This window comes from Glutamicibacter sp. FR1, assembly GCF_047300825.1.
In the GTDB taxonomy this organism is placed as follows: domain Bacteria; phylum Actinomycetota; class Actinomycetes; order Actinomycetales; family Micrococcaceae; genus Glutamicibacter; species Glutamicibacter nicotianae.
This window is the reverse complement of the sequence record NZ_CP178602.1, coordinates 1,021,225-1,247,025: the sequence shown is the minus strand read 5'-3', so window position 1 is coordinate 1,247,025 and position 225,801 is coordinate 1,021,225. Positions and strand designations below refer to the sequence as shown.

At 61.1% G+C, this 225,801-nt stretch carries 223 protein-coding genes, 1 tRNA gene, 3 rRNA genes and 2 pseudogenes (1 of these 229 only partly in view); 58 read left to right on the top strand and 171 right to left on the bottom strand.

Annotated elements, in window-relative coordinates; all coding sequences use genetic code 11:
- The 3 genes in view from ACLQ8T_RS06025 to ACLQ8T_RS06015 are tightly spaced (each overlapping or abutting the next) and all read right to left on the bottom strand, a layout consistent with a single transcriptional unit that may run on beyond the window.
- Positions 1-331, bottom strand: the 5' end (the start) of a protein-coding gene (locus ACLQ8T_RS06025) for a hypothetical protein (RefSeq protein WP_413456033.1). It extends 455 nt beyond the left edge of the window; the window shows 331 of its 786 coding nt (coding positions 1-331); the start codon lies at positions 329-331; the stop codon falls past the left edge of the window.
- The gene (locus tag ACLQ8T_RS06020; protein ID WP_413456032.1) at positions 328-495 is read right to left on the bottom strand and encodes a hypothetical protein; all 168 of its coding nucleotides are present in this window, start codon (positions 493-495) and stop codon (positions 328-330) included. Before ACLQ8T_RS06020 ends, ACLQ8T_RS06025 begins: the two co-directional genes overlap by 4 nt.
- Positions 492-767, bottom strand: a complete 276-nt coding sequence (locus ACLQ8T_RS06015) for a hypothetical protein (protein ID WP_413456031.1) — start codon at positions 765-767, stop codon at positions 492-494. The genes ACLQ8T_RS06020 and ACLQ8T_RS06015 overlap by 4 nt, the downstream gene beginning before the upstream one ends.
- A 276-nt stretch (positions 768-1,043) precedes the next feature.
- Between ACLQ8T_RS06015 and ACLQ8T_RS06010 the strand changes: the two genes are divergently transcribed.
- The 6 genes from ACLQ8T_RS06010 (at position 1,044) to ACLQ8T_RS05985 (ending at position 5,485) form a co-directional block, all read left to right on the top strand.
- Positions 1,044-1,712 (top strand): hypothetical protein, encoded by a 669-nt coding sequence (locus ACLQ8T_RS06010; RefSeq protein WP_413456030.1) that lies wholly within the window; start codon positions 1,044-1,046, stop codon positions 1,710-1,712.
- Positions 1,705-2,454 carry a HipA family kinase gene (locus ACLQ8T_RS06005; protein ID WP_413456029.1) on the top strand — a complete coding sequence of 250 codons (750 nt, stop codon included), beginning with the start codon at positions 1,705-1,707 and terminating at the stop codon, positions 2,452-2,454. Before ACLQ8T_RS06010 ends, ACLQ8T_RS06005 begins: the two co-directional genes overlap by 8 nt.
- A gap of 56 nt (positions 2,455-2,510) precedes the next feature.
- Entirely contained in the window at positions 2,511-3,275 is a 765-nt protein-coding gene (locus tag ACLQ8T_RS06000; RefSeq protein WP_413456028.1) for a hypothetical protein, read from the top strand.
- Positions 3,276-3,387: 112 nt separating this feature from the next.
- On the top strand, positions 3,388-3,798 hold the full coding sequence (locus tag ACLQ8T_RS05995) for an ImmA/IrrE family metallo-endopeptidase (RefSeq protein ID WP_413456027.1): 411 nt from the start codon (positions 3,388-3,390) through the stop codon (positions 3,796-3,798).
- A gap of 95 nt (positions 3,799-3,893) precedes the next feature.
- A complete protein-coding gene (locus ACLQ8T_RS05990) occupies positions 3,894-4,064 on the top strand; it encodes a hypothetical protein (RefSeq protein WP_413456026.1) in 171 nt (56 codons plus the stop codon).
- Positions 4,061-5,485: a recombinase family protein gene (locus ACLQ8T_RS05985; protein ID WP_413456025.1), complete on the top strand. Its 1,425-nt coding sequence runs from the start codon at positions 4,061-4,063 to the stop codon at positions 5,483-5,485. Before ACLQ8T_RS05990 ends, ACLQ8T_RS05985 begins: the two co-directional genes overlap by 4 nt.
- 470 nt (positions 5,486-5,955) lie before the next feature.
- On the opposite strand, the gene ACLQ8T_RS05980 is transcribed toward ACLQ8T_RS05985, so the two are convergent.
- From ACLQ8T_RS05980 to ACLQ8T_RS05965, 4 genes are all read right to left on the bottom strand, one after another.
- Complete coding sequence (locus ACLQ8T_RS05980; RefSeq protein WP_413456024.1) at positions 5,956-6,252, bottom strand: hypothetical protein; 297 nt, start codon at positions 6,250-6,252, stop codon at positions 5,956-5,958.
- A 487-nt stretch (positions 6,253-6,739) separates the two neighbouring features.
- On the bottom strand, positions 6,740-7,681 hold the full coding sequence (locus ACLQ8T_RS05975) for a type II secretion system F family protein (protein ID WP_413456023.1): 942 nt from the start codon (positions 7,679-7,681) through the stop codon (positions 6,740-6,742).
- The gene (locus ACLQ8T_RS05970; protein WP_413456022.1) at positions 7,678-8,529 is read right to left on the bottom strand and encodes a type II secretion system F family protein; all 852 of its coding nucleotides are present in this window, start codon (positions 8,527-8,529) and stop codon (positions 7,678-7,680) included. The genes ACLQ8T_RS05975 and ACLQ8T_RS05970 overlap by 4 nt, the downstream gene beginning before the upstream one ends.
- Before the next feature lie 2 nt (positions 8,530-8,531).
- Positions 8,532-9,752, bottom strand: a complete 1,221-nt coding sequence (locus ACLQ8T_RS05965) for a CpaF family protein (protein ID WP_413456021.1) — start codon at positions 9,750-9,752, stop codon at positions 8,532-8,534.
- A 96-nt stretch (positions 9,753-9,848) separates the two neighbouring features.
- Between ACLQ8T_RS05965 and ACLQ8T_RS05960 the strand changes: the two genes are divergently transcribed.
- The 3 genes from ACLQ8T_RS05960 to ACLQ8T_RS05950 all read left to right on the top strand — a co-directional run bounded on the left by ACLQ8T_RS05960 (position 9,849) and on the right by ACLQ8T_RS05950 (position 17,117).
- Positions 9,849-13,835: an FtsK/SpoIIIE domain-containing protein gene (locus ACLQ8T_RS05960; RefSeq protein ID WP_413456020.1), complete on the top strand. Its 3,987-nt coding sequence runs from the start codon at positions 9,849-9,851 to the stop codon at positions 13,833-13,835.
- A 614-nt stretch (positions 13,836-14,449) separates the two neighbouring features.
- Entirely contained in the window at positions 14,450-14,698 is a 249-nt protein-coding gene (locus ACLQ8T_RS05955) for a WhiB family transcriptional regulator (protein WP_013348560.1), read from the top strand.
- Between the two features lie 202 nt (positions 14,699-14,900).
- Positions 14,901-17,117 carry a protein kinase domain-containing protein gene (locus ACLQ8T_RS05950; RefSeq protein WP_413456019.1) on the top strand — a complete coding sequence of 739 codons (2,217 nt, stop codon included), beginning with the start codon at positions 14,901-14,903 and terminating at the stop codon, positions 17,115-17,117.
- Between the two features lie 71 nt (positions 17,118-17,188).
- Here the strand turns inward: ACLQ8T_RS05950 and ACLQ8T_RS05945 are convergent, their stop codons facing one another.
- Both ACLQ8T_RS05945 and ACLQ8T_RS05940 read right to left on the bottom strand, forming a co-directional pair.
- On the bottom strand, positions 17,189-18,592 hold the full coding sequence (locus tag ACLQ8T_RS05945) for a class II 3-deoxy-7-phosphoheptulonate synthase (protein WP_413456018.1): 1,404 nt from the start codon (positions 18,590-18,592) through the stop codon (positions 17,189-17,191).
- Between the two features lie 71 nt (positions 18,593-18,663).
- Positions 18,664-19,335, bottom strand: a complete 672-nt coding sequence (locus ACLQ8T_RS05940) for a lysophospholipid acyltransferase family protein (RefSeq protein ID WP_413456017.1) — start codon at positions 19,333-19,335, stop codon at positions 18,664-18,666.
- A 136-nt stretch (positions 19,336-19,471) separates the two neighbouring features.
- On the opposite strand from ACLQ8T_RS05940, the gene ACLQ8T_RS05935 reads away from it, so the two are divergent.
- The 3 genes from ACLQ8T_RS05935 to ACLQ8T_RS05925 all read left to right on the top strand — a co-directional run bounded on the left by ACLQ8T_RS05935 (position 19,472) and on the right by ACLQ8T_RS05925 (position 22,602).
- A complete protein-coding gene (locus tag ACLQ8T_RS05935; RefSeq protein WP_161567496.1) occupies positions 19,472-20,245 on the top strand; it encodes an alpha/beta hydrolase in 774 nt (257 codons plus the stop codon).
- On the top strand, positions 20,242-20,676 hold the full coding sequence (locus ACLQ8T_RS05930; protein ID WP_413456016.1) for a hypothetical protein: 435 nt from the start codon (positions 20,242-20,244) through the stop codon (positions 20,674-20,676). Before ACLQ8T_RS05935 ends, ACLQ8T_RS05930 begins: the two co-directional genes overlap by 4 nt.
- A gap of 114 nt (positions 20,677-20,790) precedes the next feature.
- The gene (locus ACLQ8T_RS05925; protein ID WP_413456015.1) at positions 20,791-22,602 is read left to right on the top strand and encodes an AMP-dependent synthetase/ligase; all 1,812 of its coding nucleotides are present in this window, start codon (positions 20,791-20,793) and stop codon (positions 22,600-22,602) included.
- On the opposite strand, the gene ACLQ8T_RS05920 is transcribed toward ACLQ8T_RS05925, so the two are convergent.
- Together ACLQ8T_RS05920 and ACLQ8T_RS05915 are read right to left on the bottom strand one after the other, a co-directional pair.
- Positions 22,575-23,117, bottom strand: a complete 543-nt coding sequence (locus ACLQ8T_RS05920; protein WP_413456014.1) for a hypothetical protein — start codon at positions 23,115-23,117, stop codon at positions 22,575-22,577. The genes ACLQ8T_RS05925 and ACLQ8T_RS05920 overlap by 28 nt on opposite strands.
- 100 nt (positions 23,118-23,217) lie before the next feature.
- Positions 23,218-26,670 carry a pyruvate carboxylase gene (locus tag ACLQ8T_RS05915; protein ID WP_413456013.1) on the bottom strand — a complete coding sequence of 1,151 codons (3,453 nt, stop codon included), beginning with the start codon at positions 26,668-26,670 and terminating at the stop codon, positions 23,218-23,220.
- Between the two features lie 351 nt (positions 26,671-27,021).
- On the opposite strand from ACLQ8T_RS05915, the gene ACLQ8T_RS05910 reads away from it, so the two are divergent.
- Complete coding sequence (locus ACLQ8T_RS05910; RefSeq protein ID WP_413456012.1) at positions 27,022-27,837, top strand: ParA family protein; 816 nt, start codon at positions 27,022-27,024, stop codon at positions 27,835-27,837.
- 105 nt (positions 27,838-27,942) lie between these two features.
- Here the strand turns inward: ACLQ8T_RS05910 and ACLQ8T_RS05905 are convergent, their stop codons facing one another.
- The 4 genes from ACLQ8T_RS05905 to ACLQ8T_RS05890 form a co-directional block, all read right to left on the bottom strand.
- A complete protein-coding gene (locus tag ACLQ8T_RS05905; RefSeq protein WP_066137538.1) occupies positions 27,943-28,536 on the bottom strand; it encodes a MerR family transcriptional regulator in 594 nt (197 codons plus the stop codon).
- Between the two features lie 242 nt (positions 28,537-28,778).
- Positions 28,779-29,261, bottom strand: a complete 483-nt coding sequence (locus tag ACLQ8T_RS05900) for a bifunctional nuclease family protein (protein ID WP_413456011.1) — start codon at positions 29,259-29,261, stop codon at positions 28,779-28,781.
- A 40-nt stretch (positions 29,262-29,301) separates the two neighbouring features.
- Positions 29,302-30,057 (bottom strand): MerR family transcriptional regulator, encoded by a 756-nt coding sequence (locus tag ACLQ8T_RS05895; RefSeq protein WP_413456010.1) that lies wholly within the window; start codon positions 30,055-30,057, stop codon positions 29,302-29,304.
- A 74-nt stretch (positions 30,058-30,131) separates the two neighbouring features.
- Positions 30,132-30,584 (bottom strand): FHA domain-containing protein, encoded by a 453-nt coding sequence (locus ACLQ8T_RS05890; protein ID WP_038990347.1) that lies wholly within the window; start codon positions 30,582-30,584, stop codon positions 30,132-30,134.
- Between the two features lie 266 nt (positions 30,585-30,850).
- Here ACLQ8T_RS05890 and ACLQ8T_RS05885 point away from each other — a divergent pair, with 266 nt between their 5' ends.
- Positions 30,851-31,213 carry a DUF488 domain-containing protein gene (locus tag ACLQ8T_RS05885; RefSeq protein ID WP_413456009.1) on the top strand — a complete coding sequence of 121 codons (363 nt, stop codon included), beginning with the start codon at positions 30,851-30,853 and terminating at the stop codon, positions 31,211-31,213.
- Positions 31,214-31,458: 245 nt separating this feature from the next.
- Here ACLQ8T_RS05885 and ACLQ8T_RS05880 read toward each other — a convergent pair.
- The 11 genes and pseudogenes from ACLQ8T_RS05880 to ACLQ8T_RS05830 form a co-directional block, all read right to left on the bottom strand.
- Positions 31,459-33,348: pseudogene (locus ACLQ8T_RS05880) on the bottom strand (FAD-dependent monooxygenase).
- 425 nt (positions 33,349-33,773) lie between these two features.
- Positions 33,774-35,480, bottom strand: a complete 1,707-nt coding sequence (gene abc-f, locus ACLQ8T_RS05875; RefSeq protein WP_413456008.1) for a ribosomal protection-like ABC-F family protein — start codon at positions 35,478-35,480, stop codon at positions 33,774-33,776.
- A 205-nt stretch (positions 35,481-35,685) separates the two neighbouring features.
- A complete protein-coding gene (locus ACLQ8T_RS05870; RefSeq protein WP_204721513.1) occupies positions 35,686-36,528 on the bottom strand; it encodes a PhzF family phenazine biosynthesis protein in 843 nt (280 codons plus the stop codon).
- Positions 36,529-36,793: 265 nt separating this feature from the next.
- Positions 36,794-36,943 carry a hypothetical protein gene (locus tag ACLQ8T_RS05865; protein WP_413456007.1) on the bottom strand — a complete coding sequence of 50 codons (150 nt, stop codon included), beginning with the start codon at positions 36,941-36,943 and terminating at the stop codon, positions 36,794-36,796.
- A gap of 80 nt (positions 36,944-37,023) precedes the next feature.
- A complete protein-coding gene (locus tag ACLQ8T_RS05860) occupies positions 37,024-37,224 on the bottom strand; it encodes a hypothetical protein (RefSeq protein WP_413456006.1) in 201 nt (66 codons plus the stop codon).
- On the bottom strand, positions 37,225-38,199 hold the full coding sequence (locus ACLQ8T_RS05855) for an N-acetylmuramoyl-L-alanine amidase (protein ID WP_413456005.1): 975 nt from the start codon (positions 38,197-38,199) through the stop codon (positions 37,225-37,227).
- A gap of 42 nt (positions 38,200-38,241) precedes the next feature.
- Complete coding sequence (locus tag ACLQ8T_RS05850; protein WP_413456004.1) at positions 38,242-38,715, bottom strand: hypothetical protein; 474 nt, start codon at positions 38,713-38,715, stop codon at positions 38,242-38,244.
- Positions 38,716-39,090: 375 nt separating this feature from the next.
- Entirely contained in the window at positions 39,091-39,987 is an 897-nt protein-coding gene (locus ACLQ8T_RS05845) for a hypothetical protein (protein WP_413456003.1), read from the bottom strand.
- Positions 39,987-42,158, bottom strand: a complete 2,172-nt coding sequence (locus tag ACLQ8T_RS05840; RefSeq protein ID WP_413456002.1) for a pyocin knob domain-containing protein — start codon at positions 42,156-42,158, stop codon at positions 39,987-39,989. The genes ACLQ8T_RS05845 and ACLQ8T_RS05840 overlap by 1 nt, the downstream gene beginning before the upstream one ends.
- Before the next feature lie 60 nt (positions 42,159-42,218).
- Positions 42,219-44,438 carry a hypothetical protein gene (locus tag ACLQ8T_RS05835; RefSeq protein ID WP_413456001.1) on the bottom strand — a complete coding sequence of 740 codons (2,220 nt, stop codon included), beginning with the start codon at positions 44,436-44,438 and terminating at the stop codon, positions 42,219-42,221.
- Between the two features lie 862 nt (positions 44,439-45,300).
- Positions 45,301-48,522: a phage tail tape measure protein gene (locus ACLQ8T_RS05830; protein ID WP_413456000.1), complete on the bottom strand. Its 3,222-nt coding sequence runs from the start codon at positions 48,520-48,522 to the stop codon at positions 45,301-45,303.
- Positions 48,523-48,594: 72 nt separating this feature from the next.
- Between ACLQ8T_RS05830 and ACLQ8T_RS05825 the strand changes: the two genes are divergently transcribed.
- Entirely contained in the window at positions 48,595-48,771 is a 177-nt protein-coding gene (locus ACLQ8T_RS05825; protein WP_413455999.1) for a hypothetical protein, read from the top strand.
- Positions 48,772-49,061: 290 nt separating this feature from the next.
- Here the strand turns inward: ACLQ8T_RS05825 and ACLQ8T_RS05820 are convergent, their stop codons facing one another.
- From ACLQ8T_RS05820 to ACLQ8T_RS05600, 45 genes are all read right to left on the bottom strand, one after another.
- On the bottom strand, positions 49,062-49,616 hold the full coding sequence (locus ACLQ8T_RS05820; RefSeq protein ID WP_413455998.1) for a hypothetical protein: 555 nt from the start codon (positions 49,614-49,616) through the stop codon (positions 49,062-49,064).
- 90 nt (positions 49,617-49,706) lie between these two features.
- A complete protein-coding gene (locus ACLQ8T_RS05815; RefSeq protein WP_413455997.1) occupies positions 49,707-50,216 on the bottom strand; it encodes a hypothetical protein in 510 nt (169 codons plus the stop codon).
- A 1-nt stretch (position 50,217) separates the two neighbouring features.
- A complete protein-coding gene (locus ACLQ8T_RS05810) occupies positions 50,218-50,415 on the bottom strand; it encodes a hypothetical protein (protein WP_413455996.1) in 198 nt (65 codons plus the stop codon).
- A gap of 75 nt (positions 50,416-50,490) precedes the next feature.
- Positions 50,491-50,871: a hypothetical protein gene (locus ACLQ8T_RS05805; RefSeq protein ID WP_413455995.1), complete on the bottom strand. Its 381-nt coding sequence runs from the start codon at positions 50,869-50,871 to the stop codon at positions 50,491-50,493.
- Positions 50,864-51,247, bottom strand: a complete 384-nt coding sequence (locus ACLQ8T_RS05800; protein WP_413455994.1) for a hypothetical protein — start codon at positions 51,245-51,247, stop codon at positions 50,864-50,866. Before ACLQ8T_RS05800 ends, ACLQ8T_RS05805 begins: the two co-directional genes overlap by 8 nt.
- Positions 51,244-51,651 carry a DUF6093 family protein gene (locus ACLQ8T_RS05795; RefSeq protein ID WP_413455993.1) on the bottom strand — a complete coding sequence of 136 codons (408 nt, stop codon included), beginning with the start codon at positions 51,649-51,651 and terminating at the stop codon, positions 51,244-51,246. Before ACLQ8T_RS05795 ends, ACLQ8T_RS05800 begins: the two co-directional genes overlap by 4 nt.
- Entirely contained in the window at positions 51,626-52,039 is a 414-nt protein-coding gene (locus ACLQ8T_RS05790) for a hypothetical protein (protein ID WP_413455992.1), read from the bottom strand. Before ACLQ8T_RS05790 ends, ACLQ8T_RS05795 begins: the two co-directional genes overlap by 26 nt.
- 8 nt (positions 52,040-52,047) lie before the next feature.
- Positions 52,048-52,437 (bottom strand): hypothetical protein, encoded by a 390-nt coding sequence (locus ACLQ8T_RS05785; protein ID WP_413455991.1) that lies wholly within the window; start codon positions 52,435-52,437, stop codon positions 52,048-52,050.
- 2 nt (positions 52,438-52,439) lie between these two features.
- Positions 52,440-53,405 carry a DUF5309 family protein gene (locus tag ACLQ8T_RS05780; protein WP_413455990.1) on the bottom strand — a complete coding sequence of 322 codons (966 nt, stop codon included), beginning with the start codon at positions 53,403-53,405 and terminating at the stop codon, positions 52,440-52,442.
- Between the two features lie 18 nt (positions 53,406-53,423).
- Positions 53,424-53,990: a hypothetical protein gene (locus ACLQ8T_RS05775; RefSeq protein ID WP_413455989.1), complete on the bottom strand. Its 567-nt coding sequence runs from the start codon at positions 53,988-53,990 to the stop codon at positions 53,424-53,426.
- A gap of 76 nt (positions 53,991-54,066) precedes the next feature.
- Positions 54,067-55,392 (bottom strand): hypothetical protein, encoded by a 1,326-nt coding sequence (locus ACLQ8T_RS05770; RefSeq protein WP_413455988.1) that lies wholly within the window; start codon positions 55,390-55,392, stop codon positions 54,067-54,069.
- Positions 55,392-56,765: a phage portal protein gene (locus tag ACLQ8T_RS05765; protein ID WP_413455987.1), complete on the bottom strand. Its 1,374-nt coding sequence runs from the start codon at positions 56,763-56,765 to the stop codon at positions 55,392-55,394. The genes ACLQ8T_RS05770 and ACLQ8T_RS05765 overlap by 1 nt, the downstream gene beginning before the upstream one ends.
- A 12-nt stretch (positions 56,766-56,777) precedes the next feature.
- Positions 56,778-57,392, bottom strand: a complete 615-nt coding sequence (locus tag ACLQ8T_RS05760; RefSeq protein ID WP_413455986.1) for a terminase — start codon at positions 57,390-57,392, stop codon at positions 56,778-56,780.
- Positions 57,352-58,419, bottom strand: a complete 1,068-nt coding sequence (locus ACLQ8T_RS05755; protein WP_413455985.1) for a terminase — start codon at positions 58,417-58,419, stop codon at positions 57,352-57,354. Before ACLQ8T_RS05755 ends, ACLQ8T_RS05760 begins: the two co-directional genes overlap by 41 nt.
- Before the next feature lie 569 nt (positions 58,420-58,988).
- Positions 58,989-59,354 carry a hypothetical protein gene (locus ACLQ8T_RS05750; RefSeq protein ID WP_413455984.1) on the bottom strand — a complete coding sequence of 122 codons (366 nt, stop codon included), beginning with the start codon at positions 59,352-59,354 and terminating at the stop codon, positions 58,989-58,991.
- A gap of 544 nt (positions 59,355-59,898) precedes the next feature.
- The gene (locus ACLQ8T_RS05745; protein WP_413455983.1) at positions 59,899-60,474 is read right to left on the bottom strand and encodes a hypothetical protein; all 576 of its coding nucleotides are present in this window, start codon (positions 60,472-60,474) and stop codon (positions 59,899-59,901) included.
- Entirely contained in the window at positions 60,471-60,650 is a 180-nt protein-coding gene (locus ACLQ8T_RS05740) for a hypothetical protein (protein ID WP_413455982.1), read from the bottom strand. The genes ACLQ8T_RS05745 and ACLQ8T_RS05740 overlap by 4 nt, the downstream gene beginning before the upstream one ends.
- A gap of 8 nt (positions 60,651-60,658) precedes the next feature.
- The gene (locus ACLQ8T_RS05735) at positions 60,659-60,853 is read right to left on the bottom strand and encodes a hypothetical protein (protein ID WP_413455981.1); all 195 of its coding nucleotides are present in this window, start codon (positions 60,851-60,853) and stop codon (positions 60,659-60,661) included.
- Positions 60,850-61,053, bottom strand: a complete 204-nt coding sequence (locus ACLQ8T_RS05730; RefSeq protein WP_413455980.1) for a hypothetical protein — start codon at positions 61,051-61,053, stop codon at positions 60,850-60,852. Before ACLQ8T_RS05730 ends, ACLQ8T_RS05735 begins: the two co-directional genes overlap by 4 nt.
- Positions 61,050-61,367: a hypothetical protein gene (locus tag ACLQ8T_RS05725; RefSeq protein ID WP_413455979.1), complete on the bottom strand. Its 318-nt coding sequence runs from the start codon at positions 61,365-61,367 to the stop codon at positions 61,050-61,052. Before ACLQ8T_RS05725 ends, ACLQ8T_RS05730 begins: the two co-directional genes overlap by 4 nt.
- 396 nt (positions 61,368-61,763) lie before the next feature.
- Positions 61,764-62,000 (bottom strand): hypothetical protein, encoded by a 237-nt coding sequence (locus tag ACLQ8T_RS05720; RefSeq protein ID WP_413455978.1) that lies wholly within the window; start codon positions 61,998-62,000, stop codon positions 61,764-61,766.
- Positions 62,001-62,178: 178 nt separating this feature from the next.
- Entirely contained in the window at positions 62,179-62,454 is a 276-nt protein-coding gene (locus tag ACLQ8T_RS05715) for a hypothetical protein (RefSeq protein WP_413455977.1), read from the bottom strand.
- 68 nt (positions 62,455-62,522) lie between these two features.
- Positions 62,523-63,503, bottom strand: a complete 981-nt coding sequence (locus ACLQ8T_RS05710) for a hypothetical protein (RefSeq protein ID WP_413455976.1) — start codon at positions 63,501-63,503, stop codon at positions 62,523-62,525.
- Between the two features lie 406 nt (positions 63,504-63,909).
- Positions 63,910-64,284, bottom strand: a complete 375-nt coding sequence (locus ACLQ8T_RS05705) for a hypothetical protein (RefSeq protein WP_413455975.1) — start codon at positions 64,282-64,284, stop codon at positions 63,910-63,912.
- 132 nt (positions 64,285-64,416) lie between these two features.
- Complete coding sequence (locus ACLQ8T_RS05700; protein WP_413455974.1) at positions 64,417-65,676, bottom strand: replicative DNA helicase; 1,260 nt, start codon at positions 65,674-65,676, stop codon at positions 64,417-64,419.
- Positions 65,677-65,712: 36 nt separating this feature from the next.
- Positions 65,713-66,408, bottom strand: a complete 696-nt coding sequence (locus tag ACLQ8T_RS05695) for a hypothetical protein (RefSeq protein WP_413455973.1) — start codon at positions 66,406-66,408, stop codon at positions 65,713-65,715.
- A gap of 6 nt (positions 66,409-66,414) precedes the next feature.
- Positions 66,415-66,783: a hypothetical protein gene (locus tag ACLQ8T_RS05690; RefSeq protein WP_413455972.1), complete on the bottom strand. Its 369-nt coding sequence runs from the start codon at positions 66,781-66,783 to the stop codon at positions 66,415-66,417.
- Positions 66,780-67,118 carry a hypothetical protein gene (locus ACLQ8T_RS05685; protein WP_413455971.1) on the bottom strand — a complete coding sequence of 113 codons (339 nt, stop codon included), beginning with the start codon at positions 67,116-67,118 and terminating at the stop codon, positions 66,780-66,782. Before ACLQ8T_RS05685 ends, ACLQ8T_RS05690 begins: the two co-directional genes overlap by 4 nt.
- A gap of 291 nt (positions 67,119-67,409) precedes the next feature.
- Positions 67,410-67,856: a dATP/dGTP diphosphohydrolase domain-containing protein gene (locus ACLQ8T_RS05680; RefSeq protein WP_413455970.1), complete on the bottom strand. Its 447-nt coding sequence runs from the start codon at positions 67,854-67,856 to the stop codon at positions 67,410-67,412.
- Complete coding sequence (locus ACLQ8T_RS05675; RefSeq protein WP_413455969.1) at positions 67,853-68,179, bottom strand: nucleoside triphosphate pyrophosphohydrolase family protein; 327 nt, start codon at positions 68,177-68,179, stop codon at positions 67,853-67,855. Before ACLQ8T_RS05675 ends, ACLQ8T_RS05680 begins: the two co-directional genes overlap by 4 nt.
- A 199-nt stretch (positions 68,180-68,378) precedes the next feature.
- On the bottom strand, positions 68,379-68,795 hold the full coding sequence (locus tag ACLQ8T_RS05670; protein ID WP_413455968.1) for a hypothetical protein: 417 nt from the start codon (positions 68,793-68,795) through the stop codon (positions 68,379-68,381).
- 397 nt (positions 68,796-69,192) lie between these two features.
- Positions 69,193-69,693: a single-stranded DNA-binding protein gene (locus tag ACLQ8T_RS05665; protein WP_413455967.1), complete on the bottom strand. Its 501-nt coding sequence runs from the start codon at positions 69,691-69,693 to the stop codon at positions 69,193-69,195.
- Positions 69,694-69,888, bottom strand: a complete 195-nt coding sequence (locus ACLQ8T_RS05660) for a hypothetical protein (RefSeq protein WP_413455966.1) — start codon at positions 69,886-69,888, stop codon at positions 69,694-69,696.
- Positions 69,889-70,485: a hypothetical protein gene (locus ACLQ8T_RS05655; protein WP_413455965.1), complete on the bottom strand. Its 597-nt coding sequence runs from the start codon at positions 70,483-70,485 to the stop codon at positions 69,889-69,891. It abuts the gene before it with no gap.
- Complete coding sequence (locus tag ACLQ8T_RS05650) at positions 70,485-71,168, bottom strand: lambda exonuclease family protein (protein WP_413455964.1); 684 nt, start codon at positions 71,166-71,168, stop codon at positions 70,485-70,487. Before ACLQ8T_RS05650 ends, ACLQ8T_RS05655 begins: the two co-directional genes overlap by 1 nt.
- A gap of 254 nt (positions 71,169-71,422) precedes the next feature.
- Positions 71,423-71,752: a hypothetical protein gene (locus ACLQ8T_RS05645; RefSeq protein ID WP_413455963.1), complete on the bottom strand. Its 330-nt coding sequence runs from the start codon at positions 71,750-71,752 to the stop codon at positions 71,423-71,425.
- The gene (locus tag ACLQ8T_RS05640; protein WP_413455962.1) at positions 71,742-72,071 is read right to left on the bottom strand and encodes a hypothetical protein; all 330 of its coding nucleotides are present in this window, start codon (positions 72,069-72,071) and stop codon (positions 71,742-71,744) included. Before ACLQ8T_RS05640 ends, ACLQ8T_RS05645 begins: the two co-directional genes overlap by 11 nt.
- Before the next feature lie 219 nt (positions 72,072-72,290).
- On the bottom strand, positions 72,291-72,722 hold the full coding sequence (locus tag ACLQ8T_RS05635) for a hypothetical protein (RefSeq protein ID WP_413455961.1): 432 nt from the start codon (positions 72,720-72,722) through the stop codon (positions 72,291-72,293).
- Positions 72,715-73,032 (bottom strand): hypothetical protein, encoded by a 318-nt coding sequence (locus tag ACLQ8T_RS05630; RefSeq protein ID WP_413455960.1) that lies wholly within the window; start codon positions 73,030-73,032, stop codon positions 72,715-72,717. The genes ACLQ8T_RS05635 and ACLQ8T_RS05630 overlap by 8 nt, the downstream gene beginning before the upstream one ends.
- Before the next feature lie 359 nt (positions 73,033-73,391).
- Entirely contained in the window at positions 73,392-73,682 is a 291-nt protein-coding gene (locus ACLQ8T_RS05625; RefSeq protein ID WP_413455959.1) for a hypothetical protein, read from the bottom strand.
- Positions 73,675-73,944, bottom strand: a complete 270-nt coding sequence (locus ACLQ8T_RS05620) for a hypothetical protein (RefSeq protein WP_413455958.1) — start codon at positions 73,942-73,944, stop codon at positions 73,675-73,677. Before ACLQ8T_RS05620 ends, ACLQ8T_RS05625 begins: the two co-directional genes overlap by 8 nt.
- 50 nt (positions 73,945-73,994) lie before the next feature.
- A complete protein-coding gene (locus tag ACLQ8T_RS05615) occupies positions 73,995-74,156 on the bottom strand; it encodes a hypothetical protein (protein ID WP_413455957.1) in 162 nt (53 codons plus the stop codon).
- Positions 74,153-74,377 carry a hypothetical protein gene (locus ACLQ8T_RS05610; protein ID WP_413455956.1) on the bottom strand — a complete coding sequence of 75 codons (225 nt, stop codon included), beginning with the start codon at positions 74,375-74,377 and terminating at the stop codon, positions 74,153-74,155. Before ACLQ8T_RS05610 ends, ACLQ8T_RS05615 begins: the two co-directional genes overlap by 4 nt.
- A gap of 110 nt (positions 74,378-74,487) precedes the next feature.
- Positions 74,488-74,721 carry an HTH domain-containing protein gene (locus ACLQ8T_RS05605; protein WP_190264841.1) on the bottom strand — a complete coding sequence of 78 codons (234 nt, stop codon included), beginning with the start codon at positions 74,719-74,721 and terminating at the stop codon, positions 74,488-74,490.
- Positions 74,718-74,954 (bottom strand): hypothetical protein, encoded by a 237-nt coding sequence (locus ACLQ8T_RS05600; protein ID WP_413455955.1) that lies wholly within the window; start codon positions 74,952-74,954, stop codon positions 74,718-74,720. The genes ACLQ8T_RS05605 and ACLQ8T_RS05600 overlap by 4 nt, the downstream gene beginning before the upstream one ends.
- Positions 74,955-75,142: 188 nt before the next feature.
- Between ACLQ8T_RS05600 and ACLQ8T_RS05595 the strand changes: the two genes are divergently transcribed.
- Positions 75,143-75,577 (top strand): hypothetical protein, encoded by a 435-nt coding sequence (locus ACLQ8T_RS05595; protein ID WP_413455954.1) that lies wholly within the window; start codon positions 75,143-75,145, stop codon positions 75,575-75,577.
- Entirely contained in the window at positions 75,546-75,968 is a 423-nt protein-coding gene (locus ACLQ8T_RS05590) for an ImmA/IrrE family metallo-endopeptidase (protein ID WP_413455953.1), read from the top strand. The genes ACLQ8T_RS05595 and ACLQ8T_RS05590 overlap by 32 nt, the downstream gene beginning before the upstream one ends.
- Before the next feature lie 48 nt (positions 75,969-76,016).
- On the opposite strand, the gene ACLQ8T_RS05585 is transcribed toward ACLQ8T_RS05590, so the two are convergent.
- The 9 genes from ACLQ8T_RS05585 to ACLQ8T_RS05545 all read right to left on the bottom strand — a co-directional run bounded on the left by ACLQ8T_RS05585 (position 76,017) and on the right by ACLQ8T_RS05545 (position 84,431).
- Entirely contained in the window at positions 76,017-77,210 is a 1,194-nt protein-coding gene (locus ACLQ8T_RS05585; protein ID WP_413455952.1) for a tyrosine-type recombinase/integrase, read from the bottom strand.
- Positions 77,211-77,295: 85 nt separating this feature from the next.
- A tRNA-Pro gene (locus ACLQ8T_RS05580) sits at positions 77,296-77,372 on the bottom strand.
- Positions 77,373-77,473: 101 nt separating this feature from the next.
- Entirely contained in the window at positions 77,474-79,006 is a 1,533-nt protein-coding gene (gene der, locus ACLQ8T_RS05575) for a ribosome biogenesis GTPase Der (protein WP_121866508.1), read from the bottom strand.
- A 65-nt stretch (positions 79,007-79,071) separates the two neighbouring features.
- Entirely contained in the window at positions 79,072-79,782 is a 711-nt protein-coding gene (gene cmk, locus ACLQ8T_RS05570; protein WP_413456376.1) for a (d)CMP kinase, read from the bottom strand.
- Positions 79,749-80,849: a prephenate dehydrogenase gene (locus ACLQ8T_RS05565; RefSeq protein ID WP_413455951.1), complete on the bottom strand. Its 1,101-nt coding sequence runs from the start codon at positions 80,847-80,849 to the stop codon at positions 79,749-79,751. The genes cmk and ACLQ8T_RS05565 overlap by 34 nt, the downstream gene beginning before the upstream one ends.
- Positions 80,850-80,852: 3 nt before the next feature.
- Complete coding sequence (locus ACLQ8T_RS05560) at positions 80,853-81,947, bottom strand: pseudouridine synthase (RefSeq protein ID WP_413455950.1); 1,095 nt, start codon at positions 81,945-81,947, stop codon at positions 80,853-80,855.
- Positions 81,948-82,049: 102 nt separating this feature from the next.
- The gene (gene scpB, locus ACLQ8T_RS05555) at positions 82,050-82,640 is read right to left on the bottom strand and encodes an SMC-Scp complex subunit ScpB (RefSeq protein ID WP_413455949.1); all 591 of its coding nucleotides are present in this window, start codon (positions 82,638-82,640) and stop codon (positions 82,050-82,052) included.
- Positions 82,633-83,535, bottom strand: coding sequence for a segregation and condensation protein A (locus ACLQ8T_RS05550; RefSeq protein WP_413455948.1), 903 nt, complete (start codon positions 83,533-83,535; stop codon positions 82,633-82,635). Before ACLQ8T_RS05550 ends, scpB begins: the two co-directional genes overlap by 8 nt.
- The gene (locus tag ACLQ8T_RS05545; RefSeq protein ID WP_038990337.1) at positions 83,535-84,431 is read right to left on the bottom strand and encodes a ParA family protein; all 897 of its coding nucleotides are present in this window, start codon (positions 84,429-84,431) and stop codon (positions 83,535-83,537) included. The genes ACLQ8T_RS05550 and ACLQ8T_RS05545 overlap by 1 nt, the downstream gene beginning before the upstream one ends.
- 156 nt (positions 84,432-84,587) lie before the next feature.
- Here ACLQ8T_RS05545 and ACLQ8T_RS05540 point away from each other — a divergent pair, with 156 nt between their 5' ends.
- Together ACLQ8T_RS05540 and ACLQ8T_RS05535 are read left to right on the top strand one after the other, a co-directional pair.
- On the top strand, positions 84,588-84,824 hold the full coding sequence (locus ACLQ8T_RS05540; protein ID WP_413455947.1) for a hypothetical protein: 237 nt from the start codon (positions 84,588-84,590) through the stop codon (positions 84,822-84,824).
- Between the two features lie 117 nt (positions 84,825-84,941).
- Complete coding sequence (locus tag ACLQ8T_RS05535) at positions 84,942-85,292, top strand: VOC family protein (protein ID WP_413455946.1); 351 nt, start codon at positions 84,942-84,944, stop codon at positions 85,290-85,292.
- Positions 85,293-85,308: 16 nt separating this feature from the next.
- Here ACLQ8T_RS05535 and ACLQ8T_RS05530 read toward each other — a convergent pair whose 3' ends face one another.
- Both ACLQ8T_RS05530 and ACLQ8T_RS05525 read right to left on the bottom strand, forming a co-directional pair.
- Positions 85,309-85,752 (bottom strand): cytidine deaminase family protein, encoded by a 444-nt coding sequence (locus ACLQ8T_RS05530; protein ID WP_413455945.1) that lies wholly within the window; start codon positions 85,750-85,752, stop codon positions 85,309-85,311.
- 128 nt (positions 85,753-85,880) lie between these two features.
- On the bottom strand, positions 85,881-87,179 hold the full coding sequence (locus ACLQ8T_RS05525; RefSeq protein ID WP_413455944.1) for a cation:dicarboxylate symporter family transporter: 1,299 nt from the start codon (positions 87,177-87,179) through the stop codon (positions 85,881-85,883).
- A gap of 177 nt (positions 87,180-87,356) precedes the next feature.
- Here ACLQ8T_RS05525 and ACLQ8T_RS05520 point away from each other — a divergent pair, with 177 nt between their 5' ends.
- Complete coding sequence (locus tag ACLQ8T_RS05520; RefSeq protein WP_413455943.1) at positions 87,357-89,054, top strand: ATP-binding protein; 1,698 nt, start codon at positions 87,357-87,359, stop codon at positions 89,052-89,054.
- Positions 89,055-89,069: 15 nt separating this feature from the next.
- A complete protein-coding gene (locus ACLQ8T_RS05515; protein WP_413455942.1) occupies positions 89,070-89,819 on the top strand; it encodes a response regulator in 750 nt (249 codons plus the stop codon).
- 12 nt (positions 89,820-89,831) lie between these two features.
- Here ACLQ8T_RS05515 and ACLQ8T_RS05510 read toward each other — a convergent pair.
- A pseudogene (locus ACLQ8T_RS05510) lies at positions 89,832-91,749 on the bottom strand (AMP-binding protein).
- A gap of 187 nt (positions 91,750-91,936) precedes the next feature.
- Between ACLQ8T_RS05510 and ACLQ8T_RS05505 the strand changes: the two are divergent.
- The 6 genes from ACLQ8T_RS05505 to ACLQ8T_RS05480 all read left to right on the top strand — a co-directional run bounded on the left by ACLQ8T_RS05505 (position 91,937) and on the right by ACLQ8T_RS05480 (position 97,150).
- Positions 91,937-92,590, top strand: coding sequence for a GntR family transcriptional regulator (locus ACLQ8T_RS05505; protein WP_413455941.1), 654 nt, complete (start codon positions 91,937-91,939; stop codon positions 92,588-92,590).
- Positions 92,587-94,104 carry an MmgE/PrpD family protein gene (locus ACLQ8T_RS05500; RefSeq protein WP_413455940.1) on the top strand — a complete coding sequence of 506 codons (1,518 nt, stop codon included), beginning with the start codon at positions 92,587-92,589 and terminating at the stop codon, positions 94,102-94,104. Before ACLQ8T_RS05505 ends, ACLQ8T_RS05500 begins: the two co-directional genes overlap by 4 nt.
- A 1-nt stretch (position 94,105) precedes the next feature.
- Positions 94,106-95,035: a methylisocitrate lyase gene (gene prpB / locus ACLQ8T_RS05495; RefSeq protein WP_413455939.1), complete on the top strand. Its 930-nt coding sequence runs from the start codon at positions 94,106-94,108 to the stop codon at positions 95,033-95,035.
- 95 nt (positions 95,036-95,130) lie between these two features.
- Entirely contained in the window at positions 95,131-96,270 is a 1,140-nt protein-coding gene (locus tag ACLQ8T_RS05490) for a bifunctional 2-methylcitrate synthase/citrate synthase (protein WP_128470670.1), read from the top strand.
- A gap of 152 nt (positions 96,271-96,422) precedes the next feature.
- The gene (locus tag ACLQ8T_RS05485; protein ID WP_413455938.1) at positions 96,423-96,920 is read left to right on the top strand and encodes a DUF2975 domain-containing protein; all 498 of its coding nucleotides are present in this window, start codon (positions 96,423-96,425) and stop codon (positions 96,918-96,920) included.
- A complete protein-coding gene (locus ACLQ8T_RS05480; RefSeq protein ID WP_413455937.1) occupies positions 96,920-97,150 on the top strand; it encodes a helix-turn-helix domain-containing protein in 231 nt (76 codons plus the stop codon). Before ACLQ8T_RS05485 ends, ACLQ8T_RS05480 begins: the two co-directional genes overlap by 1 nt.
- Here the strand turns inward: ACLQ8T_RS05480 and ACLQ8T_RS05475 are convergent.
- The 10 genes from ACLQ8T_RS05475 to ACLQ8T_RS05430 all read right to left on the bottom strand — a co-directional run bounded on the left by ACLQ8T_RS05475 (position 97,147) and on the right by ACLQ8T_RS05430 (position 106,871).
- Positions 97,147-97,650, bottom strand: a complete 504-nt coding sequence (locus ACLQ8T_RS05475; protein WP_413455936.1) for an 8-oxo-dGTP diphosphatase — start codon at positions 97,648-97,650, stop codon at positions 97,147-97,149. The two genes, ACLQ8T_RS05480 and ACLQ8T_RS05475, sit on opposite strands and share 4 nt — an antisense overlap.
- On the bottom strand, positions 97,650-98,573 hold the full coding sequence (gene xerD, locus ACLQ8T_RS05470) for a site-specific tyrosine recombinase XerD (RefSeq protein ID WP_413455935.1): 924 nt from the start codon (positions 98,571-98,573) through the stop codon (positions 97,650-97,652). Before xerD ends, ACLQ8T_RS05475 begins: the two co-directional genes overlap by 1 nt.
- Positions 98,570-99,214, bottom strand: a complete 645-nt coding sequence (locus ACLQ8T_RS05465) for an NUDIX domain-containing protein (RefSeq protein WP_413455934.1) — start codon at positions 99,212-99,214, stop codon at positions 98,570-98,572. Before ACLQ8T_RS05465 ends, xerD begins: the two co-directional genes overlap by 4 nt.
- A gap of 116 nt (positions 99,215-99,330) precedes the next feature.
- Positions 99,331-101,010: a CTP synthase gene (locus ACLQ8T_RS05460; RefSeq protein ID WP_413455933.1), complete on the bottom strand. Its 1,680-nt coding sequence runs from the start codon at positions 101,008-101,010 to the stop codon at positions 99,331-99,333.
- A 107-nt stretch (positions 101,011-101,117) separates the two neighbouring features.
- Positions 101,118-102,872 carry a DNA repair protein RecN gene (gene recN / locus ACLQ8T_RS05455; RefSeq protein WP_413455932.1) on the bottom strand — a complete coding sequence of 585 codons (1,755 nt, stop codon included), beginning with the start codon at positions 102,870-102,872 and terminating at the stop codon, positions 101,118-101,120.
- A gap of 117 nt (positions 102,873-102,989) precedes the next feature.
- On the bottom strand, positions 102,990-104,015 hold the full coding sequence (locus ACLQ8T_RS05450) for an NAD kinase (protein ID WP_413455931.1): 1,026 nt from the start codon (positions 104,013-104,015) through the stop codon (positions 102,990-102,992).
- A gap of 74 nt (positions 104,016-104,089) precedes the next feature.
- On the bottom strand, positions 104,090-104,878 hold the full coding sequence (locus ACLQ8T_RS05445) for a TlyA family RNA methyltransferase (protein WP_413455930.1): 789 nt from the start codon (positions 104,876-104,878) through the stop codon (positions 104,090-104,092).
- Entirely contained in the window at positions 104,875-105,048 is a 174-nt protein-coding gene (locus ACLQ8T_RS05440) for a hypothetical protein (RefSeq protein WP_204721463.1), read from the bottom strand. Before ACLQ8T_RS05440 ends, ACLQ8T_RS05445 begins: the two co-directional genes overlap by 4 nt.
- A 2-nt stretch (positions 105,049-105,050) precedes the next feature.
- Positions 105,051-106,058, bottom strand: a complete 1,008-nt coding sequence (locus ACLQ8T_RS05435; RefSeq protein ID WP_413455929.1) for an HAD-IIA family hydrolase — start codon at positions 106,056-106,058, stop codon at positions 105,051-105,053.
- 48 nt (positions 106,059-106,106) lie between these two features.
- Positions 106,107-106,871 carry a hypothetical protein gene (locus ACLQ8T_RS05430; RefSeq protein ID WP_413455928.1) on the bottom strand — a complete coding sequence of 255 codons (765 nt, stop codon included), beginning with the start codon at positions 106,869-106,871 and terminating at the stop codon, positions 106,107-106,109.
- On the opposite strand from ACLQ8T_RS05430, the gene ACLQ8T_RS05425 reads away from it, so the two are divergent.
- On the top strand, positions 106,824-107,843 hold the full coding sequence (locus tag ACLQ8T_RS05425; RefSeq protein WP_413455927.1) for a hypothetical protein: 1,020 nt from the start codon (positions 106,824-106,826) through the stop codon (positions 107,841-107,843). The two genes, ACLQ8T_RS05430 and ACLQ8T_RS05425, sit on opposite strands and share 48 nt — an antisense overlap.
- Positions 107,844-108,246: 403 nt before the next feature.
- Here ACLQ8T_RS05425 and rrf read toward each other — a convergent pair.
- The 8 genes from rrf to argH form a co-directional block, all read right to left on the bottom strand.
- A 5S ribosomal RNA gene (gene rrf, locus ACLQ8T_RS05420) occupies positions 108,247-108,363 on the bottom strand.
- A gap of 164 nt (positions 108,364-108,527) precedes the next feature.
- Positions 108,528-111,662, bottom strand: a 23S ribosomal RNA gene (locus tag ACLQ8T_RS05415).
- 628 nt (positions 111,663-112,290) lie between these two features.
- A 16S ribosomal RNA gene (locus ACLQ8T_RS05410) occupies positions 112,291-113,816 on the bottom strand.
- Together the 16S, 23S and 5S rRNA genes form the textbook arrangement of a ribosomal RNA operon.
- 523 nt (positions 113,817-114,339) lie before the next feature.
- Positions 114,340-115,659 carry a tyrosine--tRNA ligase gene (gene tyrS, locus ACLQ8T_RS05405; RefSeq protein WP_413455926.1) on the bottom strand — a complete coding sequence of 440 codons (1,320 nt, stop codon included), beginning with the start codon at positions 115,657-115,659 and terminating at the stop codon, positions 114,340-114,342.
- A gap of 185 nt (positions 115,660-115,844) precedes the next feature.
- Complete coding sequence (locus ACLQ8T_RS05400) at positions 115,845-118,127, bottom strand: HelD family protein (protein ID WP_413455925.1); 2,283 nt, start codon at positions 118,125-118,127, stop codon at positions 115,845-115,847.
- 217 nt (positions 118,128-118,344) lie between these two features.
- Complete coding sequence (locus tag ACLQ8T_RS05395; RefSeq protein ID WP_413455924.1) at positions 118,345-118,893, bottom strand: adenine phosphoribosyltransferase; 549 nt, start codon at positions 118,891-118,893, stop codon at positions 118,345-118,347.
- Positions 118,894-119,000: 107 nt separating this feature from the next.
- Positions 119,001-119,741, bottom strand: coding sequence for a maleylpyruvate isomerase family mycothiol-dependent enzyme (locus ACLQ8T_RS05390; protein WP_413455923.1), 741 nt, complete (start codon positions 119,739-119,741; stop codon positions 119,001-119,003).
- Between the two features lie 134 nt (positions 119,742-119,875).
- The gene (argH, locus tag ACLQ8T_RS05385; RefSeq protein WP_204721452.1) at positions 119,876-121,291 is read right to left on the bottom strand and encodes an argininosuccinate lyase; all 1,416 of its coding nucleotides are present in this window, start codon (positions 121,289-121,291) and stop codon (positions 119,876-119,878) included.
- Between the two features lie 253 nt (positions 121,292-121,544).
- Here argH and ACLQ8T_RS05380 point away from each other — a divergent pair, with 253 nt between their 5' ends.
- Positions 121,545-122,096, top strand: coding sequence for a macro domain-containing protein (locus ACLQ8T_RS05380; RefSeq protein WP_204721450.1), 552 nt, complete (start codon positions 121,545-121,547; stop codon positions 122,094-122,096).
- Positions 122,097-122,177: 81 nt separating this feature from the next.
- On the opposite strand, the gene ACLQ8T_RS05375 is transcribed toward ACLQ8T_RS05380, so the two are convergent.
- From ACLQ8T_RS05375 to argC, 7 genes are all read right to left on the bottom strand, one after another.
- Positions 122,178-124,151: a hypothetical protein gene (locus ACLQ8T_RS05375; RefSeq protein ID WP_413455922.1), complete on the bottom strand. Its 1,974-nt coding sequence runs from the start codon at positions 124,149-124,151 to the stop codon at positions 122,178-122,180.
- Positions 124,152-124,233: 82 nt separating this feature from the next.
- Entirely contained in the window at positions 124,234-124,737 is a 504-nt protein-coding gene (locus ACLQ8T_RS05370; protein ID WP_038993670.1) for an arginine repressor, read from the bottom strand.
- Position 124,738: 1 nt separating this feature from the next.
- Positions 124,739-125,698: an ornithine carbamoyltransferase gene (gene argF, locus ACLQ8T_RS05365; protein WP_413455921.1), complete on the bottom strand. Its 960-nt coding sequence runs from the start codon at positions 125,696-125,698 to the stop codon at positions 124,739-124,741.
- A 52-nt stretch (positions 125,699-125,750) separates the two neighbouring features.
- A complete protein-coding gene (locus ACLQ8T_RS05360; RefSeq protein ID WP_413455920.1) occupies positions 125,751-127,016 on the bottom strand; it encodes an acetylornithine transaminase in 1,266 nt (421 codons plus the stop codon).
- Entirely contained in the window at positions 127,013-127,987 is a 975-nt protein-coding gene (argB, locus tag ACLQ8T_RS05355; protein WP_413455919.1) for an acetylglutamate kinase, read from the bottom strand. The genes ACLQ8T_RS05360 and argB overlap by 4 nt, the downstream gene beginning before the upstream one ends.
- 22 nt (positions 127,988-128,009) lie before the next feature.
- Entirely contained in the window at positions 128,010-129,224 is a 1,215-nt protein-coding gene (argJ, locus tag ACLQ8T_RS05350) for a bifunctional glutamate N-acetyltransferase/amino-acid acetyltransferase ArgJ (RefSeq protein ID WP_413455918.1), read from the bottom strand.
- Positions 129,221-130,252, bottom strand: coding sequence for an N-acetyl-gamma-glutamyl-phosphate reductase (argC, locus tag ACLQ8T_RS05345; RefSeq protein ID WP_413455917.1), 1,032 nt, complete (start codon positions 130,250-130,252; stop codon positions 129,221-129,223). The genes argJ and argC overlap by 4 nt, the downstream gene beginning before the upstream one ends.
- A gap of 217 nt (positions 130,253-130,469) precedes the next feature.
- Between argC and ACLQ8T_RS05340 the strand changes: the two genes are divergently transcribed.
- The 5 genes from ACLQ8T_RS05340 to ppk2 all read left to right on the top strand — a co-directional run bounded on the left by ACLQ8T_RS05340 (position 130,470) and on the right by ppk2 (position 138,823).
- Positions 130,470-131,438 (top strand): quinone oxidoreductase family protein, encoded by a 969-nt coding sequence (locus ACLQ8T_RS05340; protein ID WP_413455916.1) that lies wholly within the window; start codon positions 130,470-130,472, stop codon positions 131,436-131,438.
- Between the two features lie 16 nt (positions 131,439-131,454).
- Positions 131,455-132,378, top strand: a complete 924-nt coding sequence (locus ACLQ8T_RS05335; protein WP_413455915.1) for an amidohydrolase family protein — start codon at positions 131,455-131,457, stop codon at positions 132,376-132,378.
- Positions 132,379-132,543: 165 nt separating this feature from the next.
- Positions 132,544-136,479 carry a Pls/PosA family non-ribosomal peptide synthetase gene (locus tag ACLQ8T_RS05330; protein WP_413455914.1) on the top strand — a complete coding sequence of 1,312 codons (3,936 nt, stop codon included), beginning with the start codon at positions 132,544-132,546 and terminating at the stop codon, positions 136,477-136,479.
- 13 nt (positions 136,480-136,492) lie between these two features.
- Complete coding sequence (locus tag ACLQ8T_RS05325; RefSeq protein WP_413455913.1) at positions 136,493-137,794, top strand: M1 family metallopeptidase; 1,302 nt, start codon at positions 136,493-136,495, stop codon at positions 137,792-137,794.
- 132 nt (positions 137,795-137,926) lie between these two features.
- Positions 137,927-138,823 (top strand): polyphosphate kinase 2, encoded by an 897-nt coding sequence (gene ppk2 / locus ACLQ8T_RS05320; protein ID WP_413455912.1) that lies wholly within the window; start codon positions 137,927-137,929, stop codon positions 138,821-138,823.
- 47 nt (positions 138,824-138,870) lie between these two features.
- Here the strand turns inward: ppk2 and ACLQ8T_RS05315 are convergent, their stop codons facing one another.
- Positions 138,871-139,551, bottom strand: a complete 681-nt coding sequence (locus ACLQ8T_RS05315) for a 4'-phosphopantetheinyl transferase family protein (RefSeq protein ID WP_413455911.1) — start codon at positions 139,549-139,551, stop codon at positions 138,871-138,873.
- Positions 139,551-141,065, bottom strand: a complete 1,515-nt coding sequence (locus tag ACLQ8T_RS05310; RefSeq protein ID WP_413455910.1) for a DUF5129 domain-containing protein — start codon at positions 141,063-141,065, stop codon at positions 139,551-139,553. Before ACLQ8T_RS05310 ends, ACLQ8T_RS05315 begins: the two co-directional genes overlap by 1 nt.
- A gap of 295 nt (positions 141,066-141,360) precedes the next feature.
- Between ACLQ8T_RS05310 and ACLQ8T_RS05305 the strand changes: the two genes are divergently transcribed.
- Both ACLQ8T_RS05305 and ACLQ8T_RS05300 read left to right on the top strand, forming a co-directional pair.
- Entirely contained in the window at positions 141,361-141,882 is a 522-nt protein-coding gene (locus tag ACLQ8T_RS05305; protein ID WP_204721422.1) for a phosphoribosyltransferase, read from the top strand.
- Positions 141,883-142,142: 260 nt separating this feature from the next.
- Positions 142,143-142,625, top strand: coding sequence for a GNAT family N-acetyltransferase (locus tag ACLQ8T_RS05300; protein ID WP_413455909.1), 483 nt, complete (start codon positions 142,143-142,145; stop codon positions 142,623-142,625).
- Here ACLQ8T_RS05300 and ACLQ8T_RS05295 read toward each other — a convergent pair.
- The 9 genes from ACLQ8T_RS05295 to infC form a co-directional block, all read right to left on the bottom strand.
- Positions 142,622-142,831, bottom strand: a complete 210-nt coding sequence (locus ACLQ8T_RS05295; protein WP_038993684.1) for a hypothetical protein — start codon at positions 142,829-142,831, stop codon at positions 142,622-142,624. The genes ACLQ8T_RS05300 and ACLQ8T_RS05295 overlap by 4 nt on opposite strands.
- Positions 142,832-142,987: 156 nt before the next feature.
- Positions 142,988-145,531 (bottom strand): phenylalanine--tRNA ligase subunit beta, encoded by a 2,544-nt coding sequence (pheT, locus tag ACLQ8T_RS05290; protein ID WP_413455908.1) that lies wholly within the window; start codon positions 145,529-145,531, stop codon positions 142,988-142,990.
- Positions 145,532-145,534: 3 nt separating this feature from the next.
- Positions 145,535-146,614, bottom strand: a complete 1,080-nt coding sequence (pheS, locus tag ACLQ8T_RS05285) for a phenylalanine--tRNA ligase subunit alpha (RefSeq protein WP_413455907.1) — start codon at positions 146,612-146,614, stop codon at positions 145,535-145,537.
- Positions 146,615-146,756: 142 nt separating this feature from the next.
- A complete protein-coding gene (locus ACLQ8T_RS05280) occupies positions 146,757-147,386 on the bottom strand; it encodes an LppM family (lipo)protein (RefSeq protein WP_413455906.1) in 630 nt (209 codons plus the stop codon).
- Positions 147,387-147,472: 86 nt separating this feature from the next.
- Complete coding sequence (locus ACLQ8T_RS05275; RefSeq protein WP_413455905.1) at positions 147,473-147,913, bottom strand: (deoxy)nucleoside triphosphate pyrophosphohydrolase; 441 nt, start codon at positions 147,911-147,913, stop codon at positions 147,473-147,475.
- A 25-nt stretch (positions 147,914-147,938) separates the two neighbouring features.
- Positions 147,939-148,793 carry a TrmH family RNA methyltransferase gene (locus ACLQ8T_RS05270; RefSeq protein ID WP_413455904.1) on the bottom strand — a complete coding sequence of 285 codons (855 nt, stop codon included), beginning with the start codon at positions 148,791-148,793 and terminating at the stop codon, positions 147,939-147,941.
- Between the two features lie 135 nt (positions 148,794-148,928).
- Positions 148,929-149,576 carry a 50S ribosomal protein L20 gene (gene rplT, locus ACLQ8T_RS05265; protein ID WP_038993693.1) on the bottom strand — a complete coding sequence of 216 codons (648 nt, stop codon included), beginning with the start codon at positions 149,574-149,576 and terminating at the stop codon, positions 148,929-148,931.
- A gap of 104 nt (positions 149,577-149,680) precedes the next feature.
- Positions 149,681-149,875: a 50S ribosomal protein L35 gene (gene rpmI / locus ACLQ8T_RS05260; protein WP_013348480.1), complete on the bottom strand. Its 195-nt coding sequence runs from the start codon at positions 149,873-149,875 to the stop codon at positions 149,681-149,683.
- A 165-nt stretch (positions 149,876-150,040) separates the two neighbouring features.
- Positions 150,041-150,691, bottom strand: coding sequence for a translation initiation factor IF-3 (gene infC, locus ACLQ8T_RS05255; protein WP_413455903.1), 651 nt, complete (start codon positions 150,689-150,691; stop codon positions 150,041-150,043).
- 328 nt (positions 150,692-151,019) lie between these two features.
- Between infC and ACLQ8T_RS05250 the strand changes: the two genes are divergently transcribed.
- Positions 151,020-151,385 carry a DUF1844 domain-containing protein gene (locus tag ACLQ8T_RS05250; protein ID WP_204721408.1) on the top strand — a complete coding sequence of 122 codons (366 nt, stop codon included), beginning with the start codon at positions 151,020-151,022 and terminating at the stop codon, positions 151,383-151,385.
- Positions 151,386-151,481: 96 nt separating this feature from the next.
- Entirely contained in the window at positions 151,482-152,033 is a 552-nt protein-coding gene (locus tag ACLQ8T_RS05245; RefSeq protein ID WP_413455902.1) for a GNAT family N-acetyltransferase, read from the top strand.
- Here the strand turns inward: ACLQ8T_RS05245 and ACLQ8T_RS05240 are convergent.
- The 8 genes from ACLQ8T_RS05240 to ACLQ8T_RS05205 all read right to left on the bottom strand — a co-directional run bounded on the left by ACLQ8T_RS05240 (position 152,030) and on the right by ACLQ8T_RS05205 (position 158,250).
- Positions 152,030-153,367 (bottom strand): MFS transporter, encoded by a 1,338-nt coding sequence (locus ACLQ8T_RS05240; protein WP_413455901.1) that lies wholly within the window; start codon positions 153,365-153,367, stop codon positions 152,030-152,032. The two genes, ACLQ8T_RS05245 and ACLQ8T_RS05240, sit on opposite strands and share 4 nt — an antisense overlap.
- A gap of 41 nt (positions 153,368-153,408) precedes the next feature.
- Positions 153,409-154,290 (bottom strand): SseB family protein, encoded by an 882-nt coding sequence (locus tag ACLQ8T_RS05235; RefSeq protein WP_128469885.1) that lies wholly within the window; start codon positions 154,288-154,290, stop codon positions 153,409-153,411.
- Between the two features lie 221 nt (positions 154,291-154,511).
- A complete protein-coding gene (gene priA, locus ACLQ8T_RS05230; protein ID WP_413455900.1) occupies positions 154,512-155,249 on the bottom strand; it encodes a bifunctional 1-(5-phosphoribosyl)-5-((5-phosphoribosylamino)methylideneamino)imidazole-4-carboxamide isomerase/phosphoribosylanthranilate isomerase PriA in 738 nt (245 codons plus the stop codon).
- A 29-nt stretch (positions 155,250-155,278) separates the two neighbouring features.
- Positions 155,279-155,413: a hypothetical protein gene (locus ACLQ8T_RS05225; protein ID WP_413455899.1), complete on the bottom strand. Its 135-nt coding sequence runs from the start codon at positions 155,411-155,413 to the stop codon at positions 155,279-155,281.
- A gap of 17 nt (positions 155,414-155,430) precedes the next feature.
- A complete protein-coding gene (gene hisH, locus ACLQ8T_RS05220; RefSeq protein WP_038993703.1) occupies positions 155,431-156,066 on the bottom strand; it encodes an imidazole glycerol phosphate synthase subunit HisH in 636 nt (211 codons plus the stop codon).
- A complete protein-coding gene (gene hisB, locus ACLQ8T_RS05215) occupies positions 156,067-156,687 on the bottom strand; it encodes an imidazoleglycerol-phosphate dehydratase HisB (RefSeq protein WP_013348471.1) in 621 nt (206 codons plus the stop codon).
- Positions 156,688-156,709: 22 nt separating this feature from the next.
- A complete protein-coding gene (locus ACLQ8T_RS05210; RefSeq protein ID WP_038992594.1) occupies positions 156,710-157,816 on the bottom strand; it encodes a histidinol-phosphate transaminase in 1,107 nt (368 codons plus the stop codon).
- Between the two features lie 80 nt (positions 157,817-157,896).
- Positions 157,897-158,250: a LysM peptidoglycan-binding domain-containing protein gene (locus ACLQ8T_RS05205; RefSeq protein ID WP_052253918.1), complete on the bottom strand. Its 354-nt coding sequence runs from the start codon at positions 158,248-158,250 to the stop codon at positions 157,897-157,899.
- 258 nt (positions 158,251-158,508) lie between these two features.
- On the opposite strand from ACLQ8T_RS05205, the gene lexA reads away from it, so the two are divergent.
- Positions 158,509-159,228 (top strand): transcriptional repressor LexA, encoded by a 720-nt coding sequence (gene lexA / locus ACLQ8T_RS05200; RefSeq protein ID WP_038992596.1) that lies wholly within the window; start codon positions 158,509-158,511, stop codon positions 159,226-159,228.
- A gap of 56 nt (positions 159,229-159,284) precedes the next feature.
- Here the strand turns inward: lexA and ACLQ8T_RS05195 are convergent, their stop codons facing one another.
- The 3 genes from ACLQ8T_RS05195 to hflX all read right to left on the bottom strand — a co-directional run bounded on the left by ACLQ8T_RS05195 (position 159,285) and on the right by hflX (position 164,127).
- Positions 159,285-160,331: a glycoside hydrolase family 76 protein gene (locus ACLQ8T_RS05195; RefSeq protein ID WP_413455898.1), complete on the bottom strand. Its 1,047-nt coding sequence runs from the start codon at positions 160,329-160,331 to the stop codon at positions 159,285-159,287.
- Between the two features lie 144 nt (positions 160,332-160,475).
- Positions 160,476-162,473 (bottom strand): ATP-dependent DNA helicase, encoded by a 1,998-nt coding sequence (locus ACLQ8T_RS05190; protein ID WP_413455897.1) that lies wholly within the window; start codon positions 162,471-162,473, stop codon positions 160,476-160,478.
- The gene (hflX, locus tag ACLQ8T_RS05185; protein WP_413455896.1) at positions 162,466-164,127 is read right to left on the bottom strand and encodes a GTPase HflX; all 1,662 of its coding nucleotides are present in this window, start codon (positions 164,125-164,127) and stop codon (positions 162,466-162,468) included. Before hflX ends, ACLQ8T_RS05190 begins: the two co-directional genes overlap by 8 nt.
- Positions 164,128-164,455: 328 nt before the next feature.
- Here hflX and ACLQ8T_RS05180 point away from each other — a divergent pair, with 328 nt between their 5' ends.
- On the top strand, positions 164,456-165,061 hold the full coding sequence (locus tag ACLQ8T_RS05180; protein ID WP_413455895.1) for a class I SAM-dependent methyltransferase: 606 nt from the start codon (positions 164,456-164,458) through the stop codon (positions 165,059-165,061).
- Between the two features lie 70 nt (positions 165,062-165,131).
- Here ACLQ8T_RS05180 and dapF read toward each other — a convergent pair whose 3' ends face one another.
- From dapF to miaB, 3 genes are read right to left on the bottom strand one after another with little or no spacing between them, the layout of a single operon-like run.
- Positions 165,132-166,067 carry a diaminopimelate epimerase gene (gene dapF / locus ACLQ8T_RS05175; RefSeq protein WP_413455894.1) on the bottom strand — a complete coding sequence of 312 codons (936 nt, stop codon included), beginning with the start codon at positions 166,065-166,067 and terminating at the stop codon, positions 165,132-165,134.
- A 32-nt stretch (positions 166,068-166,099) separates the two neighbouring features.
- The gene (miaA, locus tag ACLQ8T_RS05170; protein ID WP_413455893.1) at positions 166,100-167,002 is read right to left on the bottom strand and encodes a tRNA (adenosine(37)-N6)-dimethylallyltransferase MiaA; all 903 of its coding nucleotides are present in this window, start codon (positions 167,000-167,002) and stop codon (positions 166,100-166,102) included.
- 4 nt (positions 167,003-167,006) lie between these two features.
- Complete coding sequence (gene miaB, locus ACLQ8T_RS05165) at positions 167,007-168,455, bottom strand: tRNA (N6-isopentenyl adenosine(37)-C2)-methylthiotransferase MiaB (RefSeq protein WP_038992605.1); 1,449 nt, start codon at positions 168,453-168,455, stop codon at positions 167,007-167,009.
- Positions 168,456-168,707: 252 nt separating this feature from the next.
- Between miaB and ACLQ8T_RS05160 the strand changes: the two genes are divergently transcribed.
- Entirely contained in the window at positions 168,708-169,016 is a 309-nt protein-coding gene (locus ACLQ8T_RS05160; RefSeq protein ID WP_204721381.1) for a hypothetical protein, read from the top strand.
- On the opposite strand, the gene ACLQ8T_RS05155 is transcribed toward ACLQ8T_RS05160, so the two are convergent.
- The 18 genes from ACLQ8T_RS05155 to ACLQ8T_RS05070 form a co-directional block, all read right to left on the bottom strand.
- On the bottom strand, positions 169,010-169,909 hold the full coding sequence (locus ACLQ8T_RS05155; RefSeq protein WP_413455892.1) for a regulatory protein RecX: 900 nt from the start codon (positions 169,907-169,909) through the stop codon (positions 169,010-169,012). The genes ACLQ8T_RS05160 and ACLQ8T_RS05155 overlap by 7 nt on opposite strands.
- Positions 169,909-170,961 carry a recombinase RecA gene (gene recA / locus ACLQ8T_RS05150; RefSeq protein WP_038992608.1) on the bottom strand — a complete coding sequence of 351 codons (1,053 nt, stop codon included), beginning with the start codon at positions 170,959-170,961 and terminating at the stop codon, positions 169,909-169,911. The genes ACLQ8T_RS05155 and recA overlap by 1 nt, the downstream gene beginning before the upstream one ends.
- A gap of 241 nt (positions 170,962-171,202) precedes the next feature.
- A complete protein-coding gene (locus ACLQ8T_RS05145) occupies positions 171,203-171,427 on the bottom strand; it encodes a DUF3046 domain-containing protein (RefSeq protein ID WP_038992632.1) in 225 nt (74 codons plus the stop codon).
- Positions 171,428-171,537: 110 nt separating this feature from the next.
- Positions 171,538-171,951, bottom strand: a complete 414-nt coding sequence (locus tag ACLQ8T_RS05140) for a helix-turn-helix domain-containing protein (RefSeq protein WP_038992609.1) — start codon at positions 171,949-171,951, stop codon at positions 171,538-171,540.
- 196 nt (positions 171,952-172,147) lie between these two features.
- The gene (locus ACLQ8T_RS05135; RefSeq protein ID WP_413455891.1) at positions 172,148-172,630 is read right to left on the bottom strand and encodes a CinA family protein; all 483 of its coding nucleotides are present in this window, start codon (positions 172,628-172,630) and stop codon (positions 172,148-172,150) included.
- 6 nt (positions 172,631-172,636) lie between these two features.
- Entirely contained in the window at positions 172,637-173,239 is a 603-nt protein-coding gene (gene pgsA, locus ACLQ8T_RS05130) for a CDP-diacylglycerol--glycerol-3-phosphate 3-phosphatidyltransferase (protein ID WP_121866470.1), read from the bottom strand.
- Between the two features lie 5 nt (positions 173,240-173,244).
- A complete protein-coding gene (locus tag ACLQ8T_RS05125; RefSeq protein WP_413455890.1) occupies positions 173,245-176,235 on the bottom strand; it encodes a DNA translocase FtsK 4TM domain-containing protein in 2,991 nt (996 codons plus the stop codon).
- 96 nt (positions 176,236-176,331) lie between these two features.
- Complete coding sequence (locus ACLQ8T_RS05120) at positions 176,332-176,583, bottom strand: hypothetical protein (protein WP_413455889.1); 252 nt, start codon at positions 176,581-176,583, stop codon at positions 176,332-176,334.
- 135 nt (positions 176,584-176,718) lie between these two features.
- Positions 176,719-177,180 carry a hypothetical protein gene (locus tag ACLQ8T_RS05115; RefSeq protein WP_413455888.1) on the bottom strand — a complete coding sequence of 154 codons (462 nt, stop codon included), beginning with the start codon at positions 177,178-177,180 and terminating at the stop codon, positions 176,719-176,721.
- Positions 177,181-177,267: 87 nt separating this feature from the next.
- The gene (gene mtr / locus ACLQ8T_RS05110; RefSeq protein WP_413455887.1) at positions 177,268-178,671 is read right to left on the bottom strand and encodes a mycothione reductase; all 1,404 of its coding nucleotides are present in this window, start codon (positions 178,669-178,671) and stop codon (positions 177,268-177,270) included.
- Between the two features lie 79 nt (positions 178,672-178,750).
- Positions 178,751-179,548 carry an ABC transporter ATP-binding protein gene (locus ACLQ8T_RS05105; protein ID WP_413455886.1) on the bottom strand — a complete coding sequence of 266 codons (798 nt, stop codon included), beginning with the start codon at positions 179,546-179,548 and terminating at the stop codon, positions 178,751-178,753.
- A gap of 30 nt (positions 179,549-179,578) precedes the next feature.
- A complete protein-coding gene (locus tag ACLQ8T_RS05100) occupies positions 179,579-180,664 on the bottom strand; it encodes a FecCD family ABC transporter permease (RefSeq protein ID WP_413455885.1) in 1,086 nt (361 codons plus the stop codon).
- Positions 180,665-180,681: 17 nt separating this feature from the next.
- On the bottom strand, positions 180,682-181,929 hold the full coding sequence (locus ACLQ8T_RS05095) for an MFS transporter (protein ID WP_413455884.1): 1,248 nt from the start codon (positions 181,927-181,929) through the stop codon (positions 180,682-180,684).
- The gene (locus ACLQ8T_RS05090; protein WP_413455883.1) at positions 181,929-182,948 is read right to left on the bottom strand and encodes an ABC transporter substrate-binding protein; all 1,020 of its coding nucleotides are present in this window, start codon (positions 182,946-182,948) and stop codon (positions 181,929-181,931) included. Before ACLQ8T_RS05090 ends, ACLQ8T_RS05095 begins: the two co-directional genes overlap by 1 nt.
- Before the next feature lie 228 nt (positions 182,949-183,176).
- On the bottom strand, positions 183,177-184,079 hold the full coding sequence (locus ACLQ8T_RS05085; protein ID WP_204721344.1) for an ABC transporter substrate-binding protein: 903 nt from the start codon (positions 184,077-184,079) through the stop codon (positions 183,177-183,179).
- Positions 184,076-184,804 carry an ABC transporter permease gene (locus ACLQ8T_RS05080; protein WP_066139177.1) on the bottom strand — a complete coding sequence of 243 codons (729 nt, stop codon included), beginning with the start codon at positions 184,802-184,804 and terminating at the stop codon, positions 184,076-184,078. The genes ACLQ8T_RS05085 and ACLQ8T_RS05080 overlap by 4 nt, the downstream gene beginning before the upstream one ends.
- Complete coding sequence (locus ACLQ8T_RS05075) at positions 184,801-185,487, bottom strand: ABC transporter permease (RefSeq protein WP_413455882.1); 687 nt, start codon at positions 185,485-185,487, stop codon at positions 184,801-184,803. Before ACLQ8T_RS05075 ends, ACLQ8T_RS05080 begins: the two co-directional genes overlap by 4 nt.
- Entirely contained in the window at positions 185,484-186,311 is an 828-nt protein-coding gene (locus tag ACLQ8T_RS05070) for an ABC transporter ATP-binding protein (protein ID WP_413455881.1), read from the bottom strand. The genes ACLQ8T_RS05075 and ACLQ8T_RS05070 overlap by 4 nt, the downstream gene beginning before the upstream one ends.
- Before the next feature lie 207 nt (positions 186,312-186,518).
- On the opposite strand from ACLQ8T_RS05070, the gene ACLQ8T_RS05065 reads away from it, so the two are divergent.
- Positions 186,519-186,821, top strand: coding sequence for a hypothetical protein (locus ACLQ8T_RS05065; protein ID WP_413455880.1), 303 nt, complete (start codon positions 186,519-186,521; stop codon positions 186,819-186,821).
- 88 nt (positions 186,822-186,909) lie between these two features.
- Here ACLQ8T_RS05065 and ACLQ8T_RS05060 read toward each other — a convergent pair whose 3' ends face one another.
- Both ACLQ8T_RS05060 and dapA read right to left on the bottom strand, forming a co-directional pair.
- Positions 186,910-188,616, bottom strand: a complete 1,707-nt coding sequence (locus tag ACLQ8T_RS05060; RefSeq protein WP_413455879.1) for a ribonuclease J — start codon at positions 188,614-188,616, stop codon at positions 186,910-186,912.
- A gap of 19 nt (positions 188,617-188,635) precedes the next feature.
- Positions 188,636-189,547, bottom strand: coding sequence for a 4-hydroxy-tetrahydrodipicolinate synthase (gene dapA, locus ACLQ8T_RS05055; RefSeq protein ID WP_204721334.1), 912 nt, complete (start codon positions 189,545-189,547; stop codon positions 188,636-188,638).
- Positions 189,548-189,650: 103 nt separating this feature from the next.
- On the opposite strand from dapA, the gene ACLQ8T_RS05050 reads away from it, so the two are divergent.
- Positions 189,651-190,787 (top strand): heparan-alpha-glucosaminide N-acetyltransferase domain-containing protein, encoded by a 1,137-nt coding sequence (locus tag ACLQ8T_RS05050; RefSeq protein ID WP_413456375.1) that lies wholly within the window; start codon positions 189,651-189,653, stop codon positions 190,785-190,787.
- 60 nt (positions 190,788-190,847) lie between these two features.
- Here the strand turns inward: ACLQ8T_RS05050 and ACLQ8T_RS05045 are convergent, their stop codons facing one another.
- The gene (locus ACLQ8T_RS05045; RefSeq protein WP_413455878.1) at positions 190,848-191,300 is read right to left on the bottom strand and encodes a tetratricopeptide repeat protein; all 453 of its coding nucleotides are present in this window, start codon (positions 191,298-191,300) and stop codon (positions 190,848-190,850) included.
- Positions 191,297-192,055 (bottom strand): 4-hydroxy-tetrahydrodipicolinate reductase, encoded by a 759-nt coding sequence (gene dapB / locus ACLQ8T_RS05040; RefSeq protein WP_204721328.1) that lies wholly within the window; start codon positions 192,053-192,055, stop codon positions 191,297-191,299. Before dapB ends, ACLQ8T_RS05045 begins: the two co-directional genes overlap by 4 nt.
- A 194-nt stretch (positions 192,056-192,249) precedes the next feature.
- On the opposite strand from dapB, the gene ACLQ8T_RS05035 reads away from it, so the two are divergent.
- Both ACLQ8T_RS05035 and ACLQ8T_RS05030 read left to right on the top strand, forming a co-directional pair.
- Entirely contained in the window at positions 192,250-192,660 is a 411-nt protein-coding gene (locus ACLQ8T_RS05035; RefSeq protein WP_413455877.1) for a hypothetical protein, read from the top strand.
- A gap of 92 nt (positions 192,661-192,752) precedes the next feature.
- Entirely contained in the window at positions 192,753-193,487 is a 735-nt protein-coding gene (locus ACLQ8T_RS05030; protein ID WP_413455876.1) for an alpha/beta fold hydrolase, read from the top strand.
- 70 nt (positions 193,488-193,557) lie between these two features.
- Here the strand turns inward: ACLQ8T_RS05030 and ACLQ8T_RS05025 are convergent, their stop codons facing one another.
- The 3 genes from ACLQ8T_RS05025 to ACLQ8T_RS05015 form a co-directional block, all read right to left on the bottom strand.
- Positions 193,558-194,928, bottom strand: a complete 1,371-nt coding sequence (locus ACLQ8T_RS05025; protein WP_371858954.1) for a M16 family metallopeptidase — start codon at positions 194,926-194,928, stop codon at positions 193,558-193,560.
- A 176-nt stretch (positions 194,929-195,104) separates the two neighbouring features.
- Positions 195,105-195,425, bottom strand: coding sequence for a hypothetical protein (locus tag ACLQ8T_RS05020; protein WP_413455875.1), 321 nt, complete (start codon positions 195,423-195,425; stop codon positions 195,105-195,107).
- A 213-nt stretch (positions 195,426-195,638) separates the two neighbouring features.
- Positions 195,639-196,130 (bottom strand): S-ribosylhomocysteine lyase, encoded by a 492-nt coding sequence (locus tag ACLQ8T_RS05015; RefSeq protein ID WP_038989613.1) that lies wholly within the window; start codon positions 196,128-196,130, stop codon positions 195,639-195,641.
- A 121-nt stretch (positions 196,131-196,251) separates the two neighbouring features.
- On the opposite strand from ACLQ8T_RS05015, the gene ACLQ8T_RS05010 reads away from it, so the two are divergent.
- Together ACLQ8T_RS05010 and ACLQ8T_RS05005 are read left to right on the top strand one after the other, a co-directional pair.
- Positions 196,252-196,812 carry a purine-nucleoside phosphorylase gene (locus tag ACLQ8T_RS05010; RefSeq protein WP_413455874.1) on the top strand — a complete coding sequence of 187 codons (561 nt, stop codon included), beginning with the start codon at positions 196,252-196,254 and terminating at the stop codon, positions 196,810-196,812.
- A 261-nt stretch (positions 196,813-197,073) separates the two neighbouring features.
- Complete coding sequence (locus ACLQ8T_RS05005; protein WP_413455873.1) at positions 197,074-198,345, top strand: DUF2254 domain-containing protein; 1,272 nt, start codon at positions 197,074-197,076, stop codon at positions 198,343-198,345.
- 98 nt (positions 198,346-198,443) lie between these two features.
- Here the strand turns inward: ACLQ8T_RS05005 and ACLQ8T_RS05000 are convergent, their stop codons facing one another.
- Positions 198,444-200,675, bottom strand: a complete 2,232-nt coding sequence (locus tag ACLQ8T_RS05000) for a polyribonucleotide nucleotidyltransferase (protein ID WP_413455872.1) — start codon at positions 200,673-200,675, stop codon at positions 198,444-198,446.
- Positions 200,676-201,121: 446 nt separating this feature from the next.
- Here ACLQ8T_RS05000 and ACLQ8T_RS04995 point away from each other — a divergent pair, with 446 nt between their 5' ends.
- The gene (locus ACLQ8T_RS04995) at positions 201,122-202,165 is read left to right on the top strand and encodes an NAD(P)-dependent alcohol dehydrogenase (protein WP_413455871.1); all 1,044 of its coding nucleotides are present in this window, start codon (positions 201,122-201,124) and stop codon (positions 202,163-202,165) included.
- A gap of 100 nt (positions 202,166-202,265) precedes the next feature.
- Here the strand turns inward: ACLQ8T_RS04995 and ACLQ8T_RS04990 are convergent, their stop codons facing one another.
- Complete coding sequence (locus ACLQ8T_RS04990; RefSeq protein WP_413455870.1) at positions 202,266-202,898, bottom strand: hypothetical protein; 633 nt, start codon at positions 202,896-202,898, stop codon at positions 202,266-202,268.
- 349 nt (positions 202,899-203,247) lie between these two features.
- Between ACLQ8T_RS04990 and ACLQ8T_RS04985 the strand changes: the two genes are divergently transcribed.
- Positions 203,248-203,496 carry a DUF1883 domain-containing protein gene (locus tag ACLQ8T_RS04985; RefSeq protein WP_413456374.1) on the top strand — a complete coding sequence of 83 codons (249 nt, stop codon included), beginning with the start codon at positions 203,248-203,250 and terminating at the stop codon, positions 203,494-203,496.
- Positions 203,497-203,517: 21 nt separating this feature from the next.
- Here the strand turns inward: ACLQ8T_RS04985 and ACLQ8T_RS04980 are convergent, their stop codons facing one another.
- Together ACLQ8T_RS04980 and ACLQ8T_RS04975 are read right to left on the bottom strand one after the other, a co-directional pair.
- The gene (locus tag ACLQ8T_RS04980) at positions 203,518-204,492 is read right to left on the bottom strand and encodes an ADP-ribosylglycohydrolase family protein (RefSeq protein ID WP_413455869.1); all 975 of its coding nucleotides are present in this window, start codon (positions 204,490-204,492) and stop codon (positions 203,518-203,520) included.
- Positions 204,493-205,039: 547 nt separating this feature from the next.
- The gene (locus tag ACLQ8T_RS04975) at positions 205,040-206,359 is read right to left on the bottom strand and encodes a YjiH family protein (protein WP_413455868.1); all 1,320 of its coding nucleotides are present in this window, start codon (positions 206,357-206,359) and stop codon (positions 205,040-205,042) included.
- A gap of 394 nt (positions 206,360-206,753) precedes the next feature.
- On the opposite strand from ACLQ8T_RS04975, the gene ACLQ8T_RS04970 reads away from it, so the two are divergent.
- The 3 genes from ACLQ8T_RS04970 to ACLQ8T_RS04960 are packed head-to-tail and all read left to right on the top strand — an operon-like array spanning position 206,754 to position 211,371.
- Entirely contained in the window at positions 206,754-207,779 is a 1,026-nt protein-coding gene (locus tag ACLQ8T_RS04970) for a 3-oxoacyl-ACP synthase III (protein ID WP_413455867.1), read from the top strand.
- The gene (locus ACLQ8T_RS04965; protein WP_413456373.1) at positions 207,773-210,364 is read left to right on the top strand and encodes an alpha/beta fold hydrolase; all 2,592 of its coding nucleotides are present in this window, start codon (positions 207,773-207,775) and stop codon (positions 210,362-210,364) included. The genes ACLQ8T_RS04970 and ACLQ8T_RS04965 overlap by 7 nt, the downstream gene beginning before the upstream one ends.
- Positions 210,361-211,371 carry an NAD-dependent epimerase/dehydratase family protein gene (locus ACLQ8T_RS04960; RefSeq protein WP_413455866.1) on the top strand — a complete coding sequence of 337 codons (1,011 nt, stop codon included), beginning with the start codon at positions 210,361-210,363 and terminating at the stop codon, positions 211,369-211,371. The genes ACLQ8T_RS04965 and ACLQ8T_RS04960 overlap by 4 nt, the downstream gene beginning before the upstream one ends.
- Positions 211,372-211,491: 120 nt before the next feature.
- Here the strand turns inward: ACLQ8T_RS04960 and ACLQ8T_RS04955 are convergent, their stop codons facing one another.
- The 4 genes from ACLQ8T_RS04955 to ACLQ8T_RS04940 form a co-directional block, all read right to left on the bottom strand.
- A complete protein-coding gene (locus tag ACLQ8T_RS04955) occupies positions 211,492-211,725 on the bottom strand; it encodes a biotin/lipoyl-containing protein (RefSeq protein ID WP_413455865.1) in 234 nt (77 codons plus the stop codon).
- Entirely contained in the window at positions 211,722-212,747 is a 1,026-nt protein-coding gene (locus ACLQ8T_RS04950) for an alpha-ketoacid dehydrogenase subunit beta (RefSeq protein WP_413455864.1), read from the bottom strand. Before ACLQ8T_RS04950 ends, ACLQ8T_RS04955 begins: the two co-directional genes overlap by 4 nt.
- A gap of 17 nt (positions 212,748-212,764) precedes the next feature.
- Entirely contained in the window at positions 212,765-213,739 is a 975-nt protein-coding gene (locus ACLQ8T_RS04945) for a thiamine pyrophosphate-dependent dehydrogenase E1 component subunit alpha (RefSeq protein ID WP_413455863.1), read from the bottom strand.
- A gap of 66 nt (positions 213,740-213,805) precedes the next feature.
- Complete coding sequence (locus ACLQ8T_RS04940; RefSeq protein WP_413455862.1) at positions 213,806-214,549, bottom strand: IclR family transcriptional regulator; 744 nt, start codon at positions 214,547-214,549, stop codon at positions 213,806-213,808.
- A 190-nt stretch (positions 214,550-214,739) separates the two neighbouring features.
- On the opposite strand from ACLQ8T_RS04940, the gene ACLQ8T_RS04935 reads away from it, so the two are divergent.
- Positions 214,740-215,600, top strand: a complete 861-nt coding sequence (locus tag ACLQ8T_RS04935; protein WP_413455861.1) for a prephenate dehydratase — start codon at positions 214,740-214,742, stop codon at positions 215,598-215,600.
- A gap of 81 nt (positions 215,601-215,681) precedes the next feature.
- On the opposite strand, the gene ACLQ8T_RS04930 is transcribed toward ACLQ8T_RS04935, so the two are convergent.
- Entirely contained in the window at positions 215,682-216,356 is a 675-nt protein-coding gene (locus ACLQ8T_RS04930; protein WP_413455860.1) for a response regulator, read from the bottom strand.
- 10 nt (positions 216,357-216,366) lie between these two features.
- Positions 216,367-217,977, bottom strand: a complete 1,611-nt coding sequence (locus ACLQ8T_RS04925; RefSeq protein ID WP_413455859.1) for an ATP-binding protein — start codon at positions 217,975-217,977, stop codon at positions 216,367-216,369.
- A gap of 229 nt (positions 217,978-218,206) precedes the next feature.
- Between ACLQ8T_RS04925 and ACLQ8T_RS04920 the strand changes: the two genes are divergently transcribed.
- From ACLQ8T_RS04920 to ACLQ8T_RS04905, 4 genes are read left to right on the top strand one after another with little or no spacing between them, the layout of a single operon-like run.
- Positions 218,207-219,220 carry a Bug family tripartite tricarboxylate transporter substrate binding protein gene (locus tag ACLQ8T_RS04920; protein WP_413455858.1) on the top strand — a complete coding sequence of 338 codons (1,014 nt, stop codon included), beginning with the start codon at positions 218,207-218,209 and terminating at the stop codon, positions 219,218-219,220.
- Positions 219,217-219,720, top strand: coding sequence for a tripartite tricarboxylate transporter TctB family protein (locus ACLQ8T_RS04915; RefSeq protein WP_413455857.1), 504 nt, complete (start codon positions 219,217-219,219; stop codon positions 219,718-219,720). The genes ACLQ8T_RS04920 and ACLQ8T_RS04915 overlap by 4 nt, the downstream gene beginning before the upstream one ends.
- 21 nt (positions 219,721-219,741) lie before the next feature.
- A complete protein-coding gene (locus ACLQ8T_RS04910) occupies positions 219,742-221,328 on the top strand; it encodes a tripartite tricarboxylate transporter permease (RefSeq protein WP_413456372.1) in 1,587 nt (528 codons plus the stop codon).
- On the top strand, positions 221,325-221,726 hold the full coding sequence (locus ACLQ8T_RS04905) for a universal stress protein (RefSeq protein WP_073706764.1): 402 nt from the start codon (positions 221,325-221,327) through the stop codon (positions 221,724-221,726). Before ACLQ8T_RS04910 ends, ACLQ8T_RS04905 begins: the two co-directional genes overlap by 4 nt.
- 68 nt (positions 221,727-221,794) lie before the next feature.
- Here the strand turns inward: ACLQ8T_RS04905 and ACLQ8T_RS04900 are convergent, their stop codons facing one another.
- On the bottom strand, positions 221,795-222,196 hold the full coding sequence (locus ACLQ8T_RS04900) for a DUF4282 domain-containing protein (protein WP_413455856.1): 402 nt from the start codon (positions 222,194-222,196) through the stop codon (positions 221,795-221,797).
- A gap of 179 nt (positions 222,197-222,375) precedes the next feature.
- Between ACLQ8T_RS04900 and ACLQ8T_RS04895 the strand changes: the two genes are divergently transcribed.
- On the top strand, positions 222,376-223,392 hold the full coding sequence (locus ACLQ8T_RS04895) for a S66 peptidase family protein (RefSeq protein ID WP_413455855.1): 1,017 nt from the start codon (positions 222,376-222,378) through the stop codon (positions 223,390-223,392).
- 108 nt (positions 223,393-223,500) lie between these two features.
- Here the strand turns inward: ACLQ8T_RS04895 and ACLQ8T_RS04890 are convergent, their stop codons facing one another.
- On the bottom strand, positions 223,501-224,502 hold the full coding sequence (locus ACLQ8T_RS04890) for an IS481 family transposase (RefSeq protein WP_413455854.1): 1,002 nt from the start codon (positions 224,500-224,502) through the stop codon (positions 223,501-223,503).
- Positions 224,503-224,597: 95 nt separating this feature from the next.
- Positions 224,598-225,695, bottom strand: coding sequence for a pyridoxal-phosphate-dependent aminotransferase family protein (locus ACLQ8T_RS04885; RefSeq protein WP_204721254.1), 1,098 nt, complete (start codon positions 225,693-225,695; stop codon positions 224,598-224,600).
- Positions 225,696-225,801: the final 106 nt, after the last annotated feature.

Below are 225,801 nucleotides of genomic sequence, written 5' to 3'. Positions count from 1 at the left end.
CGGCAGCAATTCGCGCGAATGGTGAACCCACAACATCACTAATCGCTCGCCCAGGAACATGGAGCGGGTTAGGCACAGCCTGCCCGCTCTTGTTCAGCCATGACCGCATCAGACCCTGTCCGTCGAGCCACGAGGCCGTTTCCGGGTCCACGTTGACGAAGTAGTTGTCCTGCTTCTCGTTATCGGTTTTCTCCCTGTGCATCTGCTGGTGTTCCTCGATCTCTTGGAAGTAGTAGTCCTCGGATTCCCAGTCCTCTGGGGTGAGGTTCGGGCCGTTGGAGATGCCGACGTGGTAGTCGCAGCCCGGCTCTGCGCATTTGAACTCACTCATGACGCACCTCCTGATGGCCGTGGGAAATTCCTTGCCCATTCATGCACGTCGTCGATGCACTGCAGCACGCGCTCCAGATCCTTGCGATCGACGGTCACCCGCTCGGCGAGCGCCTGAGCGTCGAGTTGGGCCTGGAGGTTGTTCTTGGCTTCATTGGTGGTCATGCCGCACTCAGCTTTCCGGCTCCCGGCATCGGTCGGAGCTTTCCAGGTTTGGCCGTCCGCGTCTCGGCCTGATGGCCTTGACTTGTGGAGCTAGCCGCGTTTGTCACTCGTTGCACGCGTGAGGACTCTTTGCGTATGAACAAATCCTCCACATCAAGCTTCAAGCGACGGGCTATCTCCTTGGCCAAGTCTTCCGAACAGGCCTTGAGGTTTCCTGTTTCGAGGCCTGAAATCGTTGCCTGCGTACAGCGGCACAGTACTGCCAGATCCATCTGTGTTAGATCCTCCCGCTTCCGTGCTCTTCGGAACATTTCCCGATCACGTGGCTCCATATAAGCCTCCCTGCAAAATCGCGCCTTAGGTCGTCGCAAGAACATTCTGCCTCCTCTGTAAAACGAATACAAGTGAAGCTAACCTCAATTGTCATTCACTTGTCAAGCCATGCCCTGAAATACCCAATGATTCCGGGTAATCTGAGATAGTCACTTTTATTTCTTCAACGGTGCCCCGCTGGTATTACTGAAACAACAGCACGGAGGATTGTCTGCATGGACAACGAAAACCCCAGTTTGCGCGATATTGCACAGCGCGCTTCTGATATTCATGGCGGGATCCGAGGACGCGCCCTGGATCGTGAAGCAAAGAAGCTTGGGTTGACGCTGTCGTACACGACTGTGGACAAGATCCTTGCAGGCACTTACACATCGCGACCGACCCGAGCCACCCTTGAAGCCCTCTCGAAGATGGCCCAGGTTCCTCTATCGACGGTGTATGAAGCAGCCAACATGACCATGCCCATGCGACCATTCGCTGAGCAACTTCCGCCTGAGGTTGACACCCTCAAAGCAGACCAGCGCCGCATAATGATTGATCTTGCCCGTCAGTTCGTGAAGCAAAACAAACACGAACAGAAGCTGCTAGCGCAGCTGGATGAGGTAAACCATGCGCCAAGCACCAATGAAGGACAAGCGAACAACAGCAACTCCCCTCGACTGCGAGCCGTGGCGCCCGAGGGTGACCCTCGCCTTGGACAGAAGACCGCACCAGGCGAACTAGGTGTCACCGAAATATTCGGCGAAGAAGCCCGCAACTACCCCAACCCGGGCCACCACCAAATGGCGGCACACCACAACTTCAAATCCGAACGCCAAAAATGGGAAGAAGCCCACGGCGAGCGCGGCGAGGAAAGCCAAGATCCGGGAGATTTCGATGAGTAAACCTAAAACAGGACTTCTCGTCGAGAGTCTGGAGCTTCCGGAGACGGAATCATCGAATGACATGTGGCGGGGAATGGCTCATGTTTTCGTGAAGGCTCAGAAAACGACAGGACGGCGCCTCATTTTGCATGAGTACCTGGCCGCTCGTCTGGCCAATTATCTAGGCCTCCCAGTTCCGTTCGGAGAGATTTCATCGATTCCAGAGGGTCGCGAGGCTTGGGTATCCGGGATTACTTCTCGTGATGGGAAAGTCCTTCCCCCAACAACCTATGAATCTATGTTGGAAAACGAACGTTACGTTCTTTGTGGAGTTATTGCGTTTGATCAGTGGATCTTCAATGGCGATCGGCATGAGGATAATTTCGTTTGGAGTGAGGATATTGGACTCTGGGCGATCGATCACGAGCTGGCTTTCTGCGGTGACCGAGACGGAGATGAATGTATCGATTGGCTGAAAGAGTGCAGCACGTTACCGCTAAATATGTCGCATCTTGCCCGAAAGGGCATCACTGATGAAGACCTTGATGACTGGAGTTCCCGCATTAGACTCCACGGTGTGAAGTACGCCGAACGGGCAATCATTTCGGCGAGAAAGCGGGGGCTACTCAGTCTGGCAACCGCTAAAGCGTATGCTAATTTTTTGAGGATACGATCGGCGAACATCCGTTCATTGACTAAGGAAGCACTTAAGGGCAATACGGGCTCGATTAGCCCTGTAAGCGGGATGGATCAGCTTTTCTAACCTGTCGCCTTGTGTCGCTACCCTTGTACTTACGACTTTCCAGGAGGTGTTTTTTCATGCCAGCAAACCTATTTTTGATCCAGCATTTTCACGACCTGCGCCTCCATGAAGGACGGAATATTGGCGTGGCTGTAGAAGATCCCGATGGCAGGATTCATCTACGCCTGGGAGGGCTGGACGCTGCCGGCGACGTAGATACCCGCTGGCTGAGGCGGTTCAACCTGGCACGAGGCTACTACTTGCAATGGCGTGATTTCCTAGAGCGTTCGGCCAACGCTAACGACTGGGAAGCCGTTATCCGGTTCCAGACGAGCAAGCCGTCGAATATTATTGCTCGCAAAGTTGGCGTGAACCTCAGTGAAACACATAACTGGGCAAGATTCACGGACAGTTACTTTGCCGAGATGGTGGATTCATCGATTAGTGAGCGGGAATCATTTAGCGATCGAGTCCGCAGATTTTTGGAATCAGCGCCAATTCGTTTTGAAGAGAAAGTTAAGCTGCCTGGTCGGTGGGATAACTTCGGGGACACGCTCGATCTCGAGTTTCCTTTTGGATATTCAAATCGTTCTGAACTGAAGGTGATCGCGCCAATTCCACTTCGTCACAGCAGCGTGTACTCCTTCAAAGCGTCAATCGATGCTGTGCATCGCGTTAATCGCCATGCGGTGTTCGTCGCGGTAACAAGTTTCGATGAATCGGATCTGGATTCCGAGCGCGTAGAGACAATGTTGCAGCCTCTCGAAGCTGGCGCGTTTCCAATCAATATCGAGCAAGAAAATGCGCAGAATACCCTTCTTGATGTTCTAGGCGCCGCGTAGCCCCCTGCTCCAACTGGGAACCAATCGAATCCCGGTTCACTTGGCCGTTAGTAAATCGTTGTTGTAGTTTCTACAATTTGCCTACAGTGATTTTCGAACATATATTCGAACTATGATTCATTCACTCGCCGCGTGGGGTGCGTTGCGCGACTTCGCAGCATCCGTCATCGTCTGGACCAGGCCGCACTCAGCTATTCCCGCCGGCACTGTCGACAACACCATTTTCATCGACCCCGAACTCTCTGAAGCCGAGACCAAGTGCGTTCTCATGCATGAAATCATTCACCTGGAGCTAGGGCACGTCGGATGCCAACCAACCTCAGTTGAGCGAGAAGTACAGCTCATGGTCGCGCGCCGACTCGTGCAATTCGATGACCTGCGAAGAGTCGCCGGATGGTCGAACTGCCCCAGGGAAATGGCCGACGAGCTAGGCGTCACCGAACAAGTTGTGCTGGACCGCATGGCCACCCTCGACGGCGACGAGATCCAGACGCTCTGGCCACCTTCAGACCACATCGCGTAACCGCCCCACAGTATCCACACCTCGCAAGAACTTTGCCGCCCCACACCATTCACGGCACACACTCGAATAAACATTTGATACCCACAGGAGAAATTGTGAAGAACTCGAATACCACTCCGGAAGAAATCACGCCGATCGAGCTTCCTGCAACCGCCTTCGGATGCTCACCAAGAGAAGCGACCGCCGAAGACGACAACCTCCTGAAGCTGCTCATCGGCCGACTGGATGAACTGACCCGCCCCGGCCGGCCCGGGAGGCTGAAGTGAACGGCACAGCACGCCCTCGGGCAATCCTCTACCTGCGCCAATCCGTGGCCAGGGAAGAATCCATCAGCCTTGAGCTACAAGAGGACGCAGGGCGCCGTTACGCCGTTCAGGCGGGCTATGACGTTGTCGCAGTCGAGGCCGATCACGGTATCAGCGGGCGAACCTGGAAGCGTCCGGCCGTGCTGCGCGTCATGAAGATGATCGAAAACCAGCACGCCGACGTCATCATCCTCTGGAAATGGTCACGCCTCTCACGCGCCCGCCTGGACTGGGCCGTGGCCATCGACAAAGTTGAAGCCGCCGGCGGACGCATCGAATCAGCGACCGAGCAAGTCGACGTGAGCACGTCCACCGGACGCTTCGCCCGCGGCATGCTCGCAGAATTCGCAGCCTTCGAATCCGAACGCATCGGCGACACCTGGAAAGAAGCACACCGGCGCCGCATCGAACAGGGCCTGCCAGCCACCGGAAAGAAACGCTTCGGCTACCAATACGACAAGGCCAAAGGATTCACCCCACACCCCGTCGAAGGCCCAATCCTTCAGGAGTGCTACCGCAAATACATCACCGGCATCTCCTTCTACGAGATCACCGACTACCTCAACGCCGGACCCACAAACCCAGGGGAAGGCTACACCGGTCCGAAGCCCGGCATCTGGTCAGCAAACACCGTACGCCGCATCATGGACAACCCCTTCGCCTCAGGCCGCTTCATCTCCAAAGGAGAAGTCCGCCAAGGGATCCACGAACCGTTGATCAGCGAAGAAACATGGGAACAATTCCAGGTGCGCCGCAAGAGCCGCAGGGTCACCCGATCCAGCACCAAAGGAAAATACCCGTACACCGGCCTGATCTTCTGCGAGCTCTGCGGCCACGGAATGTACGCCGGCCTCTTTGGCTCCGACCGAACCCTCAAATACCGCTGTAGCGGGGCCGCCCAATGGAAACTCCACCCCGGCGGCTACGTCATGAACAGCACCATCGAAGCCACCCTACTCCCATGGCTGTCCGATCTAGCGGACGAAATCAACCAGGCAACCAACAGCGCATCCACCGTCCCGAAGCCCGCAGACCCTACACCACACCTCCGGCGAGCGCTGATCAAGGTGGAGTCCAGGTTGGAGGCGCTGACGGAGAAGCTGGTGGATGGGACGGTTCCGCAGGAAGTGTATGAGCGGATGCGTGATCAGTGGCTCAGTGAGAAGAAGTCTTTGGACGATCAATTGATGGCCTGCCGGGTCGAGGCCCGTGCGGAACCAGTTTCGCTGCCACCGGATTTGATGTCGCAGTGGGGTGATATGCCGGCTGAGGTGAAGCGTGAGCTGCTGGCCAGGGTGGTGGCTAAGATTACTGTGAAACCTGGCCGTCCGCGTGCTGAGGTGCAGATCGTGGCTCGTTGGGAAGCCATGCCCGAAGGTTAGCCGTTGGCAGCTTTCAGCGCCTTGGATTTTGCGTGAGTAAGGTGACTGGCCAAGTACTCGCTGCGGAAGGTCTCGCAGTAGTTCATTGCTGCTTGCAGTGAGATGTGCCGAGGGAGACCACCCTCGTACCTTATTCCAACACTGGCCTGATGGGCCAAGGTGTAGAACTTGGCAACATGCGGGTACAGCACGATGCAAAGTTCGTTCAGTCCGAGCTGAGGACGACTAAGGCCCCCGAAGCTGTGCTTGCTCTCGAACCGGTCTCCTGGCGCGATAGTGTGGTGTGCTTGTTGAAGCAAATTGCTGTCGTCGAAAATCGGATCATTGATTAGGGCGGCCCGAAGCAGCTGGTAGCAGCTGTAGAACGCAGGGACTGCAGCCCATGGGTCTTCCGCGTTAAACAGAGTTTGGGCCGTCCTCCAGTGAGGGGCGGCCCATCGCTCTAGTTCTTCGACGCTCGGTTCCATATGCTAGGCGTACTGGTACTGCTTCTCAGTTGCCCGTACAGTGCGGGTTCTGGAACCTGGTTCTTCGAATGCCCAATTGATGCTTACTTCACCCAAGAAAAGGATCTGCAAGTCATTTAGCTTGTCGGTGGCTCGGAGGATTTGCTCTTCCGTCTCGTTCTGCAGGACGACAACTATGTGAGCCTCGCCATTTTCTGCATCAAGTGCCACTTCGAGGGCGCGAAGATTTTCTTTACCAATTGCCGATACGGCATGGAGTCCAATCGACTGAACGAGAACTTCTGCGTCATCTAACGCCACGTTCTCGCCTCCTTTCGATCCGCCGATCACCCACTATGCTTGTGGATAACCAAGTTGACGTTTACATGCTATCTGTGCATGCTCCCGAAAAATAGACCCTACACTCATTTGTTACGGAACTTCCAATCCTACTTCCACAGATGGATGACAAGTCACCCTTCTGGGGATAAGTTCAGTTCCCCTTCCCTAACCCTTGCCTCGCACTAATTACTCGGCCACCAACAAGCGAAAGGAAACCACGAGGGAGCGTTCCCTAGTCAAAGGACAGGAGCAATCAGGCACTAGTCATGAGCGTGATCATGACCCACCCCGGAACGTCGCCTCTGCTATCCCTGAGTTTCGGAGAAAGCTTATGAATGAGTAGTTCACCGGCTGCGATGATCTGCATTGCCAGTTTGAGCATCATTTGTTGTACGTGGTTCATGACAGCCCTTCCAACGTGCTAAAAGAATTCATAGTGAGATATTCAAGATTTTCTGTGCACCGTTCAGTAGCTCATCTCCAATAGCGCTAGGCCGGGGAATACGGCAAAAACGATCGTGAGCGGCAGAATCCCGAATACCACCGGGATGAGCATGGAAATTTCACGTTTTCCGGCAACTTCCATAAGTTCGCGTTTCGATGCATCGCGAACATCCTGTGCCTGGTCTCTGAGCACTTGTGCCAAGGGCGTGCCCCGCTCTGTGGCAACAACGATCGCATCGACAAAGCGCGTCATCGCCCCAACTTGCATCCGGTCAGACATATTCTGCATAGCTTGGACCATTGGCGTACCTGCGTGAATGTCGTTCAAGGTCTTCGTGAATTCCTCGCCGATCACTCCATGGCAGATTCGCGATATTCTCTCGATTGCTCCCGTTGTGGATTCGCCCGCGCCGACAGTTAGCGCCAGCACCTCGGCCACGGTGGGGAATTGAGTCAATATTTTTCTGGACCGCCGGTGGATCTGTTCGCCAAGCCACCAACCACGCAAGGCGTAGCCCGAAATTCCAAAACCAATGACAACCAGCACTGATAAGAACAAAGAAACTTGATACTGGACGGCAGCAAGAGCCATGAATGCAGAACCTGCTACCAAACCAGCCAAAGCATAAACAATTTCCTGGGACCGATAGTCAACGAGGCTCATTTCCAATCCTGCAGCGTTCAGGCGCTTCCGGAGCGTATCCGCAGAAGGACTGTGCAAGCTAGCCAGCTTCTTGATTTGCTGCAGCATAGGGGCAGCTAGCTGGCCCAAAGCCGAGTGCCCGGAGTCCGAGTGCCAGGAGTCTTCCAGCATGCGCGAGCCTCGAACGCCGACACGGACGTGCGGCGCAATACGATCAGCGAAGGCCATTCTGCGCCAGCCCGGCAGGTTCACGAAGACCAGCCATAGTCCGAGACCAAGTCCCAAACCGCAAAGCGCCGCCCATGACGTATAGCTGCTCATGCCAGCACTCGTTCTTCTACTGGCAAGGTACCAAGCCGGAGCATGATTCGATAGCAGACGAACGAAACCACCACGCCGAGGCCGAGCACGATCACTCCCCCGAATGTCATATACGCATCTTTCGCCGCTTCCTGGGTGCCCAGGACCAGCAGCAAGATCCACGGCGCCGCCACGGCCAGACGTGCTGCTGAAACAATCCATGATTGCCTGGCCGCGAGTTCTCCTCGTGTTCGCACGTCATCTCGCAGGAATGCCGACAACGTTGTGAGCGTATGGCCCAAGTCGGTGCCTCCGACCTCACGGGTGATGCGCAATGTCGTGAGAATTTTGTCAGCTACCGGGTCTGCCAATCGTTCGCCCAGCTGGTCCAGTGCCACGGCGAAGTTCGCGGTGGCTCGATAGTCCAAAGCGAAGTCCCGGAATAGAGGCCGCAATACGCCCGGTCCCACCACTGCCAACTGGCTCAAGGCTTCAGGAAGCGAGAGACCTGCCCGGATAGCGCTTCGCAAATGGTCAACCACCTCGGGCCATTGTTCTTGCAACGCCGCGTGGCGTTTTGCTGCCTGATGGCGTAGATAGACCCATGGTGCAAATGACCCAAAGAGGCAAAACACGACGGCGAAGAGCCACGAAGCGGTGAGTCCCAAGGTCACCAACGCGAAAGTCAGGCCGCAGACCGCGCAAATAGCGATGAATTTTGTCGGCGCCAGATTGCTCATGCCAGCATGGAGCAATGCGTTCTTGATCGCCGAGCTGCGTTTAGGCGATTTCTCCCACGGGGCAAACAGCAACCAGTCAATCAGGAGGGCAATGCCTAGCCCGCCAAGGAGAGCAAAGAAAGCAACCACCGCTACACCGCCATCAGGTCGGCAATATTGATGCCAGCTACATCGAACTTTTCATGCGACCAATCAGCGCCCCTGGCCGGTTGCAGACGATCGGCCTGCCGTTCGAAAAGCGTCGAGGACTCAATTTGCCCCTCCTCCACTCGATTGCGCACACTGAGAATTTCGTTGACGTAGCGATGGCCCTGGGGGCTTCGTACGCAATGGACAACTAGGTCAATGCATGCGGCTACCGTCTTGATGGTGAAGTCGCTGGTGATGTTCGGTCCGGCAAGCAGGGGCAAGGTGCAAATTTTCGTGATCGCGTCACGGGCAGAATTCGCATGCAAGGTGCACAGCCCCGCGATTCCCGAGTTCAACGCAATCAGCATATCCAAGGACTCTGCTTCGCGAACCTCGCCGACAATGATGCGTTCAGGGCGCATGCGCAGAGCTTCCTTGACCAATCTGCGCATGGTGATTTCGCCAGTTCCTTCAAGATTGGCGAGACGAGTTTGCATCGCAACGACATCCCGTAGCGAGAGATTGAGCTCGAAAATTTCCTCGATGGTGATGATTCGTTCCCTGGGGCCGATCGCTGATGCCAGGCAGTTGAGCATTGTGGTTTTGCCGGCTTGGGTAGGTCCAGTCACGATGACATTAAGACCTGCGCCGATGGCGGTGGAAAGGAACCTCGCCGCTTGCTCGCTCAATGATCCAAGCTCGACCAGGTCTTCAAGCTTTCCTGCGCGTGCTATGAACTTGCGAATGTTTATGGCCCAATGCTCATGGGTGATATCCGGAATCACGACGTGCAGACGAGACCCATCGGGCAACTGGCAGTCGACGAATGGTTGGGAAAGATCCAGGCGCCTGCCAGAGGACTTGAGCATCCGTTCTACCAGTGCTGCAATTTCGGCCGATTCCATGCGGATGTGGGTCAGTTCGCTTTGGCCGCCTCTGGCGCAAAAAATTTGATGCGGCGAATTGACCCAAATTTCCTCGACAGAAGGATCATCCAGCAGGGGTTGCAACGGCCCAAAACCGGACACGTTGTCGAAAACTGAACGTTGGGCGGCCTCTAGCGATCCAAGTGAAGGCACAGCTCCAAGCAATGCGCGTTCGTCGTAGTCTCGGATGACTTCGTCTATTAAGGCCCGGATCATCGCTGGCTGCTTGGCTGGGTCCAATCCGCGACGCCGGACCAGCTCGCGTACTTCGTCTTCGACAATGGACAGCGCATCCACCACTGGCTCCTTTGGCTTTCCTGTTGGAGAATCCCGAAGTCGGGGACCATCGGCGAGCGCGTCGTCGGTGCAGCATACCTATTCGTATGACAAGGGATGCTATCTGCAGCGGAGACCGCTTTCAAGAGGTTGCTGCAGTTGTGGATAGTTCTTAATTCTTTCTCCACAAAGGGATTTATATTTCCCGATGCCGACCAAATTGCTGGTTTTGATGGGAACGACTACTTTCCATCACCTTCAGGAGGGCTCATGGTCCGCTATGAATTGCTTCTGGTTTCCCGAAAATTCCAGCATCCGAGACAATTCGAACTTGTCATGTCCGGGCGAATCTCGGGCGAGCAGCTCGCCGTGCTCCTGCAGCGGAACTTCCCGGACCATCGATGGTTTGAGGGAGCAACGCGGATAGAAGAATTGGAGACTCTGTCTGCTGCCGATCGCCTCGTGCTCCATGAACTGCCCCAGCCCCCTCTCGTCACAGGCACCGCTGCTTCGCGCCTCAAGCTGCTAGTGCTTCGCGGCCCCGACGCTGGTGCCTGGATTCCGCTCTCGAAGGGAGAGCATGCCATCGGCCGAACTGCCCCGCTCTGGTTGGAAGATCCGCTGGTTTCCAGGAATCATGCGAAGGTCATCGTGACAGCACAGGGCTTGCACCTGCACGCGAGTGCCGAGCAAGACATTGCCATGCCAGATGGAAGCCACCGTCAGTCCGTCGAATTGGAACAGGGATCACGCTTCCGGCTAGGCAACACCGAATTCGCCGTAGGCGATCCATTAGCTGCCGACGCCGGTCATCTGGTCTCCTCCGAACAGTTGGAAATCCAGGCACCTTCAAAGCCCGAACTGTCCCGATTGATTGCATTGGCCTTAGCCGCATTTGTCCCGATCATTTCCGGCGTCTTGCTTGCCGTGGTTACCGGTTCAATGCTCTTCCTGGTCCTGAGCGGCGTTTCTGCCCTGATGGGGTTGGTACCTGCGGGTCAGCTGGTGGTGGAACGGCGTCGGTGGAAAAGCGAATTACAAGAGCAGCGGGCGTCCGCGATCATCGCAAGAACGAGATACTCCCCGGACCTTGGCGAAGCGTTCGTAGCTGGACTGGACGCTTCCTCTTTGGGCCTGTCCTGTAACCGGATACCACCCTTGGTTTGGGGCGAGGGCCTATGGTCTCCCCAAGAAATCTCCCGCCCTTCTCCCACGGGCGTGCGCAAGATATTTCGAGGCCTCAGAAAGACGAAGACGGATGCACCCTGGTTTGGTCCGGTGTTCTTCCCAAGCACCCCGGGCGTCTGGCAATTGAAGACTGTGCAAGGGCGAAGTGCGGGATCGATTCTCGCCGCAGTTCTTGCGCGATACCTCCCCGCCATACATGACGGCCAGCTACGGCTGGTGATCGATCCCAGCATTCGCTGTCTTCCTGCGTCGTTGCTCTTGATGAACAACGTCTGCATGTCCCATCTATCCGCTTCCGATGAATCGAGCTTCCTCAGGAAAGAGGAAGCAAGTCTGGCCACCCTTTACGTCACTGCCCAATCACCGAAACCCATTTCCGGCACACTGGTGCTGGGCATTTCGCCGATATTGTCCGAGTCTGTGGAGAATTGGATTGTTCCTAGCCCCGTCTGCGCGCATTTGCCCGACGAACGGCTAGTTCTTCAGAGCCTGAGCACGCTGAGCCTCGCTCGGTTCGACAAGATGGTGCAGCAATATGTGCAGCTGCCGAAGAAAGCAGCAACAAGGAATCCAGACTCAAGGCCCTCTGGCTCCCGGTGCCTACGTGCACTTCTGGGTCTGGATGACCAGCAAGAGGACGTGTTCCTCGACCTTCACGAGGACGGTCCGCACGTACTGGTATGCGGCACGACCGGCTCGGGCAAGTCAGAAGCGCTCAGGCGCATCATCGCTGATTTTTCCTGCAACTATTCGCCGGCTCAGCTCGCTCTCGTGCTCATTGATTTCAAGGGTGGAGCTGGGCTCGGTGTTTATGCAGGCTTGCCACACGTCCAGCTCTTCGCAAGCGACCTTGATGAAGCTGCGGCTCAGCGTACGTTAGAGCAATTGGAGCATGAAGTGCGTCGGCGCGAAGAGCTTTTGGCGGATCACGGTTGCAGCGACATTGCCGAATATCAAGATCTCGCTGAACCCGGCCCAGTCCTGCCTCGATTGCTGGTCGTCATTGACGAATTTCGCGTCTTCATCGAAACCCTGCTTCAAGCCAGCGCCAGAATTGATCGCTTGGCTGCGGTAGGTCGGGCTCTCGGTATCCACCTGATTCTCAGTACGCAACGGCCGGCTGGCGCCTTGACGGGGCAAACCAAGGCGAACTTGAACACGACAATTGCTTTGAGGGTCAACGACCCAGGCGAATCGATTGAACTGGTTGGCTCCGTCCAAGCGTCCAAATTCCTCTTCCCTGGCCAGGCGATCATCAAGAGTGCTTCCAAGCCAACTCGGTGTCTGCAATTCCATCTGGCCATCGAGCCACCTCTGCACGGCGAATTATTCGAGCGGAATCGCCAAGATCTCACCTTGCTTCCCCGGTGCCAATTCGAGAAGAGCGATGCATCAGCAACCGGAGATCCATTGCGCGACCATGCCTCCGAGCTTTCTTCACGATGGTCAGGTACGGAGCTGCCGGCATCCGGTTTTGCTCCGGCGTTGCCATTGCCATCAGAACCATGTCCATCGCCGCCGACTTGGGAGGGGAAGGAGCGAGGGGCTATCTACTGCGGCATTGCAGATAACCTGCATCTGGCCCGGCTCGAGCCGCTGGTCCTCGACCCTGCCCGTTCACGATCAACGTTGATCTGCGGCCTGCCTGAAGCCGGTGCACGCATGCTATTTGCTTCCCTGGCGGATTCGACAAGAAAAATATTGTGCTTCGGCCCATCGCCAGTTCCGGATGCCGCCAAGAACCTCAAAGTCGTCACTGGTGAAGATCCCTACGACTTCTTCGAAGCTGTCGACTTCGTGGAATCCATGCCGAAGGATCCGGCATTGATCATTCTTGTACATTCACTCACCCAGCTGCAGTCCAACATCCACCCCCAGCATTTTCAACGCTTGGATGAAGCACTCGGTACGCTATTGCGCTTCGGTGGGCCTGAATCGCCAATGGTTCTTTGTTCCGTCGACCGGGACCAGAATGCCTTGAAGTCCACTGGTCTTTGCACCGAGCAATGGTTTTTCCCGTACAACGCCACCGAGTCGTTGAAGATGATCTGGCCTAAGATTCCGGCCTGTTCTCCGCTGCCTGGCCGCGGAGTCAAACTAAGTTCCGGGCAACCGCCGCAAGTCTTCCAACTCACCCACGCACATTCGGCTAGCATCGCCGATAGCGCCTGGCCGGTCCGGCCAACGGCCAGAGAGATCCTTGCAGGATCTGCGCTGCGCCCGGAAACTTTTCTGGGATTCTCGCCCTTTGATGGAGAAGCCGTGCCTCGACCAGCGGGGCAACTAGCCATTGTGCTCTGTCCCGATATGCTACAGCGCCGGCAGTTGAGCGATGTGCTCGCCGGACGCTGGAACGCCATGCATATTTGCGGCTTGACGGACTTGGATCGGTTCGTCCGGGCACTCGATGACGCCTCATCCGGGGACCGGCAGGAATTGCTCTGCGTGTACTTGGAAACCACTAGCGATTCGCGCCTGCCTCCGCTCATTGAGGCACTGAAGTCCAGTGGGATCGGTGTCGCGCTATTCGTTCCACCGTCCAACAGGATCGCCTACGACTTGGGAATGAGCGTCAACGGGCTAGATGATCGCCAGGTGATTGTTGTCGAAGCCCATCATCCTCAGGATCTTCAACCGATAAACTGGCCGCCGATCCACCCGGAGATTGACCAAGGGTCCAAGGATTATTGGGCCGCCATCATCTCTAAACGAGGCAACCCTCGTGTGATTCACATTCCGTACGAATTATCTGGCGGGCTTTCAGCGATTCGGTCGGTCTCCGAGGAAAGCGGTCGTCTTCGGAGCGAAGAGCATCACCACAGTAGTTCCGGCGATGACAATGGACAGGACCCCCGCGGCCGTCACCATCGGGATGTCGGAGCTCAGGAACGAAACGGAGAGGATGAGCTGGAATAGTTGCCAAACGATAATCGGAGCACGAGTGAACGCTTTTCCCTTGAAGAAGTTAATAGCAACCGAGCCGTGCCAAACAGCAAGCAGCAAGCAAAGGGCCAGCATGAATAGTTGTCCGCCCATGTTGACTGTTCCGTTGGCATCCAGGTTCAGCATGTAGCTGATGGCGTACGCCAGGGTAGCCAGTGCTTCAATCAGGACGAGCGCGGCAACCACGAAAACACTGGTTGGGCGGGACGGGGTTGTATTTTCGTTGCTCACATCAACAATTTTCGTTGACCTTCTACAGGAACTCAAACCGCAACAATTGACTTTCGCTGTTGTTCGCGCCACACCACCGATAACTAGCGGATCCAAGGGCCAAATGCCATGTGAGAAAGCCCTCAGGCATTCAGCAACTTTTCACTTCCGCGACTCTTGTTTACTTCCGCGTTACATGAAAACCTTATGTGGTTGGTTAAACGAAGTGCCCGAACGGACTTCACCGACCTTTCGAAACGCCAGAAGTTAACCACTAGGCAACCAGGAATTCATTTCACTCCTAGGTCGTTGTTGCCTGTGTGTTGATTGCCGTTGGCGTTTCAGACCCTCTCAGATTTCAAGGAGCATCAATAAGCATGGATTGGCGTAGCCGCGCGGCGTGTCTGGAAAAGGACCCGGAACTGTTTTTCCCAGTGGGAAACACCGGTCCGGCCCTGTTGCAGATCGAAGAGGCCAAGAGCGTCTGCCGTCGATGTGAAGTAACCGAAACCTGCCTACAGTGGGCCATTGAGTCCGGCCAGGACGCAGGGGTATGGGGCGGCATGAGCGAAGATGAGCGCCGTGCCTTGAAGCGTCGCGCAGCACGAGCTCGCCGCGCTTCTTAATTGAGCTGCGCTCGAGGTAATTCTCGCAACCCGAGACGCTATACGAAATCCGCCAGCGGTCAACACCACTGGCGGATTTCGAGTTTAAACGGCAAATTGTCAGCTCACATAGGTACATTAAAGGTAGTATTCATGTTCGAAAGGATCCGTTAGTGACTCTGGCCCGCTTCGCGCGCACCGTTCAGGCAGGTGCGTCCGCAAAATGAGCCCGGCCCTGACCGACCCGAACCTGGGCAAGACGCTGGATGGCCGCTACCGGCTCGACCATCTGCTCGCTCTGGGTGGCATGTCGCGGATCTACCGCAGCATGGACAAGCGCCTGCACCGAGCCGTTGTCGTGAAGATCTTGAATGACAACTTCGCCAGCGAGTCCACGGTTCGTGAACGATTCGAATCTGAAGCTGTCATCGCCGCGAATATCACCCATCCGAATGTGGTCTCCATCCGAGATCACAACGTGAGCGGCAATCTGGTGTACCTCGTGATGGAATATGTTCGCGGGCGCAATCTCGAACAGGTCATAGAGGAACGCGGGCGTTTTACACCGCGCCAGGCCCTCAGCGTCCTTGAGCAGATTTGCCGCGGCCTCAGAGCCGCGCACAGCGAGGGCATCATCCACCGGGACATGAAACCGGCCAACGTGCTGCTCTCCGATACCGGTGAAGTCAAAGTCACCGACTTCGGCTTGGCCCGTGCCGCGAGCGCCCATACCCAGTCGGCGACGCTCGTGGCAACGCTGTCCCATGTTTCTCCTGAACTGGTTTCAGGCGCGCCAGCCGATTCGCGCAGCGACATCTATGCCCTGGGCATCATGATCTATCAGATGCTGACTGGGCAATTGCCGTACACCGAAACCAATGCAGCCGCATTGATGAAACATCATCTGGACTCCCCCATGCCCCCGCCCTCGGACCTCGTTCCCGGGTTGGCCGAAGATCTCGATGAACTTGTCCGATGGTGCACCGAGAAAGATCCGGAAAAGCGTCCGCAGGATGCCTCATTGCTGCTGGAGGAGATCATCCAGATCCGCTCCACGCTCAGCGATGCGCAATTGGATGTCGGTGCCGAGGACCTCGGCGGGATCGAAGATCTCGCGCCGCAAGCATTCGCCCAGATGCCTCCGACGCTGCAGCAGCGCCTTGATGCGATGCAACGCGAGCGCGAGGAAGAACGTGAACAGCTGTGGCTGGAGCGGAACGCTGCACAGCAAGAGGCCGGCTACGAACTAGATGATGCTCCAGCCGATACTGATCGGACGACGGTCATAGCCGCGGCCGATGCCACCGAAGTCCTGGACCTTCGCGATGCGCAAGCCACCTTGGCCCAGCCTCGTGCGGCTGATCCCGGCTCGGATCCTGGAATTGCCGCGACGTCGGTGTACACCCGTCGCGATGGGTTGGGCGCAACCGAAGAACCTGGCGAAGCCAATGAATCACCGCTATCGGTCCGTGGCCAGAAGCGTGCGCAGAAGCAAGCGGCAAGGAAGTGGCGCAAGGAAGCCCAGGTGCCAACCCACCGTTTGCGCCAGCCGCGCACCGGAACGCAAAAGTTCGTCGTCACCCTGATGTGGATCCTCGTCGTCGCTCTGGTGGCCGGCGCAGGATGGTTCTTCGGCCGCGGCCCCGGAACAATTATCCGCATCCCGTCATTGACCGGCATGCTCCAGTCGCAGGCAATCGCGCAGATGGACGGCCAAGGCGTTCCCGTTCGCATAGGCACCGCCTACGACGATGAGATTGCCATCGGCCGGGTGGTGGATTCGCAACCTGGAACCGGCGAAAACATCATGAAGTTCCAGGGAATCGACCTGATCGTTTCACAAGGCCCGGAGCTTTTTGCGGTTCCGGATGTTGCTGGGCATACCCTTGAGCAGGCCACCACGGCTCTGACCGAGGTCGGCTTCGAGGACGTTAAGACCACCGAAGCCTACTCGGAATCTGTCAAGGAGGGCGAAGTCATCAGTTCTTCCCCGGCCGCCGGCGAGAAATTGCCGAGGAAGAACATCATCACCCTTGCCATTTCCAAGGGACATGCTCCGGTCAGCGTTCCTTCGGTCATCGGTCTTGGCAAGGAGGCGGCCAAGGAGAAGCTTGAGGCGGTTGGCCTGGAACTTGAAGCGGGTAAAGCCGTTCATTCCTCGACGGTCGAAAAAGACCTCATCGCACTCCAGGATCCAGCTCAGGGCACCGTCCCATATGGCAGCACCGTGACGGTAAATCTTTCGCAGGGACCGGAGTACGTCCAGATCCCGTCCGTGATTGGCATGGGCGTGGAAGAAGCCGTCACGACGCTGGAATCCGCCGGTTTTACCGTCAAGACCCATGATGTCTTTGGCGGTTTCGGCCAAACCGTGCGCATGCAATCTCCGCTGCACCAGCAAGCCGTGCGAGGCAGCGAGATCAGCATCTACGCTTTCTAGGGCCGTTGGCGCTTCCACTTCACAAAAATAATCCGGTTCCCGCTTGGGGAACCGGATTACTTTTCTAGCTGCTAGCGATTGCGGCTGCGGCTCTGCAGTGCCGAGGAGACCAGGAAGGCCATTTCCAGGGACTGGCGGTGGTTCAGCCGCGGGTCGCACAGCGACTCATACAGCGAATCGAAGTCTTCCTCGCGGATCGGATCCGCGCCGCCGAGGCACTCAGCCACATCGTCGCCGGTCATCTCCACATGCAGACCGCCCGGGAAGGTGCCCAGCGAGTCGTGCACCTCGAAGAAGCCGCGGACTTCGTCCATGACATCTTCGAAGTTGCGGGTCTTGTAGCCGTTCTGGCTGGTGACCGTGTTGCCGTGCATTGGGTCGGTAACCCACAGCACCTGTGCTCCTGATGCAGTGACCTTCTCCACCAGGTTCGGCAGCTTCTCGCGGATGTTCTTCGCACCCATGCGGGTGATGAAGGTCAGTCGGCCCGGCTCGCGGTTCGGATCGAGCTTGTCGATCAGCGCCAGGACATCTTCTGGATCCGTGGTTGGGCCCAACTTCACGCCAATTGGGTTACGTAGGCGCGAGAGGAAGTCCACGTGTGCGTGGTCCAGCTGGCGGGTGCGTTCGCCGATCCACAGGAAGTGGCCGGAGGTGTCGTATGGCAAGCCGGTCCGCGAGTCGGTGCGGGTCAGCGCACGCTCGTAGTCCAGCAGCAAGGCTTCGTGGGAAGCGAAGAACTCGGTGCGCTTAAGCGCCTCGAAGTCTGCTCCGCAGGCATCCATGAAGCGGATGGCCGAGTCGATTTCTCCGGCCAGCTGCTCGTAGGCGGAGTGCGCCGGATTGGCCATGAAGCCGCTGTTCCAAGAGTGCACGCTACGCAGGTCGGCGAATCCGCCTTGGGTGAAGGCGCGGATCAGGTTCAACGTCGCAGATGAGGTGTTGTAGGCCTGCACCATGCGCTTTGGATCGTGGGCACGGGACTCCGGCGTGAAATCGTAGCCGTTGACGATGTCGCCGCGGAATGCCGGCAAAGTTACACCATCTCGGGTTTCGTCATTCGAGGAGCGCGGCTTGGCGAACTGGCCAGCCATGCGCCCCATCTTGATGACCGGCATCGAAGCGCCATAGGTCAGCACGACGGCCATCTGCAAGATGGTGCGCACACGCGAGGAGATCTTGTCTGCGGTCGCGTCGGCAAAGGTTTCGGCGCAGTCGCCGCCCTGCAGCAAGAAGGCCTTGCCTTGGGCCGCCGTGGCCAGGCGTTCGCGCAATACGTCGACTTCGCCGGCAAATACCAGTGGCGGACGCGAACCCAATTCCTTAATGGAGGACTGATAGTCCTTGTGCTCACGCCAGGTCGGCTGCTGGGCAATTGGCAGTTCACGCCACAAATCTAGTTGCGGATCGGTGGCGGGGCCGGCTACAGAGGAGCCGGGCAATGGGGTTCGGTTTTCTTCGCTCACCTTGCCCATTCTACGTGGCGTGGGCTCAAAGCACCGCGACGAATGTAACAACGAGCCGTAACACTGCCACTGGTGCGCTGCTACTTCTTCGCTTTGCGCGGTGCGTAGATATCAACGTAGCTCTGGCCTGAGAGGACATTGATCGCCTTGCGGATTTCGTCGGCGCAGGCACGGAGCGTTTCGGGGTTCGATGGCTGGCCGCCCAGGTGCTCGAAGGTCAGCGGCTTGCCGATCTTGATGCCGACCTTTCCCGGATGAGGCAGGCTCTGGCCGATGGGCTGCACCTTGTCGGTACCGATCATCGCAATCGGTATCACCGGTGCGCCGGTCTCCAAGGCGAGCTTGGCGACACCGAGCTTGGCCCGGTACAACCGGCCATCCGGAGAACGCGTCCCTTCGGGATAGATGCCCAGCATCTGTCCCTGCTCCAGCGCCTTCTTGGCGCTGGCCAGCGAGGCCGCCGATTTCTGCCCGCCCGACCGGTCCATGGGCAGCTGGTTGATGTTGCGGAAGAACCACGCGGTGATCCGGCCTTTGATGCCGGTGCCATTGAAGTACTCGTCCTTGGCCAGGAAGATGACGGTGCGGTCCAACGCAGCGGGGAGGAACACCGAGTCGCACACTGACAAGTGATTCGAAGCCAGGATTGCCGCGCCGGTTTCCGGCACATTGCCGATGCCCTGGATCTTGACGCGGAAGAAAATTCGGATAAGTGGCCGGACAGCGAAACGCTTGAGGAAGTCGTACAGCACGGCGGGAAAAGTCCTTCTTCTAGTTGACCAGCTACGCGGGAAGAGAAACCGCGACCTTGCTGGTCGAAGCGCACTCCGCACCATTCAATTGTGCACTACGCTCGGAGGTGTAGGCAGAATTCGAGAGGGTACCAAGATGAAAATTGATGAAGGCAATACTCCGCTCAATGAGCCCGTGCGCTCCAACGCAGTGCTCTTGATCCATGGTTTTACCGGCTCCCCCGTCGCCATGCGGCCTTGGGCGGATTCCCTGGAGCTGGCCGGGTTCGACACTGACGTCCCGCTTTTGCCAGGCCACGGCACACAGTGGCAGGACATGGTCGGCCGAGGGTACGACCAGTGGATCCATGCCACTGAAGAAGCGTTCGACGAGCTCGCCAGGACCCACCAGCAGGTATTCGTCGCCGGGCTATCGATGGGCGGCGCGCTGGCCCTGCACCTGGCGACCCGGCGCAACGTGGCTGGTGTGTCGCTGGTCAACCCTGGACTGGTCGTGGACTCCCGCTTGGCGCCCTATACCCGTTGGCTCAAGCATGCCGTGCGCACTGTCGCCCCGATCAGCAATGACATTGCCAAGCGCGGCGTCGATGAAGGGGCCTACCCGCGCACCCCGGTAGCAGCAGTAGCCGAACTCCACGCGCTCTTTACCCAAACCCGCCGCCGCCTGGAATTGGTCAGCGCCCCGGTGCAGCTCTTCCGGTCCACCGTTGACAACGTGGTTTCGGAGCAATCGGTGCGCGAACTGGTCGCGGGCTTGAACCCGGGCACCTTGGCCGAGCACCATATGCTCCTGCACTCCAAGCATGTGGCCACGCTGGATTACGATGCCGAGCAGATCTTCCATGAATCGGCCCGCTTCTTCGCGCAGCTGGCCGCCAAGGAGCAGAAGCGGAAGGAGAAACACGCATGAATCAAGATGATGCCCATCCTTCGAACCAGCAAGACCCCCAATGGGATCAGCTGGTCGAGAATTTCCGCCTGCTCAATACCACGGCACCACGCGAACCCAGCGCCGAAGAGCGTAAGGCGCAGCTGGAGAAGCTGTTCAACGCCGGACCTGCCGCGATTCGCGGTCCACGCGACTACGAAAACGACGACACCGGCGAAATGTTCGTTCCAGAAGCACCCGCCGCACTGGGTTCTGGCGATCCGATGCTGAATCTCGCCTGGGCTGGCGCGGCTGGCGGCCCGCTGGGGTTGCTGCTGTGCGTGCTGTTTTTCCGCTCAGCTCCGGCGTTCATTTATTTCGGTTTGGGAATCATCGCCCTGCTCGGAGTCGCATACTTGCTGAAACGTCTTCCCACTGAACGCGATCCGGGAGATGATGGGGCGCAAGTCTAGAAAACGGCTTTGAGCACGAACCACCGTAGGTTACTCTATAGTAATAAACATGTGATGCGGATTACCCGCATTTGCTGACTGTGGCCACACGAAGTTTCAGGAGTTGAAGACCAGATGCGCGAATACGACTCGCCAATTCGCATTCATTCGCCAGAGCAGTCGAACATTACCGATCTGCTGCTGCGCCACGCGAATTCAGCGGCGAACCCGGCCTTGTTCTCCAAGCCGGGAGCCGACGGAACATGGAATGATGTCACTGCCTCGCAGTTCGCTGCCGATGCCCGGGCCATCGCGAAGGGCTTCATCGCCAACGGCATCGAGGCCGGCGACCGGATCGCCCTGATGGCCAAGACCCGATACGAGTGGACACTGGTCGACTTCGCCATCTGGTTCGCCGGTTGCATCACCGTTCCCATCTACGAAACCTCCTCCCCCAGCCAGGTTGCCTGGATCGTTTCGGATTCCGGCGCCAAGGCCGTGGTTGTCGAGGCCGCCGCCCAAGAAGCGGTCGTGCGCCGCGCCGCCCATCAGGAACAGCTCGATTCCCTGGATCATGTTTGGCAGTTCGACGGCGGGCTGGACCAGCTCTCCGAAGATGGCACGAACGTCGATGACCAGCTGCTCGAAACCCGCCGAGCAGGCGCATCCCTGGAAGATGTTGCCACAATCATCTACACCTCTGGCACAACCGGCCGCCCCAAGGGCTGCGAGCTGACCCATGGCAACTTCGTGGAGCTGGCAGAGAATGCGGTGGCTGCCTTGCCCGGTGCCGTCTACCCTGGCGCGTCAACCATCATGTTCCTGCCGCTGGCCCACGTATTCGCCCGTTTCATCTCTGTGGTCAACGTGGCCGCCGGCTGCCGCACCGGGCATACCCCGGACGTCAAGCACCTGCTCGAGGACCTGCAGTCCTTCAAGCCGAATTTCATCCTCGCCGTGCCGCGCGTCTTCGAGAAGGTCTACAACTCAGCCATGCTCAAGGCCGAGGACGGCGGCAAGAGCAAGGTCTTCCACGCGGGCGTCAGCGTCGCGGTGGCCTATTCCAAGGCCACGCAGCAGGGCAAGGTTCCGCTGGCGCTGAATCTGAAGCACAAACTCTTCGACGCCCTGCTCTACAAGAAGCTGCGCACCGCCATGGGCGGCAACATCCGCCATGCCGTCTCCGGAGGCGGCCCGCTGGGCGAACGCCTGGGCCATTTCTTCAACGGGATGGGCGTGACCATTCTGGAAGGTTACGGACTGACCGAAACCACCGCGCCGATTTCGGTCAATACGCTTGACCGAATCAAGATCGGCACCGTCGGCAAGCCGCTGCCGGGCAACGCCGTGCGCATTGCCGCTGACGGCGAGATCCTCGCCAAGGGCATCTGCGTGATGCGCGGCTACCGCAACCGCCCGGAACTCCAGGACGAGACCTTCACCGATGGCTGGTTCCGTACCGGGGATATCGGCGAGCTCGACGCCGATGGATTCTTGAAGATCACCGGCCGCAAGAAGGAAATCATCGTGACCGCTGGCGGCAAGAACGTGGTTCCTGCCCTGCTCGAGGACCAGATCCGCGCCGACGCGCTGGTATCCCAATGCGTCGTCATCGGCGAGGGCCGGCCGTTCATTGCGGCCCTGGTGACCCTGGACCAGGAAGCCCTGCCGGGCTGGCTGGCCCGCCACCAGATTGACAAGGACCTGTCGCTGGAGGAGCTGTCGACCCACCCGAAGGTGCTCGAAACCGTGCAGGCGGTAATCGACAAGGCCAATGCTTCGGTCTCCAAGGCAGAGGCAATCAAGTCCTTCCGCATCGTGCCCGCTGACTTCACCGAGGAAACCGGCCATCTGACTCCCTCTATGAAGATCAAGCGTGCGGTAGTGCTCAAGGACTACGAAGCAGTGATCGATCAGATCTACTCGGCCCCCAAGCCCACTGCATAATCCAGCACAGCATGAGCCAGCTCCCACGATTCGCGAGCTGAAGCGGCCCAAGGCAACTTGAGGCCGCTTTGCTGTGTCCGGGCATAGTAGCTGCGCGGCAGGACCACGCGGCTGAACGCCGGGGCGGGATGGTTCTGGTGCTCGTGGCCGAGCACCGCGTAGATCAGGTTCGCGGCAAGCTCCTTGCGGCCGTTGGCCAGCAGCCATTCCACCAGTTCCATCAACCGGTCTTCGGATTCGGCGCTGGTATCCCCCACCGCCACCAGCACGTTCACACCGGTGAATTTGCCTTCCCTCACCGATTGCACGCGCTGCGGCCCGGCCGTGGCTACCGTGGTCTGGCACTCCAGCTCGCCGAATTGCTCGGCCAAGTGCTCGGCAATTTCGCAAAATGGCAGATGCGTGTCGAGGGTGAAGACCAGTACCGAGATGGGCAGGATCCTGGATCCCAGCTCGGCAACTTGTTGCTTCAGCTCCTCGGGCGCAGCCCCGGGCTTCGTCTTGTGTGCGCGCATCCCTGCTCCTTCAGCTAGTTGGTTCGCACGATCATTTGCGGCAGAGCGCAGGGGCCCGCAACCGTGGTTGCGAGCCCCTGCGCTCCGGGTACGGCGGGTGCTACTTCGGTTCGATGACCAGCAGCAGATCACCGCCCTGCACCTGGCTGGTGCCGTTCAGGGTTACCTGGCTGACCACGCCGCCGGTGTTGGCGGTGATGCCTGCCTCCATCTTCATGGCTTCGATGGTGGCTACCGACTGGCCGGCCTCGACCAGGTCGCCGACCTTGACGTTGACCGTCACGGCTCCGGCGAATGGTGCGGCGACATGGCCCTTGTCGTTAGGGTCGGCCTTCGGCGCGGACTTCACGGTGGATTCCACCGATTCATCGCGGACCCTGACCTGGCGGGACTGGCCGTTGAGGTTGACCACGACGGTGCGCAGGCCCTTCTCGTCAGCTTCCGACACCGATACCAGCCGGACGAGCAGTCGGACGCCGGTGCCCAGCGAGATGACATGCTCGATGCCTGGAACCAGGCCGTAGAGGTAGTCGCGGGTGTGCAGTACGGACAAATCGCCGTAGTTCTCCACCGACTTCTCGAAGTCGCGGGTTGGGCCTGCGAAGAGCAGCCGGTTCAGGGTGCCGCGGATCGTCTCCGAATCCGACTTCAGCGCCGCCGCGTCTTCCGCCGAGAGGTCCTCGATACGGGCCTTGACGTTGCGTCCCTGCAGCGCCTTCGTGCGGAATGGCTCTGGCCATCCGCCTGGAGGGTTGCCCAGCTCGCCCGAGAGGAACTGGATGACCGAATCCGGGATGTCGTAGTTCTGCGGGTTCGCTTCGAAGTCCGCGGCGGGCACGCCGGAGCCGACCAGCTGCAGGGCCAGGTCGCCGACGACCTTGGATGACGGGGTAACCTTCACCACGTTGCCGAGCATGTCGTTGACCGAAGCGTACATCGACTCGATGGCTTCGAAACGCTCGCCCAGGCCCAGCGCGATAGCCTGCTGGCGCAGGTTCGAAAGCTGGCCGCCAGGAATCTCATGCTGGTAGACACGGCCGGTCGGCGCCGGCAGTCCGGATTCGAATGGCCTGTACATCGCGCGCACTGCTTCCCAGTACGGTTCGAGCGACGCCACGGCATCCAGCGACAGGCCCGGATCGCGTTCGGTGAATTCCAGCGCCGCAACCAGTGCGGACGCCGAAGGCTGCGAGGTGGTGCCCGCCATGGCCGCGCTGGCCACGTCCACGGCGTCGACGCCGGCATCGATGGCAGCCATCAGGGTTGCCAGCTGGCCGCCGGAGGTGTCGTGGGTGTGCAGGTGCACCGGCAGGTCGAAGCGTTCGCGCAGCGCGGTCACCAGCTTGGTGGCAGCGGCCGGGCGCAGCAGGCCTGCCATGTCCTTGATCGCGATGATGTGCGCACCGGCATCGACGATCTGCTGGGCCAGGTCCAGGTAGTAGTCCAGGGTGTACAGCTTCTCGTTGGCATCCAGCAGGTTGCCGGTGTAGCACAGGGCCACCTCGGCGACCGCGGTGCCGGTTTCGCGCACTGCCTTGATGGCCGGGGCCATCTGCGACACATCGTTCAGCGCGTCGAAGATGCGGAAGATGTCGATGCCGGCGGAGGCTGCTTCCTTCACGAACGCGTCGGTCACCTCGGTCGGGTAAGGGGTGTAGCCCACGGTGTTGCGTCCGCGCAGCAGCATCTGCAGCGGGATGTTCGGCAGCTCGGCGCGCAGCAGCTCCAAGCGCTTCCATGGATCCTCGCCCAGGAATCGCAGGGACACATCGTAAGTGGCACCGCCCCAGACCTCCATGGAGAACAGCTGCGGCACGTTGTGCGCGTAGGCCGGAGCGGCGGCGAGCAGGTCGCGGGTACGCACGCGGGTGGCCAGCAGCGACTGGTGCGCGTCGCGGAAGGTGGTATCGGTGATGCCCACCGCCTTCGAGTCGCGCAGCGCCTTGGCAAAGCCCTCGGGGCCCAGCTCCAGCAGCTTCTGGCGCCAGCCATCAACCGGTGCGGCAGACTTCGATGGGCCGTCGAATGGCGAACGCTCCGGCTCGTCGGACTTGTCGCCCGGGAACGCGGGAAGCTTCTTGCGCGGGTCGATGCCCTCGACACGGCTGCCATTGGGCTGGTTCACCGTGACATGGGCCAGGTAGTTCAGCGCCTTGGTGCCGCGGTCCTGGGACTCGTTGCCGGTAAGCAGATCCGGACGGGAATCGATGAAGTTGGTAGCGACATCACCGGCCAGGAACTGCGGGTCGCTGAGCACATTCTGAATGAACGGGATGTTGGTGGCCACGCCGCGCACGCGGAACTCGGCCAGCGCACGGCGGGCGCGGGCCACCGCGGTGGCGTAGTCGCGGCCGCGGCAGGTGAGCTTGACCAGCATCGAGTCGAAGTGCGGCGAGACTTCCGCACCGGTGTAGATCGTGCCGCCATCCAAGCGTACGCCCGAGCCGCCGGCCGAACGGTACACCGTAATGGTTCCGACATCCGGACGGAAGCCGTTGGCCGGATCTTCGGTGGTGATGCGGGACTGCAGTGCCCAGCCACGCACCTGGACTGCGTCCTGGCTGATGCCCAGGTCCTTCAGCGATTCGCCGGAGGCGATGCGCATCTGCGACTGGACCAGATCGATGTCGGTGACTTCTTCGGTCACCGTGTGCTCCACCTGGATGCGCGGGTTCATTTCGATGAAGACGTGCTGACCGGCGCGCTCGCCCACGGTATCGACGAGGAATTCGACGGTACCGGCGTTCTGGTAGCCCAGGGTTTGGGCAAACTTCACGGCGTCGCGGAACAGCGCCTGGCGGATCGACTCGTCCAGGTTCGGTGCCGGAGCGATCTCGACAACCTTCTGGTGGCGGCGCTGCAGCGAGCAGTCGCGCTCATGCAGGTGGACGATGTTGCCTTGCTCGTCGGCGAGGATCTGCACCTCGATGTGGCGCGGACGCAGCACTGCCTGCTCCAGGAAGACGGTTGGGTCGCCGAAGGCGGTGCCGGCTTCGCGCATGGCCGCCCCCATCAGTTCCGGCAGGTCTTCGCGCTTGTCGACGCGGCGCATGCCGCGCCCGCCGCCGCCGGCTACTGCCTTGACGAAGATCGGGAAGCCGATGCGATCGGCCTCGGCGATCAGGTAGTCGACGTCATCGCTTGGCTCGGAGGATTCCAGTACCGGAATGCCTGCTTCGCGGGCTGCTTTCAGTGCCGCGACCTTGTTGCCGGCCAGTTCAAGCACGTCCGCCTTTGGACCGATGAACTTGATGCCTTCTGCTTCGGCAGCGCGGGCGAGGTCGGGGTTCTCCGAGAGGAATCCGTAGCCCGGGTAAATTGCGTCCGCGCCGGCTTCTTTGGCAACGCGGATAATCTCGTCTATATCCAGGTAGGCTCGGACCGGATGGCCCTCTTCGCCGATCTGGTAGGCCTCCGCGGCCTTCTGGCGGTGGATCGAATTGCGATCTTCATGTGGGTAGACAGCAACGGTCTTTGCGCCCAGCTCGTAGCCGGCACGGAAGGCACGAATTGCAATCTCACCGCGGTTGGCGACCAAGATCTTTTCAAACATAGTGTCCCTACATCGAATCATTACACACTGGCACAACGGCACCCTCGGGACTGTTTCCGTCAGGTGCTTGCCCGCCACACCAACGTGTCGGGTCTCGAAAAGCGGCAAGCATTTGCCACTTCTGTGAAATACCCTACACGGGGAATCGCCAGAACGCCCAAACATTTCATCTTGTGGTCAGACCACATGAAATAATTGAAGCTGTGAAGTTTTAATCACTAACTTGTGCCTAATGACAAAAACTCACGTTGCAAAGTCGGAGAAACGCCGGTCGGCACACTATGATGATGAGAGACTAAAAATTCGGTGGGACGTTTAAACTAACGAACAGTGAAAGGCGTGGTCTGGTCCGTGCACGTAGTGAGCATCAGCAGCCTCAAGGGTGGCGTAGGAAAAACCTCCGTGACACTCGGATTGGCTTCAGCAGCACTTGCCGCCGGCATTCCGACTCTCGTCATTGACCTGGATCCCCATGCGGATGCCAGCACTGGCCTCGGAGTCCGGGCTAACGGAAAGCAGCCAATTGGGCAGATGCTCAAGAACGCTCGCCGTGCCCGCCTGCAGGATCAGGTTGTCGCCAGCGCCTGGCAGTCAAAGGCAGCAGAGAAGAAGTCCCGCACCCGCATTCCAGTGCTCGACGTTGCTGTTGGCGACGCCTTCACCGGAATCTACGATCGCCCTGATCTGCGCACCCGCGACCTGCGCCGCCTCTCCCAGCTCCTGAGCCGCACCAGCGGTTACCAGCTGGTGCTCATCGACTGCCCGCCATCGCTCAACGGCCTGACCCGCATGGCATGGAGCGCATCGGATCAGCTCCTGCTGGTCGCAGAACCCAGCCTGTTCTCCGTCGCCGGCACCGAGCGCACCCAGCGCGCATTGGAACTGTTCCGCCGCGAGTTCGCTCCGTCCTTGGGACCGGTACACGTCGTCGCCAACCGGGTCCGCAAGGATTCTGCAGAGCACACCTTCCGCTTGGGCGAAATGCGCCAGATGTTCGGCGATTCCATGGTCAAGTCCGAAATTCCCGAGCACCCGGAGTGGCAGCAGATCCAGGGCGCCGCGTATTCGGTGCACCAGTGGCCTTCGAAAGCCACCGCCCCGATGCTGGCCCAGTTCGACGCCTTGCTCAAGGAAGTCATGTCTGCCGCAGGCCCAAACAACACCTAGGATCTCCGGACAATATCTGGAGATATTGGGACATAAACTACTGGCCGGATCTTCCTTCGTGGAAGATCCGGCCAGTAGTTTAAGTATTGGTTTCCAGTCCCAGGCTTAACCGACGTTGCGAGCGGCCTTGGCGGCACGACGGGCAGCCAGCTCGTCTTCAGGCAGTGCCTGCTGCGCAGAGCTCTCAGATGGCAGCTGGGCCAGCGATCCTTCGACCTCGCGCCAGACGCGGCCCACGGCGATGCCGAACACGCCTTGACCCTTCTGGACGAGATCGATGACCTCATCGGCGCTCGTGCATTCGTAGACCGAAGCGCCATCGCTCATCAGGGTGATCTGGGCAAGATCCTCGACACCGCGTTCACGCAGATGCAAAACAGCCGACCGGATCTGCTGCAGTGATACTCCGGTGTCCAGCAACCGCTTGACGACCTTGAGCACGAGGATGTCCCGGAAGGAGTAGAGCCGGTGACTGCCAGAGCCCTTGGCTCCGCGCACCGCTGGCTCGACCAAGCCGGTACGTGCCCAGTAGTCGAGCTGGCGGTAGGTGATGCCTGCCGCCTTGCACACAATCGGTCCACGGTAGCCTGCATGCTCGTCCAACTCAGGCAGGTCATCGGTGAAGAGCAACCCTTGGGTACTGGATTGCTTGGTGCCACCATCGACCCCATAGTGAGGTCCAGTCTGGCGAGACTCCATCCAATTGCTCCTTGCGTGTCAGCACGTTCCTAAACGAGTATCCAGGGACCGAATAAGAACCGCGCAGATGCGAGTGATGACTATCAAAATACAGCTCTATTTAAATGTCCCTATGCAAAAACGGTACGGCGATAATGCCTAATGGTCAAAGACCTTCAAGCTTAACTTTAAGGCGTGTCGCGCGAGCTTCGGGAATTACCCAATTCAAGGCCTGTATTCCGCTGAAACCAAACGTCCGATTTCTATGAGGAGAAATCCTCTGGATCAATGTTGTCCAAGAATTCCCGGAATTCCCGCATTTGCTCTTCGGGCGCTTCTTCGCCGTCTGACTCGTTTTCGATCGCCACTCCTGCTTCCTCCAGGACATCCTCGGCGCACATGATGGGGCACTGCGCGCGCACGGCCAGCGCCACCGCATCAGAGGAACGCGAATCCACGCGTTTGCCGTTGGAGAGGACGAGTTCGGCGACGAATACGGCGTTGTGCACCGAGACGATTTCGATCCGTTCAAGTTTCACGCCCATGCTTTCAATGACGCTGATCAACAGGTCGTGAGTCATCGGACGCGGCGGTGTGAGCCCTTGCTCGGACATGGCAATGGCCGAAGCCTCGGGCGCGCCAATCCACAGCGGCAGGTAGAGATTCCACTCTGGATACTTGAGCAGCAGCAGCGGCTGATTCGCCGGCAATTGAATACGGATCCCTGCAAACTCCAGTTCCAGCATGCTAGCCCCTTAGAGTTGTGGTTTCCTGTTGGAATTCAGCCTAGCGATCTAGTTGGGAAATAGCACGTTGCACTAGGGCTTCGTGAATTTCCAGGCACTGGCGGGAGATTTCCTGGGCCTCTTCCGCGGCACGGGCGCGGGCGGAAACTTCCGGCTTTTTCAGTTCGTTGCCGACAATCGATTCGATTAGCGAGAACTCGCGATCGGCCGCTGTGCGGAACTGCCGCAGATGGCGAGGCTCGACGCCGTGACCGGCCAGCTGTACCGCCGACTTGGTGACCTTGATGCTGCTGGCGTCGAACAGCCCAGCCAACGGTTCGATCAAGCCGAACTTGATCAATTCGCCGATGAGATCCTCACTGGCGCCGGTCAGCCCCTGCAGCTCAGCCATGGAGACCGAACGGGCCTTTCGCTCCACGGCCTCTGCCATGTCGTTGTTGACTGCCTTGGGAGCCACCAGGGCTCCCCCAGGCAATGCCGCCGGTGCTTCACCGCGGTCCACCGAGTCAAGGTGGTCCTTGATGACCTTCAAAGGCAGGTACTGGTCGCGTTGCACGGACAGGATGAAACGCAAGCGGCTCACGTCCGACGCGGAATACTTCCGGTATCCGGCTGAAGTGCGTTGTGGGATGATCAAACCCTTGTCTTCCAGGAAACGGATCTTGGAAGCGGTGACGCGCGGGAATTCATCCTTGAGTTCCGAGAGCACTTCGCCGATATTCAGCGCGGCCTGCCGGACCGTCTCGTGGCGTGGTGCCTCGAGTCGTGGGCTGCGGGCTGCGTCAAAGATCGGCAAAGGGTCTACACCTCGGATGTATGGATATGTCGGCGTGCTAGACGCCGGCGGACAAAACCTCGAACTCTACCAGTTTAAAGGTTGGGAACGCTTTGGTAGAAATTCAGGCGGAATTTGCCAATCTGAACTTGCACGCCGGTGCTCAATGGGATTTCGTCGATGCGGTCCCCGTTGATGTAGGTGCCGTTGAGCGATCCGATGTCGCTGAGGGTGAAGCGCTCGCCAGTACGGGAGAACTTGGCGTGACGACGCGAAACGGTTACGTCATCCAGGAAGATATCGGCGTTCGGATGCCGGCCTGCGATGCTCTCGTCGGTATCCAGCAGGAAACGCGCGCCCTTGTTCGGTCCTGAATGGGCGATAAGCAGCGCAGAACCAGCCGGAAGGGCGTTAACTGCGTTTTTCTCATCTTCACTCAGGGTGTAGATGACCGAAGGTTCAGCACCCTTGTGCGCCCCTGGAAGAGCGATATTGGTCGTCTCAGAGGCAGACTCGTTGTGCGGGTCAACCGGCCGATGTTCCGACATTGTGGGGTCCTCCAGAAAATTCTGCTTACAGTTCGTGCGTGACGACCTTGTGTTCTACGTTGGCACAGTCAGTATTACCAAACTATTTACAGATTAGCCTACTCACTGCCCAAGTGATAACAGAAAGTACATATTTTCCGATGCGCCGGATGGCCAGTGTGGCATGATGCCATTAGAGAAGAAGATGCACTGGGATCGCCAACACTTCGATCTTTTCGCACAGATGAAATCGATGCAAGGCCATATCAGGAACTTTCAGGTGAATCGTGACGAAAATACTGCTCAAGCGGGCATACGCAGCGCCCAGCGCCGAGGATGGCTACAGGATTCTGGTTGACAGGCTCTGGCCGCGCGGGCAAAGCAAGGCGGTGCTCCAGCTGGATCACTGGGCCAAGGGCATTGCGCCGAGCACCGAGCTGCGCAAAGGCTGGGATCATGACCCCGCCCGCTTTGATGAATTCGCGCAGCACTATCGCACCGAACTGAACCAGAATCCCGCAGTCGACGATTTCCTGGAATTACTCTCCCAGCATCCAGTGGTCACCTTCGTCTACGGAGCGAAGGATGAGCATACTAATCACGCGGTGGTGTTGCGTGACTATCTGCTGGATCAGCTGTCTGCTCCGTAGGAGGCACGAAGCACACGCCGTCGGCGCACACCATGTCCGAAGCGACAACCTGCTGAAGATCGAAGCTGAATTCCCCGCCCACCGTGGCACCTTTCCTCGAATAGCCCTGTCCAAGTGTTTCAACCGCGCCAGGCCAGCAAATATTCCGGATTTGAAGCTGCGACCGACTCTAGCAAGAGACCGATGGCACCGCGAAATATTCGAGGTGCCATCTTTATTCTAGGTGCCGGAAGTCAGCGCACTGCTTAGCGCTGCTCGAGCAGGATCGGTTCGAAGAAGCCGGCCAGCTCTCCGGTAGCGTCCAATGGCAGGATGCTGGCTACGTACATGTCCGGACGGACAATCACGATCGCGCCATCGCGGGAGACCTGGCGCTCCTCGAAGATATCCGAGCCTTCCAGCGTTGTGTAGACCTTCTCGTAATCCATGAGTCCGAAGTCCCCGATGTTCGGACGGAACACCATGGGCGCGTCGTTGACGTTCATCGTGGTGTAGTCCTGCTGGTAGACGACCTTGATGTCGAACAGCGCATCGGTGTCGGCTCCCTTCGGGGTGAAGCGCACCAGCGGAGACCGCTCGTCCTCCAGCAGCCAGCGCGACAGGTCGGCAATCTTCTGCGACTGCCCGATTGGCAGCTGGTCTGCGAAGACGTAGATGCGGTAGCGGCCATCGGCCCGGTGGTGGTGGCCCAGGTGCTTCGGATTGGCATCGGCCAGGCGCATGACCTGCGAGGAGCGGAAGCGCTTGCCTATAGGGAAGCCGGCAGCCAGTTCTTGGTAGTCCTTGCTGGCGGTCAGCGACGACTGCGCGTACTCGGTCATGAAGCCCGCAGGGAATGCGGCTGTGCGCACGTAGAACTCGGCAACTCCTTCCTGGCCTTCAAGCTCCTCGGGCGAGGCAGCCATGATGGAGGACCACTTCTTGTCGAAGTCGATCAGGTCCTTGGCGATCACCTTGCGTTCCTCCGAGTAGGTGCGCAGCAGGCTTTCCGGAGCCCGGCCGCAGAGCACGTAGCCGATCTTCCAGGCCAGGTTGAAGCCGTCCTGCATGGACACGTTCATGCCCTGCCCCGCCTTGGCGGAGTGGGTGTGGCAGGCATCGCCGGTGATGAACACGCGCGGTTCGCGGGTGCCGATGTCCTCGACCGCTACATCGTCGAAGCGGTCGGCCAGCCGGTGGCCCACTTCGTACACGCTGTGCCACGCAACGTCCTTGACCTCCAAGGTGTAGGAATTCAGGATCACCTTGGCGCGCTCGGTGATTTCTTCCAGCGGGGTCTCGCGGACCTTGCTGTTATCCCCTTCCGGAACTTCGCCGAGGTCGACGTAGAGGCGGAAGAGCTGCCCGCCCTCGCGCGGGATCAGCAGAATCGAGCCGGCCTTGGAATGGATGGCGCATTTGGTGCGCACGTCCGGGAAGTTGGTCAGCGCCAGGATTTCCATGACACCCGATGCGTGGTTGACCTTATCGCCCGCGAGCTTCGCGCCAATTGAGCGGCGGACGTTGCTACGGGCCCCGTCGGAACCGACCACATACTTGGCCCGCACTACGCGCTCGATGCCCTCGTTGCCATCCATGCAACCGATCAGGGTGACCTTGACGGGGTACTCCTCGCCGTCTTCGACGACCAGTTCGTTGAAATCCCAGCCGTAGTCCGGGACGGTGCGGGCTGGCGAGTTCGCGGCGAATTCAGCGAACTAGTCGATGACTCGAGCCTGGTTGACGACGAGGTGCGGGAATTCGCTGACACCCGTTGGGTCATCGGGGGTGCGGTCGGTGCGGATGATCCGCTCCGGGCTTGCCGGGTCGGGATTCCACAAGGTGGTTTCCTTGATGATATAGGCCTCGGCGGTGATGCGCTCGGCAAAGCCGAACGCCTGGAAGGTCTCGACGGTGCGCGACTGGATTCCGTCGGCCTGGCCGATTTCCAGCCGGCCCGGGCGCCGGTCGATGATGCGGGTGTGCACATCAGGGAATTGGGACAGCTGGGCGGCGGTGATGATCCCGGCCGGACCGGCGCCGACGATCAGCACATCCATTTCAGCCGGCAGCTCGGCGGGCCGATTTACGCCCGCACCAGCAGCTGGCTACACTCGTGGATCCGCCGAAATGTATCCGTTGTCGTGAAACTGCACCGTTTCATCCCCCAATTCCCCCTGGTGACCTCAGTCAATACGCTATTTGTTCAATATTAGAACGCCGTGATCTTTTTTCGCGCACTGGTCATATACGATCTGTGAGCTCACACACAAGCGGACGTAGGCGGAACCCCACGCGCTCGGGTCGCCTGATGCCCTTTGCTGCAGATGCTCCCACTGCGCGCCGGCAGACTCCCGTACTTGTTGTTCATGAAGGTTCGAACTGCACTTGAGCGCTCTGTGCACTGCTGGCCTTTGCGCAGACCACCCGGGAGCCGGGACTGTGCAGCTGGCAGCAAGCAGCGGATGAATTGGATTTCAGCTGAGCCGTGCCCACCCCGCGGCACGTTCGTCGGCTGTTCGGGCCGCGAACCGGAAAATCGAAACGGCGGCTTAAGTGGCAGATGCTGGCTGGCAGAGGGCTACTTAACCAGCTCGACGCGTCCGGCTGAAGCTGAGAGGCGATGCACTACCGCGTGCTCGCGCATTTTCTGCTGCCATCGTCGGTCATGGCTCACCGTGATCACGGTGCCCGGATAATCCACCAGTGCGGCTTCCAGCTGCTCGACCAGGACCGGGGAAAGATGGTTTGTCGGCTCGTCGAGAAGCAGCACCTGCGCCTTGGTGCTGACCGCAACGGCCAGTTCCAAGCGGCGGCGCTGGCCCACCGACAGCGCCATGGGATGCCGCAGGAAATCCTGCGGCGCAAACAAGCCAAGCCTGGCCAAGGACGCACCAGCATCCTGGACGTACTGGCTGGTGGCCGAGGCGAAAGCTTCGATCAGGCTGTCGCCGGGAAGGATCCCGATGTCCTGGCGCAGCCAAGCGCAGTGCAAGTTCGCAGCGCGCTCGATCCGCCCCGCGGTGCATTCCAGTTCGCCGGCAAGCATCTTCAACAGCGTAGATTTGCCAGCGCCGTTGGAGCCGGTGACCAGCCAACGCTCACCGAGCTTGATTTCGAAGCTGCCGGTGGACAGTTTCGGCGCGATGCTGCGCTGCGCGTTCATCACCTTCAGCAGGGTTTCACCGCTGTGCTGGCCTTCGCCGCCGCTAGGCATGGCGAATGCCAATTCGGCGGCAGGCTCAAGGGCACGGTGGGTTTCGAGTTCCTCGATACGCGACTTGGCTTGGCGAATCTTCGAGGTCGAGCCGTGGCTGGAATCGCGGGCACGGAAATTGCCGTGCCCGAAACCTGCCTTCTCCTGCTTGCGCGGGATGGCGGCAACGCGCGAAGCGTACTTGTCGACCAGATTCTGCGAACGCTCATACTCCTGGACCCAATTCTCATAGGCCACGCGGATTGCGGTTCTCTCCTGCTCCTTGGCATGCAGGTAACCGTCATAGCCGTTGCCGTAGTGCGCGAGCTGGCCATCGCTGACCTCGATGATGGACCGGGCGAAGCGCTTGAGGAACATCCGGTCGTGGCTGATCAGCACCAGGGCGCCGCGGTGCTTGTCGATGGTCCGCTCCAGCCAGTTCATGGCTGTCTCGTCAAGGTCGTTCGTCGGTTCATCCAGCAGAAGCAATTGCGCACCGGAGCACAGCACGCAGGCCAGGGCGAGACGCGAGGATTGCCCGCCGGATAGCTGCGCAACGGGCCGTTGCCGGTCCATCTGCCCCAGCCCCAGCTGCTCCAGCGCGCTGTCCAGGCGCGGCGCCAGCGAATAGCCGTCGGCGGCTTCGTACAGATCGGTAACTTTCTGCAGCTGCTGCAGGAGCCGTTGGGCCTGCTCCTCCGGGGCATCGTCGAGCCTATTGGATATGACGCGCATCAAGGTTTCCAGTTCGCGGAAGCGCTGGTGGTAGGAGTCGATCACCTGCTGCACGCTCATCGCTTGCGCGAAGCGCGGGTTCTGCGCGGCATAGGCAACGGCGCCGGGCGCGTTCATCGTGCGCTGCCCGCGGTCGGGTGCCAGATTTCCGGCGATGACACGCATCAGCGTAGATTTGCCCGAACCATTATCGCCAAGCACGGCGATGCGATCGGTAGCGGAAATGGACAGCTCGATGCCGGCGAGTACATCTCGTTCGCCGAAGCTGACCGCGATGTCCTGCAACAAGCAGACGTAATCCGGTTCGGTGTCTTGTTCGCGCCGATCGGAGGGGCGCACATTCCGGGAGTGGGTCATGGGTCATTCCTGCCTCGCACCGGTTCTGCCCGCCGGAGCAGGCTTCGGTGCTGGTGGTTGGAGGCACTCGCAGGTGCCGAGGACTTGGCGGCAGCGAAGCAGAGCTCAACGCTGGCTGGCGCCTAGAGGAAATGGATCCCAAGAATTATCGTGCCCATCGTCCAAGACTAATGCTCTGGGTTCGGTGCTGGCAAGGCTCGTGCGGCTAGAGGTCGATACTGCCTTCGATGAGCACATTCGTGGCGCCGCCCACCCAGAGCTGCCCGTCAGCCATCTCCAAATGCACTTCTCCATCGCGTCCCGCCTTGGCGCCCTGCCGGTTGACCAGCGGCGCGGTGGCATGCCCGGCGTCGATCAGCCATTGCGCGGCCGCGCCATTCAGGCTCCCGGTGACCGGATCCTCGCGCACTGCGCCGTTTTCGATGGTCAGCGCCCTCACCTCGAAGCCCCCGCCTGGCGTACTGGGTGGCAACGCGCCAAGCACCCCGATTTTCCAGCGGCCGGACCGCTGCGGAGCCTGCGCCGAGATCTCCAGGACCTGCTGCGCATCCTGCAGCAGGATGGCGGCCCAGCCTGGGCCGTTGTCCACCCATTGCGCGTCCACCACCTGCTCCGGGACGATGCCCAGGATCTGCAGCATTTCCGCCAGTTCCTGCTGCCCGATCGCGCCGGTGCGCGTCGCCGGCGGCGAGGCGAAGGACAGCAACTCGCCGTCGGTCCTGATCGGCACCAGCCCGGCACCGCATTCGGCGATCAGCTGCTTCGGGTCGCGCGGCACTCCCCCGGCCTGCAGCCAGGCGCGTGCAGTGCCCAGGGCCGGGTGTCCGGCAAACGGGTATTCGCGGTCGCGGGCGAAGATACGGAACCGGTAGTCGGCCTGCACGTGGCGTGCCGGCAGGATGAAGGTGGCCTCCGAGAGGTTGGACCACAGCGAATAGTTGCGCATCGCGTCCTCCTCCAGCCCTTCGCCATCGAGCACCACGCCCAAGGGGTTGCCCTTGTACGGGACGGCGCTGAAGACATCGACCTGCTGGAATCTGCGTTGCATTGGACCATCCTCCGGATGTTCGGGCGCCGAGTGCGCAATTGCCGGCGGGCACGGCAAAACCCCGCCAAGAATTAATCTCGACGGGGTTTTCCGATCGGTTGGTCGGGCTAGCGGGATTTGAACCCGATCTTGAACACCCATTCTGCCCCGGAATCACGCGGATTTTGCGAAAATTCAAGGAGCGATAGGAGCGTCCGAAGCCATCGAAACGACCGAAATAAAAAATCCGTGTCCAATGGACACACGCCCATCGAGGGCCACCCAACTATACATCTTGGTTAACTCTGATGTTGAGTCGTTGTGCGCCTTCTGGGACTAGTTTGAATGCTTCGTCGCGGGCGGTGTAGTAGTCGGCGTGGTTGACGGACACTCGACCGTGCTCGCCGTCCTGCTCGTAGGTGACAATAACTTCCATAAGGCGAATTCTAGTCGCATCCAACAATGGTGGCCTTAACGCAGAAAAGACCCCGCTCGATATGAGCGGGGTCAATTCGTCTATTCAGCTACATGTTTGCCGGGTTCGTCCTTGGAGGGTACGAGCCAGCCGGCGATGATTACCAGCAGAGTGGTTACAGCGCCCTGCACTTCGCCGGGTGCGTCAATTCCGAATCCGGTGAGGACCCAGAAGATGATCGTGGTTAGCGCCGCTGCTCCTGCTGCCGCGCCGGTAACTGGTCCTACAGTACGAGATGCCATTTACTTGATTCCCCTGTTCGCTTTGAGGTTGAGGTATCCGATTTCTGCGCGGACGGTCATCGGGCCTCGATCACCGTCCGCCTTGCCGTTGTAGAGGCGCTTACCGTCGTCGCCATTGGTGTCGTAGAGTTTGCGCTGTAGAGCCTTGATTGACTCGTTGCTGAAGTCGCCGTCGAGCAGGAAACGCGTGGTGTCGTAGTAGCCTCGCCCGGTTCGCGGGTCTTCCAGTTTCGATAGCCACTTCTGAAGTGCTAGACCAAGATCCTTGTCCTTGTAGCCGATGGCTTTCATGAGTTCGCGCCATGCTGCATCGGACTGGACGGTGTGCTTGTCAGTGACCTTGAGTGGCTTCTCAGGCCACGCACCAGACTTGTCCTTAGTCGGTTTCGGTTTAGGCTTTGGCGCTGGCTTAGACGGCTTGCCAGCGGGCTTCACGTCTCCAGAGATGTAAGCCTTAACATCGGCACGGAACTTACCCATGCTGAACGACGGGTCGATCTTGCGTCCGCGAGGAACAGCAACTTCCTTGTGCCCCAAAACGTCCTTGTCTACGTTGAGCTTGAACTCCTTGACTAGCTCGCCGGTAAGGGCAACGGCAGAGTTGTAAGTGTTGTCGCTGTACTTCTCACCCACACCGTTGTTCTCAATCTCGATGCCGATCGCGTTCGAGTTGTCGTGAGCGGTCTTGCCTACCTTGCCGGCGTGCCATGCGCGACCGGCTGCGAAGATGATCTGCTTGCCAGTGTTTCGCCCAATGCCGAACTGCGCAAGAGGTCCAGGCAGGCCTGGGCGACCGTTCTTTACCGTGTTATAGGAGTTGTAGTCCTTGCCGTTATCAGATCCGGCAGTGTGGTGAATGATGATCGTTGAGCAGGAATCCATGCCGCCGTGCCCGGTGTTTTTCCAGCCGGGCACTTCTTCCACGGGAAATCCGGTTTTGTTTGCGACTCGTGCGAGTCCAGTAAACATGACCATGAGGGCCACCTTTCGGGCATAAAAAAAGACCGTGTTGGCGGTCTAGTTGTTTCGGGGTTTCGTTCCCCATGTTTTGCCGAGTTCTTCAACAATGGGTTGCATTTTGTTCATTTTGTCGGTGAGGACAGCAACCCGGTATGCGGTTTCGTTGCCTTCTTTGTCTTTGGCTTTTGAGACAGCGAGATGGTCTTTGAACTCTTTGGCGAGTGCTTCAACGGTGGTCATGATCTTGTCTTGATCATCACGCATGTTCGATTGGTGGTCGTTCTCCACCTGGTGTCGCACCCGTTCAAGGATCTCAGCCTGACCATCGAGCTTCTTCGTCTGCTGCTCCATGCGCACACCGATACCGGGATTCGTCTCATCCCCCACCAAAGTATTTACCAGCGCCACGAACTTTGCGACGAACGGAAACGCCTTGAAGCACGTCCTGACAATCAGCCAAAGGATGAACAAAATCACCGCGCACGGGATCAACACCCCCGGCTGAAGCAAATCGTCAATCCAAGATGGCATCAGCACTCCTCGGCGGATTACGGGACGGCTGAAAAACATGAGTAGGCATTGTTACCTCGCTTTATAACTTTTATGCGACTGATGAAGATAAACATGGTTACGCGTGATACTGTCCCTATACATATGTTCACCACGCGTAACTACGGGGGTTGTTATGGAGTATTTTCACGAGACACGCGAACTAGCTATGGAAGAATTAGGAGTTTTCCTTAGCGTTCAGGGTTTTCCCCCCACCGAGTTCGACCTGGACGCTGCCTGCCGCTATGCTTTCGAGCAGCGTCCAGAAGCTCACATGATGTACATGCTTGCCGTGCCGGAAGAAGACCTATCCGTAGAACTCATGGCCTACCGCCTCCCAACGTCAACTCTCACCGCCTAGTAATCGGCGTGGAACACTGCCACGGACTCCGTGGTAATCATCTGGGTGGACGACGAGGGCAGCCCTGTAGCGTTGGTCAATGCCAGCCGTGCCCCGTTTACGCTGATCGTTGCCGCCGATAACGCCGGAGAATTCACCGAAGTGATTGCCCCAGTGACGATGTCAACAATGCTCAAAGTAGACGCTATGGCGGTGATCGTTGGTATTGCTCGCATGGTTGTGGTGAATCTGATCGGGATTGATACGCGTGTGCTTGTTGCGGGGCCGGAGGTACCAGCGGTGACACGGTATGCGTACCTGTCGCACAAGAGTCGGTCTTCCACTTCTGGCCGGATAGTGAACCCATCATTTCTTGGACGGTCAAAGCCTAATGACAATTGGGCATAATTGACCGTATAGACTCCAATCACGCTTGGCTTTGAGAAAACCTGCACTGGGACTGTACTGGTCGCCAAATCGGGGATCATGATTGAATGCGTGGTTGTCACCTGGACCGATTCACCTTTAAGCTGCACCGGGCGCAGGTCATCACCAATGCCAACATAGATCGTTGCCCCGGCAGGTCCAGTATGCACGGTGGAGAGGATAGCGAACGCTTGCCCGTACCGTTCCGACTCTTCAACGTACTGTGTCACCGCAACGTTAACGCCTGGGTCCATGCTGATAATGTCCAATTTCAAAGCTGGTTTGCTCCGCAACCATTTCGGGATCTCGATACCAGACGGTCCAGCCCCCTTGGAAACGGTGCCGGCGACGATGCCCGTTTTGCTGATCTTCCAGCGGTTTGCCACATATGGGATTGTCGGCAGTGCGCCGATGTCCATGCTGGTGCCGTAGTCCCAAAATCGGAAGCCAGCGTTGTAAAGCGCGTTGGGGTGAGAGTGCTTTGCCATTACGCTGTAACCTCCATGTCAGTGTGATCGGTCGTTTCAATTAGCCCCAGGCCGGCCACGGCGATGGGGATTACCCCCTGCACGGCGAATACAGTGCCGTCACCGTTGTTGGACCAAAGGGTCTGATATCCCGTGGTTAGCAGTGCGCCACGGTCAGGTTCGATGATCGCCCGAATAATGTCGAAAGACATCTCGTAATGGGCCGGATAGTGGGCCTTCTTGAACGCCAGTAACTCTCCTGCGCCTTGCGAGTCGTAGTAACCGCCGAACGCGTAGTCCACACCGTCACCATTGGGATTGATTCGGAAGTATCCTGGCCAGCAAGTGAACCGGCCTTGCAGGTTGTAGTCCGCGATGAAATCCGCCGGTCCCGAAGTCGTTAGATGTTGCAGCGACGTGAGGTGTTCGTATGCGGTCTTGATCGCGGTCAGGTTGTACCCGGTATGCCAGAGTGCGGTCAGCGCGTACTCCATCGAATCCGATTCGATGGTTCCCGATCCAGCTCCGTCACCGCTTCGATGGAATGCGTTGGTACCTTGCGGACCAGTCGATTGCAGCGGGAAACGTTCGGTTGCTGTGCCTGCTGCCAACGCCTCCGCAGTGGCTTTGGTCGCATAGTAGTCGTAGTAGCCGGTCAGTGTGGTTGCCATGAAATCTCGGACTGGCAGAGCTGCTGACCGATACGACTCATCCTCGGTCACATCGGAAAGTCGGTACAGTGCGTGCACCGCCACGAGCGACCATGCCGAGGAAGTCACAGTGATCTGCCCTGATGACCCCACCCGGTCGCAAATGATCGCAGCCCCTACACCGGGCTCAGTGACGTTGTGCCCATACAGAGACATGTAGAGCGGGTTCGGGTTGATCAGCATCAGCAGGAATGTGCCGCCTCGTTTCGCTGATTCCAGCCATTGTCCCACGCCCCAGACTTCGTACGCTGCCAGGAGTCCCTTCACGTCCTGCCCGGTCCCTAATGCTGAATAGAGGACCTGCCCTGGTGCTGCCATGAACCCGCCGAATTGTGGCAGGGTAGGGTTTTGGCATTGCATGGCCATGAGGGTTTCGGCAATCCGCATGGCGATTGGCTTGGCCGCGTCTGCACGTTCGGGGAATTCGCGTGCCATCTCTGCGACGTACTGCAACGCGATTCCCGCGCCGGTGGACTGGGGTTGCTCGTCGACTGCGTCTACTTCGAATACGGTAGGGGCATCGGCGGACGTCTTGCGCAGGCGGAGACGGCGAAGCAAGGCCATGAGGTTGTGGTCCCCACGGTCATTTGCAATTTCGGTACTCAACCACGCAAGAATGCGGTCAGCCAGCGCGAGCCGTCGGGTACGGTCTAGCTTTGAGAACTCGCCGTGCAGGTAGTCGTGGGTCTGAGTGCCTGGGGAGGACGCGTAGGTGGCTACCGCCTCGTCAGCTTCGACCGTTCCTGTACCGGGCAGGCCGGTCGGAATTGTCAGGTCGAGTTCCTGCCCCCCGGTCACGTTTCGAACCAGTGCGGTAGCGGCGGTTCCTGGCTGGCCGGTGGTTACTGTCCCAATGGTCAGGTTCAGCCCTGGGCCGGTCGGACCAGTCGCACCTGTAGCCCCAGTTGATCCTTTGTCGCCCTTCTCTGCGATCTGTTGCCAAGCTTCCCACACTCCGGCGTTCTTGCGCCGCCAATACTGGTGTACGGCGTAGAGCTGGGATCGCCAGAGCTGCATGTGCCCGCCTTGATCCCACCCGCCAGCAACATGATAATGGTCGAGCTCCCCGCCCTCAGCACGAGGCGTGTTCGCAGTAGAAGAACCTGTAGGGAACGTCCCAGTACGCGTCACCGTGTTAGCGTCCGTGATCAGTGGCCTCTGCCATTTCGCGTCATCAGCCTTCGCGGTAGCATCTGCTGCTGCGGATGCGAGAGTAACAGTGTCACGATTGTCTGCGTAAGATTTAGCGTTCGACTCTGCGGTGTTCGCCTTGGTGGTGGCGTCAGACTTAGCGGCGGTCAACGTCGCAGTATCCCCGTTGTCTGCGTAGGATTTCGCACTGCCCTCCGCAGCCGCAATCTGCGCGTCCGCACTATCAGCCAGAACCCGGAAATCGTCAGCCAACGCAGACGGCGAGGAACCGTCTTTGATCTTGTCGTCTGAGGTGGGGTAAACAAGTCCTCGCGTCGTATTTCCCGCCATGTGCGCTCCTTAAAACACGTATGGCCCCACCAGATGGTGAGGCCACACAAGATGATTCGTTTATTCGTTGTTGAACTCCGCGTAAGACTGCGGTAGCGGTCCAAGAGCCTGCCACTGCGCATAGGACAAGTCTGCTTCGAGTGTCTGGTTGTATTGTGCGTAAGTCATCGAGTCGCGGGCCACGTCGATGACTCTCACCCCTAGTTCCATGCTCAACCCGCTAGTGTCGTGCCCGGTGGAAACGCTGGTGATCAGAGCCGTCAGTGTCACGCCGAACAAGTCAGACTGGATGTTGATAACGTCACCCAACTGCAAACGCGGGTCAGGCACAATCGACAGGCCAGTGATCACAGGCTCAGGAACCGCCGTCTGACCAGCAATATAATCAGCAACACGCAACGGGATCTCAGTCGAATCCGTGCGCCCCATCCAAACCCCAGCATCATGCACCAACTCGGGACCAGGGCCACCAGCGCCAGTCGCAACCGCTTTCTGGTCGATATACTCAATCAGTCCACGACCAACGAGACGCGGCAACTCCATGTCCCTGTTCTTAGGCCACAAGTTCGTGTTAATTGGGGAAGTTTTGATAACGCCCTCAACATTGGAAGCCCAATTACCAGCAACATACTTCACAAGTGCTTTCTGAGGACCCAACTGGGCAGTCGTTATCGTCGCCGACAGTCCAATGAGTTCCGTTTCGCCGCCGTCAGCGGAGAAATACATGCCAACCAAAGAGTATTCTGGCTGGTTGGCCGAACCCCAAATGCCGACCGTCCCACCAACCTCCAAGAAGTCGTATGACGGCATGATCCAGTGCGTCCCAGATTCTGGTTCCAAGAAAATTTCTGCTTCATCCTGGGACTTCAACGACTGCGACCCACCGCCACGAGCCAAAACAGTGGTGCGCCAACGCGACCTGGTGATAGATGGCCTCTGATACTTCACCGTTACTTTCGACGCGGTAGACAGTAGCCCGTCTTCCCAATCCAGTGACAGCACATCTTCAAGGGTTGTCACCGTGCGCACTGGGGCGCGTCCACGTAAGGCATCAGACGGTGCCCACTGGAACACACCAGTTTCGTCAATCCACATTGCCGACAACGTTGCCTTGCCAATCTCATTCAAAAGATCCGCTGCCGTTTGATCCTCAATGGCCGGTGAAGCATCAATGATCCCAGACAAGATGAGGCTGGTCGTGTCCAATCGTGCGGACGCAACCCATGTTGTTGACGCATGTTCATGGGTTGCGGTTGCTGGGAGGCTTGCTTGGAACCCGCCAACGCTCGCATTAGCGTCAGTATTTACACGGATCTTAGACAAGCCAGACCCCGAAGTGGTGAACGCGCCAGAAGCCGTCGCACCCTTATCAGTTCGCAAACTAATCGTGCCCGACTTAGCGAGCAAACTAACCACAGTCCCCGCACCCATGACGACACGGCACACTTCCACTCCACGAACTAGGGCTATTGCCGTTCGTGCAGAGTTGACACTCAAACGAATATGGTCAGTAGCGCTGCCATAATCCATGTAGAAGTCCGCTGCACCAGTGTGACCGGGTGCGATCAAAACAGACATTTGCACAGTCGTACCCATCACAGGGTTCTTCGCCGGCAAATACACGGCACCACCATTAGAACGGCCTAAACCCCACGGCGTGACAGTGTTCAACGCTGACCCGCTGGTGGACTCCAACAGCCCGTAATGCGGCCACCAAGAACCCTGCATAGGGGCAGAAAGCAAAGTGTCATACTCGCGGTTAGGAGTCGAGTAGAACCGTGCTTCACGCAACGCATAATCCACAAAATAGAGTGGGTGCAAACCAATCGAACGGTACGGGTCAGTACCGCCCAAAGCCAACGGTGGCATGGAACGCAACAGTGCTTGATGCTCCACATCAGCAGAAGTGCGGTCGTAATCATCAATCAGAGTGGATTGGAACCCGCCACCAACACTGCCCGTAGTCCGGTCAATCAGACCATGAAACAGTTTCCACTCAGTCACTCCGTCGCCAACGAAGATCTCTATACGGTCGCCACGCTTAGGCAACCATTCAGGAGGGTTCCACGGTTGCATCGGAGAACTGGTGACGTCTGTTTCTCGGAACCAAGTGACAGATCCGGTCGCCTGAGTAACCCCTGAAACTGCGACAACCTGCGCTGGCAGATCCCCAGAAAGTTCACGGTCAGTAGCCCATGAGCCGTAGCGTTGAACGCCATTCACAAGAATGCGGGTGGAGAATGCCTGTACGTCACCGCCAGATAACGAGCCTGCCTGCACTATCCCACCTCCATCACAGTGAAGCTGACGTTAGAGTAAGTGTTCCCCGGTACCGCGAGCACCTGATCACGCGACATAGACGACACAACCGCCTTCAAGCAGCCCTGACCTTCTCCAAAAGGTTGCAAAGAATCAGTCCACGTGACAGACGGCCACGCAGCCTGCTGAGTAGCAGAGTTCACCAGCACACGACACGACACCGCATTAGCTGGTGGCGTGACAGTCAACCACGACCGGACAACATTCGTCGCACCAGCAGTCACCGACGAATACGACGTGCCCAATGAGCCACCCGCCGAATCGTAGAAAGCCACACCCGCAGCACCACCACTGCCACGCACATACGCTCCAACAGTAATCTTTCCCGAAGGTGGCACCGGAACAAGATCCTTGCCTAAGAACAACCCGTTACTGGTGCTCTTGATCAAGGATCGTGCAGCCCAACCGTCAGGAGTCCACAATGGTGACCCCTCAGTCACAGTCACACCACTCGTCAAAACAAACTCACCCGGAGCAGATAACGACGCGCCCGGAGTAAGAATATTCGACGCGGGAGCATCAGCCGGCAGGAAAACAAACGGCCCATGACCCCACGCGCCATTAGCGAACTGCGACAACAGGGAGTGTTCGGCTGGTGTGGTCGCGTCCGAAGTCTGCAAGCTCCACGTGCGTCGGCCAACAGGACGAACCTGCGCCTTACGCCGCCCCTCTAACGTCACCGACGGCGTGTAGCGTTCCTCAGACTGCACGTTCTGAGACGCAGGGCATTTGATACCGATCATCCGACCGAGACTGCCAAGATAGATCAAGATGACTCCTAAAATAGAAGTGGCCCACCCCTAAAGGTGAGCCACTTCATTTGTTATCGACGGTTGCCGTACTGCTGTTTCACTTGTTGCATGGTTCCGTAGAACTTGCGCCCATCGATATTCACCATTGGCTGCCAGCCAGCCATGCCAGCTTGGACCGCCTGCGCGATAGCCTCTGGTGAAACACTGGAAGGTGCCGCCTGCGCACTCGCGTACCGTGACACCTCATACGATGGTGGAACCGACAACTGACCGCCACCCGCGAAGCCCGACAAATGCTGGACGCTTGGCGAATCACGATTGATAGCATCCAAAACACCGTTGAACTTATCCGCTGACGACTCACGAATAATCCACTCGCCATCATCAACGTTCGCAACAGGACGACCATCAGAACCAACACCAAGGATCATGTCCCGCCCCAGCCCTGTATAAGGTAGCCGGCCACCGTTAGCACGCGACGGAAGCTTGCCACCCTGATAACGACCAAACCGGCCAGTAATAGGCCCGTTATCAATCTGACGGATCGACTCGGTAATCTGGCGTTGGATCGAAACTGTCTGGGTAATACGTGACGTTCGCGGCCTAGCGGTGTGGTTTAATTCGGACTCCGCAGCACCAGTGGCAGCATCAGCCGTGATCGTTACGTCCTTGCCTTTGATCCCATTGATCTTGCCCTGAGTACCATAAACGGTCCCGTTATCGTCAACCCAGACCGTCCGCTCAACACCATCAATATTCACAATGCCCTGCTGAACAGCCCGTGTCGTACCATCATCAGTCACGAACACGAACTCAGTCTTGCCAGTAACACCATTGATCTTCGACTGCACCTGACCAACCGTGCCATCCTCCGACACGGCCACAGTGACCTTCGTATAACCAGGGATCGCCTCAATGTTCTCCGCAGTAGTCAACGCCATCAAAGAAGCAGACTCAGACATCCACGACTCAACCGACACACCATCAGGCACGCCCATAATCTCACGAGCTAAATCAGTAGCCTTCTCACCCGTGATCCCGAACTGACCCGCAGCAGTAATCAACGAATCATAAGTGCCCTGCATCGAAGCCTGAAGCTCCTTCTCAGAAGCACCAGACTGAGCCAACGACTCCGTATACGCCTGACCAGACGACGCTAAACCATCCAGCGCCGCCTGATTAGCGCGACCCTTTTCAGTCGTAATATCAAGGCTCTTACCGTTCTGTTCGATGGAATCAGTGACCCCATCAATCGCAGCCTCAAAATCAGCCTCAGCCGCACGCACATCACGAGTCAAAACACCAAGCTCAAACAACGAAGCAAGAATGTCATCCAGAGAAGCAGCAGTTTCCTCAGCTTCAGTACCAACATCATCCAGAGCGCCGGCCAACACGTCCGAACCGCCAGCAGCCGCCTGAGACTCAGCATCAATCCGCTGAAGCGCACCTGAATACTGAGGGAAAAGCGCAGCCAATTCCTCAGTTGGAATACCAGCAGCCGCAGCCTTATCCGACAGCAACTGGAAAGCATCAGCCGCAGCCTCAGCGTTTCCACCCTTAGCCATGTCAGCAAGAGCGCCATCCAACTGGTCAACGTTCTTCTTCGCAAATTCCCAGTTCGAAGAACTACGCCCGCCAAAGGTAAGGAACCTGGAAACGTTCTGATCAACCTTCTCCGACCACGAAGGGTCAGCTATGACCCCAATAGCATCTTCGAAGCCCTTTACGTCAAGACCATCAAACCAGTTGCCCTTGCCAGTGAAAGCGGCATTGATAACATCAGGGGTCTTGCTAACATCCAGCAGTCCAGCCGTAAGCTTGTCGATATTCTCAAGTGATCCTGATGGAACCATCGAAGAAATCACAGGCCCAACACCAGCAAGCAAAGCGGTCGCAGTGCCAACAGTCTTGAGAGCTCCACCAAGTTTCCGAGCGCTTCGCTCAGTCTTTGTCATGGCCGCGTCAATGGTCACAAACGAACCTGAAGCCTTGGACACCTGACCGCTAGAGTTGCGTCCAGTCCACCCAAGATCCTTGAGCGCATCCTTAGTGTCACGGATCTTCGGCAGAACGTTGATCGCAGCGCCAGCCAGCAACGCAGCACCACCAGCAACGCCGGCAAACATGGTACCCACACCAAGGATCGGAGCAGGAATCTTGCCGATAATATCAACAAGCCCCTCAGCGGTTTGCACCAGACCGCGCAACGCGTCATTAGCCGTACCGCCAGCCTGAATGAACACCGTGTCGAACGCGCCACCAAGCTTCTCAAGATCGCCAGCAAGGTTATTTTGGAGAAGCGCCGCAGTCTCAGCCGCATAGCCTGCGTCGTTGACCTGATTAATCCAGTCCTGAATGCCCGCCGCGCCCTGCTCATACAGAACATTGGAAGCACGCACAGCATCAGACCCGAACATAACCGACATGGCCGCGTTCCTGGCTTCAGGAGTCAGGTCAGCCATCTTAGTTTGTAGCTGACCGGCGAAATCAGCCAAGCCAACAAAATTACCCTGCGCGTCATACGCCGAGATACCAAGCTCATCAAACTGCTTCTGAGCCTCCGCAGACTGCGGGGTAAGACGTTGCAACATCGACTTGAACGACGTACCAGCATCCGAACCAACAAGACCAGCAGAAGCAAAGGCCGCCAAACCGCCCGTAGTTTCCTCGATCGTCAAACCAGTAGACGACGCAACCAGGCCAGCCTGATTCAACGCAGAACCCAAATCCTGCACCGAACCCTGCGCCTTACCAGCACCCGCCGCCAACAGGTCAGCCAAATGCGGGATCTGATCGCCAGACAACTTGAACTGAGTCATGGCCGAGGCCGCGATTTCTGCGGCCTCACCAACACCCAACTCACCCGCAGCAGCAAGGTCAAGCGCACCCGTCAGACCGCCACCAATAACATCCGTGGTAGACACACCAGCCTTAGCCAGCTCCTCGATACCCTTGGCAGCCTCCTCAGCGGAGAACGCAGTATCAGCACCAGCATCAATCGCCGCCTGCCGAAGAATGCCCATGTTCTCAGCAGACTCGTGAGTAGCCGCCTGCACCCCCGACATTGCCTTGTCGAAGGAGGCAAATTTTGTAACAGCAAGCCCAACGCCGCCAGCAACAACAGCGCCGAAGCCCATCATGCCCTGGCCAACAGTATTCAGCGACTGTTCATGCGTCTGAGCCCACTTATCGAACTCACGCGCCGAATCCTGCGTAGCTTTCTGCGCAGTCTTCAGACCATTGATAAGCCCCGTAACCTTGGCATCAATTTCAAGCTTGACAGTCCTTGCCATAAAGAGGGCTCCTTAAATACAGAAACCCCCGATATGATCAGGGGTATGGGAAATCAGAATAAAGACGTAAGCATGGGCAAAGCAGCGATCTTCTTTGGCGTGCTCTGCGCGCTGGCGGTCATCGCAACAACCGCATCAGGATCACCCGTCTACGGGATAATCGGCGCACTAGCTGGAATCATGGCCATCACCTGCGGCATCCTCTGGGGCATCGTGCGCGACGCAAAGAAACGCCGGAGCACCAACTAGCCACTACCGACGCACCAGCCGAGTGACAAGCATCAAAGCGCGATTGTATTTACGCTTATTCCACTGGCCATCGTTCTCCATGTAACGCATCTGCGCCGTCATCTTATGGCAACGCGTCGGAGGGTCAACCTTGTACGCCATCTCATTATCAGGATCGGTACACTCAGACAACGGGCCGCCACACATAGGGCAAACCATCGTGTCCTCATACAGCTTCAAAGCCAGCATCTTATCCTGATCCTCCTCAGACCAGGACAAGAAACCAGAATGTGACAAACCGAGAGAACGAGCTACTTCGAGTTCTTTGCGGAATCCTGCATCAGCTTGAATCCGCTCTGCGAAAAAGGAACCTGCGGGCGACCCCCGTTGGCCGAAGCCACAGCAGTCTGAACTTCCTGCCACTGGCCATCTGACAGATCGTCAACGATCCCAGCCCAATCTTCAGTGGTGAATTCAACTGGTTCGCCCTGCTGTTCAACACGGGCAATAGTTCCCTCAGTCAGCATCGCCTTGGCAACAACCTCATTGACGTTGTAACCAAGTGATTCATCAACGTTGTTATCATCACGTGGCGGGTTAGCTTCCTTGATTCCCGCCCACGTAGCGCGAGGCAAAGCACGCAAAGTAAACACCAGCGTGCTTTCTTCCTGCGCCTTATACAGCTCAGCCGAACGGATCTCCAACTTATTCACCGCGTCATTGTTCAAACGCCGGTCGGAAATAGCGTTACGGCGAGCATCTTCCAACTCGGCCTGAACTGCTTCGTACTCTGATACCAGTGAACCATCCAAGCAAATCTCAACACGACGCTCAGGACGCTTCAACTCAAACTTCTTCTCAGCCAACGCAGGCTCCTAAAAATCTTTTGGACAGGGCGACAGGGTGAACCGTTCCCCCACGCACCCTGTCAAGGCGTGGGGGAACGGAAGAACTAGTTAGACACCAGCAGCAACAGCCACATCAATACCAGGATCCCCAGTAACGAACAGCTTCGAAGTCGTGCGAGTAACCGAGTTCGCCTCACCCGGAACCTCAGCCGGGAAACCAGCCTCAACCGGATACACACGCACAACCTGTGCAGCCTCAAACGCGGTCTCATACGGCAAGTTACGGCGAGTCACCAGATAATGAACCGCACCCTCATCCAGTGCTTCACGCGCCTCATTGAAAGCCGCGTGAGCAACCGAGTTGGTATTGTCCACATAGGTCACATCAACCGAATGAGTCTTGCGTCCACGCTTCTCAAAAGTCGAAGTCGAGCACAAACGCTCATCCGAAATGGTCTGCTGATCAACAGTGATTGCCAGACCATCACCGGTCAGATAGCAAGAAATGTCGATGCCAGAAGTCAGCTCGGCAGCGGTAGGAGCATTCACGTCCGCAACGGTAGGTACAAGCGCGGCACGCACATTTCCGTCATACGGAGTCGATGGGATTTCAGCCAATTTACTTCACATCCTTTTCAGGTTTGGCCGACTCACGCTTCACCGTGGACGGCAGGGGGTTATGTTTCGCCGCACGCGGGTACGGGGAGTCAGGAAAACCGGCCTTGTTGGCCGGCTGGAAAGCGTCACCGATGCGCTTGTCCGTGCTCAGCACGTCTAGCTCGTGACCGGTGCGCTTGTCTCGCACGCGTACATACATGCGGCCTCCTAGGTTTTGGGCATAAAAAATGCGAGCTGCACGAATGCAACTCGCTTACAAAAATGGGTTATTCAATTAGGACATGACGTGCCACTCTTGCTTGGTGAACAACGGGTGAGCGCCGTTCGTGAGCGTCACATCAAGATCAGGCTCAACACCCAACCGATTAGGGATCTCCTCCAACCGCTGACCATTGATACGAGCACCCTCCAACACGTCCAAACACTGCTGAGCAATGATCGACACCGACGTATCGTTCAAACCCGCAATAGTCAGCAACCAACGAGACGTCCGTGCATGAACAGTACGATTCAACGACCGCTCAGACGCATACGGAACAACCTGCGTGACCAGCACATACGGGAAAGTAGGGTTAGCCGGCACCGTACCCTTATGGATCGGAGCACTACTAGGCAGTGTGGCCAACAGCGCCAGGAAGTCAGTGTGGTTACTCAAGCTGACCACCCCACTTATCCGCCAGCTTGTCTAGTTCACGCTCAAGATTCGGCGACTCACGAGCCAGCGGGCCTTCGAGATCCAAAGTGCCACCGCCACGCGATGTACCGAAATAGGCGATATTACCCAACGCGCCACCACGACGACCCTTATCCGGGCCGATCTCGTATTTCGCATGCCCAATGCCGTACATCGAGTCATAAGAAATAGAGCCAGCCATGCCCTTGAAGTGCTTCGAGCCGCGAGCGTCAGCAACCAGATCATCCTTGATGTTCTGCGCGCCCTTCTTCAAGACAGCATCAGTATCAGGCAACGCCTTAGACGCGATCTTCCCCAGATCAGCAGCAAAAGCACGAAGCTCATCAGCGCCACTCACCCGGTCACCGCCTCGACGTTCCAACGGTCCGCGGTCCGGTAAGTGCCACGCGCCAACTCGGTAAGCCGGAACGTCGCACCCACCAGATCAGGATCCATTGTCGCGGTCACGATAGTCACCCGGTCATCCAAACGGGACTGAGCACTAACCGGTAGATGAATCATCAACTGTTCAACCGTGAAAGCGTGCCCACCAGCCACAGGAGACGCGGCCTGAGCCTGCCTACCCTGCACCTTGCAAACACCCGTATACACCGTCTCCCAACCCTCAGAAACAACCCCAGTCACCGGATCAGTAACCTCACCAACCGACCGCTCCACAACACACGAATCGATCATCAAGGATTCGGCAGCTTCACGGCCAGCCAGTGTGAGCGCTTCAGCTATTCCAGGTTCCAGCAGCATGCTTACCACCCATCCTGATAGTGAAAGCGTCACCGTCCGCAGCAGGGATCAGCAAACCCCAATCGTCATCAGAAATCATCAGACGGCCAGAGGAATTCGCCGAATCAACTGTTTTGGTGATCGAGTAGTCATCAATACTGTTCGTTAACTGCCGTAGGCCCTCAGGGTTACGCAGCTTGACGATGATCGTCTCGCACACCACACGAAGCACCGTACGGGAGTAGGACGGGCCAGTTTCAGGATCAGACATGAGAGCATCCAAATCAGGCACACGCGCCCGAATGTCAGCCTCAAGATCATCGATCCATTCGGTAACCTGACCTACTTCCGAATCGGTAAGGGCGCGTCCAAGGCGTTTCTGAACATCATCAGGTAAAGCTAAAGCCACGACTACTCCTAACCTTCGAGAAGTGCCTTGACTTCCTCGCGCTTGAGACCCTTGAGGTCATCTTCGCCAACGCCGGACTGGATCGCGTACGCAACCCAATCCTCAAGTGAAGCGTTGCCCTTAGGCTCGACCAGTTCAGCGTCGTCACTCTCAGGCTCGGGCTCAGGCTCGGCGACATCATTCTGGGTATCATCGGGGGTTCCCCCAACGGCCACATCGGAATCATCTTCACCAGAAATGAAGCCCTCAACCGCCACACCAGACGAATCCGGCAAACGGTTCAACTTTTCGGCCTGCTCGCTAGTCACCGACGCGACGCCATCCACAAAGTGAACAGCGTCGCCATCAGCGAAACGAACCAGCAAGCCTGCGTACTTCTCAGACTTAGCTTCGATCATGGCTAAGGAACTAGGTTCACGATCTCGATCTTGCCGTGCTTCTTCTCGTTGCCGTACTGCAAGCCGATCTCACCGTAGATCTGAACCTTGTCAGCAGAACCGGTCTTAGCCAGAGGCTCAGCGAAGAAGTGGCCCTTGCCCGGGATCTCAAGGAATGCTGGGCGCAGATCCTCAAGCGAAGCAACAATCAGGCTAGTTGCTGGCACGTAGCGGTCAAGCATGATGTTCACCCGACCGAAGTCGGTTTCAATGGTCTGAACGTTCACGCCACCGACGTTGCGAGTTTCTTCGCGGTAGTTCTTGTCAGTAACGAAGATCTTCGACAGCTGACGCTTCAGGGTAGAACCGACAAGCAGGGTGCGGGTCTCAGCCTCCTGAATGCCGCCGTTATCCCAGACAGCCTGCATGAGGTCAAGAACAGCATCCTCAGTCAGGACATCCTCAGACTGAACCACGTTAGTGGTGATCGCTTCCAGCAAACCGCGAGTCTTGCGGGGGGTCGCGTTAGTTGTTGGGTTCTGGTAGGTGCCAGTGATGAAAGTCTTTTCAACATCACGGGCGATCTGCTTGAACTGCTGTTCCAACTGCCACGCCAGCTCGTCGGCTGGGAGAACCGTGTTGCCGACGGTCACATTCGGCATCGAAGCAGTGGAGCGCATCTTAGTAGCGCCCTGCTTGGTGTAGGAAACAGCAACAGCTTCCTGATGGATCTCAAGGACGTTCGACGCGTTGTAGCGCACGCGCTCTTCGCCAGTGCCAGCGTCGGCACCTTCAAGGCGCTGACGATCATCAGCCGCGTCGCGCAGATCGTAACCCTGCCACTCGAACACAGTCGAACCAACGGATTCGCCGCCAGTCAGGCCGCCGATAGCAGAAAGCAGTGGGGTATCTTCAGGGGAAGCGTTGAACAGCTCACCCACGTAGTTAGGCAGGTTGTAAGTAGTCCCCAGCCCGGTAATTCCAGCCATGATTCATGACCCTTTCGTTTATTTGAGTTTGCTTGCCAATTCGCCAAGCTGTTGCGCCTTCAACGCAGCAACCCGGCTCTTGTCGCCAGCCTTTTCAGCGGCGGCGATCTGCTCGACTACCGTCCCGGTAGATTCGTTCTTTGCACCGCCCGACAGGTCAGGCTTAGGGGTGCCAGGTGTATTCGTGCGAGCCACCAGCTCGGACACGCGCTTAGCCGAAGCCTCATAGCTTTCAGCGTCAGTTCCAGAAATCAGATCCTGATATTCCTCAGGCACCGGATACTTCGCCAGCGCAGTCAAGCGGGCGTTACTGGCCTCAAGCTCAGCAAGACGCTTATCGCGCTCCTGAACCTCAGCCTGCGCACGCTCAATATCCGACAGCTTGGCCTTCTCGCGCTCAGCCTCAGCTTCTTGGAACCTCTTTAGTTCCTCGCGAGCCTTAGCAAGATCCGCAAGAACAGCATCCTTCGATTCCTGAGACTTGAAACCACCAAGATCCTCGGTAGGCTTCTGGGCTTCCGAAGCTGGCTCTACCGTCTCGGCAGGCTTGACCTCAGTCACCGGCTTAGTAACTTCTTCTGGCACGATTGCACCCCTTCATTTGTTTGGCCGCATCTCACGGCAAAGCCCCGCATCACATCTCATGTGCGAGGAAAACTAGTTAGAAAATTTGGCCGTTGGAATACAGCCAGCGCCGGTAGTCCTTTTCGACCTGCGCGGCGATCTTCGGTGTCAACGGCTGATCGCCGCCACCAATATTGTTGAGCCCCCGCCCGAACGGGTCAGGCGTATTCCCGAAACCCGGCGACGCGTACGGGTTGATGCCCTGCTGCACCAGCTCCCAGCGCCGTTTAGCGTCGAACAAACGCCTCTCTGCCTCGGTCATCGTGTACCGGGAACCGTCACGGACACCAGTCTCACGAGCCAACCGGACAGCATCAGAAGCCGCCTTACGCTCACCGCCACGCCCAAGCGCACCGAAACCCTCACGCTGACCACGAATCGACCCGAGAGGGTTCTGCCCACCCGGCAGAACGTAACCGTACTTCTCAAGATCCGCGAGAGCCGCCTTACGGTTATCACCATTCAGACGGTAGATCGCTTCAGGTGTCAGGCGGCGCGACTTACCAAAGTTGCCGCGCCGAGTTGTACCCTCACTGGTAAACGAGCTTTTGACCAACTGACCGCGTACTGTGCCATCTTTGGAAACGCCTGCATAGGTCATGCCACGGCGCGAATTCACTACCTGGAACAGGTCAGCACCATCACGGATAGCCTGAGCGCCAGCATTGGTATACACGCGGTTCTGCTCAGCCTCAGACAAGCTATTGAAATACTCATAAGGATCATGAATAAGACCCTCAAGCTTGCCAGCCCGCAACGCCTTATCAGTCGCCGCCTGATGCACACAATCACAACCAGGATGCCGACGAAAACCAGCATTCCAACGATAAAACTTGCCAGCCAACACAGAACATCGAGAACACGACGGCGGATTCAACGCACGGATATAACCAGTACCGGGGCGCGTCGCAATATCAACACTCGCAGCACCACGCCCAGCATCAGCAACCGCAGTTTTCACCAGCATGTCCAAATGACCGCGACCCGAAGCCAACGCCGACACCGGAGAATGACCCGACTTGATCAAATTCTTCACATACGGCGCAGTCGAATACAGTAAACCCTCAAGCGAGCGACCATCCGCAGAAACGCCGGCGAAACCAGCAGGATTCACAAACGCCTCAGGTGCAACATACTCACCCTGATCAGCCAGCACGCCAGCCGAATAAGACGCGCCCGACGACGCATTAGCGAACTGAGCCGCCGACACCGTAGCGACCAACCCAGAGTTCCGAAGAATAATCTCCCAAGACTCCGAAATCAATCCGGCTTGAACCTGCGCCCACGCCCTACGCGCCTGCAAAACAGTCCGAGTCTGCAACCGCTGACTAGCTTTATACTGAGCAACCGCAGACTCAAGCATCAGACCTCCACAGGCTCAAGCCCGAACTGGTTTACATCCTTCTCAAGCTGAGCAATCTGCAAACCAGCCTCACGCTCCAAACGATCCCACTCGCGGATCTTCTCAGCCTCAGACCAGCCCAAAGCATCAAAGACAGACTCGCGAGAAATAGCGCCCTGCCCATTCGCGTACAGCTTCGTCGCCGAATCGGCAGCCTGAGCCAGCGTAGGAGTCGCAGCATTAAACCATTCAGTTTTGATTCGGGAACCGTTGACCCATTCACCAGTGCGGAACCGCTCGTACAGACCAGAAACCCAGCCCCAACCATCACCGAACGCGGTCTGCTTCTTCTCCGTATTCAAGATCAAACGGACTTCCTCAGCCATGATCGCCTCAAACGACGACGGGTTCACCGTAGAATCACCAAAATAACGCGACGGCAAACCAGAAACAGACGACGCCAAATTGCCATACAACTTGATCGTGTCATGGAAATTCTTCAAATCAGACGCGGTGAACTGACCAACCTTCGCAGTCTCCTTCTGATTCGCCCAGATCGCAGTGAAATACGCCTCCCACGCAGGAATAGGCTGACCATCCTTACCCACGAAATCTTCCTTGGACATACCAAGAACATACTTCTGCGGTACAGAATGCGTCTCAACAGCCAACTGCAAATCAGTCAACGCACGAGCCGACGAATCAACCAACTGGGCAACATCCGACATCTCAGACACACCAGTCCAACGACCAGCACGGCGACGATTCAAGAACATCACCAACGGCACACGCCCAAGACGATGATCATCACGATCAACAACAGACCAGCCACCACCAGAAGAACGCTCAAGCCACAACGTTTGATCCGGCAAATACAACGTCGCCGCACGAGGCAAACCGCCAAGCTCAGCACGATCATAAAAACGAGCCGCCGCCACAATCCGACGATGACGACGATCAACCTCAACCGAAATCTCAGTAGGCGACTCAACCTGAATCAGCGGGAACTCAGAATCTTCCTCATTCGTAGACACCGAAACATAGCCACGACCATAAATCATCGTCTCCTGATGCAACAACAACGACTCAGAATCCAGATTGTTAGCATCCCAGCCATCACGCAAAGACGCTGAAGCCTGACTCTCACCAGGAAGATAAAAGCCCTTCATCTTCAACCGGTCAGCCACAGAATCAACAGCAACACGACACCAGTTAGCCGAAACCTCCAAGAACTCAAGCTCAGGGGGAACAGCCAATCCAATCTGCTCCAACCGACGAGTACCCTCGTAGTAACGGTCATGCAAAACATCATTGCTAGCAAGTTGGTTCAACTTCGACTCAAGCCGAACCAAGAGTGCCTGAATATCGCCCGTAAGCGTCGAAATCTGCGCCACAAGCACCCCTAACTAAAAACAAAACATACGAGAATCAGAGACTTCGCCCCAACCAGCAGTGTGAGCGTCCGCCGCAGCGGTATGAGCAAGAATGGAAGACATCGCCACATCAATCTTCTGATGCTGCGTAGGCTTCCCAAGAATGTACTTCTGACCCGGCTTAGCGATCTTCCTGGCATTCGCAAACGCCATCGCCGCATACGGGCAACCATCATGAGTCATGCGCTTCTCACGCAAATCAGTTTGGAACCGCACAATCTCCTCGAACATGCGAGAAATCCGTGAACAGTTCCACTCAAAAACCACGTCATCGCCATACGTGACCGACCAATTACCGATCTCCGTATACCAACCGTGAGGGTCGCAATACATGCGCTTCACCTTGAACCGGGTCATCAGCTCATCAACGCAAGCGTCAACCTCACCACGCGGGATCTCTCCACCCCACTCGGCAGGATTCCACACGGCAGGACGCTTATCAGGTCCATAACGCGGCGTGAACTGATGCCCGTCAATGGTTTCGCCCCGGATCGCGGTCCAGTCGTCATTCTCCGAACCATCGAGCCCAAGCGTGATCTGTGTGCCATCAGGCGGACTCGGCAACCAAGTTACCTGCGTAAGCTGCATCCCACAGACCATCCTTCAACCAAGCACCAGAACCAGACACCAAACGATTCCCAAAGAACCGCTCAGCCTGCGCCGGATCCGTCTCCAAAAGCTCCACGGCTTCCGCTTCAATGTCATCCAGATTCACCCAAGGTGACCCATCATAAACATGAGCATGAATCCGACGACGCTCACGCTTATTCCGATACGACAAATCCGCCGGCGGCTGACGATAAAACTTGAAAATATCCGGCGCCTGAGACTCAAAAGTCTGCTGCGCCAACGAAGCCTCAGCAGGATCCCAAGCATTCGTCGTCTCAATCGAACGACCACCCATACCAGCAAGACCACGACGCTGAGTCTGAGCAACCTTGATCAACTTGTTCGTCTTCGTATAAGTACCCGTCTCATCCTGCAAAGCAAAACTAATCGGGTTACCAAGGCGAGAAGCAGCCGACGAAGAAACAGCCTCGATCTTGTCGAAATCCTCGCCACCCTCGCCACCAAGGATGCGGATGAACCCCTCACGGACTTTCATCAACGAACCAAGCGGGCCCAAAAGGATCATTGCTTTCAACGGCCCATAGACGTTATCTACTTGATCTTCAGAAGTGGCGAGCATCTGAATCAACGGCGACGGCTGGCGGATCCCCATCGGTTCTCCAGGCTCATATTCCCAATACCAGCCACAAGGACAACCAAAATCCTCGCAACGGTAAACGTCGCCCTTCTCAGCCCAACCACCAAAGAACGTAGGACCAACAGCCTCAGCCGCAACAATCGAAGCCGACCAAGGCCCCTTGCCAGTCTTCTGAGGTGCAACAATCTGAGAACGGCGGTAATGGAACGCCTGAGCACGCAACGGCTTCACAGGATCCCAAACAGCAGTATCCTTCACACGGTAATGATTCGCCGTACACCAGAACTGCCAGTCAGACTCAACAAACGAAGCACCACGATCAAAACCATTCGGAACCTTGCAATGCTGAGCAATCCAAGCATCAACAACATCGCCCAAGGTCGGAAAATCAACCTTGAAATCAGACACAAGATCACCCCCTCAAACGACGCTGAGGGCGCTCCTGCTCCGTTTCGTCAATAACTGACAAGCTAGGCTTCTCAGCACGCCTCATATCAACCTCACTGCGCGCAATCGCCCAACCGTTCTCCTTCAAACCAGCCGGCGTAAGACCCAACTGATCACCAAAACGATGCAACGAAGCCTTATCAGCCGCCTTAGCTTCAGGGCCCGCACACACCAGGAACGTGCGGACATACAGTGCCACGATGTTCCAACGCCAACGGTCCAACTCCCAAGCGCAAGCCTGCGGATAAGACCAAACCTCATCCCACAGAGACAACTCCGCTTGACGACGTTCCTCAGTCGCAACCTCATCCAACTCACGGGATGGCTTACCATTCACAATCACGTCGATGTAAACAGCCGGCGAACCCAAAGGCCACGCCAAAGGAGGCTCACCATTACGACCCTCATTAGGCAAAGCGTCCAACTTGATACCACGAGAATCAGACCGACCAGACAACGGATCCGGCTGCGGTCCAGAGCGGTTTCTAGCACCACCACGAGACAAAACAACCACCTCCAAAATGGCCTAGTCAGGAATGTTTGAACCCTTTTTTTATTTCAGCCACCTCACCGGCGGTCTGGTCTGACCACGTCTTAGGTGCCCCCGGGTGGGGGTTGTCCACAGGTTTTTCCACAGGCTCAGCGTTGGTTGGCTCGCCCTCTGCGTCCGCCGTCTGAGCGGTTGCAGTGTACGTGTTCTGCGCCTTTGTATGCGGTGCGGTCGTCGGTGTGCCCGAGGTCGAACGGTGCTTGCGGGTGGATTGGTAGTCCGCATGTTGCGCAGTTGATTCCGCCTCGATCAATACGTTCACGCCATTGCTTACGTAGTGTTTGATGTTTGGAGTCGTATCCGCGTTGGGTGCTGTTGCCTCGTGCGCGTTCGTATTCGCGTTCATGTTCGGTGCAGTAGCGTTTGGTTGCGGGTTGTGGGCATCCAGGCTTAGGGCAGATGCGTTTAGCTCTTGCCATCGTTCACCACCTCTTTGTGCTACCCGCGCAGGTTGTCCGGTGCTCTGCGCGGGCGGCGTTGTGAGTGTCGTCAGCCAGCACTCACGCTGGCCCCACCTTTGGGCTTTGTGTGTTGTGTCGGGCAGGACTGTCCTCGGGTTGTTGAAGACTAAGCGTGGCTTACTCGCAACCGTCTTGGGCGCCTTCACTCATTGGAGTGTTAACCCGTCGTGCGCTACCCCGTCGTGAGCGGTCGAAGGCGGTTCCCCTAGTAGCGCTCTATCAGGCTCGTGTTCCTGATAGCTATTCAGTTTTTCGCCCACGCTTCCACAGAAGGTCTGGGCTTTAGGTGTCGGGTTGTTTCTGGGCGGTTCTCCCGACTGCCGCCACGATGCCCTGTTTCTGGGCATAAAAAAAGACCTGCACATTGTGTAGGTCTGGTAACTGGAAAACGTTACAGCTTTCCTGAGTTGATAAAAGTTTAACACACAATCAGGACAGTGCAACAATGAGCCATTTCATTTCTTTTACGCCTGCCCAGTGTGTGCCGCATCCCCTACATTCCACCTCCCATTCGGTGATGTGTTTGGCGGTGTCGTCGTCTATCCAGCAGTCTAGGTAGAGGCAGGTTTCTCGTTCTGCACCGAATACTTTTTGGGTGCACGAGGGGCATTCAATACCGTCTAGCCGTCGCATTTTCTTAGGCCTGAGCATTGTTTCAATCTCGGACTTAGCCCAGTTGAGTTTTTCGGTGAACCATGATTCCCAGTCTGCGGGGTGCTCAGACTTTCCGATCGCGTCGATGCAGGTGTCAAGTGTCGGTGCGCCTTGCCCGTATCGGTCAGCGTATCCAGTGCGTACCGTTTCGGTGATCTCGTTGAGTAGGTCTAGTGCTCCGGCGTTCACGAGTACGCGTTGTTTACTAGTGCTGCCTGATCCTCCGGTGTCGCTTGATCCGCTGATTGCTTCCCGTAGTTCAGACAGGAGGCCAGGTACTTTGCCAATTCTGCCTCCGATCATTTTCATGTGTGGTTCGGTGAGTTCCTGTGCGAGTGAACGCAGGCTCATTTTTCCTCCGTGAAGCTGTAGGTCATGATCGGGAAGACGATCAGGCAGATCATGAATAGTCCGCCGAATCCCCACCAATACGGGTTATTGAGCACTGTTGCACCGAGTGAGATGTATGCGCTTAGGCAGATGGTCATCCACAGTGCGACAAGAATCGCTGCGGTTAGTGGCTTCACTGCCCCTCCTATCGTTTGTATGGTGGCAGGATTGTTTGGATGGCTTCGACTATGAGTTGCCATGCTTCGTTCGTCGCTCGCCCTACCCATGTGTTGGCGAACCAGTTGCTTGTTGCGATTAGGTAGATCGCCAACGTGATGGTGTAGATCCATACGCCGATGACTGCGCCGATGAGTAGTCCAAGGATGACTTCTTCGCTCACTGCCCCTCCTGGATGGTGATTGGGGTGTTGTGGGGTACTCGTGCTGTTCCGGCTCCGGGGATGATGATTTCGGTGTGCTCGTACATTTGGTAGACGTGCCAGATTTCGCCGGTTACGGGTTCACCATTGAAGCCGGGAATGACAACGCTTATGTGCTTGCCGATGTGCCGGCCTGAGAGTTCTTTGGCGGTGATGTTCACTTGGTTCCTCCTAGTGCCTTTGGTGGATAGTCGCCTAGTAGCTTGTGTTCCCATGGGCGTTTAGGGTCAAGCCCTTGTGCGCGTTTCAGGTGGTCGGTTGTTTCTGGTTGGCGCATTGCGTACTTTGACCATTCGAGGATTCGCTTTTCGTTGAACTCGCTTGCCCACATTGCCCAATAGCCGAGTTTCCGCGAGCCAATTGCCATCTTTTTGCGCAGTTGCAGTTCGTACCAGCGCATTGTGGAGCTGTATCGGACGCTCCAAAATAACCCTTCTGGGAGTTCGGGAAGCCCGGTGTTTGGGTCGATGTTCATGGTTTGTCCTTTGTGTTTTCGTTTACAAGGTTTCGCTTGTGTTCCTTGCGCCCTTCGTTGATCCAGTAGGTGAAGGTGAGCAGTAGAACGGCGATGCACCATAGGCTGAGTTGTTCGTGTGTTCGCGTCCACGCCCAGATGTTGATTGCGATGCAAAGTGGGTGCCATGCGATCCAGAAGACGGTTGCTGGTTTCATCGCACGTCGATCCCGTCTCGTATTTCGCTGCTGTTTGCGTCGTAGTGGACTGCGCGTAGGACTCGTTGCGCGTGGGTGCTGTTTTCAAGCGCGGTCATAACTCGTTCGCAGTCTTCGCGATCACTGGATTGGATAATCAACTGCGTGCCGAGTAGGAGCGCGAACGTGCCGAGTGGTGACTCTTGAATCGTGTAGTAGCTCATCGCGGTCCAGCTTCTTCTACTAGTTGCGCCCAGGTTTTGAGCGTTTGCCCGTTTCGGAACATTCGTTCGTGGGCTCTAACTTCGTCGCGAACGGTTTCGAGCATCATTGCCCAAGCTTTAACTCCGGTGTTGTCTTCCCAGAGTGTTTGCTTGTCATTGAGCCTGATTACACCGATGTGGACGGTGTTTCCACGGATTCGCAGGTATCCTCTGCAATAGTTCGGGGTGCTCATTTCCGTTCCTTTCGTTTGCGGGCTTGGAGTCGGCGGGTGTGGTTGATTTGTTGGTGTAGTGCTTGCCGGCATATGTCGTGTGTGGGTTGGCCGGCGGTCTATGTAACCCAGCTGATCTTGATGCGTTCCATTTGGATTGACCGTCGGATAGCGTGCCGGTACGTGCGAGAAGTGAAGATCACAGCTTGTCTCCTTCCAGCCAAGTGCGGAATGCCACCTTGTTGACTTGTTCGAGGGCTTGGTTTGCTTTGCGTGTGAACTCCATGAGCCCACCAGCGCAGTCTTTCCAGCCGGCTTTGTAGCCTCGTTGGTATTCCTGTTTGCCGTTTACGCCTTCACCGTTTTTGATGCGTTCTTCAAGCCGTGCGATGACTTCGTTGCGGCGTGCAAGGGTGGTTTCGAGTCCTGCGACTTGGATTTGCAGGCGTTCAATCTTCGATAACTGGTCGGCCATGATGTCTTGCCTTTCGTTGCATAAAAAATGCGCCTCATCGGGCGCTTGGGGTTGGGGTGGTGTTGGGTTTAGGCGGAGATGATGGTGAGTGATCCTAGGTCGAAACCTTCGTCGGTCACGTCGAATACGAGTAGGCCGGGGTCACTGTCACGACCTGCAACAGTGCGGAACCAGTCAGACCCGTTGTCGAGTGTTGGTGCACCGAGGCACCAGCGTTGACGGTCAGTCTTAGGGTTCCTGCCGGCCACGTTCGCACTGAACGAGTGGTAGTGACCGTGCACGAGAATGTCAGCGGTTGCGGCAGCTTGCGCACCGAACGTTTGCTTCTCCCACCAAGTGACCGCTTGCCCTGCGTTGAACTGGTTACCGTGAACGAGTCCGATGCGTGTTCCAAGCAGATCCACGGCGACCGATTCGTCATACTCTGACGGGCGGTTCCAGGTAACGTCCATGGCACGGTCTTCAGTTCGGTATTGCACTTGCTTGTGCATGAGCAGTCCGAGGTCGTCACCGGGCCGGCCTAGGTTCTGCTTACCGTTCCTCCACGCGGTGTGGTTCGAGGGAACCGCCGCAACGTCAACTGGTGCGTGCTTGTGAGCGATGTTGATGAACTTGAATAGCTCGGTGCCGTAGGTGTCCATCTGCTGCGCTAGTGACAGGTCGTTGGTGAACATCGGGTTGCCTCCTGATTCGAAGCCTTCGAAGCCGTCGCCTGCGTCGGCTAGGAGGATGCGTTGCAGGTGCTTGGTTGCTAGGTGCTGGTCTAGCTTTCGACGGATGATGGTAGAGCGTTCGATGAGCTCTGGGGTGCCACCGCGTCGGCCTACCTTACCGATCTGGGGGTCCGAATAGATGATGACGGTTGCGCGTTTCGCTGTGCTTGTTGCTGGGCGTGGTGTTGATGATTCGGCGGCTGCGTAGAGGGCTGGCAGATCCGCTACGGTCAGATCCTTTTCAGCAGTAGCCTCTGGGATAGGGCGAACGTTGTTGAGCTTGTTCCAGAACCCTGAGCCGGTTGCGTTGCTTGTCCAGCCCCAGGAGAAGGTCACCTTATCTGGGTCTTGTCCACGGGAGCGGATGAAGTTGCAGTAGTCTTCATGCCCCCAAGGTTGTTCTGAGAATCGGGTGTAGTTGGATGAGCCGTCGGGGTTGTGGGTTTCGGATTCGCCGGTTGGTGTGGTTGTCGCGTTTTTTGCGTTATCTGTCGTGTGTTCCCGGTAGCAGGCGCATTGTTTGGCATTGTGTCGTCGGGTGGTACGGGCTGATGCTGTGGCGCGTGTTACTTCGTCACCGTATTTGCACTGTGGCATTAGGTTTCCTTTGGGTATGAGAAAAGCGCCCGGTGATTGGGGCGCTGTGCGTTAATTTGCGGGGCGTTCGTGAGCGTGAACGTCCACGGCTAGCCTTGCGGGCTGTTAGGCTCTCAGAATTAATCCTGAGGTTAATCAGCGGGGGTTATTCGTATCTGCCGTCTTGTGGCTGGCCGGTGATGAGTGCGATGAGGTCGTTCACGGTCATAGTCACCCACTGATCACCGGGCTGTCCTTTGCCGTGGCGTTTGTGCACGATGACACCGGTTAGCGCGTCGTCGTTGCCGGCTTCGGTGTGTGCTTCGGTGATCCATGTGCCAAGGTTGATCCGCGTGGTGTTCTTGCACTCCAAGACCAGCCGTTGTCCGTGGACACGAACCCCACCAATATCGCCACGATCTTTCGCCCCGGTTTTCACTCGCCGATCAATCCGATCATCAACCGTCTTCGCCAAGTGGTCCGCGATGTCCCGTTCAAACTTCGAACCCGCTGCTTTCGCTGATGCACGACTACGCGCCATGTCCGCCTCCTTGGGCATAAAGAGAGCCACCCTCGTTGAGAGTGGCTTGGTAGTTTCGGCAGGTGGTTTCGAGTTCTTGCAGGTACTCGGCCATCACTTCACTGATGTGCATCGGTTCGTCTAGCTTTTCTCTCATTTGGTTACCTCCGGGTCGTGGGCATTCGAGAAGTGGCCCTGGAAGACCAGCTCGATTGCTCCGGTCCTGCCTCGCCGGTTCTTGGCGATAGCGATCTTCATGTCCACGCTGGCTTTTCCGTAGGGTTCGCGGTGCAACAGCATGACAACGTCTGCGTCCTGTTCAATGGACCCGGACTCGCGTAGGTCTGACATCTGCGGTAGAGCATCGGTGCGGTTCGTGCTGTTGCGGTTGAGCTGGGACAGGACAATCACGGGCACGTTGTATTCCATCGCTAGGATCTTGAGTTCGCGTGACATGTCGGATACGAACTCGTGGCGTGGTCGCCGGTCGCCGTTTGGTTGCGACATGAGCTGTAGGTAGTCCACGACGATGCCGGCTAGTGGTTTTCGCCGGTGCGTGGATCTGATGAACCGTTTGATTTCGGTGATGCTGGATGATGGGCGGTCGAGCACTGCGAGTGGGCGCGTGGTTTGTGCGTGCGTCCAGGTAGCAATTTTCTTCCAGTCCGCATCGTCCAAGCTCCTTTCCATGAACTTGTTCATCGGGATCTTCAGCTCGTTAGCCATGATCCTGAGGTTCAGGTCGTTACGGCTCATCTCTAGGCTGATGAACGCTACTGACCCGTGGTGGAGCATGGCTTGTGCGAGCTGGACCGCTACCACTGACTTGCCGACTGCTGGGCGGGCACCGACGACGTACACGGCTCCGGGTTGAAGCCCGGTGATGAGATGGTTCATCTGAGGCCACGGCGTGAGGATCGCCCGCACATCGGATTCGAGCAGGTCGATGGTTTCTTCCAACGTCTCTGCAAGGAACGTGACTGGCGCACTGGTTTCCTTCGCTGAAGCATCATCAAGGGTTTTGCGTGCTTCTTCGACAACCTCCGGGGAACCACCGTTCGTTTGTGCGAGCTGGTGGATCTTCTGCCCAGCAACCATGAGCCGTCGGGCAATAGCGGCTTGGGTAACGATGTTTGCGTAGTGTCCAACGTTCGCCACGGTCGGCGTGGTTTCCATTGCTTTCGGCAACAGTGCCGGGTCAACATGTTCACCGATGCTCTTGAGGTGCCCTGCGAGTGTCACCATGTCCACGGGTTGCCCAGCAGTTTTCATGGTCATTGCTGCACGGTGGATTTTCTCGTATACGGGTTGGGTGTAGTCGGCTGGGTCGAACTCAAGTTCGTCGAGCACTCGGCCTTGGGATAACAGCAGTGATCCGATGATAGATAGTTCGGCGTGGTCAAGGTCGGACACGTGGCCTCCTTTGGGTATAAGAAAACCGCTTGGGGGTTATCCCCAGGCGGTTGCTTGTTTGGGTTGTGCTTTGGTGATCCACATTGTGAATGCTGAGTTCCAGTTGGCTGCTCGGCGGTCGTGGGTTTCGGCGTGGAGTTTGAAGTGTTCTGCGAGTTGGTTCACGTCGAGGTTTTTTTGGCGTGCTCGTTTCGCGTGTTCTTCGGTTGGTTTCCAGTCGTCTGGGATTTTGGTTGAGGGTTTCTTTCTTGGCTTCTTTTCCTCTCCGAAAAGGGTTGGGCTTTCGGGAGTCGGGAAAGAAGAATTTGTCTCTGTCTCTGTCTCTGTCTCTGTCTTAGCTAGGGTGTTGCTAGGCAGGTGCTTAGCATCTGCTGTAGCACCTGCTAGCACTTTGCTAGCTTTTGCTAGACCTCCAAGTCGCCCAGCCTCCCTTTTCGCTTGAATATCCGCGGTTGTTGTCTGATGTTCGCCAAAGTCGTGAATCTGCCACCCCCCATCAACTTTCACCCACGAAGGCTTGGCAGGATCGTTGGAAGAAAGCTCATTGGCTACCTTTTCACCCCACTTGCGAAGGACTATACGTTCGTCCAAGAACCCATCAGTGAGTTGCCGGCGTGCGTAAAACGTCGATTCAAACAGTGCTCGAAACGCCTCATCTGACAGCATGATGACCTTCGCGTGTTCGTCCATGTTGATGTCGAACTTCGCGTATAGGCGACGATCCTTAGCCACTTGTGGTTACTTCCTTTCCCTGTATATGAGTTGTTGGATGTGTCCGGTGATGGTTTGTTCTTGGCTGTCCAGGTGGTCCTGTAGGACTTCCTTGTAGCCGTCGTCTTCGGGCATGTAGTCGTCTTGGGTTTCGTCGTCCCAAAGTGACCGGGTGTGGGTTTGTGCCCGCCAGTTGATGAGTCCGAGGATGTTCATGCAGGACGTGTCTGATGGGCGTTGGCCGGCGAGCCGCCAGATCCGTCCTTGCATGATGAGAAACTCTGGCTTGCAGTCGTCGGTGCCGTGTTCCCGGTAGTAGTCCTGGAACAGGTTGTCGATGTAGGTGACCCGGTCTTTGAATGACAGGTCACGCGGCGTTACGGGTTGAATACTCATGACTGGTTCTCCTTGTAAGGGTTGTCTGGCAGGTATCCCCACGGCTCGATGTTGTCTAGGCTGTGCGCTTGTTCCCAAGCTTCAGAGCACGCATCCCACGCTTCTGCTTTCGCTTCGGCACGGACGGTTTCAAGCCAACGGTCGAACTCGGCCTGCACGGTTGGAACCAGGGGAATCCCCAAATGTCTAGGCAGGTGGTCTAGTTTTGAGTCCACCCACAGGTCGCGAAGGTCGTCGGTTGTCGGCATGTACTTGGTCGGCGTGTATTTCCCGCCGTGGTAGGTGGCAGCGTGCTTCTCATCAGCGCCCATTGGCTGGCCTCTTATCTCGTCCATTGGCGTGTAGTCCACGCCCAATCCGGTCTGCTGCTATTTCGATGTCTGCGAGTATGTCGGCGCGGTCCACTAGACCCTTCCGAGGGAAGATGCGTTGAAGGTAGCTGGACGTTTCCCGAACCGCTTCTGCTTCCCGTTCCTGTGCATTCTTTTCCAGCACCTCGGCAACATGAGCGCGGTGTTGGTCTTCCCCTGCGCCTCGTCCGTCCCACGTTGGTTTCCAACCGCATTTGCAGGGATACCAGTCGAAACTCTGTGTGTGCGCCGTCAGGGTTTCTTGGATGGTCATGATTACTCCTTGTATCGGTCGTCGTGGTTGGGGTGTTCGTCCATGAATGTGAGTAGGGTGAGGGCGTGGAAGGCTACGGCTGCCATGTGCGGGGTCTTGGTTTCGGGGTCGTTGTCTTCGCCTGCCCAGAATGCGTTGGCGTGGCGTTGTAGCGCGTCGTAGGACTTCGACCATTCGTAGCCTTGACGCCACTGGTGAGCAGCGTATTTCTCAGCGCCGACTCCGTAGTGTTCGGCGACTTTTGCGAGTGCTTGGGTGGGGATGAGTGAGAACTTCTCAGGCTTTACGTTCTTCGCTCCGCCGGTCGATGAGACAGACGGTTTTTCGCGGTTGAAGCTGATTGGCTGGTCTGGCACTTTGGCGAATACGAACCCGCCGCTTTCGATGCAGTCCAAGTCGGGTTGTTCACCAAGAACATCGTTCTGGATCTCGTCATCATGGGTGCTCATCGGTTGTCTCCGTTTCCCTTGAGCTGGCCGCGTCGTGCACGCGATTCCAGCTTGTTCAAATTCATGTGCGCAACATGGTCTAGCGGGTAGCCAAGTTCCCGTGCGAGTGCTGCGACATACCAAAGGCAGTCGCCAACCTCATCGGCGATAGCGGCTTTCTGTTCTGTACTGAAGTTCCCGTCGTGGTCGCGGATGATCTTCTTTACCTTCCCAGCGACTTCACCGGCTTCGGATACTAGGCCTAGGGTCGTGTATTCGATGCCCTGGTCAATGGGGAAGATCGCGGTGCGCATGGCTTCGTTTTGGTACTGGTTGAGGTTCATTTTTGGGTTCCTTTCATGGCTCGGCTGATTGCGTATTCGGCGGTGGTGTCTTTGTAGAGTCGCGCCCGTTTTTTGCGTGCGATTGCGTCTTGTTTCTGGTGGCAGTCGCATCCTGGTTCGAGCACAGCTTTGTAGGGGTTTTGGCAGAAGTGGTGTGGTGCTGGTCCCCGGCATTTACGGCAGCAAGCGTAGGTTTCGGTCATGATGCGAGCTTCTTTCTTGCCCGGTATTCTTGGGCGTGTACGGCATGAGCTGCTCTACATGCTGGGTCAATGTCCTCGTTCTTCTTGATGTGCCGCTGATATGCGCCCTCCGAGCCACATGGCTTCTTGGCACGTGACCGCCATGTCTTTGATGCGCCTTTGCGTGGTCCGGCTTTCACGTTGAATGGGTCGGGGAAGTCTGTTTGTCCGAGCGCTTCACGGTATGGTTTGCGGGATGCGAAGTATTCGAGGAGGGCTTGCTTGTTTCGTTGGACATCCTTTTGCTCTTCCGGCGTGAGTGGAGGCAATGTTTCGTCTTCTTCAGCTAGTTGTTTTTCCGTGTAGCAGGTGTCGCAGTATCCGTCTTTCCGGTGCCTGAAGGTGTTGGGTGCTTCATGTTTTTTTTGTTCCACCAAGCCGTAGTGGGCGTTTACAGCCGTTGCATGGCATGGTTTTGACTTGCATGTTTGCTCCTAAAAGTGGGCTGGCTTCTCACCCCCAAGATGTGAAGCCAGCCCTGTTTTGGGTATAAAAAATGCGCTCACCCGGTTTGGGTTAGCGCTTGTTGATTAGTTGTGGATAACTACTCGCCTAAGAGGTCGCGACGACGCTTCCCCGGCCTGCTCGTTGGGGTGATGATCGTCAGCACCCAAAGACCTAAGTAAATGTGGGTTCTACGTTCGGACCGCTCGCCCCAGTGAGACCACGAGGCACCGACGAGTAGGTTATCTAGGCCTCGTTTGCCCCATTCAGTTCTCCCGGCGTTCCACTTGACCTCGATGCGCGTTTTCTTCTGATCATCGGGTTCCATCAGAACGGTGCTTCTGACTGCTGCGGGTTGCCCCACCCGCCGTTAGCGTTCGCGTTCGAAGACCACGGATCATGCCCCGGCGCAGGCGACTGCCACGACTGATTCTGCGACTGCGATGGTGCCGACTGCTGCTGAGAAGCCTGCTGGTTACTGAAGCCGCCGCCGTTGTTGTTGTCACGCTTCGGGATCACATGCACACCCCACGCGTTCACATCCAACGAGACACCCTTACCAGTGCCGTCCTTCTTGTCGTACTCCCGCTGGTAGAACTCGCCAGTGATCTTCACCCGCGTTCCCTTGGTCAGCTTGTCTGCGTAGAACTCAGCCAGTGACCCCCAAACGCTCACGTTGAACCAGTTCTGCGCGATGGTTTCCCACTGGTCGCCGTTCTTCTTCGACTTGGAATCACCGATGCGGAAGTTCAGCACTGGTGAACCGTTCGTGGTGTAACGCAACTGTGCGTCATCGGCCAGGTTGCCGGTTGCAATAATTTCAGCCATTTACTTGATCTCCTCGTCGTTTTCGTATTCTTCATCTACTTCCCAGTCGCCCATGTCTGGGTATCGGTGATCCAGGAACATGACGTCAGTTTCGCCTTCGTCGTAGAACTTCTGGATGGCTTCCTCTTTTGATTCAGCTTCGATCCGCTTGGTGGTGCTAATGGTGCAGATGATCGGCACCTCATACGTCGCCATTTACTTGGCTCCTTCTTCGTTGTTGTCTTCTCGTACTGTTGCGAGGATCTTTTGCGCGTCCTCAGCGCTGATCTTGTTCGGGTGATCCCAGTTAGCGCCAAGGATGCTGTTTGCGTAGCCCAACATCGCTGGCCCGTCACCCTGATAACCAGCCACAGTGAGCGCGTTAGTGATCGCTTGCCACTGCGCCACCCACGGCTCAGTTACCGGCTCAGCAAGAACATCAACATGATGTTGCTTGACCTTCTTCTGACTGATACGAACCGGGATAGTGAACGGTGCATCAATATGCGACATGGCCACCACTTCGACACCGCCAACCTTTTCGCCCGCATAGATAACATCAGGATTGTTGACCAGCTTCACCAGCCGGCCAATCCACGCGTCAGTCTCGGTTCCCCACCGGTACGACAAAACCCGCAACTGGCCTTTCGATGGTTTCCAAGGGCGATGATCCATGCCCTCAAGATCCACGAAAACCGGTTTGCTGTTGTCGCCTGGTCGGACGTTGACGATTCGGGCGATGACCGGCGCGCCGGTCAGGTCTGAGGCGTTGAGCTGGTCACTCTTAGCTACGAGAGCTGCTGAAATGTCCATTAGAACGTGAACTCCGTTTCTGGGAAATGCTCGATGTATTCGGTGGCGGGTCTGTTCGCCACCGCATCGAGGTATTGGCTGATTGTTTCGGTCGCGTGTTTCTCGAAAGCGCTCACTGCTTCGAGGATCACTGCGAACCATTTGGGGTCTGGGTAGACGCGTTTGACGTAGAGTGCCATGCCTCCTGAGTAGCTGATGTAGTCGCACCATTTACGCCCGGTCACGAGCATGCCCATCTGCATTTGTGCCATGTTCGCGGCAGGTACTTCATCGCGTAGGACGGTCTGCAACTGGATGCGCTGCGATCGACTCTTGATCTCAATCAGCCCATCTTCACCAACAAGCCCATCCGGTGAGTAACCCATCTTGAAGCCGTGGTCATCGTTGACGATGAATCCGACTTCAGTGACCGGCGCGTAATGTTCGGCGTACACGGCGCGGGCGTAAGGTTCGTCCAGTGTTCCGCGTTCCATTGCTCGGCTCGTTGCGATTGGTTCAACTCGCCCGGTGATGCGTTCGGCAATGAGTGTGTGCATGAGCCCTGTAGCGGTCTCAGACTTGCTCAATTGCTTCTTAGCTGGGGTTATGAGTTGCCCGACGGTTGAGGCGGTTACGAGTCCTGCACGCGCTTCCAACCATTCGGGTGTGCCCTGCTCTAGCTGGTCATAGATCTTGATCGCCACAGTCGGCCTCCTGAGCTGATTCGGGCATAAAAAATGACCCCGAGTTTTCGAGGTCTTCTAAATCGTCGTCGCACCCGCAGCCGGGTCCGCAACTGTTCTGGTATCCACCGTTTCCTAATGGTCGCATTCGTGCGCTTCCTGTTCTTCCCGTACTGGTGCTTCAAATGACCACTCGCGGCCCACCCAACCACACGGGCAGGACGCTTGGAATACAGGCAATTTAGGGCGGTCAAACGAACGAGTCTTATGGGCAGTCACTGGGTCTCCTTATACTGATTAGCGCGGGCACGGATTATTCGGATGATGTTTCGACCGGCGATGATCTGACCACTTTCATGGGAGGTGCTAGGTATCTGCCCTTCAAGGACATTCGCCATATCTTCAAGCGCCTCTCGTTTCGCCTCGGCGCGGACGGTTTCAAGCCAGCGCGTGAATTCATCTCGCGCTTTATCCTGTACGTCCTGCTGGTCTACGGGGTCTACAGTGGAGTTCCATGCGGTCATATAGATGCTGTGCACGAGCGCAGTCGTCGGCGTGTATTCCCCGCCGTGGTAGGTCGCGTCGTGCTTCTCATTAGTGCCCATCAGTTGGCTCCTCGTCTGCGTAGGGATTGGGTGTCTTTGCGTCCAAAACGTCGTTCACGAACGCGCCTGGGTCTTTCGCTTCAGCCCAGCCAGACTCGAAGCCTGCCTGCCAAGCTTCTGCCTTACCTTCCACGCTGTTCACTTCCGGCTGGGCGACGGTGAGGTAAGCGGACACGACGGCGCGGGCAAGTTTTCGATACGCGATTTGGACAGAGTTTGGTGCACCGTCCCAATCAGTGTGCCCAGACCAATCAATGCGAGCAGCTGCCGATGCCGTTGCGAGCGCGTCCGGGTTTAGCGGGGGCTGGTTAGTATTCATTGAGTTCTCGCTCCTTGCATTTGCCCGTCCAGCGGTGCCATTTGAATTTGAGTTTCGTTATGCGGGAGAGAGTCGGCTTCCCTTCACTGGGCAAGACACCGAACCATCGACCGCACCTAGTGCATTGGTAGGCCAAATTCCGCTCAGTCAGCCAAGACACGATAACCAGCAGAATCCAGCCAGCGGGGATGGTTGCGAGTCCTGCAAGGTATGCCCATATCACTTCTCTGCCCTCATTTCTCGTGCGCGGCGGGCCATGTTCATGTAAAGCAGTTTCGTTCCACCGTCACGGAAGTCATTCCAACTCTCAGTGAGTGTAAAGTTGTTGTACTTCTGCGCAACGTGCAGGAATTCCAGCGCTTCGGCTTCCAACTTCGCCTTGTCTTTGGCTTCGGCATCTTCAAGTTTCATGCGATCCACCTCGGAACGCAGGTTATCGATTGCCCGCTCACTGTAGGCCGACTGTCTAGACGATTCGCCTACCGCCGCTTCGAGGATTGCGAGGGCTTGTTCGGCTGCGACACTGGCTGGGGTGTTGAACTGCTGATAATTTCCGCGCATGTTAGTGATGCGGAACTGAACCCCGTCCGTTACCGGGTGAATCCCAATGCTGAATCCACCTTCTGTGCTCTTGAAATTCTTGCTAGTCATTGTTTTCTCCGTTCTTGGTGGTGCGGGCTAGGTTGTCGCCTAACCCTTGGTCAGCGAGACGGCGGGTTGGGCAGGGGTGGGATACGATCTGCATCCCTTCCTCGGCGTAGTACGCGTTAGCCAGCTCGGCAATCTCGTTGCACGCAGCGCAGTACACGAAATCGACGGTCGGGCAATCGTCCTCGTGCTCGCATTCCCCGACCGCGCAATCGCCGGTCAAGACCTGCGTTTCCACCGGCTTGTGCAGTTCTTGGATCGCCTCTAACGCGGCACGCATTGCCGGGATCTTGTGTAGTCCGTTCTCACTCATTCGAGTTCACCCGACCCAAAGCAAGACGCGCAATCCTGCGTCTGAACACCATGCGCAAACCTGACCTGCACATCGCCCGTACCGTTACATTCAGCGCAACGGCGGGTATCACCGTCCAGAGCGTCTTGCACTTCATCTGCGCAGTGCCCACACAGTTGACCTTCGCGCAACTCCCGCACTCTCTGTATCTGTTGTTCGGTTTTGCGTAGCTGGTTCCGGTATCCGTCGCGTTGCCTACGCATCGCATCCAAACGTTGCGAATCAGTGTTGCTCATTACCACCACTCCATGTCTGCTATCACGATAAAAAGTAAGGCCGCGAATGGGATTGTGCACGACCAAATGAACACGGTGGCGGGGCTAAACCGTGGCACGACGCATCACCCCAACCCAGCGTGCTAACGTGCCGCCACGACGTGCTTTAGCCCGCGCCATCTCATAACCCGTCTTCACAATCAACCCCTGACGGGCGTAATCCTGAAACACTTTCCCAGTCCAATTCGGGTTAGAAGGTGCAGGAGTCATGTCACGCAAGTCATCCGCAGTGAAGGAGACGTTGCGGGCGATCAACGTATCCATCGCCTGGCACGCATAACCGTGATACTCGTCGTAATCATCAAGCACCATCGGAATAGGTAAAGGCTTACTCATTCGAATCACCAGCCGGGAACCGAGCGTATAGATCACCGAGATTGCGCTTATACCCGAGACCCTTGGTAACGTACCTAATCTCGAACTCCCCACGCTTTTTCAGTGAAGCGGCATAGCCAGAGCCTTTTTCCTTGCCGATCAAAGCCCATTTGCCAGGGTTTGCCTTTAGCTGGCTGGCGATCAAATCCCATCGGCGGGTACTCACGTCTGCGTTAGGTGCCGGTGGTTCTTTCCACATGATTGCTACACTGTCGTTATTCATTTTTCCTCCTCATGAAATGACGAAACCCGCTAGATCGCTTCTAGCGGGTTTTACTTTTTATGGGTTGTGGTGTGGTCGCCGGATACTGGTAACCCCGGCAGGTCGGAGTCATATGTCATGTTCAAATATTGCGCCGACAAGAACATGAACGCTTGCGCAGGGTAAACACGCTTACCCAACCAGCGATACACATGCGGCTCAACAGCGGTCATGCTGCCGCCTCCATGTTCCGTACTGCGTCGCGGGCGGTGGGGTCGGAGATGATGCCCATGATGCGCAACGCCTCGTAGAAGTCCAGCTCAACCATCTGCGACTCAATGCGGCGGGCAATGCGGATACCGATCTTCTCGGCCTGCTTCTTGCTCACCTGAATTCCAAGTGCCGGCGCTTCCTCTAGTAGGCGGTTGCGGTAACCGGTTGCGGTGATTGCCATGACTGCTCCTGTTTTTAGGTACACCGAATGACGCTGATTTCAGCGCCAGTGTGCGAAACTCTGGTCGGTGTACTGCGGATTGTTTGCCCAGACTGTTGGGGCGTGTTCTCTTAGCCGATGGCTTTGAGTGCTGCGCGTAGTCGCGTCTTGTTGCTTTTCAGGTGTCGGCGGTTGTCGCCGGCTTTGATGATTTCTACCTGCTCTGGTGAGAAGCGGTAGATCCGGTCGCTGAGTTTGGTGCATTCCCAGTCGCCGTTGCGGATCTTGGTGAGGACTGTGGTTTTTGAGATGTTCAGCTTCTCGGCCAACTGTGCCGGAGTGATGAACTCTGGCTCGGCGTTCATGCTGCTATGTCCTCTGCAACCTCGTAGATCTCGAACGCTTCGCCTAGGCCGAGCCCGTAGGAACTGCACAGGGCTGCCATGAACTTTGCGGATGGCTGGTCGCCGTTCTTGACACGATTGATGGTTGCGCGGTCAACTCCGAGCATTCGTGCTTGTGCGTCGTCTGAAGTGATTCCGGAGAATGTTCGAAGTCGGTCCAGAAGTCCAGGTTTGATTCGAATTCGCTGGCTCATTGGCTGCACCCCTTAAGTTTGTTGCGTTTTTGCTTTTCGATGTTTCGAGTCTGACACACATGCGGACAGAATTGCAACACTGTATTTCGAATTTGAATCACTCGATGTTCGAATGACGCAACACACAATTGCGCTGACATGCATCAATAGACTTGCGAATGTAGCAAAAGTGCAACATAATTATTTTTATGAACACGAACATCTCACAGTGGCTCGAATCAAAAACCGGCGACACCAAACGCCAAATGGCAATCAAACTCGGCCACACCCCAAGCACGTTCAACCGCAACATCGAAACAGCGGAAGTCGTCATCGCCGTCTGCCGCGCTTACGGAATCAACCCTGTAGAAGGCCTCATAGCTGCCGGCATCATCGAAGCGTTCGAAGTCGCACAAGCCGCCACTGAATCCAGCCTCGCCGAAGTTCCCGAAACGGCACTCCTCGAAGAAGTGCTACGCCGCGCAGCAGGACGAGAGGATGTAAGCAACGTCCGCAAACTGCAACTCGTAGATGAAGACCCTGATTACTCCAACATGTCCGTCGAGGATGCTAGAAATTATGGACTAGCCGCAAAGGAAGAAGATCAGAACATTGGTCGAGACGAAAGCCCCCACGAACCTTGATACGGTCGTGCAATCCCTGGGCGTGCGCGTAAGGGAAGCCCCCACACCCAAGGGGACGTGGGGTGTTTATGATAAGCCCCGGAACCTCATCACCATCTCCCCGAGTTTGAATCAGGCTCAATACCGATCCACCCTCGCGCACGAACTCGGGCACGCACGCTACGGGCACCACGGGCACCACCCAAAGACTGAGAAACTGGCCGACAAGTGGGCAGCAAAGAAGCTGATCACCTTTGACCTGCTTCTCGAACAAGCACAGTTCACGCTTGCCACTAGTGAGATAGCCGCGCAACTCAACGTCATGCCATGGGTTGTAGAAGCGTTCGTGAAAACCCTCAACGCCAAGCAAGTCGTTGAAATGATGAACCAAATCGCCGAGTTCCAGGCATAAAAAAAGACCCCCACCAGATCCGAAGATCCAGTGGGGGTCTCATTGTTGTTACTGCTCGATAGGCTTTAGAGTGTTGGCGTCGAGTTCTTTCTGCGTTTCAATGTTGAACAGGCCTGCCATGGCGTTGCCCATCACGCCGGCACCCTTCTTCAAGGACTCCGGCATGAGATGCGAATACACCTTAGTTGTCGTGTTCACCGACTCGTGCCCCATGAGCACCGACAATTCAAAGATGGTCATGGGTGGGTCGCCGGCTAGCATCCATGATGCGAATGTGTGGCGCAGGTCGTGGATGCGTGGCGATTTCTTCAACCCGGCGTTCTTGGCAGCGTTCAAGGCTGGCTTCCACACCTTGTTGTGCATTGCCTGGGTTGTCGCTTCCCCGCCTTGCTTCATGGTGAACACGAACGCTTCTGGTGGCGTGCTAGCCACCAGTGGTGCGACAGTGCGGGCAAGATCCTCATTTAGCGGTACTGTGCGCCGTGCTCGTTCGGTCTTGGGTGGGCCGATAGTTCGCCCGTTCTTATCGTCGCGCTTCCATGCTTTGGTGACGCGCACAGTGTAGGTTCCTTGCTCGTCGGAGAAGTCGCCGGGTTGCAGTGCGGTGGCTTCGGAGAAGCGCAAGCCGGTGCCGATGAGGAATAGGAAGAACGGGTGGAAGTGCTTGTCGAGGTGGCGCAGGATGAGTGCGAACTCTGCCTTGGTGAGGAACGTGGTCTTGTCCTCGGTGTGATCACTCTTTGGGAGGCGTGTGTGCTCGCACGGGTTGTCTGGCCTATGCCCTTTGTAGATTGCTGTCTTCATGATTGAGTACAGGAACCCGTGCACGTTCTTGATTGTCTTTGGTGACAGCTTCTTTTCCCGCATCCATGTTACCCAGTCTGCTAGGTCTTCTTCTGAGAGCATGTCGCATGGGATGGAGCCGAGTTTGGGTGTGATGTGGTTTTCGATCATCCTCTCATAGGTGTGCATCGTGTGCACGGCGATGTCGGATAAGCGCTTGAGGTGTTGTGTTGCGATTTCCTCGATGGAGGGGGCACGCGAGGCGGCGCGGAGAATTTCGCGATCCGTCTTTGCGGAGTCGTGGCCGTTCAATTCGAGGAATCGTTTGTAGTTTTCCGCGTCGTTGAGTGAGTGGAAAGTTTCGTATGAATCCGCGCCTTTTTGACCTTTTTCGCGCCAGCGTACGCGGTATGAGGTGATGACGCCTTTGCTGTTTTTGCGCGTCTGGATGCTTGCCATATAGGAAAGTTTAATCCAGTTTGGACACAGTTTCGAGCGATTTGGACACATGCCCGGTAACTTCGTTGAGTTACCGGGCATGTAGTGGTCGGGCTAGCGGGATTTGAACCCACGGCCTCCTCACCCCCAGTGAGGCGCGCTACCAAGCTGCGCCATAGCCCGATGCCCTCGCAGCCGTTATCCCCAAGTCGTGAGAACCAAGGGTGCCGTCTGCGAAAAGCTCCTCTACTAGCCTACACCAAGTGAAGGGCTATTTTCGAAATTTAGCGATTGCGTCCGCGGCGCTCGCGGATTCGCATCGAAACTTCGATCGGGCTGCCCTCGAAACCGAAGGTCTCACGCAACCGGCGGGTGATGAAACGGCGGTAGCCTGGATCCAGGAAGCCGGTGGTGAATAGCACGAAGCGCGGCGGGCGGGCCGAGGCCTGGGTGCCGAACAGGATGCGTGGCTGCTTGCCGCCGCGCACCGGGTGCGGGTGGGCCGCGACAAGCTCGCCCAGGAAGGCATTCAGCTTGCCGGTCGGGATGCGCTTGTCCCAGGATTCCAGCGCGGTATTCAGCGCGGGAACGAGCTTGTCCTTGTGCCAGCCGGTCTTCGCCGAGATGTTCACGCGCGGGGCCCATTCGATGTGCGCGAGGTCGCGCTCGATCTCCTGCTCAAGGTAGTAGCGGCGGTCCTCGTCCACCTCGTCCCACTTGTTGTAGACGATGACCATCGCGCGGCCGGCCTCGATGGCCAGCTGGATGATACGCACGTCCTGCTCGGAAATGGTCTCGTTGGCGGCCAGCAGTATCACTGCGACCTCCGCCTTTTCCAGCGCGGTCTGGGTGCGCAGCGATGCGTAGTAGTCGGAGCCGACGGCCATGTGCTGGCGGCGGCGGATGCCTGCGGTATCCACAAAGCGCCAGACTTCGCCTCCCAGCTCAACCAGTTCGTCCACGGGATCGCGGGTGGTGCCGGCGTAGTCGTCGACCACCACGCGCTCGGAACCGGCCACCTTGTTCAGCAGCGAGGACTTGCCCACATTCGGGCGGCCGATCAGCGCGATGCGGCGCGGACCGCCCGAGGGGATCATGCCGCCGAACGCCGAATGCTCCGGCAGCTTCTCCATGACCGCGTCCAGCAGGTCGGCGGTGCCGCGGCCGTGCAGGGCCGAGACCGGCCAGGGCTGGCCGAAGCCCAGGCCCCAGAGCACGGCGGCTTCGGCTTCCTGGTTGAAGTCGTCGACCTTGTTGGCCACCAGGAAGACCGGCTTGCCCTTCTTGCGCAGCATCTTCACCACCGCCTCGTCGGTGGCGGTGGCCCCCACATGGGAGTCGACCACGAAGAGGATGGCGTCGGCGACGTCGGCGGCGATTTCCGCCTGGTCGGCCACCGAGGCGTGGATGCCCTTGGCATCGTGCTCCCAGCCGCCGGTGTCCACGATGGTGAACGGGCGGCCCATCCACTCGGCGGAGTAGGACACCCGGTCGCGGGTGACGCCCGGGGTGTCCTCCACGACCGCTTCGCGGCGGCCGAGGATGCGGTTGACCAGGGTGGACTTGCCCACGTTGGGGCGTCCGATGACAGCCAGGACCGGTGGAATGACGACGTCTTCATCGTCGTCGTCGAAGTGGTCCAGGCCTGCCAGCAGGGCCGAGTCCTCGTCGTCCAGTTCGTAGTCTTCCAGTCCGCTGAGCAGGGCCTTGGCGCGGACGTCGGCCTCTTCCTCGCTCAGTTCGGCCAGGCGCTCGGCGATATCGTCGTCTCCAACGGGGATGTATTCCTCGTCGTGGGTGGAGTTGTTCTCGCTCATGGTTTTCCCTTCACAGCGATCGTAATCTTCATCGGCTCTCGCCGAGGATGGGCACCAGCTTGAGGCTAGTTTTTCGTTGCGGTGCTGATGGCGTCAAGCACCGCGTCGATGGTCTGCTCGAAATCCAGCTCCGAGGAGTCAACGGTCATGACCCCGTCGGCGGCCTGGGTGAAGTTCACCACGGTGGAGTCCTTCGCATCGCGCGCCAGCACCTGGGTGGCCAGCTGCGCGTTGCTCTGGGTTCCGCCCAACTGCAGGCCGCGGCGGCGCAGGCGGGCTTCCTCCGAAGCAGTCAGCAGGATGCGCGCATCGGCATCCGGGGCGACCACGGTGGTGATGTCGCGGCCTTCGGCCACGATGCGGGCGTTGGCGGCGATGATCTCCTGCTGGCGGCGGACCAGTTCGGCTCGCGCGTCCAGGTTGGTGGCCACGGTGGAGACCTGCTCGGAGATGCGCGGTTCGCGGATCGCCGCGGTCACATCCACCCCGCCAATTTCGACCAGTTCGGCATCCGGATCAACCGAGATGGACAGCTTCGCATCGCGCACAGCCTGGGCCACGGCGTCTGCGTTGGCCAGGTCGGTGCCGTCGGCGAGCACCGAGTAGGTGATCGCGCGGTACATGGCACCGGTGTCCAGGTAAGCTGCGCCCAGCTTGCGGGCGACGGCCTTGGAGACCGAGGACTTGCCGGAGCCGCTGGGGCCATCGATGGCAATAACAAGCTTGTCGTTGTTCAAGGTGCTCACTGGGCTACTTTCCATCCGTTCTTGGTCAATACGTCGATCAATTCATCGCGCCGGCCGGGCACGACCGAAACATCCACCATGCCGACCTGGTGGCCGGCGGAGTGCTCCATGCGCAAATCCTCGATATTGATCTGCGCATCGCCGATTTCGGTCAGCAGCTGCGCGATCTGCCCCGGGCGGTCGTCGATCACGACGGTCACCAGGGCGAAGGCCTGCGGAGGTGCGCCGTGCTTGCCCGGGATCCGGGCACGCCCGGCGTTGCCTTCGGTCATCAGCTGCGAGAGGTCCAGCAGCGCGCCGGCCCCTTGAGGGTTGCGCAGCGTGTTGATCAGCCGGTCCAGGTCTTCCTTCATCCCGGTCAGGATCGGCACCAGCGCGTCGGCATTGTGCGAGAAGATCTGGATCCAGAGCTTCTCGTCGCTGGCCGCGATGCGCGTGGTGTCGCGCAGCCCGTTGCCGGCCAGGGCCAGCTGGTGGCTTTCGGCGTTCAGCAGGCGCGAGGCGATCATCGAGCTGGCCGCCTGCGGGAAGTGGCTGATCAGCGCGACGGATTCGTCATGCTCGGTGACGCTCATCCGGTGCATGGTCGCGCCCAGGTCGATGGCCAGGGATTCGGCGGCCTTCACGCGCGAGGCCTGCGCCCCGTCGTGGGCGCAGATGACCCACGGCATGGAGGTGAACAGCTCGCCGCGGGCGGCGGCCGGGCCGGATTTCTCGCGGCCGGCCATTGGGTGCGTCCCCACGTAGCGGGATCTCTCTGCCTCTCCCAGCCGGGAATCGGCCAGCACGCCGGCCAGGATCGAGCCCTTGACGCTGGCGATATCCACCACCGTGGCGTTCGGGTAGGCCAGCAGCGCGTCGCCGACCAGCGCGGCGGTGACATCCGGCGGAGCGCCGATCACTACCAGCTCGGGGGCGATCTGCTGGTTATCCAGCAGCACGCCGGCGCCGATGTCCTGGGCAACCCCGGCCGCGGTCGGCGAAATATCCGACAGGTAGACGTGCACGCCCTTGGCGCGCAGTCCCAGTCCCACCGAGGTGCCCAGCAAGCCGGTGCCGATGACCAGCACCGGGCCTGCGAGGTGCGAGGCGGCCATCAGCTACATCCCCACCATGGCCATGAGGTGCCCGACTTCCTGGTTGCCCAGGGAGCGGATGGTGCCCTGCTTCTGGTCGCCCAGCTGCACCGGGCCCACTGCGACGCGCACCAGGCGCTGGACCGGGTGGCCGACGGCGTCGAACATGCGGCGCACGATGCGGTTGCGGCCCGAGTGCAGAGTCACCTCGACCATCACGTGCTTCGGGGTGGTGGCGATGATCTTCAGGTCATCGACCTTGATCCAGCCGTCTTCGAGCTTGATGCCCTCGCGCAGCTGGTTGCTCACCGCGCGCGGCAGCGGGCCGGGGATCTGCACTAGGTAGGTCTTCGGGACCTCGTACTTCGGGTGCTGCAGGCGGTTGGCCAGCTCGCCGTCGTTGGTCAGGATCAGCACGCCTTCGGTCTTGTAGTCCAGGCGTCCGACGTGGAACAGGCGCAGCGACTTGTGCTCGTTCTTGAAGTAGTCGGCGATGGTGCGCCGGCCTTCCGGGTCGTCCATCGTGCACATCACGTGCTTCGGCTTGTTGAAGACGAAGTAGCGGTTGGCCTGGTTCGTCTGGATGCGCATGCCGTCGACGTGGATGCGGTCCTTGTCCGGGTCCACGCGGGTGCCCAGCTCGACGACGAGGTTGCCGTTGACCTCGACGCGGCCTTCGAGGATCATCTCCTCGCAGACACGGCGCGACGCCACCCCGGCGTTGGCCATGGCCTTCTGCAGGCGGATGCCATCCTGCTGCTCCCCGTTGATCTCGCGGGCCGCTTGGTTCTCGGCACGGGCCTGGGCGCGGGCGCGCTGGGTCGGGCGTGCGTAGTTGTTCGGCACGGAGTTGCCGAAGCGTTCCTTGCCGAAAGCCCGCTCGGAGTTCTTGCGCGCTGCCGAAGTGTTGCGCTTGGCCGGGTTCGACTTCTCGCCCGGCTTGCCGGAGGACGACTTGCCGTACGGCTTCTCGCCGAAGGACTTGCCGCCGGTGCGGCCAGCGCCACCTGGCTTGCCGTAGGACTTGCCGCCGTTGCTGTTGCGGCCGCCTGCTGGCTTGCCGCCGAAGTTTGAATTGCCGCCGCGTTCATTGCGGCCGGAGGAGGATCCCCTGCTCATGCTTGCCTGTGTCCCTTGCTGTTACGTGTTCGCTGCGCGAGCCCGCCAGTGGCATCGGCTTCACGCGTGGTTGGTCCGGTGTAGCTGCCGGCTGGCAGCTACCTAGTCGTCGTAGGTTGCCGAATCGAGCGATTCGAGGTCGGCCACCCCGGGAAGATGTGGGGACAGCGCAGGCAACTCATCAAGCGAGCCCAGTCCCAGTCGTTCCAGGAAGTATTCGGTGGTTTGGTACAGCGTCGCTCCGCCATCCCCAACTTCCGGATACTCCGTGATCAATCCGCGGGTGAGCAGCGTGCGCACCACTGAATCGACGTTGACACCTCGAATCGCCGAAATACGTCCACGCGAGACCGGCTGTCGGTAAGCGATGACAGCCAGGGTTTCTAGGGCGGCCTGCGACAGGCGTGCTGTCTGCCCGTCGAGCACATAACTGGAGACGAAATCGGCGTAATCGGCCCGCGAATAGAAGCGCCACCCGGAGGCGACGCGACGCAGTTCAAATCCGCGCGGGCGATCCTTACCATCATACTCGGAAGCAAGATTCTCCAAAGCGGCGGCAACCCTGGCCGTGGGCACCTCGAAGATTTCGGCCAAACGTGCCGAGGATACGGGGATATCGGCGACCATCAGCACCGCTTCAAGACCCGATTCCAGGCCCCCCGGCAGCCGGTCAATGGGTGCAATCTCACTCATGATTCACCTCACCACCACTCCCCTCGTAGTCGTCTTGCACCGCCTGCGCATCGAAGCTCGATTCCTGGATCAGCGAGATCAGCAGCGGCCCGAGCGGATCTTGTTGCGCAAAGCTGATGGCTTTCTGTCTGAACATCTCCAACAATGCCAGAAAACGCACGACTACCACCAGCTGCGCCGGCGCGTCCGCGACCAGCTCGGTGAAGGCCAGCGTGCCGCGGGCTTCGAGCAGGGCGGTGATCGCCTCGGCTTCCTCGGCGATCGTGACATTCGCCCCGTGCAAGTGCCCGATCCCGACCTCGGTGGCAGGTTCGGGTTTCGGCGCCAGCGCCTTGGCAGCCATCGCGGCCAGCGCGTCGGGCCCGATGGTGAACACCAGTTCCGGCAGCAGGGCGGCGAACTGCGGCTCCAGCGAGACCTCGCGGGGATGCCGGGCGCCCTCGGCGGTGTAGCGTTCGCCCAGGAATTCGGCGGCCTGCTTGAAAGCCTTGTACTGCAGCAGGCGGGCGAACAGCAGGTCGCGGGCTTCGAGCAGCTCGAAGTCCTCCTCGTCGGCCATTTCGCCACGCGGCAGCAGCCGGGCAGCCTTCAGATCCAGCAGCGTGGAGGCGACCACGAGGAATTCGGTGGTCTCGTCGAGCACCTTCATCCCGTCGCTGCCGCTTTCTGCGCTGGCAGCCTGCAGTTCGCGCAGGTAGGCGATGAATTCGTCAGTGACCTCGGCCAGTGCGACCTCGGTGATATCCAGCTCGCGCTTGGTAATCAGGTGCAGCAGCACATCGAAGGGCCCGTTGAAGTTCTGCAGGGCAAGGCGAAAACCGCCAGCCGATTCCTGCCCAGCTTCAGCTGGCGTCGTGGATTCGGTGGCGGTTTCCTCGCTGAGCGTGGCGCTCATTACGGGGCACCACCACGCCAAATCAGTTCGCGGGCGAGGTTGCGGTATGCCTCGGCACCCGGGTGGTTGGCCGCGTAGGAAGTTATCGGTTCGGCGGCCACGTTCGCATCGGCGAACTTGATGGTGCGCTTGATCACGGTTTCGAAGAGCTTGTCGCCGAAGGCCTCATCCAGCCGGGTGATGACCTCGCGGCTGTGCAGGGTGCGCGCGTCGTACATGGTGGCCACCACGCCGTCCAGCTCCAGCACCTGGTTCAGCCGGTCCTTGACCTTGTCGATGGTTTCCATCAGCAGGGCCACCGCACGCAGCGCGAAGAACTCTGCGGTCAGCGGGATGATCACGCCGTGGGCGGCGGTCAGCGCGTTGATGGTCAGCAGGCCCAAGGAAGGCTGGCAGTCGATGAGCACCACATCGTAGTCGTCGATGACGTGGCGCAGCGCGCGTTCGAGCACCTGCTCGCGGGCGACCTCGTTGACCAGCTGCACCTCGGCGGCGGACAGATCGATGTTGGCCGGCAGCAGATCGATGTTCTCGACGTCGGTCTTCACGATCGCGTCGGTGATCTTGACCTTGCGGTCCATCAGCACGTTGTAGACGGTGATGTCCATTTCGTGCGGGTTGGTTCCGAAACCCGCGGACAGCGCGCCCTGCGGGTCGAAGTCCACCAGCAGCACCTTGCGGCCGTACTCGGCGAGCGCGGCGGCGAGGTTGATGGTGGAGGTGGTCTTGCCGACGCCGCCCTTCTGGTTCACCATGGCGATCACGCGTGCCGGGCCGTGCGAAGGCAGCGGTGCTGGCACGGGGAAATCTGTCAATGGCTTGCCAGTTGGACCCACCGGACGAGGCTCCTTGAGCATCCCCGCTCCGCGGTGCTTATTTCCCTGTTCCTCGCTCACGATGGGTAAACCACACTTCCCGTTCGATAAACCTGATTCCTCGAGCTTTAAGCTCATTCCAAGGTTATCGGCCGAAGCAAAAGATCTTTGTTTTTTGGGCTCCTTCACGGCGAGCCTTTACCTTGAACCTTAGCTCTAATGTTGTATGCGAGCTGAATGCCAACTGGCCTTAACCGAAAGGCAGCGATGAAGGCGATTGCCAAGTTCCTCAGCCTGGCCGAAGCCGAGCCGGGCAGCACCCAGGCCGAGGCGCTGCACGATTACTGGAACTACATCGCCTCCCTGCTGGCCGCCCAGCGGATCCAGGTGCCCGCCGAGGAGCTGGTGAAGCTGGAGCACGAGGTCCATTTCGGCCCGCGCCTGCAGCGGCTGCTCGCTTCGGGCGGCCGCTGATCCGGCGCCCAGCCCGGTAATCCGCTGGCGCTCCGGCCGAGCTCTTGCACCTGCCGCCGTGCGGTGGTCGAATGGTTGAACACGCGTTGGTAACTGGTGGCCAAAGGGGCGAGGGCGATGTTCACGAGAATGCTCGGCAATTGCACGGTGTCCGATGTGTCTCGGGCGGAGAACTGGTATGCCCGGCTCTTTGGCCGGGCGCCGGATGCGCGGCCCATGGACAGGCTGATCGAATGGCATCTGGCCCCGGGCATCGGCGTCCAGGTCTTCGCGGACCCCGAACGCGCAGGGCACAGCACAGTAGTCCTGGAAGTCGCCGACTTGGATGCCCAGGCCGAACGCCTGCTCGAATCAGGCATCGAGCACCATGGCCCGCAGCCCGGCGGCGGGGCACGGATCCTGCAGCTTCAGGACCCCAACGGCAACCGGGTGGTGCTCGCTTCTCCGCTGGTGGGACTTTCGCGCTGAGCCTGGCCCCAGATGCTCAGGCCTGCTCTGCCACCCAATCGAAGGACCATGGCAGCAGTTCACCGATGGCGATGCTGCGCGCCCCGCCCGGTGTCTGGACAATAACCCGCAGCCGCGGATAGCTGTCGGCCATCACCTGCCGGCAGCGACCGCACGGGTTCTTGATTCCGCGCCCCTGATTGCCCACCGCGACCACCACCTGCGGATCCACCGCCCCGGAGGCGCGAGCGGCTCCCAGGGCCACCAGCTCTGCGCACGGGCCTCCAGTGAAATGGTAGAAATTCACTCCTGCATGCATCGTGCCATCGGCAGCAAGCACAGCGGCCCCCATGGTGTGCATCCCGTCGCCGCCATCGGGCGCGTCGGTCACCGCCTCGATGGTCCGCCGGGCCAGCTCAATCAGCTCTACTTCGGCTTCTGCCAGTTCACGGCAGTGCAGCGCGTACGGTGTTGCGTTCATGGCTCCAGCCTAGCCACAGGCCTCTCGCAGCCACGACGCTTTGGCCTGTCGTGCCAATAGACCTTAAACCCAGAAATCCGCTACCCGAACGTGTCGGATAACGGATTCCTGGCTAAGGGCCTGGCGGACTAGTGCCCTTCGACGCTGTTTTCGTCGAATGGACGGTTGCCGGCCAGCACTGCCTGGGCCTGGTCCATGTCGATTTCCTTGGTCCACTTGCCGATCAGCAGCGTTGCCACGGCGTTGCCGGTGAAGTTGGTCAGCGCGCGGGCCTCGGACATGAACTTGTCGATGCCCACGATCACGCCCATGCCGTCCAGCAGCTCCGGACGGTGCGACTGCAGGCCTGCAGCCAGGGTTGCCAGGCCGGCACCGGTCACGCCGGCGGCGCCCTTGGAAGCGATGATCATGAAGAGCAGCAGGCCGATCTGCTCGCCCAGGCTCATCGGCATGCCCATCGCGGTGGAGACGAACAGGGCAGCCATGGTCAGGTAGATGGCGGTGCCATCGAGGTTGAAGGAGTAGCCGGTCGGCACGGTGATGCCGACAACCGGCTTGGACACGCCAGCGTGCTCCATCTTGGCGATCAGGCGCGGCAGCGCCGACTCGGAGGAAGAGGTGGAGAAGATCAGCAGGTACTCGCGAGCCAGGTACTTCAACAGCAGGAAGATATTCAGGCCGGTGACCAGGCGCAGCAGGCTGCCCAGGACGACGACGATGAACAGCGCGCAGGTGACGTAGAAGGCACCCATGAGGATCGCCATCGAGCCGATGGCGGCCCAGCCGGTAGCACCGACCACTGCGGCGATGGCACCGAACGCGCCGATCGGGGCGGCCCACATGATCATCATCATCAAGCGGAAGACCACGGCCTGGATGTGCTTGATGCCGTTGAGCACCGGTTCGCCACTCTTGCCCATGGACTGCAGCGCGAAGCCGACCAGCAATGCCAGCACCAGGGTAGGCAGCACGGGGATGTCGCCCGGAATCATGTCCAGCAGGAAGGCCACGGTGGAGTTCTCTCCGCCCTTGGCGCCCGACTCATACGGTTCGAGCTGCAGGCCCGAACCCGGGTGGATGATGTTGCCCACGACCAGGCCGATGGCCAGCGCGAAGGTGGACATGGTGATGAAGTACAGCAGCGCCAGGCCGCCGACCTTGCCGACGGTCGCCGCCTTGGCGATGGAGCCGACCCCAAGCACGATGGTGCAGAAGATGACCGGTGCGATCAGCATCTTGATCAGCGCGACGAATCCGGTGCCCAGCGGCTTGAGCGCCTTGCCGAGATCCGGGGCCATCAGGCCGACCGCTGCGCCGAGCACCACGGCGGCAATCACCATGATGTACAGCCAGTGGGTCTTGTCCTTCTTCTTCGTTCCGGCCTGCGGCGAATTGCCTGCCGGCGTCATCTGGTCTGTGACAGCCATTGCGTGGTCCTACCCTCGTGTGCGTGTGGAACCGGACGGCGCACCCTTGCGCGGCCGGCATTACGTAGAATCGTTCTGTATCCATGGTGCGGCGCAAAGTGATCCGCATCTCCATTGCGTTCATATTGGTCACGCGGTGGGCCTGCCAGGAGCAACCAGCACGAGGAGATGCGCGCAGTGACCGATCATTTCACCGACCTGTCGCTGGCCCGGCGCGCTGGCAACACCGCTTCCCCCGCCCCGCTGAGCCGCGACGGCTGGTCCCTGGCGGTCGTCATCTTCGCGGCGCAGATGCTGGTGGTCATCCTCGTTGTCGTGGGCCTGGCCGTCGCCACCTACCAGCACCAGGCGCAGGTGATCCAGGACGACAAGCAGGCCACGGTGGCCGCGATCTCCATCACCCTGGCCAACGACCCCTTCGTGGCCGAAGCGCTGGCCGGCGAGAACCCCACCGAGCTGCTGCAGCCCTACACCAACAAGATCCTGGACCGCGGGCAGGGCGTGGATTTCATCACGATCATGACCGCCGAAGCCCTGCGCGTCACCCACCCCAATCCCGCGCAGCTGGGCAAGCCTTATTCGGGGAGCATCCGCCAGGCGCAGGCCGGCCAAACCTACAACGAGGTCGCCTTGGGCACCCTGGGGCTTTCGGTGCGCACCATCGCCCCGGTGTACCACGATGGCAAGCTGGTGGGCATGGTCGCCACTGGCATCACGCTGGAAAGCCTGCAGTCGATCTACCGCAGCGAGCTGCCGCAGATCCTGGCCGTGTCGGCGCTGGCCTTGCTGCTGGCCGGCTTCAGCTCATGGTCCTTTTCCCGCTACGTCAACCAGGCCACGCTGGGCTTCGGCCCGCACGGGTTGCGCCGGCTCTACGCCTTCTATTTCTCCGCGCTGCATTCGGTGCGCGAAGGCCTGGTGCTGCTGGATCGGCGGCACCGCATCGTGCTCTATAACCAGGAAGCCTCCCGGTTGCTCGGCTTCCCCGAGGAGGTCCCTCCCGGCGGGTTGGATCTCGACCAGGTGCAGATCCCCGAAACCCTGCGCACCCTGATGGCGACCGGGCGCAGCTGCAAGGACGAGATCCATTTGGGCGCCCGCACGGTGCTGTCCATCTCCCAGGGGCCGGCCCGCCTGACCAACGCGCGCCTGCCCCGGCGCGGCGGGCTGCCGGTGCGCTGGTTCCGTTCCCAGCCGCTGACCGGACAGGTCATGACGCTGCGCGATCTGACCGAAGTGCAGGAGCTGGCCGGCGAGGTGCAGTCGCTGAAGACCTTCTCCACCGCCCTGCGAGCGCAGACCCATGAGCATGCCAACCGCCTGCACACCATTGCCACGCTGATCGAAAACGGGCAGAGCGGCAAGGCGCTGGCTTTCGCAGTCGATGACCGCCAGCACTCGCAGAAGCTCACCGATGCGATTGTGCATTCCATCGACGACGTCTACCTCTCCAGCCTGCTGGTGGCCAAGGCCGCCCAGGCGAACGAGCGCGGCGTGCAGCTCGATATCAACACGCAGGGACAGATCCCGAGCGACGCGTTCGCCGCCACCGATATCGTCACGATCGTCGGCAACCTGCTGGATAACGCGCTGGACGCCTCGGCCGGCACCGAGGACGCGACGGTGTGGGTGGAAGTCGCAGCGGCCGATGACGAGCTGATCATCTCGGTGGCCGATTCGGGTCCGGGCATCGAGCCGGAATTCCTCGATCAGCTGCTGCGCTTCGGGGTCAGCACGAAGGCCGGCGGCCAACCGCGCGGCCTCGGCCTGGCGCTGGTGCAGCAGGCGGTGCTCCGGCTAGGTGGCACAATGAATGTTGACAACGACGCCGGAGCAATCTTCACCGTCACCCTGCCCCTGAAAAACAGCGACTAGACCGGGAGGTTTCGAGTGCACGACTCCGCTGCAGCCACGCCCGCGCCGGGCTTGCCCGCGCACACCTTCAAGGTCCTCGTTGTCGACGACGAACCGGAAACCGCAGCTTCCCACGCGAAGTACGTCAACCGCGTGCCCGGATTCGCCACCGGAGCCATTGCAGCCAATGGCCAGCAGGCGCTCGCGCTGCTGTCCGAGGCGCGCGCAGCGCACGAACCCTTCGACCTGGTCCTGCTGGATATGACCTTGCCCGACCTGCACGGCATCGACGTCGCCAAGCGCATGCGCGGCCACGGGCTGACCACCGACATCATCGCGATCACCGCCGTGCGCGACCTGGCGGTGGTGCGTTCGGCGGTCGCCACAGGCATCACCCAGTACCTGATCAAGCCCTTCACCTTCGCGGCGTTCACCGAGAAATTGGAGAACCACCGGCGTTTCATTTCCGAGATCAGCTCCAGCGGCCCGGATACCAGCCAGGCCGCGCTGGATAATGCGTTCTCCGCGTTGCGCACCACCACCGCCTCGGCGTCGCTGCCCAAGGGCCTGATCCCTGAAACGCTGGCGCAGATCACCGGCCTGCTGCGCAGCAAGCCCGATACCTGCTTGTCCGCCACCGAGCTCGGCGAAGAGCTGGGCATCTCCCGCGTCACCGCACGGCGCTATCTGGAGCATCTGACCGAGGCCAAGGCCGTGGTCAAGCAGCCCCGGCACGGCACGAGAGGCCGCCCGGAATATGAATACCGGGCGGCCTCCCATGGCTAGCACTGCCGAGATCTAGGCCTCTGGACGCAGCAGCGGCACCAGCTCGTCGAGCACGCTCGTGTCCTCGATGGTCGACGGGACCGAGTACTCCTTGCCGTCGGCAATCTGCCGCATGGTCTTGCGCAGGATCTTGCCCGAACGGGTCTTGGGCAGCGCGGCGACGACGGTGACCTCGCGGAAGTCGGCGACCGCACCGATGTGCTGGCGCACCAGCGCGACGATTTCCTTCTTCAACGTTTCCTCCTCGACGTCCACCCCGGACTTGAGCACCACGTAGCCGCTGGCCCGCTGGCCCTTGAGCGCATCGGCCAGTCCGATCACGGCGCATTCTGCCACGGCCGGATGGCTGGCCAGCACCTGTTCCATGGCGCCGGTGGACAACCTGTGCCCTGACACGTTGATCACGTCATCGGTGCGCCCCATGACGAACAGGTAGCCGTCGTCGTCCAGGTAACCGGAATCGCCGGTCAGGTAGAACCCGTCGATCTGCGACAAGTAGGTGTCGATGAAGCGCTGGTCGTTGCCCCACAGGGTGGTCAGCGCGCCGGGCGGCAAGGGCAGCCGGACGACGATATTGCCTTCCTGGTTCGCACCGAGCCGCTCGCCCAGCGCGTCGCGGATCTGCACGTCGAAGCCAGGCACAGGGGGCGGTAGGCGAACCGGCCTTGGCCGGCAGCTCCTCCAGGCCCAGCGGGTTCGAGGCGATCGGCCAGCCGGTTTCGGTCTGCCACCAGTTGTCCACCACCGGAATGCCCAGCAGCTTCGAGGCGAAGTGGTAGGTGTCAGGGTCCAGCCGCTCGCCGGCGACGAACAGCGCGCGCAGGCTGGACAGATCGTGGCTGGCGATCAGCGCACCTTCCGGATCGTCCTTGCGCACCGCGCGCAACGCCGTCGGCGCGGTGAACATCGTGGTGACCTTGTGGTCCGCGATGATGCGGCCGAAGACCCCGGCGTCCGGGGTGCCGATGGGCTTGCCCTCGTAGAGCACCGTGGTGGCGCCGGCGATCAGCGGCGCGTAGACGATGTAGGAGTGGCCGACCACCCAGCCCACATCGGAGGCGGTGAACATGGTGTCGTCCGGATGCACGTCGTAGATCGCGTTCATGGAGAACTGCAGCGCGGTGGCGTAGCCGCCAGTATCACGCACCACGCCCTTGGGTGCCCCGGTGGTGCCCGACGTGTACAGCACGTAGAGCGGGTGGGTGGATGGCACGGACACCGGCCCGGCCGGCGACGCGGTCTTCGCCTGCTCATCCCAGTCCAGCCAATTGATCTGCTGCCCGTTGACCGGCTTGCCCTGGTATTCGTACAGCGAGTGCTCGAAGCCTTCGCGGCGGGCGACGATCACGTCCTTGACCGCAGGCTCCGCCAGGCTCAGCGCCTCGGCCACCGCCGGCAGGTATTCGATGCGGCGGCTCGGCTCGATGCCGCCCGAGGCGGTGACGATCGCCACCGGGGCGCAGTCGGTGATGCGTGCCGCCAGTTCCTTGGGCGCGAAGCCGCCGAAGACTACAGAATGGATGGCGCCCAGTCGGGCGCAGGCGAGCATCGCGATGGCCGCCTGCGGGATCATCGGCAGGTAGATCAGCACGCGGTCCCCGGTCTTCACGCCGCGTTCGGCCAGCACGCCGGCGAAGACTTCCACTTCGCGCAGCAGCTCGGAGTAGGTGTATTTGGTGACGGTGCCCAGCATGGCCGAATCGTAGATCAGCGCGGTGCTCTCCCCGCGGCCGGCGTCGACGTGGCGGTCCAGTGCGTTGGCCGAAAGGTTCAGCGTGCCATCCGGGAACCAGCCGTACAGCGGTTTGCGCGAATCGTCCAACGCAATCTGCGGTGCCGTTTCCCAGCGGATATCCTCGGCGGCTTGCAGCCAGAATGCTGCTGGGTCAGTGGTGGCTTGCTCAAAGGCCTGGCGGTATTCCTGCACCATGGTTCTCTCCTCCTGGCCCCGGGCGTCATTACCCGGCACCTGCGTGGTGATTGAGGTCGTCCTCTTGGCATTAACTGTATGAGTACGATCACATGATCGCAACTACGTTGTATACAGATTTTGAAAAACTTCCAAATAAATCGGATCCTGCTCACAAATTTCTCGCTTCTATGTATACACTGGAGCCATGAGAGCAAGCGATAAGGTCTACGACAGCCTCCGCGCCGACATCGTCGAATGGCGGCTGGCTCCCGGCACCGTTCTTGCCGAAGTAGAGCAGTCCGAACGCCTGGGCGTGTCCCGCACTCCAGTGCGCGAGGCCCTGGGCCGATTGGTCGCCGACGGCTTGGCGGTGCAGCAACGCGGACGCGGCGCTGTCGTGTCCGAGGTCAGCGAAGACCACGTAGAGGACCTGTTCGTTCTGCGCGTGGCGCTGGAATGCGCCAGCGCACGCGAAGCTGCCAAGTCGACGGAGCGAGCGGCCTTCAACGAGCTGGCCAGCCGCTTCGAAGCAGCCGTCAAGGAAGTGGAGTTTCCCGGATCCCGGGAGTCCTACTACCAGCTGGTGCAGCTGCTGGACGAGTCGATCGACGAAGCGGCCAGCAACAAGTACCTGTCCAACGCGCTACGCACCTTGCGGGTGAACCTGCAACGGGTGCGGCGCCTGGCCAAGGACAATCCCGAAAGGCTCAAGGCTTCCGCTTCCGAGCATGCGGCCATCGCACGAGCGATTGCCAGCGGTAACCCAGAGGTCGCAGCCGCGGCCACCACAGTCCACCTGCACGAATCCTTCACCCACATCATGACCCACGCGGTCGGATCAGAAAGGCAGTTAGCATGATCAACCACCCAGTACGCGTATACCGCTCCGAGGAAAACCTGGCTCGCGAAGACCAGCTGGCACATAAGATCGCCAAGGTTGCCGCCGATCCGGTAGAGGTCACCAGCGAAGTGACCGAAATGATCATCAACCGCATCATCGACAACGCTTCGGTTGCCATCGCGTCGCTGAACCGCGGCCCGATTATCGCTGCCCGCGCCCAGGCGCTGACCCATGCCCCTTCCACCGGCGGCAAGGGCGCCTCGGTGTTCGGCATTTCCGAGAAGGTGTCCCCCGAATGGGCTGCCTGGGCCAACGGCGTGGCCGTGCGCGAACTGGACTACCACGACACCTTCCTGGCCGCCGAGTACTCCCACCCGGGCGATAACATTCCGCCGATCCTGGCCGTTGCCCAGCACACCGGCGCATCGGGCAAGGACCTGATCCGCGGCATCGCCACCGGCTACGAAATCCAGGTGGACCTGGTTAAGGCCATCTGCCTGCACAAGCACAAGATCGATCACGTAGCGCACCTGGGCCCATCGGCCGCCGCCGGCATCGGCACCCTGCTCGGACTCGATGTCGAGACCATCTTCCAGGCCGTGGGCCAGGGCCTGCACACCACCACCGCCACCCGCCAGTCGCGCAAGGGCGAAATCTCCACCTGGAAGGCCCACGCCCCGGCCTTCGCCGGCAAGATGGCAGTCGAGGCCGCCGACCGCGCCATGCGCGGCCAGACCTCCCCAGTGCCGATCTACGAAGGCGAAGACGGCGTCATCGCCTGGATGCTCGATGGCAAGGACGCCGCCTACGAGGTGCCGCTGCCAGAGGCCGGCGAAGCCAAGCGCGCCATCCTGGACACCTACACCAAGGAGCACTCGGCCGAGTACCAGGCGCAGGCCTGGATCGACCTGGCCCGCAAGCTGCACGGCGAGCACCCGGAAGCCACCGACCCGAAGAACGTGGCCTCGGTGCTGATCAAGACCAGCCACCACACCCACTACGTCATCGGCTCCGGCGCCAACGACCCGCAGAAGTACGATCCGACCGCTTCGCGCGAGACTCTGGACCACTCGATCCCGTACATCTTCACCGTCGCCCTGCAGGACGGCGCTTGGCACCACGTGGATTCCTACTCGCCGGAGCGCGCCGGCCGTGCCGATACCGTTGAGCTGTGGAACAAGGTCACCACCGAGGAAGACGCCGAGTGGACCCGCCGCTACCACTCGCTGGACATCGCGGAGAAGGCCTTCGGCGGTTCGGTGGAAATCACACTGAACGACGGCACCGTGATCACCGATCAGATCGCCGTTGCCGACGCGCACCCGCTGGGCGCCCGTCCATTCGCCCGCGAGCAGTACATCAACAAGTTCCGCACCCTCGCCGAGGGCCTGGTCGACGAGGCGGAGATCAACCGCTTCATCGCCGCCGCCGAGAACCTGGAAAACCTGGCCGCCGGCGAACTGGATCAGCTGAACATCCAGGCCGCAGCAGGGGTCGTCGACACCGCGGACGCACCGAAGGGCCTGTTCTAAGATGCTGTACTCAACCAAGACCCCCGCTGCAAAGCGCGTTGCGCTGCGCGAGATGCTCACCCCGGGTGCTGCCCGCCAGTTCCCGGGAGCCTTCAACCCGCTCTCGGCCAAGCTGATCAGCGAGAAGAATTTCGACGGCGTCTACATCTCCGGTGCGGTGCTGGCCAACGATCTGGGCCTGCCGGATATCGGCCTGACCTCGTTGACCGAGGTGGCCACCCGCGCCGGGCAGATCGCCCGCATGACCGACCTGCCGTCGATCGTGGATGCCGATACAGGTTTCGGCGAGCCGATGAACGTGGCCCGCACCATCCAGGAACTGGAATACGCCGGCCTGGCCGGCTGCCACATCGAGGACCAGTTCAACCCGAAGCGCTGCGGGCACCTGGATGGCAAGAACGTGGTGGATACCGAAACCATGCTCAAGCGCATCGCGGCCGCCGCCGACGCGCGCATCGATGGGAACTTCCTGATCATGGCCCGCACCGACATCCGTGCGGTCGAGGGCCTGGATGCGGCAGTCGATCGTGCCAAGGCGATGGTGGACGCCGGAGCGGACGCGATCTTCCCGGAGGCGATGAAGAATGTCGCCGAGTTCGAGGCGATCTGCAACGCGGTCGACGTGCCGGTACTGGCCAACATGACCGAGTTCGGCAAGTCCGAATTGTTCAAGCGTCAGGAACTGGCAGATGCAGGCGTCGCGCTGATTATCTACCCGGTCACCCTGCTGCGCAGCGCCATGGGCGCCGCTGAACGCGTACTGGATGCCATCAGCGAGGATGGCACCCAGCAGCGCGAAGTGGATAACATGTTGACCAGGTCACGTTTGTACGAGCTCGTGGACTACGAGGCCTACAACCGCTTCGATACCGGAATCTTCAACTTCCAGGTCCCGACCCTGGACATTGATTCCAACAGCGCGAACCTCTAGGCTCGCAAGCATTTAGCACCATCTGCGCCGGCCGGCACCCGCCGGCTGGCGCAACCCAAAGCATTATTATTCTCCGGCAATGAAGAGGAGCAAGAATGACTGCCACCGAGGAAATCAAGAAGGGCCTGGCAGGCGTCGTCGTTGACTACACCGCCGTCTCCAAGGTCAATCCAGAAACCAACTCGCTGCTCTACCGCGGCTACCCCGTCCAGGACCTGGCCGCGAACAAGTCGTTCGAAGAGGTGGCCCTGCTGCTCTGGACCGGCGAGCTGCCAACCCAAAGCGAACTGACCGAGTTCTGCGCTTTCGAGCGGGCCAACCGCGCCCTGGATCCACGCGTCAAGGCAGCCATCGACCTGCTGCCAACCGACTGCCACCCGATGGACGTGGGCCGCACCGCGGTCTCGGTGATCGGCGCCAACCACCCCGAGGCCGAGAACTCCTCCCCCGAGGCTGAGCTGCTCAAGGCCAAGGAACTGTTCGCCGCCTTCCCTGCAGTGGTTGCCTACGACCAGCGCCGCCGCCGCGGCCAGGATGCTGTGGCTCCACGCGAGGATCTCGACTACTCCTCGAACTTCCTGTGGATGACCTTTGGCGAAGAAGCGGCCCCAGAGGTCGTCGACGCCTTCCGCGTGTCGATGGTGCTCTACGCGGAGCACTCCTTCAACGCCTCGACCTTCACCGCCCGCGTCATCACCTCGACCCTCTCCGACCTGCATTCGGCAGTCACCGGGGCGATCGGCGCACTGAAGGGCCCGCTGCACGGCGGCGCAAACGAAGCAGTCATGCACACCTTCAACGAGATCGGCATTAACAAGGAGGAATCCCGCGAGGATGCCGCCAAGCGCGCCAAGGCCTGGATGGAAGAAGCACTCGCCGCCAAGAAGAAGGTCATGGGCTTCGGCCACCGCGTCTACAAGCACGGCGACTCCCGCGTGCCTACCATGAAGGCCGCACTGGATCGCATGATCGAGCACTATGGCCGCCATGAAATGCTGGGCCTGTACGACGGCCTGGAGGCCGCCATGGACGAGGCCAAGGCCATCAAGCCGAACCTCGACTACCCTGCCGGTCCGACCTATCACCTGATGGGCTTCGACACCGAGATGTTCACCCCGATCTTCATCGCGGCGCGCATCACCGGCTGGACCAGCCACATCTTCGAACAGCGCGCAGCCAACGCGCTGATCCGCCCGCTCTCGGCCTACAACGGCGTGGAGCAGCGCTCGCTGTAAGCACTTCGCGTCCTGGCATTGGCCACGGAAATGGCGCAACCGCGTCAGCCCGTGGCCATTTCCATGCCCAAGCTGTCCGGAGTTGCCGCCGAAGACCACTTTGCCTATCGTTTAACGATAGGAACATTTCGAAGAACGATAAGGTCTTAGCCATGGGAAAGTACAGCATTATCGGCTTGAAGGTAGTTCTCGCCGTCATCCTGGCCGGCACGCTCTTTGTGCAGCTGTTCATGATACCGATGATCCTCATCCACGAGTCGCCAAGCAACGGCACCGGCAAGTTCTTCCAAACCGCTTTCCTCGGCTACTTGATTCTCGCCGGGCTGGTCATTGAAACTTGCGTCTACAGCGTGTGGAAACTGGCTACGAGGGTCAAGCGCGGCACCGTCTTCGATCCCGCGTCCCTGGGCTATGTCACCCCCATCATCGTCGCCTTCGCGGTTGGCGCGCTTGCCACTTTCGCCCTCGGCGCCATCTTTGCCGCGAGCACCGAGATCGCCCCTGGGGTCGTCCTCCTCGTTGGCGGAGCCGGGCTGCTGATGATCGGGATCAGCATCATCGTGCTCGTGCTGCGCCAGCTGCTCGAGCAAGCCGCGATGACCGAGGCCCAGGCAGCTGAGCTGCGGACCGAGCTGGGCGGCGTCATCTGATGGGAATCCGCGTAGATATCGACGTGATGCTGGCCCGCCGCAAAATGGCCGTCGGCGAGTTGGCCGAACGCATCGGCATTACCCCTGCCAACCTCGCGGTGCTCAAGAACGGGCGTGCCAAGGCGGTACGGTTCAGCACCCTTGAAGCGCTGTGCCGGGAGCTGAATTGCCAGCCCGGCGACCTGCTGGTCTTCGAACCCGATGAAGACGGGCAACTGGCCGATGGCTAGTCCCAGTCTTCGAAGCTGATCTCCTGCACCGAAATGTTGTCCGGCGCCAGCACGATCTCAACGGTGAAATTCCCGCCGGCTACGAGCTTCGGCAGCCACAACGGGGAATCCTGCCACATCTGCTCGACGGGCAAGACGGCCGGATCTGCCCACAGCGGCTCCAGCTCCTCGGTGATTTCCGGCTGGCCCGTTGCTTGCCGGGCAATGAAGGTTGCGCATTCCATGTCGGCCGCCGGCTGAGCCGGGAATCGGAAATTGATGTGCGCCGCCAGCTCCAGTTCCTGCGGTGCGAGCAGCAGACCGGTTTCCTCGCGGAATTCCCGGATGGCTGCTTGCTCTGCGCTCTCCCCGGGCTCGATCTTGCCGCCGGGCAAGACGATATTTCCCTTGCCGAACCCGCGGCGCTTGCGCCCGAGCAGCACGTGCAGGCTCCCTGCGCGTTTCTGAAGCAGGGCAACGAGGGCTACCTGCTTGGCACCGGGCATCCGGCGGCCCGCCACTAGTTCACCCTCGGGTGGGCCGCCTGGTAGGCTTCGCGCAGCGAATCAACGGTGACCTTGGTGTAGATCTGCGTGGTGGTGACCGATGCATGCCCCAGCAGTTCCTGGACCACCCTGACATCTGCTCCACCCTCAAGCAAATGCGTGGCGAAGGAATGGCGCAGCGTATGCGGAGATACCTCGGTAGTTATCCCGGCCCGTTCGGCCGCCTTGGCCAGCAGCAGCCATACCGATTGGCGCGAGAGCCGTCCCCCGCGCTGGTTCAGGAACAATGCCGGGGTGCCCTTTCCCTTGGCGGCCAGCCCGGGACGAGCACGTACCAGATAATCGCTGACCGCACGCTGGGCGTACCTGCCAACCGGAACCACCCGTTCCTTGGATCCCTTGCCGAACAGGCGCACCACGGCATCATCGGCAAAGTGCAGATCATCGACATCCAAGTCCACGACTTCGGATATGCGTGCGCCGGTGGAGTACAAGAATTCCAGGATCGCCCGGTCCCGCAGCCCGGCAGGGGTTTCGATGCTCACCGATTCAAGGATCCGGGTGACCTGGTCGATGGATATTGCCTTGGGCAGGGATTGGCCGATGGCCGGAGGCTGGATCTCGCGGGCAGGATTCGGGGCGCAGATCCCTTCGAGTTCCCAGTACTTGTGCAGCTGGCGGATGGCTACCGAGTGGCGTGCGACGGAGCGGGCGCTCAACGGCTGATGCTCTTCGTCTCCGCGCGAGAGCTCCTGCAGGTAGCCGCTGATGGCTGCCTCGGTAATCTGCTGCGGCTGCGCGATGCCTGCCGCTTGCAGCGCATCCATGTATCGGGTCAGATCCCTGCGGTAGGACGCCAAGGTGTTCTCGGCCAGCCCGCGCTCGATCGCCAGATGCTGCAGGTAGCGCTTGAGCGGGGTTTCGAACTGGTTGCTCATCCTTCTCGCAGGTACGGGTGCACGTCGAATGGCTCGTTCGCGTCGCGCAGGTCGAGGTACTTGTTGGCGCGGGCGGCATGAGCGGCCAGGATGGCGATGGTCGCGGTGGGGTTATGGATCTTTCCTGCCAGCACCGCGGCAACGGCTTCTTCCAGGGGAACCCAGGTGCTGACCATTTCGGCCTCCTCTTCGGTCCGCTGATGGCGATGGTCTGCTGCGACCAGCTTCGCATCGCGTGCCAGGTAGATCCGCACGGCCTCGGCCGACGAGCCCGGGCTCAAGAAGACATCGGTGAGGATCGACCAGTGATCGGCGGTGCGGTCCGCTTCTTCCCACAATTCGCGCTTGGCGGCTTCCAACGGCGGCTCGCCAGCTACGTCGAGCAGGCCGGCGGGGATTTCCCACAGGCGCATGCCGACCGGGTGGCGGTACTGGTTGACCATCAAGATGCGCTCCTCGGCATCCATGACCAGCACGCTGACCGCACCGGGGTGGTTGATGTAGTCGCGTTCGATCGTCGCCCCTGATTCAGAGAGCTTCACGGTGTCATGGACGACGTCCCAGATGCGGCCCTCGTACACGGTTTCACGGTTCAGCAATTCACGCGGCGAGAATTCATCGGCTATCGGATGCAGCGGCACGAGGATCGTCCTTCGGTAGAAAAAGCTGGTCGTTACTCTCCAGCTTAAACAGCAACGCGCCGGTCAGTACTGACCGGCGCGCATTGCCTTCAGAGTTTTACCCCTGGCAAGCTGTATTACTTGCGCAGCTCCAGGGCTGCCTCGACCAGACCTGCGAACAGCGGGTGCGGACGAGTTGGGCGGCTGGAGAGCTCTGGGTGTGCCTGCGTGGAGACGTAGTACGGGTGCACGTCCTTCGGCAGTTCAACGAACTCGACCAGGCTGCCGTCTGGCGAGGCGCCAGCGAAGACCAGACCAGCTTCTTCAAGCTGGGCACGGTATGCGTTGTTGACCTCGTAGCGATGGCGGTGGCGCTCTGCGACCTCGGTCTTGCCATAGGTTTCAGCCAGAACCGACCCGTCAAGCAGCTTTGCGTCGTACAGGCCCAGGCGCATGGTGCCGCCCAGATCGCCCTTGCCGTCGACGATCTCCAGCTGCTCTTCCATGGTCGCGATGACCGGTGTGGAGGTTTCTGGATCGAATTCGGTGGACGATGCATCGGTGAGGCCAGCCATGTTGCGGGCGTATTCGATGACCATCGACTGCAGCCCCAGGCACAGGCCCAGGGTTGGCAGCTTGTTTTCGCGAGCGAAGCGCAGTGCGCCCAGCTTGCCTTCCAGGCCGCGGATGCCGAAGCCGCCGGGGACGCAGATTGCCTCTGCGCCTTCGAGCGCCTTGGCGGCCCCTGCTTCGGTAGCGCAGTCGTCAGCCGGCACCCAGCGGATGTTGACCTTCGCGTTGTTGGCGAAACCGCCGGCACGCAGTGCTTCGGTGACTGACAGGTAGGCATCCGGCAGATCGATGTACTTGCCCACCAAAGCGACGGTCAGCTCGGTTGCCGGGTTGTGCACGACTTCGAGCAGTCGATCCCACGACTCCCAGTCCACATCGCGGAACTTCATCTCCAAGGTCTGGACGATGTAAGCGTCCAAGCCCTGGGAGTGGATGACCTTGGGGATGTCGTAGATACTTGGAGCGTCGGCGCAGTTGATGACTGCTTCGGTGTCCACATCGCAGGTGCGGCCAAGCTTGGCGCGCATCTCCGCAGGGATTGGCCGGTCCGAGCGGATCACCAGTGCGTCTGGCTGGATGCCGATCGAGCGCAACGCCGCAACGGAGTGCTGGGTAGGCTTGGTCTTCAGTTCATGGCTCGGGCCGATGAACGGAACCAGGGAAACATGCACGAAGAATGCGTTCTTACGGCCGATGTCCTGGCGGACCTGGCGTGCTGCCTCGAGAAATGGCTGGGACTCGATATCGCCGACCGTGCCACCGATTTCCGTGATGATCACGTCGGGAGCCGACTTGCCGGCGCCCGGTTCGGTAGCCGCCAAGCGCATGCGGCGCTTGATCTCATCGGTGATGTGCGGGATGACCTGCACGGTATCGCCGAGGTATTCACCGCGGCGTTCGCGTTCCAGGACGGTCGAGTAGACCTGTCCGGTGGTCACGTTGGCGGTACCTGGCAGGTTTTCGTCCAGGAAACGCTCGTAGTGGCCGATATCCAGGTCGGTTTCGGCGCCATCGTCGGTAACGAAAACTTCACCGTGCTGGAAAGGGTTCATGGTACCTGGATCGACGTTCAGGTACGGGTCGAGCTTCTGCATGGTCACTGAGAGACCACGAGCTCGAAGTAGATGTCCGAGGCTGGATGCCGTCAAACCCTTGCCTAGGGAAGAGGCCACACCGCCGGTGACGAAGATATGCTTTGTCGTTTCAGACGACCGAGAATCACGAGTTGAATTACGCTGCACCACGGGATTTCATCCTATCACCATTCCAATATTTCGCATCCTCATAAGACTCTAGTGCACCACCGGCCAATGCCATAGCATCCGCGTAATTCAGGGGTTCACCAAGACTTTTAGGCCTTCACCAATTTCTTTGAGGTGAGCGATGACACTAGCTTCTGGGCATCCTCGAGTAGCTCCTCGGCATGCGCCTGCGCGGTGCCGGATTCCTCTTGGCCGGCGAGCATGCGCGCAAGCTCCTTGACACGGGCTTCCTGATTCAGGCTGATGACATCGCTGGCAGTGTAGCCAGCTCCGGCCTTCGACTTGGCATCTGAATTCTTGATCACACGGATATGCCGATCCGCATAGGCGGCCACCTGGGGCAGGTGGGTCACCACAATGACCTGCACATGCTTGCCCAGCATGGCCAGGCGCTCACCAATGGCCACCGCCGCCTTGCCGCCCACGCCCTGGTCCACTTCATCGAAGACGAAGGTCGGTACCGGATCGACGGCTGCAAGAACGACTTCTATGGCTAGCATGACGCGGGAGAGCTCGCCGCCGCTGGCACCCTTGCCCAGCGGCCGCGGCGAGGCGCCAGCATGCGGGGCCAGCAGCATGGAGATTGCGTCTTGCCCGAAGCCGCCGGGTTCTTCCAATTCGCTCACCTCGATGACGAGCTTGGCATCGGGCATCGCCAGGGCCTTCAGTTCGGCCGAAACCTGCGCGGAGAGCTTCTTGGCTGCCTTGCGGCGCGCATCGGAGAGGTCCGAGGCCAGCGAGGAAACCTTGTGCTCCAGGTCGACGACTTCTACTTCCAGCTCCTCGATGCGCGAGTCGTCCCCGCCAAGTTCTTCGAGCCGGGAGCGGGATTCGGCCGCCCAGGCCAGCACCTCATCGATGCTCGGCGCGTATTTGCGCATGAGCTTGTTCAGGTCGGCACGGCGGGCTTCAATCTGTGCCAAGCGCTCCGGGCCTTCTTCATCGAGGTCGGCCACGTAGGAGGAAAGATCACTGGAGAGCTCAGATGCAATAATTCCCAATTCAGCTGCCCGCTCTGCGAAAGCCGCCAGCACGGTGTCATCGCCGCTGGCCTGGCCCAGCACGCCGCGGGCGGTCTCGGCCAAGGTCGTCACGCCCGGGTTTTCGAAATCTTCGGAGTCGATGATGGCCTGGGCCTGCTGGCAAGCGGTACGCAGGGATTCGATATTGCCCAGCTTCATGGATTGCTCGCGCAGCGACTCGTCCTCGCCGGGCTGCGGATCCAGCGAATCGATCTCGTCCAACGCCAGGCGCAAATTTTCCGCTTCGCGTACGCGGTTGCGCGAATCGGTTTTCAGGCCAGCCAGCTCCTTGGAAGCCGAACGCCACTGGCGATAGGCGCGCTGGTAGCTGCTGAGCGTGCGCGACAGCGAGCTACCGGCAAAGCGGTCCAACGCGTCACGCTGGGCAACAGGTTCTTTCAGGCGGATCTGGTCCGACTGGCCGTGGACGGCAACCAGGTCATGGCCCAGCTCGGCCAGCAACCCGACCGGGGCGCTGCGTCCGCCAATGGTGGCCCGCGAACGACCTTGGGCCGAGAGTGAGCGGGACAGCAGCAGCTCGTTGCTCTCCCCCGCCGGCTCGATGAAGGCACCGGCCTGGCCTGCGGCATCGAGAACGTGGTGATCCGGGGGCAGGTGCACTACGGCTTCGGCCAGGGCATGCTTGGCGCCGTTGCGCACCGCACCGGCATCGGCCCGGCGTCCAAGCAGCAGGGACAGGGCGGTGATCACCATGGTCTTGCCAGCGCCCGTTTCACCGGTGACTACCGTGAGCCCGGGGCCAAGCGGCAGCGTGGCCTCGGTAATCACTCCGAGGTTGGAGATCTGGATTTCCTGAATCATTGCCTGCTCCCGAATGTCGAGTTCAAGTCGTACCGTGCGTTTTTAGTATATGTGTTCTAATCCTATTTTTCGCAACTATGTTCGAGCGGGTGGAGAATTTTTCGCTGATGCGGGCGGTTAGCCTTGGTCCTCAGGCCGTCCCACCATGGGGATCCCCGGTTCATCGCGGTAGTGCGGATCCACGCTTTGCAGCCCCGGCCCGATCACCGGCAATGCCGTGGTTGCCGGACGGCGCGCCTCTTCCTTTGCCGGACCGCGCCAGCCGGTAATCGGCAGTTCGAACTTGTTGACCAGGCGCTCGGAGAACGGAGTGGTGTTCAGCCGGGCCATGTATACCGGCCGATCGCTGCGCGTCACTTCCACGCGGGCTCCCGGCGGCAACTCGATGGTGCGCCGGCCATCGCACCAGAGCACCGCGCCGGCATCGGTACGGGTGAGCATTTCCACGGCCATGATCGAATCCGGGGAAATGACCAGGGGCTTGGCGAACAGGGCGTGCGCGGAGATCGGCACCATGATCAGCGCCGCGACATCCGGCCACACCACCGGTCCGCCGGCGGAGAAGGAATAGGCTGTGGAGCCGGTCGGCGTGGCCATCACTACGCCGTCGCATCCGAAGGTGGAGATCGGACGCCCGTCGACCTCGATCACTACCTCGACCATGCGCTCGCGGTTTGCCTTTTCCACGGCGGCCTCGTTCAAGGCCCATGTTTCGGCAAGGCAGACGTTATCCAGCCACACCTTGACCTCGATGGTCATGCGCTCTTCCACTGTATAGGTCTCATTGACCAACGCCTGGACGGTGGAGGCCAGTTCGCTTCGTTCAGCTTCGGCGAGGAAACCCACATGCCCGAGGTTCACCCCCACCAGCGGCATCGGGGATTCGCGCACCAGTTCCGCGGCGCGCAGCACCGAGCCGTCGCCGCCGAGCACCACGCCCAAGTCGATGTCTTCGATCTGGCAATCCTCGTCGAGCACCTGCACCGAGGGCACAGCCGCGCCGATCGCTTCGGTCATCGCCAGCTGGTCCTTGCGGCGCATCACCGGGATGGCGCCTGCTTCATTGAGCAGGGCGCAGGTTTCGATGGCCGCGGTGATCGCTTCTTGGCGGCCGGTATGGGTGAAAATCAGGATTCGGCGCAAGGCGGTCGGCCCCTCTCAGCTTCGCGAGGTGCAAAATGACCGTGGTTATCGACCACGGCTAAAACACGTCACTACTAAGAATAGTCAACGTCCTGCCCGATGAGCGGCACATCGGCAGGCTGTGGATTCCCGCCGGCGGCCAGCCAGAGGAAGAATTCGACGTTGCCGTCCTGTCCCGGCAGGGGGCTGCGGGCCAAGCCGCGCAGTTGCAGGCCCGCAGCGTGCGCGCTGGCCACGACCGCTTCCACGGCGCTGCGGCGCAGCTGCGGATCGGTGACCACGCCGGTACGGTTCAGATGCTCGCGCCCGACCTCGAACTGCGGCTTGACCATCAGCAGCAGCCCGCCGCCGTCCTTGGTGGCCGAGGCCAAAGCGTCGATCACCAGGCGCAGCGAGATAAAGGACAAGTCGGCTACTACGAGGTCGACTGGTCCACCAATATCTTCGGGGAGTAGATAGCGCACGTTCAGCCCTTCGCGGACCGTGACGCGCGGGTTTTCGCGGATCTCATCGACCAGCTGGCCATGGCCTACATCGGCTGCGACCACGGACTTTGCCCCGCGGCGCAGCAGCACGTCAGTGAAACCGCCGGTGGAGGCGCCGGCATCCAGGCAGCGCAGGCCCGCAGGATCGATAGTCGCAAAGACATCTAGTGCGCCGGCGAGCTTGTGCCCGGCGCGGGAGACGTACTCCTCGCCCTCGCTGGGCACCAGGGCCAGCTCGTCGGCGGTGCATACCTTCTTGGAGGCCTTGGCAGTCGCCTTCCCGTTCAGCAGCACCCGTCCGGCATCGATCAGCTTGGCAGCTTCGGTGCGCGAGCGCGCCAGCTGACGGGTGACAAGTTCTTGATCCAGGCGATTCACGCGCCGTGCTCCGTACGGTTCAGTTCGTGCTGCAGGCCGGCGAGCAGCTGCTCGTAAATTCCGGCGTGCTCGGTAATGTCGTGGTCGGCCAGCGAGGACAGCGCCTGCTCGACTGCCGCGTCATCCAGCCCGCGGGTGCCGGGGCTCGGGACAGGTTCCTGTGGCTGCATGGCTAGCCCCGCACCTTCCGCAGGGCGTCCAGTCCGCGTTCGGTGAACCGGATTTCCGGTTCTTCATGCCGCGACTGGCGCGGGTGGGCCAGCCACCAGGCATGGCAGGCGGCGCGCCAGGCGTTCAGGTCCTGGTCGCTGCCCGTCACTTCGATCGCGCCGTGATCGACCTTGGCGACCGCGTCGCCGACCTGCACGCCGTAGCCGAGCACCTTGATGGTCGGGTAGGGACGGTACAGGTCGGCCAGGGAGTTGATGAGGTAGTTGGGTCGCTGCTCGACCGGAGCTCCCAGCGCGGTGCGCGGGGTGTCGACGCCGGTGAGCACCAGCGCGGTGGAGAACCCTGCACGGAAGCCGCCGAGGATGTCGGTGTCCAGGCGGTCGCCGACGACCAGCGGGCGCTGGGAATCCAGCCGGTCGGCGGCCCGCGCGAACAGGTAGGATTCGGGCTTGCCGGCCACCCGCGGTTCCACGCTGGTAGCCAGCTTCACCGCGTTGACCAGCGACCCGTTGCCCGGGGCCAGGCCCTCGGCGCGCGGGATCGTCAGGTCGGTGTTGGTGGCAACCCATGCGGCGCCGTTATTGATCGCATAGCTGGCCTCGGCCAGGTTCGTCCACGAGATGTCCGGGTCGAACCCCTGGATCACCGCTACGGGTTCTTCCTTATGGGTTTCGACGACTTCCAGCCCGCGCACGGTAATGCATTCGCGCAGGTAGGGGGAACCGACCACCAGGATCTTGGATCCCGGATTCAGTTCGCGGGCCAGCATCTCCGCGCCGGCGTCGGCCGAGCCGAAGACCTGCTCGGCACTGGTCTTCACACCCAGCTGGCGCAGGTGCGCCGCGACCGACATCGGCGAACGCCCGGCATTGTTGGTAATGAACGCCAGTGTGACATTCACTTCCGCGAGGGTGTTCAGCGACTCGACGGCGTCGTCAATGGCGTTCGGGCCAGCATAGACGACGCCATCCAAATCGGAGAGGACAGAATCAAATCCGGAGATCAGCATTCGGTGGTGGTTCCTACTACTTTAGGTATTTGGCTGCTACGCCAAAGCTTACTTGGTCGATTCGTCTTCCACGTCGGCTTCGACGGCGTCCGTGTCGGATTCGACAACCACGTTCAGGTCATCGTCCTCGTCGATGCCGGTCCGCTCGGCTTCAGGCTCTTCAGCTTCTTCTGCTATCGCGTCGGCGGCCGCTTCCGAGGACTCGGAAGGTTCGATCAGATCCTTGGCACGCGGGGTTTCCTCTTCCTCGTCCAGCTCCGGAGCCAGGTCCATGATGAAGGATTCGGTTTCGCGTTCGATGCCCAGGGCGCTTTCGGCAACCTCCACCTGTGCATTCCAGCGCTTCGCGTCTTCTGCACGGCCGGCAGCCGAGAGCAGGTCAGCGTAGGCGGTGAACAGGCGCGGGCTGAAGGAGAAGGCGCGGTTGAAGTTCAGCTGCTCCAGCGACTCCAGCTCGGCCAGCGCCTTGTCCAGCTTGCCCAGGTCGGCGTAGGAGCCAGCGGCAACCATCTGCATTTCGACCTTGACGGCAGTTTCCAGGTTGGCGCATTCCTCGGAGTGCGCCAGCTCGATGGCCTTCTCCGCACGGCCCAGGCCGCGCAGCGAGTCGGCGATCAACGGCAGGTTGTAGTCCGAGCCGGAAATGCGGCGGTGGGTGCGCAGCTCACGCAGCGCGTCGGCGTACTTGCCGGCATGGTAGGCGGCAATGCCAACGGCCTCGCGCACGACGGCGACGCGGCCGCCACGGCGCGATGCCGCCAGGGTGTGCTGGTAAGCCAGTTCCGGGTCCTCTTCCAGCAGGCGGCCAGCCATCACCAGGTGCTTGGCGACCCAGCTTGCCGAACGCTCTTCGAGGTAGCGCAGCTGTGCGCGTGCTACACGGTCCAGCTCCTTGCCAGTAACGTCCTCATCGATGTCCGGGGACTGCTCGCGATCGGAGCGGTTCGAGATGCGCAGATCGCCCGGGTTGTGCGCGCGTGGTGCATTCTCGCGCTTGTCGGCAAAGCGGTCCTCGCGTGCTGGACGATCACCCTTGGAACGACGGTCATCGGCGCGCTTGAAGCCGCCACCGCGGTTGTCATCGCGACGCTCGCCACGGAAACCGCCACGGTCATCGTTGCGCTTGAAGTCGCCGCGGTTGTCATCACGCTTGAACCCGCCACCGCGCTTGTCATCTCGACGTTCACCACGGAAACCGCCACGGTCATCGTTGCGCTTGAACCCGCCGCGGTTGTCATCTCGACGTTCACCACGGAAACCGCCACGGTCATCGTTGCGCTTGAACCCGCCATCGCGGTTGTCATTGCGCTTGAAGCCACCACCGCGGTTGTCATCACGGCGCTCGCCGCGGAAACCGCCACGGTCATCGTTACGATCGCTACGGAAACCGCCACGGTCATCGTTGCGCTTGAAGCGACCGCGATCATCACTACGATCGCCACGGAAGCCACCGCGATCATCGTTGCGCTTGAAGCCACCACCACGGTTGTCATCACGGCGTTCACCACGGAAACCGCCACGGTCGTCATTACGTTTGAACCCGCCACCGCGGTTGTCATCACGGCGCTCGCTACGGAAACCGCCACGGTCATCGTTACGCTTAAAGCCACCGCGATCATCATTACGCTTGAACCCGCCATCGCGGTTGTCATTGCGCTTGAAGCCACCACCACGGTTGTCATCACGACGCTCACCACGGAATCCACCACGGTTATCGTCGGTGCGATTGAAATCGCTGCGGTCATCGCGACGCTTGAAACCATCGCGGGAGTTGTTGCGGCTTGAATTTGAGTTCCGGAAGTCGCCTCGTCCGTTGTCGGAGTTACGGCGGAATTCGTTAGACATCTAATGTCCCCTTCAGCGGCTATCTCAATACCGCAACCTTCGTGATTGCCTTAGCAAATCACTTCACTATTAACTATTCTGCACGCCATAAAGGCATGTACATCTAACTTCAAGTCTACGGGAGCCACGAGACATACCCTAGGGAAACAGGTGCAATGTGGCAAGACACTCAGTCACTCCACTGCCGGCCTGATCCATTGCGGGCCGCGGCAGCGGCCAGCGACCGAATCCCCTTAAACAAAAACAGGCCAAGCACTCATGCCTGACCCCCAAGCCCTCCCACGGGTTAAACAGGTGAGGCTCCAACCATCACTGGTTAGAGCCTCAAACCCACTTAGGTTAAGTCCGGCGGTGACCTACTCTCCCACACCCTCACGAGTGCAGTACCATCGGCGCAATGGGCCTTAGCTTCCGGGTTCGGTATGGGACCGGGCGTTTCCCCCACGCTATGACCGCCGTAACAATCACGAAGCACACAAACCAAATATTTCCTGGTCAGTGTTTTCCGGTGCTACAAAGTCTTGTAACTCATCTTGCATTTATTGGTTAGAGGTTGTTGTCTCGTAACCGCATAGTGAACGCGAACAGCATTGAAATCATCAGTTCAAATCATTGTTTTATTGTGTGTTGTAAGTCATCGGCCTATTAGTACAGGTCAGCTGCACAAGTCTTCAGTTCTTGCTTCCACATCCTGCCTATCAACCCAGTGGTCTAGCTGGGGGCCTCTCACACACAATGGTGCATGGAAATCTCATCTCGAAGCAGGCTTCCCGCTTAGATGCTTTCAGCGGTTATCCCTTCCAAACGTAGCTAATCAGCGATGCACTTGGCAGTACAACTGACACACCAGAGGTTCGTCCGTCCCGGTCCTCTCGTACTAAGGACAGCCCTTCTCAAATTTCCAACGCGCGCAGCGGATAGGGACCGAACTGTCTCACGACGTTCTAAACCCAGCTCGCGTACCGCTTTAATGGGCGAACAGCCCAACCCTTGGGACCTACTCCAGCCCCAGGATGCGACGAGCCGACATCGAGGTGCCAAACCATGCCGTCGATATGGACTCTTGGGCAAGATCAGCCTGTTATCCCCGAGGTACCTTTTATCCGTTGAGCGACGGCCCTTCCACGAGGTGCCGCCGGATCACTAGTCCCGACTTTCGTCCCTGCTCGAGCTGTCACTCTCACAGTCAAGCTCCCTTGTGCACTTACACTCGACACCTGATTGCCAACCAGGCTGAGGGAACCTTTGGGCGCCTCCGTTACATTTTAGGAGGCAACCGCCCCAGTTAAACTACCCATCAGGCACTGTCCCTGAACCAGATCATGGTCCGAAGTTAGGTGACCGGTACAGCCAGAGTGGTATTTCAACGATGACTCCACCTGAACTAGCGTCCAAGCTTCACAGTCTCCCACCTATCCTACACAAGCTGCACCGAACACCAATACCAAACTATAGTAAAGGTCTCGGGGTCTTTCCGTCCTGCTGCGCGTAACGAGCATCTTTACTCGTACTGCAATTTCGCCGAGTTCATGGTTGAGACAGCGGGGAAGTCGTTACTCCATTCGTGCAGGTCGGAACTTACCCGACAAGGAATTTCGCTACCTTAGGATGGTTATAGTTACCACCGCCGTTTACTGGGGCTTAAATTCTCAGCTTCGCCACAAGGGCTAACCAGTCCTCTTAACCTTCCAGCACCGGGCAGGAGTCAGTCCGTATACATCGTCTTGCGACTTCGCACGGACCTGTGTTTTTAGTAAACAGTCGCTTCCCCCTGGTCTCTGCGGCCCACACCCGCCTCCGGAGAGCACGTCTCCATCACGGGGCAGGCCCCCCTTCTTCCGAAGTTACGGGGGCATTTTGCCGAGTTCCTTAACCATGATTCTCTCGATCGCCTTAGTATTCTCTACCTGATCACCTGTGTCGGTTTGGGGTACGGGCGGACTGGGACCTCGCGCCGATGCTTTTCTAGGCAGCATAGGATCACCGAATCACCCCATAAACGGGGCGCCTATCAGGTCTCAGAACATATGAGCGGCGGATTTGCCAACCACTCTTCCTACACCCTTGGACCAGGTCAATTCCATTGCCTGGCTCGGCTACCTTCCTGCGTCACACCTGTTAATACGCTGACCTCACTGCATCGGTTCCCACCACATCACACAACCAGCAACCCGAAGGCCGCAACAGCCATGATCCGTCATGGTTAGCATCCACAGCTTGGTATGGGCGGTCCTTCGCCGGTACGGGAATATCAACCCGTTGTCCATCGACTACGCCTGTCGGCCTCGCCTTAGGTCCCGACTAACCCAGGGCAGATTAGCTTAACCCTGGAACCCTTGATCATTCGGCGGACGGGTTTCTCACCCGTCATTCGCTACTCATGCCTGCATTCTCACTCGTGTGGCCTCCACCGCTGGTTTCCACCGCGACTTCACCGTCCACACGACGCTCCCCTACCCATCCAAGCACCCAATCGAAACCAGGCTAATACTTGAATGACGCAACTTCGGCGGTGTGCTTGAGCCCCGCTACATTATCGGCGCGGAATCACTTGACCAGTGAGCTATTACGCACTCTTTCAAGGGTGGCTGCTTCTAAGCCAACCTCCTGGTTGTCACAGCAACTCCACATCCTTTTCCACTTAGCACACGCTTAGGGGCCTTAGTTGGCGTTCTGGGCTGTTTCCCTCTCGACTATGAAGCTTATCCCCCACAGTCTCACTGCTGCGCTCTCACTTGCCGGCATTCGGAGTTTGGCTAAGGTCAGTAACCTTGTAGGGCCCATCGCCTATCCAGTAGCTCTACCTCCAGCAAGAAACACGCAACGCTGCACCTAAATGCATTTCGGGGAGAACCAGCTATCACGAAGTTTGATTGGCCTTTCACCCCTACCCACAGCTCATCCCCTCCATTTTCAACTGAAGTGGGTTCGGTCCTCCACACGCTCTTACACGCGCTTCAACCTGGCCATGGGTAGATCACTTCGCTTCGGGTCTAGATCACGCCACTCAAACGCCCTATTCAGACTCGCTTTCGCTACGGCTTCCCCACACGGGTTAACCTCGCGACGTAACACTAACTCGCAGGCTCATTCTTCAAAAGGCACGCCATCACCCAGGAACAAGTCCCAGGCTCTAACGGATTGTAAGCGCACGGTTTCAGGTACTATTTCACTCCCCTCCCGGGGTACTTTTCACCATTCCCTCACGGTACTGATTCACTATCGGTCATCAAGTAGTATTCAGGCTTACCAGGTGGTCCTGGCAGATTCACACAAGGTTTCACGGGCCCCGTGCTACTCGGGTATCAACACTAGAACGGCAGACACGCATTACACCTACGGGACTATCACCCTCTCTGGTCCGGCATTCCAACCGATTCACCTATACGCCTGCACCTCATCCCACCAGCAAGATAGCGCTGGTACATGTCAACCCCACAACCCCGGTGATGCAACGCCTATCCGCTATCACACACCAACCGGTTTAGCCCCATCCGCGTTCGCTCGCCACTACTAACGGAATCACTGTTGTTTTCTCTTCCTGCGGGTACTGAGATGTTTCACTTCCCCGCGTTCCCTCCACACAGCCTATACATTCAGCTGCAGGTCACACCACATAACATGGTGCGGGGTTCCCCCATTCGGAAATCCTGGTCTCAACGTCCGGTTATCGACTCCACCAGGCTTATCGCAGATTCCCACGTCCTTCATCGGCTCTTGATGCCAAGGCATCCACCGTGCGCCCTTAAAAACTTCAACACAAATCAAAGTCTCAGAATTGAGCAATAAAACAATCTAACAAAATCACGCAGACAAGACTCCAACACCAGGCAATCCCAGGAAAAGGACTACCCAGCTCATCTCATCTGCAAGATGCTCGCGTTCACTATACAGTTCCCAAACAACAACCCCGCACCCCCGCAACAACACCCCAAAACCAACACCAACCAAAGGCCAGCATCAATCCAACAGGACATCCTTGCAGCAAACACAGGACAAACACCGAAACACCAAGAACCCCTCACCCAAGCGAACACCACCAGGACCCTCCCCACAGGAAGAACCCCGGCAACCATTCACCAGGAAAGGAGGCTTGTTGCCTCAAAACCCAACAGCATGCCAAACCATACAAACCACACACCACCACACACCGCTTTCCCACACACCAAGAACAAGCCGAAACTTGATTCTTGCCACGCGTACTCGCAGATGCCCAGCACCATGCAGCCACAGCCAGTACCCCGCACACACCACCAACCCCCACACAAGGAGCCGGCAAAGCATGCACGCTTTCCAGTACTGAGTCCATTGATATTCCACCCATGAGCAACCCACCCGGACAACACTCGTGTCCAGCATGGGCAACCAATAATGGTTAGCTCCTTAGAAAGGAGGTGATCCAGCCGCACCTTCCGGTACGGCTACCTTGTTACGACTTAGTCCCAATCGCCAGTCCCACCTTCGACGACTCCCCCCACACAAGGTGGTTAGGCCATCGGCTTCGGGTGTTACCAACTTTCGTGACTTGACGGGCGGTGTGTACAAGGCCCGGGAACGTATTCACCGCAGCGTTGCTGATCTGCGATTACTAGCGACTCCGACTTCATGGGGTCGAGTTGCAGACCCCAATCCGAACTGAGACCGGCTTTTAGGGATTAGCTCCACCTCACAGTATCGCAACCCATTGTACCGGCCATTGTAGCATGCGTGAAGCCCAAGACATAAGGGGCATGATGATTTGACGTCATCCCCACCTTCCTCCGAGTTGACCCCGGCAGTCTCCCATGAGTCCCCACCACTACGTGCTGGCAACATGGAACGAGGGTTGCGCTCGTTGCGGGACTTAACCCAACATCTCACGACACGAGCTGACGACAACCATGCACCACCTGTGAACCAGCCCCGAAGGGAAACCCCATCTCTGGAGCGGTCTGGCACATGTCAAGCCTTGGTAAGGTTCTTCGCGTTGCATCGAATTAATCCGCATGCTCCGCCGCTTGTGCGGGCCCCCGTCAATTCCTTTGAGTTTTAGCCTTGCGGCCGTACTCCCCAGGCGGGGCACTTAATGCGTTAGCTACGGCGCGGAAAACGTGGAATGTCCCCCACACCTAGTGCCCAACGTTTACGGCATGGACTACCAGGGTATCTAATCCTGTTCGCTCCCCATGCTTTCGCTCCTCAGCGTCAGTAAATGCCCAGAGACCTGCCTTCGCCATCGGTGTTCCTCCTGATATCTGCGCATTTCACCGCTACACCAGGAATTCCAGTCTCCCCTACATCACTCTAGTCTGCCCGTACCCACCGCAGATCCGAGGTTGAGCCTCGGACTTTCACGGCAGACGCGACAAACCGCCTACGAGCTCTTTACGCCCAATAAATCCGGATAACGCTTGCGCCCTACGTATTACCGCGGCTGCTGGCACGTAGTTAGCCGGCGCTTCTTCTGCAGGTACCGTCACTTTCGCTTCTTCCCTACTGAAAGAGGTTTACAACCCGAAGGCCGTCATCCCTCACGCGGCGTCGCTGCATCAGGCTTTCGCCCATTGTGCAATATTCCCCACTGCTGCCTCCCGTAGGAGTCTGGGCCGTGTCTCAGTCCCAGTGTGGCCGGTCACCCTCTCAGGCCGGCTACCCGTCGTCGCCTTGGTGAGCCATTACCTCACCAACAAGCTGATAGGCCGCGAGTCCATCCCCCACCGATAAATCTTTCCACCACAAAACATGCGTTCCATGGTCATATCCGGTATTAGACCCAGTTTCCCGGGCTTATCCCAGAGTCGGGGGCAGGTTACTCACGTGTTACTCACCCGTTCGCCACTAATCCACCCAGCAAGCTGGGCTTCATCGTTCGACTTGCATGTGTTAAGCACGCCGCCAGCGTTCATCCTGAGCCAGGATCAAACTCTCCATAAAAAAATAAAAAGCCACCAGCAACCCCTTGGAAAAGAAGGGCGAAGCCGATGAAGTCCTGGCGAATAATAAAACACTCAAGAACACTGCACGGGGGTGCAATGCCTCAAGCAAATGTTATGTATTCACCAAATAAAAATATTCGGTATCAACAAACTTGGCACACTATTGAGTTCTCAAACAACAAACACTCTCGACACCACACCAGCCACTCTTGGTGGCCACTGCTTCGCTCCGGAGCAACTTTTCCAGCTTACCACCGCGTTGACCATTGTCAACTCGGCGTTTCAGGCTGGTTCACCCCGCTGTTTCCGACTCGCCTTTTCAGGCCCTCCGGATCAGCGGCGCGAGATAAAACTCTACACGCATCCCACCACGAAGCAAAATCGGCCAGCAGGCTTGTTTTCCCTTATTATTTCGAGCTTGACTAGGAATTTTGCTAGTTTGGTACAACAAAACCGCCAGAAAAGTGTCTTGGTTCACAAGTTTTTCTGGCGGTTTCGTGTATTGCAGCTGTTCGCGGGCCTTACTTGACCAGTTCAGCCACTGCCATGTTCTTCTTGCCGCGGCGCACGATCGCGTACCGGCCATGCAGGAAGTCCGACTCGGCCAGTTCGGTTTCGATGCCGTCGACCTTGGCGTTGTTCACGTAGGCGCCACCTTCGGCTACCGTGCGGCGCGCTTCGGACAATGACTTGCTCAGGCCCGATGCCACCAGGACATTCAGGATGCCCAGATCGTCCGCGGCGACCTTTGCCGAAGGCAGCTCGGCGATGACCGATTCCAGGGTAGGAAGATCGATTGCGCCAAGATCGCCATTGCCGAAGACCGCAGCCGAAGCGGCGATCACTTGTTCGGTGGCCTGCACTCCGTGGACCAGGGAAGTGACCTCCCAGGCCAAGGTGCGCTGGGCGACGCGCTTGAACGGGCGCTCGGCAACCTCAGTTTCCAACTCCGCGATCTGCTCGCGGGTCAGGAAGGTGAAGACCTTCAGCCGGTCGATCACGTCGGCGTCGGCGGTGTTCAGCCAGAACTGGTAGAAGGTGTACGGGCTGCACATCTCGGCATCCAGCCAGATGGCGTTGCCCTCGGACTTGCCGAACTTGGTGCCGTCTGAGTTAGTGATCAGCGGGGTGCCGTAGGCGTGAACCGAGGTGCCTTGGACCTTGCGGATCAGGTCGGTGCCGCTGGTCAGGTTGCCCCACTGGTCCGAACCGCCGGTCTGCAGGGTGCAGCCGTACTGCCGGTTCAGCTCCAGGAAGTCGTAGCCCTGCAGCACCTGGTAGGAGAACTCGGTGTAGCTGATGCCCTCGTCGGAGTTCAGGCGCGCGGCCACGATCTCCTTCTTGATCATGGTGCCCACGCGGAAGTACTTGCCCACATCGCGCAGGAAGTCCAGGGCCGACAGCTGCTGCGTCCAGTCCAGGTTGTTGACCAGGCGCACCGCGTTCTCGCCCTCGGCGGAAAGGAAGCGGGAAACCTGGGCCTGGAGCTTGGCGACCCATTCGGTCACGGTTTCCTTGGTGTTCAAGGTGCGCTCCGCGGTCTGCCGCGGATCGCCGATCAGGCCGGTGGAACCGCCCACCAGTGCCAGCGGCTTGTGGCCGGCCAGCTGCAGGCGGCGCATGTTCAGCAGCTGCACCAGGTTGCCCAGGTGCAGAGACGGCGCGGTGGGATCGAACCCGCAATAGTAGGTCACAGATTCTTCGGAGAGGGCTCGTTCCAGCTCGGCATCATCGGTGGACACGTGCACCAGGCCGCGCCACTTCAATTCCTGCCAGACGTTCTCGAAAGATGCGTCGTTGCTCTGTCCCGCAATCACGGGATTCTGCTTCGTATCAGACATGCTCACTGTGACCATTTTCTGTCTTCGTTCTGCCCCGAGTGCACGCATTTTCCTGCGTGCACCTGTGATCGCGCCGGGAGTTGGGGTTGCGTTCCCGGCACACAGGTTCAAGGTTATCGCCTGCCGGCGGGCTCGTGCCACTTGCCCGGCCCGTCCCTTGGTCACATCTGCAACCGCGCGGGCCGCTAGGCTTCCATGCCCTCGGGCAGGTCGCGGGTGTGGACCACGTGCAGCCGCTGGGTGGTGCGGGTCATCGCCACATACAAGTCGCCGACGCCGCCGTCGACCTCGTCCACCAGCTCGGCAGGTTCCAAGATCAGCACGCCATCGAATTCCAGGCCCTTGGACTCGCGCGCGGTGATCACCACGATGTCCTGGCTCAACCCGCCCGAGCCACTGCCGACGCGGTCGCCGTAGACCTGCTCGACCGCCGCGCGGATGCGGGCCAGGTCCTGCTGCGGCACGATGATCGCCTGCAGTCCCCCGGCCGAATACTCCAGTTCTTCGCGCAGCGCGGCCAGCACCGCCTCCTGCACTCCGTCGGCCGTGGTGCGGGTCAGCACCGGCGGCCAGTCGCCCTCGCGGACCGCCTGCGGGGTGGTGATGCGCAGGCCGGCGGCCTGGGCAACGCGCACCGCCGCGTCGGCGATCTGCGCGGGGGTGCGGTAGTTCACGGTCAGTTCTTCGAGTTCGAAGCGGTCGCCGAAGAACGGCTCCAGGGCCTGGGACCAGCTACTGGCGCCCGAGGCGGCCGAGGTCTGGGCGATATCGCCGACGATGGTGAAGGACTTCATCGGGCAGCGGCGAATCAGCAGGCGCCACTGCATCGGCGAGAGCTCCTGCGCCTCGTCGACGACGATATGCCCGTAGGCCCAGGTGCGGTCGGCCACCGCGCGTTCGGCGGCGGTGAGCCGCACGGCGGTTTCCTGGTTCACCCCGGCTACCTGCTCCGCGGTGACCACGCCGTCGATGCCGGCGTTTTCCAGCATCGTGTGCATATTGCGCAGGGCGGCCTTGGCGTTCTCCACATCGGCCTCGTACTGGGCGGTGCGGGCGCCTTCCAGCGGGTCGGCGAAGTCGCCGAGCAGCCCGGCGGCCTCGTCCAGTAGCGGCACGTCGGACTCGGTGAACGGCGAGCCGGCCCGGCGGTACAGGGCATCGCGTTCGTGCTCGGCCAGATGCGGCGCCGCGGCGGCCAACAGGTGCGGGGTGGCGAACAGCTCGGCCACCAGTTGCTGAGGGGTCATCGGCATCCAGCACAGGTTCAGCGCCACGCGCACATCGTGCGATTCGCGCACCTCCTGCGGCAGGTAGGAGCGGTCGGTGGTCGAGGACTGCCCGGCCGATTCCTCCAGCTTGCGGCGCAGCTGCTCGGCCAGCTCGCCCACCAGCACCTTGACGAAGGTCTCGCGAGCCTCGTTGTACGGCTTGCGGGTGTGGCGGGCGCGTTCGCGCGCGTTCTTGACCATCTTCGGGGTCAGCGTCAGGCGCGTGCCCTCCACCACCAGGGTCCGGTTTTCCGGGATCAGCCGCTGGCGGTTGTGCACCGCGTTGGCGATCACCTTGGCCATGGACAGCTGGCCCTTGAGCCGGGCGACGGTGCGGTTGGCTTCCGGCACGGCGCGGATGCCGTGGTAGAGATCGCCCACCGAGGACATGACCACGCCGGTCTCGCCCAGCGAGGGCAGCACGCGCTCGATGTAGCGCATGAAGGAGTTGGAGGGGCCGACGATCAGCACGCCGGCGTTCTTCAGCCGATCGCGGTATTCGTAGAGCAGAAAGGCCGCGCGGTGCAGGGCGACGGCGGTCTTGCCGGTGCCCGGGCCGCCCTGGACCACCACTGCCCCGGGCAGCTGTGCGCGGATGATCGCGTCCTGCTCGGCCTGGATGGTGCCGACGATGTCGCCCATGCGGCCGGTGCGCTTCTCGCGCAGGGCGGCCATCAGCGCGCCTTCGCCGTGGTGCGTGTGCCCCTCGTCCAGCCAGGTCTCGTCGAGCACGTCGTCCTCGATGCCTGCCACGGACCGGCCCTTGAGCATCAGGTGGCGGCGGCGGCGCACCCCGCGCGGATTCAGCGCGGTGGCCTGGTAAAACGGGGCGGCTTCGCTGGCCCGCCAGTCGATCATCAGCCGATTCAGGTCCTCGTCGGACAGGCCGATGCGGCCGATGTAGCGCGGCGCGGCCGCGGAATCGGAGTCGCCGGGCTGCCGTTGCCGGCCGTTGGCCGCCATGTCCAGCCGGCCGAAGACCAGGCGGTCCTCGACGGCGTCGAGCTGGGCGATCCGGTCCTCGTAGAGGGTGGCGAAGGAGTCGCGTTCGGACATGTTCTGGAAGGTGCCCACGGCTCCCTGGGCCCGGGTGCGCTCCAGCTGCTCCAGCTTTTCGGCGCGCAACTCGTCCAGCCGCGCATACAGGCGGCCCACATACTCGGATTCAGCTAGCAGATCGGCCTCGATGGTGTCGGTCAACCCAGTTTCCCCTCGCGCTCAAGATGTGCCCGTGCGCAGGGCGCAGGGCCCTGCGTGCAACGGTTCCCGCGTGAAAACGCAGGACAGATAATGATACGCGCCTTTTGGCCCGCGCAAGTAATCCCGCGCACCGCTGCCCGTGCGCCGCCCGGGCCCGCCAGAGGGTTGTTCGCAAGCGGCGTGGAACCGTGGCGGATTGTTACCCGCCCACAGGGGTTCAGGAATGCACGACCTGCAAGGACACCACCTGCTGCCCCTCCAGCTTGGTGCGGCCATCCAGGCCATCGAGTTCCAGCACGACGCCGACGCCGACGATCTGCGCGCCGGCCTGCCGGAGCAGGCGGACCGCCGAACCCACGGTGCCGCCGGTGGCAAGCACGTCGTCGAGGATCAGCACGCGGGTGCCCGGGGCGATCTCGTCCTTGTGCACCTCCAGGCAGCTGGTGCCGTACTCCAGGGTGTACTCGTCGCGGTAGACCTCGCGCGGCAGCTTGCCTGCCTTGCGGATGGCCAGCATGCCCTTGCCCGAGGCGTAGGCGGCCGCCGCGGCCAGCACGAAACCGCGCGCTTCGAGGCCCGCGACGATGTCGAACTGCCCTTCGAAGGGGGCGATCAGCTCGTCGACCATGCGGCGCAGGCCGACCGGGTCGGCGAAGACCGGGGTGAGGTCCTTGAAGGAGATCCCCGGCTGCGGGTAGTCGGGCACGATCTCGCACAGTCGGTCCAGCAGGTCGCCAATGCTCTCAGAAGTAGTCACGTCTGCCAATTTTAGTCCCTTTGCGCGCTGCTTTTCCCACGACCGTGCATAATCATGAGCACATTCGCGGTGGCGCCTGCGCCGCGTCGGGGCATTCCGGAAGCTCCCGGCGTGGCCTACCGGGCCATCAGCCGATCGCTGGGCCAGGGCAGCAGCTGCGGATCGGCGGCCGAATCGGCGGCCGCGGTGACCTGCACCGGCCCGGCTGCCGGGCGTCCAGCCATCCAGGCGGCCAGATCGAAATCCGTGCCCGAGAGCACCCAGGATTTCGAGCCGTTCCCGAGCACGATCGGGGTCTTCCCATGCGGCTGCAGCACCAGGCGGGTCCCTTCCGGAACGCGGGCTTCGAGCGCACGGAACAGGTGCGCGCTGAAGGCCGCCGGCCAGCTGGCGGCCGGGCGGACAAATTCGTCCAGGTCGGTGGCGTGGATCAGCATCTCGCGCCAGGTCGCGTACATCAGGTCCTCGACCGTGGCGCCTTGGCGGTACCCCACCGGCTGCTCCCAGAGGTCTTCGACACCGGGCAGGACGGCGCGCAACTGGGCCAACCCGTCGGCGGCCAAGGCACGCAGGGATTCGGGGCGGATCAGCGCGGTCATGTTGATCGCCTCGATCCGGCCCTCGGCGCCGCCGTCGTACATCGAGGGCAGCTGGTCCGCTCCGGCGTGCTCGAATTGGCGCACGGCGGCCTTCGCGAAGGAGGCCAGGTGCGCGATCAGCTGTGCGGTGCTCCACCCCGGCAGCGAGCTCGGCTTGGTGTACTGCGTGGCCGGAACCTCGCGCAGCTGCACGGTCAGCTCGTCCAATGCGGTGGTGACCTGTGCGATCAGTTCGGCTGGGGACAGGAGTTGTGTCATGAAGCACACTCTAGCGCGAACCGGGTGCAAGTGCGCAAGGGCAGGATGCCGTGGTTGAAACGGCAGCGGCCGCCGGGCGGGATTCTTCCCGATCGGCGGCCGCTTGCAGCTTCGCTCAGGCTGCGTGCCCGGTGCTACTTGGCCCAGTCCTTGATCTGCGCCAGCTGGCGTTCGAACTCTGCCAGCTGCGCCGCGACGGCACTCGGGGCGGTGCCGCCCTGGCCGTTGCGGGCGTTCAGCGAGCCCTCGGTGGAGAGCACCTCGCGCACTGCAGGGGTCAGGTGCTCGGAGATGCCGGCGTAGTCCTTGTCAGTCAGGTCCCACAGTTCCACGCCGCGAGATTCGGCCAGCTGCACGGCCGCGCCGGACAGCTCGTGGGCGTCGCGGAACGGCACGCCCTGGCGGACCAGCCATTCGGCGATGTCGGTGGCCAGCGCGAAGCCCTGCGGGGCCAGCTCGGCCATGCGCTCGGTGTTGAAGGTCAGAGTGCCCATCATTCCGGCGACCGCAGGCAACAGGAGTTCCAGGGTGTCCGCGGCGTCGAACACCGGCTCCTTGTCTTCCTGCAGGTCGCGGTTGTAGGCCAGCGGCAGCGCCTTGAGCGTGGCCAGTAGCCCGGTCAGATCGCCGATCAGCCGGCCTGCCTTGCCGCGGGCCAGCTCGGCGATGTCCGGGTTCTTCTTCTGCGGCATGATCGAGGAGCCGGTGGAGAAGGAGTCATGCAGCTTTACGAAGCTGAATTCTTTGGTGGCCCAGAGGATGACTTCTTCGCTCACGCGGGACAGGTCCACGCCGATCATGGCGGCGATCCAGGAGAATTCGGCGAACACGTCGCGGGCTGCGGTGCCGTCGATCGAGTTGTGCACGGCGGAGTCGAAGCCCAGCTCGGCGGCGACGAAGTTCGGATCCAGGCCCAGGGTCTGGCCGGCCAGCGCACCGGAGCCGTAGGGCGAGACGGCAGCGCGCTTGTCCCAGTCGATCAGGCGCTGCACGTCGCGCAGCAGCGGCCAGGAGTAGGCCAGCAGCAGGTGCGAGAGCAGGATCGGCTGGGCATGCTGCAGGTGGGTGCGGCCTGGCATCGGCGCATACGGGTGCGCTTTGGCCTGCTGGACCATGGCGTCGAGGGTGTCGATCACGCCGCGGGCGATGATCCGCGCGTGGTCGCGCAGGAACATGCGGCCCAAGGTGGCAATCTGGTCATTGCGCGAACGGCCGGCGCGCAGCTTGCCGCCCAGGGTGGTTCCTGCGCGCTCCAGCAGCCCACGCTCCAGCGAGCCGTGGACGTCCTCGTCGGTGGGCGCCGCAACGTAGGCCTCGGAGAGCACATCTGCTTCCAGCTGGTCCAGCGCGGTGATCATGTCTGCCAGCTCGGCATCGGTGAGCAGGCCAGCGCGATTGAGCACCTTGGCATGGGCGCGGGATCCGGCAATGTCGTAGCTGGCCAGGCGCCAGTCGAAGTGGGTGGACTTGCTCAGCGCTGCCATTGCATCCGCTGGGCCGCCGGAGAAGCGACCGCCCCAGAGCGATCCTTCATTTGTTGACGAGGCCATGGCCCGTTCCTTTCTGCCGGTAAAAAAGTTGCACTGCACCCAACTCTAGCAAAACTTTATGCAATACAACTCATATTTATGCAAAGTTGTGCCGATTCATGCATTACATGATTTCCGCCGTGGCGTGCGCGGCGAGGATCGATGGAGTTCTGGAACACGCAGGAAACCTTATGTTTTGCCTCTTCCAGTCCTCAGCGCCCGGGCGTATGGTGTGAGCATAAAGCCGATACGGAACGTTCTTCGGAGGTACCAAATGGAAATCCAGCTGTACCGGGGCGATATCACCACCCTGAATGTTGATGCCATCGTCAATGCGGCTAATCCTTCGCTGCTCGGTGGAGGCGGCGTCGATGGCGCCATCCATACAGCTGCCGGCCCCAGCCTGCTGGCCGCCTGCCGGGAGATTCGCGCCAACCGCTACCCCGACGGGATCCCCTCGGGTATTGCCGTCATCACCAAGGCCGGAAATCTGCGGGCCAAGTGGGTCGTGCACACCGCGGCTCCGAATCTGGCACTGATCAAGCCGAACCCGAAGATCCTCGATGACTGCTTCGTGAACTCCCTCTACGTCGCGGCCCGCCATGAGGCCCACTCGGTCGCGTTCCCGGCGATTGGCGCAGGTGCCTTCGGATGGGATCCCGAACAGGTTGCCGACATCGCCCATGCAGCTATCAGCCGGTGGGTCGAGACCAACAAGCACATTTCACCGATCCACAAGATCATTCTGGTGGCCCATACCGACGAGGTACAGGCAGCTTTCGAGCGCGCATTCTCGCTTGACGCCGTGGAGGAACTTGCCGCCTGATCGCCTCCCGACGGGCATCAACGCACGAAAACTGCCGCGCACTTGGTACCGAGTGCGCGGCAGTTTTGCCAGGTCAGGAAGCTAGGTTCGGGCGAAATAGGCGTTGCGTTGCGGCAGTTGCAGCGGATCGAGGTGCTTGGGCAGGATGATGTGGGGCAGTCCCCTGACCTTGACCACTTTCAGGTAGCCGCTGTGGACCATGGTGTGGTGCGCTGCGCACAGCGGGCAGCAGTCCTGGAGCCGGGTCCGGCCTCCCTTGGCCCATGGCCTGAAGTGGTGGAATTCGAGCAGGGCCGGGTCCTGCGTGCAGCCAGGGACCAGGCAACCGCCGTCCCGGTCGCGGGCGGCAAGCTTCATCCAGCGCGGGAAGTACCTGGCGTCGCGGCCGATGTCCATGACCATCCCGTCAGCGTCGTAGATCGGGCTGAGCACTTTCGCTTCGCAGAGCATGGTGCGCAGCTGCGGCGCTGGGATTTTCACGCCGTGGGCGCTGACGCCGGTGAGCGATGCGAGATCCTGGAGATCTTCGAGGTGCGCGTGCACCACGATTTCGGGGATGATGCGTTGGTCGTTGCTTTCCCTGCCAGTATGGCGCAGGATCGCGTTCAGCGCGTTGAGTCGGCGTTCGGGCACCGAGCAGGTGTCCGGCAGCCCCGGTAGCTGGTCCTGCGGATTCGGCCTACCCGGCGGGTCCGGATCCGGATGGGCATCACCTGACGGGGTTTCACCTGGCGGGGATTCTTCTGGCGGGGCATCCGGCTCAATGCCCGCCCAGTCCGGGGCAGGTTGGCCGCTGTGCCAGAGGCGGTCGGACGCCTCGTCCTGCCCGGTCGTGCCATTGCGCGCTGGCCGATCGTTCCCGCGGCCAGGCGCGTCGGCGGCTTCTGTTCCGTTGCGGGCGGTGGGCTGCCCGGTGGCCGCCGGATCGCCGGCATCTCCGGGTTGCTGATTTGAGCTGCTGTTGCCGGAGCGTTGGCCGTCTGCCGGGTCATCGCTGGCGGCATCTGCTGCGTCTGCGGCTTGGCGGGCGGCGGCCCCGGCCTTGGTGCGCTTGTTGTCGGCCTGCGTGATCAGCGATTCCCAGAGTTCCGCGTCGATCTCCCGCACGCGCACGATGAATTCATGCACGCCGTTGACCACCTTGCCGCGGAAAAGGCCCAGTTTCGGGGTCTTGCCCTGAGCGTGCGCGTCCTTGTAGTCCTTGATCAAGCCGTTGATGCGCTTTTGGCGGATGCGGATCCGGTCTTCCTTCAGGTGCGCGGCGGCGTGCTCCTCCAGCAAGACGCCGTCGGCGGCCCTGGCGGTCGCCGCGGTGGGCAAGCCGTCGAAGGTGGTGTCTTCGGGTTCGAACTTGTCCAGCGCACGGGCGGTTTTCAGCACTTCGCGCGGGTCCGGGGCGTTGTGCAGCTCCGGCAAGGCCCAGCCGGCGGGCGCGGACGACGCCGCGGTACTCGTGCCGGCGGTGGCCGAGCCGGCATCCAGCAGGCCGGGGGCGGGGGCTGCGAAGTGCTCGGCGAGCAGGGTGAAGCGCGGGGCGCAGGCGGTGCCGGAGATGTCCTTGCGGGCGTGGACCAGGTGGGCGTCCTTGACGCGGCGGTCGGCCTCGAAATAGTTCAGGTCCAGCAGCTGCGAGAGCACGGTGGCGGCATCCAGGTAGACGGTGCGGCCGGGCGCGAATTGGGGTGGGGCGCTGAAATCGGTGGTGCCCGCGCGCAGGTGGTCGAATTCATCGAGGTCCAGGGCGTGGGCGGCGGTGGTTTCGACCAGGCTTGCGGCGATGATGAGGGCGCGGGTGGCTTGCTGGCCAAAGGCTTCGGTGAAGTGGGCGTGGGCCAGGGCAAGGCGCGGATCGGTGCTGCGCGAGGCCTGGGCGCCGAGGTGCTGGAACAGGTTCAGGCACGCGCGGCCTCGGCACGCAGCAGGCTGGCCGCATCCAGCGGGGTTCCGCTGGCCAGCTGCTCTGCGGTGCTGGCCAATACGGCTCCCAGGCCGGTGGCCGGCTCGGCAGGCCCTGCGGTGCCTTGGGTGCCGGCGTGTTCGTGTTGTTCCATGCACCGATCCTCCGGCGCTACGGAGGCGGGCATGGCAAAGCCGCCGCGAACTGTGGACAAGTTCGCGGCGGCTTGGGCGCTAGCGCCTAGCGGGGCTCTGCCAGCTGCAGGAAGCGGGCGGCGACTTCGGCGCCGCCGTCGACCGCGCGGGTGGTGAGCATGATGGTGTCATCCCCCGCGATGCAGCCCAGGATCGAGGGCATCTGCGAGTGGTCGATGGCCAGGGCCAGCAGGTTCGCGGCGCCTGGCGGGGTGCGCAGGACCACGATGTTGCCGCTGGCTTCGGCGGTGACCAGCTGCTCGGCGCAGATCTTCGCCAGGCGCGCGTCGAGCACTTCCTGGGTGATCGCGGTCTGCGGGGAACGGTCCCCGCCTTCCTGGCGCACCGCGTAGATCAGCTGGCCGGAGTTGTCGCGGATGCGCACCGCGCCGATTTCCACCAGGTCGCGCGAGAGCGTGGCCTGGGTGACTTCGAGCCCGTCCTCCTTGAGCAGGCCCAGCAGCTCGGCCTGGGACTTGACGGAGTTGTTTCCCAAGAAGGCGCGGATGCGGGCCTGGCGGGCGGTCTTGGTGCTGGGCTGGGCGGACATCCTAGAGCTCCACCCGGTCGTCTTCGGCCAGGCCTGAAGCGACCATCAGCCAGGTCATGACCGCCTTCTGCGCGTGCACGCGGTTCTCGGCCTCGTCGAACACCACCGACTGCGGGCCGTCGATCACCTCCGCGTCGATCTCGTATCCGCGGTAGGCCGGCAGGCAGTGCAGCACGATCGCGTCGTCCTTGGCCAGCTTCATCGCCTGCGCGGTCACCGAGTAGCCGGTGAACAGCTTCAGCCGTGCTTCCTTCTCGTCCTCCTGGCCCATGGAGACCCAGGTGTCGGTGACGACCACGTCGGCGTCGGCGAGCGCGGCGGCGGCATCGGTGGTGATCGTGACCGATCCCCCGGTTTCCGCGGCGCGCTGCTGCGCGGCCTCGACGATGCGCGCCTCGGGCAGGTACCCCTCGGGCCCGGCGATGCGCACGTGCATGCCGGCGGTCACCCCGGCCAGCAGGTAGGAGTTGGCCATGTTGTTCGCCGCGTCGCCCAGGTAGCTCATGGTCAGCCCCTTGGTCTTGCCCTTGTGCTCGCGCACGGTGAGCAGGTCGGCGATCAGCTGGCAGGGGTGGTAGTCGTCGGACAGCGCGTTGATCACCGGCACCGAGGAATTCGCGGCCATTTCCTCCAGGCCCGACTGGGCGAAGGTGCGCCACACGATGGTGGAGACCATGCGCTCAAGCACCTTGGCGGAGTCGGCGATGGACTCCTTGTGGCCCAGCTGCGAATCGGCGGAGTTGATGATCAGCGGGGAGCCGCCCAGTTCGGCGATGCCGGCGTGGAAGGAGACCCGGGTGCGGGTGGATGTCTTGTCGAAGAAGACCGCGACGGTCTGCGGGCCGGCGTACGGGGTGTAGCCGTATTTGTCGGCCTTCATCGCCGCGGCCAGATCCAGCACCTTGGACTGCTCGTCGGGGGTGAAATCCAGGTCGGTCAAGAAGTGGCGGGTTGCGCTCATGGGGTGATTCCTTTGCTCGTCTCAGGGGTGGTGGCGAGGTTCATTCCGGCGGCTAGCTGGCCGCGCTGATCAGCTGCGGCAGGGCGGCAATCAGGGTGCCCAGCTGCTCGGTGGTGATCACCAGCGGCGGGGCCAGGCGGATGGTCCGCTCGTCGGTGGCGTTCACGATGAAGCCGGCATCCAGCGCCGCGGCCACCAGCTTCGGCGCGTTCGCGGATTGAAGTTCGAAGGCGGTGAGCAGCCCGGCGCCGCGCACCGCACAGATGCCCTCGATGCCCGCCAGCTGCTCGCGCAGCCACTGGCCGGTGGTGCGCACATGGGCCAGCAAGTTCTGCGCTTCGATGGTGTGGATGACCGCCAGGCCCGCGGCGCAGGCCACTGGGTTGCCGCCGAAGGTGGTGCCGTGGTCGCCCGGGGCCAGCCACTGGGTGTTCTCCTCGCCGAAGACGATCATCGCGCCGATCGGGAAGCCGCCGCCCAGGCCCTTGGCCAGCGTCATCACATCCGGGATCACCGGTGCGGAGGCGAAGAACGAGCCGGTGCGGCCCATGCCGGTCTGCACCTCGTCGAAGACCAGCAGCGCGCCGGCCTCGCGGGTGATCTGCCGGGCGGCGGCCAGGTACTCGGCAGAGAGCAGCCGCACCCCGGCCTCGCCCTGGATCGGCTCGATGAACACCGCCGAGACGGTCTCATCCACCGCGGCGCGCAGCGCCTCGATATTCCCGGCCTCGATCCAGTGCACGTTGCCCGGCAGCGGGGCGAAGGGGGCGCGGTACTTCTCCTTGTAGGTCAGCGACAGCGCGCCGAGGGTGCGGCCGTGGAAGGCGTGCTCAAGGGCGATCACCTTGGTGCGCGGAGCCTCGGCGGTGCCGGCATTGCGCCGGGTCAGCTTCAGCGCCGCCTCATTGGCTTCGGTGCCGGAGTTGGCGAAGAACACCTTGGAACCGGCCGGGGCGGCGGAGATCTCCAGCAGTTTCTCGGCCAGCGCGATCTGGCTGGGGCTGGTGAAGAAGTTCGAGACATGGCCCAGGGTGGCCAGCTGGCTGGAGATCACCGAGGCGAGCAGCGGGTGCCCGTGGCCCAGGGTGTTCACTGCGATGCCGCCGAGCAGATCCAGGTACTGGTTGCCGTCGGCATCCCAGACGTGGCAGCCCGATCCGCGCACCAGCACCCGCTGCGGGGTGCCGAAGACGCCCAGCAGGGAGTTGGAGTAGCGGTCGGCCAGTGCGGCCGAGGAAAGCTGGCTCAGCCCGGCCACCTCGGCGGCTGCGCTGCCGGCCAGCGCGGAATCGGTGGTTGGGTCGGCGTGCTCGCTCACTTGGCGTCCTTCTGTGCGGTGTTCGTAGCGGTGTTCGTAGCGGTGTTGCTTGGTGTGTTGGCGGCGGGGAGCACCTGGGTGCCCACGCCGGCGGTGGTGAAGATTTCCAGCAGCATCGAGTGCGGCTGGCGGCCATCGACGATGTGGGCCTGGCCCACGCCCTCGTCGACGGCCTTGAGGCAGGCGCCCATTTTCGGGATCATGCCCGATTCCAGGCTGGGCAGCATGGTGCGCAGCTCGTCGTTGGTGATCGAGCTGATCAGCGAGGACTTGTCCGGCCAGGCCGCGTACAGCCCCTCCACGTCGGTGAGGATGACCAGCTTGGCAGCGCCCAGCGCGGTGGCCAGCGCCGCCGCGGCGGTATCCGCGTTGACGTTCAGCACCGCACCGGTGGGCTCGCCGTCGGCGTCGAACTCCGGGGCGACGGTGGAGATCACCGGGATCATCCCGGCGTCCACCAGCGAGTCGACCTGGTCGGTGCGCACGCGGGTCACCTCGCCGACCAGCCCCAGATCCACCGGCAGCCCGTCGACGATGGTGCCGGTGCGCACCGCCTGCAAGGTGGCGCCGTCCTCGCCGGACATGCCCACCGAGTAGGGTCCGTGCGAGTTGATCAGGCCGACCAAGTCGCGCTGCACCTGGCCGGTGAGCACCATCCGCACCACGTCCATGGCTTCGGGGGTGGTCACCCGCAGCCCGCCGCGGAACTCGGATTCGATGCCGAGGGTGTCGAGCATCTTGTTGATCTGCGGGCCGCCGCCGTGCACGACGACCGGGTTGATCCCGGCGTGGCGCAGGAACACGATGTCCTCGGCGAAGGCGCGGCGCAGCTCGTCGTTGACCATCGCGTTGCCGCCGTATTTGATGACCATGGTGCTCCCGGCGAAGCGCTGGATCCAGGGCAGCGCCTCGATCAGCGCTTCGGCCTTGGACTGGGCGGTATCCAGGTTGGTGCGGGCGGTATGGGCCATAGCTGAATTCCCTTGCTTCTGCCTAGCTGGAGTAGGCGGAGTTCTCGTGGACGTAGTCGTGGGTCAGGTCGTTGGTCAGCACTGTCGCTTCCTCGGTGCCGGCGTTCAGGTCGATCTCGATGCGCACATTGCGCTCCTCGAGGGAGACCAGGTCGCGGTCTTCGCCGACCCCGCCGTTCTTGCAGACCATCACGCCGTTGATCGACACGTTCAGCTCGTCGGGCTCGAAAGCCGCCTTGGTGGTGCCGACCTCGGAGAGCACCCGACCCCAGTTCGGGTCCTTGCCGAAGACCGCGGTCTTGACCAGGTTGGAGCGCGAGACGGCCTTGGAGACTTCCAGCGCGTCGTCTTCGGTGGCGGCGTTGTAGGTGCGGATCGCGATGGTGTGGTCCGCCCCTTCGGCGTCCTCGATCAGCTTCGCCGCCAGCTCGCAGCAGGCGTCGGTCAGCGCGGCGGTGAAGTCGGCCAGGTCCGGGGTGGTGCCCGAAGCGCCGGAGGCCAGCAGCAGCACGGTGTCGTTGGTGGACATGCAGCCATCGGAATCCGCGCGGTCGAAGCTCATCGCGGTGGCGGCGCGCAGGGCCGCATCGGCCTGCTCGGCGGTCAGCTGCGCATCGGTGGTGAGCACCACGAGCATGGTGGCCAGCGCCGGGGCGAGCATGCCCGCGCCCTTGGCCATGCCGCCGATGACCACCTGGCCGGAGCCCGGGGCCCCGACGATGCGGGAAACCAGCTTCGGCACGGTGTCCGTGGTCATGATGCCCGCGGCGGCCTGATCGGCTGCGTTCTGGTCACTGGCCAGGGCGCTGGCCGCTGCTTGCACGCCGGGCAGCAGCTTGTCCATGGGCAGCTGCATGCCGATCAGCCCGGTGGAGGCCACCGCCACATCTCCGGCGGAAACCGCGAGCAGCTCGGCGGCGTATTCGGCGGTCCTATGCGTGTTGGCGAAGCCTTCGGCGCCGGTGCAGGCGTTGGCTCCGCCGGAGTTGAGCACGACCGCGTCGATGCGGCCGTCGGCCAGCACCTGCTTGGACCAGTGCACCGGGGCTGCGGCCACGCGGTTGGAGGTGAACACGCCGGCGGCGGTGAACTGCGGTCCGAGGTTGCGCACCACGACCACGTCGTTCTTGCCGGTGGACTTCAGCCCTGCCGGCACTCCGGCGGCCTCGAAGCCTGCCGGGGCGGTGACGCCGGTGCCGGATGCCGAGCGGCGGGTGGGGGCGTAGGCGAGGCTCACGGTGCGACTCCTTGCATGAGCAGTCCGGTGTTTTCTTCCAGTCCCAGCGCGATGTTCATCGACTGGACGGCGGCACCTGCGGTGCCCTTGGTCAGGTTATCCAGCGCCGCGGTGGCGATCACGCGGTTCGCGTGCGTGTCGAAGGCCAGCTGCAGCTGGACGTGGTTGGAGCCGAGCACCGCGCCGGTGGTCGGCCACTGGCCCTCGGGCAGCAGGTGCACGAACAGCTCGCCGGCGTAGGCGGCCGACCAGGCCTCGCGCAGCTGCGCTGCGGATACGCCCGGCAACACCCGCGCGGTGGCGGTGGTCAGGATGCCACGCGGCATCGGGGCCAGGGTCGGGGTGAAGGAGACGGTGACATCTTCGCCAGCCAGCTTGGAGAAGCCCTGCTCCATTTCCGGGATGTGGCGGTGCGAGCCGCCCACCCCGTAGGTGCTCATCGAGCCCATCGCCTCGCTGCCCAGCAGGTGGGGCTTGAGCGACTTGCCGGCGCCCGAGGTGCCCGAGGCGGAGATGATGACCACGTCGTCGACTTCCAGCAACCCGGCGGCGAAGCCCGGAGCCAGAGCCAGCTGGGCACCGGTCGGGTAGCAGCCGGGGACCGCAACGCGCTTGGTGCCGGCGAGCTTCTGGCGCTGCCCGGGAAGCTCGGGCAGCCCATAGGGCCAGAAGCCTGCGTGCTGCGAGCCGTAGAACTTCTCCCAGGCGGCGGCCGATTCCAGCCGGTGGTCGGCGCCGGCGTCGATGACCAGGGTGTTCTCGGGCAGGGCGGCGGCCACGGCGGCCGAGGCTCCATGCGGCAGGGCCAGGAACACCACGTCGTGCCCGGCGAGGTTTTGCACGGTGGTGTCCACCAGGACCCGGTCGGCGAGCGCATGCAGGTGCGGGGCGATCGAGCCGAGGCGCTGCCCGGCCTGCGAATGCGCGGTGATCGCGCCGATCTCTACCTCTGGGTGGGCCGCGAGGATGCGCAGGACCTCGCCGCCGGCGTACCCGCTGGCGCCGGAAACAGCTACTGAAATCGTCATGACCAGATTCTACCGCGAAATATTCACACACGCTAATAAATATTCATAAAATTCTTCGTCACGTAACCCGACACCCACCCGCGCGGCGTCCGCACGACCGCCCGAAGTCCTACACTGGCCGTAGTGACCGCCCGGCATCGAGCGCATCGAGCGCATCGAGCGCCGGGATCCAGATACGCAGGGTTTCGAGACCTGCAGAGCCAAGGAGCGCCATTCCATGCAGCAGCAAGCCATCGTGGTCAACGAACCCTCCGACGCCAGCGGACTGGTGCCGGCAGAAATCCCGGTCCCTGCCCCGGGACCGGGCCAGCTGCTGGTGAAGATCGCCGCCACCGGGGTGAACTTCATCGAAACCTACCAGCGCAGCGGCGTGTACGCGGTGGACTACCCCTTCACCCCGGGCACCGAGTTCTCCGGCGTGGTGGAGCAGATCGGCGACGGAGTGCAGAACTACAAGGTCGGCGACCGGGTGGCCACCGCCTCCGGCTCCCGGGGCTACGCCCAGTACGCGCTGGTGGAGGCCAAGCGGGCAGGCAAGGTGCCCGACGCGGTGAACCTGAATATCGCCGCCGCGCTGCCGCTGCAGGGCATGACCGCGCACTACCTGGTGCATTCGAGCTACATGGTGCGCTCCGGCGACGTGGTGCTGACCTATGCCGGCGCCGGCGGCGTGGGCCTGATCCTCACCCAGCTGCTCAAGCTCAAGGGGGCGACGGTGATCACCACCGCCTCCACCCAGGAGAAGAAGGACCTGGCCCGGGCCGCCGGAGCCGACTACGTGGTGGACTACGACCAGGTGGCGGCCACCGTCGAGCAGGCCACCGGCGGGGCGGGAGTGCATGCTGTCTACGACGGCATCGGCAAGGACACCTTCGAGACCTCGCTGGCGGCGCTGCGCCGGCGCGGCACCCTGGTGCTCTTCGGCGGCGCCTCCGGCCAGGTGCCCGACTTCAACCTGCAGCGGCTGAACGCCGGCGGCTCGCTGAGCGTGACCCGTCCGAAGCTCGACGACTTCCTGGCCACCGAGCAGGAGCTGCACTGGCGCTTCGGCGACATCTTCGGCTGGGTCGCCGCCGGCCAGATCGATGTGCGCATCGGTGCCGAGTACCCGCTGGCCGAGGCCGCCGCGGCGCACGCCGCGCTGGAATCGCGGGCCACCACCGGCAAGATCATTCTGGTTCCCTAGCGCAGGATCCCCAACCATGAACGAGCAGCAACTCGGCCGGCACGCCGGCATCGGCCCCGCCACCGACGAGGAGGTGCCGGCGTACCTGCAGGCCTTGGGCATCCCGGGGCTGATCGACCTGCACGTGCACTTCATGCCGGATAACGTGCTGGCCAAGGTCTGGTCCTACTTCGACGGCGAAGCGCAGCGCACCGGGCACCCGTGGCCGATCAGCTACCGGATGCCCGAAGCGCAGCGCGTCACCGCGCTGGAGGAACTGGGCGTGATCGCCTACGGCACCTTGAATTATGCCCACCGCCCGGACATGGCCGCCTGGCTCAACGAGTACTCGCGGCAGTTCGCGGACCACCATCCCGAGGCGATCCGTTCGGGCACCTTCTACCCGGAGCCCGGGGCCGCCGAACTGGTGCGCACCGCGCTGGCCGAGGGGGTGCAGCTGTTCAAGGTGCACGTGCAGGTGGGCGGCTTCACCCCGCTCGATCCGCTGCTCGAAGGCGCCTGGGAGCTGGTCGCCGAGGCCCGGACGCCGGTGGTGATCCATTGCGGGCATGGGCCGCATGCCGGCCGGTTCACCGGGATCGAGCCGATCCGCGAACTGGTGGCCCGGCATCCGCAGCTGGTGCTGGTCGTCGCCCATGCCGGCTTGCCCGACTACGTGCAGTTCGCGCAGCTGGCCGCAGAAAATCCCAACGTCTACCTGGATACCACCATGGTGGGCACCGGGTTCATGAACCGCATCGCCCCGCTGCCGGCGGAATATCCGCAGCTCGTGGCCGGGCTCTCGCACAAGATCGTGTTCGGCTCCGACTTCCCGAATATCCCCTATTCCTACAGCCACCAGATCCAGGCGCTGGAATCCTGGTCGCTGGGCACCCAATGGATGCGCGACGTGCTGCACGATACCCCGCGCAGGCTGCTGCAGGCGGTGCGCAACAGTTGAGAGATGCATGACAGTTCAACCATATTCTTGCGGCGGTCCGCCCGCGGCACGCTTTAATGGTTGATGGAACCCCGCGTTCCACCCCTCCAGGATCCGCTTCACTTCCGGACCGCTCTCCCCCAGCGGACCGACACGCTCTTTAGTGAAGGGACGGATCCGATCAGCATGGATAACGGACAAACTCCAGCGCCGGATGCACCAATCCACCCACCCCAGTTCCCCTCCGGTGCCCTGGCGCCGCCTGCGCGCACCCTCATGGACATCCTGCAGGCCACCGCCGGAGCCCACCCCGATGCGCCGGCCATCGACGACGGGCAGCGCGTGGAAAGCTACGCGGAACTCCTGGACGAGGTCAAGGACAAGGCCCGGCGGCTGCACGAGCAGGGCCTTGGCGCGGGCGACCGCATCGGCGTGCGCGTGGAATCGGGCACCCGGCACCTGTACGAATGGATCCTCGCGATCATGTGGATCGGCGCCGCCTATGTCCCGGTGGATGCCGACGACCCCGATGAGCGTGCCAAGACCGTATTCACCGAGGCCCAGGTGGCAGGCATCGTCAAGGGCACCGACACGATCGTGGCCAGCGCGCAGCGCCCCAAGCCCTTCCCCGCCCCGCGCATGCCCGGCCTTGAAGACGACGCCTGGATCATCTTCACCTCCGGTTCCACCGGCAAGCCCAAGGGCGTCGCGGTCACCCATCGTTCGGCCGCCGCCTTCGTGGACGCCGAAGCGAAGATGTTCCTTCCCGGCGATCCGCTGAACACCACCGACCGCGTGCTGGCCGGGCTGTCGGTGGCCTTCGACGCCTCCTGCGAGGAAATGTGGATCGCCTGGCGCAACGGCTCCTGCCTGGTGCCTGCCCCGCGCGCGCTGGTGCGCAGCGGCATGGATCTGGGCCCCTGGCTGATTTCCCGTTCCATCACCGCGGTGTCCACCGTCCCGACGCTGGCCGCGCTGTGGCCGGCGCAGGCGCTGGAATCGGTGCGCCTGCTGATCTTCGGCGGTGAAGCCTGCCCTCCGGAACTGGCCGGACGCCTAGCCACCGAGGGCCGCGAAGTGTGGAACACCTACGGGCCAACCGAGGCCACCGTGGTGGCCTGCGGCGCCACTATGGATGGCAGCGTGCCGGTGCGCATCGGCCTGCCGCTGGACGGCTGGGACCTGGCCGTGGTCGACCCCGACGGGATCCCGGTGGCCGAGCGCGAATCGGGCGAGCTGATCATCGGCGGCGTGGGCCTGGCCCGCTATCTGGATCCGGAGAAGGACGCCGAGAAGTACGCGCCGATGCCCACCCTGGGCTGGGATCGCGCCTACCGCTCGGGCGACATGGTGGTCAACGACCCGTTGGGCCTGATCTTCATCGGCCGCGTGGACGACCAGGTGAAGATCGGCGGCCGGCGCATCGAGCTGGGCGAAATCGACGCCGCGCTGAATTCCCTTCCCGAAGTTTCCTCCGCCGCGGTGGCGGTGCGCGAAACCGCCACCGGCAACAAGGTGCTGGTCGGCTACCTGCAGGCCGCCGCGGATTACGACCTGGCCGCGGCGCGCACCACGCTGCTGGCCGACCTGCCAGCTCCGATGGTGCCGATCCTGGCGGTGATGGACACCCTGCCGATGAAGACCAGCGGCAAGGTGGACCGCAACGCGCTGCCCTGGCCGCTGCCGGGCGCCGGAGATGATGCCGATGCCGGCAGCCTGCCGGAGCTCGATGGCACCGGCCAGTTCATTGCCGAGGCCTGGCGCGGCGCCCTGGGCGCCCCGGCGACCGGCATGGACGCCGATTTCTTCGCCTCCGGCGGCGGCTCGCTGGCAGCGGCCCAGCTGGTCTCGGCCCTGCGCGCCCGCTACCCGGATCTGACCGTCGCCCAGCTCTATGACTACCCGCGCTTTGGCGCCCTGGTGGAATACCTCGGCGGGCAGCAGCAGGCCGCCGCCCCGGCCGAACCGCGCACCGTCACGCGCACCAAGCGCGGAACCCAGTGGGCCCAGTCCCTGGTCTCCATCCCGCTGTTCATCCTTTCGGGCCTGCGCTGGTTCACCTACCTGATGCTCGGCCACCTGCTGCTTCTCGCCCTCGGCGTATTCGAGGCTGCCCTGCCGGTGCCCTGGTACGTGCTGGCCGGCTTGTGGCTGGTTTTCGTGACCCCGATCGGGCGCATGGGCCTGTCCATCGCCGCCACCAAGATGCTGTTGCGCGGCCTGGTGCCGGGCACCTACCCGCGCTCTGGCTCGATGCACCTGCGGCTGTGGCTGGCCCAGCACATTGCCGATGTGGTGGATCCGGTGTCCCTGGCTTCGGCTCCGCTGCTGCCCTGGTACGCCCGGATGCTCGGGGCGAAGATCGACCGCACCGCCACCTTGCACACCCTGCCGCCGGTCACCGGCCTGCTCACCGTCGGCCCCGGGGCGACCATCGAACCCGAGGTGGATGTCTCGGGCTACTGGATCGACGGCGACAAGCTGCATGTGGGTGCCATCGAGGTGGGCGCGCATGCCTCCATCGGGGCGCGCAGCACCCTGGCCCCCGGCGCCTCCATCGGCGCGCACACCATCGTGGAAGCCGGATCCGCCATCTACGGACCGGCGCGCAGCCATTCGCGCTACGCCGGCTCCCCGGCGCAGCGCGAGGGCAAGGCGAAGCCGAAGTGGCCGCTGGCCGAACCCGAGTACAAGAAGCTGCCCCGCGTGCTGGGCGGACTCGGCTCGCTCGCATTGAACCTGGCCCAGTGGATCCCTGTCATCGCGGCGCTGCTGGCCATCGCCCCGATGCTGCGCTCGGCGCAGTCGCTGACCGGCATCGGCTGGCTGTTCATTCCGGCCGTGGCCCTGGGCGCGGCCGTGTGGTTCCTTTCGAACATGGTGGTGGTCATCGTGATTATCAGGCTGCTGTCCATCGGCCTGGTGGAAGGCTGGCATCCGGTGACCTCCCGGGTGGGCTGGCAGGCCTGGGCCACCGAACGGGTCCTGGATACCGCCCGCGAGCAGCTTTTCCCGCTCTACGCCTCGCTGTTCACCCCGATCTGGCTGCGCCTGCTCGGGGCGAAGGTGGGCCGCGATGTGGAGATCTCCACAGTGCTGCTCATCCCGAAGATGACCACCATTTCCTCCGGCGCTTTCCTGGCCGATGACACCATGGTCGCCTCCTACGAGCTCGGCGGCGGGTGGATGCACATCGCCCCGGTCCGCGTGGGCAAGAAGGCCTTCCTGGGCAACTCCGGAATCCTGCATGCCGGGCGCCGGGTGCCCAAGCGTTCGCTGATCGCGGTGCTCTCGGCCACGCCGAAGAAGATGAAGGCCGGCACCTCGTGGATCGGCTCGCCTCCGCATAAGCTGCGCCGCACCACCGTGGAAGGCAACAGCGATCTGACCTACCGCCCGACCCTCAAGCTCAAGGTGATGCGCGCGGCCTGGGAGCTGACCCGCGGACTGGCGGTGCTGACCACCGTAGCTATTGCCGGCGGCGTGCTCTTTGCGCTCTCCGCCCTGGCCTCCTACGCCGGACCGCTGGCGGCGATCCTGCTCTCCGGGGCCGTGCTGGTGGCCGCCGGGGCTATCGCCGCGCTGGTGGCCGTGGCCGCTAAGTGGCTGGTGGTCGGAGTGATCCGTCCCGGGGAGCATGCGCTGTGGAGCTCCTTCATCTGGCGCACCGAAATGGTGGACTCGTTCACCGAGCTGGTCTGCGCGCAGTGGTTCGCCCGCCTGGCGTCAGGCACCCCGGCGCTGGTCTGGTTCCTGCGCGCGCAAGGGGCGAAGATCGGGCACGGCGTGTGGTGCGAAAGCTACTGGTTCCCGGAAGCGGACCTGGTGACGCTGGAAGACCATGCCACGGTGAACCGCGGCTGCGTGCTGCAGACCCACCTGTTCCACGACCGCATCATGTCCATCGACGCGGTGTCCCTGGGCGCCGGGGCCACGCTCGGCCCGCACAGCGTGATCCTGCCCGCCGCACGGATTTGCGAGGGCACCACCACCGGACCTGCAAGCCTGGTGCTGCGCGGCGAGGTGCTGCCGGCCAATACCTACTGGCGCGGCAATCCGGCGGTACGCTGGAACATCGAGCACCCACGCGGCGCCGAGCAGCCCGTTGACCAGCAAGCCTGAGGAATCCCCACCCATGCCCCATCACATTCTCGACGAATACACCAAGCACCACGGGTCGGCGAAGTACACGGTTGAGCACTACGACCTGTCGCTGGTGATCAAGCTGGCCAGCAACCTGCTGGATGGCCGGGCCATGCTGCGCATCCGCGCAGTGGAGGACATCAGCGAGGTCGCGTTGAATCTCAGCGGCCTGAAGATCATCAAGGCCACCTGCCAGGGACGCAAGGTGGCGGTGGCCAAGAAGCACCACCGGATGGTGGTCGCGCTGCCCGCGGTGCTGAAGGCCGGCGAGCGCGTGGAGCTGAACCTGCGCTACGCCGGCAGCCCGCAACCCGAGAATGGGCCGTGGGGCGAACTCGGCTGGGAAGAGCTCACCGACGGGGTGCTGGTCTCCGGCCAGCCGGTGGGCGCGGCGACCTGGTACCCGTGCAACGACCACCCGAGCCACAAGTCCAGCTACCGCTTCGAGGTCTCGGCGGATGCCGGATACCGCGTGGTGGCCAACGGTCAGCTGGTGGACCACCGCCGCTCGGCCAGCCGGGAAACCTGGGTGTACGAGCAGCATGAGCCGATGGCCAGCTATCTGGCGACCTTGCAGATCGGCCGCTATTCGCAGATTCCCTTCGATGAAGGCGGCCACCTGGTGGCGTACGCGGTCCCGGGCTCCGATTTGCCGGTCCGCGGGGCGTTCGCGAAGCAGGCGGCGATGGCGGAGCTGTTCGAGCGCAAGTTCGGCCCGTACCCGTTCGGGAGCTACAAGATCGTGGTGGTGGACGACGAGCTGGAGATCCCGCTCGAAGCCCAGGGGCTGAGCATCTTCGGCAAGAACCACCTGTCCTTGCAGTGGGAAGCCCAGCGGCTGATCGCCCATGAGTTCGCGCACCAGTGGTTCGGCAACTCGCTGACCCCGGGCCGCTGGAAGGATATTTGGCTCAACGAAGGCTTCGCCTGCTTCAGCGAGTGGGTGTACTCCGATCACGCCGAGGTGTTGCCGTTGGCCGAACGCGCCAAGCAGGCGTGGGAGATGCTCGATTCCTTGCCGCAGGACATCCTGGTCGGCGACCCGGGGCCCGAGGACATGTTCGATGACCGGGTGTACAAGCGCGGCGCGCTAGCGCTGTATGCGCTGCTGCGGAAGCTGGGCGAGAACAGCTTCTACACGATGCTTCGCGAATGGACCGCCACGTACCAGCATTCGACGGTGAGCACGCAGAAGTTCGCTGGGCTTTTGGGCAGCTACGCGCCGGCCCACGACATCCAGGCCATCCTTGATGCCTGGCTGTTCTCCGAGGACCTGCCGCCCTTCCCTGCTTGATCAGTGCGCGGCGGGCCGGCCGTAGCCGCAAGGGACGCAGGGCGGTTGTCTTTCATCACAAATTGCCCTCTGGCTTGGTCATGTTCAGGATTTGTTCACTTGCTGTTCACCGGAAAATTCTACGGTCGGTGCATGACTGTTCAGATGCCGCTGCTCGATGAAGCCTTCCGGGGCTATTCCGTCCTCGATAACGACGATGACGATCCGGTGCTGATCCGCGCCGATGGAAGCATCGTCAATACCTGGCGGGAGAACTACCCCTACGACCACAAGCTGGATCGCGCCACCTACGAGGTGGAAAAGCGCGCGCTGCAGATCGAACTGCTGAAGCTGCAGAAGTGGGCCAAGGCCCATGGCCGCCGGATCATGATCATTTTCGAGGGCCGCGACGCCGCCGGCAAGGGCGGCACGATCAAGCGGTTCACCGAACACCTGAATCCCCGCGGCGCCCGCGTGGTGGCATTGGAAAAGCCGAGCGAACGCGAGTCCACCCAGTGGTACTACCAGCGCTATGTGCAGCATTTCCCTTCGGCTGGCGAGATCGTGCTCTTCGACCGGTCCTGGTACAACCGTGCCGGCGTCGAACGGGTGATGGGATTCTGCACCGAGGCCCAGGCGGAGCACTTCCTGGACCAGACGCCCGCCTTCGAGAAGATGGTGGTCGATGAGGGCATCGACCTGGTGAAGTTCTGGTTCTCCGTGTCCGCCAGCGAGCAGCTGACCCGCTTCACCATCCGCCGCATCGATCCGGTCCGCCAGTGGAAGCTCTCGCCCATGGATCTGCAGTCCCTGGATAAATGGGACAAGTACACCCACGCCAAGAAGGAGATGTTCCTCAAGACTGATACGGAGCATGCCCCGTGGACCGTGGTGAAGTCCAACGACAAGAAGCGCGCCCGCTTGCAGGCGATGCGACATGTGCTGAACCTTTTCGACTACACCGGCAAGGACCATGAGTTGGTGGGCTCTCCCGATCCGAAAATCGTGGGTCGTGCCGCGAAGGTGATTACCCACGGCGAAGAGTTCTAGCGCTGCCCCTAGTGCGTGCTGATGCGTGCTAGGTTGGCGCACCGCTGCTAGGGCACGATGGCGCTAGTCCCCAGCAGCCCCCGGCCGCGTGGTCCTTCGGCCATCCAGCGTCCGTCGATCACGGTGAGGCCATGCTCGGCGGCAGCCGGTCGCAGGGCCCGGATGCGGGCTTGGAATCGGCGTGCTGGCGCATCGATGAGAATTCGGCATTCCAGGAAATCCAGCCACTGCCTGGTCAGCGGAAACCAGGCCTTGAAGACGCTTTCCTTGGCGCTGAAGATCAGCCGCTCCCAGGCGATATCCGGATAGCGTGCCGATAGGTCTTCGACCATCGGCCGCTCTTCGGGAAGCAAGATGATGTCGAGGATTTCTTCTGGCAGCGGGACATGCAGCTCGGCGTCGATGCCCACGCCACGGATATCATTCGTGGAAGCTGCCGCTGCTGCCCGGAAGCCCGCGCAGTGGGTCATGCTCCCGGCAACGCCAGCTGGCCAGATTGGTGCCCGCTTCTCATCCGGGACCAGGGCAGCACCTTCATGGCCCAGTTCTCGAAGGGCTCGGCGAGCGCACACCCGGACGGTGCGGAATTCACGCTGCCTTTCGGGCACCGCATCGGCGATGTACCGTTCTTCTTCGGGATAGTACGGGCCTTCCTCCAGCTCGATGCGGGTCTCAACGACCGGCACCGACGGCGGAAACAGGTCCGCGAAGATCTTGCTGGATTTCATCAGAAGCGGGAGGATCCGCCAGCGCCCGAGAAGCTACCGCCACCGGAGTAGCCGCTGGATACTCCGCCGGAGGAGCTCGCCGCTTCACGCGAGGCAGTTACTGCGCTGACGCCTGAAGAATATCCGTGGTGGTAGCCGCTCACCCGCCAATACATCGATGCGGGATTCAGGACATCCAGGATGGTTCCAGAACGGCCGTCATAGGCACGGGTTTCGTACCGGGATTTCTTGAGCTCCGACTGCATATCGGCTTTCTCTTCCGCATTCTCCGCGTACACCTCGATTTGCGCTTGGGCGAAGACGTCCAGCTTTTCGGTCAGCTCCGCACGCAATGCGGATAATCCATCAAGCGCCTGGTCCACGGTGATCGATTCATCCGTCAGCTGCGCCGTCAGCGTGTTGAGCTCGGTGGTTGCAGTTTCCCGGTAGGAAGCCAAGGCGGCAGCACTGCCCTTCAGCTCCGGTTCGACGTCATTGAGCAATTCACGGATATCGTCCAGGTCTTCTTCCAGTGGCTTGGTCTGCGCATGCCAGGCATCTTGCCATGAGGCCGAACGGGTATAGAGCGCGGCCGCGGCAATGATGGCGTCATCCGTCAGGTCCAAGGACTGGGTTGACTCTCGGAATTCCTTGGCCTGGCGCACGCCGTTGGTGCCCGAACGCTCTTTCTTGCTCTGTTGCTCCAGCGACTGCTGCGCTTCGAAGCAATCACGGTATTTGGCCATGAACTTGCTGAAGCGCTGTTCCAGCTCGGCTGCATGCCCTGAAGCGGTCGGCAATGTACGGGCCGCCAGTTCGGTTTCTTCCAGATCCATCGTGACGTTGGTCAGGTGCACGGTTCCCTGCTGCAATTCTTCGGCGAAAGTTTTCCGCCGTGTCGACCGGGTATGCAGCACGGCTCCGCCGACGCTGGCGGCAACAAGTCCACCGATGCCGGTGGTAATCCACAAGGCAGGGTGCTGGTACCAGGGACGATTCATGATCGCGGATGCCTTGTCGGCTACGGCGATGACGCCGTCGGTCCAGCGGGACAGGTTAAAATCGTCGTAGCCGGCCTCGTGGATGCTCTCCATGGAGCTCTCGGAAACTTTGCGGTCTTCGCCAAAGTAAGTGCCGATCTGTCCATCTCCCTCTCCTTCGATGGACAAGGTGATGATGAACAGGCCATCGGCCCAGTAGTCGCCGTAGTCTTCGGGCTTGCCGGAAATCCATTCGGGATGCGTCGACTTGGCGTAGTCAAGAGTTTCGGTATTGATGTCGTCGGAGTATTCCCCGTTACGGGCGTAGATCGCCACATCGGTCGGCTCATTGAAATCGAGTTCGTCCAATGCATCACGCAGCCTCTGCTCATTGAGCTTGCCCGTGTAGTCATCGATGGTGACAGATTCCAGGTTCTGCCCCGCAGCGACCTGTACTCCGGTGGCCGCATGCGCAGCAGGCAACGCCCCTCCCAGTCCCAAGGAGAGAATGGCTGCGGCACCGGCTATCCGGATGCTCCAGGTTCGTGGGCTCACGTTGCGTCTCCTTCATGGGGATTCCGGATTATCTCCGGCTGATGGCCTTTCTCCCCATACTAGCGATCATGGATGCGGCACGGGTCATCATTAAGACGGCTTTTGGCACATCGAGCCCGCCATGCGCTGGCGCCAGGCCTGATTTCGCCAAAAGTGATGGATTCCTCAAGCCGGTCCATTGCCTGCCTATTCATGCCTAATCAGCGGATGGGAATCCTCCGGGCTCAGCAGGAAAAAGTGAACCGTCGGTTTCAACTGTGCATCGCTGCCACGAACTCGGGGATAAAATTGCAGAATGACTAGCATTGACGATTCAGGGGCATCCGTCCTTTCAGAACCAGAGCGCGAAATCCTCACCTGGGACACCTTCGGTGCGGCTTCCCGCGAGCTGGCACAGACCATTGTCGACGATGGCTTCGAGCCAGACATCGTCCTGGCAGTTGCCCGAGGCGGCCTGCTGCTCGCCGGCTCCATTTCCTACGCCCTGGGTGTCAAGGCTTGCGGTGCGCTGAACGTGGAGTTCTACACCGGCATCGGCACCGTTCTGCCTGAACCAGTGGTTCTTCCCCCAATGCTTGATGACGGCCACCTGCGCGACAAGAAGATCCTGATCGTTGACGACGTCTCCGACTCCGGCCGGACCCTTGAAAAGGTCGTCGATCTGGTGTCCGCTTGGGGCGCCGATGTCAAGACCGTATGCCTGTACACCAAGCCACGCACCATCATGGTCCCGGACTACGAATGGCGCCGCACCGACAAGTGGATTACCTTCCCATGGTCGGACCTGCCACCGGTTACAGCTGGCGGAGCCAAGTAAAGTTCTTCAACTTCAGCAGGGAACGACGAAAATTCGTCGTTCCCTGCTTTTGTTTTGCCGTGCCTGCCACGGGAATGGAAGAGGCCTGTGTTCCAAGCAATGCCCGCAAACTCGGTGCGACTCAATCAGATCAAGTCCAAATTTCGGTCTCCAGTCCAAGCCATGGCCGTCTTTACTGGGAACTGACGGTTCTTGCCATGAAACCGCTTGGCTCGTGAAACGAAGCTTGCCCTCCTGCCGAACCGGCATAGGCTGAAGCCATGGGTCCTTCACTGGTGCTTACGCCGATGGCCACGACAGATACGGATTTCGTTGCACGCCTCGCGGCAGATGAGCGCGTCACAGGTTTCATCGGAGACGGCAGCTCCTGGAGCCGTGAATACACCGTGCAACGCGTGGAGCACGCCCTGAGCGATCCGGCGATCTCCTGGTTCATCGCCCGCCGCCAGAAGTCACCGGTTGGCCTCTTCACCGCTACCGAACGCGGGCAGGCCACGGAAATCGGCTATTGGATCGACCCGGAGTACTGGGGCCAGGGCCTGGCGAAGGCAGTCGTCGGCGAAGGGCTCGCACTATTGCAGGAATCCGGCCGCAGCGCTTTCATCGCACGGGTGGACGACTCGAATATCGCGTCGCTGAAAGTGCTTGCCCGCTACGGATTCATCGCCCAGGCGAAGGAAGGACCCGGGCTCATTACGCTGACACGGGCTATGCCCACCGTTCCGATGCCGCCAGCCAGCTAGGGCGTGAACGTTTCCGAGGGGCGAAGCGGATCGGGTGCTTCTTCCTCCACCGAAACGCTCGGGGTGGGCGGCTCATCGAGGTGGGTTCCTGCGCCGCGCTGGATGAACAGCACCGCCGCCCATCCGGCCGCGATGAGCACTGCAACGGCCAAGATGCCGAGGAAGAACACCAGCAGCACAGCACCGCAAGAACGCAATCCCTTCACTTCCAGCCTCCTGCTGCATCTCGTCGCCGTATCGGTTCATCCCAGACCAAGTGTAGGCCTCAAACATGCAGTCCCTGTGCACGGCCACAATGCGAAATGCCCTGCTGCTTATCCCGAATCCCGGAAAAGCAGCAGGGCATACGTCACATTCAGGGCCTAGCGCTGGGTGGCACCGAACTTCTCAGTAGCCACGGCCACCGCGGCGGCGCGGGCCTCGGACGCCTCATCGGCGGTCAAGGTGCGGTCGGCGGCACGGAAACGCAGGCCGAAGGCCAGAGACTTCTTGCCGTCTTCGATGCCCTGGCCCTGGTACACGTCGAACAGCGCGATGTCTTCGAGCAGTTCACCGGCACCTTCACGCAGCGCGTCGCGCACATCGCCGGCCACGACGTCCTGGTCGACAACCAGTGCCACGTCCTGGGTAGCCAGCGGCTGTGTGGACAGATGCTGCTGGGCGGCAACCACTGCAGGTGCAGCGGCCATCATGGCAGCGGCGTCCAGTTCCATGGCGACGGTTCGCGCTGGCAGGTCCGCATCCTTCAGCAGCGCCGGGTGCAGTTCCCCGGCGTAGCCAACGACCTCACCGGCAACCTTCAGCGCCGCGACGCGGCCCGGATGGAAGGCCTGGTGGCTGCCCTGGGCAACTTCCAGCTCAACGCCAAGGATATCCGCCGCGCAATAGGCGGCATCCAGTGCGTCGGCCCAGTCCCAAGCACGCGGGGCGAAGCCGGCGGCAGGCGTTGCCTCGCGGCCGGTGAGCACTGCGGCCAGGTGCCATGGCTGGTTCGGGACGCCATTGAACAGCTCGGCCAGGACCTCATCGCTTGGCTTGGCGCCCAGCGGAGGCAGCACCGAGGAGCCCAGCTGCTCACCTGGCAGGAAGACGAGTCCGCCTTCGTACAACGCCAGATCGCGGAAGCCGCGGCCAATGTTGCGGCGTGCGGTTTCCAGCAGGCCTGGCAGCAGCGAGGTGCGCAGGAAGCGGAATTCCTTGGAAATCGGGTTGGCCAGCGCAATGGACTTCACCTCGGTCCCCGCCTGCGCAGCACCGAAGGTGCTGTTCTGCGCTTCGGAGACGAACGGGTAGTTCAAGACCTCGGTCAGCCCTGCATCCGCCAATCCCTGCAGCAGGCGGCGACGCTGGGACTGGGTGCGGGTCAGTCCGCGGCCCGGAGGGGCCACCGGCAGGGTTGCCGGGATCTTGTCGTAGCCGACGACGCGGGCAACTTCCTCGACCAGGTCTTCCTTGATGGCCAGATCCGGGCGCCAGCTTGGCGCGGTGACGGCGAAGCCCTCGGCGTTCTGCTCGACGCTCGCGCCGATGCCTTCCAGCGCGGTGATGATCTGCTCGTCGGTGTAGTCCACGCCGACCAGTGCGCCGGCGAAACCGGCCGGCAGCTGGATCGTGGTGTCGGCAGGAATCTGGCCCGCATCGGTGACCTTGGCGGTCTCGGTGCCACCGGCCAGCTCCACCAGCAGGTCCATTGCGCGCTGCGCGGCGATCTGCATGACGCGTGGGTCCACGCCGCGCTCGAAGCGCTTGGAGGCTTCGGACGGCAGCTTGTGGCGGCGGCGCGAACGGCCGATGGACACGGCATCGAAGTGCGCGGACTCGATCAGCACGCGGGTGGTCGAATCCGAGACCTCGGTGGCCGCGCCGCCCATGACGCCGGCAATGCCAATGGCGCCGGATTCATCGGTGATCAGCAAATCCTCGACGGACAGCTCGCGTTCCTTGTCGTCCAGGGTGGTGAGCTTCTCCCCGGCGGCGGCACGGCGCACGGTGATGGCACCGGCCAGCTTGTCAGCATCGTAGAAGTGCAGCGGCGCGCCGAGTTCAAGCATCACGTAGTTGGAAATGTCGACAACCAGCGAGATCGAGCGCATGCCGGCCAGCTGCAGGCGCGATGCCATCCAGCGCGGGGTCGGACGGCTCGGGTCGATGCCGGTGACTTCGCGGGTCACGAAGCGGGTGCAGCCAGGCACGCCGTAGATCGGCGCCTCATCTGCCAGCACGACCTCATGGCCGGCTTCTGCCGCGTCGGTGACTACAACCTTCGATGCCGGATCGGTGAAAGAGGTGCCGGTGGCCAGCGCGTACTCGCGGGCTACGCCGCGGATCGAGAAGCAGTAGCCGCGATCCGGGGTGACGTTGATTTCCGCCGCCTGATCGCGCAACCCGAACAGCTCCAGTACATCGGTGCCCAGCTCGGGGTCCAGGCCCAGGCGGGAGAGCACGATGATGCCGTCGTGGTCCTCGCCGATGCCCAGCTCGCGGCTGGAGGCGATCATGCCGGCCGAGGTGTGCCCGTAGGTCTTGCGCGGGGAGATCTTGAAGTCCCCGGGCAGCACGGCGCCGGGCAGGGTGACAACGACCTTGTCGCCCTCCACGAAGTTGTGCGCTCCGCACACGATGCCCTGCACGCCGGACGGGTCGATGCCCTTGCCGGCCAGGGTTTGCTCGGCGCCTTCGGGAACCACGCGGACCTGGCACCAGTTGATGGTCTTGCCGTTGGACGCGACTTCCTTTTCCAGGGACAGGACCTGGCCGACCACGATGGGGCCCGAGAGCTCATCCGATGGGCGGTGGACGTCTTCTTCCTCCAGGCCGACCTTGACCAGGTCTGCCATGACGTCTTCAGCCGAGGCGTCGGCTGGTACCTGCGCGTACTCGCGCAGCCAAGATAGTGGAATACGCATTGCTTAGATCTCCATCCCGAAGTGCTGGCTGAAACGGATGTCGCCCTCGATCATGTCGTGCATGTCGGGGACATCGTTGCGGAACATGAGCGTGCGCTCGATGCCCATGCCGAAGGCGAAGCCGGAGTACTCTTCCGGATCAATGCCTGCGGCGCGCAGCACGTTCGGGTTGATCATGCCGCAGCCGCCCCACTCGATCCAGCGCGGACCGCCCTTGGCACCCGGGTGCCAGATGTCCAGCTCGGCCGATGGCTCGGTGAACGGGAAGTAGGCAGGGCGCAGACGGATCTGCGCTTCGGCGCCGAACATCTGCCGCGCGAAGTGCTCCAGGGTGCCGCGCAGGTCGGCCATGGTCAGGCCCTTGTCCACGGCAAGGCCCTCGAACTGGTGGAAGACCGGGGTGTGGGTGGCGTCCAGCTCATCGGTGCGGAAGGTGCGTCCAGGGCACAGCACGTAGACCGGCACATCACGCTCGAGCATCGAGCGGACCTGCACCGGGGAGGTATGGGTACGCAGCACCAGGTGCGCGTCGGCAGGCTCCACGAAGAAGGTGTCCTGCATTTCGCGGGCCGGGTGATCCGGCTTGAAGTTCAGCGCATCGAAGTTGAACCATTCGGATTCGACTTCCGTGCCCTCGGCGATTTCCCAGCCCATCCCGACGAAGATGTCAGCGACACGGTCCTGCAGCACCGAGAGCGGGTGGCGGGCGCCGACGCGGCGGCGGCGGGCTGCCGCGGTGACGTCCACGGTTTCCTCGATGAGGATGCGGGCGGCTTCGGCTTCCTCCAGCACCACGGTGCGGGCGGCCAGCGCCTTGTTGACGCGTCCGCGGGCACCGCCCACGAGCTTGCCGGCCACGGCCTTTTCGGACTTGTCCAGCTTACCGATCTGCCGGTTGGCCAGCGACAGCGCCGACTTTTCGCCGGTATGGGCCAAGCGGGCTTCCTTCAGCTCGTTCAGGTCGCCGGATGCCTCGATGGCTGCCAGGGCGGCGTCGACAGCATGCTGGATGCCTGCTTCATCGGTTGGGTGCGGAACATTTGACTCCCCGACAGGAGCTTGTTCAGTTGTCTGATCAGACATGGGATCGATCGATCCTTACTCTTATCTTGTACTTACGCGTAGAATTCTCTGCTTCCATTCTATGGCTAAGGGCCCGTGATCGTTTCACCGATGACGGGCCCTTGGCGTGAAGCTTCTTACCTTGAAGCGGGGTTCCCGCTTTCTAGTGCGCTTCCTTCGCGGCCTTGGGTGCGAATGCAGCCACGAAGACCAGGCTCAAGACCAGCAGCGCCCCGCCGAACACTGCGGAGTAGAACATGGCGTGGTTGACCTTGCCGGTGGCCTCGTAGGCGGTGGCTCCCTGGATCATGTCAAAGGTGACGGTATTGTGCTCAACGGTACCCGGGGTGTGCGAGGTGACAGCCCCCGGGAAGGTGACGTGCAGGTTAGCTTCGGTGAAGGAGGAATCCACGGCTGCCTTGTCGCCCGGCATCGAGAAGGTGTATTCCTGCCCGTCGTCGCTCAGGTTGATCTCGAAGCCGAAGAGGCTGAATGCGTCGGCCAGCTGGACGTAGGTCATCGGGCTGGTGGTCTCGAAGCGCAGGCCCACGTTCTCGCCATCATCAACCTTGCTGTAGCTCCACTGGTCCCCCAGCTGCTGTTCCATCGCTTCGATGTCGATCTGGCTGTTGAGCACTTCCTCGAAGCTGACGCCGTTGAGCGTCGACTTGTGCAGGGTCAGCTGCATGGCCCCGGCGACCTTGTCCTTGCCCAAGATGTCGACTTCTGCGTTCATGTTGACGCAGCCGGAAAGTGCTAGGACGGCGGCGAAGGCCAGAGCGATAACGCTCATAATTCGCTTCACGAAGTGTGCTCCTCAAAAAATATCGGCGATAGGCAATATGCCAGATGTTGGCGTGGTATCAAGCTTACGGGTGTTTAGCCCTGCGCCCCTGCACGTGCCAGGGCCAGGCATGCCGCAACGATCGGCGCATCGGCTGGAATCCATGGGACGATAGCGCCCAGCGAATCATCGAGCTGGAGCCAGGCCAGCTGGTCATGCCCGTCCAGGGGTGCTGGTTCGCCCTCGGCGATCTGGGCGAACCACATGCGCATGGCGGCCTTCTCGTTCAGCTGCCAGCCTTGCGGATGCGGGCCCGGGATCGGGGCGCCAAGACGCAGCTGCACCCCGAGTTCTTCGCGCAGCTCGCGGTGCACGGCCTCGATTTCGCTCTCCCCCGGTTCGACCTTTCCGCCGGGAAATTCCCAGAGTCCGGCGAGGGCTGCTGGGCGGTTGCGGCGCGCGGCCAATAGCTTGGTGGGCTGGGCCAGGTCATCGACAATGGCCACGGCGACAATTTGCTTGAGTTCAGTGCTCATGGGTATTCAGGATGGTCTTCTGCGCTTAGCGCTGGGCCCGGGCGGAGGCGTACAGGCAGACGGTGGATGCGGTACCCACGTTCAGGGATTCGGCGACACCGTAGAGTGGCACTGCCACGCGGTAGTCGGCGGCGTCCTTCTCGTGCTCGTCCAGGCCTTGGCCTTCGTTGCCGAACAGCCACAGGGTGGGCGCTTCGAGCACCGGCTGGCCTTCGGGTGTGGCGGTGCCTGGCTGGTGTGCGCGCAGCGCGGCGGCATCCTGCAGGGTATCGAGGTTGTGGGCGGCATAGCCGTCGGCTGCCAGGACCTGGCTTCCGGTCCTCTTCGCGGCGGCGACCAGGTGGTCGAATTCGATGTTGCTCAGCACCGGCAGGTGGAACAGCGAGCCGGCGGTGGAGCGCACGGCCTTCGGGTTGTAGATGTCTACGCTGCCCTTGGTCAGGATCACCGCATCGGCTCCGGCGGCATCGGCGGCGCGCAGGATGGTGCCGGCGTTGCCCGGATCCTGCACGCGGCAGAGCACGGCGATCAGCTTCGGCTTGGTGTCCAGCACCTCGCTCAGCTGCGGCTGGGACATGGCGACGACCGCGAGGATGCCCTGCGGGGTCTGGGTGTCGGCCATGGCGTGCAGCACCTCGCCAGTGACGATGCGGGTTGGCACCTTCGCCTCGTCGAGCAGCTGCGCGAATTCCTCGTGGCTTTCCAGGAACCCGCCGACGGCGTAGACGCCTTGGACCAGGTTGTCGTCCTCCAGATGGGCCTTGAGCGCTTCGCGAACAGCCTGCGGGCCTTCGGCGAGGTATTCGCCTGTGGCTTCGCGGCCCTTGCTCTTGGCCAGCCGCGCGATGGCCTTGACCCGTTCAGCGCGTGGATTGGACATCACTTCTGGAGGAAAACTGCTCATGACTCGAGAATACCGGTAGATACACGCAAAGGACGGGTCCGCGCTATGCGCGGGACCCGCCCTTCGTTGTGATCTGTCCTACCTGAGCTTCAGCTCAAAGGGAGAAGAGAATTACTTCATCTGCTGACGGGATTCGCCGCCAGCTGGTTCGAAGCCTGCAGCCTTGGCAGCTTCGATGGAGTTGAACCAGTACTCTGCTTCAGTCTGCTCGTACCAGGTCGAACCTGGAACGTGGTACTTGTTCGAGCCGGCGTTGCCCTTGATGACGAAGCCCTCAGGAGCGTCTTCGCCTTCAACAGCCTTGATTACGCCTTCGCCCTCGACAGCCTTGGCAGCAGCCTTTGGAGCCTTCTCAGCCTTAGGGGCAGCAACCTCAGCAGCAGCCTTTGGTGCGTTGACGTCAGCTGGAAGAGCGTCCTTTGCAACCTTGACCAGGGTGGCGAAAGCGTTCGAGTCCGAAACAGCCAGCTCTGCGAGCATGCGGCGGTCAACCTCGATCTGAGCAGCCTTCAGGCCCTGGATCAGGCGGTTGTAGGTCATGCCGTTGGCGCGGGATGCAGCGTTGATGCGCTGGATCCACAGGCGGCGGAAGTCACCCTTACGCTTACGGCGGTCGTTGAAGCTGTAAACGAACGAGTGGAGCAGCTGCTCCTTGGCCTTACGGTACAGGCGCGAACGCTGACCGCGGTAACCCTTTGCGCGTTCCAGAACGACGCGACGCTTCTTGTGGGCGTTTACTGCCCGCTTCACACGTGCCACGTGTGTACTCCTTCAAGTCAGTTCCCCAGTGCCCGCAATGCCGCGGGATGGGTGAAATCTATGGGTGGTGGGGTATTGCTTCCCCGTAGTGCGAAAGGGAGAGCTTAGAGGCCCAGCATCCGCTTGATGGTCTTCACATCGGCCTTGGCGACGATCTGGTCAGAAGCCAGGCGACGGGTAACGCGCGAGGACTTGTGCTCCAGGTAGTGGCGGCGGTTGGCCTGCTGGCGAGCGAGCTTACCGCTGCCGGTGAGCTTGAAGCGCTTCTTGGCGCCACTGTGAGTCTTGAACTTCGGCATAGCTGCCGTTCTCCTTACGTGCTCCACCCGGTAAGGCACCGGGTGGGGATCATCCGAAGCGGGCCCCGATAAAGGTGACCGCTGTTGTTCTTTTGTAGTTGGATCTTCCCGGAGGAAAATCCTTCACCGTGAACGGTGACGGGCCCGAAAGCCCAACAGGCTTGGCTAGGCGTCGCCTTCAGCTGCCTGACGTGCCTGCTCCAGCTTGGCGCGGGCGTCATCATCCATGGAAGCTGCGACATTCTGGCCCTCGGTCTCGACCGGAGCGTCGGTGCGGATCTTGCGCTTGGCCGAATTGCGGCCACCCGACTTCTGCTGCTGCTCGCGGCGAGCCTCTGCCTTGTTCTTCAGCGGACCAACAACCATGACCATGTTTCGGCCATCGATGCGCGGGCTGGACTCAATGACTCCAACTTCGGCGACGTCTGCTGCAAACTTTTCAAGCAAGCGGATGCCCATCTCTGGACGTTGCTGCTCACGACCACGGAACTGGATCATGGCCTTGACCTTGTCGCCTGCGCCCAGGAAGCGCACTGCGTGGCCGACCTTGGTCTCGTAGTCGTGGGTGTCGATCTTCAGGCGGAAGCGGACTTCCTTCAAGACCGTGTTGGTCTGGTTCTTACGAGCTTCGCGAGCCTTGACGGCGGCTTCGTACTTGTACTTGCCGAAATCCATCAATTTGCACACTGGAGGCTTGGCGCTGGGTGCCACCTCGACCAAGTCCAGATCGGACTCGAGAGCAAGACGAAGCGCGTCCTCAATGCGGACGATGCCTACCTGCTCACCATTAGGGCCGACGAGACGTACCTCTGGCACGCGAATGCGCTCGTTAATGCGTGGATCGCTGATGTGTCACTCCTGAAATTCGTAATCCATGACCGCAAACAAAGAAGGCCTCCGTCTGCGATTGCAGGCGAAGGCCAGAAAGAACGACACAGCCGAACACGGGAAGTTCCCGCGTAAGCGCTTGGGGATCGCATTGCTGTGATCCTGCCGAATTACCCGGAAGCCTGAAACGGCGACAGCGGGTGGGAGTTGGCCTCCACTTGCATGGCTCAATACTAGTACGAATCCCTCGTCCAGGGCTAACTGGAGAACTGCGAGAAGTACCGGCATCGAGTCGGTCTGTGACAAGCTTAGCAGTATGACTAACGAAGACACCAACTCGCACCAGCACACTGTGGACCAGCAGGTGCGCGATATCGCTGAAGTTGCAGCAGTTGAAATCATCACCACCGCTGCTGTCCACCTGATGAGTGCAGCAGCAGTCAAGTGCGGCCTTGCAGAGGGCGAAGATGCCAATGAGCTGAAGGATCTCGACGAGGCCCGCAAGCTGATCACCGCACTGGCAGGCCTAGTCACCGCCGGTGCGCCGGAGATCGGCTCCCAACACGCGGCGCCTTTGCGCGACGGACTGCGCAGCCTCCAGCTGGCCTTCCGCGAAGCTTCGATCATCCCCGATGCACCAGGCAAGGGCCCGGGCGAGAAGTTCACCGGACCGGTCAACTAGGTAATATTGGCCGAATTTTAAGAGATTAACATCATGGACTCGTTTCCTTCGGGAAACGGGTCCATTGTTGTTCGGATCACCGGCTAGATTGGAAGCATGCAGATGCTCGAACAGCCAGTGCTGGACGCCGGGGCCTACCGCCTGCGCCCCTTCCAGCCCAGCGACATCCCTGCCGTGCGGCAGGCGTCCGCTGACCCGTACATTCCTCGGATCACCACTGTCCCGGCGCAAGGGACCGAAGCGGACTACGCGGCATTCATTGAACGCCAGCACCGCCGGGTCGCCGAGGGCAGCGGGTACTCATTTGCCATCGCCGACTCGTCGACAAATGCCGCTGCCGGGCAGATCGGCCTCTGGCTGCGCGACGCCCACCAGGGCCGGGCCAGCATCGGATACTGGATCGCCCCTGGGTGGCGCAGGCGTGGCATTGCCAAGCAGTCATTGACCGCGCTGGCGGCCTGGGGCTTGGAGCATCCGGGCATCGAACGGGTGGAGCTCTACGTGGAGCCCTGGAACGAGGGGTCGTGGCGGACCGCCGAAGCCTGCGGCTTCCAGCGCGAAGGGTTGCTGCGCAGCTGGGAACGGGTGGGCTCCGACCGCAAGGACATGTACATGTACTCGCGGCTCAGGCCAGCGCCTCGCGCCTAGGCGATCGTTTCCAGGCGACGGCGGCGGACACGGCGCACGCGACGGCGGATCTGCTGGGCGATCAGCGCGATCACTACAACCAGCGCGGCCATCGTGCTGATGCCGATAAAGGCAGGAGCCGGACCGAAGTTGTCGACGAAGATGCCGGTGATTGGAGAGCCCAGCGCGGTGCCAGCGGTCATCGCCGATCCGTACCAGCCCATGGCTTCGCCGCGGCGCTTTTCAGCCACCAGGTCGGTAAGCCATTCGGAGGCCGCCGACAGCGTTGGCGCGCAGAGGAAGCCGGGCAAGGCGGAGAACAGCGCCAACGACCAGGTATCCCACGCAAAATACATCGGTATGGTCAGCACTGCCATGGTCAGCAGCAGCACCAGCGGAGAGATGACCCGGGTCATCGACCCGTAGATCAGGCCGCCGATCAGCGAGGCGCCGCACCAGAAGAAGAACACCAGCCCAAGCTGGTGGCTTTGCGCCGACGCATCCAGTTCGGCCACGATGGCCACCTCGGTGCCGGTGAGCAGCATGCCCGCTCCGGCCGAGGCGATGAAGACCGCCAGGACCGAAGCGCTGACCCAGTTGAAACGGTTCTTGAAGTTGCGTCCGCGCTGCTTGATCCGGGCACGGGCGGATTTCATGCCGGCGGCAATCAGCTCGCCTTCGACTTCGGGCACGCCCATCGGTGCGGCGGCAATGAAGCTGGCTTCCGCGCCCAGGCGTTCTTCGTGCACGTTGGCCCGTGAAGCAATCGCCTTGGGGTCGTCGCTGCGTGTTGGCGGATTCAGGATCATCAGCGCCAAACCGGCCACCGTCGAGGTTACGCCAATTACGCTCAAGCCGATGACGCTGCTGACCTGGGTGGCGACAATGCCGGCACTGGCCGGGCCGACGATGAACACCAGTTCGGTGGCGGTTGCGTCCAGGGCGAAGGCGGTACGGCGCTGCTCACCGGTGGTCATGATGCCCAGTGCGGTACGCACCACGGAGAAGACCGGCAGTGCGAAGAGCCCGCCGATGAAGGCCAAGGGGTAGACCCAAACCAGCGGAACATGGGGCACCGTGCACCAGACGAGGGTTTCGACGATCACCGAGGGGATCATCGCGCGGCGCAGTCCCCAGACATCCACGCGGGCTCCGCGCCAGGGGGCGCCCATGGCGATGCCCAGGGTCATGACTGCCGTGACCAGGCCCGCTGAAACCCAGGATTGGTCGAGGTTGTTCACCAGATGCAGCAGCAGCAGCATGCTCAAGGCAGAGTGTGGCAGGCGGGCAATCATGCCAATCAGCAACAACAGTGAGATCTGCGGCTGGCGCAGGATCTGCCAATAGCTTTTCATGCCCGGAAAGTTCCTTATCTGGTCAAAAGGAGCCCGCCGGTCTAGCTCGGCGCGCTGTGCAAACTGAGTTCGAGGGAATCCACTGCTTCAGCGAATTCGGTGTTCTGGGACAAACGCCCGTGGATTGCGCGAGTTGCCTCGCGTGCATCGTTTTCGCTCGTTCCAGGAGCAAAGACGAACTGCAGGTTCAGTTCCGGTCCGGAACCTCCGCCAAGGACAACTTGCCCGTCCTTGCTGCGGGAGCCGACTCCCCTGCCCGGGGCAACCTTGACGGTCTGCAACTGGCTGAAGCCTTCGGTTGCATCCTGCACCAGGTTGGCGATCTGCTGATTCTGATAACTCGGAATCCACTCGATCTGCTTAGCCAGGTTCCAGACCCCGGGTCGTCGAAGCACGAAGGTGAAATCGCTTCCGGGATCGAGGACCAGCAGCTGGCATTCCTCGCTGACTGCCGAGAGGGCCGCCCGCGGGGCGTAGACCGCCACCGGCCGAGCTTCCTTGTGCCACGTCTGAAGCCGTTCAACTGTGGTGAAGATCGGCAGAGCCATGCGGCCATCCGGGGCCTTGATCTTCACCAGCGCCATATCGGCTTCCTTATCGGAGGCGAAGCCGTGTTCAGTCATCGCTTCTTCACCGAGCTGGGCGACCACCGCAACGAAAACGCGCGCCTGTGACAAGGATTGATGCACTTCGCCCTCCCCCGCGGTGCCGGCTCGCAAGGCTGCCAAAGCGGCAACGACATTGGCGTCGGCCTTGCCGTCGTCCTTGTCGAAGTTATGCAGGGGGTTGCCTTCGCCGCTCAGGTCGCGGCCTTCCCAATCCTGGCCGGCAGAGTCGGTTTTTGAGCCTGCCTGCGCCAGCGCAGCGACAATATGTCCCGGCAGATGGCGTTTGGGTGCGGATTCAGGTTGCTCGGTGCTCATAGCTCCATGCTATCGGTGGTTTCGAGGTTGTTGGCAGGAAGTTCCAAAACTGCATTCATGAGCTTGGCCACCCCGAACGGTGGCATTTCAGATTTCACTCCCTGCCGTCTGTGCGCAATCGCTGCCAGGGGGAGGTATTGCAGAAATCCGGCTTCACAAATGGAAAGGCGATTCAGAAGCAGGAAGCTTCTGAATCGCCTTTCGCGGATGGGGCTTGGTGCCTAGCGGCGGCCTGCCACATCGAGGGCTTCCTGCAAGGTGAACTGGCCTGAGTACAGCGCCTTGCCCATGATGGCGCCTTCGATGCCTTCAGGAACCTGCTCACGCAAGACGCGGAGGTCTTCAAGCGAGGAGATGCCGCCCGAGGCGACAATCGGCTTGCTGGTCTTGGCAGCGATTTCGCGCAGCAGTTCAACGTTTGGACCGCGCAGCGTGCCGTCCTTGGTCACGTCGGTGACAACATAGCGGGCGCATCCGGCGTCTTCCAAGCGAGCTAGGACGTCCCACAGGTCGCCGCCGTCCTTGGTCCAGCCGTGGCCGGACAAGGTGGTTCCGCGCACGTCCATGCCCACGGCGATCTTGTCACCGTGGCGGGCGATGGCCTGCTTCGTCCATTCCGGGTTTTCCAGTGCGGCGGTACCGAGGTTGACGCGGGTAGCGCCGAATTCCAGTGCACGTTCCAGGGAGGCGTCGTCGCGGATGCCGCCGGAGAGCTCGACCTTGATGTTCAGTTCCTTGGCAATGCGCTGGACGATCTCGACATTGCTTCCGCGGTCGAAGGCTGCGTCCAGGTCGACCAGGTGCAGCCATTCGGCCCCGGCGTTCTGCCAGGAAAGCGCAGCTTCCAGCGGGTCGCCGTATCCGGTCTCGGAACCGGCTTCGCCTTGGACCAGGCGCACTGCCTGGCCGCCGGCGATATCTACCGCAGGCAGGAGTTCGAGGATTGGTTGCTCGCTCATGATGTCCTTAGTGAAGAAGTAAAAAGTGGTTAGTAGGTCAGGGCCCAGGCTGCGATCAGGCTAATGCCTGCAAGCACCCAGAGCGCGATGATCCATGAAATATGGGCCTTCTGGTTCTTCAGCGAAATGGCCCCGCCGATCAGGAAGGCCCCGATAACACCCAAGATGAGGCTCCACATGCCTAGAGTGTCCCCAACCAGTTGCGCAGCAGCTGTGCGCCAGCGTCGCCGGACTTCTCCGGGTGGAACTGGACTGCCGAGAGCGGGCCGTTTTCGACGGCGGCCACGAATGGCGTCCCGTGCGTCGACCAGGTCACCTGCGGCGGGGTCATCGCCGGCTGGGTGACGTCGAATTCCCACTTCTGCACAGCGTAGGAGTGCACGAAGTAGAATCGCTCGTCCTCGATGCCTGCGAAAAGCTTGGATCCTTCCGGCGGGCGCACCGTGTTCCAGCCCATGTGCGGAATGACATCCGACTGGAGGCGTTCAACCTTGCCCGGCCATTCGCCGATGCCTTCGGTTTTCACCCCGTGCTCCACGCCTTCTTCAAAGAAGACCTGGTGGCCCACGCAGATCCCCAAGACGGGCAGGCCACCGGCGATGCGGCGGCCGATCCAGCGCAGGGAACCGGTTGCGGTCAACTGCTCCATGACCGAGGCGTAGGCGCCGACTCCCGGGACTACCAGTCCGTCGGCAGCCACGATCTTCTTCGGGTCTGCGGTCAGTTCCACCTCGGCGCCGGCGGCTTCCAAGGCGCGCACGGCGGAACGGACGTTGCCTGAACCGTAGTCCAGGACAACTACTGTTTTCTTCTCCACTTACAGGGCACCCTTCGTGGATGGGATCTTGTCGCCCATGCGCTCATCGCGCTCTACGGCTTCGCGCAAGGCGCGGGCGAAGGACTTGAATTGCGCTTCGACAATGTGGTGCGGGTCGCGGCCCGAGAGCACCTCGATGTGAGCGCAGATCTGTGCGTGGAAGGTGATGGCTTCGAAGACGTGGCGGGTCATCGAGCCGGTGAAGTGTCCGCCGATCAAGTGGTATTCCTGGCCAGCAGGCTCGCCGGAGTGCACGAGGTATGGCCGGCCCGAGACATCGACGACTGAACGGGACAGCGCCTCGTCCAGCGGAGCGTAGGAGGTGCCGAAGCGGCGGATGCCTGCCTTGTTGCCCAGCGCCACGCGCAGCACTTCGCCGATGGTGATCGCGGTGTCCTCAACGGTGTGGTGGACATCGATGTGGGTATCGCCGGTAGCACGCACGGTGAGGTCGATGAGCGAATGCTTGGAGAGCGCAGTCAGCATGTGGTCATAGAACGGCACCGAGGTGCTGATCTCCGAGACTCCGGTTCCATCGAGATCCAATTCAACGAATACGGACGATTCGCTGGTCACGCGTTCCATGCGGGCGCGACGTGCGCCAATCAATTCGGCAGACATGTCTTCCTTCGCTTGTCTTTGATTACTTCTGCGAGCCGAGCAGTTCGGCAAGTCGTTCCAAGAAGGCTGTGGTTTCTGATTCGGTTCCGGCCGTAACACGCAAGGTCCCCGGAATTCCATTGTCGCGGATGATGATGCCGGCTTCCAACAGGCCTTCCCAAATAGCGTGGGGGTCTTCGACGCCACCGAAGAAGACGAAGTTGGAGTCGGAGACCGATGGCTTCAGGCCCAGTTCCTTCAAGCGCGCGACGATGCGGTCACGCTGGGACTTGATGTCTTCGACCTGCGCCAGCAGCAACTCGATGTTCTTCAAGGCGGCGATCGCCGTTGCCTGGGTCACGGCCGACAGGTGGTACGGCAGCCGCACCAAGCGGATGGCATCGGTGACCTCTGGCGCGGCGGCCAGGTAGCCGACGCGTGCGCCGGCCAGGCCGAATGCCTTGGACATGGTGCGCGAGACGATCAATCGCTGGCGGCCTTCAAGCAGACTCAGTGCGGACTTGGTGCTGGCCAAGGAGAATTCGGCGTACGCCTCGTCAACGATCACCATGCCGTTGTGCTCGCTCATGGCTTCGTACACGGCCGTGATGACATCAAGGCCAAGGGCGGTGCCGGTGGGGTTGTTCGGCGAGCACAGGAACACGATATTCGGCTTGTGCTCGCGGACCTGCGCGGCTGCAGATTCGGCGGACAGGGTGAAATCCTCGGCGCGTTCACCGGCGATATAGGTGGTATCAGTACCACTGGCCAACAGCGGGTACATGGAGTAGGTGGGGCCGAAGCTCATCACGGTACGGCCTGGACCGCCGAAGGCTTGCAGGATCTGCTGCAGGATTTCATTCGAACCGTTCGCGGCCCAGATGTTCTCCTTGGTGAGCGAGTGGCCGAGGTAATCGGCAAGAAGTTCACGAAGCTCGGTGAACTCGCGGTCGGGATAGCGATTCAGAGTTGCCGCTGCCTTGGCCACTTCCTGGGCAATGGCGTCTACGACTACCGGTGGCAACGGATGGGTGTTCTCGTTGACGTTCAACTGGATCGGCACGTCAATTTGCGGTGCGCCATAAGGGGATAGCCCGCGGAGATTCTCACGCAAGGGCAGCTGACTCAAAAGTTCACTGCGGTCATTCACGCATCAAGTCTACGTGCGCAGCGAGCCCGCCAGTGAATCCGCTACGGCTGCAGGTAACAAACTCTAGCCAGCGGGGGAAGCTAACCGGCAAGGACCGGAATCGACAAGGTATCTCCAACCTGGATTTCGCTGCCGTCCAAGGCGTTGAGCTCCGCGATGTGGCCAACTGCGGACGTCACGTCGTAACCGGTGGCATAGTCGCGAGCCAAACTCCATAGCGTATCCCCGGGGATCACGGTGACATCGATGGTTCCAACCCCAGCAGGATCTTCTGCCGCGGCATGCGCGTCAGAGGCGAACATGGAGAAGAAGAAAGCAGCAGCGATCGTGAGTGCGAAAACGGGCATCCCCACCAGCACAGCCCAACCGCGGCGGTTGATGCGGATTTTCAGCGGCGCTTGGGTCTGATCTGAGTCAAGTGCGACGGTAGCCATGACGTTGTCTCCTCAAGAAATTCAAGTGATGCGAATTTTTATTCGAAAGTACGGATTCGAAAACTTGTTCGAACCTCGTACATCTGTTCTAACAGAGGTTCGCGGAACTTGTCCAGAAGTTTTCGAACAAATCTTTGAAAGAAGCTCGCTTATCTACTAAGATTTCGAAGTAGACGAGCAATGAAAACATCTCACCATCTAGCTCCGACAGTTTGGACACGCAAACTTTCGAATGATTGCTAGGGAAGGCAAAATCTCATGTCAGCATCACAACGCACTCCCCGATCGAATGCACGTTCGCTGACGATTCGCCAAAAGAAGATCCTGGAGACGATCCAGCGGTCTATCGGCAAGAACGGTTATCCGCCATCGATGCGTGAGATTGGCGACGCTGTCGGACTCAAGAGTCTGTCGAGCGTGACCCACCAGTTGAGCCAGTTGGAAAAGCTCGGCTATATCCGTCGAGACCCACGCCGTCCGCGCGCGATGGAAATCCTGCTGCCACTGCAATTGTCCGACGATGCCGAAAAGGCCGAGGCCTCGGAGCCGGTCGAGCCGGCTGCCAGCGAAGACGCCAAGATCATTGAACTGAGCACTTCTGCTGACACCACCATGGTTCCGCTGGTTGGCCGTATTGCTGCTGGCGGTCCGATCCTGGCAGAACAGTCCGTCGAGGATGTTTTCTCGTTGCCTCGTCAGCTCGTGGGCCACGGCGAACTGTTCATGCTCAAGGTGTCCGGCGATTCAATGGTTGACGCCGCGATTTGCGACGGCGACTGGGTAGTTGTCCGCCGACAGCAGACGGCAGACAACGGCGACATCGTCGCAGCCCTGCTGGACGAGGAAGCGACCGTCAAGACCTTCCGGCAGCGTGATGGGCATACCTGGCTGCTTCCGCAGAACTCGCGCTACGAACCGATTTTGGGTGATGCAGCAAAGATCATGGGACGGGTCGTCTCGGTCATGCGCTCACTCTAGATTTCGTGTGGATATTGCGCTGGTGCTTGGCACCAGCGCAATTTTCGTTTAATCAGCTAGTCGCCGGCCTCAAGCTCGATCTGGGCGGCCGCGGCGAAGATCATCCAGCGCTGGACTGCCGCCGAGAGCCGGCGTGGTTCCTGGTCGGTCAGATGGCCTGCAGTTGCCTTGACCAGATCCTTGGCCTGCTCCCTGCTTGGTGCTTCCAAGCGGTGATCTTTCGCGGCGAGAGCCAGATACCGGCACAGGATTCCGGCAAAAAGATTCCCGTCTCCCCCGCGGTTGAACGCGAGTACTCCGGCAGCGGAAGACAGCGAGTGCGTGGTCGCATCGATCAGCACCTGGGCGTGAGCCAGATCGGCCGGCTCGCCAAGCTCAAGCAACGCGCCTAGCACCGTGCCCTGGTTATAGGTATAGACCGCTGGCTCCATCGTGTGCCCCTGGCTGGTCAACCGCAGCCCGTCCAGATACAGCCCACGCTCGGCGCTGAACAGGTTCTTCTCCAGCCATTGGAGGACCTGCCGTGCGGTGTCCTCCTGGCCGGTTCGGCCGAAGAACAGGGCCGCCGGCGCATTGGCCGGCGTATTCTTGAAATCCCGTTTTTTCGACCAGTACAGGCCGCCGCCCAGCACCTCGTCCATGCCAGCTTGAAGCTGTTCTCCCAGCACCCGCATTGCAGTCTGAGCAGCGTGGTTTCCTTCTCCCGTCACGGCCAGCGTGAACTGCGCCAGACGGCCGCTAGCCAAGGCAAGCCACGCCATATCGTCGAAGAAGTAGTTGGGCAGCATCCCGAAGTTGCGAATTCGAATGCCACGCAACAGATGATTGGCCCGGGCCAGCTCGGCACGCGCCGATTCCGCGTCGCCTGCGGCCAGATAGGAGTGGCCGTCATCAATGATGGCATCCAGATAATGCGCCTGCCACCAATAGTTCCACTCCGACAACGGGTGCGCGCAGCCATTGAGATCGCTGAGCATGCTTCCGTCGCGCAACCGGTGCGCCCTGCTGTAGCTTTGCCCAATCCAGGTTCCGGGCAGCCGCAAGAGGCGACGCCCGAAACGCTGATGGGTGTCGATGGCGGCTTGGTGTGCCAATTCTTGCATGGACTCCATGGTGCCTTTCGATTCACGCGGCATCAGTTCTTGTCACAGACCTTAGTGCATCGCCGAGCATCCTGCAGATAGGGCATAAAGAACTTGAGCTGCCCTCAGTCCAAGGACAGCTCAAGTTCATGCTCCATGATTCGGCTATTTACCGTCCGGGTTCAAACGCTGGAGAACACCGGCAATGACCTTCTTGTCGACAGTCGGCCACATCGGCGGCAGGGTTGCTTTCAAGAAGCTGCCGTACCGTGCAGTGGCCATGCGCGAATCGAGGATCGCCACCACGCCCTTGTCCCCGACCGAACGGATCAGGCGTCCAGCGCCCTGGGCCAGGCGAATCGCCGCATGGGTGGCGGCCACCTGCATGAAGCCGTTGCCGCCATGCTTGGCCACGTCTTCGGAACGGGCTTTGGAGATCGGATCGTCCGGGCGCGGGAACGGGATCTTGTCGATGATGACCAGTCGGCAGGAATCTCCTGGCACGTCAACGCCCTGCCACAGGGTCATGGTTCCGAACAGGCAGGTGTCACGTTCGCTGCTGAACTGCTCGACCAGCGACTTCATGCTGCCCTCGCCCTGGCACAGGATGTCCACGTCCAGGCGTTCGCGCAAGATGCTTGCCGCTTCTTCGGCGGAGCGCTTCGAAGTGAACAGAGCCAGTGCACCGCCGCCGGAGGCCTTGATGAGATCCTCGATCTCATCCAGCGTCTCCGCAGCCAGTTGGCGGCCCGGCTTGGGCAGATGCTTGGCTACGTACAGGATGCCCTGCTTCGGGTAGTCGAAGGGACTGCCGACGTCCACGCCAGTCCAGGACGGAGCCCCGGCGCCCATCAAGCCCAGCGAGCCTGCGACCGAATCGAACTGCGAACCGATAGCCAAGGTAGCGCTGGTCAAGACGACCGTGCGCCCATCGAACAGCCCTTCGCGCAGCTTGCCGGCAACGGACAACGGGGCAACGTTCAACGTGGCTGGCTGGGTCTCGTCAGCTTCGACGTATCCCCGGCCTTCGACAAACTCCCGCGGACGGGTGGTGTACAGCACCTCGCGGCGCTCTTCGGATTCGAGCATGCGAATCGCATCGTCCATCACCGACTGCAGCTGGGAGCGGGCGGTCTGTCGCCCGCCGTCAGCCGGTGCATTGGCTTCGGGCTTGGACAGCGCCAACGCCAGCCGGGCCTGTTCCACGATGTCGTTCAGGGCGATGCCCATGTCTTCGCGCAGGCCATGTTCCAGCAGCCCCGTGGGCACGCCGGTCAACGACTTTTCCAGGCGGTTCGCCGCCTTGACCATCTCGTCCACGTTCACTCCGCAATGGCGCTTGGCGCCGCCAGCCGCGGTGAGCACCATGCGTGCGGAGAGCGCCCCGGAAACCGAACTGGTCACGCGGTCCTGCAGTTCGTGGGCCTCATCGATGATCGCGACTTCGAAGTCCGGGAGGACCGAAAGCCCCTCGAAGGCCGATACCGCCAGCAGGGCGTGGTTTGTAATGACCACGTCCGCTTCCCCGGCACGGGCGCGAGCCATCTCCGAGAAGCATTCATCCGCCATCGGGCACTTCTGCGACCCCAAGCACTCCATGGCCGAAACCGAGACCTGCTTCCACGCCTTGTCGCTGACCCCGGGCACCAGCTCATCGCGGTCACCGGTCTCGGTCTCTTCAGCCCATTCGCGCAGCTTCATGACCTCGCTGGCCAACGGCGAATAGGTGGTGCCGGCAGGAGCTGCCGGCTCATCCATCGAGAAAAGCGTGCCTTCGTCATCCGGGTACCCGCCGCCGAGCTTGTACTGACACAGGTAGTTCGAGCGTCCCTTGAGCAGGGCCACATCCATCGGGCGCGAGAGCTTGCCCTTGAGCGATTCGAGCAACCGCGGCACGTCACGGCCGACAATCTGCGATTGCAGCGCCAAGGTCGCGGTGGAGACGATCACCGGCTTGGCGCTGGTCTGCGCGTGGGCCAATGCCGGAATCAGGTAGCCCATCGACTTGCCGGTGCCGGTGCCTGCCTGCACCAGCAAGTGCTTTTCATCTTCCAGCGCACTGACCACATGCTTGACCATTTCCTGCTGGCCGGTGCGCATGGCACCGCCCATGGAAGTGACCGCGGCCTCCAGGAGCCCCAGGGCCTGCTCTTGCTTATCCATGAAGGTTGAAGGTCTCCAACTCTGCAGCTAGGGAATCGCGCACCTTGACGATCATCCGGGTGCCCTCCTCCAGGTGTTCGCTTTCCAAGATCTCTGATTCGCTCTGGTGCAGCTTGGCGATCAAATCCCCGCGGTTGTAGGGAATGAGCACCTCAAGCTGGATGCCGGGGCGTGGAATCGATGAGCTGATCTTTTCGAGCAGCTCCTGGATGCCTTCACCGGTGTGCGCGGAGACGACCACGGTGTTGGATTCCCGGTTGCGGATGCGTTCGATAACGAACGGGTCAGCCACATCGGCCTTGTTGACCACGATGATCTCTGGAATGTTCAACGCGTCGACTTCGCCGAGCACGGTGCGCACGGCTTGGATCTGCCCTTCGGGATCAGGGTGGGACCCGTCAACGACGTGCAGGATGAGATCCGAATCGGCGATTTCCTCCAGCGTGGATCGGAAGGCTTCCACCAGCTGGGTCGGGAGGTTGGATACGAAGCCGACGGTATCGGCCAGCGTGTAGGTCAACCCGTCCTCGGTCGCCGACTGGCGGACGGTTGGATCCAGGGTAGCGAACAGCGCGTTCTCCACCAGCACCCCGGCGTTGGTCAAGCGGTTGAGCAGCGATGACTTGCCGGCGTTGGTGTAGCCGGCAATGGCCACGGCTGGAACCGCATTGCGCTTGCGGCTGGCACGCTTGGCTTCGCGGGCAGGCTTCATGGCCTTGATCTCGCGGCGCAGCTTCGCCATGCGGTCGCGAATGCGGCGGCGGTCCATCTCGATCTTGGTTTCACCCGGTCCACGCGAGCCGATGCCGCCACCGGCGGCACCTACGCGGCCACCGGCCTGGCGGGACATCGATTCGCCCCAGCCGCGAAGACGCGGCAGCAGGTATTCGAGCTGGGCCAGTTCAACCTGGGCCTTGCCCTCGCGCGATTGGGCATGCTGCGCAAAGATGTCCAGGATCAGGCTGGTGCGGTCGATAACCTTGACCTTGACGATATCTTCCAGGGCACGGCGCTGCGATGGCGCCAGCTCTGCATCGACAATCACGGTATCGGCACCCGTTGACGCAACGATTCCGCGCAGCTCTTCGGCCTTGCCCGAGCCGAGGAAGGTCGAAGGGTCCGGCTTGCTGCGGCGCTGCACCAGGCCATCGAGGACTTCGGAACCTGCGGTCTCCGCCAAGGCGGCGAGCTCGCGCAGGGAGTTCTCGGCGTCGGCGACGGTACCATCGCTCCAGATGCCCGCCAGCACGACGCGTTCCAGGCGCAGCTGGCGGTATTCAACCTCGGTGACGTCTTCCAGTTCCGTGGACAGGCCTGCGACGCGACGCAGCGCGCGGCGATCCTCCAGATCTTCCTGGTCCCCGTCGAAATTGCTGAGGCCTGAGGAAAAACGGTTCAGTGCAGTAGCCTGGCCAGCGAAAATGGAATTCTCTTCTTCGCCGAAGTGCTGAACCTGCGGGCTCTGCGCATCATCGGCTGCGAGAATTCGATCGATGGCGGCCTGGATCTGGGCATCATCCATCGATGCCGAATCGTGCTCGTGTGACTCGGAGTTAGTCATGGTCTCCTTAGAAGTACTTCGCTTTCCAGAATAGTGCGGGTGGACCCCACTTTGCGACGTGGCGCGTTCAGTTTCGGTTGGTTCATCAAACATTCGTGGTCCTTTGCAAGGAGTAAAGGTCTATGGGCAGACAGGTGAATGCATGGTTACCGGTAAGCAAAGGCGTGTGCGGGGGTTCTGGAAAGAAGAACTGCCAGGTATTGGGAAATGACTTTGCCGTCTGCTGATTCATGCAAGTGGGCGCGCAGGAACTGCGCGGCCAGCTTGTGGAACCGCGGGTAACCAAGAGGGCTACGTATTAGACGAAAATGAAAGTCATAGGGAAAACTCTATCAGTGATATCTGCTCACGCCCATATCGCCTTGCTCACGTTGCCGACGTTGATCTTTGGGGTATCCGTACCGGGCGATAAGCTTTGCCTATGACCTCGGATCACTACTTCACCGCCAGCCCGGCCTCGGCAGATGAACGGCGCACCATCGAAGTCGAGCTCAACGGCTCGTTGCGCAAGGTGCAGACTGCCTCGGGAATCTTCTCCCCCGCCGGTCTGGACAAGGGAACGGCGGTGCTGCTGCAGTACGTGCCAACCCCTCGCGGACGCATTCTGGATATCGGGTGCGGCTGGGGGCCCATCACCCTGGCCGCCGCCGAGCAGTCCCCGCAATCCGAGGTCTACGGCGTGGATGTCAATGAGCGTTCCATCGACCTGGCCCGCTTGAATGCCGCGGCGCTCGGCTTGTCCAACGTGGTTGTCGGCACCCCTGAGTCCGTGGATCCGAGCCTGCAATTCGACACCATCTGGTCGAACCCGCCCATTCGCATCGGCAAGGATGCCCTGCATGAACTGCTGATGTTGTGGTTGCCGCGGTTGGCCCCGGGTGGCGAGGCATGGATGGTGGTGCAGAAGAACCTGGGCAGCGATTCGCTGCAGAAGTGGCTGATTGAGCAGCTTCCCTCGGATTGGAAGATCACCCGTGAAGCGACCGCCAAGGCCTTCCGCGTGCTGAAGGTAGCGCGTCCGGCCTGATTGCAAAAAGCAAAATCGCAGAATAGCTCGCCGAGCCATTCTGCGATTTTTGCCGTGGAGCCGATCTGGTCTACTCCGAACCGATGATCCCGCGGGCAACCAGGTCTGCCGGGCCGCTGAGGATCGTATCTTCGCCGCCCTCTGCATTGCCACGGAATTCAACGCCGACGACACCGCCGGGCACCTTGACAGCCCACTGGTTGATCAGCGCGGTGCTGCGGGCCCAGTAGCGTACGGCTGCCGCGGCCGCACACGCACCGGTACCGCATGAGAGCGTCTCGCCGACCCCGCGTTCATGGACGCGCATCTGGACCTGGGCAACCCCGTCCTCTTCGATCAGCGGCTCGGAAGGAACCACGAATTCCACGTTGGTGCCGTTGGCAGGGACCGGAGATACCTCTGGGGCTTGGAACAGGTCCAGTTCTTCAAGCATCTGGACGTCTGGCAAGGCAACTACGGTGTGCGGGTTGCCCATGGCGATGCTCAAGGCCGGCAGCGCCTGCTCCCAGCCTCTGGGCTTGACCATGGAGTCCACCGATTTTTCGGCGGCTTCCTGCTCGAAGATCAATCCCCAGGGGCCGAGGTTCACCGCGTAGCCATCAGCGAGTCGGGTAATTTCCTTGACGCCGGCACGGCTGCCGATCTGGAAACTTTGCCCGACCTGGAGGCTCACGAGCCCCTCGGCAATCAGGTAGTGAGCGAAGGCGCGTACGCCGTTGCCGCACATCTCGGCGATGGACCCATCGTTGTTCCGGTAATCCATGAACCAGTAGGCCTTGGGATGCTCCAGGAACTGCCCTTCGTATCCGGGAACCTTGGCGGTGGGCACGGCACGGATCAGCCCGTCGCCGCCAACGCCGAAGCGGCGGTGGCACAGGGCGGCCACCTGTTCGGCGTTGAGATCCAGCTGCGCTTCCGGGTCGGCAATCAGCACGAAGTCGTTGCCGGTGGCATGGCCCTTGGCGAAACGTTGTCCGGCCAGCTGACCTAATTCGGTGCGGTACATCAATGCTCCTAGAGTTTTCGTTCGTACGTTGGCTAGCCGATGATCTGCAGTGTTTTTTCCAGCAGCCCAGGTTCCAGCGGGTTCAGCCAGTTGACCCGCTCATCTGCGTTGAACCAGGTGATTTGGCGTCGCGCGAACTTGCGGGTGGCAATGACCGTCTGGTCAATGGCTTCGTCCCGGGTGATCTGCCCGTCGAGGAAGTCGATGTACTGCTGGTAGCCGATGGCGCGCGAGGCGGTCTTGCCTTCGCGCAATCCCTGGCCGAGCAGTCCCTCGACTTCCGCGGCAAATCCCAAGGAATCCATCTTGTGCACGCGGGTTTCCAAGGCCTCATGCAACGCCTGGCGGTCGTAGTTCAAGCCGATCTGGATTGCCGGAGCGGCATACTCGCGTTGCGGCATGAAGGAGCTGAAGGCCCGACCGGAAATCTCGTGTACTTCAAGGGCGCGGATCGCGCGGCGCAAGTCAAGATTGCGTGCTGCAGATACCGGGTCAACCTCGGCCAGCCGGCGGCGCAGCGGTCCGTCTCCTTGAGCCTCGACCTCGGCCTCCAGCCGTTTCCTGACTTCTGGATCCGTCGGCGGGAAATCGATCACATCAAGGGCCGCCCGCACGTACAACCCTGAGCCCCCGACCATCACCGGAACCTTGCCGCGGGCACGGATTTGGGCGAAGTGGTCGCGGGCTTCGGTTTGGAAGGCGGCAACGGATGCTTCCTCGGTGATGCCCATGGTGTCGAGCAGGTGATGCTCGATGCCGCCACGCTCATTCACCGGCAGCTTCGCGGTGCCGATGTCCATGCCGCGGTAGAACTGCAGGGCATCGGAATTGACGATTTCCCCGCCCAGTTCCTGCGCCACGGCGATGGCCAAGTCCGACTTGCCGGTACCTGTGGGGCCGACGATGGCAATCACCGGCAGGTTCGAAGTGGCCATATGGCTAGCTGCGCACTTTCAACGTCGGCATGCCCAAGCTCGTGCGGCCTTTCGATCCGTTGGCCGCCGGTGCTGGAACCCCGCAGCTTTCGGCCTGCGCCCGGTCCCACGCATCCCCGGCGCGAGAACGGCGCAGGGAGTACTGGTCCACGGTGGGATCCGAGATCAGGTGGAATGCCGCCACTTCGGTGATCGGCAGGGTTACCAGGTCGCCAGGGCGCGGGGCCTGGGCACCTTCAGGTACCGAGAAGTGCACCAGGCGCTGGTCCTGCGAGCGTCCGGAGAGACGGTGGGTCTCTTCGGCCTTGCGTCCGGACTGTTCGGTGGCCATGACTTCCACGGTACGGCCCAGCTGCTTCGCGTTCTCCTCCTTGGAAATGCGGTCCTGCAACGCCGTCAAGCGCTCATAGCGCTCCTGCACCACTGCCTTGGGAAGCTGCTCGTCCAGGTCGGCTGCCGGGGTGCCCGGACGCTTGGAGTACTGGAAGGTGAAGGCCGAGGAGAACCGCGACGCTTCAACCACGTCGAGGGTGGCCTGGAAGTCTTCTTCGGTTTCACCCGGGAAGCCGACAATGATGTCGGTGGTGATTGCCGCATGCGGGATGCGTTCGCGGACCTTGTCCAGGATGCCGAGGAATTTCTTGGACCGGTAGGAGCGGCGCATGTCCTTGAGCACCTTGTCCGAGCCGGACTGCAGCGGCATGTGCAGCTGCGGCATCACGTTAGGTGTTTCCGCCATGGCATCGATGACGTCATCGGTGAAGGCCGCCGGGTGCGGGCTGGTGAAGCGCACGCGTTCCAGTCCTTCGATTTCACCGCAAGCGCGCAGCAGCTTGCCGAAGGCCAGGCGGTCTCCGAATTCCACGCCGTAGGAGTTCACATTTTGGCCCAGCAGGGTCACTTCGATGGCACCGTCGTCTACCAGGGCCTGGATTTCGGCGAGGATCTCGCCCGGACGACGGTCCCGCTCCTTGCCGCGCAGGGAAGGGACGATGCAGAAGGTGCAGGTGTTATTGCACCCTACGGAGATGGAGACCCAGCCGGCGTACACGGATTCGCGTCGGGTAGGCAACGTGGAGGGGAAGACATCCAGGGATTCAAGGATCTCCAGTTGCGCCTTCTGGTTGTGGCGCGAGCGGGCCAGCAGCGTGGGCAGCGAGCCGATGTTGTGCGTGCCGAAAACCACGTCGACCCATGGGGCCTTCTTGATGATGGTGTCGCGGTCCTTCTGAGCAAGGCAGCCGCCGACGGCAATTTGCATATTGGGGCGTTCAGCCTTCAGGTTCTTGAGCATGCCCAGGTGCCCGTACAGCTTGTTGTCTGCGTTCTCACGCACTGCGCAGGTGTTGAAGACAACAACGTCGGCGACTTCTTCGGCCAGCTCTTCCGGCTTGCGGCTCAGCCCTGCATCTTCCAGCAGGCCAGAGAGGCGCTCGGAGTCGTGGACGTTCATTTGGCAGCCGAAGGTACGTACCTCATAGGTACGGGGTAGTTCTTCGCTGCCGATGTTGCTCAAGGTATGTTGCTCAGTCACCCTTAAAGATTACCGAAGATCGGGTGCCGCTGAAATGTAGGCGAGCCTCCGCTGGACTCCTGGTTGCCTTCACGGTTACGGCCTAGTGGCCGTCGGTGCGCGCCTTCGGGTGGAAGGCCAGGAAAAGGAATAGGCTTTTCGATAGCTGATTCGGCGCAGGAAGGGCAATCCGTGGAAAACCATTCGCCAGGCAAGCACCAGAAAACCGGCAAGTACCGACCGTTGCGGTTGTCGCGCGGCATGAAGATCTTCCACTGGTGGATGGCAGGATTATCCGCGCTTTTCCTTCTCGCCATCCCGACCGCTATTGGCATCATCCCGCCCATTGATGGTCAAACCGACAGCCTGCTGTTCAATATCGGTGTCGGCTCGATGCTTGCCGGGGTCCTGGTCTTGAGCCTCTGGGCCTACCAGGGCATTGACGATTGGCTTGAGCGCCGGAGAAACGCACCAGGGCGGCATCCGAAACGACATCAGTAGCGATTGCCGAAGCGCTCTTCCCATTCCTCGCGGGCGACCTTGAACGCCATGCCGCCGTTGTAGCCTTTGCGGCCCAGCATCCCCACGAGCCGGCGCAGGGCTTTGTCCCGATCGGCGCCCATGGATTCGGGACGCAGCTTCGCGCGCACCAGTTCGCGGGCTCGCTGCTCCTCCGCTTCGTCATCGATTTGCTCCAGCGCTTCAGCGGCCAGCTCGTCGTCCACCCCCTTGGTACGCAGCTCGCGCTTGATCGCACCGCGGGCTAATCCACGCGAGCGAGCGCGGGCAACGACCCAGGACTTCGCAAAGCGTTCATCATCCACGAGGTTGATCTCGGCATAGCGGTCGATGACCTCATCGGCAATGTCTTCCGGGCATTCATTCTCAAGGAGCTTGTCCTTGAGCTGCTTGGCGGTCTTGTCGCTGGCCGTGAGCTGGCGCAGCAAAATTCCGCGTGCCTTTTCCCGCCACTGGTCGTCGCTGAGCTCTTCAGGCTCCCCCGCTTGGCGGGCAGCTTTTCGCGCTTCGCGCGCTTCGCGGCGTTCCTGCTTCGACGGTTTGGCCGGCGCGGGCGCAGCCACAATCTGCTCCATGGCCGCGCGCAGCTCTTCGATGCTGCCCGGTTTCGCCGGCTGCTCGGAGAAGCTGGCAATGGTTCGCGAGGTGCTGCCGGCCGGCATTGCAGGCGCCGCAGCGCGCTGGGATGCTCGCTGAGCCGCCCGGTCCCGCTTGGCTGATTCCTCAACCGCTTGGGCTTCCAATTCTTCCGGGCTGGGCTTGGCCCAGTCCGGCATGTCTTCGAGGTCGCCCTGGAACTCTTTGGAAACGGACGTAGCGTCCGACCCGGAATTCTTTCCGGGTCGGACGCTACGTCGTTGGAAGCCTGAGGCCACTACTGATCGCCCTCGACGACTCGCAGTTCTGTCTCGTCTTCTTCAACTTCTTCCATTGGCAGGACGCCGAGCTTCTGCAGGATCTGGCGTTCGAGCTCGTTGGCCAGATCCGGGTTGTCGCGCAGGAAGCGGCGGGCGTTTTCCTTGCCCTGGCCCAGCTGGTCTCCGTCATAGGTGAACCAGGCACCGGACTTCTTGACCAGGTTGTGCTCGACGCCCATGTCGATGAGCGAGCCTTCCTTGGAGATGCCGTGGCCGTACAGGATGTCGAACTCGGCCTGCTTGAAAGGAGGAGCCATTTTGTTCTTGACGATCTTGCAGCGGGTACGGTTGCCGACCGCGTTGGTGCCCTCTTTCAGGGTCTCGATGCGGCGGATATCGATGCGCACCGAAGCGTAGAACTTCAGCGCCTTGCCACCTGTGGTGGTTTCCGGGCTGCCGAAGAAGACACCGATCTTCTCACGCAGCTGGTTGATGAAGATTGCGGTGGTCTTCGAGGCCGAGAGGCGGCCGGTGATCTTGCGCAATGCCTGGGACATCAGTCGAGCCTGCAGGCCGACGTGGCTGTCGCCCATCTCGCCTTCGATTTCGGCGCGGGGAACCAGTGCCGCCACGGAGTCGATGACGATGATATCCAGTGCACCGGAGCCCACGAGCATATCCATGATTTCCAGTGCCTGCTCGCCGGTATCCGGCTGGGAGACCAGCAGCGCATCGGTGTCGACGCCCAGCTTCTTGGCGTATTCCGGATCCAGCGCGTGCTCGGCATCGATGAATGCGGCGACGCCGCCGGCCTTCTGTGCGCTGGCGACTGCGTGCAGGGCAACCGTGGTCTTGCCCGAAGATTCCGGACCATAGATCTCCACCACGCGGCCGCGTGGCAATCCGCCAATGCCAAGGGCGGCATCCAGGGCAACCGAGCCGGTAGGGATTACTTCAATGGGTGCGCGGGTTTCGTCGCCCAGGCGCATGACCGAGCCTTTGCCATAGGCCTTGTCAATTTGGCCCAGGACAGCCTCTAGCGCCTTTTCCCGATCATTTTTTGCTGCCATGGTTCACCTTTGCTCTTGCAAGCCTGCTACGTACTTGCTCATGATTTTTGTCCTGCAATAGACAGTATGCTTGCCCACCGACACTTTGGACTCCGATAGCCCAGAAGTGTGGACAATCCCAGTGCTTAAGTTCTTGGCGCAGTTTCCTGCGTTGTTTCCAGCATAACCCTATCCGAACAGGTGTTCGAAATTCAACACGGCGTGTTCGAAGAATTACTGCATGGGTATTCGAATGGAATCCCTACGATTGCTTCGGCTCGATATCCACGCCAAGCCAGCGTTCAGCCGGAACATCTTGCGCCCGGCACAGGGCTTCCCAGATCTGCTTGGGCTTGATGCCCCTATCGAGCGCCTGTGCCGCAGTCAGGCTGCCGAGTTCGGTCAGGGCCATGGAATCGGCCAGCACGCGGGAGTACCGCGGGCCGAACTCGTTTTCCATATTTCGCCAGAAATCGCTGATTTTCACCTGATAATTCTCCCACGCAAAGGCAAGGAGCCCGCGCATTTCGCGCAGGCTCCTTGCATGGCTGCCGGCAGTCTCGATTACTGAGTAGCGGCGGCCCGGAAAAGATGATGCTAGACCGAGGCCAGTGGCTTGCTGTTGCCCTTGGCGGCAAACTCGTCGGCCATATCCGTCGGGACGGTATCCGGGATCGCAATGCCCTCTGCCAGGGCAACGCGCTCGGATACTTCACGGAGCATCAATGACAATGGGATTTCCAGCGCCACGCAGATTGAGGAGAGCAGCTCCGAAGAGGCTTCCTTCTGGCCACGCTCAACCTCGGACAGGTATCCGAGGGAAACACGTGCGCTGTGCGAAACCTCGCGCAGGGTACGACCCTGACGCTGGCGGACGTCGCGCAGGACATCGCCGATTTCATGACGGAGTACTACCATTTTGTGCTCCTCCTTCTCGGGCTGGACCATATGGGCTTCTCCCATATCGCGCCAACGGACGACACCATTGACAGTTACGGGTTGCTTGACCATGAATTTAGCCTCTGCTCCTAGGTCCATCTCGAAGATCTAATCAAATACGGGGGCCATCCTTGCGGCCCTGCAATTCGTACAACGACAGGTCATACGATTTTGTTCCCGTACATTCACCCTAATCAAATAAATGCGAGCTACGCCACATCCGGGATGGTTTTTGCGTAATATCCCGAGAAGAAAAGTATTTCGTGTCTTACTGTGAAGAAGCTTTATCCAAGATGGCAGCGAACTGGTGAAGTGCCGCTTGGGTGCTCTGCTCGCGGATCTGCGCCCGGTCCCCCACAAAGTGGTGGGCCTCGGACCCGGAGTCGGCTCCCACCGCCCATCCAATATACACGGTGCCCACGGCCTTGCCATCGTGCGGCTCAGGGCCGGCGACTCCGGTTGCCGAAATCGCCGCGTCGGCGCCGCAGGCACGCTGCGCGCCGATGGCCATCTGCCGGGCCACCTCGGGATCCACCGAACCGTTGGCCGCCAGCAGTGCTTCGTCGACGCCCAGCAGCGAGGACTTGACCTCGGAGGAATAGCTGACGATTCCCCCGCGCAATACGGCCGAGGCGCCGGGAACTTCGGCCAGGCGCGCGGCGATCATTCCGGCGGTCAGCGATTCCGCGGTCGCCAGCTGCACGGCGCCGTCGATGGCCTTGGCAATCACCTCGGGGGCTGCGGGCTTCATCTGTCCCTACTTCCGCTTCTTGGCGGCCGCCACCAGCTGGCCGGCCTTGATAAGGTATTCGATGCCGGTGACCACGGTGACCGCCAGGGTCAGCAGCATCAGGTACCAGGCCGCGGTGCCCAGCCAGTCAATGGTGTGGGTGTAGGGCAGCAGGTACACCCCGATCACGATCGCCTGCAGCACGGTCTTGATCTTCCCGCCCATGTTCGCGGCGATCACGCCGTAGCGGATGACCACCACGCGCAGCAGGGTGATGCCCCATTCGCGGACCAGGATCACGATGGTGACCCACCAGGGCAGCTCGGCCAGGATCGAGAAGCACACCAGCGCCGAGCCGGTGAGCAGCTTGTCCGCGATCGGGTCGGCGATCTTGCCGAAGTTGGTGATCAGCCCGCGGCTGCGCGCCAGGTCCCCGTCGAGCTTGTCGGTGTACATGGCCACTACGAACAGTGCCAGCGCGACCCAGCGCCACAGGCCCTGCTCGTGGTTATCCGCCATCAGCGCCCAGATGAAGAACGGCACCATGATGATGCGGATGGTGGTGAGCACGTTGGCGATGTTCAGCGTCGGTACCGGTGGCTGGGCACTGCGGCCAGCTTGCTCGCTCATGGGTATCAGTTTCTTCCTGTCAGGTTCCAGGCGTCCTCGCCCGAATCGTCGTCATCGGAGCCGTCGAAGTAGTCCACGGCCTGCGGGCGATCCTCCAGATCCTTGGCGACCAGGTCCTCGGCATAGTCGGTGACCGGCTCGGCATGGTTCACATTGGCCTCGGCGACCAGCGCGGCCTCAGTGGCCGACGGGGTGCTGGTGGCCGGATCGTCCCCGCGCATCGCGGCCAGCACCATCGGCAGGTCGTCCGGCTGGATCAGCACGTCGCGGGCCTTGGAGCCTTCGGAAGGGCCGACCACGCCGCGCGATTCCATAAGGTCCATCAGGCGACCTGCCTTGGCGAAGCCCACGCGCAGCTTGCGCTGCAGCATCGAGGTGGAGCCGAACTGGCTGGTGACCACGAGCTCGGTGGCCTGCAGCAGCAGCTCCAGGTCGTCTCCGATGTCCTCGTCGATCTGCTTCTTCTTCTCGGCGGCCGGGATCACGTCGTCCCGGTATTCGGGCTGCAGCTGGCTCTTGACGTGCTCGACGACGCGGTGGATCTCCGATTCGGTGACCCAGGCGCCCTGGACGCGCATCGGCTTGGAGGTGCCCATCGGCAGGAACAGCGCGTCGCCCTGGCCCAGCAGCTTCTCCGCGCCGGGCTGGTCGAGCACCACGCGGGAGTCGGTGACCGAAGAGGTGGCGAAGGCCATGCGCGAAGGCACGTTGGCCTTGATCAGGCCGGTGACCACGTCCACCGACGGGCGCTGGGTGGCCAGCACCAGATGGATGCCGGCGGCACGCGCCAGCTGCGTGATGCGCACGATGGACTCTTCCACATCGCGCGGGGCGACCATCATCAAATCGGCGAGCTCGTCGACGATCACCAGCAGGTACGGGTAGGGCTTAAGCACGCGCTTGGAGCCCTCGGGAGGGTGCACCTTGCCGGCCTTGACCGCCTTGTTGAAGTCGTCGATGTGTTTGAAGCCGAAGTTGGCCAGGTCGTCGTAGCGGGTGTCCATTTCGCGGACCACCCACTGCAGGGCCTCGGCGGCTTTCTTCGGGTTGGTGATGATCGGGGTGATCAGGTGCGGCACGCCTTCGTAGGCGGTGAGCTCCACGCGCTTGGGGTCGACCATGACCATGCGCACCTCGTCGGGGGTGGCGCGCATCAGGATCGAAGTGATCATCGAGTTCACGAACGAGGACTTGCCCGCGCCGGTGGCGCCGGCCACCAGCAGGTGCGGCATCTTGGCCAAGTTGGCCACGACGAAGCCGCCCTCGACATCCTTGCCCACGCCCATCACCATCGGGTGCTCGGACTTGCGGGCGTTGGAGCTGCGCAGCACGTCGCCCAGGGCGACGACTTCCTTGTCGGTGTTCGGGATCTCGATGCCGATGGCGGACTTGCCCGGGATCGGCGAGAGGATGCGCACATCCGAGGAGGCCACGGCGTAGGAGATGTTCTTGGACAGCGCGGTGACCTTCTCCACCTTGGTGCCCGGAGCCAGCTCGATCTCGTAGCGGGTCACCGTCGGGCCGCGCGAGAAGCCGGTGACCTGCGCGTCGACCTTGAACTGCTGCAGCGTGTTGGTCAGCGCGTCGACCACCACCTGATTGGCTTCGGAGGCTTCCTTGGCCGGCGGTCCGGCAGGCAGGTAGTGCTCCTCGGGCAGGGTGTAGGTGACATCCCCGGAGAGCTGCAGCTGCTCGCTGCGCGCCGGGATCGGCGCCTGCGGGGAAGTTCCGAGCCCGGCGGCGCGCGAGGAGACCTGGTCCATCGCGGAGGTGGTGGCTTCGGGTTCGGCCTTCAGCCCGATGTTGGCCATGATCTCGGCCATTTCGGCCTCGGCCTTGGTGGGGCGCTTGACCCCCGGCGGCGGGCCGGCCGGTTTCGGGATCGCCACTGTGGCGGCGTCTTCGCTGGCATCGGCGGGGCCGGAGCCATCCAGCTGCGGGCGGGCGATGGCCTGGGTGGCCGCCTCGTCGGCGTCGAAGATCTTGCCGGAGTTGCGGTTGACCGCAGGCATCGCGTCGGTGGCAGGATCATCCTCGCCGATGACCGCCTGGTCGTAGGCGATATCGCCCGAGCGGTCGGAATTCTCCGTCCCATCCACATCGTAGACTTCGGTGACCTTGCGGGCGGCGGCTGCACGGCGCTCGAAGAAGCCCTGCTTCTTCTTTTTCGGTGCCGGGGCCTCGGCCTCGGCCTCGGGATAGAGGTAGGACTGGTCGTGGTCCTCGCGGGTGGCATCCAGTTCCATCGCGGCCGTGGCCCGGGTGGCGCGCGGCGTATCCGGGTCCTGGCCGAGCAGGCGGTTGTAGCCGGCGCGCACGCGCGCAGGGATCTGCATCACCGGGGTGGCGGTGACGATCAGGATCGACATGAACACCAGGAAAATGAACACCGCCATGGCGCCCGGAACCGATATCAGCAGGCCCAGCGGGGTGCCCAGGATGGACCCGGCCATGCCGCCGGCATTCCACAGCGCTTCGAAGTCGTCGGTGACCGCCGGCGAGCCGTTGGCCAGCGAGGCGATGGACGAGCCGGAGAGCGTCATGATCAGCAGCCCGATGCCGATGCGGTTGTTCGCGGTGACAGCTTCGGGGTAGCGGAAGAGCCGGAAGGCGCCGATGAACAGGATGACCGGCACCAGCACCGCCATGAAGCCCAGGGTGCCGCCGGCGACAGCGTGCACGCCGGTGCCGAACCAGCCGGCATCGCGCAGGCCCCACCATTCGATGACCGCGACGATGATCGCGATCAGCGCAAGGAACAAGCCGGTGCCGTCGCGGCGCAGCTCGTAGTCAGGCTTGACGGTTCCGCCGATGCGGCGGAACGCGCCGCCGAAGATCCGGGCAATGCCCATCCACACGCTGCGGATTGCGCGCAGCGGCAGGGCGAGTTCCGCATCCGGGTTCTCGGGCGTTTTCTTGGAGGACGAGGAGCTGGACGCTTTGGGTTTGCGCGTCGCAGTCTTCTTCGTCCCCTGAGACTGGGTACGTGAGGCCATACTCCAAGGGTATCGCCATACGCTGGATGCACCCCGAATTTACACGTCTGCACGGGTGCTGCAGCGGCTAGATAATCATCACGCCGCAGGACCGGGCTATGGCGTGTACTCGATCACCAGGGTGTAGCCGCCGGGGCTTGGCATGCAGGCATGGCTTTCCACCTGGTACCCGGAGGCCTCGAAGGCATCCACCGTGGCAGTTTCCATCATGGCGCAGGTGCCGGCACTGGAGACTTCCTGGGTGTAGGCGATGGCGCTGGCGTAGGCGGCCGGGATGGCCGACAGCGCCCACGCCCCGGCCAGCATCGTTGCCGTGGCGCAGGCGCCGAGGCGGCTTGCGGACTTCATGCTTACTCCTGCTCTGCGTTGGAACCGGCGCCTGGACGTGGCGCCCGCCCCCAACCTGCCACAGCGAGCGGTGCTCGGCCAGCGGCGCCCAGCTGGCAACCAGCTGGCGCTTGGGCCGTCGCTCCCCAGAGATCTTCAGCCTCGGGCGGTGCAGCAGTTGAGCCTGGCCAGGATGGCGGATCCCGCGGCGAAGCACACCACCAGCAGCCCCAGGGCAGTACCGAGGAATGGTGCCGGATTCGTATCGCCCAGGCCCATGGCGGCGATCGCCACCGCGGGAAGCATGGCGGCGACGGCAGCTCCGAGGCCGGCGGCTGCCGATTGCCGGGTGCCATTGGCCTCCGGTTTCCCCGCGGCTTGGATTTCAAGGGCCGCGTGCGCCCCGCTGCAGCAGATCAACCCCATCAGCACGCCGGCTATCGCGCCGTAGGCCAGCGGCAAGCCCAATTCGCCGAGGCTGCTGCCGTAGCCATCCTGGCCGATCGGCCAGAACATCCAGAGCACCGCCAGCACGCCCAGACTCAGGCCCACGCCCGCGGCGATCAGGAACATGCTGCCGGTCTTCGAGGTCGCGGTTCGCGCGGTAATCCGAGTCATGGCTTCAGCCTAGGACAGCGTGGCGCCATTGGCTACTGGCCTGCTGATTCATCTGCCGGCGGCCAGTGAACTGGCCGGCTTCGGCAGCTAGGAGAAATCCAGGCCGAGCAACGCGTTCTCGGTGACTTCCGGCAGGGCCGGATGGATCCAGTACTGCTTGGTTGCCACCTCGCGCACGTCCAGCCCGAAGGCCATGACGGTGATCATCTGCTGGATCAGCGTCGAGGCCTGCGGGCCCATGTAGTGCGCACCGAGCAGCTTGCCGGTGTCCCGGTCGGCGATGAGCTTTGCGATGCCGGTGCCATCTTCCATGGCCCAGCCGTAGGCCACGTCCCCGTACTTCTGCACCTTGGTGGTCACGTCATGCCCGGCCTCGCGGGCTTGCTCTTCGGTCATCCCGACGTAGGCGATCTGCGGGTGGGTGAAGACCGCGGCCGGCACGTGCTCGTGCGGCATCTTCACCATGTCCTTCGGGTTCAGCAGATTGTGGCGCACCGCGCGCATCTCTGCGTTGGCCACATGCTTGAGCTGGAAGGGCGAGGAAATATCGCCCAGCGCCCAGACACCTTCAGCGGAAGTCGAGCGGCCGTATTCGTCCACGCTGACCTGCCCGTCGTCCGAGGCGATGCCTGCATTCTGCAGGTCCAGCTGGTCGCCGTTGGGCACCCGCCCGGTCGCTACCAGCAGCACCTCGGCGCTGGCGGTGGAGCCGTCATCCAGGGTCAGCACCACCCCGTCGCTTTCCTGCACGGCGCTGGCCACCGTCCGTCCCATGCGCACGTCATAGCGTTCGGTGGCCAGCTGGTTGAAGGGCTCGCGCAGGTCGGCATCCAGATGGCGCATCAGCTCGGAGCGGGCCAGGATGGTGACCTTGGTGCCCAGCGCCTCGAAGACGTGGGCGAACTCCATCGCGATGTAGCCGCCGCCGATGATCACGATGGACTTCGGCTGGCTCGCCAGGCGCATGATGTCCTCGTTCGTGTGGTAGTGCACCCCCGAATCAATGATTTCCTGCGGAATGAAGGGTCGCGAACCGGCTGCCAGGACAATCTGGTCCGCGCTGATGGTCTTGGCTTCTTCTCCCTGCCCGGTGCGCAGCGTGCGCTCGCCGACGAAACGCGCGTGCTGGTCATAGACGTCGATGTTCGGCGTCTGCTCGCCGCGGCGATACTCCTCTCCACCCCGGGCGATCGGATCGATGCGCTGCTCGAAGACCCGGCTGACGATGCCGGGCCAGTCCACGGAATTGACTTGGGCGTCGATTCCCAGCCTCGCCGATTCCCTGGTTTCCAAAGCGACGTCTGCGGCATAGACATACATCTTGGTCGGGATGCAGCCGACGTTCAGGCAGGTGCCGCCGAAGGCGCCCTTCTCGATGATGGCAATGGACTGCCCGTCGAATTCAGGACCGGGAATGGAGTTGCCCGATCCGGTGCCGAGGATGATCAGATCGTAGTGCTTGTCTGCTTCGATAGCGGCGGAAGACGTCATGGCAGGTGTACCTTTCAGGGTCAATGCTTGGGGCCCGGCAGGCAGGCGCGCTGACAGCGCTTGCCTACCGGGCAGGCTATCATCCGGGAACCGGACTTCCGCTATGTTGCAGTTCTGGCTCATCGGCCAGGCTGAACACCAGCTGCAGGATCCCGTCCACGAGCACCGGCTGCGCATGGATCCCGTAGACCTGCAGCAGGAGTTCGGGCACCAGCACCTGATGCGGCGTGCCCGCGGAGATGATTCCGCCGTTGGCCAGCAGCACCAGCTTGCTGCAGTAGCGGGCCGCCAGATTCAGGTCGTGCAGCACCACCACCGTGGTGGTTCCCAGTTCTCCGACCATGCGCAGCAGCTCATGCTGGTAGCGGATGTCGAGGTGGTTGGTGGGCTCGTCCAGCAGCAGGTGCTCGGCCTGCTGGGCCAAGGTCCGGGCCACCAGCACGCGTTGCTTTTCACCCCCGGAGAGGGTCGAGTAGCGGCGGTCGGCCAGGTGCCGGGCGCCGACCCGGGCCAGCGCCGAGGCAACTGCCCGGTGGTCCTCGCGGGACATGGCGGCCAGCGCCTTGCGGTGCGGTGCCCTGCCCAGGAGCACCATTTCGGCGACGCTGACCGGCAATTCGGTGGGGGTTTCCTGGGCCACGACCGCAATTCTGCGGGCCAGTTCGTTGCCGCGCAGTTCGGCGACCGGGCGTTCGTCGACAAGCACCAGCCCGGCGGTAGGCTTCAGCGCCGCATAGAGCGTGCGCAGCAGGGTGGACTTGCCGCTGCCGTTGGGGCCGATCAGCCCGACCACTTCCCCGGGGCCGGCTTGCAGCCCTGCCGATTCGATGACCAGCTTTCCGCCATAGCCCACGGAAATATCGGTAGCAGTAATCATTCTTCTTGCCTTCTTCCAGATTCGTGATTCCTACTGGACCGCATTGAGCTTGCGAACCAGCGCGAACAGCAATGGGGCACCGAGCAGCGCCGTCACGATGCCCAGGGGCAACTCCTGCGGCGCCATGGCCGTCCGGGCCAGCACATCGGCCCAGACCAGGAACACCGCACCGAGCAACGCAGCGACCGGTATCAGGATCCGGTGCGTCGATCCAACGCACAGCCGGGCCACGTGCGGAATCACCAACCCGACATACCCGATGCCGCCGGAGGATGCGACCAGCGCGCCCACGCACACCGCGGTCACGACCATGACGGACGCGCGCAGTTTGGCCGGAGCTATGCCCAGTGCCTGCGCGGTGCCATCGCCAATGGCCAGCGCATCCAGCGGCCTTGACCAATAGGCCAGCAGCGTAGCTGTCCCGAGCACCACGACCCAGGCGATCATGACCGACTGCCCGGTAGCCTGCGCCAAGGAACCCAGGGTCCAGAACAGCACCGAACGTCCGGCGTTCGGATCCTCCGAAGCGAAAATCAGCAGCGAGGTGAGCGCGTGCAGCACATAGCCCACTGACACCCCTGCCAGGACCAGACGGGTGGATGTCATCTCGGAGCCGACCCGTGCCAGCAGGTAGACGACGATCCCCGCGGCCAACGCCCCGGCAAAGGCGCTGGCCGCCAGCGAGGCCGTTCCGATGCCGGCGGCCGCTCCGAAGAGGATCGAGGCCGCCGAGAGCGTGGATGCCCCGGAGGTCACGCCCAGCAGGTACGGTTCAGCCAGGATGTTGCGGGTCAGCGCCTGCAGCGCCACCCCGGCCAGGGCCAGCCCGGCGCCGACGGCGGCGCCCAGAAGGACCCGCGGAACGCGCAGCAGCAGGACAATGGACTCATCCGATGCGCTGAAGGCACCGGAGTCGGCTGCCCCGGACAGGTGCGCCTTGAGGATCTGCAGGACGGTGCCCGGCTCAATGGCCACCGGGCCGAGCCCTACGGCCACCGGCACAGAGACCAGCAACACGCTCAGCAGCGCGCAAATCCACAGCCATGCGTGCCGGGCGCGCCGGTCATGATCCAGATCATCGCCCGAACCGGCCAGCGGCTCCCGGTGTGCTCGCACTGCAGAATCCAACGGGGTCATGGTTGCCTTTCCATGGTTTTGGCAGGGGAAGGGGCGCGCAGGGTCAACGCGGCAGCCAGCGCCACCAGTGTCAATGCGCACAGCACAGCAGCGGCGGCCAGGTAGCCGGAGGCGGCTAGCGCCGCGCCGGAAGCCGCCGTGCCCAGGAACAAGCCCAGGGACATTCCGGCCGCGTTCAGGCTCAGCGCGGTGCCACGCACCTGCGTGCAGCGGCTCACCAGCAGGCTCATCACGGCGGCCGAGACCACCGCGTGGCTGGCCGAAAGCACCGCTGTGCCGGCCACCGCCAGCGGCAGCACCGGAGCGAGGTAGACCCCGGACAGCGCCACGAGCGAAATACCCAGGCTGATAACCATCACGACACGGGTGCGGGCCGGCGAATCTTCGGTGTTGAGCATTCTCCCGGCCAGCAGGTGGCCGAGGAAGAAGGCCCCGCCGCTGACCGACCAGACGAAGGCGAACCAATTGGCATCCAGGGAGAATTTCTGGGCATACAGCGGAGCGAGGAAGGCCAGATGCCCCATGAAGGCTCCGGCGCGCCCGAAGGAAACCAGCAGCAGAGCCCGGGCGCCGGGCACCCCAGCCAGGGTGCGGAAGGCCGCAAGGTAGCCCAGCCGGGCAGGGGCCGGGGTGTCCCCGGCGTGCCCAGCGCCACGGCGGCCGTAGCCCAGCACCGCCGGGATCAGCGCGATGCTGAGCACGGCGATCGCGACCAGATTGCCCTGCCACCCCCAGAACAGCGCCGGCAGCGCCAGCAGCGGCGCGCCCACGGTGGAAGCCAAAGTCTGGGCCGTCATCACCATGGTGGCCGCCCGGCCGGCGGCCGGCGTGGTGCCGAACCGGTCCGCGGCCGCGGTGGACAGCGCGGGGTACAGCAAGGCGTTGGATACACCGGTGGCCAGGCAGAATACCGCCAGCGCGGCCAGTCCCGAAAAGGTTCCCACGATGGCTGCCAGGCCCATCAGCCCCAGCGCCGCGGCGGCCACGGTGCCCGGGGCGATGCGCCCGATCAGCGGGGCCAGCGCAACTCCGGCGAGCACCGCGCCGATGCCGGCCAGCCCGCGCAGGGTTCCAGTTTCGGCGTAGCCGGCCCCGGCCCAGTCCGCGATGGGCACCAGGAAGGTGCTCAGCACCGTGAAGGGCAGCAAGCCCAGTGCCGAGGCCAGCAGCGCAGGCCAGATCTCCGCGATAATGCGCCGTTCGCTGGGTAACCGGTGCGCGGTATGCAGGTCGGTCTGGCTCATCAACGAGCCAGCCGGTCGGCGATCAGCTCGACCCCGTCCACGGCCAGCGGACCGGGCGAAGAATAGTAGTAGTTCAGCGGCACGATGGCGCTGTCCTGGTCAATGGCGGGCAAACCCTCCAATTCGGGGCGGTTGCGCAGCTCGTCGATGACCTGCTGGTCCGTTTCCAAGTTCGAGGAACCGGTCGGCAGGTACATGGCGAAGACCTTGTCGGCAGCGCTGTTCACGAGTTCTTCGGTGGAGGGCTCGAAGTAGCGCTTGGGAACGTCGCTGAAGACGTTCTCCATGCCCAGCAATTCCATCTGCTCGGCAATCAGGGATTCATGGCCGTATGACCCCAAGGTGCCGGAGACGGGCACGTACAACGCCATGCCCCGCTGCCCACTGGCCTGCTTGGCATTGCGCGCTGCCTGCTCGACGCGGGAGCGCATGTCCTTCACCGAGCCGGCGGCTACCTGTTCGGTGCCGAAGAGCTGTCCGTAGGATTCCACATCCTTGTAGATCTGGTCGAAACCGCTCAGTCCTCCGGTGGACCGATCCTCGAATCCAGCGCAGTACCCGCTGACGGTCAGCATCTTCACTCCGGCGCTTTCCAAACGCTCTGCCAACGAATCCAGATCGATTCCGGCTGCGATATCGGTTCCGATCACCACGTCCGCACCCGAGGCCAGGATCATTTCGTAGGAGACGTCATGGGAGTCTTCGGTGATCCGATCGGCCTTGCGCACCACCGCCATGGTTTCTTCGTCGAAAGGCACCTGCATGCTGCCTGCGTAGTGCGTGAGCTTGTCTCCCGCTCCAGCGGCAGTCAATAGGGCTGGCGCTTCCGAGCCCACAGCAAGAACGCTTTCCGGGGCCTTGTAGAAGACTACTTGCCTTCCGCAGCTGTCTAGGACAAGGTTTGTCGCCTCGGCACCCTGTGGCGCGCCGCTGGCGGATCCGGCCGGCGTGCTGCACCCGGTTACCAAAGCCAGGACTGCAACTGGCACGGCCAGCTTCCAGGGGTTGAGTTTTTTCATCTATCAGTGCTCCATTCATGGCAAGCGGGCGTCGACCGCCGAATTCCAGCGAGTCCTCAGCCAACAACGCTAGACACTAATGAGAATCATTATTAATTGTCAAAATATGTCAGCACCTCGCTCTTCCCAGCCCAAGCCGTTTTCGGACAATGAAAAGCAGCCGCACTGCCCGAAATTGAACGGGCGGCGCGGCTGCCGTGATGCTGCTTTCCTGTGCTGGATTGCGGGCTAGAGTCCCTCGGAAGCCAGCCAGGCCGAAGCGATGTCTGCTGCCGATTTCTTGTCCACGGTGCTTTGGACATTCAGGTTCACCAGAACCTGCGCCGTCAGTTTCTCGCTGACCGGATTGAGGACTTCCGCCAATTCCTCGGATTGATCAGCAGCCACCAATGGCACCACGTTTGATGCCAGGAACAGGGACTTCGGATCCTCCAGAACCACGAGGTCCTCGGTCTGGATACGCGGATCGGCGGTAAAGACGTTGGCAATATTCACTGTGCCGGCGACCAGGTCTTCAACGGTCGTATCGCCCGTTGCAGAGAACTCCGCCTTCACGCCGTAGGTGCTTTCCAACCCCTTGGGGCCGTAGGGGCGCTCAGCAAGTTCGGGCGGGCCACCCACGGTCAATGGTTCGGAGATGCCGGCAAGGTCCTCGATGCTGGTGAGGTTGTTGGCTTCGGCGAATTTTTTCGTCACCGTATAGGAGTCCTGGTCCGAAGCCTCGGCGGCTTCGAGCACCGCAAGTGATTCAGGCAAGGACTTCTTCAGCTCGTCATAGACTTCCTCGGAGGAACGCGCTTCGGTGTCTTCCTTGTAGAACTGCAGCAGGTTGCCCGTGTATTCAGGGAAGACGTCAATGCTTCCGTCTTCCAGCTGAGGCATGTAGGCATCGCGCTGCCCGATGCTGAATTGCCGTTCTACTTCCATGCCGGCTCCTTCAAGTGCCTGGGCATAGATCTCGGCGACAATTTCATTTGAGTAGTAGGCCTGCGAACCTACCACGACCGTTGTTCCGCCATCCTGGGCGGCATCGCTTTCCGTGGCCAGCGGGTCCGCACTGGAGCATCCGGCCAGTACCAGGCTTCCAGCCAGCACGAGAGCGCTTGTGGAGAAAAACTGCTTCCTGTTCATGACATTTCCCTTTCGAGGGTGATTTGGTCATCGGTATAGTGGAACTTCTTCTTCGTGCGCGCACCCAGACCGCGCGGTACGGCAGCTTTCTGGGCCGTGGCAAATGCCAAGTCCAGCACAAGGGCCAGCGCCGCAACCATCAAGGCTCCACCCAGGACCATGTCGAAGCGCCGCAGGTTCAGTCCGGTGATGATGGGCAAGCCCAGGCCGCCGAGGTTCACGTAGGCGGCGACAGTTACCGTGGCCACCACTTGAAGCACTGCGGAGCGGATCCCGCCCACGAGCAGGGCAAGGCCTAGTGGAATCTCGACTTTGAAGAGTATCTGCCATTCGGTCATCCCCACGGCCCTGGCAGCGTCAATGGTTTTGCGGTCAATGGCTTCGAAGCCGGTGTAGGCTCCCGCGAGCAGTGATGGAATCGCCAGCACAACGAAGGTCAGCAGGGCCGCTTCTGGCTTGTGCAGTACACCGAGCAGCAGCACCAGTAGGATCAGCAAGCCGAAGGATGGCACCGCCCGGGCAATGCCGGCGATGCCGACCGCAATTTCTCGCCCTTTGCCAGTGTGCCCGATTGCCCATCCGGCAGGGATGGCAATCACGCCAGCGATCAGCACTGCCAGCACGGTGAACAGCAGGTGCTGCCCCAGCAGGGCAGCCAGTCCCCCATCGCCCTGCCACTGTTCAGCTGCGAAGATCCACGACAGCGCATCGGAAATCAGATTCATGATGCCGCCTGTTCAGTGGACTTCGGCGCCGGCGTTCGCCGCTTCAAGGTGCTCGCCGTGGTCCACGGCATCAGCCAACGACCTGCCAAAAGCAACAGCAGGTCGACCAGCAGGGCGATCGCTGCCACTGCGATAATGCCGGCCAGGACTTCCTCGATAATGCGGCGCTGCAAGCCGTTGGTGAACAAGTAGCCCAGGTTGGTGACGCCGACCAGGATGCCAACCGTTGCCAGCGAGATCGTGCTCACCGCGGTCACGCGCAATCCGGCCAGAACCACGGGACCGGCCAAGGGGAGGTCAACAGCAAAGAAACGACGTGCCGTTCCGTAGCCCATGGCCGTTGCCGCCGACCTGGTTGCCGGGTCGACCGAGTTCAGCCCGTCGACCACGCTGCGCACCATGATGGCGACCGCGTAGATCGCCAGAGCGAGAATCAAGTTGGCTTCGCTGATCGCGCTCATCCCGGTGAGCACGGGCAGTATCATCAGCAAAGCCAATGAAGGGATCGTGTAGAGCAATCCAGTGAGGCTCACGACTGGTCCGCGCACGAGCTTGTATTTCCAGGCCACCCAACCCAGCGGGATCGACGCAGCGAATCCGAGAACAATTGCTATCACGGACTGGCGCAGGTGCTCCAGCGAAAGCGACCCAGTGAGTCCGAGGTTTTCCAGGATCCAGTTCACTGGACTGTTCCGTCCTCGACAAGCTTGCCCTGTGTTCGGCCTTGCGCATCGACAAGGACGGTTCCATGTTCCGTCTGCTTCAGACTCAGTGCCCGGGACCCGCGCTGCGCACCGATAAAGGAGGCGACAAAATCATTGGCTGGATGCTCAATAATTTCACTGGGGCTGCCTACTTGGAGCTTTTGTGCGCCGGCCGCGAGAATCACTACCTGGTCACCGAGCAGGAATGCCTCATCAATGTCATGGGTGACAAAGACGATGGTTTTTCCGAGTTCTCTTTGGAGTCGAAGCAACTCTTCTTGCAACTCGGCGCGAACGATAGGGTCAACTGCGCCGAAGGGCTCATCCATGAGCAGGATGTTCGGATCCGAGGCAAGTGCTCTGGCGACACCGACTCGCTGCTGCTGGCCTCCCGAGAGTTGGTGCGGGTAGCGGTCGGCCTGTGAAGGAACTAAACCTACGGTTTCCATGAGTTCGACGGCTCGCGCGCGAGACGCTGCTTTGGACATGCCTTGGAGCCGCGGCACGGTAGCGATGTTCTCCGCGACGGTGAAATGCGGCATGAGTCCCGAGTTCTGCATGACGTAGCCAATGCTTCGACGCAGTTCCACCGCTGGCTTGTTGGTGATGTCCTCCCCATCGATCCGAAGCACTCCATGGCTCGGATCAACCATGCGGTTTACCATCCGCAGCAAGGTCGTCTTGCCGCAGCCTGAGGATCCCACGAAGACTGTGGTGCGGTGTGCCGGAATTTGCAGGCTGAAATCCTTGACGGCAACCGTGCCATCCGGATAGTGCTTCGAGACGTTCTCAAACTCAATCATGCGCGTTCCTCCTCGGCGGTTTCATTCCGAACCTTGTGCGATGCCTGAGCATGTTTCGTCTCCTTGAGCTGGCGTTGAGCCCAATTCTGCCTCAAAAGCGCTGTGACAGCACCCAATGCCGGGAATCATTCAGCTTCAAACAGTTTGGCGCTTACCGTATTCCTACCAGAATGTCGGTAGAGTGAGCCAAAAGCATTTTTACGGCATTTGGAGAATACATTGCACAAACGCTCGAAATTCATGGCTACTGCCGCTTTGGCAATTGGTGCCTTGGCTCTATCGTCACCAGCAATCGCTGACACGCAAGGTTTTACCCCAACCGGTGATTGGGACAGCGCAGTTATCATGGACACTCGCACCGGAGAGGTTCTGGAGCGGATCGATGCGGACCAGTGGGATTCGGTCATTGTCATGGACGCGCAAACGGGGCACGTCGTGCCGCAAAGTCCTGCTCCGACAATCGAACGGCCTGACTGGCCGAAGCCTGCATTCTTGAGTTTCGTTGGATGACACTGAATTTCTACACAGGCACTGTTGGAGCTGTCCAAAAAATTATTGCCTCGAACCACAATTGGTTCGAGGCAATAATTCCGGAAGTCTAGGCTTCGAGCACTACCGGGACAATCATTGGGCGGCGGCGCAGCTTGCGCGATACCCACGAGCCGATCACACGGCGGGTGATCTGCTGCAGCTGGTGCGTGGTGTGGTTCGGGTTGTTGCCCACTGCTTCCACAATCGCGGCTGCAATCTTCGGCTTGATCTCGTTGAAGACCGAGTCCTCTTCCGCCACACCGCGTGCGTGGATGTCCGGGCCGGAGATGATCGTGCCGTTCTGGCGGTTGATCACGGTGATGACCGAGATGAAGCCTTCCTCGCCCAAGGTGACGCGGTCCTTCAGGTCATCGTCGGTGATGGTGCCGACCTTGGAGCCGTCAACGTAGACGTATCCGCATTCGACCTGGCCGACGAGCTTCGCAACGCCGTCCTTCATGTCGATAACCGAACCGTCGTCTGCCAGCAGCACGTTGTCCTCCGGGACACCGGCCTGCGCGGCCAGCCGGCCGTTGGCAATCAGGTGGCGGGTTTCGCCGTGCACCGGGAGCACGTTCTTCGGGCGCAGAATGTTGTAGCAGTACAGCAATTCGCCAGCCGATGCGTGGCCGGAAACGTGGACCTTGGCCATGCCCTTGTGGATGACCTCCGCGCCCAGGCGCATCAGGCCGTTGATCACGCGGAAGACCGAGTTCTCGTTGCCCGGGATCAAGCTGGAGGCGAGGATGACGGTGTCGCCCGGGTTGACCTGGACCTTGTGCTCGCCGTTGGCCATCCTGGACAGGGCTGCCATCGGCTCGCCCTGCGAACCGGTGGACATCAGCACGACTTTGTGGTCCGGTAGCGAGTCGATCTGCTTCAGGTCGACCAGCACGCCCTGCGGCACGTCGAGGTAGCCCAGGCGTTCGGCGATGCCCATGTTGCGCACCATCGAGCGGCCAATGAAGGCAACCTTGCGCCCGTGCATCGAGGCCGCATCCAGCACCTGCTGCACGCGGTGCACGTGCGAGGAGAAGGACGCGACAATGATGCGGCGGCGGGCGCGCGCGAACTTGGCTTCGAGGACCGGGCCGATTTCGCGTTCGGCGACGGTGAAGCCAGGGACTTCGGCGTTGGTGGAGTCCGGCAGGAACAGGTCCACGCCTTCCTCGCCCAGACGCGCGAAGTGGCGCAGGTCGGTGATGCGGCCGTCCAGCGGCAGCTGGTCCATCTTGAAGTCGCCGGTGTGCAGCACCGTGCCGGCCTCGGTGCGCAGGAATACTGCCAGGGCGTCGGGGATCGAGTGGTTCACGGCAACGAATTCGCATTCGAAGTTGCCAACCTGCGCGATCTCGCCCTCCACCACGATGTTGGTGTTGGCCTTGATGCGGTGTTCTGCCAGCTTTGCTTCAACGAAGGCCAGGGTCAGCTTGGACCCGTACAAAGGGATGTCTTCGCGCAGGCGCAGCAGGTAAGGAACAGCACCGATATGGTCCTCGTGGCCGTGGGTCAGCACGAGGCCCACCACGTCGTCCAGCCGGTCCTTGATGTAGGAGAAATCCGGCAGGATCAGATCCACGCCAGGCTGGTGCTCTTCGGGGAAGAGCACGCCGCAGTCGACGATCAACAGTTTCCCGTTGAGTTCGAATACGGTCATGTTTCGGCCGACCTCGCCCAAGCCGCCGAGGGGAACAATGCGCATTGTCCCCTTCTTCAGCTTCGCCGGAGTCTGCATACGCGCAGCGTCAGCCTTACCTACTGAACTCTCAGTCATATGTGGTTAGTCCCTTTCGTTACAGATCCCATCCACCTTCACGTAGGTCCGCGCGGATGGCATCTAGCTCTGCGTCCGACGGTGCCAACAGCGGCAGCCGGACGACGGTGTTCGGCAGGACACCCTGCCAGTGAAGTCCATATTTTGCGGCAACGGCGCCCTGAATGTGGCCCATGATGCCGCGCTGAATCGCGTCCAGCTCAAAGTGTGTGGTGCGTGCAGTTGCCAGATCTCCTGCATGCATTGCATTAACTAGCGTACGGTACTTGGCGGCTGCAACGTGAGCGGTGACCGAAACCACGCCGACCGCACCGGCCGCCATCAGCGGCAGGGTCAGGCCGTCATCGCCCGAGTACACGTGCAGTTCGGTGTTGGCCAGCACGGTGGTGGTGGACTGGTAATCCGCTTTGGCATCCTTCAGCGCAATGACCTGAGGAATCTTGGCCAGCTCGATAATGGTTTCCGGTGCCAGCGCAATGCCGGTGCGTCCAGGGATGTCATAAAGCATGATGGGCAGCTCAACAGCTTCGGCGATGGCCTTCACGTGGGCGATGACGCCTGCCTGGCTTGGCTTGTTGTAGTACGGGGTGGTCAGCAGCACACCGTCGACGCCCGCTTCCTTGGCAGCCAGCGACAGCTTGATGGAGTGGCGGGTGTCGTTTGTGGTGGAACCGGCCAGCACCGCGGCCCGGCCGCCCACTGCCTTGGCGACGGTACGGAACATCTCGATGTTCTCTTCATCGGTCAGGGTCGAGGTCTCGCCGGTGGTGCCGGTGACAACCAGTCCGTCGCAGCCATCATCAACCAGCTTCGTTGCCAGTTTTGCGGCCAACGCGTAATTGACTTCACCCGCTTCGTCGAAGGGCGTGACCATAGCGGTCAGCACGGTTCCGAACGGGTATGCCTGATTATCAATTGCACTTGTTGCCATGGGATTAAATCTACACTCGCGCATGTCGCATTGGCATCCCTGGAACTATTCGTGGTGCGATGATTCCATGAACGATTCGGGTAGTTCCCAGCGCCTCTTGGGCGTGGATGCGGCGCGGCTTGCCGCCATCCTCGGCATGTTCGCCGCGCACGTCTTCGCACTGTATGAAATCAGCGGCGCACCCGCCTACTCCCCAACGTTTACCGGGGCTGTCGCCTCCGGCAGGGCATCGGTCCTGTTCATGGTGCTGGCCGGATTATCCCTGGGTTTGCTCTCGAAATCCATGGCGCGGAAGGGCTTTTCTCACCCTAAGGTTTACTCAGTCCTTGTGCTGAGAGCATTAATTATTGCCGTGCTCGGAATGGCCATTGGGTCAATAAATGAAGCCATCGCAGTCATTCTTGTCCACTATGGACTACTATTTCTATTGCTTCCGCTGGGTCTGAAGCTCACAAGAATAACTATTTGGGTAGTCTCAGTCCTGTGGCTGCTGCTGATGCCGGTTCTTTGGCGGCCCTTGGCCAGCAGCTGGATGGGGAACTCCCTAGGCCATAATCCAAGCTTCGGCGACCTTCTCACCCCGCAATTGCTCCTCAAGGATCTGGCCGTCACCGGATACTACCCTTCGATGATCTGGTTCGGATTCGGCTTGCTGGGAATAGCCATCGGACGATGCAATCTTCGCAGCACGAGAACTGCTGGCCTGCTTGCTGCGGGCGGGACATTTATCGCAGCAGCGACCTATGCAGCGGGACATCTGGTGAGCATGAAGAATGCCGGGGTCATAGCCCAAGAACTGGGTCTGGACTTATCCCTCGTTCCAACAATGATCACCACCGGGCGCCTGCCGGGCACCAATCTCGATCCGTTCCTGGATAATCCCGCCTACCTCTGGTTGCCAACCGGCCACAGCAATTCCTTGCTGTCCACGCTGCACAACGCCGCCTGCGCCGCCGCAATCATCGGCCTGCTATCGCTGATTATTGGCCGACTTGGCGTGCTGGGCCGGATTCTGGCTGGCGCCGGCCGCGCACCACTGACCCTGTATGCCGGACACATCATCTTGCTGCCGGCGATGAAAGAGAACATGGATCCGACGGCCATCTGGTGGATTCTCTGTTCAGCCACTGTCGTCTGCGGAATTTGGCTCGGCTTCAGCCGGGCATCCGGTCCGCTGGAATATGGCGTCAGGGTACTCAGCGGAGCTGACACCGATCCCGAAACGAAGATGAAGTTCTAGAACGATGGCCCGGGCTCTTACGAGCCCGGGCCATCGGCACTATGCTGGTATTCGTGATTTCTACTGGCTGACCTTCTGATCTGCTTGCCAAAAGGTGATCGCCCTACGCATGGATTTGCGAGCCCGCGGCTTATCGCCACAGGCTTCATATGCCAGCGCCAGGCGGTACCAGGATTTCCATGACTCCGGGTTCTCTTCCACGTCCCGCTGGTGGTTGGGGAAATCCGCGTCGGCCGCCGAACGGATGAAGCGTCCCGATGGCATGCGGGGAAGATCTTCTGGCAGCTCACCCGAAGCGGCTAAGGCCTTGCCCATCTTCTCGGTGCGTAAACCGAAGAGCACTTCGCGAATCAGTATCCAGACGCACAAGGCAGGAATCACCAAGATCGCAATGCCCATGATCTGGGCGACCAGCTCCCCGGTATTCAGCAGTCGGATGGCCTGGGTGAATGTCATGCCAATGTACAGCGCGAACAGCAGCAGAATGCCGCCTACCAAGAGTTTGGTTTTCACTGGCCCAGCTCCAGGTAGCCGTCGAGCCCATAGGTCAACCCCGGACGGGAACCAACGGTGCGCAGGCCCAGAAGGACGCCCGGCATGAACGAGGCACGGTCAAAGGAATCATGGCGCAACGTGAACTGCTCGCCGGGTCCGCCAAAGAGCACTTCCTGGTGGGCTACCAAGCCACGCAAGCGGACCGAATGGACGTTGATTCCATCGACAACTGCACCGCGGGCACCGTCGAGCTGGGTCTCGGTAGCATCAGGGCTGGCTGGTACCCCAGCGGCTTCACGCGACTTGGCGATCAGTTCAGCGGTACGCACCGCGGTACCGCTGGGAGCGTCCACCTTATTGGGGTGATGCAATTCGATGATTTCTACGGATTCGAAGTACTTCGCTGCCGTGGCAGCGAACGCGCTGGCCAGCACGGAGCCGAGGGCGAAGTTGGGCGCAATCAGCACACCGGCTTCGGGATGCTCGCTCAGCAACGTTTCCAGATTTGCCCGGCGGGCATCATCCCAGCCGGTGGTGCCGACGACCGCATGCAGTCCATGCTCAACGGCGAAACGCACATTGTCTTCGGTGGATGCTGGCACGGAAAGGTCAACGATGTGGGTTGCTCCGGCTTGGAGGATCTGCGACAGGTCATCGCCTCGCCCCAAGCTTGCAACCAGTTCCATGTCTGCAGCCTCAGTCACGGCCTTGACCGCTTCCGAGCCCATTCGTCCTGCCGCGCCGAGCACGGCCACCTTGATCTGTGCACTCATGGGCTTAAGCCTATCCTCCTGAACGCACCAGTCCTGCCAACGATGACGTGATCTCTCTCGAGTTTTGCAACGACTTCTCAGCAGGGAGCAGTCGGCAAATTATTGCGGAGGCACCCTACGGCCAGTCCAACTTGTTTTGCCCAGCAAATAGGGGAAAAATATGTGTCAGGAGTTCCCAAATAGTGAGCAGGGCCATGGGTCAGAAAATTAAGCGTATCGGTTTCGGCATCGGTGCAATCCTCGCCGTGACCTTCGCATGCACTTCCTGCGGTTCTGGCAGCGAACCGATCACCCTGTCGGATGGCGAACGAGCATCAATCATCGATATCGTCCAAGAGCAGGGAACAGTTATCGATTCACCGACATGCCAGGTAGAAGTTTTCCGAATCGAGGATTCCACGACCTACGGCTGGGCTACCTGCGCACCCGATAGCCAGGAATCCGCGGATGCCGCGGCTCAAGCCGACGCCTTCCCATTCCGCATCGACGGGCAAGAACTGCGTCGTCCAAGTGACGGTTCCGACTACGAAAAAGACGTGAAAGAACTCTTCCCGGAAGATCTCCGTTCCGCCATTAATCAGCATTCGACCGGGGTGGGCGGCTAGCTCCCTTGGTGCTCGTCTCGCCATTTCTGGCGAGCGTGTCGATTTTCCCTACTGATAGTATGTGCGCACTTTTCGCACGATGAAAGGCTGGCGTGCGCCACGAGTACTTTGGGCATTTGCCCGAATCCTTGAAAACCAGGCTCTCGGTTCGCGTCGCGGGCCAGGGGCCTGACGTGGTGCTCCTGCATGGGCTCGGAGCTTCCAGCCGCTATTTCACTCCGCTGGCAAACATCTTGGCGCAGACGCATCGGGTGATCGTTCCCGAGCTGCCCGGCCATGGCAAGAATCTCGATGATGGTCGCCCGGTGACCGTACCGCGTTTTGCACACGAAGTGGCACTGGCGTTGCGCGAGCTGAAGGTGGAGAACGCAATTGTCCTCGGGCATTCCATGGGTTCGCAGGTTTCCATTGAGCTGGCTCGCGCGTGGCCGGACCTGGTCAAGCACCTGATCATTGCAGCTCCCGCGGTCAACGACCGCGAGGCGACGCTCTTCAGGCAGGCACGCCGGCTCTTCGAGGATTTACCGTATGAGTTGAACTCGGTGAAGGCGATCTTGCTTGTCGACTACCTGCGTTGCGGTATCCCCTGGTGGGCCAAAAGCTGTGCCCAGATGTTGGATTACTCCACCATCGATTTGCTCCGCACGGTGCACTGCCCGGTTGATGTCGTATGCGGCACCCGGGATCCGCTCTCTCCCCCGGAGTTCGGTCTTCGCTTGGTCGCCAAAACTCCGCAAGCCAAGCTTACTGTCATGCACCATGGTGCGCATGGGTTCAATTTCTCCCACGCGCCCGAGCTTGCGGCGCTAGTCGAAGCCGCAGTTTGAACAAATAAAACGGCAGTGCCCCGTGAATCAAGATCCTCAGATTCGATTCAAGGGGCGCTGCCGGTGGATTCTAAAGGCCTAGCGCGGCTTCATTCTCAAACGGTCCTACCACGGTGATTACGCGATCCTTGGCCGCCAGTTCCTGGGCCAGCTGCTGCACGTCCTGGGCGGTGACTGCGTTGACTCGAGACAAGGCTTCGTCGATGTCTTGGAATTCGCCGGTAATCATTTCTGCCCGGCCCAAACGGGACATGCGGCTTCCGGGATCCTCCAAGGCCAGCACCGTTCCGCCGGATAGTTGGCCCTTGGCCTGCGCCAATTCAGACTCGCTGATGCCGTCCTTGGCCAAGCGATCCAACTCGTCGCCGAGCAACCCGATAACTTGAGCCGCCTTGGCCGGGGCGCAACCTGCGTACATGCCAAAGTATCCGGCATCCGTATAGGCGGCGGAGAAGGAGTAGGTCGAGTACACCAGTCCGCGCTTCTCCCGGATTTCCTGGAACAAGCGGGAGCTCATGCCGCCGCCGAGCACAGCGTTCAGCACCGCTAGCACCTGGCGCCGGTCGTCGTGGCCGGTGATGCCCGAGCAGCCCATGATGATATTGGCTTGCTCGCCTGGGCGGTTGATGACTTCCAACCCGGCCTTCGAGGTGATCTGTGCCGGCTCGCCCATGCGGCGTGGCTCCGGTACGGCCATCGGGTCCAGTTCCCAGCCGGCTTCAGCCAGCGCCTTGAGAACCAGCTCGCACAGCTTGTCGTGCTCCAGGGAACCTGCGGCAGTAACAATCAGCTCGCTTGGACGGTAGTGCGCGCGGTAGTGCTCCATGACTGCCTCGCGGGAGATCTCCATGATCTCTTCTGGAGTTCCGCCAATAGGCCGTCCCAGCGGGTGATCGCCCAGGACGTTGGCAACGAAGCGCTCGTGGGCGACGTCCATCGCATCATCTGCATCCATTGCAAGCTCTTCGATGATCACCCCGCGCTCCTGCTCTAGTTCCTGCGGATCGATCACCGCTGAGGTGACCATGTCAGCAATGACCTCCAGCGCCATTGGCAGATCCGTGTCCAGCACCCGTGCGTAATAGCATGTCGATTCCTTGGCGGTGGCTGCGTTCGATTCGCCGCCCACAGCGTCGAAGGACTGGGCAATTTCCAAGGCAGTGCGCTTTGCAGTGCCCTTGAAGAGCAAGTGCTCCAGGAAGTGCGTGGAGCCGTAGTGTCCTGCTTCTTCGTCACGGGAACCGACCGGAACCCAGAATCCCACAGTGGTGGATCGCTGTCCGGGCATCGCTTCCGTCAGGACCCGCACGCCACCAGGCAGGATGCTGCGCCGGACTTCAGAGCCGCCTTCGCCGCGGTGGACCAACGTCGGGTCCGCCGGGTCAATCGGAGAAAACTGCGTGGTCTCCACCGAATGCAACGGCAATGGAATCATGGCCACGAATATACGTCCTTAATTCGTCGAGAATAGCGATTTCAAGCTAAGTACACTGTCTTTCATTCTCCCATAGAAACGCCATTTGAAAGCAATAGCTCATTGGTGACGAGGCAATCACATTCTCGGAGATTTCGAGATCGAACCGCGGCTTTCGAAATACCGTCAGGCAGATTTGCAGATCATGTCGCATCGAGATACCCGCGTTTCGCGGCATCAGCGCAAACTGGGGTCTGCCGCGCCGGGTCACTGGAGGCACAGGCAAGGTATACCGTATTCGCGGCATCTTCTGTACTCAATTCCGGATATCCCATTGATCCGGGATTATAGGAGACAGCAGTGCTCCACTCATCGAGGTCCTTGCAAGCACTAAGCGACTTTTTCTCGGCTTCGCCAATCATCTCTTGGGATGATTCAGGATCGGACCAGGCTTCGTTCTGCCGCTGGATTGCCGATTGGCATTCCTCACCGATGCTGGATGTCCTTGCCGCATCGAAATTCATGCATCCACTAATAGCCAACGACATGGCGCCAAGTACTGATGCCAAGGAAAGAACTCTGCGCATAGTCTTCATGCTACCGACTGCTCACAGTGATTGTGCGGATGATTTACTGCTTGGCGTCTACCATTCTGCCAGGCGAGGAAACAGCCAGGCAAGGAAAAATCCCGCGCGTCCCAACGGAACACACGGGATTTCCAGTTCTCAAGCTACTGCTTAGGCAATCTTGGAACGATCGAACGCGTCAAGGCTGATGCCCTGTTCCAAGACGACTTTCGCCCATTCGCGCGCCGAGTGCAGTGAATGGTCACGATAATTACCGCAGCTCACGGCTTCGGTTCCCGGAACATCCTCCCAGGTGACCTTCTCGGCAATGTCTTCCAGCGAGCTCTTGATGGCAGCGGCGACAACCGCCGGGGTCGGTTCGCCCCACAAGATCATATGGAAGCCGGTGCGGCAGCCAAATGGGGAGAAATCAATCAGGCCGTCAATTCGGGTACGCAGCAAACCAGCCATGGTGTGCTCGATGGTGTGCAGGCCAGCCGTTGGAATCTCACCGTGGTTTGGTTGGACTAGACGAATGTCGTAGTTGGTGATGGCATCGCCCTTGGGACCGTGTTCCACCCCGATTTTGCGCACATACGGCGCCTTCACCTTGGTGTGGTCCAGTGCAAAGCTTTCAACTTCAGCAAGTTCAATATCACTCATATGCAAAGTCTATCTGCTCACCGTCTGCCGAATCGAGACCTCAGCGAAGGAGGTAACCGATAGACTTCTTAGGACGTTCGGGGCAGCACTCCCCGAGCAGATTTCTTTAGAGGGGAAGTTCATGTCGGACCAGAAGTCCTTGCTCGTCTTTGCGCACGCAGACGAAGCCGTAGCCTTTGCAGATGTCGATCACCTGGTTTCCGGTGTTGGCAAGATCAACGCATCGGTAGCCTTGGCTGGAGTGCTTGCTGAAGGCAACATCAAGAACGTCGTCGTACTGGGCACCGCCGGCGTTGTCGGCCATGCCGGTGAAGATCGTCCTAGCCTGGACACCATTTACCAGGTCACCAAGCTGATCCAGCACGATTTCCCGCTGCCTTCGGCAGATGTGGATCCAGCAGGTGAAATCCTGCTTCCCGATTTCCAGGCCACCATGGCTACCGGCGACGTTTTTGTCTCGGATGACGCGCAGCGCATCCACATCAAGTCCTTAGGTGCCTCGCTGGTCGATATGGAAGGCTACGCCTACGCCAGCATCTGCCAGCGGTTCAACGTACCGTTGCAGATCTTCAAGATCCCCTCCGATTACGCCGATGATTCGGCGTCGATCGACGAATGGGATCACATCGCCAAGCAGAAGAGCGTCCAGCTGCGCGAGTTCTTCGACAAGCATCTGAGCTGAAATTCAGGCACTGGCCCCAGAGCCAGATTCAACCTGCACTGGACACTCGGCTGGTTCCCAGCCGGGTGTCCTGCTTAACAGGGTCGCCTCGCGGAATTCTGCCGCTCCGTGCATGAGCAGGTCGGCCCGGGTTCTCGGAGCCCGGGAATTCCTGGCGTAAACTCACCTCAAGAAAATGTCTAGCTCAGCCGTCACCGCTTTGAGCGGCCGACTAGGAAAGTAATGCCTTCCTGCTGCGAACAGGGGGCACAAGGAGGATTCATGGTAAGAGCACTGAGCTATGCAAAGCAGTCGCTGCGCGGAATCTGGTTCCGGGCCACAGTGTTTACCGTGGCAGGAATCTTCTTGGCCATCGCCGCACCATCACTGGGCAACCTCATCCCTGCGAACCTGCTCGAAGCACTCGGCAACGATGCCGCCGCGACACTGCTGCAGATCCTGGCCACGTCGATGCTGGCTGTCACGACGTTTTCCCTGACCACGATGGTCTCGGCATACTCCACTGCCACGCAAATCGGTACTCCCCGCTCCATCCAGCTGCTGATTGCCGACCGGACCTCGCATACTGCCCTGTCTACCTTCGTGGGGGCTTTCGCATTCTCCATCGTCGGGATCATCGCGTTGTCCTTGGATGTCTATTCCAGCTCGGAAAAAGCGCTGCTGCTGTTGGGAACCATCCTGGTCATTGCCGTGGTGCTGGTGACCTTGCTGCGCTGGATCTCGTTCCTCACCACTTTCGGCCGCATGGCCGACATCATCGACCGGGTCGGCGATGCCGCCTCGCAGGCCATGTCGGACTACGTCGAGCAGCCACTGCTCGGCGGACGGCTGTGGGTTGATCCGCCTACGACTGCCATCCCACTGGAATGCGACCATCCAGGATTCGTGGTCAAGGTCGACGTGGCAGCTCTGCAGCGCATTGCCGAGCAGGAAAACTGCCAGCTCTGGGTCGAACGCCGCCCAGGCTCAAGGATCTTTGCCGGGCATCCCATTGCGTACCTGAGCGGCAAGGTGTCGGAAGAGAGCCAGGAAGCGATCCAGCGGGCCTTCGTGATCGCCAACCATCGGACTTTCGAACAGGACCCGCGGCTCGGGCTGCTCGCGCTGTCGGAAATCTCCAGCAAGTCGCTCTCCCCCGGAATCAATGATCCGGGAACCGCCATCGAGGTCCTGGAAGCAACGCACCGCGTACTGGACATCGCCATGCAGGCAAGGATTCCGGATTCCCCGGACGCCGGGCGGGTCCACCTTCGCCTGCTTGAGCCGCAGGACATGCTCCAGGATGCCTTCCGGGCGACCTCGCGTGATGGCGCTTCGGACGTCGAAGTCATGATGCGGATCCAAAAGGAACTCGGTGCCCTGGTGGTGCGCTCCGATGCCCCCTGGACGGCAGCCTTGAAGGCTCAGGCAAAGGATTCCTTCGCCCGGGCCGAGCGGGCACTTGAGCTGGAGGAGGATCGCCACGAGGTTGAAGTCCTGCACTTCGAGGCGCTGAACGCCACCGGCGTCAGCAAGGATGCGGCACCCTCGTAGGCGCTGGCCTGCCAGCCATGCCAATCAAGCTGGTCTGAAGAGAAGGAAAACCCCGATTCACCAAAGTGAATCGGGGTTTTCCTTCAGGAATCTAAAGACTACTCAGCAGCTACTGCTGCTTCAGCTTCTTCCTCGACGACTGGAGCCAGCGACAGCTTGCCACGGTCATCGATCTTGGTGATCTCCACCTGCAGCTTCTGGCCAACGCCGACAACGTCTTCGACGTCCTCGACACGCTTGCCGTCGTTGATCTTGCGCAGCTCGGAGATGTGCAGCAGGCCGTCCTTGCCCGGGGTCAGCGAAACGAACGCACCGAAGGTGGTCAGCTTCACGACGGTGCCCAGGTAGCGCTCGCCGACCTCAGGAACCTGGGGGTTGGCGATGGCGTTGATGGCCGAACGGGCAGCCTCGGCGGATTCGCCGTTGGTTGCGCCGATCAGCACGGTGCCGTCATCCTCGATCGAGATGTCTGCGCCGGTGTCTTCCTGGATCTGGTTGATCATCTTGCCCTTAGGGCCGATGACCTCACCGATCTTATCCACTGGAATCTTCACCGAAATGATGCGTGGAGCGTTGACGTTCAGCTCATCCGGAGCGTCGATAGCCTGGTTCAGCACGTTCAGGATGTGCAGGCGTGCTTCGCGGGCCTGGGTCAGCGCGGCGGCCAGCACCGAAGCCGGAATGCCATCCAGCTTGGTATCCAGCTGGATCGCGGTCACGAACTCGGAGGTGCCTGCGACCTTGAAGTCCATGTCGCCCATGGCGTCTTCGGCGCCGAGGATATCGGTCAGGGCAGCGTAACGGGTTTCGCCGTCAACGGTGTCCGAAACCAGGCCCATGGCGATGCCTGCAACCGGTGCCTTCAGCGGCACGCCGGCATTCAGCAGCGACAGGGTCGAGGCGCAGACAGAGCCCATGGAGGTCGAGCCGTTGGAGCCCAGTGCCTCGGAGACCTGGCGGATTGCGTATGGGAATTCCTCGCGGCTTGGCAGCACTGGAACCAGTGCGCGCTCTGCCAGTGCGCCGTGGCCGATTTCGCGTCGCTTCGGCGAACCAACACGGCCGGTCTCGCCGGTCGAGTATGGCGGGAAGCTGTAGTTGTGCATGTAGCGCTTGGACTTCACTGGAGACAGCGAGTCGATCTGCTGCTCCATCTTCAGCATGTTCAAGGTGGTGACGCCCATGATCTGGGTTTCGCCCCGCTCGAAGATGGCCGAACCATGCACGCGAGGCAGCACCTCGACCTCGGCGGACAGCTGGCGGATGTCAGCCAGGCCGCGGCCGTCGATGCGGATCTGCTCGGTCAGGATGCGCTGGCGCACGATGTGCTTGGTCACCGCACCGAAGGCCTTGGAGATTTCGGATTCGCGGCCTTCGAAAGCGTTGCCTTCGCCAGCCAGCGATGCCAGGATCTCGTCCTTGTAGTCGCTTGCGGCGTTGTCGCGCTCCTGCTTGTCAGCGATGGTGTAGATCTCTGCCAGGCGGGTCGAAGCGGCAGCCTCGACAGCGGTGAAGGCATCTTCTTCGTAATCGCGGAAGACTGGGAACTCAACGGTTTCCTTGGCAGCGCGGGCTGCCAAGTCAGCTTGGGCCTCGCACAGGACCTTGATGAATGGCTTGGCAGCCTCGAGGCCTTCGGCCACAACCTCTTCGGTTGGAGCCTGGGCGCCGCGTTCCTTGATCAGTTCCCAAGCGTTGTCGGTAGCTTCGGCTTCCACCATCATGATGGCAACGTCATCGCCAGCGATGCGGCCGGCAACAACCATGTTGAAGACGGCGTTCTTCAGCTCGGAGTGCTTAGGGAAGGCAACCCACTGCGCGCCGTTTCCGTCGTCAACCAGTGCAACGCGAACGCCACCGATTGGGCCGGAGAATGGCAGGCCCGACAGCTGGGTGGACATCGACGAAGCGTTGATTGCCACGACGTCGTATAGCTCATCTGGCTCGATGGACAGAACGGTGACGACAACCTGGACCTCGTTGCGCAGGCCCTTGACGAAGGCTGGGCGCAGCGGGCGGTCCATCAGGCGGCAAGCCAGGATGGCTTCGGTCGATGGGCGGCCTTCGCGGCGGAAGAAGCTGCCTGGGATGCGTCCGGCAGCGTACATGCGCTCCTCGACGTCCACGGTCAGTGGGAAGAAGTCGAAGCCTTCGCGTGGGTGCTTGCCAGCGGTGGTTGCCGAGAGCAGCGCGGTCTCTTCGTCGATGTAGACCATTGCCGAGCCAGCTGCCTGCTTGGCGAGGCGGCCGGTTTCGAAGCGGATGGTGCGGGTACCGTAGCGGCCGTTGTCGATCAGCGCTTCGGCGAATTGGATTTCTGGACCCTCCATTAAGGGGGTGCTCCTTTCGATCGCTCCCACGTGGTGGATGAGCGAACCGTATGGCCCTACCCAGATCTGGTCTTCGATCGAGACCCGCGCTGGGGCAGCTACTTGCCCTAGCGAAAGTCACTACCGAGGACCGGGAAACTGGCGGTCGGGACCAACGGTCAGTCAGTCCTGGGAGTTATTTTCATTCGGGGCCCACACAGAACATGCAGACCCATGTACTAGCCTACCGGGAATTGGCAAAAGACGCAGTTCTTGGGCGATGGGCGCGTGCTGGCCCCTGGCTCCGCTGCATGCCGGGAACCTGGAGGAAGGAAATTTGCCCAAACCGGGATTATTCATAGCTTGCCGATTGTTGTTCCCTATGGGCCAAGCCCAGACGGACCGCGGCGATCGCCGCAGCCCAGAACATTGCCAGTCGCAACACGCAAGACAAAGGAAATACCCTGATGGCAACTATGGTCAACGCATACGCAGCGCACTCTGCAACTGAAGGACTCATCCCGACACAGATTGAACGCCGTGCGGTAGGTCCGCACGACGTCTTGATTGATATCAAGTTCTCCGGCATCTGCCATTCCGACATCCACACGGTGCGCGGTGAATGGGGAAACCAGAACTATCCGCTGGTTCCAGGCCACGAGATAGCTGGCATCGTCACCGAAGTCGGCTCCGCAGTCACCAAGCACAAGCTGGGCGACCGCGTCGGCGTGGGCTGCCTGGTCAATTCCTGCATGGAATGCGAGAACTGTCTGGCCGGCGACCAGCAGTTCTGCGAGCAGAGCGTGGGAACCTACGGTGCTCTCGACCGTGATGGCAGCATGACACAGGGCGGCTATGCAACGCACGTCGTGGTTGACGAGAACTTCGCCTTGAACATCCCCGAAGGCATCTCCTTGGATGTCGCTGCACCCCTGCTCTGCGCCGGCATCACCACCTTCTCCCCGCTGAAGCACTGGGGTGCAGGATCGGGCAAGAAGGTTGCCGTGGTGGGACTCGGCGGTCTGGGCCATATGGCGGTCAAGCTCGCCAGTGCGATGGGCGCTGAGGTCACCGTGCTGTCGCAATCGCTGAAGAAGAAGGATGACGGCCTGAAGCTGGGCGCCAGCGATTACCGAGCCACCAGCGACGAGAACACCTTCAAGGATCTGCGCAAGAGCTTCGATCTGATCATCAATACCGTCAGTGCCTCGATTGATATCAGCTCCTACCTCGGGTTGCTGCGCGTGAACGGCACCTTGGTCAACGTCGGCGCTCCGGCAGAACCATTGCCGGTCAACGCCTTTGCTTTGATCGGCGGACGCCGTTCCTTCGCAGGTTCGCAGATCGGCGGCATCGAGGAAACCCAGGAAATGCTGGACTTCTGTGCCGAGCATGGAATTGGCGCAGAAATCGAGGTCATCGGTGCCCCGCAGATCAACGAGGCCTACGAGCGCGTGCTGGCGTCCGACGTCCGCTACCGCTTCGTGATCGATACCGCGACGCTGGCCTAGCCTAGCGATCCCAACGCACGCGCATCACGGGAACGGCGCCGGTGCTGCCTCTGCATTGCAGGGCAGAACCGGCGCCGTTTCCTTTCTGCCGGACTAGCGGCTATTCGCCGCGGCGCGAGCGTCGCGTGAGGGGCCTGTCAGGTTGGTTCCCGAGCTCCGTGGCACCGGCTGCTGTGGCTGGCGCGGGCAAGATCGCCTTTACCATGGCGAGCTCGGACTGAAGATGGTCCACCGTATCGCTGAGCTTCTGCAGGTCCTTCCTGCGCCGGCGGGCAGCCTGGAAAGTCCGGATCAAAATGGCAATGATCAATGGAATGGCCACGAGCAGTGCCCAGCCACTGCGCGTGAAGAAGTCGAGAGCCACCGGCAGGGCCTGCCTGAATTCCCAGAAGGAGTTCACTCCCCCGGCGATTGCTGCCAAAGCCGATTCCAGGGGAACCAGTTGCTGGCCCACGATCGGGGTTCCGGATAGTTCCGGTGCACTCACCGGGGGCTCGCCTGCGGTCCACCGCGGATCACCCAGCCGTTTAAGGATATAGATCCCGGCGCCGGCGTTGAGAGTCGCGAAAAGGAGCACAGAGGCAAGCGCGACAGCCACCAGTTGGTGTCGGCGCCAAAAACCCACAGCGACGGCAAATGCCAGCACCAGAATCCAAATCCCCAGTCGCAGTTGCTCCAGGCCAATGCCGGTCAAAATATCCATGAACCTTGCCTTATTGTTCTTGGCCGTCATGGCCCCAATTGCGTGGGAATTTATCCCATGTAGATAGCGTATCCCCGGTAGCGCACAATCCGCCGCTTGGCTGGTTGACGGAACTTGAAATCGAGATGGCCGGGGGGTTCTGTGGCATCTCTGGCATCAGATGGGGTGGCACAGCCTTCCAGGGCAAATAACCGAGGCGCGTTGGCCACCAGCTCTTGCCGAGATGCTGGTACCCGTTGCCGCTCTGGTCCATCTTCTGGGTTAATGGGTCTGGGTCTGCAAGTCGGCGGATCATCCGAAACCCCGGAGGCAGGCATTGACGGAACCTAATTTCGCTGAGTACTACTGGGAGTTCCTTGAACGGGGAACCATTTTGGCAGTGACGCTCAGCGGTCCGGCCAATCTCCGATTGATGGATCCAGAGAATTTCGCTGCCTTCCAAGACGGAGAAAAATTCGAATCATATGGTGGGCTGGCACGCCGGGCACCCTACCGGATCAAGGTACCCAAATCCGGACCTTGGTTTCTAGCGATCGATTTGGCTGGTCTTGGCGTGCGCGGGGTACGCCACGAAGTCAGCATCGTACCTCCACAGAAGCTGGAGGCGAGGCGCACTTCCCGTGACTAGCCGGACGGCAGGTCCGGGAACTTAGCCTGCAAGATCGTTTGAAATATCAATGAGCTCCTGCATCCGCATTCCTGGCCAGCCGTGGACCATCTCCACCCACTGCTCCGGGATGCTTTCCAAGCCAGTGGCCGCGCCGATAAGCGATCCGGCGATGGCTGCCACTGTGTCGGTATCCACGCCTCCGCGTACGGCAGCTTCCAGCGCCGGAACCAGGCCGGCTTTCCCGTCCACCGCATCGGCGGTGGTGATGGCGCTCCAGGCCGCCTGGAATGCTTCAACAACCCAGCCGTTGTTGCCGAAGTCCCGAGGCCGTTGGGTTTCGGCCTGCCCGATGCGCTGTTCCCACACGTGGGCGCGATCTGGCTTCAGAAGCTCAAGCCCGATGCGAATATCAAGTTCTCCGGTGAGCACCGCGCGCTGAATGGCCACGGTCCACAGACCGCACGCTTCAGCAGCTTCGTCATCGAAATGGGTCAGCTTGCTAATGGCTTCTGCTGCGTCGAATGCGGCGGCTGGTGTTCCGGACAGATAAGCCAGTGCAACCGGTGCTGTGCGCATCAGGCTGCCGTTGCCTCCCGAACGGCCGGTTCGCCGGTGGATCTGCTCGGAACCGGCGAGCGCATCTGCGGCGTTGGGTTCAGTTCTCCCGTCAGCAGACGCGGTGTTCTGGGCATAGGCGAGGACGGCACGGGTCTGGTTGCCGACGTCCGGTGCGTTCACCGCCCATTTGGCCCATTCGCGGACCATGTAATTGCTTGCGGCGCCGTCAAGCTGGCCGTTGGAACCCAGCAGCCCCTGGGCAACGACTATCGCCATCGAGGTATCGTCTGTCCACTCCCCGGGTGCAAAGTTGCCCAACCCTCCGCCGATCATGTCCACTCGCGCGGAATCGGGCAACGGGGCATTGAATTCATAGCCCGCGCCCAGGGCGTCGCCGGCAGCCATGCCGGTCATGACCCCGAGAATCCGATCTTGCACTTCTAATGGAAATGCCATGTGCGCCTTTCAATGGGTGGTCGCCAAGGTAGCGGAGAACTGCCAGGCTTCACTATACCGATGCGCACCGACACCACGGCAGGCCGCGCGGTTTCGGATTACCGCAGCCACAAATGGCCAATGCCCTGCAGGAACCGGGTTCCTGCAGGGCATTGGATGTTTTGGCTTGCGTCACGGTGTCTGGCCGAACCCAGGTGATGGCGGGGTAGTCGGGTCTGAGGGGTGCCCCGGTGGCGGTTGCGTGGGATCCTGCGGACCTGGAGGCGCCATCGGGCCGTCCGGGTGCGAAGGGCTTGGCGGCGCATCCGGGTGGGATGGACTTGGCGGTGCGTCGGGAGCTGGCGGCTGCGCGGGAGGCTCAGGCTGGTCTGGAATACTCGGATCGCCCTGCACCGGAACACCTGATTCGTTTAATTGATTCATGGGAACCTGCCTTCCTTCATATCGATCCGACCATTCAACGACGGATCACCGGTGCGATGCAACGGCATTCAGGCTTCGCAAAGCTGGGACAGCAACAGGCCTGGGCGGAAGCTGCCCAGCCCACCTACAAGAGTAGGCGCACGATCGGTGTCGCGATGAGGATGGTCAGGACAACGCGCACGAACCAGATGGCAACCATTTGCGGGATGTTCAGCGGAATCTGCGTTGCCAGGACGCATGGCACCAGTGCCGAGAAGAAGATGATCGCCGAGACGCAAACAATGGCGATCACCATGCGCAGCTCGATCGATTCATGTCCCGCAACCAGGGTCGCTGGCAGGAACATTTCGGCGATGCCGGTCGCCGACGCCTTGCCGGCCAGTAGCGGATCTTCCAACCCGACGATCCAGGCGAAGGGCACGAACAGGTAGCCCAGCCAGTCGAAGACCGGAGTGAAGCGTGCCACCACCAGCCCGAGCAGTCCGACGGAAAGAATGGATGGCAAGATCGCCATCGCCATTTTCAGTCCGTCCCACACATTGGCGCCGATGTTCTTGGCCAGCGACGGTGCCCGCCGAGAGGCTCCCAGAGCTTCGTTCCAGGCCACGCGTGCGCGGTTGCCAGTGACCACCTGTTCCTTGTCGTGCTCCATGCCCAGGTACGTGGTGTCCGGAACCCGGCTCAGCGGCGGAATGCGCACCGAAATGGCAGTCACCGCAAAGGTGACGACCAGCGACAGCCAGAAGTACAGGCTCCAGTGGTCCATCAGATCCAGCGCCTTGGCAACGATCACCATGAAGCTGGCTGACACCGTGGAAAAGCCGGTAGCGATAATGGCCGCTTCGCGTCCGGTATAGCGCCCACCGCGGTACATGCGGTCGGTGATCAGCAATCCCAGCGAGTAGCTGCCAACGAAGGACGCCACGGCATCCACGGCCGAACGGCCTGGGGTACGCCAAATCGGGCGCATGATCGGCTGGCAGAAGACGCCGAGGAATTCCATCAGGCCGTAGCCCACCAGCAAGGCCAGGAAGATGGCCCCCACGGGAACGATCAGGCCTACGGGAATCACCAATTTTTCCAGCAGGAACGGCCCCATGTCCGGATCGTTGAGCCATGCTGGAGCGAAGTCGAACAGCAGGGAGCAGCCGACAACCAGGCCGAGGATGTTCAAGAACGCGAAGACGCCCCGGACCTTTGATGCCTTCCAGCCACCGGTGGCGAAGGGAATAACCGTTCCGCAGACGAGCATCAGCAAGATGATGTACGGAACCACCGGTGCCGCGGCCGTTTGGATCCAGGTAATCAGGTGATCCAGCGGGATGGTGCTCTTGCCGTTGATGGTGATGGGCAGGAAGAAGAACACGATGCCGACGAGGCTGTAGACCACGAATCGCAGAACGACTGGAAACGTGCCTTGGGTTTCAACGCTCGAAGTTGTCATTGGATACCGCTTTTCGATGAGGACAGGGCCGTCAAAATGAATCGATGCGATATCCCATACAACGCGATCTTCGACCGTAAATGTGAGCTGGATCGCTTTTCATGTCCGGGGTTTCAGACTTGCTTTCGATCAGCTGTGCGGATGGAAGAAAGCCCACAGGATGAACGGCCCACTTTTCATGATTCTCATAGGACTAGTCTGTAGGATCGATATAGTCTGCATAGATCCTGCATCTAGCTTTCGGCTGAAAACTCGCGCTCAAGTACGTCTTGGCGCGATGCAGGGAATAACCTAGGGAGTATACATACGCAGCCCTGGGCACTTTCCCATCGGCACAGACGTTTCAACGCAGTACGCAGCATATAGATAGTCCAGCAGAAACGAAGGCACCATTTTGAACGGCAATGCCACCTTTAAGCACCACAACGTTGCGCTTTTATCAGTGAACAGCGTTCTCGCACCAGAGGTGGTGAGCTCGGCAGAATTCGATGAGCGGCTGGCTCCTAGCCTGAAACGCCTGCGCCTGTCCAAGAAGCTTCTGGAACGTGTCTCCGGTGTCAAGGAACGCCGTTGGTGGTCCGACGGTGTCGGCTTTGACGATGCCGCGATCATGGCCGGCAAAAAGGCCCTGGATGCCGCTGGTGTCGACGCCAGCAGCATCGGACTGCTCATCAACACGTCGGTGACCCGCCGCAACCTGGAACCATCGGTGGCCTCCAAGGTGCACAACGGCTTGGGCCTGCCCTCCTCTGCCATGAACTTCGACGTGGCCAACGCCTGCCTCGGTTTCGTCAATGGCATGAGCCTGGCGGCGAACATGATCGACTCGGGCCAGATCAAGTACGCCCTGATTGTTGCCGGCGAGGACTCCAAACCGACCCAGGAAACCACTTTCCAGCGCTTGAACGCCGAGACTTCCACGCGCGATGACTACATGCGTGAATTTGCCACCCTGACCCTGGGCTCTGGTGCCGCGGCTGCGGTCATCGGCCCGGCTGATGCTCACCCGGACGCGCACCGCATTCTCGGCGGCGTATCGCGTGCCGGCACCGAGCACCACGAACTGTGCGTCGGAGGCCCCTCGGGCATGTACACGGACACCAAGGGACTGCTGGACAACGGCCTGGAACTGGTGGTGAACGCATGGAACGAAGCCCATCAGTCGGGTTGGAACTGGAAGTCCATGGACCGCTATGTCACCCACCAGGTGTCCAAGTCCTATACCAACGCCATCATCAAGGCCGTTGGGCTGGTCAAGGACCGTGTGCCGATCACGTTCTCCAAGTGGGGCAACGTCGGTCCGGCCTCCCTGCCGATGACCCTGTCCCAGGAAGCTGATTCGCTGAAGAAGGGCGACCGGGTGCTCTGCATGGGCGTCGGTTCCGGCCTGAACACCGCGATGATGGAGATTGCCTGGTGACCGAGCTGTTCCCCGGTGTAGATGCAATATACTCGGCGTATCTTCAAGTGCCGTCGACCTCGCAGGTGGACACCCCGGGCAGCACGCACCGGTGGCACATCCTGGACAACCATGAAGAACTCCAGCAACGTGGCATCGATCCTGTTGGCACCTTGCTGTGCGTGCACGGCAACCCCACCTGGTCCTACCTCTGGCGCAGCCTGCTGAACCACGTCAGCGAGCAGTCGTTGCCGTGGCGCGTGGTGGCAGTCGACCAGCTGGACATGGGCTTCTCCGACCGGACCGGCACGTTCCGCCGCCTGGCCGACCGGGTCAATGACCTGGGCGACCTGACCCGCGCACTGGGGCTCACCGGCAAGGTCACCACGGTCGGCCACGACTGGGGCGGCATCATCTCCCTGGGCTGGGCTGTCTCCCACCAGCAACAGTTGGAAAACGTGGTGCTGACGAACACCGCGATCCATCCGGCAGGCTTCGAGCTTCCCGCCGCGCTGAAACTCGCCTCCCACCCTGCGGTGCATTCCTGGGGCACCAAGACCTCCCCTTCTTTCTTGCAGGTCACCCACTCGCTGGCGCAGCCGGCCTTGGCTCCTGAGGTCCGCAAGGCCTTCATGGCCCCGTACACCAGCGCCGCGAAGCGCGATGGCGTTGCCAACTTTGTCGCCGACATCCCCTTCTCCCCCGAACACCCGAGCCGTCCTGCCTTGGACGAGATCTCGCAGGCCGTGCGCTCGCTGAAGGTCCCGGCCCTGATGCTCTGGGGTCCGAAGGACCCGGTCTTCTCCGACCGCTACCTGCGCGATCTGCTCTCCCGCCTGCCGCACGCCCAGGTGCACCGCTTCGAGGGCTCCAGCCATCTGGTGGGCGAGGACAACGACATCGCCACCCCGATCTTCCAGTGGCTTGCCGGCGAGAAGGAATCCAGGAGCACCTCGCGCGCCGAATCCCTGGGCGATTACCGTCCGATGCTTGCCGAACTCGATTCGCGCACCGATGACCATTCGACCGCTGTCGTGGACATCAACCCTGCGCGCTCGCTGTCCTGGGCCGAGCTGGGGCAGCGGGTGAACGCCCTGGCCACCGGCTTGCGGCAGATCGGGGTGAAGGCCGGAGACCGGGTGAATCTGCTGGTGCCCCCGGGCATCGAGCTGACCTCGCTGATCTACGCCTGCCTGCGCTTGGGCGCGGTCATCGTGGTGGCTGATGCAGGCCTGGGCACCAAGGGCATGGGACGCGCCATCAAGGGTTCCGGCCCCAGCTTCCTGATCGGCATCGAGCGTGCCCTAACCGGCGCACGGCTCTTCGGCTGGCCAGGCACTAGGATTTCTGCAGACAACCTGCCAGCTGCCAAGCGCAAGCTGCTGGGCGTCGCCCACACTTTGCCCGAGCTCTATGCAGCCGGCGGCAAGGCAGCCACCGGGTCCTCGGCATTCGAGCCGGCCGACCCGGATGCCGACGCGGCAGTGCTGTTCACCTCCGGTTCCACCGGCCCGGCCAAGGGCGTGGTGTACACCCATCGCCAGCTGGCAGCCATGCGCGATACCCTGCGCGAAACCTACAACCTGAAGGCCGGTTCCGCACTGGTGGCAGGCTTCGCTCCGTTCGCACTGCTCGGGCCTGCGCTGGGCGCCACCTCGGTCACCCCCGACATGGACGTGACCGCCCCGCGGACCTTGACCGCACAGGCATTGGCCGACGCGGCGGCCGCCGTGCACGCGACCACGGTCTTCGCCTCCCCCGCAGCGCTAGCCAACGTGCTGGAGACCAAGGATGCGTTGGACCAGTCCCAGCGCGAAACCTTGGCCGGGGTCTCGCTGATGCTTTCTGCCGGGGCGCCGATCCCCGAGCCGTTGCTGGCCAAGGTGCAGGAACTGGTTCCGCAGGCAAAGGTCCACACCCCCTACGGCATGACCGAGGCCTTGCCGGTCACCGATATCGACTTGCCCGGGATCCGCGCTGCCGGAGCGGGCAATGGAGTGTGCGTGGGCACCGCCGTGGCCGGGGCCACCGTTGCCATCGCGCCGATTAATACGTTGGGCGTGACCGGCGATCAGCCGGAGTACACCCCGAATGCCACTGGCGAGATCCTGGTGCGCGCGCCGCACGTCAAGGACCGCTACGACCGCTTGTGGATCACCGAACAGCACAGCAGCTCGATCCCCGGCTGGCATCGCACCGGCGATGTCGGGCACCTGGATGACCAGGGCCGGCTCTGGGTCGAGGGCCGCCTGGGCCATGTGCTGCGCACCGCCAAGGGTGCCATCACCCCGGTGGCGGCCGAGCATGCTGCCGAGTCGGTTGCCGGGGCCGGCCGTGCCGCGCTGGTTGGCGTGGGACCCGACGGAACCCAAGCGGCGGTCGTCGTCATGGAGACCGTGCCCCCGGCCCGCAAGCCGGGCCCGGCCAGCAGCGAACTGGCGCGCCAGGTGCGCTCCGCGGTCGCTGCCACCGGCACCGAGGTGGCCGCCGTCCTGGTGGTGCCCAACCTGCCAACGGATATCCGCCATAATTCCAAGATTGACCGGGCCGCGCTCGCCGACTGGGCTACCGCGACCCTCGCTGGTGGAAGGATCCGCAAGCCATGAATTCATCGGAAAATACTGGCACTGCCCGTCGTGTTCTGGTCACCGGCGCCAGCGGCATGCTCGGCGGCGCTGTGGCCCAGCTGTTGCGCGACAAGGGCCACCATGTGCGCACCTTCCAGCGTGGAGCTTCCGCCTCAGCCACCGATGAAGTCCGCGGCTCGCTGACCGATCAGCAAGCTGTAGCCGCCGCCGTTGAGTCCATGGACGCGGTCATCCACCTGGCGGCCAAGGTCTCCTTCACCGGTGCGTGGGAAGACTTCGTCGCCACAAATATCACGGGTACCAGCAACCTGCTCGAAGCGTCCAAGGATGCAGGGGTCAAGGATTTCGTCTTCGTCTCTTCGCCTTCCGTAGCCCACTTTGGCGCTTCACTGGCTGGCGCCGGTGCGGGCCAAGCTGATCCGGATAAGGCACATGGATCCTATGCGCGATCCAAGGCCGCCGCTGAGTTGCAGGCGCTGGGCGCGGATTCGCCAGCGTTTCGCGTGACCGCGATCCGTCCGCACGTGGTGTGGGGTCCAGGCGACACCCAGCTGGTGGAACGTGTCATCCAGCGAGCCAAAGCCGGACGGCTGCCGTTACTGGATCAGGGTGCGGCACTGATCGACACCACCTATATCGACAATGCCGCTGAAGCAATTGTCCGCGGACTGGAACGCATGGATCACGCCCATGGGCGGGCCCTGGTAGTTACCAACGGCGAACCGCGGCCAGTGGGCGAGCTGATCGCCGGCATCTGCCAAGCAGGCGGCGCCCCGGCGCCCAAGCTGAACGTTCCAGGCTGGCTGGCCCGTGGCGCCGGATCGGTCATCGAGAAGCTGTGGCTTGCCGCCGGTTCGCGCAACCTGGTGCAAGATGAACCTCCGATGACCCGCTTCCTAGCCGAGCAGCTGTCCACCGCGCATTGGTTCGACCAGCGCGAAACCCACGAGGTTCTCGATTGGAAACCTGAAGTGGGCATCGATGAAGGCTTGCAGAAGCTGGCGGAGCATTACCGCGCATCCTGACACCGCTTAGCGATCAGCGCGGTGCAGCCCCGAAGCCTTGGGGGAAGCTTCGGGGCTGCATTCCTGCTTAGCTGGCATTTCTCCGTTTTGGGGGAACGGGTGAAAAGCCTGCAGGTCTTTTCAGGCGATGTTGGCAATCGCCGAGTTCTGGATAACGACGGCACCCTCCTCGACTAGGTGAGTCAAGACGCCGGCGGCCGGTGCGTTGATTTCCATGTCAATCTTGTCCACGGCAACTTCTGCAATCAGTTCACCTTCGGCCACGGTGGCTCCGCTATCCACAAACCAGGTGGCAACGGTGCCTTCAGCATCGGGGTCTTTCTCGGAAAGTACGGGGAATAGTACCTGGCTCATCGTCCCACCTGCTTCAATACTGCTTCCTTAATTCGTGCCGGCGTCGGCAATACCGTGTGTTCCAGCGTCCGAGCGTATGGGATTGGAAGATCTGGATTGGCCACGCGGCCAATCGGCGCCTTCAAGATGGTTGGATCATGCTCCGCGATCCGGGCAGCGATCTCACCGGAAAGGCCAAAGGATTGGTAGTCCTCGTCTACGATGACCAGATGTCCGGTCTTGGTTACCGAGTCGATAATCGCCCGGGTATCCATGGGAACAATGCTGCGCAGGTCGATGACCTCGACATCCACGCCCTCACCGGCCAACTCCTCGGCCACGTCCAGTGCGTGGTGCACCGAAAGCGAAAGCGTCACGATGGTGACATCCTTGCCGCTACGCGGTACCGCGGCCTTGCCGATCTCCACGACGTGGTCCCCTTCAGGAACCGGACCAATCGAACGGCGGTTCTTCTTCATCCACGTCAAGCCTTGGATGCCCTTGTGGTACATGAACACCACGGGGTTGTCGTCGCGGATCGCCGCGGTCATCAGTCCAGCTGCATCCGCTGGGTTGCTAGGCACCACGATCTTCATTCCCGGCAGGTGGGCGAAGGTGCCCCACAGGCATTGCGAGTGCTGCGCGCCGTCTGAGTAGCCGCCTCCCACTGCGGTGGTCAGCACCAGCGGAACCTTGACGTTGCCGCCGGATTCATAGTGGATCTTGGCCATGTGGTTGTAGATCTGATCCATGCAGACGCCGAAGAAGTCCACGAACATCAATTCCACAATCGGGCGCATGCCCTCGGTGGCAGCACCGATCGCAGCGCCGATGAAGCCTGTTTCGGAGATGGGCGTATCGATGATCCGCTCTGGCCCGAAACGCTCCAGCAAGCCGGTAGTCGAGGAGAAGATGCCGCCGTAGGGTCCCACATCCTCACCCATGACGAACACATTTTCATCGCGTTCCATTTCCCGGGCGATCGCCTCAACGGTGGCCTTGGCAGTATTCAGGCGGCGAGTGCCTGTCGCATCCGTAGTCATTTCATGCTCCTTATTCGCTATGCGAAAACGTAGTCGCCGGCGGTGGATGGATCAGGTTCAGGGCTGGATTTGGCGAATTCCACTGCTGCTTCCACCCGCTTGACCGCTTCACTGCGGGTTTGCTCAACGAAGGAATCGTCAATGACCCGTGCATCGCGCAAGGTCTGCTCGTAGGTAGGAATCGGGTCGCGGCCCGGAACTCCTTCCAGATCGGAGCGGTATCCCTGGGCATCGCCTTCGAAGTGGCCCCACAGGCGCAGCGTGCTCACTTCCAGCAAGCTCGGTCCCCCGCCATTGCGTGCCCGTTCAAATGCCTTGCCGGCTTCTTCGTAGACGGATTCAACAGCGTTGTCTTCAACCCGGACTCCGGGAATGCCGTAGGCTGCTGCTCGCACCGCATTGGATGGCACCGAGGTCGACTGCGAGCGCGGAACCGAGATTCCCCAGTCGTTGTCTTCCACCACGAAGATCACTGGCATCTTCCATAGGGCCGCAAGGTTCAGCGATTCGTGGAAGGCACCCTGATTGGCGGCGCCTTCACCGGCTACTGCGATGGCCACATTATTGGTGCCTCGGCGCTTCATGGCCAGGGCCTGGCCGACGGCTACTGGCAAGCCTTCGCCGATGATTCCGGAACAGGAGAATTTGGCTTTCGGATCAAACAGGTGCATGTGTCCGCCTCGACCGCGGCCTAGCCCGTCAACCCTGCCGAAGATCTCGGCGGTCATCGCATTGATCTCCACGCCGTGGGCCAGTGCGAAGTGATGCGGACGGTGCGTCGCGGTGACGGAGTCGCCTTCGGTTGCATGCGCGCAGACTCCGGCGGCTACTGGTTCCTGTCCTGCGGCCAGGTGCATTTCGCCGGGAATCAGGCCAGCACCAATATCGAATACCGGCTTTTTATCGGCGTGATACTCACGCAAGATCGTCTCTTCGTATGTCCTGATCAATACCATCTGCTGGTAAAGCTCACGTTGAGTGTTCGAATCCATGTCCCCTCCTTGGGCCGAGGACTCAATCATGTAACCCGTGTCACATGCTCAACAAGAGAAGGAATTTCAAATGGTGATAAGAGGTGTCCCCATGGCCAACCCCAACCTGCGAGCGGCGCGCTTCAGGCTCACCGTTTCTTGCCCAGCCAACGTGCGCTGCGAGGGTAGTGAAACAGCAACAGCACCAACCAAGCCATTGGAACGGATCGGGGCGGCATGGCAGCTGATCCCCAGCAGGTACTCTTCCTTATCCGACCAGATGGGAACATTCTCGGCCAGGCTGCGCTCCAGGTTGCCCTTGCTGGTGATGGTGTTGGGCGTCAGGTCATGCAGGTCATGGCTGTTGATGTAGGCATCGCGCAATTCCTCGCTCAAGTTGGCCAGGATCGCCTTGCCAAATGCCGTGGCATGGCCCGATTCATGGATGCCCACCCACAGATCCACACTGCGACCTTCAGGCCCTTCGACCATGGCGAGCAAATGGATTTCGCCTTCTTGGTAGGTAGTCAAATAGGTGGCCGCACCCAGCTCGGCGCTAAGTGAGCGCAAAACTGGCCTTATACGAGGAAGGAATTCTTGCACGGTCTCGTTCTGGACGGTCAGCGCTGAGGCGCCTATCGCATACCCGCCGTCTACCTTGGACAGATACCCCTCGAACTCCAAAGTCCGCAGCAGATGGTAAGTGGTCGGCAAAGGAAGCTCTGTCATGCGTGCCAACTTTTTCGCAGGCAAAGGCATAGCGCTGGACGCCACAGCTTCAAGCAGGCGAAGCGCTTTTTGCACCGAACCAATCAGGGTAGGTTCCGCCAACTTGCACCCCCAAGAACAGAAGAAGACCCCACTGCTTCATCAGTGATCCACATCATACCCCAGTGATATTGATGCCCAACAGGGAGCCGATTCAACATCCATCGCACTCCAGAAGCACTTTCCCGATACGCGCACGAAACCTTGGTACTTGCTTTTCTGCCCTCCGGTAGCGCTGGGCTATGTTGTTTTGATGAGCAACAAGATTTCCTATCAGGGCGAAGCCGGTTCCAACTCGAATATGGCTTGCACAGAACTTTTCCCCGATATGGAAGCGGTGCCCTGCGCCAGCTTTGAAGATGCTTTCTCCATGGTGGAAAACGGCGAAGCGGACTTGGCCATGATCCCTATCGAGAATTCGCTGGCCGGACGCGTTGCCGATATCCATGTCTTGCTGCCCGAATCGGATCTGCAAATCGTTGGCGAGCATTATCTGCGGATCCGCTTCGACCTGCTGGGACTTCCCGGTTCCACTATCGAAGGCGCAAGTGAAGTCCACAGTCACATTCATGCTTTGGGGCAGTGCCGCAAGATCATCCGCGAGCACCAGCTGACCCCGGTCATTGCCGGTGACACGGCGGGCTCTGCTCGAGAAGTACGCGATTGGAACGATCCCACCAAGCTGTCCTTGGCCCCTCCCCTGGCCGCTGCTCTTTATGGCTTGGAAGCACTGGCCACTGGCGTAGAAGATGACCAGACCAATACAACACGATTTGTCGTGCTTGCGCACAAGCAGGACATCCCAGCCCGATCCAGCATGCCAGAATCACTGGTCACCACTTTGGTCTTCCAGGCTCGCAACGTACCCAGCGCCCTATACAAAGCCCTGGGCGGTTTCGCGACCAACGGCGTGAACCTCACCCGCCTGGAAAGCTACATGGTGGGCTCCGGGTTTGCCGCTACGACATTCATGGTGGATATCGAAGGCCACCCCGATGACCTCCCGGTACGCCGGGCACTGGAGGAGCTGGACTTCTTCACCTGGGAAATCAAGATCCTAGGCACCTACCCGGCCAGCGAGCATCGGCAAAATGCCGTAGCCTCGTTCGTCTAGCCGGACAGTTTTGAAACGGGTGGCTTCTTTGCGCGGATTCTTTGACGGACCCCTACTAGGCGGATCTGTCCAAGCCGCCGGCTAGCTGTTCCACGAATAGCGGCGTTCTGGACGCCCTACTCCCCCGTAGCGCAGATTCACCTGCGCCAAGTTCTCCTCGGCAAGGTACTCCAGGTACCGGCGGGCGCTGACCCGGGAGGTCCCGAGCTTTTCAGCCGTTTCGGTGGCCGAGATGGGTTCGGCGGCTTCCTTGACGATGTTCTGGACCAGCTCCATGGTTTCGGCGCTGCAGCCTTTGGGAAGCGGCCGGCGCTTGTTCCCGCCAAGTCCGAACAGCCTGTTCACATCGGCTTGCTGCAGTTCCTTGTCTGCGGCATCGCCAATCGGCTGGTAGGTCTTCGCGTAGTGCTCCAGCCGCTCGCGCAGATCTTCGCGTGAGAAGGGCTTCATCAGATAGTGGACTATGCCGCCTCGAAGCGCCCGACGCACGGTATCCATTTCCCGCGCCGCACTGATCACCAGCACATCCAGGTCCGGCTGGACTTCGCGCAGCCGCTGCAGCAGGTCCAGTCCGTTCATATCCGGCAGATGGATATCGAGCAAGATGAGATCCGGGGACATGGCGGTGACGGCCTTGAGCGCGTCCCCGGCCGAGTGCGCGACGCCAACCACGGTGAACTCCGGCTCGCTGTTGACGAAACCTGCGTGCACCTTGGCAACCATGAAGTCATCGTCGATCACCAGTACTTTGATCACTTCTTGCGTCCTACTTCCTGAGCGTAGCGGTAAACCGGGCGCCGCTGGCATTGGCAGCTGCGAGCTCCCCGCCGCGGCGTCGGCAAACAAGGCGGCTGATGGCAAGTCCAAAGCCCCTGCCGCCGGAGACAGCGCTGTCCTTGGTGGAGAAGCCCTGAGTGAAGATCTCATCGATGGCATCCTCGGCGATCCCTTCACCATTGTCACTCACGACGATCCGCACCATGTCATTGGTGTCTTCGATACCGACTTGGATCTCTGGATTCGGGCCTGAAGCAGCCGCGTCCATCGCATTGTCGACGAGATTGCCGATCACCGTGGTCAGATCCCGCGCCAGCTGGTCCTCGCACCGGCCCAGCGCCGAGTTCGGCACCATCGCCAGGTGCATCCCGCGTTCGGTGGCGACGCTGGATTTGGCAATCAGCAGCGCGGCAATCGTGGGTTCTGCGATGCAGGCGGAGACGTCCTCGAAGATCTTGCTCCTGCTGAAGCTCACGCCATCGATGAAGCCCACGACCTCGTCGTATTCCTCGAGCTGGATCAACCCGGAAATCGCGTGCAGCTGGTTGGCGAATTCGTGGGTCTGCGCCCTGAGCATGTCGGCCGTGGCCTTGCTGTCGCCCAGTTCCTGCTCCAGCAGGGTCAGTTCGGTCTTGTCGCGGAAGGTGGTGACGGAGCCCAGGTCCCGTCTGGCGGTCTTGACCGGCATGCGGTTGAACACCAGGACCCGCTCGCCGACAAGGAATTGGCGGTCGGGCTGCTCCTGGCTGGTGTTCAGCGCGTGCCGCACCTGCGGTGCCACCTCCAATTCGTCCAGGGTCTTGCCGACGCAGTCATCGGGCAGTTGCAGTAGCTCGACGGCGATGTCATTGGCCAGCATCACCCGGCTGTCCGGAGACACCGAGATGATGCCTTCCTTGACCCCGTGCAGCAGGGCCTCTCGGTGCTCGAACAGCTCGGCGATTTCGCCCGGTTCCATCCCGCGGGTCTGGTGCTTGACCCTGCGCGAGAGCAGCACCGAGCCGGTGGTTCCCAGCACCAGGGAAATAAGCAGGGTGGCCAAGGCGCTGGGAGCGATATCCTGGATCATCTCGGCGGTGCTGGGATAGCTTTGGCCGGCGCTGACAATGCCGACCATCTTCCCGTCGTCATCCAGCACCGGTACCTGGGCGATCAGCACATGGTTGCCATTGCGCCAGATTTCCCCGGTCCATCCGCGGCCTTCGGCGACAGCTGATTCGGGGTGCAGGATCGAGGTTCCAACTTCATCGGGGTAGCTGGAGGTGATGACGGTGCCCTGGGGATCGGCAATGATCACGAATTGCAATCCCGAGGTGCTGCGCACCGATTCACCCATGGCAGGCAACGCCGAGCCCATTTCCGGCTCCGCTTGCGGAAGCAGAACGCGCAGCAGCGGGTTGGCGGCCAGCGATTCGGCTGCCGAGAGGCTGCGGCGCCCCTCGATCTTCTCGAAGTTATTGGTGGCCTGGGTCAGCGCGACCGTGATGACTCCGGCGAGCACCACCGCGATAATCAGCAATTGCAGGACCAGGTACTGTCCGGCCAGGGTCATCTTGCGGCGCGGGTAGAGCTGAGCGAGAAATAAACGCACGGTCTTCATTGCCTCGCCCCCAAAATTCCAGAATTCCGTTGCGCCCCCGGCAAGCCCCGCTGGGCGGCTTGCAGCTGGCACTGTGCTACCTTATCGAAGATTCGAATGGTTCAGATCACAATTTCTGGTTACACAATGAACAGTATTTTCTTTGAGTACGCAAGAGTGACCTGCTTCACCATCGCGCATATGTTGGAATCACTCGCAACCCCGATGAAAGCAAAGAGGCTGAGTCAACATGAAACCATTCAAGTCCTTCCGTGCGCTGACGGCGCTGGCCGCGGCTGCCGCGCTTGCACTGACCGCCACCGGCTGCGGCGTGACCTCCGAGACCTCCAGCACCGACGCTGCAGAGTCCAAGGGCCCAATCGCGAACCTTCGCATCATGGTGCCTAACACGCCAGGCGGCGGCTACGATACCACCGCTCGCGTTGCCGCCAAGGTGATGGATGACGCTTCGCTGGCCAGCAACCCAGAAGTCTTCAACCTTGCAGGTGCCGGCGGCACCGTCGGCCTGGCCCGCATTGTCAATGAAAAGGGCAATGGCGATTTGGCCATGCTCATGGGCCTGGGCGTGGTCGGTGCCAGCTACACCAACGAAACCGACGCCAAGCTGACCGATACCACGCCGATTGCCAAGCTCATCGAAGAGCCCGGAGCGATCATGGTGTCCAAGGATTCGCCATACAAGACCATCGATGACTTGGTGAAGGCCTGGAAGAAGGATCCGAGCAAGCTCTCGGTCGGCGGCGGCTCCTCCCCGGGCGGACCGGACCACCTGCTGCCGATGCAGCTGGCTGAAGCCGTGGGCATTGATCCCAAGGACGTGAACTTCGTGTCCTACGACGGCGGCGGCGATTTGCTTCCTGCCATCCTGGGCAACAAGCTGGCTTTCGCGGCCTCTGGTGCCGGCGAGTACATGCAGCAGATCGAAGAGGGCTCCGTGCGCGTGCTGGCCACCAGCGGCGAGGAGCGACTCGAAGGCGTGGACGCACCAACCCTAAAGGAATCGGGCATCGACCTGGTGTTCTCCAACTGGCGCGGCCTGGTGGCCCCACCGGAGATCTCCGAGGAGGACAAGTCCAAATGGGTCAACCTGATCACCGAAATGCATGATTCGGCCGAATGGCAGGAAGCCTTGAAGACCAACGGCTGGAGCGACGCCTTCATGACCGGCGATGAGTTCTCCGCCTTCCTCACCGAGCAGGACGAGCGCGTTGCCAACGTCCTGAAAACCCTGGGTCTGGCGTGAGCGAAGTAAGCACCGCAAAGAAGAAACGCGTCGAACTCCTGTTCGCCGCGTTTCTTCTTATCGTCGGAATCATCGTGTTTGTTGATGCGTCGCAGCTGCATGTGACGTACTCCCAGGCAGACGTTGTCGGCCCCAAGGCCCTGCCCTACGTCGTCTCGGGCATTCTTGTTCTTTCAGCCATTGCCTTGGCCATCACCGTGATGCGCGGCAACCTCGCCGAGGGCGAAGAAGGCGAAGACGTGGATCTGAGCCAGCCCTCGGATTGGAAGGTCCTGCTGCCGCTGATCGGCGTCTTCGTGCTGAACCTGCTGATCGTGAACTGGGCCGGCTGGGTCATCTCCGGAACCATCATGTTCTTCGGCGCGGCGACCTGCCTGGGCGCCCGACGCTGGGTTTTGACCTTGGTCATTTCCCTCGCACTGGCTCTCGGTTCCTTCTACGGCTTCTACCTTGGCCTGGGCATCAAGCTTCCGGCCGGAATCCTCTCGGGGGTGCTGTAAGTGGAAACTCTTGATCTCTTGATGGGTGGCTTCGCCTCGGCGCTGACCCCGATCAACCTGCTCTTCGCCTTCGCCGGAGTCCTCCTGGGCACCGCCGTCGGCGTACTGCCGGGCATCGGCCCGGCCATGGCAGTGGCACTGCTGCTGCCCCTGACCTTCGGCATGGAAACCTCAAGTGCGCTGATCATGTTCGCGGGCATCTACTACGGCGGCATGTATGGAGGGTCGACCACCTCGATCCTGCTCAATACCCCTGGCGAATCCGCGACAGTCATCACCGCCATCGAAGGCCACAAGATGGCCAAGGCGGGCCGGGCGGCGCAAGCTCTGGCCACCGCGGCCATCGGCTCGTTCGTTGCCGGCACCATCGGCACCGCGCTGCTGGTGACCGTTGCCCCGATCGTCGTAAAGTTCGCCGTGAGCCTGGGCGCGCCGAGCTACTTCGCAATCATGGTCCTCGCTTTGGTCACCGTGACCGCCGTGCTGGGTTCTTCCAAGATCCGCGGTTTCGCCGCCCTGGGCCTGGGCCTGGCCATCGGCCTGGTCGGCATGGACCCGGTCGCCGGGCAGAGCCGCCTGACCTTCGGCTTCGCGCCACTGGTCGACGGCATGGACATCGTGGTAGTCGCCGTGGCGATCTTCGCCATTGGCGAGGCGCTGTGGATTGCCGCGCACCTGCGCACCAGTCCTGCACGCACCATTCCGGTGGGTGCCCCGTGGATGGGCAAGGAAGACTGGAAGCGTTCGTGGAAGCCCTGGCTTCGCGGCACCGCCTACGGGTTCCCCTTCGGCGCGCTGCCTGCCGGCGGTGCCGAAGTTCCGACCTTCCTCTCCTATGTCACGGAGAAGAAGCTCTCCAAGCATCCGGAGGAGTTCGGCCACGGCGCCATCGAGGGCGTTGCCGGCCCGGAAGCTGCCAACAACGCCTCGGCCGCTGGCACGCTGACTCCCATGCTTGCCCTGGGCCTGCCCACCAATGCCACCGCTGCTGTGATGCTGGCGTTCTTGACCATGAAGGGCATCCAGCCCGGTCCGTTGCTCTTCGAGAATGAACCCGATTTGGTATGGGCGCTGATTGCCAGCTTGTTCATCGGCAACACGCTGCTGCTGCTGATCAACCTGCCTTTGGCACCGCTATGGGCTAAGTTGCTGAAGATCCCGCGCCCCTACCTGTATGCGGGCATCTTGTTCTTCGCTACGCTCGGTGCCTTCTCGGTGAACATGCAGGTCGCCGACCTCTGGCTGCTGCTGATCATCGGCTTGCTGGGCTTCGCCTTGCGCCGCTTCGGCCTCCCGGTGCTTCCGCTGATTCTGGGTGTCATCATCGGCCCCATGGCCGAGGAACAGCTGCGCAAGACCTTCCAGCTCAGTGCCGGCGAGGTCTCGGGGCTGTGGAGCGAGCCGCTGGCCGTGGGCATCTACGTGCTCATCGCCTTCCTGCTCCTGCTGCCGGTGCTGATCTCCATCATCCGGCGCAAGCGCGGAACCGGATCGGACGTTGCCGTACCCCTGCTGGGCGAGAACGCAGCTGGCGGCGACCAGACCGAGCTGGCAGAGCCTGCCCACCGCAATGAGCACAGCCACGGTGCTGGAAGGAATGAATCATGACAATCGTAGTGGGGTACATCCCCTCGCCCGAAGGCGAAGCCGCCCTGGAACGGGCAATTATCGAGGCTAGGCGCAACGAGGCCCGATTGATCGTGGTGAACTCCTCCAAAGGCGACCAGCTGGTAGACGACAGGCTCATTGATGCGAAGCAGTATCACGAACTGGAAGCCCGGCTTGCTGAGGCAGGCATCGATTTCTGGATTGAACGCCATTCCCAGGGAGCCGATGCGGCAGACCAGATCCTGCACATCGCCGAGGCGCAACGTGCCGAGCTGATCGTGATCGGTCTGCGCAAGCGCACGGCCATGGGCAAGTTCCTCATGGGGAGCAATGCGCAACGGATCCTGCTCCAAGCCTCCTGCCCGGTGCTTTCGCTGAAGGCATCCAGCGACTGGTAACCCTGCCAGTCCTTCGCGCGAAACGGCCGATGGCCCGCACCCCTGGTGCGGGCCATCGGCCGTTGTCCCTACTTCTGGTAGGGGTTGGCTGGCGGATTGTTGTTGCCGCCATTGGCTGTTGGATCCTGCGGCTGCTGCGGAGCCGGCGGATTTCCCGGGTGCGGGCGGTAGCCGCCGTCTGCCGGCGGGATGCCGCCGGCCAGGCGAACCAGTTCAGTGGTGTTCTCCGCGGTGCGGATCTGCGCCAGCAAGGATTCGAGGCTTGCACGGACCAGAACCAAGTAGACCAGGGACACCAAGGGACCGACGATCAAGAGCATCAGGAAGCCGAGCATTGCATCGGACATGAACCCTGTAATCACCAGTCCGAGGTAGCCGATAGCCAACAGGACCATGATCAAGATGTATACGATCTTGATGATCGATGGCGTGATGAACTGCCTGAAATCCAAGTCGAAGAGGGACTTCACCGTATTTCCTGCTTTCTTTAGAGAAATCGTGCTGTCACACCCACGCTATCGAATTTCTCAGGAATCGCACAGTAGCTGAAGCGGAATATCATCATTTGTTGCAAAAAATTTCTCCAACAATTCCCGAACAGTCACTGCAGCTATTCCCCCCAAGCTACGCCAGGGCCTAGACTGGTGGAATGCCAAGCCCACTGAAACCGACCGTCATCCCTGCCCGATTGCAAGCCGGAGACGCCGTCAGGGTCATCGCACCCTCGTGTTCCCGCACCTTCGTGATGGAATTCGACAATACGCAGTGGGTCAATGAACGCTTCGATGCCATGGGGCTCAAGCTGGAATTCGGCGAGCACGTGGATGAGAATGACGATTTCGACAGCTCATCCATCCCATCGCGCGTGGCCGATCTGCATGCCGCGTTTGCTGATGCATCTGTCGCAGGGATCATCTCGGTCATTGGCGGCTTCAATTCCAACGAGCTGCTACCCTACCTCGACTGGGAGCTCATTGCCGCCAACCCCAAGGTCTTCTGCGGCTACTCGGATTTCACCGCGCTGGCCAACGCCGTGCACGCCAAGACCGGGTTAGTGACCTACATCGGCGCGCACTGGTCCAGCTTCGGCATGCGCGATCACTTCGAGCCGACCGGCCAGTGGTTCCGGGCCGCAACCCACGAGCATGCCTGGAGCATCGAGCACGCCACTGAATTCACCGACGACCTGTGGTTCATGGACCAGGACAATCGCAGCGTCAACGCAAGCAGCGGACCATGGATCCTGAACGAAGGCGCTGCCACGGGCATGGTGATCGGCGGGAACCTGGGCACGCTGAGGCTACTGCAGGGAACCGAGTTCATGCCGTCATTGGACGGGGCTGTACTATTCGTCGAAGACGACGGCGCCGCGGACGTCCACGAATTCGCGCGCAGCCTTGCCTCGCTGCTGCAGATTCCTGGAGCCGAGAAAATCCGCGGCCTTGCCATCGGCCGATTCCAGCTCGAATCAAGCATCACCCGCAGCCTGCTGGAGCAAGTAATCGCAAAGCACCCGATTCTGCAGGATCTTCCGGTAGTGGCCAACCTCGACTTCGGGCATACCTCGCCGATGTTCACCATACCGATCGGCGGATACGCAACGCTCTCGACCAGCGATGATGCAGTCCAGCTGCGCTTTGCGCATGCACGGAATCAGCTGAGCTGAAACAAGGGCAAAGGCAAAAGGAGGACCTAGCCAGGATTTCCTGGCTAGTCCCTCCTCCCGTGGCCTTCCAACCCGTTTGGTGTTCTGCGGCCCGGTCCCTTTGACGGTCTAGGTGTAGTTCCCCGTGAGGTTGTGAACACGATCTGACGGAGTAAGACCACCGATCCCGGTATGGGGTCGATGATAATTATAGTGATGAAGCCAGGCGCCGTAGGCTGCGGCCCTGGCTTCTTCGCTGTCATAAGCCCTCACGTACGCCCATTCCTGCGACAACGTCCGGTTGAACCGTTCGACTTTCCCATTGGTCTGAGGCCGATACGGTCGGGTGCGCCGGTGCTTCACGCCCGGCCCCAACGCCTGGGCGAACACCTTGGAACGGTAGCAGGAACCGTTATCGGTCATCACCGCGGTGACGACAATGCCAGCCGCGGCGAAGAATCCACGGGCTCGCTGCCAGAACCCGGCTGCGGTTTCCTTCTTCTCGTCGTTGAGGATTTCGGAATAGGCCAGCCGCGAATGGTCGTCGACCGCGTGATGCAGGAAAAGATAGCCCCGTGACCCCTTGGCGCCCTGGCGTGCCGCACGGTCCCGCGCGGCACCGGCCTGGCGGTCTTGGGCTGAACCGCGACCATGCGCGCGCCAGCCTCCGCCCTTTGGGATGCGGCCCAGTTTCTTGATGTCCACATGCACCAGCTCGCCCGGTGCCTGCTTCTCGTAGCGCACAGGGCGGGGCTTGCGTACCGGCAGCCCGGTGGTTTGGTCCAGATGCGCCAGTTTGGGCATCCGGTAGCGGTCCAGGACGCGTCCGACGGTGCTACGGGGAATGCCGAGGTGGTAGCTGATCCGGTGCGGTCCCCATTGCCGGTTGAAGCGTAGGGCAATGATGCGGCGTTCGCTCTTGCGGCACAGTCGTGTCGGAGAGCAAACAGGGCGTGAGGAGCGGTCGCCGAGGGATTCGTTGGCATGGTATCTCGTTGCCCATTTTTTGGCTGTTGCGGGCGAGACCTGGAATCGTTCGGCGGCGCGGCGGATGGGCCAGTGCTCATCGATGATCAAGGAAGCTAGGCGTCGTCTTCCTTCGGGCGTCAGTGGTGCGTTAGCGTGGGACATGAAGACCTCCGTGCACGATGGTGAGTGTGGTAACCCACATCCTGCCGGAGGTCTTCTTCATTCGCTAGTGTTCACAACGTCCCGGGGAACTACATCTAGGCCTTGGCGATCGCTTCCTTCAGCGCGGACAGCAGCAACGCCACCGACCCCGGATTCGCGTTGGGGCCCATCATGCCGATGCGCCACACGGTGCTCGCGTACTTGCCCACGCCGCCGCCGATTTCAATATTGAAGCGGTCAAGCAGGTAGCCACGGACCTTCGCAGAGTCAACGCCTTCAGGAACGTAGACGGTGGTCAGCTGCGGCAGGCGGAAACCCTCCTGGGCAAAGAGCTCCAAGCCCATTTCCTGCAAGCCAGCTTGCAGCAACCCGCCAGCTTCCTGGTGGCGAGCAGTTACTGCTTCCAGGCCCTCGGCCATGATCCGGTCGATGCCAGCCTCCAGCGAAGCAACCATCGCGACCGGCGCGGTGTGGTGGTAGGTGCGCTGCCCTCCGGTGGGACCGGTGGCGTAGCCGCCGAGCAAGCCCAGATCCAGGTACCAGGACTGCGGCTTCTGGACCCGGCGTTCGAAAGCGCGGTCCGAAATCGTGAATGGCGCCAGGCCGGGAGCCACGCCGAGGCATTTCTGCGTGCCTGCATAGCCGACGTCGACGCCCCATTCATCTGCCAGCACTGGCATGCCGCCAATGGAGGTCACTGCATCGGTGATCAGAAGGGCGTCGCCCTTGATTGCTCCGAGCGCGGCAATATTGGAAACAACGCCGGTACTGGTTTCGGCATGCACGCCGGCAATGACGGTTGGGTTCGGGTGCGCTGCGGCAACGCGTTCGGCGTCGATTGGAGTTCCGTATTCATGCTCAACGCGGACCACTTCCGCGCCAACGCGCGAGGCAACTTCGCACATGCGCTCGCCGAACAGGCCGTTGATGGCGATGACCGCAACGTCGCCCGGATTGATGGTGTTCACGAACGCGGCTTCCATGCCGGCTGATCCCGTCGCGCTCAGCGGTAGGGTGCGGGAGTTCTTGGTTCCCCAAAGAGTGCGCAAGCCATCGGCAACGCGGTCCATGCGCGCGATGAACTCCGGATCCAAATGTCCCAGCAGCGGCAGGCCCAATGCGGCCGTGGCTTCTGGGTACGGGTTGCAGGGACCTGGTCCGAACAGATGGCGCTGAAGAACAGTCTTGCTCATGACGACTCTCTTTCATCTCAATGGGATGTTCCAACTAGAGCCCAGCTTATCCCTCATTTCACGGCAAAACGAAACATATCTTCCGCATTGCAAAATTTTCAGCGAG

What these genes read in the sequence shown, in the direction of transcription:
- ACLQ8T_RS05915 (WP_413456013.1), bottom strand. Translation starts at nt 26,670, where the DNA reads ATGTTTGAAAAGATCTTGGTCGCCAACCGCGGTGAGATTGCAATTCGT.
- ACLQ8T_RS05620 (WP_413455958.1), bottom strand. Translation starts at nt 73,944, where the DNA reads ATGAATAACGACAGTGTAGCAATCATGTGGAAAGAACCACCGGCACCT.
- ACLQ8T_RS05675 (WP_413455969.1), bottom strand. Translation starts at nt 68,179, where the DNA reads ATGAACCTCAACCAGTACCAAAACGAAGCCATGCGCACCGCGATCTTC.
- ACLQ8T_RS04935 (WP_413455861.1), top strand. Translation starts at nt 214,740, where the DNA reads ATGAGCAACAAGATTTCCTATCAGGGCGAAGCCGGTTCCAACTCGAAT.
- ACLQ8T_RS05340 (WP_413455916.1), top strand. Translation starts at nt 130,470, where the DNA reads ATGCAGCAGCAAGCCATCGTGGTCAACGAACCCTCCGACGCCAGCGGA.
- rpmI (WP_013348480.1), bottom strand. Translation starts at nt 149,875, where the DNA reads ATGCCGAAGTTCAAGACTCACAGTGGCGCCAAGAAGCGCTTCAAGCTC.
- ACLQ8T_RS05795 (WP_413455993.1), bottom strand. Translation starts at nt 51,651, where the DNA reads ATGCTGCTGGAACCTGGAATAGCTGAAGCGCTCACACTGGCTGGCCGT.
- ACLQ8T_RS05715 (WP_413455977.1), bottom strand. Translation starts at nt 62,454, where the DNA reads ATGGCCGACCAGTTATCGAAGATTGAACGCCTGCAAATCCAAGTCGCA.
- ACLQ8T_RS05060 (WP_413455879.1), bottom strand. Translation starts at nt 188,616, where the DNA reads ATGACTGAGAGTTCAGTAGGTAAGGCTGACGCTGCGCGTATGCAGACT.
- abc-f (WP_413456008.1), bottom strand. Translation starts at nt 35,480, where the DNA reads ATGACCCACTCCCGGAATGTGCGCCCCTCCGATCGGCGCGAACAAGAC.
- ACLQ8T_RS05745 (WP_413455983.1), bottom strand. Translation starts at nt 60,474, where the DNA reads ATGAGCCTGCGTTCACTCGCACAGGAACTCACCGAACCACACATGAAA.
- ACLQ8T_RS05840 (WP_413456002.1), bottom strand. Translation starts at nt 42,158, where the DNA reads ATGGCGGGAAATACGACGCGAGGACTTGTTTACCCCACCTCAGACGAC.
- ACLQ8T_RS05565 (WP_413455951.1), bottom strand. Translation starts at nt 80,849, where the DNA reads ATGGCCGCCTCGCACCTCGCAGGCCCGGTGCTGGTCATCGGCACCGGC.
- ACLQ8T_RS04925 (WP_413455859.1), bottom strand. Translation starts at nt 217,977, where the DNA reads ATGAAGACCGTGCGTTTATTTCTCGCTCAGCTCTACCCGCGCCGCAAG.
- ACLQ8T_RS05830 (WP_413456000.1), bottom strand. Translation starts at nt 48,522, where the DNA reads ATGGCAAGGACTGTCAAGCTTGAAATTGATGCCAAGGTTACGGGGCTT.
- ACLQ8T_RS05440 (WP_204721463.1), bottom strand. Translation starts at nt 105,048, where the DNA reads ATGCAGCCACAGGAACCTGTCCCGAGCCCCGGCACCCGCGGGCTGGAT.
- argF (WP_413455921.1), bottom strand. Translation starts at nt 125,698, where the DNA reads ATGAGCGCAACCCGCCACTTCTTGACCGACCTGGATTTCACCCCCGAC.
- ACLQ8T_RS05315 (WP_413455911.1), bottom strand. Translation starts at nt 139,551, where the DNA reads ATGAAATCCAGCAAGATCTTCGCGGACCTGTTTCCGCCGTCGGTGCCG.
- ACLQ8T_RS05810 (WP_413455996.1), bottom strand. Translation starts at nt 50,415, where the DNA reads ATGTATGTACGCGTGCGAGACAAGCGCACCGGTCACGAGCTAGACGTG.
- ACLQ8T_RS05105 (WP_413455886.1), bottom strand. Translation starts at nt 179,548, where the DNA reads ATGATTACTGCTACCGATATTTCCGTGGGCTATGGCGGAAAGCTGGTC.
- ACLQ8T_RS04910 (WP_413456372.1), top strand. Translation starts at nt 219,742, where the DNA reads ATGGGTGGCTTCGCCTCGGCGCTGACCCCGATCAACCTGCTCTTCGCC.
- ACLQ8T_RS05725 (WP_413455979.1), bottom strand. Translation starts at nt 61,367, where the DNA reads ATGAACATCGACCCAAACACCGGGCTTCCCGAACTCCCAGAAGGGTTA.
- ACLQ8T_RS05380 (WP_204721450.1), top strand. Translation starts at nt 121,545, where the DNA reads ATGGAAATCCAGCTGTACCGGGGCGATATCACCACCCTGAATGTTGAT.
- ACLQ8T_RS05485 (WP_413455938.1), top strand. Translation starts at nt 96,423, where the DNA reads ATGGGAAAGTACAGCATTATCGGCTTGAAGGTAGTTCTCGCCGTCATC.
- ACLQ8T_RS05950 (WP_413456019.1), top strand. Translation starts at nt 14,901, where the DNA reads ATGAGCCCGGCCCTGACCGACCCGAACCTGGGCAAGACGCTGGATGGC.
- dapA (WP_204721334.1), bottom strand. Translation starts at nt 189,547, where the DNA reads ATGGCAACAAGTGCAATTGATAATCAGGCATACCCGTTCGGAACCGTG.
- ACLQ8T_RS05015 (WP_038989613.1), bottom strand. Translation starts at nt 196,130, where the DNA reads ATGAGTGATATTGAACTTGCTGAAGTTGAAAGCTTTGCACTGGACCAC.
- ACLQ8T_RS06000 (WP_413456028.1), top strand. Translation starts at nt 2,511, where the DNA reads ATGCCAGCAAACCTATTTTTGATCCAGCATTTTCACGACCTGCGCCTC.
- ACLQ8T_RS05785 (WP_413455991.1), bottom strand. Translation starts at nt 52,437, where the DNA reads ATGATCGAAGCTAAGTCTGAGAAGTACGCAGGCTTGCTGGTTCGTTTC.
- ACLQ8T_RS04890 (WP_413455854.1), bottom strand. Translation starts at nt 224,502, where the DNA reads ATGTCCCACGCTAACGCACCACTGACGCCCGAAGGAAGACGACGCCTA.
- ACLQ8T_RS05325 (WP_413455913.1), top strand. Translation starts at nt 136,493, where the DNA reads ATGCCCCATCACATTCTCGACGAATACACCAAGCACCACGGGTCGGCG.
- prpB (WP_413455939.1), top strand. Translation starts at nt 94,106, where the DNA reads ATGCTGTACTCAACCAAGACCCCCGCTGCAAAGCGCGTTGCGCTGCGC.
- ACLQ8T_RS05640 (WP_413455962.1), bottom strand. Translation starts at nt 72,071, where the DNA reads ATGAATACTAACCAGCCCCCGCTAAACCCGGACGCGCTCGCAACGGCA.
- pheT (WP_413455908.1), bottom strand. Translation starts at nt 145,531, where the DNA reads ATGCGTATTCCACTATCTTGGCTGCGCGAGTACGCGCAGGTACCAGCC.
- dapF (WP_413455894.1), bottom strand. Translation starts at nt 166,067, where the DNA reads ATGTACCGCACCGAATTAGGTCAGCTGGCCGGACAACGTTTCGCCAAG.
- ACLQ8T_RS05665 (WP_413455967.1), bottom strand. Translation starts at nt 69,693, where the DNA reads ATGGCTGAAATTATTGCAACCGGCAACCTGGCCGATGACGCACAGTTG.
- ACLQ8T_RS05975 (WP_413456023.1), bottom strand. Translation starts at nt 7,681, where the DNA reads ATGAGCAGCTATACGTCATGGGCGGCGCTTTGCGGTTTGGGACTTGGT.
- ACLQ8T_RS04990 (WP_413455870.1), bottom strand. Translation starts at nt 202,898, where the DNA reads ATGACGGCCAAGAACAATAAGGCAAGGTTCATGGATATTTTGACCGGC.
- ACLQ8T_RS05070 (WP_413455881.1), bottom strand. Translation starts at nt 186,311, where the DNA reads ATGATTGAGTTTGAGAACGTCTCGAAGCACTATCCGGATGGCACGGTT.
- ACLQ8T_RS04995 (WP_413455871.1), top strand. Translation starts at nt 201,122, where the DNA reads ATGGCAACTATGGTCAACGCATACGCAGCGCACTCTGCAACTGAAGGA.
- ACLQ8T_RS04920 (WP_413455858.1), top strand. Translation starts at nt 218,207, where the DNA reads ATGAAACCATTCAAGTCCTTCCGTGCGCTGACGGCGCTGGCCGCGGCT.
- ACLQ8T_RS05905 (WP_066137538.1), bottom strand. Translation starts at nt 28,536, where the DNA reads ATGGAGTCTCGCCAGACTGGACCTCACTATGGGGTCGATGGTGGCACC.
- ACLQ8T_RS05720 (WP_413455978.1), bottom strand. Translation starts at nt 62,000, where the DNA reads ATGAGCACCCCGAACTATTGCAGAGGATACCTGCGAATCCGTGGAAAC.
- ACLQ8T_RS04975 (WP_413455868.1), bottom strand. Translation starts at nt 206,359, where the DNA reads ATGACAACTTCGAGCGTTGAAACCCAAGGCACGTTTCCAGTCGTTCTG.
- ACLQ8T_RS05235 (WP_128469885.1), bottom strand. Translation starts at nt 154,290, where the DNA reads ATGAGCACCGAGCAACCTGAATCCGCACCCAAACGCCATCTGCCGGGA.
- ACLQ8T_RS05120 (WP_413455889.1), bottom strand. Translation starts at nt 176,583, where the DNA reads ATGAAGTCCGCAAGCCGCCTCGGCGCCTGCGCCACGGCAACGATGCTG.
- ACLQ8T_RS05480 (WP_413455937.1), top strand. Translation starts at nt 96,920, where the DNA reads ATGGGAATCCGCGTAGATATCGACGTGATGCTGGCCCGCCGCAAAATG.
- ACLQ8T_RS05370 (WP_038993670.1), bottom strand. Translation starts at nt 124,737, where the DNA reads ATGTCCGCCCAGCCCAGCACCAAGACCGCCCGCCAGGCCCGCATCCGC.
- hisB (WP_013348471.1), bottom strand. Translation starts at nt 156,687, where the DNA reads ATGTCTGCCGAATTGATTGGCGCACGTCGCGCCCGCATGGAACGCGTG.
- ACLQ8T_RS04885 (WP_204721254.1), bottom strand. Translation starts at nt 225,695, where the DNA reads ATGAGCAAGACTGTTCTTCAGCGCCATCTGTTCGGACCAGGTCCCTGC.
- priA (WP_413455900.1), bottom strand. Translation starts at nt 155,249, where the DNA reads ATGAGCGAGCAACCAATCCTCGAACTCCTGCCTGCGGTAGATATCGCC.
- ACLQ8T_RS05180 (WP_413455895.1), top strand. Translation starts at nt 164,456, where the DNA reads ATGACCTCGGATCACTACTTCACCGCCAGCCCGGCCTCGGCAGATGAA.
- miaA (WP_413455893.1), bottom strand. Translation starts at nt 167,002, where the DNA reads ATGGCCACTTCGAACCTGCCGGTGATTGCCATCGTCGGCCCCACAGGT.
- ACLQ8T_RS06005 (WP_413456029.1), top strand. Translation starts at nt 1,705, where the DNA reads ATGAGTAAACCTAAAACAGGACTTCTCGTCGAGAGTCTGGAGCTTCCG.
- ACLQ8T_RS05685 (WP_413455971.1), bottom strand. Translation starts at nt 67,118, where the DNA reads ATGGACGAGATAAGAGGCCAGCCAATGGGCGCTGATGAGAAGCACGCT.
- ACLQ8T_RS05605 (WP_190264841.1), bottom strand. Translation starts at nt 74,721, where the DNA reads ATGAACGCCGAGCCAGAGTTCATCACTCCGGCACAGTTGGCCGAGAAG.
- argC (WP_413455917.1), bottom strand. Translation starts at nt 130,252, where the DNA reads ATGACGATTTCAGTAGCTGTTTCCGGCGCCAGCGGGTACGCCGGCGGC.
- ACLQ8T_RS06010 (WP_413456030.1), top strand. Translation starts at nt 1,044, where the DNA reads ATGGACAACGAAAACCCCAGTTTGCGCGATATTGCACAGCGCGCTTCT.
- ACLQ8T_RS05690 (WP_413455972.1), bottom strand. Translation starts at nt 66,783, where the DNA reads ATGAGTATTCAACCCGTAACGCCGCGTGACCTGTCATTCAAAGACCGG.
- ACLQ8T_RS05080 (WP_066139177.1), bottom strand. Translation starts at nt 184,804, where the DNA reads ATGAATCTGATTTCCGATGCGCTGTCGTGGATCTTCGCAGCTGAACAG.
- ACLQ8T_RS05995 (WP_413456027.1), top strand. Translation starts at nt 3,388, where the DNA reads ATGATTCATTCACTCGCCGCGTGGGGTGCGTTGCGCGACTTCGCAGCA.
- ACLQ8T_RS05305 (WP_204721422.1), top strand. Translation starts at nt 141,361, where the DNA reads ATGACTAGCATTGACGATTCAGGGGCATCCGTCCTTTCAGAACCAGAG.
- ACLQ8T_RS05770 (WP_413455988.1), bottom strand. Translation starts at nt 55,392, where the DNA reads ATGCTTGAGTCTGCGGTTGCTCAGTATAAAGCTAGTCAGCGGTTGCAG.
- ACLQ8T_RS05005 (WP_413455873.1), top strand. Translation starts at nt 197,074, where the DNA reads ATGGTAAGAGCACTGAGCTATGCAAAGCAGTCGCTGCGCGGAATCTGG.
- lexA (WP_038992596.1), top strand. Translation starts at nt 158,509, where the DNA reads ATGTCAGCATCACAACGCACTCCCCGATCGAATGCACGTTCGCTGACG.
- ACLQ8T_RS05600 (WP_413455955.1), bottom strand. Translation starts at nt 74,954, where the DNA reads ATGAGCCAGCGAATTCGAATCAAACCTGGACTTCTGGACCGACTTCGA.
- argH (WP_204721452.1), bottom strand. Translation starts at nt 121,291, where the DNA reads ATGGCCTCGTCAACAAATGAAGGATCGCTCTGGGGCGGTCGCTTCTCC.
- ACLQ8T_RS05525 (WP_413455944.1), bottom strand. Translation starts at nt 87,179, where the DNA reads ATGGCTGTCACAGACCAGATGACGCCGGCAGGCAATTCGCCGCAGGCC.
- ACLQ8T_RS05115 (WP_413455888.1), bottom strand. Translation starts at nt 177,180, where the DNA reads ATGACTCGGATTACCGCGCGAACCGCGACCTCGAAGACCGGCAGCATG.
- ACLQ8T_RS05900 (WP_413456011.1), bottom strand. Translation starts at nt 29,261, where the DNA reads ATGCTGGAACTGGAGTTTGCAGGGATCCGTATTCAATTGCCGGCGAAT.
- ACLQ8T_RS05845 (WP_413456003.1), bottom strand. Translation starts at nt 39,987, where the DNA reads ATGGCAAAGCACTCTCACCCCAACGCGCTTTACAACGCTGGCTTCCGA.
- ACLQ8T_RS05530 (WP_413455945.1), bottom strand. Translation starts at nt 85,752, where the DNA reads ATGAACGCAACACCGTACGCGCTGCACTGCCGTGAACTGGCAGAAGCC.
- dapB (WP_204721328.1), bottom strand. Translation starts at nt 192,055, where the DNA reads ATGAGTGCACAGATCAAGGTGGCCGTGCTCGGCGCGGCAGGACGAATG.
- ACLQ8T_RS05205 (WP_052253918.1), bottom strand. Translation starts at nt 158,250, where the DNA reads ATGGCTACCGTCGCACTTGACTCAGATCAGACCCAAGCGCCGCTGAAA.
- ACLQ8T_RS05300 (WP_413455909.1), top strand. Translation starts at nt 142,143, where the DNA reads ATGGGTCCTTCACTGGTGCTTACGCCGATGGCCACGACAGATACGGAT.
- ACLQ8T_RS05090 (WP_413455883.1), bottom strand. Translation starts at nt 182,948, where the DNA reads ATGAAAAAACTCAACCCCTGGAAGCTGGCCGTGCCAGTTGCAGTCCTG.
- ACLQ8T_RS05615 (WP_413455957.1), bottom strand. Translation starts at nt 74,156, where the DNA reads ATGACCGCTGTTGAGCCGCATGTGTATCGCTGGTTGGGTAAGCGTGTT.
- recN (WP_413455932.1), bottom strand. Translation starts at nt 102,872, where the DNA reads ATGATTCAGGAAATCCAGATCTCCAACCTCGGAGTGATTACCGAGGCC.
- ACLQ8T_RS04960 (WP_413455866.1), top strand. Translation starts at nt 210,361, where the DNA reads ATGAATTCATCGGAAAATACTGGCACTGCCCGTCGTGTTCTGGTCACC.
- argB (WP_413455919.1), bottom strand. Translation starts at nt 127,987, where the DNA reads ATGGCCCATACCGCCCGCACCAACCTGGATACCGCCCAGTCCAAGGCC.
- ACLQ8T_RS05095 (WP_413455884.1), bottom strand. Translation starts at nt 181,929, where the DNA reads ATGAGCCAGACCGACCTGCATACCGCGCACCGGTTACCCAGCGAACGG.
- ACLQ8T_RS05890 (WP_038990347.1), bottom strand. Translation starts at nt 30,584, where the DNA reads ATGTCGGAACATCGGCCGGTTGACCCGCACAACGAGTCTGCCTCTGAG.
- ACLQ8T_RS05930 (WP_413456016.1), top strand. Translation starts at nt 20,242, where the DNA reads ATGAATCAAGATGATGCCCATCCTTCGAACCAGCAAGACCCCCAATGG.
- ACLQ8T_RS04955 (WP_413455865.1), bottom strand. Translation starts at nt 211,725, where the DNA reads ATGAGCCAGGTACTATTCCCCGTACTTTCCGAGAAAGACCCCGATGCT.
- ACLQ8T_RS05505 (WP_413455941.1), top strand. Translation starts at nt 91,937, where the DNA reads ATGAGAGCAAGCGATAAGGTCTACGACAGCCTCCGCGCCGACATCGTC.
- tyrS (WP_413455926.1), bottom strand. Translation starts at nt 115,659, where the DNA reads ATGTCTGATACGAAGCAGAATCCCGTGATTGCGGGACAGAGCAACGAC.
- miaB (WP_038992605.1), bottom strand. Translation starts at nt 168,455, where the DNA reads ATGAACGTCCACGACTCCGAGCGCCTCTCTGGCCTGCTGGAAGATGCA.
- ACLQ8T_RS05960 (WP_413456020.1), top strand. Translation starts at nt 9,849, where the DNA reads ATGCTATCTGCAGCGGAGACCGCTTTCAAGAGGTTGCTGCAGTTGTGG.
- ACLQ8T_RS05870 (WP_204721513.1), bottom strand. Translation starts at nt 36,528, where the DNA reads ATGCAACGCAGATTCCAGCAGGTCGATGTCTTCAGCGCCGTCCCGTAC.
- ACLQ8T_RS04945 (WP_413455863.1), bottom strand. Translation starts at nt 213,739, where the DNA reads ATGGATTCGAACACTCAACGTGAGCTTTACCAGCAGATGGTATTGATC.
- ACLQ8T_RS05935 (WP_161567496.1), top strand. Translation starts at nt 19,472, where the DNA reads ATGAAAATTGATGAAGGCAATACTCCGCTCAATGAGCCCGTGCGCTCC.
- ACLQ8T_RS05860 (WP_413456006.1), bottom strand. Translation starts at nt 37,224, where the DNA reads ATGGCATCTCGTACTGTAGGACCAGTTACCGGCGCGGCAGCAGGAGCA.
- ACLQ8T_RS05635 (WP_413455961.1), bottom strand. Translation starts at nt 72,722, where the DNA reads ATGACTAGCAAGAATTTCAAGAGCACAGAAGGTGGATTCAGCATTGGG.
- ACLQ8T_RS05680 (WP_413455970.1), bottom strand. Translation starts at nt 67,856, where the DNA reads ATGAGCACCCATGATGACGAGATCCAGAACGATGTTCTTGGTGAACAA.
- ACLQ8T_RS05760 (WP_413455986.1), bottom strand. Translation starts at nt 57,392, where the DNA reads ATGCAGCTTACGCAGGTAACTTGGTTGCCGAGTCCGCCTGATGGCACA.
- ACLQ8T_RS05500 (WP_413455940.1), top strand. Translation starts at nt 92,587, where the DNA reads ATGATCAACCACCCAGTACGCGTATACCGCTCCGAGGAAAACCTGGCT.
- mtr (WP_413455887.1), bottom strand. Translation starts at nt 178,671, where the DNA reads ATGACGTCTTCCGCCGCTATCGAAGCAGACAAGCACTACGATCTGATC.
- ACLQ8T_RS04905 (WP_073706764.1), top strand. Translation starts at nt 221,325, where the DNA reads ATGACAATCGTAGTGGGGTACATCCCCTCGCCCGAAGGCGAAGCCGCC.
- der (WP_121866508.1), bottom strand. Translation starts at nt 79,006, where the DNA reads ATGAGCGAGAACAACTCCACCCACGACGAGGAATACATCCCCGTTGGA.
- ACLQ8T_RS05920 (WP_413456014.1), bottom strand. Translation starts at nt 23,117, where the DNA reads ATGCGCGCACACAAGACGAAGCCCGGGGCTGCGCCCGAGGAGCTGAAG.
- recA (WP_038992608.1), bottom strand. Translation starts at nt 170,961, where the DNA reads ATGGCAGCAAAAAATGATCGGGAAAAGGCGCTAGAGGCTGTCCTGGGC.
- ACLQ8T_RS05275 (WP_413455905.1), bottom strand. Translation starts at nt 147,913, where the DNA reads ATGAGCACTGAACTCAAGCAAATTGTCGCCGTGGCCATTGTCGATGAC.
- ACLQ8T_RS05945 (WP_413456018.1), bottom strand. Translation starts at nt 18,592, where the DNA reads ATGGGCAAGGTGAGCGAAGAAAACCGAACCCCATTGCCCGGCTCCTCT.
- ACLQ8T_RS05780 (WP_413455990.1), bottom strand. Translation starts at nt 53,405, where the DNA reads ATGGCTGGAATTACCGGGCTGGGGACTACTTACAACCTGCCTAACTAC.
- ACLQ8T_RS05010 (WP_413455874.1), top strand. Translation starts at nt 196,252, where the DNA reads ATGTCGGACCAGAAGTCCTTGCTCGTCTTTGCGCACGCAGACGAAGCC.
- ACLQ8T_RS05625 (WP_413455959.1), bottom strand. Translation starts at nt 73,682, where the DNA reads ATGAGTAAGCCTTTACCTATTCCGATGGTGCTTGATGATTACGACGAG.
- ACLQ8T_RS05535 (WP_413455946.1), top strand. Translation starts at nt 84,942, where the DNA reads ATGTTCACGAGAATGCTCGGCAATTGCACGGTGTCCGATGTGTCTCGG.
- ACLQ8T_RS05850 (WP_413456004.1), bottom strand. Translation starts at nt 38,715, where the DNA reads ATGCCATCTTGGATTGACGATTTGCTTCAGCCGGGGGTGTTGATCCCG.
- scpB (WP_413455949.1), bottom strand. Translation starts at nt 82,640, where the DNA reads ATGAGTGAGATTGCACCCATTGACCGGCTGCCGGGGGGCCTGGAATCG.
- ACLQ8T_RS05925 (WP_413456015.1), top strand. Translation starts at nt 20,791, where the DNA reads ATGCGCGAATACGACTCGCCAATTCGCATTCATTCGCCAGAGCAGTCG.
- ACLQ8T_RS05560 (WP_413455950.1), bottom strand. Translation starts at nt 81,947, where the DNA reads ATGAGCAGGGGATCCTCCTCCGGCCGCAATGAACGCGGCGGCAATTCA.
- ACLQ8T_RS05750 (WP_413455984.1), bottom strand. Translation starts at nt 59,354, where the DNA reads ATGAACGCGAATACGAACGCGCACGAGGCAACAGCACCCAACGCGGAT.
- ACLQ8T_RS05655 (WP_413455965.1), bottom strand. Translation starts at nt 70,485, where the DNA reads ATGGACATTTCAGCAGCTCTCGTAGCTAAGAGTGACCAGCTCAACGCC.
- ACLQ8T_RS05630 (WP_413455960.1), bottom strand. Translation starts at nt 73,032, where the DNA reads ATGAGTGAGAACGGACTACACAAGATCCCGGCAATGCGTGCCGCGTTA.
- ACLQ8T_RS05020 (WP_413455875.1), bottom strand. Translation starts at nt 195,425, where the DNA reads ATGAATTTCGATGCGGCAAGGACATCCAGCATCGGTGAGGAATGCCAA.
- ACLQ8T_RS05280 (WP_413455906.1), bottom strand. Translation starts at nt 147,386, where the DNA reads ATGAGCGTTATCGCTCTGGCCTTCGCCGCCGTCCTAGCACTTTCCGGC.
- ACLQ8T_RS05540 (WP_413455947.1), top strand. Translation starts at nt 84,588, where the DNA reads ATGCCAACTGGCCTTAACCGAAAGGCAGCGATGAAGGCGATTGCCAAG.
- ACLQ8T_RS05865 (WP_413456007.1), bottom strand. Translation starts at nt 36,943, where the DNA reads ATGGAAGTTATTGTCACCTACGAGCAGGACGGCGAGCACGGTCGAGTG.
- ppk2 (WP_413455912.1), top strand. Translation starts at nt 137,927, where the DNA reads ATGACTGTTCAGATGCCGCTGCTCGATGAAGCCTTCCGGGGCTATTCC.
- ACLQ8T_RS05705 (WP_413455975.1), bottom strand. Translation starts at nt 64,284, where the DNA reads ATGGCGCGTAGTCGTGCATCAGCGAAAGCAGCGGGTTCGAAGTTTGAA.
- ACLQ8T_RS05240 (WP_413455901.1), bottom strand. Translation starts at nt 153,367, where the DNA reads ATGAAAAGCTATTGGCAGATCCTGCGCCAGCCGCAGATCTCACTGTTG.
- ACLQ8T_RS05595 (WP_413455954.1), top strand. Translation starts at nt 75,143, where the DNA reads ATGAACACGAACATCTCACAGTGGCTCGAATCAAAAACCGGCGACACC.
- ACLQ8T_RS05390 (WP_413455923.1), bottom strand. Translation starts at nt 119,741, where the DNA reads ATGACACAACTCCTGTCCCCAGCCGAACTGATCGCACAGGTCACCACC.
- ACLQ8T_RS04895 (WP_413455855.1), top strand. Translation starts at nt 222,376, where the DNA reads ATGCCAAGCCCACTGAAACCGACCGTCATCCCTGCCCGATTGCAAGCC.
- ACLQ8T_RS05645 (WP_413455963.1), bottom strand. Translation starts at nt 71,752, where the DNA reads ATGGGCACTAATGAGAAGCACGACGCGACCTACCACGGCGGGGAATAC.
- ACLQ8T_RS05195 (WP_413455898.1), bottom strand. Translation starts at nt 160,331, where the DNA reads ATGCAAGAATTGGCACACCAAGCCGCCATCGACACCCATCAGCGTTTC.
- ACLQ8T_RS05330 (WP_413455914.1), top strand. Translation starts at nt 132,544, where the DNA reads ATGGATAACGGACAAACTCCAGCGCCGGATGCACCAATCCACCCACCC.
- hflX (WP_413455896.1), bottom strand. Translation starts at nt 164,127, where the DNA reads ATGTTTGATGAACCAACCGAAACTGAACGCGCCACGTCGCAAAGTGGG.
- ACLQ8T_RS05035 (WP_413455877.1), top strand. Translation starts at nt 192,250, where the DNA reads ATGGGTCAGAAAATTAAGCGTATCGGTTTCGGCATCGGTGCAATCCTC.
- ACLQ8T_RS04980 (WP_413455869.1), bottom strand. Translation starts at nt 204,492, where the DNA reads ATGGCATTTCCATTAGAAGTGCAAGATCGGATTCTCGGGGTCATGACC.
- ACLQ8T_RS05435 (WP_413455929.1), bottom strand. Translation starts at nt 106,058, where the DNA reads ATGCTGATCTCCGGATTTGATTCTGTCCTCTCCGATTTGGATGGCGTC.
- ACLQ8T_RS05125 (WP_413455890.1), bottom strand. Translation starts at nt 176,235, where the DNA reads ATGGCCTCACGTACCCAGTCTCAGGGGACGAAGAAGACTGCGACGCGC.
- ACLQ8T_RS06020 (WP_413456032.1), bottom strand. Translation starts at nt 495, where the DNA reads ATGACCACCAATGAAGCCAAGAACAACCTCCAGGCCCAACTCGACGCT.
- ACLQ8T_RS05135 (WP_413455891.1), bottom strand. Translation starts at nt 172,630, where the DNA reads ATGAAGCCCGCAGCCCCCGAGGTGATTGCCAAGGCCATCGACGGCGCC.
- xerD (WP_413455935.1), bottom strand. Translation starts at nt 98,573, where the DNA reads ATGAGCAACCAGTTCGAAACCCCGCTCAAGCGCTACCTGCAGCATCTG.
- ACLQ8T_RS05660 (WP_413455966.1), bottom strand. Translation starts at nt 69,888, where the DNA reads ATGGCGACGTATGAGGTGCCGATCATCTGCACCATTAGCACCACCAAG.
- pgsA (WP_121866470.1), bottom strand. Translation starts at nt 173,239, where the DNA reads ATGAGCGAGCAAGCTGGCCGCAGTGCCCAGCCACCGGTACCGACGCTG.
- ACLQ8T_RS05270 (WP_413455904.1), bottom strand. Translation starts at nt 148,793, where the DNA reads ATGTCCAATCCACGCGCTGAACGGGTCAAGGCCATCGCGCGGCTGGCC.
- ACLQ8T_RS05335 (WP_413455915.1), top strand. Translation starts at nt 131,455, where the DNA reads ATGAACGAGCAGCAACTCGGCCGGCACGCCGGCATCGGCCCCGCCACC.
- ACLQ8T_RS05855 (WP_413456005.1), bottom strand. Translation starts at nt 38,199, where the DNA reads ATGGTCATGTTTACTGGACTCGCACGAGTCGCAAACAAAACCGGATTT.
- ACLQ8T_RS05550 (WP_413455948.1), bottom strand. Translation starts at nt 83,535, where the DNA reads ATGAGCGCCACGCTCAGCGAGGAAACCGCCACCGAATCCACGACGCCA.
- ACLQ8T_RS05085 (WP_204721344.1), bottom strand. Translation starts at nt 184,079, where the DNA reads ATGAACAGGAAGCAGTTTTTCTCCACAAGCGCTCTCGTGCTGGCTGGA.
- ACLQ8T_RS05190 (WP_413455897.1), bottom strand. Translation starts at nt 162,473, where the DNA reads ATGGATAAGCAAGAGCAGGCCCTGGGGCTCCTGGAGGCCGCGGTCACT.
- ACLQ8T_RS05825 (WP_413455999.1), top strand. Translation starts at nt 48,595, where the DNA reads ATGGGCAAAGCAGCGATCTTCTTTGGCGTGCTCTGCGCGCTGGCGGTC.
- ACLQ8T_RS05000 (WP_413455872.1), bottom strand. Translation starts at nt 200,675, where the DNA reads ATGGAGGGTCCAGAAATCCAATTCGCCGAAGCGCTGATCGACAACGGC.
- ACLQ8T_RS05250 (WP_204721408.1), top strand. Translation starts at nt 151,020, where the DNA reads ATGACTAACGAAGACACCAACTCGCACCAGCACACTGTGGACCAGCAG.
- pheS (WP_413455907.1), bottom strand. Translation starts at nt 146,614, where the DNA reads ATGTCTGATCAGACAACTGAACAAGCTCCTGTCGGGGAGTCAAATGTT.
- ACLQ8T_RS04950 (WP_413455864.1), bottom strand. Translation starts at nt 212,747, where the DNA reads ATGACTACGGATGCGACAGGCACTCGCCGCCTGAATACTGCCAAGGCC.
- ACLQ8T_RS05140 (WP_038992609.1), bottom strand. Translation starts at nt 171,951, where the DNA reads ATGGTCAAGCAACCCGTAACTGTCAATGGTGTCGTCCGTTGGCGCGAT.
- ACLQ8T_RS05955 (WP_013348560.1), top strand. Translation starts at nt 14,450, where the DNA reads ATGGATTGGCGTAGCCGCGCGGCGTGTCTGGAAAAGGACCCGGAACTG.
- ACLQ8T_RS05610 (WP_413455956.1), bottom strand. Translation starts at nt 74,377, where the DNA reads ATGGCAATCACCGCAACCGGTTACCGCAACCGCCTACTAGAGGAAGCG.
- ACLQ8T_RS05585 (WP_413455952.1), bottom strand. Translation starts at nt 77,210, where the DNA reads ATGGCAAGCATCCAGACGCGCAAAAACAGCAAAGGCGTCATCACCTCA.
- ACLQ8T_RS05245 (WP_413455902.1), top strand. Translation starts at nt 151,482, where the DNA reads ATGCAGATGCTCGAACAGCCAGTGCTGGACGCCGGGGCCTACCGCCTG.
- ACLQ8T_RS05430 (WP_413455928.1), bottom strand. Translation starts at nt 106,871, where the DNA reads ATGGCTGGCCGCCTGCTGGAAGAGGACCCGGAACTGGCTTACCAGCAC.
- ACLQ8T_RS05490 (WP_128470670.1), top strand. Translation starts at nt 95,131, where the DNA reads ATGACTGCCACCGAGGAAATCAAGAAGGGCCTGGCAGGCGTCGTCGTT.
- ACLQ8T_RS06015 (WP_413456031.1), bottom strand. Translation starts at nt 767, where the DNA reads ATGGATCTGGCAGTACTGTGCCGCTGTACGCAGGCAACGATTTCAGGC.